The following is a 182,715-nucleotide window of genomic DNA, read 5'->3' on the forward strand; positions in this document are numbered from 1 at the left end:
TGCCGGCACCGCAAAAGGCGAGGACCACCGCCAGAATTCCCAGCCACCAAGGCAGGTCGAGCCGGTCGGCACCGGCCCAGTTCGGAGCCACCACCAGCAGGAACAGCCCTCCGAAGATCAGCGAAGCGTAAAGCGTCCCGTTCATGACGAGGGTGACGCGGTTTGCCAGCACCGATGCATTGTTCGGCATTTCCACATCGAATGGCGCGGTCTGCCCCATGCCGATATCGACCGGGCCGATATCCTTCTTCCGGCCCAGCGCGATGGGCCATGCGAGAAACAATATCACCGTCGCAAGGGCACAGATCGGCGCCAGCCAGTAAAGGCCGAACAATAAGGCCAGGAAGAAGCTCCCCGTGGAAAGCGCCGTCCACAACGGCAGGAAAGTCCTTCGGGGCAGGACCATCACATGCTCGGGTGCGCCGCTGACGATGTCGACGCCCATCGTTTCCTGGTCGTTATTGCGGGCAAAGCCCAGATATCCCCGGCCGCCAGCGAGAGCCGGGCCGATCCGGGCCGGTTCGACCTGATCGGCGCGCCTGTCGATGGCGGGAATGGCCGCGAAATTATAATTGGAAGGCGGGGTTGGGGTCGCCCATTCCAGTGTACCCGCCTTCCATGGATCGCGGCGGAAGCGCCGTCCGAAGCGGAATTGCAGCACGACATCGGCAAGCGTTAGCGCAAACCCCATGGCGAGAATGAAGCCTCCCACCGATGACAGAAGGTTCAACCAGTCCCAGCCCCAATTGGACGGATAGGTGGAAATGCGCCGTGGCATGCCCATCAGCCCGGTCAGGTGCATGAGGAAGAAAGTGAGGTTGAAGCCGATGAGGATCAGCCAGAACGCCGGGATCGAAAGCCGGTAGAGGCTTTGCCGGCCGCTGATGTGAGGCAGCCAGTGATAGAGCCCGGCCAGCATGGGAAAGACGAAGCCGCCCACCAGCACATAGTGCAGATGCGCCACGACGAAATAGCTGTCATGGGCCTGGGTATTGAACGGCACCATGGCCAGCATCACCCCGGTCAGGCCGCCGATGACGAACACGATGAAAAAGCCCAGGACATAGAGCATGGGAATATCCCATCGCGGACGCCCGGACGCGAGCGTGCCCAGCCAGGCGAAGATCTGCACCGCCGTCGGAATTGCCACCAGGGCGCTCGCCGCCGAGAAGAAAGCCAGCGCAAGATGCGGAATGCCCACGGTGAACATGTGGTGGACCCACAGGCCGAAGGAAAGGAACCCGAGCGCGACGATGGCGGCGATGATGGCGCGGTAGCCAAGGATGGGGCGTTGCGCGAAGACCGGGATGATGGTCGAGAGAGCGCCTGCGCCCGGAAGGAAGATGATGTAGACTTCCGGGTGTCCGAACAGCCAGAACAGATGCTGCCAGAGCAGGGGGTCGCCACCCCGGACCGGATCGAAGAACGGCAATCCGAAGGCCCGCTCCAGCTCCAGCAGGATTGAACCCAGGATGAGAGGCGGAAAGCCCACGATCATCATCCCGGAGGTCACCAGCATGTACCAGGCCATCAGCGGCATGCGGGTGAGGGCCATGCCAGGGGCCCGCATCTTCAGGATCGAAACGAAGATCTCCACCGCCGCCGTCACCGCCGAGATTTCGACGAAGGTGATGCCCAGCAGCCAGACATCGGCATTGATGCCCGGCGTATAGGGTTTCGAGGACAGCGGGGTATACATGAACCAGCCGCTGTTCGGCGCCGCGCCTGCCAGCATCGCGGCCACGAGGATCGCGCCGCCGAAGAGATAGCACCAGAAGCCATAGGCGGTGAGGCGGGGGAACGCCATGTCCCGGGCACCGAGCATTTTGGGCAGCATGTAGATGACGAAGCCTTCGGCCATGGGAATGGCGAACAGGAACATCATCACCGTGCCGTGCATGGTAAAAATCTGGTTGTAGAGGTCCGGGCCGATAAAGGCGCTGTGGGGCGTCGCCAGTTGCGCCCGGATCAGCATGGACAGGAACCCGCCAATGGCGAAGAAAACCAGCGCCAGCACCATGAACCGTTTGCCCAGCACCGAGTGATTGACGCTGGCGAGCCGGCCGAGCCCCGGGGGCGTTCGCCAGATGGCATCGAGCTGCTTGTGCAGCCTTATGGGGGAGATGTCGCTCATGGCATCTCCATCCCGGTCAAACGGGCGAAGGCGCCAGCCTCGTGCGCTTCCACCGGAAACCACATGCCGTCATGTCCCTCCCCGCAATATTCCGCGCAGATTCCCCAGTAGACACCTGGCTCGTCGGCTTCCAGGCGGACGGTGTTCAGACGACCCGGAATGGCGTCGATCTTGCCACCCAGGCGGGGAATCCAGAACGAATGGATGACGTCCCCGGCGGTCACGACAATGTCGACGGGCTGTCCCGCGGGCAGATGCAGAACCGCGCTTTCTCCCGCAGGGGTGTCCGGATAGACGAACCGCCATTGCCAGCGCTCGGCGTGAGCCTCGATCCTGATCGGCGCCGCGCCGCGCGGCAGCAATTGTTCGCCCATGACCAGCGCGGTGCCGGTGAGCAGCACCAGGATGGGGATGGGCAGGACCAGTCCGCCACCGACGATCCAGAGCGTGGGAGTCATCCGGGAGAGCCAGCTCGTGCGCAGATAGGCCAGGGCGAACAGCCCCGTCACCAGCACGAACAGGGCCACGGAGCCGGCGAACATGATCCACCACAGACTGGCGAGGTTTGCCGCTCTCGGCCCCGCCGGATCGAGCGTGGAGAGCGCACCGCTGCAACCGGCGAGCAATGCAGGCGTTGCAGCAGGAACCAGAATTTTCGAAAGGCGGGCAATCCTATGGGCAAGGACACGGGCGACGTCGAAGAGCCGGAAATCGCGCTCGAGGAAGGTCAGGAGGTGTCCGCCGGCCATCCCAATCCGTATATCCGCGATATTGCCGCCAAGGATATCGGTTCGGCCATCGCCGTGGCGGGTCACCCCATCCACGCCATGCTGGTGCACTTCCCGATCGCATTCGTCATCGCCACGCTGGGCATCGATGTCTTCTACTGGTGGAGCGGCGATCCGTTCTGGCTGGAGGTAGGAAAATGGTCCGCCGGGGCGGGCTTCGGCTTCGGCCTGCTGGCCGCGGTAGTCGGCACTCTGGAATTGCTTGCGGTGCCTGGCATCCGGGTTCGTGTCGCCAGTTGGAACCATGCGGTGGCGGCGATGGTGCTGCTCGCCGTCTCGGGGTGCAATGCGGGCCTGCGGCTCTATTGGCCGGAAACCGTATTGCCCAACGGCCTCATGCTGTCGGTTCTCGCCAGCCTTGCGACCGCCTTTGCGGGCTGGCACGGGGGCAAGCTGGTGTTCGATCATGGCGTCGGCCTTCTCATTTCGCCCCGCCAGTGAGCTGGCCGAAAAACGCCGATAGGGCGCCGGGCGTGAGAAAGGCCGATATGGCCTCGGGCCATTCCAGCCGCGGCTTGCCCAGGACCAGGACGAGGATCGCGCCGATGGTCAGCAGCGTCAGCGGCACCGCCAGTGCGAAGCGCCATGCCGGATAGGCGTGTCCGGCCTCGAACAGCCGGAGGATCACCAGGCCGGAAAAGATATGGATGCCGGTCATCGCCACCACCGCCAGCAGCTTGGCGGAAAACCAGTTCTCGTACACGCCCAGAAGGAAGATCAGCGCCGTTCCCGAACCGATGGCGATGAAGGCCGCCGGGGAGACCAGCCCGACATAGAAAAAGCGGGTGAATGCATGCAGCCGGTGCAGTTCTTCGCCCTCCAGTCCCTTGCGCTGGCGATAGAGAAAGGGCAGGGCGACCAGCCCGCCCGACCAGAGCGCTATGGCCGCGACATGGATGAACTTGATCCATGCGACGATCATCCCCGGGCCTCGCGGCCGGGTCCGAGCGCTCCCGCCAGCCGCCACAGCACCAATGCCATCAGCGGCAGGTTCGCCGGCACCCACATGATGAGGCCGCCCAATTGCTGATCGCCCAGCGGCGATAGTCCGTAGGCTGGGGTTGTCGCTAGATGCGGTGCATAAAGAGGTTGGGGCGCGAACACCAGCAGCGCACCCAGCAATCCCATCTGCATGGCGCTGCTCAGCGCGGCGACGCCCACCGCCATCGGCGCTTCGCTCCAGATCAGCCCGCGCCAGAACCAGGCGAAGCCGGCAAGCAAGCTGGCTTGCATAGACCAATAGAGCGCAGGGGAGGTAAAGGCAGACACGTAAAAATCGGGTACGTGCCAGAACCACAATATCGCGCTCGACACCGCCAGCGGAGGCAAGATCGGCAAGCCCCGGACGGACGGCGCCGGAAGCGCCAGAGCCAGCATCGGCGCCATGACCATGGCCAGGAAGACATGATGGCCGACGCGGGCGGAGAACAATGCGACGGTAAGGGCACAGAGCGGTGAGACGAAAAGCACCGCGCTCAAAACCCAGGCTCCGCCAAAAGCCCAGCGGCGTGGTCCTTCGGCATGTCGCATCCACGTGGCGCCAACGACGGCCAGCAACGTCAGAACTGTGAGCAGAATCGGATCGAAGTTCCACCTTTGCCAAAGCTCGTCCGGCAGCGGCGGCGAACCGCAATAGCTCATGTCGAAGGAGAAGGTTGACGCTGGATTCATTTCCGGTCCCGGGGGGATGCAGGGCGCTTGGTCTACCGCCCCTCGCTGGAGACGAGGGGCGGGGTATCGATCGTTGGACGCCTCAAGGCTGAGCGGCGCCTTCGCCCGTGGCTTCCCCGCCCGGCAGGGCGTAGGCAATGAAATAATCGCCGATCGGGGTTTCCATGAAGTCGTGGCCGCCGGCATTGATCACCACGATCTGGCGCCCGCCCGCTTCGTAGGTCATGGGGCTGGCCTGTCCGCCGGCGGGCAGCTCCACCTGCCAGACCTCCTCACCGGTCTCGATGTCGATGGCGCGGAACAGATCGTCCGTCGTCGCCCCGATGAAAAACAGGCCCGACGCGGTGATCACCCCGCCGCCATTGTTCGGCGTGCCGATATCGATGGGTAGCATAGACGGGATGCCGAAGGGGCCGTTCTTGCGGGCCGAGCCGAAGGGATGGTCCCACAATATTTCGCGGCTGTTGAGATCGATGGCTGCGATCCCGCCATAGGGCGGCTCCTTGCAGAGCAGGCCGGTATAGGGCACGCGCCAGCCGGCATTGACCCGGATGCCATAGGGCGTCAATGCCTGCGGGCTGATCGATCCATGCGATCCCGATCCCGCGCCCGGGGTATAGTTCGGATCGGTAATGGGCAGGATTCCCAAGGCATCCACTTCCTCGCGGGGCACTAGCTGGTTGTAGTTGGGCATGTTGTTGTAGTTGGCGATCATGATGCCCTTTTCGGGATCGATGGCCACGCCACCCCAATCGGTGCCGCCGTTGTAGCCGGGAAACTGTATCCATGGCCGGTCGACGGTCGGGGGTGTGTAGACCCCGTCATAGACCGCCTGCCGGAACTGGATGCGGCACCAGAGCTGGTCAAGCGGCGTTGCGCCCCACATCTGCGCTTCGGTCACATCGGGCTTCAGCAGGTTCGGGAAATCGGTGACATAAGGCTGGGTCGGCGATAGCCGCTCCGGCTCGACGCCGCCCTGCGGTGCGGGGCGCTCCTCGATATTGACCAGCGGCTCGCCGGTGGCGCGATCGAAAATGTAGAACTGCGCCTGCTTCGAGGGCATGACGATTGCCGGCACCGGTCCATCGGCCGTGGGGAAGTCCACTAGCGTGCCCTGGCCGCCCAGATCGTAATCCCAGATGTCGTAATGGACGGTCTGATAGTGCCAGGCCACCGCGCCCGTCTCCACGTCCAGAGCCACTATGGCGGTGGAGTAGGTGTTTTCCGCCTCGGAGCGGTCGCCGCCCCAATAATCCACGGCGGAATTGCCCATGGGGATGTAGACTAGGCCCAGTTCGTCGTCGCCCGAGGCGATGGTCCAGCTATTGGGTGTGCCCGGCGTATAAATTTCGCCATCCGGCGGCAACCCGGTTTCCCCGGGGCGGCCCATGTCCCAGGCCCATTCCAGTTCGCCGGTTACCGCGTTGTAGCCGCGGATGACGCCGGACGGCGCCTCGCGGGTCTGGCCGTCGCTGACCTGGCTGCCCACGACCAGAACGTCGCGCACCAGGGTCGGCGGGGAGGTCGGGGCGTAAAAGCCCGGAGCGCTGTCGCCGATGCCATCCATCAGATTGACTATGCCGCCATTGCCGAAATCGGGGCAAAGCTGCCCGGTTTCGGTGTCGAGGGCGATCATGCGCGCGTCGTGGGTCAGATTGACGATGCGGGCGGCGCAAAGCTCGGTCTGCTCTGCATTGGGATCTTCGAAATAGACCTGTCCCCGGCAGGAGGCGTTATAGCCGATGGCATCGGTGGAAACGACCGGATCATAGGTCCAGAATTGCGTGCCGGTCGCCGCATCCAGCGCCGTTATCTTGTTGAGTGCGGAGCAGAGATAGAGCCGGTCTCCGATCTTGACCGGGGTATTCTGGTTGCCGAACGCCTCGTCGCCCTCCGGCAGGTCGCCGGTGCGGAACTCCCAGATTTTTTCAAGCTGTCCGACATTTTCGAGATTGATCTGTGTCAGCGGTGAATAGCGCAATGCGTGCTGCGTGCCGCCATAGGCCGGCCAGTCCGCCCCGGCTTCAAATGTAACGTAACCTGGGCCGGTCACCGCCGGGGCGGCTTCCGCGTCTTCCGCCGCAGGCGAAGTCGGCTCAACCGGCGGGCCGGCATCGGCGGGCGGCGTCGTGGGTTCGGCAGGTGTCGAGGAGGGTTCGCCGGGGGTATCGGTGGCCGGTGGAGCTACGGGAGCTTCCGGCTGGCCGATCGGCTCGTCCGTCTCCTGCGCTACGGCTGTTTCGACGCCATTATGAGCTATGCCGACGACGCCAAGGGCTCCCGCGAGCGTCACCATGGCCGCTATTGCTCCCGTGCCCAGACGCCGGGCCGAACCACGCAGCGCCGGCAGGGTGGTCAGCACCAGAATCAGCACGACGGTCGGTGCCACCAGCCGCGGCACCTGTGCCCAGCCGTTGAAGCCCGCTTCCCACAAGGCCCAGATGACCGTGCCGGCATAGGTGACGAGATAGACCCACATAGCCATGATATCGCGGCGCAGCAGGAACCATGCCGTTAGCAGCACTCCCAACCCCGCAGGTAAATAATACCAAGAGCCGCCAAGGATAATGAGATAAAGGCCGCCAGCGGCAATGGGCAGGCCGAAAATGACAAGTAAAACGGCGACGATCACCGCCCACCAGAATGCTGGTCCCCGAGAAGACCGTTGCTGTGCTGTCGAACCGGCCATGCCGCCCTCCCTTTTCTCACTTGGGGGCGAACGCAACCGAACCGGTGTGGTTCCGCTTTTTCCGCGGGGAGGGAGGGCGCTTTTCGCTATTCCGACCCGCGTTGCGAGGTTTTCTCGAGTTCGGAAACTTCCCGCAAAAGCTGTCGACGCGGCTCATCGTCCGGCTCGAGCGATCCTGCCGCTTCCGACAATGCCTGCGCAATGGCTTGCTTCATCCGGTCCGGTCCCGCAGCGTAATGCTGATCGACGAGTATCCTGGCCGTCAGTGTGAAATCCGTGGTCATCACCTGCCTCCGCTTTGCTCACTGCTCCTCAACGCGTGGCCCGGGGCCGGGTTTCCTATCGGTTGATCCTCGTGCCGCAGAGCCAGCGATAGCCGTAGGCGGGCAAGGTCACCTGCAAGTTGTCGTGCAGGTCGAATTTTTCTGCGCTGAGCAGATCGGTCATTTCGGCAAGGAAGTGATCGCCAAAGGCCAGATCGATGGTTTGCCGGCGGCCGGACAGATTGTGGACGACCACGACGAATTCGACCCCGTCGCCGACGCAGCGAACATGCACCGCTTCATTGTCCCCTGAGGCTGCAAAGGTCCGGCCTCGTAGCAGGGTGCCGACCTGACGGCGGACCCTGATCAGGGTCTTCACCGCGTTCAGCAGCGAAGCCTCGTCCTTCTGCTGCTGCGCCACATTGACCTGCGTGTAGGAGAAGCGGCCCTGCGCGATCGTCGGCTGGATGAGGCGGGAAGGAGCGGCGTTCGAGAAGCCGCCATTCTTGCCGCCGGTCCACTGCATGGGGGTGCGCACGGAAATGCGGTCCGGCTGCGAGAGATCGTCGCCCATGCCGATCTCGTCGCCATAGACGAGCATGGGGGCGCCCGGCAGCGAGAACATCAGGCTCAGGGCCATTTTCGTGCGGTCGTCATTGCCCTCCAGCATGGGCGCGATCCGTCGCCTGATGCCCCGGTCGTGGACCACGACGCTCTCGTCCTTGGCGAAAGCGGAGAATGCTTCCGCTTTAACGTTTTCGGGCACTTGGGAGAAATCCAGTTCGTCGAGGTTGCGCAGGAAATTGGCCCAGCCGCAATCCGGAGGCGGCTCTGGCAGGAGGTCCAGGGCTTCCGAGATGCGTTTGGCCCGCCCTGTCGCCAGGGCCGCGAAAATATAGCAGGGCATAAGAAAGTTGAAGAGCAGCCCGAGTTGATCGTTCTGGCCGAAATAGCGGCCTGTCTCGGCGGGTGGCAGGTTGACTTCCCCGGCGAGAAGGCCGCCCGGTCGCCGCCTCTGGATATAGCCGTTCAGCCTTTGCAGAACGCCGTCGGGATTTTCCGGATCGGCCTGCGACAACCCGTTTTGTCCGATGACGAACGGGATCGCGTCGAGGCGGAACCCGGCAACGCCCAGCGAGAGCCACTGATCCATGATGCGCTCGATTGCGTCGAGCACTTCGGGATTGCCGGTGTTGAGATCGGGCTGGAAGGCATAGAATTTATGGAAATAATAGGCGTGCGCCACCTCGTCATAGGTCCAGACCGTCGGCTCCTCATCGGGGAAAACGGAGGCATCGTCCGGTTCGACCGGCGGCGCTTCCTTGCTCCAGATATAGTAGTTTCGGTAAAATGAGGCTTCGTCTCGCCGGGCCGCCTCGAACCACGGATGCTTGTCCGAGGTGTGGTTGGCCACCAGGTCGATGATGACGCGGATGCCGCGCTCGCCGGCGGCGTGCAGGAAATCGAGAAAGTCCTCGGTCGTGCCCAGTTGCGGATCGACACGATAATAGTCGCTGACGTCATAGCCATTGTCCCGGCCCGGAGACGGGAAGAAGGGCAGAAGCCAGACGCAGGTGATGCCGAGTTCGGCCAGATAGGGGACTTTCTTCGTCAGGCCGATGAAATCGCCGATGCCGTCGCCATTGCCGTCTGCAAAACGCTTGACGTCGATCGCATAGATGACGGCGTCCAGATACCAGGGCTCGTCATGTGCCATGCGGTCATCTCCTTTCTGGTGCCGGCGGGTTTCGAGCAAGGGTGGCGATAGCTAGGAAGCCCACCAGATGATAAGAATGACGCAGACGACCGCCGCGATCATGCCGACATAGACGCCGAGGCCGCCCCACTGGAAACGGGATTTGTCTTCCACGTCCTTTCGTTCCGAGGGAAAGTCTGTCGTGGCCCCGCCTGCTTCCGCATCGGTCGCAAGCGGCGCGGCGGCCGGGTCGGGAAAGGCGACCTTGTCGCCGGTCTTGCCGGCATCGATATCGGCCCGGAGACGTTCGCCGGAGATTTTCTTGCTCATGACGGAGCCTAGGCGACGCCCTTGCCGCCGGTTACGCCGAAAACCTCGCCGGTGATGTAGCTGCCTTCCTGCGAGGCCAGCAGAACATAGATCGGTGCCAGCTCCACCGGCTGGCCGGGGCGGCCGAAAGCGCTGTTCTGCCCGAAGCTCTCCACCTTTTCGGGGAATTGCCCGCCGCTGGGCTGAAGAACGGTCCAGAACGGGCCCGGTGCTACGGTGTTGACCCGAATGCCCTTTTTAATGAGCTGCTCGGCCAGCGCCTTGGTGTAGGCGACGATGCCGGCCTTGGTCGTGGCGTAATCCAGCAGATGCGCCGAAGGTTCGAAAGCCTGAATGGAGGCCGTGGTGATGATGGCCGCGCCCGGCGGAAGGTGCGGCACGGCCGCTTGCGCCATCCAGTGCAGGGCATAGAGATTGGTCTTGAGCGTACGGTCGAAATCGTCGCTGGACACTTCCTCGACCGATTTGCGCGCTTGCTGGCGGGCCGCATTGATGACGAGGATGTCCAACCCCTCCAACTGCTCTACCGCCTGAGCCAGGATGGATTTGCAGGTCTGTTCGTCCGAAATGTCGCCGGGCAGGGCTACGGCCTTGGTGCCTGCCTGCTCGATATAGCCAATGACTTCATTTGCGTCGTCGATCTCCGAGGGCAGGAAATTTATCGCCACATCGGCGCCTTCCCTGGCATAGGCGATGGCGGCCGCGCGTCCTATGCCCGAATCTCCGCCGGTGATGAGCGCCTTGCGCCCCAGCAGGCGACCGAATCCCGCATAGCTTTCCTCGCCATGGTCGGGGGATGGCTCCATCTTGCCGGCGATGCCGGGGGGCGGTTGCGTCTGGCGGGGAAAGGGAGGTGCGGGATATTGATGCCGGGGATCCTGCATGGTGAAGCGGTCTGTCATTTCGGCCTCCTTGCCTGGAACAAAAGCTAATGCCCCGATGCAAGATTGCGTTCCAAACGCTGGAGGAACGATCGTTCGACTTGATGACTAAGCCGAGGGGTCGACCGAAGGGCAGTTTTCACGGATGAAAATGTCGAACGGAGTGTGGTGCGGGCCGATCGAGCCATGATTGCCACGCCGAAAATGCCGCGCCAGCACTTCAAGCGCCCGGGCCGCTTCGAGCCGCGGATTTTGATCGATCACGGCATCGAGTATGCCGTCGCGCAAGAGCTGCCGCCGCGATGCGGTCAACTCATGGGTGATCATGGTGACCCTCTGGGCCAGCCCCATCGCCTGCATGGTGCGCGCAATGGCGACATTGCCGGATGAGACGTTGTAGATGCCGCGCACTTCGGGATGCTCGGTGAGGGCGGCGGCGACCACTTCGCCGGCCCGGTCGGGATTTTCCCCGCTTTCGAGCGAGGCGACGATACGACACCGGGGGAAGCGTTCGCGCAGGACGGTACGAAAGCCCATTTCGCGCTCTTCGTGTCCGAGCATCCCCTGCATTCCCAGCACGATGAGCAATTCGCCGCCGTCATTGCCGACGAACCTGCCCATGAGTTCACCGACGACGCGGCCCATCTGGCGGTTGTCCGCGCCTACATAGGCAAGCCGCCCGCAATCGGGAATGTCGGTAACCAGGGTGACAATGGGCAGGGACGCCGAATGCAGGCGTAGCGCATCGGAAAGGCGGGGATCGTTCTGGCAGATGATGATCAGCCCGTCATAGCTGCTCGCGGCTTCGTCGATCTTCCTACCGGTGCCGGCTGGGTCGTTCACGTCGATATAATGAAGGAAAGCCGTCATCCGCAGTTCCGCCTGCGAGACGTTCAGGTCGCTGAACGCATCGCGAAGCGCCCGGTAGAAGGGATTGTGCGGGGATTGCATCAGAATGGCGATCCGCAGGGATTTCAAATGGCTGCGGAAGATACGGCGGTCGAGATTGAGGCGGCTAGCCCATTCGAGGACTTTCGCTTCGGCCTTCGGTGAAACGCCGCCTCGGCGATTGATCACCCGGTCGACGGTGGAAAGGCTGACGCCTGCCGCCTTGGCGATCTGCTCGAGCGTTGTCTTGCTGGTCACTTAAAATACTTCCCGCCGCAAAGATGTGAGGTTTGAAGGGTTCCCTTCAAAAGTCAACTACATTGGGCCGGATCGTTCAGCTAGGGTTTCTTCCGTGAGGGAGAGGAAGCCATGAAAAGCGATGTCGCCGGCCATAGCGCGGACAAGTCAATTCGACTGGGCGTCAGCCCTCTTTCATGGGTGAACGAGGTCCTGAAGGACCTCGGGGCCGGCACGACCGCCGAGCAATGTCTTTCCGAGGCCGCCGCCGCCGGTTTTGCCGGCGTGGAACTCAGTAGGATTTTTCCTCGCCAGGCCGAAACGCTTTCGGCCTTGCTCGGGCGGCATCACCTCGGGCTGGCCTCGGGTTGGCACGACGGCTTTCTCGCCGACCGTTCGGTGCAGGAGGAGATCGCCGCGGTCCGTGCGCATGCCAGCCTTCTAAAGGCCTGCGGGGTGTCCGTCATGGTCTATGGCGAGTGCGGCCGCATGCCGGAGCGAGCGCTGGACATCCCCATGTCGGGCCGCCGGACGCTGAGCGCCGGGGAATGGGCCGCCTATGGCGAGCGGCTTACCCGGTTCGCCGAGGCGCTGCACGACGAATTCGGTCTGCGGCTGGCCTATCACCATCATCTGATGATGGTGGCCGAGACCCTTTCGGAGGTACGGGCGGTCATGGCCGCCACCGGACCCGCGGTCGGGCTTCTGCTCGATACCGGCCACGCCTTTGCCGCCGGGTACGATTATTCGATCCTCATTGCCGAGTTCGCCCCGCGCATCAACCATATCCACCTCAAGGACGTCCGCGCGGCGGTGCTTGCGGATGTGCGCGCCCGCGACCGGAGTTTCAACGAGGCCGTCCGCGCAGGGCTGTTTACCGTCCCCGGCGATGGCGACGTGGATTATCGGCCTCTCGCCCGCTTTATCGCCGAGGGCGGATATTCGGGGTGGCTCGTGGTCGAAGCCGAGCAGGATCCCGAACAGGCTCCACCGGCGGAAACCGTCGCCCGCGCCTTCCGCTTCGTTTCCGAACATATCCTGCATGAGACTCTGGAACGGAGTTGAGCCAAGATGAAACGCAAATCCCTCAATATCGGCCTGATCGGATCGGGCTTCATGGGGCAGGCGCATGCCGACGCCTTCCGGCGCGCCGCGCTCCTCTACCGCGATCTGCCGGCGATACCGGTGATGCATACCCTGGCCGATGCCACGCAGGAACTGGCGGATGCGGCGGCGGCGCGGTTCGGCTTTGCCAGAGCGACGTCCGATTGGCGTGCGATGATCGCCGACCCTGAAATCGACATCGTGGACATAACCACGCCCAATGCGATGCATGCCGAAATGGCGCTGGCGGCCATCGCGGCAGGCAAGCATGTCTATTGCGAAAAGCCGCTGACGGTGAAGCTGGAGGACGCCACGGCCCTTCTCGAGGCGGCCGAACGCCGGGGCGTCAAGACCATGATGGCCTTCAACAATATCAAGACCCCGGCCGCCTTGCTGGCCCGGCAGCTTATCGAGCGGGGCGATATCGGCACGCCGACCCGCTTTCGCGGGTGGTTCGATCAGGGGTTTTTCAACGACCCCGAAATGCCCTGGAGTTGGCGTTGCTCGCGGGAGCAGGCGGGCTCCGGGTCGCTGGGCGATCTGGGCTCGCACGTGATCAGCGTGGCCCAGTTTCTCATGGGCGATATCGAAAGCGTTTCGGCACAGCAACAGACCTTCTTCAAGACGCGCCCCGCGGCGGGCGGCGGCTCCGGTTATGGGGCCAGCGCCGACCTGGGAGGGCAGCGCTTGGAGGTGGAAAACGAGGATCAGTTCCAGTCACTGGTGCAGTTTGCCAATGGCGCCGGCGGAACCATCGAATCGTCGCGTATTGCCGCGGGCAAGATCTTCGGTGTCTACTGGGAAATCTCCGGCACGGAGGGCACGATCGTTATGGATGGGGAGCGCTTCAACGAACTCAAGATCGCCCGTTACGGCGACCAGAAGCATGACCGCGGTTTCAAGACCCTGCTGGCGGGAAGCCAGGTCGAGCAGTTCGGCGGATTTTTCGGCTTCGATTTTGCCGGCGGCGGGCTCGGCTATTTCGATGTGAAGGTCATCGAAGTGCACGACCTGATCCATGGTGTCATGGGCCGGGAGGGCTGCTTCCCGGATTTCCGCTTCGGCTGGGAAAACCAGCGGATCATCGCGGCTATGGAGCGCTCGGCCTTCGAGGACAGGCGCGTCAGGATCGGAGAAGTCGCATGACCGGCATAGCGCTCGTGGGGGCCGGGCGCATGGCAAGGGTACATGCCGCCTCCATTGCCGCCGCTGGCGCTCAGGTCGCCACGATTTACGATCCGATCGAGGAGGCCGCCTGCTCCCTGGCCCGGAACACCGGTGCACGCGTCGCCGCCACGGCGGCCGAGGCCATGGCCGATCCTGCCGCCGATGCGATCATGATCGCGACCTCGTCCGATACCCATGTCGAGCTCTTGCTCGAGGCGGTGCGGACCGGCAAGCCGGTATTGTGCGAAAAGCCCCTCGCCTCCAGCTACGAGGCGAGCCGGAAATTCGTCGCCGCCATAGGCGAAGCCGCGGCCCGCAAGGTCTTCCTCGGCTTCAACCGGCGCTTCGATCGTGGTCATGCTGCGGTGCGCGAAGGGGTCCATGCCGGGCGCATCGGCCGGCTCGAGCAACTCACCATCACCAGCCGCGATCCATTTCCCCCGCCCCTGGAATACATACCGCGTTCCGGCGGCCTGTTCCGGGACATGATGATCCACGATTTCGACATGGCCCGGTCCATCGTGGGCAAGCCGATGGTTTCGGTAACCGCGCATGGCTCCTCGATCATCGATCCGGAAGTCGGCAGGCTGGGGGATGTCGACACGGCGAGCGTCACCATGCTGGCTGAAGACGGCACTATCGTCACCATCCTCAATTCCCGCCGTTGCGCCTTCGGTTTCGATCAACGCATCGAGGCGTTCGGAGAAAAAGGCATGCTGCTTTCCGACAACCCCCGCCAATCGGGATTCACTGCCTTCACCCGGGAGGCGCCCGGCACCGCCGCGCCGATCCTCGAATTCTTCATGGAGCGCTATGGGCCCTCCTATACGGAGGAAATCCGCCTGTTCATCGATTGTGCGCGGGAAGGCAGGGACATGCCGGTCAACGCCATCGACGGATTGATGGCCGCCTATCTGGCCGAAGCTGCCACCACCTCCCTCGCGCAGGGGAAGACCATCATCCTGACGGGTCCGGATCAGGAGTTTTCGAAATGAGCGATCTCAATACCCGGCATGGCGATACCAGCGCCGTCATAACCGGGGGAGCGCAAGGGGTTGGCCTGGCGATTGCAAGGCAGTTGGTGGCCGAAGGCTGCCGCAAGCTCATGCTGGCCGGCCGGGACCGGGAAAAGGGTGAAAAGGCCGTGGCCGAACTGGCGGCCATGGGTGCCGATGCGGGGTTCACCGCCATCGATCTGCAGGATGTCGAGGCATGTCTCGCCCTGATCGATGCGGCGATCTCCCGCTTCGGCGCGGTGAACGCCCTCGTCAACGCCGCTGCCCTGGGCGCCCGCGGTACGCTGACCGACACCACCCCGGAATTGTGGGATCGGATGTTCGACACCAATGCCCGTGCGCCGTTTTTCCTGATGCAGGGCTTCGTCAAGCATCGGCAGGCCGAGGGCGGCGGCGGGGCCATCGTCAATATCCTGTCGCAATGCGTCCATTGCGGCCAGTCTTATCTCGCTCCCTACTCCGCTTCCAAGGGGGCGCTCGCAACGCTCACGAAGAACGTCGCCAATGCGTATCGCTTTGATAAAATCCGCTGCAATGCCATCCTGCCGGGGTGGATGGATACGCCCGGCGAGGACATCACTCAGCGTCGATATCACGGCGCCACGGATGGCTGGCTGGAACGGGCGGAAGCCAATCAGCCCATGGGTCAGTTGTGCAAGCCGCACGAACTTGCCGGCCTAGCCAGCTATCTGCTCAGCGCCCAAGCCGGCGTCATGACCGGCGCGCTGATCGACTACGACCAGAACATTGCGGGGTCTTATCCCGAATAGACCCCCGATGCCCGCCCTTCGGGGCACCTCAGACAAGGGAGGAACCTATGAGGAAACTACTGCTCGCAACGACTGCGCTTTGCGCCATGACCGGCTCCGCATTCGCCGAAAGCTACGTCATGATCACGCATACCCAGGGTACCGATCCGTTCTGGCCGGTGGTCGAGAGGGGAGGCCGCGATGCCGCCGAGGCCATCGGCGCCGACTTCGAATATCTGTTCGCCCCTTCGGGCGATATGGCCGACATGGCCCGGCTGATCGAATCCGCCGCTGCCAACCAGCCCGATGGCATCGTCGTCTCGCTGCCCGATGCGGCGGCGCTCGGGCCGGCCATAAAGGCCGCCGTCGATTCCGGCATTCCGGTGATCACCATCAATTCCGGCCTCGAGCACTATCAGGAGGTCGGGGCGCTCATGCATATCGGCCAGCCCGAACGGGCCGCCGGTGTTGCGGCGGGCGAGCGGGCGGAACTCGAAGGCGCGTCCAAGGCGCTGTGCCTGAACCATGAGGCTTTCAACGCCCAATTGGTCGATCGCTGCGAAGGCTATTTCGAGGCGCTCGGGCAGGATCTCAACATGATCGACGTCTCCAACGACGTCGCCCAGATCAAGACGCGCACCGCCGCAGCCTTGCAGGCCGATCCGGAAATCGATGCCCTGCTGGCCGTCGGCCCGCATGTTTGCGAGGCCGCCGCCGATGCCGTCGAGGAGGTGGGGGTAGGGGTCAATCTGGCCTGTTTCGACCTCACCCCGGGCGTGATCAATCTGATCAAGGAGGGACGCGTCGCCTTCACCATCGACCAGCAGCAATATCTTCAGGGATATCTGCCGCTGGTGGTGATGCACCTCTACAACACCAACGCCCACATGCTGCCCGGTGCCAATATTCCGTCCGGGCCCGGCTTCGTCGACGCTACCAATGCCGAAGAGGTGGAAGCGCAGGCGGGCGTCACGCGCTAGGCGCGACGTTCCGAAGAAGCACAAGAATGGGGTGGCCGGCGCAGGCCGCCCCGCAAGGGAGGGAGACCCGACATGGCTCAAACCACGCCGGCCGCGGCCGGAAGAACGGAGCGTGACCGCCTGAAGGCCGGCGGGACGCTGAGGAAACTGACCAGGCGTCCGGAAGTGGGGGCGTTCGCGGTCATGATGCTGGTCATCCTCGCCATCGCCTTTTCCAGCAATGGCAATGCCTTCAACCCGCTCGGCCTCAAGAACAATCTGTCGGTGATCTCCCAGTTCGGCATCATCGCCACCGCTGCCTGTCTTCTCATGATCGCCGGAGAGTTCGATCTGTCGATCGGCTCGATGATCGGCTTTGCCGGCATGGCGATGACGATGATGCTGAAATGGGGATTGCCGTTTGGCCTGGGCGAGGCGACCCCGTTCACCGCCTTTGCTCTCACCCTCGTCATGACTTTGGGGATTGGCTGGCTGATCGGCTTCATCGTCGTGAAATCGGGTCTTTCGAGCTTCATCGTCACGCTGGCCTTTCTGTTCTTCCTGCGGGGTGCCACCGAAGTCAGCTTCCGGGTGATCAATAATTCGACGCAGATTTCCGGCCTGCCGGACTACAAGCTGGAAAGCTGGTTCGCCGGCATCTTCGGCGGGCAGGCCTTCGGCTGGTTCTATGATGTCTGGTTCTGGCTCGGCGGCAATGTGAACCGTGTCGGCGCGCAGTGGGTGACGGGGTTCGATGCGCGCGTCTTTTGGTGGATCGCCATTGCCATCGGCGCCTGGTTCGTCTTGTCCAAGACCCAGGCCGGAAACTGGATTTTCGCCACCGGTGACAATCGCGAAAGTGCGCGCGCCAACGGGGTCCCCGTGGACAAGGTGCGCATCTCGCTGTTCATGTTCACCGCGTTCGCCGCCACGATCTTCGCCGCCTGTCAGGTTTTCGAGACCAACACCGCCGACGCGGCCAAGGGCAATCTCAAGGAATTGGAGGCCATAGCGATCGCGGTGGTCGGCGGTACGCTGATGACCGGCGGGTTCGGCTCGGTGCTCGGCGTTGTTTTCGGAGCCATCACCTTCGGTCTCGTCGCCAACGCGGTCTTTTTCATCCCCGCCATCGACGGCAGCTATTATCGCGTCTTCGTCGGCGCCGTGCTGCTGGCTGCCGTCTTCCTCAATGAAAGCGTTCGCAAGCGCATTACCGGAGGGCTCTGACATGCCGACGCCCGTCATACGCACGGAGAAACTGGTCAAGCGCTTCGGTCCCTTCACGGCGCTCAACGGCATCGACCTCGAAGTCTATGCCGGTGAGGTCCACGCCCTGCTTGGCGACAACGGTGCCGGCAAGTCGACGCTGATCCGTCTGCTGTCCGGCGTTCATCCACCAAGTGAAGGCCGGATTTACGTCGATGGTCAGCCGACTACCTTCCGATCGCCCCGCGATGCCAGCAAAGCCGGGATCGGTACCGTCTATCAGGACCTGGCCCTCAATCCCCTGATGAGCGTGACCCGGAATTTCTTCATGGGGCGCGAACTCTATCAGGGGATAAAGCCCTTCGGCCTGCTGCGCATGAAGGAGATGGACCGGATCACCCATGAAGAGATGATCAAGATCGGCATCGACATATCGGATCCGCAACAGGCGGTGGGCACCATGTCGGGGGGGCAGCGACAGACCCTGGCTATCGCCCGGGCCATCTATTTCGGCGCCAAGGTGCTGATCTTGGACGAGCCCACCTCGGCGCTGGGCCAGAAGCAGCAGATGGAGGTGCTCAAGACGATGATGCGGGTGCGCGCCCGCGGCGATATCGCGATCATCTTCATTACCCACAACGAGGTCCACTCCAAGCTGGTGGCCGACCGCTTTACCTTCCTGGCGCTGGGGGAGGTCATCGGCAAGGGGACCCGGGAAGAGCTGGCCGGTGCCGATATCCGGCATCTCATGGCGGGCGGTATCGAAATCCGCGACCTCGAAAAGGAGCTTGCCGACATCAAGGCCGGGTGACCGCCGCTCGGCGCCGACCTGGAAATCGCGACCTCGAAAAGTCCCGATTTCGGTGGAATCTCGATGCTGTATTTGTTTGCAGGCGACCTTTATAGGTTGAACGCATGCGGTTATCGAGTTTTCATGGATGCACTGAACAGCATTGAGGGCGCGCCCGGGCGACCGGCTTTCGATCCCAACGGTGGCGAGACCGCCGAACTGGTGCGGCTCGCCCAGGCGGGCAGCGTGCCGGCATTCGAAAGGCTGGTGGCCGGGCAATATGCCTTTATCTTCCGGACCGCCTTTCGCTGGTCGGGGGACCGCAGCGATGCCGAAGACGTGGCCCAAACCGTCTGCATGCGGCTGGCGACCGCCTTGAAAAGCTATGATTGGCGCGCCAGTTTCTCCACCTGGCTATACCGGATCACGCTCAATGCCGTGCGCGATCTGCAACGGTCCGAACAGCGCCGCCGCCGCCTCGTCTCGGCGGTTTCGGTGGGAGCTTCCGAAGCGATCCTGCCAACGCAGGAGGATGCCCTGGCGCTGGCGGATTTGTGGCGCCTCGTACGGGAACTGCCCTCCGGCCAGCGCGATGCGGTGTTGCTGGTGCACGGCGAACAGATGAGCCATGCGGAGGCCGCCGAGGTGATGGGGTGCAAGGCGGTGACGGTGAGCTGGCACATCCACAACGCCCGCAAGGCCCTCAAGGACAAATTATGACCCAGAAGGATCAGGACCCGTTCGAGCGCCTCTCCGGGCTGGACACGCCCCAGCCCGACCCGGCCAGGCAGGCGGCGGCGGTGGCGGCCAGTACGCGCCTTTTCGCCCAGGAAGAGGCCAGGGCGGCGTCATCGGGCAAGGCGCGTCCGCCACGTTTTGCAAGCTGGCTTGCGGGCGCATATTGGCTGCGGCCGGCATCGGCCATCGGCCTCGCCGCCATCGCCGCTCTCGTCGTGGTGCCGCTGGTGCGCCCACCCGAGGTCATGCCGCCCGCCGACGCCATGGCGGAAATGGAGGCGCCCGTCCCGCCCGAGCCGATAGCCGACGGTTTCAGCCAGCGCATGGGGGCGGTACCGCGGCCGATGGCCAGCCCAACCACGCTAAGCCGGGGGGGTGAGATCGATATCGAGCGCTACGATTTCGGCGGCGTGACGCTGGCCCTGCGCACGGGGCCGCAAGAGGTGGCGCTCTATCTAGTGGTGGACGGCGCCGAGCGGCAGATTGCCCTATTCCCCCGAAACGGCGCGGAAACCCTGACGCTCAGCGACGCCTTCTGGCACACCGCTGCGGACGAAACGGTGCCGATGCTGCTGGTTCGGTCCGGCTTCATCGGCGCGGACCAGCATTGGGACGTCTTCACCGCTGCGGGGGAGGGCTATCGGCACGCCGACACGCTTTCCCTTGCGATCAGGGATGCCCCGGACCGCGCGGCGGCGATCGCCCGGCTGGAGGAGGGCGCGCCGTGACGGACGCAACGCATCGGGCGCCGAGAAAATTTCATTGCCGACCAAGATCGGCTCGCCCCGAGGCGTCATATTCAACGAGTGGGATCGGCCGGAACCGATCGCTCCTCTCCAATTTCTGCGCAAAGGACATTGCCATGACACCTGCCGTGACTTCCGCCTCGAGAATGATGGCCCTCATTGTCGCTTCGGCCCTGCTGGTGGCGCCGGCCCTAGCGCAGCAGGCCGACGATATGCTCGGTGTGCCCGGGCCCATTTCGTTCCAGGAGCAGGACTATGTGCTGTCGTGGACGTCGAGGCCGAATCCGGACTACATCAAGCAGGAATATGTACCGCAGGGTCAGACGGTCGAGACCTATTCCGAGATGATCCTGATCGAAACCGTGGTGGGCGCCATCACCCCGATTCAGGCGGCGGCGTTGCAGGTGCAGAGCCTTGACGCACGGAAGGGAACCGACCCGGTCGTCAACCACCAGATCATGCAGAACGAAGCCTCGGGCGAGGTGCTGCTCGATTTCGTGGTCAGCGACCTTTCCGTCGATCCCGTCGTGGTGGAATGGAATGCCTATCGTTACGCGGCGCTGCCCGGCAGCGAGGGCGTGATGCTGTTCGCCGTCAGCCGGCGCGGTTACGGGCAGGACGGCGCTACGCAATTCATGAGCGGGCTGGGGGCGCTGCGCTCCGAGGCGATCAGTGCCCTCACGGCACAGCCCCTGCCGGAAATCTCCATCGCCCAATAAGCGGTGGCCAAGCTTTGGCGGCGTGACAGCGTCAAACGGGCAGAAGGTATTTTTGGAGAGCCATCCATGAAAAGATCTCTCGCCGCGCTTCTGCTCGTCTTCGCCTCCATGGTGCCGGCCCAAGCTGACGCGACGCAGTTGCAAGTGGGTCGGACCGGGATTCTCTGCTATATGGCGCCATGCCCGTGGCGTGGCATCGCCGAACCTGCCCCGGACGGCGCCGATCCGGCACGCCTCCTGTGGTCGGGCGATGAACTGCCCCCCATGACCGGCACCCCGGCGCACCAGCGCGAGCTCTCCCGGGCCTGGAAAGACTTCGACTGCCTGCTGGTCGCCGGCGGCTTTGAAGGCGGCGTTTTGCGGGTGGATGACATTCTGGGGAGTTGTTAGGGCAGGGGCGCTATCGGCTTTCCCGATGAAGCAGCGGCTTGCCGGGCAAGACCCCCACCCTCGGTCCCTCCCCACAGGGGGAGGGAGACGAAGGGGCGAGCCTTCGCGCAGCCTTAGATGTCCTGGTTCTGCGGCAGGATGACCAGGTCGCGGATGGTGGCGTTGGCCGGGCGGGTGAGCATGAAGACGAGAGCGTCCGCCACGTCCTCGCAGCGTAGGCCTTCATGGGCGGCCACGCGCCGCTCGATTTCCGCCTGGTCGGTCAGGCCCCAGAGTTCGTTCAGCACGATTCCCGGCGCAAGCGCACCCACTCGCACATTGTGGGGGGCCACCTGCCGGCGCACTCCGTGCACGAAGGATTGCACGGCATGTTTGGTGGCGCTGTAGACCGGCTCCCAGTGAATGGCCTGATGGCCCGAAATCGAGCTGGTCACCACGATGTCGCCGTTGCGGCGCGCAATCATGCCCGGCAGGGCGGCGCGGACCATACGGAAGACGGCGTTCACATTGACGGCGATGACGGCGTCGAATTCGTCGGCATCGCCCTCGGCGACATTGCCGGTGACATAGCTGCCGGCGTTGGCGAACAGGATGTCGATATGTCCGAAATGCTCGCTGATGGTCCTGATGGCGCCATCGACATCGGCGGCACGCGTCAGGTCGGCGGGAACCACCAGCGTGTCGCCGCCCAATTCGGCCTTCAGCGCCTCGAGCCTCTCGGTCGAGCGCGCGACGAGGGCGAGCTTTGCGCCCTCGGCAGCCAGTGCCCGCGCGGCGGCGCGGCCGATGCCCGAACTCGCGCCGGTGATGACCGCGACGCGGCCGGAAATGGATTGTGCCAATCTGTCCTCCTGTGGAAATGACTCAGCGGATGGTGAAGCCGCCATCGATGATGAGATTGGCGCCGTTGATCATGGCCGCGGCATCGCTGGCCAGGAACACTGAGGCTAGGGCGATCTCCTCGGGCTGCGCAAAGCGGCGCGTGGGAATTTCGGCGCGGGCGCGCTCGCCCTTCTCGCCGGACCAGCCGACCTTGGCCAGTTCGGTTTCGACCACGGTGGGCGAGATGCAGTTGGCGGTGACGCCGCGCGGGCCCCATTCGAGCGCCAGGCAATTGGTCATGCCCAGAAGACCTGCCTTGCTGGCGCTATAGGCCACGTGCTCGTCGATACCGATCACGGCGGCCTGCGAGGAAATCGTGATGATACGGCCCCAGCCGGCCTCCAACATGGCCGGCGCGCAGGCGCGAGCGAAAAGATAGGGAGCGCGCAGATTGACCTTGATGGTCAGGTCCCAATCGGCGATGTCGAGTTTTTCGGCCGGCGCCAGAAGGCCGATGCCTGCATTGTTGACGAGGACGTCAATGCGGCCGAAATGCTGGCGCACCTCGTCGGCGAAGGTGGCGATGGCGGTTTCGTCGGTGGCGTCGAACGTCCAGGAGCGATGGCGCTCGCCGAGCGCGCGAGCCAGGTCCACATGCCCGTCATTGCGGTCGGTCAGCGCCAGGCTGGCACCGCTCTCGTGAAAGGCGCGGGCCATGGCGCGGCCGATTCCCCCGGCGGCGCCGGTCACCACCACCACCTTGCCGGTGAGGTCGGTCGCCTCGGCGAATTGGCTGATTTTCATGCTTCTCCTCCCGCTTTCGGGTCTGCGTCGCGATTGGCTCACACCTACACCGGGCGCATCTTGTCTGCAAGTTTGTTTGCTGCTAATGCAAACAAAAGACTGGCGGGAGGAGAGGAAGCCAGTCGGCGCCAGCGCCCGACCTCTCAAAAGGCAACGATCACAGGATCATCAAGACATGAAAACGCTCGGCATTCATTCCTTCGTCTGGACCGGCGGCACCACCCAGGAAGACCTCGAAGGGGCCATGGAGAAATCCGCCAAGCTGGGCTATGGCCTCATCGAGTTCCCGCGCCTCGATCCGTCCAGGTTCGACGTCGCCTGGCTCGCCAAGCGTCTCGAGGGCTACAAGCTCAAGGTTGTCGTGACCATGGGGCTGCCGCTCGACAGCGATATTTCCAGCGAGGATGCGGACAGCGTCAAGCGCGGCGAGCAGGTGCTGGACGACGCCGTCAAGGTGACGCGCGACCTGGGCGGCGAAAAGCTTGGCGGCATCATCTTCTCGGCCCATACCAAATATTTCCGCATGCCCACGAAAAAGGGCTGGCAGAACAGCGTCGACGTGATGGCGCGGGTGGCCGAGCGCGCCAAGGGCGCCGGCGTGTCGATGAACCTCGAAGTGGTAAATAGGTTCGAGAGCAATCTGATCAACACCACCGCTCAGGGCCTGGCCTATATCGAGGCGACCGGCTCGGACAACGTCTTCCTGCATCTCGATACCTTCCACATGAATATCGAGGAAACCGATACGCCCGCTGCGCTGAAACTCGCCGGCAAGAAGCTCGGCTATTTCCATATCGGGGAAAACTACCGCGGCTATCTGGGCACCGGAAATATCGACTTCCCGGCCGTGTTCGATGCCTTGGTCGAGATGGGCTATGACGACTACGTCACCTTCGAATCCTTCTCCACCGAGGTGGTCGATGAGGATCTGTCGATCACCTGCGGCATCTGGCGCGACACCTGGGTCGACAATGTCGAAGTGGCGCGCCTGGCCAAGGCCTTCATCGAGGCTGGCTACGACGAGGCACGGCGTAAGGCGCAGATCACCCGATCGGCTTGATCCGGGGCCGGCGCGAAGGCCGGGCAGAAAGCGCGGTCGGGGTTGTTGAAATCCCGGCCTCTCCTTGGAGGGGCGCGGGGTCTGGCGGTCCCGCCAAGCCCAGCCTAACCAGCCGGCTCGGCCTGTCGCTTGACAGCCGATTTCGCTTCTAATATGTTTGGTTTCACAACGAACATAATAAGGCAAAAAAGCTAAGTTCGGGAGGACGTCATGCAAAATGCTCTTCAGGGGCGCGAGGGGCCTGACCTAGCCAAGGCGGGCTACGCCGCGGATTCGTCCGTGCTGCTTGCGGCTACCGGCATTTCCAAGGCCTTCAACGGCGTGCCGGCCCTGACCGATGGGCGCATTCAGTTGCGCGCCGGCAGTGTCCATGCCCTGTGTGGCGGCAATGGCGCGGGCAAGTCCACCTTCCTCAACATCCTGATGGGGCTGCTGCGCGCCGATGGCGGCAAGATGATGCGCAATGGCCGGTTGGTCAGCTACGCCTCCGCCGCCGAGGCGCTGGATGACGGCATCGCCATCATCACCCAGGAACTGAGCCCGGTTCTGGACATGAGCGTGGCCGAGAACATCTATCTCGGCCGTGAGCCGCGCCGGGGCGGGTGGTTCACCGACAGCGCCAGGATGGTCGCCGACGCCCGGGCGCTGTTCGAGCGGCTCAAATTCAGGATCGATCCGACCGCGATGATGCGCGACCTCACCGTCGCCCAGATGCAACTGGTGGAGATCGCCAAGGCGATCAGCCGCGAAAGCCAGGTGCTGATCATGGACGAGCCCACATCCGCCATCGGCGAGAAGGAGACCGAGACCTTCTTCGACGCCATCCGGTCGCTGCAGGCACAGAATGTCGGTATCATTTATGTCTCGCACCGGCTGACGGACATCTTCTCCATCGCCGATAGCTATACGGTGTTCCGCGATGGCCGGTTCATCGAAACCGGCGCCATCGCCGATATCGACCGCCAGCGGCTGATCGGCCTCATCGTTGGACGCGACCTGCGCGACCATGGCCCGCGCCCCCCGCGCGAGGCCAGCGAGACGGTTCTGGAAGCGCGCGGATTTTCTCATGGCAGCGTGTTCAGCGATATTTCCCTGTCTATCGCCAAAGGTGAGATCCTGGGCCTCTACGGCCTGATGGGCGCCGGCCGCAGCGAGTTCGCCAACGCGCTCTACGGCAACGGGCCCAAGGATAGTGGCGAGGTCTATCTGCACGGCAAAAAGCTCGATATCCACCATCCATCCGACGCGCTGCGCGTAGGCATCGCCATGGTTACCGAGGACCGCAAGGGCACGGGCCTGGTCCTGCCCGCCTCGGTGCATGACAATATCGTCATGGGAGCGCTCAAGCGCTTTTCCAGCTTCGGCTTCATGAAGGCGCAGCAGGAACACAAGGCGGTCGCCGGCCAGATCGAGCGCTTCCACATCCGCACCGCATCCAGCGATCTGGCGGTGCAGAATCTCAGTGGCGGCAACCAGCAGAAGGTGGTGTTCGCCCGCTGCATCGAAACCGATCCGCAAGTGCTGATCTGCGACGAGCCGACGCGCGGCATCGATGAAGGTGCCAAGCGTGAAATCTACGCTTTCCTTTCGGACTTCGCAGCCCGTGGCAATTCGGTGCTGATGATCTCGTCCGAAATCCCAGAAATCCTGGCCAATGCCGACCGGATCGTGGTGTTCCGCTCGGGTCGTATCGCCGGCGAACTGACCGCTGCCGAAGCGACCCAGGAAGCCCTGGTCCATCTCGCCAGTTGAACCGAGGCAAACATATGGTCGATCTCGCTCAAAAGTCCAATGACAGTCGCAATGCCCGCATCGGCCGCCTGCTGTCGCGCTACGGCATCGTCCTGGCGTTCGTTATCCTGTTTGTGGCGCTCTCCCTCGCCCATCCGAATTTCCTGTCCACCGGCAACATCACCAATGTGCTGCGCCAGGTATCCATCAACGGAATCCTCGCTGTCGGCATGACCTTCGTGATCCTGAGCGGGGGCATCGATCTGTCCATCGGCTCGATCCTGGCCTTTGCGGGCATTGTCGCAGGCATGCTGGTGACCGGCGCCGACCCCGGCAATCCCTTCCTCGCCGTGGCGGCCGCCATCGGCGTCGGCGCCCTGTTCGGGGCCGTCAACGGGGTGCTGGTGGCCCGGTTCAAGGTGACGGCCTTCGTCGCCACGCTGGGCATGCTGTCCATGGCCCGCGGCGCCACCCTGCTCTTGAGCGATGGCCGCCCGGTGCCCAATCTCAGCCCGGATTTCCGCTGGCTCGGCCAGGGCTTCGTCGCCGGCATTCCGGTGCCGGTGATCTGTTTCGCCCTGGTGTTCGTCCTCGCCTGGATCGTCCTGCGCTTCACCATTTACGGGCGCTGGATTTATGCGGTGGGCGGCAATGTGCGCAGTGCACGCACCAGTGGCATTCCCACCCGCAGCGTCACCTTCTCGGCCTATGCCATCATGGGAGCGCTGGCCGGTTTCGCCGGAGCGATCCTCACCGCCCGCACCACGTCCGCGCTGCCCCAGGCCGGCCTCGGCTACGAACTCGATGCCATCGCCGCGGTGGTCATCGGCGGCACCAGCCTCGTGGGCGGCGTCGGTTCGGTGGTCTTCACCCTCGTGGGCGTGCTGATCATCGGCGTCATCGGCAACGGCCTCGATCTGCTGGGGGTGTCGTCCTACTACCAGCAGATCGTCAAGGGCGCCATCATCGTGGCTGCCGTGCTGATCGACCGCTCCCGACACGCCCAGTCCTGACATTCCCGCCCCCAGTGGGCCGTAATCTGCACTGCCATCATAGGAGGAACTTTCATGGCAATGTCCGTCAACCGCCGTATCGCCCTGGCCGCCATTCTCGGCGTCAGCGCTCTGGCAGCAAATGCTGCCCAGGCCGCCGACCTGCGGGTCGCCGCCATCGTCCAGAGCCTGGACACCGAGTTCAATGTGCTCTGGGCCAACGCCGCCGAGCGGCACCCGCTGGTCCAGGACGGCACCATCGAGCTGACCATTCTCGATGGCCGTATGGACCCGTTCAACCAGTCCAACCAATTCGATACCGCGATCAATGAAGGCTATGACGCCATCATCTTCATCCCGGTCGACATCAATGCCGGCAATGATCCGGTGGCGCGCGCCATGGAGGCGGGGGTGCCGGTGATCGGCTCCAACACGCTGATCAGCGATACCGACCTCTACCAGTCCTATATCAGCTCCAATGACGTCGTCGCCGGCGAGATGCTCGCCCGCTCGGTGATCGAGCGCCTTGACGGCGAAGGCAATGTCGTCATCGTCGAAGGCATGATCGGCCAGTCGGCCCAGGTCCAGCGCCTCGAGGGCATCCAGAAGGTCCTGGCCGAATATCCCGGTATCAACGTGGTCGAGACCCGCACCGCCAACTGGTCGCGGGCCGAAGCCCTGACGCTGGTGGAAAACTGGCTGATCTCCAATGGCGGTAATATCCAGGGCGTCATTGCCGAGAACGACGAAATGGCCATCGGCGCGCTCGAGGCTGTCAAGGCCTATGGCCTCGACCCGGCCAATGTGCCGGTCGCGGGCGTTGACGGCATCACCGATGCCCTGCTGGCTGTCCAGCGCGGCGAGATGATGTCTACCCTGCAGGATGCCAATGCGCTGGCCCAGGGCGCGATCGATCTGGCGGCCGCCGCCGCGCAGGGCGACAGCTATGAGCCGCGTGCCGAAATCTGGGACGTCAATGGCGGCTCCCTCGAATGGGGCGACGGCACCGAGCAGCAATATTCCGTGCCGTGGGTGCCCGTGACTGCGGATAATGTCGACGAACTGCTGGCGCTTCGCGAAGGCGCCTGAAATACCCTCCCGGGTAAGGAGGCGGCCACCGGCCGCCTCCGCTCTTAACATTGCTGGCCCGATGATTATTGTTCGTTCCGCAAACCTTAGAATTTCCAGATGGCCACACCCCAGTCGATCCGATATCTGAACGAATTGCGCGCGCTCAACGTCCTGTTCCATCGGGGCGGCATGAGCCGGGCGGCGCTGGCGCGCGAACTGGGCCTGAATCGCTCCAGCATGGGCAATATCATCGCCAATCTGGCCGCTGACGAGCTGGTGGTGGAGCGCGCCGACCTCGAGCGCACCGAAACCCGCACCGGCCGTCCGGGGATCGCTATCGAACTCAATCCCGCCGGCGGCACCTTTATCGGTGCCGAAATCGGCGTCGACCGCCTCGGCGTCGTCGCGGTCGACCTGTCCGCCACGCTGCTTCACCGGCAGAGCGTGGATTTCCCTACCGCCGAGCGCGCCTCCGACGAGAGCATCGGCACCATCATCGCGATGATCCGCGAGACCATCGCCAGGATTCGCGGCCTGGGGGAGATCCGCGGTCTCTGCGTCACCCTTCCGGCCCTGCTCGACCATAAGGGCGTCGTCGTCAACGGGCTGCTGCTCGGATGGCAGAACGTACCGCTGCGCGCGCTGTTGCTGGGCCAGTTCGGCGAAGACATCCCCATTGTCATCGAGAACGACGCCAATGCCTTCGGAATTGCAGAGACTTACAGGGACCACTCCACCCGCACCGATACCAAGGCGTTCCTGCTTATCGAGAACGGCGTCGGCGGCGGCATCGTGGTAGGCGGCAAGTTGTTCCGCGGCTCGTTCGGCCACGCCGCCGAGTTCGGCCAGATCGTCCTGGGCGGCGAAGGTTTTTTCCGTGGCCGCACCAGGCCTGGTCACATGGAAAGCTTCGTGGGCAAGGACGCCATACTGGCGCGCTATCACTGGCATGGCGCCGATCCCAAAAGCAGCTTCGAGGACCTGCTCGCCGCCATCCGCGAGGGCGAGGCCCTGGCCATGAAGACGGCTCATGACTGGGGGCAGAAACTGGCCCTGGGCATGACCCAGATCACCAGCATCCTCAATCCCGGCGCCATCGTGCTGGGCGGTTCGGTCGCTCCGGTCTTCGAGGCGGTGGCCGACGAGGTCGTCGCCACCATGCGCAACGAGTTTCTCGAAGGCTTCCGCATGCCCGAAATCCGTGTCTCGTCACTTGGCGTGGATGCGCCCTCCCTGGGCGGTGCCATGCTGATGCACCAGCAGATGTTCTCGGTGGACGAGAAAGTGCTGCATCATGGCGAGCAACCCGCCTCCGCATCGGTCTGAAAGGCTGGAAATCATCGTGACAAGCAAGGTAGTGACGATCGGCGAGATCGTCGTGGAAATCATGGCCGTGCATCCCGGCGACGGCTTTCGCGAGCCTATCGAGCTGATCGGCCCCTTTCCCTCCGGCGCTCCGGCCATCTTTATCGACCAGTTGGCCCGCCAGGGACATCCCTGCGCCATGGTATCCTGCGTGGGCGACGACGATTTCGGCTGGCTCAATATCGAGCGCCTGCGCAAAGACGGCGTCGACGTCTCGGCCATCCGTGTCCACGAGGATGCCGTCACCGGCAGCGCTTTCGTCCGCTACCGGGAATCGGGCGACCGCGATTTCGTCTTCAATATCCGTCACAGCGCCAACGGGCATATCGGGCTGACGCCGGAGGCCCGCGCCGTCATCGCCGCGGCGGGGCATCTGCACGTCATGGGCTCGTCGCTCTCGTCTCCCGCCATCATCGAGGCGGTGCTCTTCGCGCTGGACGAGATCAAGGGCCGGGGCGGCACCGTCTCCTTCGACCCCAATATCCGCAAGGAGATGCTCGGCTTTCCCGAAATGCGCGCCGCGCTGGATCTTGTGCTTGCCGGCACCGACCTGTTCCTGCCCAGCGGCGACGAATTGCTGCTATTTGCTGACGCGCCGGACGAAGCCGCCGCGCTGGCCCAATTGCTGGGGCGGGGCCTCAAGGCGATCGTCCTCAAGCATGGCTCTGCCGGCGCGCGCTATGTCAGCGCCGACGAAGACATTTCCGCCCCCGGTTTCCGTGTTACGGAGGTCGACCCTACCGGGGCGGGGGATTGTTTCGGTGCCACTTTTGTCGCCGGCTGGCTGGCCGGCCGCGATCCGGCGGAGGCGCTTTTGCGCGCCAATGCGGCGGGGGCGCTCGCCGTCACCAAAAAGGGACCGATGGAAGGCGTTTCCTCCACGGATCAGCTTGATGATTTCATCGCCAGCGCGGAGCCGGTCGCATGAGTGTAGAATTCCTGCTCGATCTTCCCCGCCATTATGCCGCCGGTACGCGCTCCGGCATCGTTTCGGTCTGCTCGGCGCACCCGCTCGTCATCGAGGCGGCCCTGCGCGACGGCCTCCGTCGCGATCGGCCGGTTCTCATCGAGGCGACCTGCAACCAGGTCAATCAGGAGGGCGGCTATACCGGAATGAATCCAGCCGATTTCCGCCGCTTCGTCGAGCGGATCGCCGGGGATGTCGGGTTCCCGCTCTCCCGTCTGATCCTGGGCGGCGATCATCTCGGCCCCAATCCATGGAAACACCTGCCCGCCGAAGAGGCCATGGAACGCGCCCGGGTGATGATCGCCGCCTATGCGCGTGCCGGCTTTGCCAAGCTGCATCTCGATACCAGCATGGGATGCCAGGGCGAGCCGGTGGCGCTTTCCGATCATCTTACCGCCTACCGCGCCGCCGATCTCGCCGCTGCGGCCGAAGCCGCCCTGCCGCTCGGCCTGCCCGCGCCCGTCTATGTCGTCGGCACGGAAGTGCCGATCCCCGGCGGTGCGCTGGAAGCGCTCGATCATGTCGAAGTCACCCGTCCGGAGGCAGCGCGCCAGACCGTCGAGGTGCACCGGCATGCCTTCCTCGAACGGGGCCTCGCCGCTGCCCTCTCCCGCGTCATCGCCATCGTCGTCCAGCCGGGCGTGGAATTCGGTAATGACGACCTGATCGTTTACGATCCCGAAAAGGCCAGACCCCTCGTCTCCTCGCTTTCGGAGCTGCCTGGAATAGTGTTCGAGGCTCATTCCACCGATTACCAGCCGGGCAGGGCCCTGTCCGAATTGGTCCGGGACGGTTTTGTCATCCTCAAGGTCGGCCCGGCCCTGACCTTCGCCCTGCGCGAGGCGCTTTACGGGCTCGACCAGATCGGCCTGCAACTTGGTCTTATCACCCCGGACCAGGCCGTATCGGCGGTCATGGAGAGGACCATGCTGGACCAGCCCTCGTTCTGGGAGAAATACTACCCGGGCACCCCGGCCCAGCAATATCTCCAGCGCCATTTCAGCCTCTCGGACCGCATCCGCTATTACTGGCCGCACGCCGATGCCGCCGCCGCCGTCGAGCGCCTGATGACCGCTTTGGGGGCTGAGGACATTCCGGTGCCGCTGATCGGCCAATATCTCGGCGGTTCGCGGGCCGCGACGTTTGATTATGTCGGCCCGCGCGACGCGCGAACCCTGCTTATCCTGGCGGTGCAGCGCCAGATCGAGCTTTATCAGGCGGCCGTCGAGGGCTGAGCCCCGGCCGGCAATCAGTTCTTGCTGATGCGCCGGCCCGTTTCCGCATCGAAGACATAGGTGCGCCCGATGGGGGCGGAGACGGTGAGCCTGGTGCCGGGATCGATGTCCTCCTCGCTCGACACCAACACCATGGCGGGATGGCCGCCCAGATCGAGGGTCACGAAGGTCTGGCCGCCGGTGGGCTCGACGAAGGTGACCTCGCCCGCATGGGGGCCCGAGCCGGTCTGGAAGTGTTCGGGACGGACGCCGACGACGATCTTCTGGCCTTCGCTCACCGTTTCCGCGGGCTCAAACGGAAAGCCGATGCCGCCGGCGGTGAGGGCGGTGTCGCCCTTGACAGCCGCATCGAAGAAATTCATCGCCGGTGAGCCGATGAAGCCGGCGACGAACAGATTGGCCGGGCGGCGATAAAGCTCCATGGGAGAGCCTTCCTGCTGGATGACGCCATGATTGAGCACGACGACGCGGTCGGCCAGCGTCATCGCCTCGACCTGGTCGTGGGTGACGTAGATGGAGGTGACGCCGACCTTCTTGTGCAGCGCCTTGATCTCGCTGCGCATCTGCACGCGCAATTTGGCGTCGAGATTGGAGAGCGGTTCGTCGAATAGGAACACCGCCGGGTCGCGCACCACGGCGCGCCCCATGGCGACGCGCTGGCGCTGGCCGCCCGAAAGCTGGCTCGGCTTGCGCTCGAGCAGCGACTCCAGCTCGAGCATGCGGGCCGCCTGCAGGACGCGCTCCCGGATTTCGGCCTTGGGCTTGCCCGATAGTTCAAGATTGAACGCCATGTTCTTGTAAACGCTCATATGCGGATAGAGCGCGTAGGACTGGAACACCATGGCGATATTGCGCTCGCGCGGGGTGAGGTCGTTGACCACGCGGTCGCCGATGGCGATCTCGCCGTCGGTGATGTCCTCCAGTCCCGCCACCATGCGCAATATGGTGGACTTGCCGCAACCCGAAGGCCCGACCAGGGCGACGAATTCACCATCCTCGACGGAGAGATTGATGCCCTCGATCACCGAGACGGCGCCATAGCTCTTGGCGATGTTTCTGAGCTCCAGACCAGCCATTGCTGTTCTCCCAACCTATTTGACGGCGCCCGCGGTGAGCCCGGCGATGATATGTTTCTGCGCGGCGAAGAAGACGATGACCGTGGGCAGGATGGTCAGCGTGATGAAGGCCAGGATGAGCTGCCAATCGGTCGAGAATTCGCCACGATAGACCATGATGCCCAGCGGCCAGGGATATTTGCTCTCGGAATTGAGCAGGATCAGCGGCAGGATATAGCTGTTCCAGCTTCCCACGAAGGAGATGATGCCCACCGTCGCGATGATGGGACGGCTCAGCGGCAGGGTGATGCTCCAGAAAAAGCGCATATAGCCGGCGCCGTCGACGAAGGCGGCGTCGAACAGTTCGCTGGGCAGGTTACGGAAGAAATTGCGGAACAGCAGGATGCTCATGCCCAGGCCGAAGGCGGCTTGTGGCAGGACCACGCCCCAATAGGTGTCGAGCAGCCCCAGGTCGCGAATGCGGATGAAGAGCGGCAGGATGGCCGTGGCGGCGGGGAACATCAGCCCGATGAGGAAATAGTTGAGCAGGAAGCCCGAGCCGAAGAATTTGACATGGGCGAAGGTGAAGGCGGCCATGGCCGACAGCGACAGGGTCAGGAACACCGTCAGCGCGGCGATGAGCAGCGAATTGCCCATTTGCAGCCAGTAGCGCTGGCTGAACAGGATGCCGCCGTAATTCTCCCATTGCCAGACGGAGGGAAGACCGAATGGATTGCCGCGCAATTCGCCCAGCGTCTTGAAGCCACCAAGGGCCGTGGTGATCAGCGGCACGATGACGATGGCCGTGACCAGGATCAGGCTCGTATAGAGATAGACCTTGGTGGAGAACGCTTCCTTGCGTCCGCCCGAGGGGCCGGTCGCGGCGTCGATCGGAGCTGCAATATCAGTCATTTTTCATGAAGATCCGCTTGTAGCCGAGGGCGAGGGTGACGCAGATGACGAACAGCACAACGCCGACAGCGGAGCCGAACCCGACCTGCATGCGCATCACGCCGAAGGTGTAGAGGAAAGTCACCATGGTCTGGGTGGAGTTGGACGGCCCCCCGCCGGTCAGCGGCATGATCATGTCGAACAGTTGCAGCGAGCCCACCACGGCGAAAAAGACCGAGAGGCGTACCGTGGAGCCCAGCAGCGGCAGGGTGACGCGGAAGAATTTCTGCCAGCCGGTGGCCCCGTCGATATCGGCGGCTTCCAGGACGCTCTTGTCGATGCCCTGGAGGCCGGCGACGAAGAGCATCATGTGGAAGCCGAAATATTTCCATACGATGACGCCGAGCACGGCATAGAAGGCCACGTCGCGGTCCGCGAGCCAGAAGGGCGCTTCCATGCCCAGCGCGCCGAAAACGCCGGCGACGAGGCCGAACTGCCCATCATAGACGAAACGCCAGATCATGCCGGCGGCGACATCTGCCAGCACATAGGGCAGGAAGAACAGCAGCCGGAACATCACTGCGCCCTTGATGCGGTGGGTCACCAGCGTCGCGAGCCACAGCGCCAGCGGCACCTGCACCACCAGCGAGACGAGAATGATGAGCCCGTTATTGATAAGGGCCTGGCGGAAGGCGCCATTATTGAAGATCAGCTCGTAATTGCGCAGGCCGATCCACTGGGTAGGCAGCCCATAGCCGTTCCAGTTGTAGAGCGAATACCAGGCCGCCTCGCCCATGGGCAGGATGACGAAGACGGTAAAGAGCAGCAGGGCTGGCGGCAGGAACAGCACCAGCACCGGCCATGTGCCGCGCACCTGGCGCCGGCCGCGTCGCCTGGCGCCGGAAGCACGCTTGGGGATAGCGGGCACTTGGAGGGCGGAACTGGTCTGGCTCATGGTCGGTCTCCCGAGACTGGGTCAGGCGCGAGAGGCCGCCCTGCAGGAGGGCAGGGCGGCCTGGGATCACATCTCGAGCGAGAAGGCGTCCTGAATCTGCTGCAGGGCGTCCTCGGGCGAGATCTGGCCCGACACCAGTTCCACCGACATGTCGTTGACCACGCGCCCCACATTGGGGCCCAGATCCTGGTCGAGATAGTTCTGGTGCCAGGTAGCCCCGCCCATCTCGGTGACGATCTCCTTCATGAAGGGATCTACCACGCCTCCCTCGGCGCCCAGCGTCGTCGGCAGGATGCCGGTTTCAGACGCCAGCCTGGTGGCATTTTCCTGATTGAGGAAGAACTTCAGGAATTCCTCGGTCTCGGGCGGGGCATTGGCGGTGACCACCCAGCCGTTGAGGCCGCCGAATTCATCGGTGATCACGCCCGGCGCGCCCTCGATCAGCGGGAACAGGAAGCGTCCCACCTCGTCGGTTGAGAGGCCCTTGCCGTCGGTGGCGGTATTGGCCTGGTTCTGCTCGGTCACCTGATTCTGGAAGCCGAGGATCATGGCGGCGCGGCCATCGGCGAAGGTGGCCTGCGCATCAGGCCAGGTGGCGCCGAGATAACCCTGCTGGAACGGCTCCAGCTTGCCCAGATCGATTAGCTTCTCGCTGGCCCGGACGAAGCCCTCGCCCATGAAGCCTTCGCCATTCTTGGCGGCGGCAAAGCCATCCTTGCCCACTTCGCGCATCGCCAGATAGGACCAGTAGAAGTGGATCGGCCATTTCTCGCCGCCACCGCCTGCAATGGGGGTGATCCCAGCATCCTTGAGCGTCTGCACGGCGCCGAGGAAGTCGTCCCAGGTGTTGATCGCGGTGGCGTCGACACCGGCCTGCTCGAACAGTGCCTTGTTGTAGAAGAAGGAGACCTGGCCCCATTGCATCGGCGCGGCCCAGACCTTGCCATCGATGCTGAGACCGTCGACGGCTGCCGGCGAAATGGTCGCGCGCCAGGCGCCGCCATCGGCATCCAGCGCCGGTGTGACGTCGCGTAGCGCCCCGGTTTCAGTCTGCGCCTTGAGCACGCCGCCGCCCCAGGTGTAGAACATGGAGGGTGCGTCGTTCGACTGCAGCAGCGTGGGGAGCTTGGCCTTGAAGGCCTCGTTTTCGAGGAACTGGAATTCGATCTTCACGTCGGGGTGCTGCGCTTCATACTGCGCGGCGATGTCCTGCCAGACGCCGAGCCGTTCGGCATTGGCTTCGAGGTGAAGCCATTTGATGACGGTTTGTGCCGAGGCCGAAGAAACTCCCATGAGCAGCGCCGCCGCGCTCAGGGCAAAAGCCAGCCGATGCCGCGCAAGGCGGCCAAATTGCATGTTCATGATTTCCTCCCACCGGACATATTTGTCCCGATTACGAATTAATTAGTGCGCGTTGAGGTACGCCTGTCAAGGGGGAAGAAAAACTTGCTCGGGAGCGGAGACAGGCTGGATTACAGGCCGGAATCGACCGGCGTTCTGCTTGCTGTTTATCATTCCTTTGAAAACACGGCAGAAAACCGCTCTGCCTTGCTCCCACGGTCGCTGGGTATTTCAAATAGCCCCTTGTGCGCCATGGCGTGGATATGCCATGAAGCCGTCAATTAATCCGCTGTGTTGAAAAAAGCGGAGGAGTGGGGCCCTGGCATGAAAACCGCCGATCCCGAATTGATGCGGGCGATAAACCGGTTCCACGTGCTGGACACGATCCGGCGGGCCGGTGCGATTTCGCGCGTGGAGATCGGCGAGCGCACGCAATTATCGGCGACCACGATTTCGGCCATTACCGCCTCCTTGCTCGACGACGAACTGATCACGCCTCACCATGAAGGTGATATCAGGGCCGAGAACGGCGGCAATCGCGGCAGGCCGCGCGTCATGCTCACCCTCAATGCGTCTGCGGCCCGCGTGGTGGGCGCCAGGATCGCCACCAATGGCTTGGTTTTCGTGGTCACCGATTTTCAGGGCGATATCCTCGCCCGCCTTACCCTGCCGGTGCGGGTCGATGGCCTGCCCCTGCCGGTTTTCGGCGATCTGGTCGAGGACGGGGTACGCCGTTGCGTGCTCGATGCGGGCCTCGGTCTTGCCGATGTCACCTCTGTGGCGCTGGCGGTTCCGGGCATCGTCGAACACGGCTCGGGCCGGGTGCGCTCCAGTGCGCTGTTCCGCGATCCGGACGTGCCGCTGGCTGGCTTCATTGCCGAGCGGCTCGGTGTCGCTGCCATCGTCGAGAGCCATGCGAATGCCGCCGCCATGGCCCAGCACTGGTTCGGGCGCGCCCGCGATTGCGACGATTTCGTGTTGGTATCGGTGGAGGATACGCTGGGCCTGGGCGTCATGCATGGTGGCCAGCTTTTCCGCGGTGCGCGCGAATTGAGCCTCGATCTTGGCCATATGATGATGGGTGTCTCCACCGCGCAGTCCCAGCGCCTCGCCGACATCGCCGGGGAAAAGGCCATTCTCGACGGCGAACACGCCGATCTGCGCCTGCGCGAGGCCATGCGGGTGGGCCGTGGCATGAGCCACGTGCGCCGGCTGCTGGCCGAGGGCGATGACGGTTTCGCTGCCGCCGCCAGCCGGGCCGGCGAGGCGCTGGGCATCGCCATCGCCAATCTGGCCGGCCTGTTCGCGCCGCCGCGCGTCATTCTGGTCGGCTCGAGCCTGGCGCTGGGACGCGGGCTGGTCGAGCCCCTGCAGGCCTCGTTCGAGCGGGTGCTGACCGGGCCACTGCGTGAGGTGACGCAGATTGTCATCGATGAGGCGGGAGACGAATTATGGGCGCGGGGCGCGGCAGCCGTCGCCCTCAGCGAGCTTTACGGCTCGCCCTGGAGCACCACCGGTCCGGCCTTGCGCGATGGACCATTGTTATAGCGATCTGATGAGGAGGTCCTGATGCGCAAAGTGGGCATCGGCATAGTTGGTCTGGGCAATATTTCAGCCGCCTATCTCAAGGCAGCAAAGGATTTTCCGATCCTGGATATCCGGGCGGTAGCCGATATCAACCCGGCTGCGGCAGCGGCGCGGGCGGCGGAGTTCGGCGTCAGGGCGGTGGACATGGATGCGATCTTTGCCGATCCCGAAATCGAGATCATCCTCAACCTCACCATTCCCAAGGCCCATGTCGAGGTGGGGCTGCGCGCTATCGCGGCGGGCAAGCACGTCTATTCGGAAAAGCCGCTGGGCGTGGTCTTCGCCGAGGGCCGCAAACTGCTCGAGGCGGCCCGAGAAAAGGGGCTGCGTGTCGGATCGGCGCCCGACACCTTCCTGGGCGGCTCGCACCAGAGCGCCCGCCATATCGTCGATAGCGGCAGGCTGGGCCAGGCGGTGGGCGGCACCGCCTATTTCATGTGCCCCGGCCATGAGCGCTGGCATCCCAATCCGGGCTTCTACTACGAAGCCGGCGGCGGCCCGATGCTCGATATGGGGCCCTATTACATCACCGATCTCGTCAACCTTCTGGGGCCGGTGGCCCGGGTCGCCGGGTTCGGCTCCATGCTGCGCACGACCCGCACCATCACCGCCAAGGAACGCGAGGGCGAGGTGATTCCAGTGCATGTGCCCACCCATGTCTCGGGCACGCTGCAATTTGCCAATGGGGCGCTGGTGCAGATCACCATGAGCTTCGACGTGGCCGGCCACAAGCATGTGCCGCTCGAGATCTACGGCACCGAAGGCACGCTGATCGTGCCCGATCCCAATCATTTCGGCGGGCAGCTTCAATACCTCGCCAAGGGCGGGGAATGGGCCGACATCGACACCGACCAGCCCTATGCCGATGGCAATTACCGCTCCATCGGCCTTGCCGACATGGCCCATGGCGTCGCCGAGAACCGGCCGCACCGCTGCAATGGCGATCTGGCGTTGCATGTGCTGGAGGTGATGGAAGCCTTCCAGCGTTCGGCCGAGACTGGCCAGGCCATCGAAATCGCCACGCCGGTCGAGCGGCCGGCGCCGCTGTCCCAATCGCTGCGGGACGGCAAGCTTCAATAGGAACACAGGAGGAAACCGGGATGCGCGAGGCGCTGATCGTCTGGGGCGGCTGGAGCGGGCACGAGCCCGAGCAATGCGCCGCCATCATCAGGACCATGCTCGAAGAGGACGGGTTCAAGGTCTATGTCGAAAACACCACCGAGGCCTTCGCCGATCCGGCCATCCACGATCTGAGCCTGATCGTGCCGATCTTCACCATGAGCAAGATCGAAAAGGAGGAACTCTCCAACCTCAACGCCGCCATTGTCGGCGGCGTGGGGCTGGGCGGCTATCACGGCGGCATGGGCGACGCCTTCCGCGATGCGGTCGACTATCAGTTCATGGTCGGGGGCCAGTGGGTGGCGCATCCGGGCAATATCATCGACTATCGCGTCGATGTGACCCGCCCGGACGATCCGGTGATGGAGGGGATTGAGAGCTTCCCTTACCGGTCCGAGCAATACTACATGCATGTCGACCCCTCCAACGAAGTGCTGGCGACCACCACCTTCACCGGCGAGCACGCCTACTGGATCGACGGGGTGACCATGCCGGTGGTGTGGAAGCGCCGCCACGGCAAGGGGCGGGTGTTTTATTCCTCCCTGGGGCACGTCTCGAAGGAATTCGAAGTCCCCCAGATGCGCACCATTTTGCGCCGCGGCCTCAACTGGGCGGCGCGCTAAAGCCTTTCATCGCCAGGCGGAATCCTTTGCTCCCCTCCGCTCAAGAGGAAGGTGGTTTCAGCCGTCCGAACCGGCAGGCAGCTTGCCGCCTAGGGCGATGGTCAGATCGCGGGCAATGGCGTGGACGAGAGCGCCGATGCCCGCGACACGCTCGTCGGTCAGCCGGGCCGACAGGCCCGACACGGAAATGGCGCAGAGCGCCTCGGCCTGGTTGTTATAGACCACCGCGGCGATGCAGCGCAGGCCGGGCATGAATTCCTCGTCGTCGACGGCATAGCCGCGGGCGCGGATGGAGGCCAGTTCCTCGTTCAGCGCCGAAGGGCGGACCACCGAGCGCGGCGTCTTGCGGGGGAGCCCCTGGCTGGAGACGATGGCGGCGACATCGGCTTGGGCGTAGGTGGCCAGGATGGCCTTGCCCATGCCCGAGGCGACCATGGGCACCCTGCCGCCGACCCGGGTGATGGCGCGCATGATCTCGCGGCTCTCGATCTGGGTCAGCACCACCACTTCGCCATCGTCGATCACCCCCAGATTGGCGGTTTCCCGCGTCCGGTCGCGCAACTGGCGCAGATAGGGCAGGGCGGGGGCGACGAAATTGCGCTGGCGCACGAAGGCCGAGCCGACCGAAAAGGCCTGCCGTCCCACATGCCACATGCTGTCGGATTGGTTGAACTGCACGAAGCGCCGCTTTTCCAGCGTGGTCAGGAGGCGATGGACGGTGGATGGCGACAGCCCCGTGCGCGCCGCCAGATCGGTGAGACGATAGCCTTCCTCGTCCTCGCCCAGCACTTCGAGCAGCGATAGGGCGCGCTCGACGGATTGGACGCTGCCGGAACGGGACGCGGCGGTCTTGGCGGGCGGGGCGGGGCTTTTGCTCATGGGAATGCTCCTAGCATCGGCGCGGCAGGGTTGCGAGATGGCGGCCTGCTACGGGATCGGATTTTCCGCATGGTGAAATTTGCCTGCGCCGTCGTCGATCTTCCTGCGCGGGGAGGCTACCCACGAGCCAATCATAGTTCGGAGCCCGTTCATGACCTCTTATCTCGACCGCCACGGCCTCAAGGTCGCCTCCTCCCTCGTGGACCTGATCGAAAACGACATCCTGCCGGGAACCGGTCTCGATGCCGACGCGATCTGGCAGAGCTATGCCGCGCTGCTGGCCGAACTCGGCCCGGTCAACCGCGAATTGCTCGCCGAGCGCGACGCGCTGCAGACGCGGATCGACGCCTGGCACGAGGCGCATCGCGGCCAGGAGATCGACGCGGCGGCCTATCGCAGCTTTCTCGAAGAGATCGGCTATATCGTGCCCGAGGGGCGGGACTTCACCATCGACACTGAAAATGTCGACCCTGAGATCGCTGTCCTCGCCGGGCCGCAACTGGTGGTGCCGGTGAGCAATGCCCGCTTTGCGCTCAATGCCGCCAATGCACGCTGGGGCAGTCTTTACGACGCGCTCTATGGCACCGATGCCATCGACGTTGCGGGCGACTTGGCGCCTGGCAAAACCTATAACGCGCGGCGCGGCGCCGCCGTGGTGGCCCGCGCCGCCGCCTTTCTCGACAACGCCCTGCCGCTCGCCCGGGGTAGCCATGCCCAGGTGACCGAATATCGGCTGGTGACGGAGGACGGGCGGCAACGGCTGGAAATCGCCCTGCCGGAGGGCAGGACCGGACTGGCCGATCCGGACCAGTTCATCGGCCATGCCGGTTCGCCGGATCGGCTGCGCCTGCTCTTCGTCCATAACGGATTGCATGTGGAAATTCATGTCGACCGCGCCGATCCGGTCGGTGCCGCCAGCGCCGCCGGGGTAAAGGACGTGGTGCTGGAAGCGGCGCTGACCACCATCCAGGATTGCGAGGACTCCGTCGCCGCCGTCGATCCCGAGGACAAGGTGGCTGTCTATCGCAACTGGCTCGGGCTGATGAAGGGCGATCTGGTCGAAACTTTCGAAAAGAACGGCCGGACCGTGACCCGCAGCCTTGCTGACGACCGCCATTATACCGGGGTGGACGGGGCCGAACTGCTGCTGCCGGGCCGCAGCCTGCTGCTGGTGCGCAATGTGGGTCATCTGATGACCACCGATGCGGTGCTGGATGGGGCGAGCGCCGAAACCCCCGAAGGCTTCCTCGACGCCATGGTCACCTCGCTCTGCGCCCTGCACGATCTGCAAAAGACCGGCGGCCTGCGCAATAGCCGCACGGGCAGCGTCTATATCGTCAAGCCCAAGATGCACGGCCCGAAGGAGGTGCAACTCACCGACCGGCTGTTCGACCGGGTCGAGGACGCGCTGGGCCTGGCCCGGCATACGCTCAAGGTCGGCGTGATGGATGAGGAGCGCCGCACCAGCGTCAATCTGCGCGAAGCCATTCGCGCGGTGCGCCACCGGCTGGTGTTCATCAATACCGGTTTCCTCGACCGCACGGGTGACGAAATCCACACCAGCATGCTAGCCGGACCGGTATTGCCCAAGGGCGAAATCAAGGATGCCGTCTGGCTCGGCGCCTATGAGGACAACAATGTCGACCGGGGCCTCGAGGCTGGCCTCAAGGGCCGGGCGCAGATCGGCAAGGGCATGTGGGCCAAGCCCGACGACATGGCCGATATGCTGGCCACCAAGCTCGGCCATCCCAAGGCCGGCGCCAATACCGCCTGGGTGCCCTCGCCTACCGCCGCGGTGCTGCACGCGACCCATTATCACCTCGTCGATGTCGGTCAGGTCCAGGAGACGCTCAAGACGCGCGCCATGGCCTCGCTCGACGCCATCCTTACCCCGCCGCTGCTGGGCGGGCGCAATCTTTCCGCCGCCGAAGTGCAGCGCGAGCTGGACAATAATGCGCAATCCATACTGGGTTATGTGGTGCGCTGGATCGACCAGGGCATCGGCTGCTCGAAAGTGCTCGATATCAACAATGTGGCGCTGATGGAGGACCGGGCGACGCTGCGCATCTCGGCCCAGCATATCGCCAACTGGCTCCGGCACGGTCTCGTCGATGCCGGCCAGGTCACCGCCGCCTTCGAGCGCATGGCGCTGGTAGTGGACCGGCAGAATGCCGGCGACCCGCTCTATCGGCCCATGGCGCCCGCCTATACCCACAGCATCGCCTTCCAGGCGGCGCTGGAACTGGCCCTCGATGGCGCCAGCCAGCCCAATGGCTATACCGAGCCGGTGCTGCACCGCCGCCGTCGCGAGGCCAAGGCCCGGGCTGTGGCCTGACTGTAACGAAAGGAGACTCCATCATGCTGACCATCACTCGTCTCGACGCTGAAGATGCGCGCCTCATCATCGAGGGCGCCCGCGCCCGGGCCGAGGCCATCGGTGTGCCGATGTGCATCGCCATCACCGATGAAGGCGGTAATCTGATCGCCTTCGAACGCATGGACGGAGGCAAGGTGACGAGCATCACCATCGCCATCGACAAGTCCTACACCGCCTCCGCTGCCAAGAAGGCGACCCATGAATACGGCGCCTCCAGCCAGCCCGGCAGCCCCGCCTACGGCATCAACTCGGCCATTGGCGGCCGGCTGATGGTGGTGGGTGGCGGCCTGCCGGTTCTCGTCGATGGCGCCGTCGTCGGCGCCATCGGCGTCAGCTCCGGCACCCCGGCCCAGGATCAGGACGTGGCCCAGGCCGGCATCGACCACTTCATGGCAGCGCGGGGATAGGAAGCAGGCGGAGCGAAGCCTAGCCGAGGCCAGCCGGGAATCTTTTGCGTCGAGGATTTTCTAGCCGCCGATGTCTTCCCGATCATCGCGGACGTGGCCGTCGAGGATATCGAAGCCTCGGTGGGCGCGCGGCGCCCGGCTGTTAGCGGCGCGTGGACGGGAACTCCGTCCGTGTGCCGGTGCGCAGGCCGCCGGGAACCTGCAAGGTCGGCATGATCTCGATCATCCCCACATTGACGTAATGCGGCGCAGCGATCGCGAAGGCTACGGCATCGGCGATATCGCTGGGCTTGGGGCATTCGAAGTCTTCATACATGCGCTTATAGGCCTCGGCCGGGTCGACCTTGAGCACGCGGGCGAAGATATCGGTTTCCACCCGACCCGGGCAGATTTCGGTGACGCGGATATCTTTGCCATAGGCATCGACGCGAAGCTGGCGGGATACGGTGTGCATCGCTGCCTTGGTGGCGTGATAGACCGTGTGGCCGCCGAATTCGTAATGGCCGGCAATGGAGGTGATGTTGACGATATGGCCGCGATTGCGCTCCATCATGCCCGGCAGCGTCAGGCGAGCCAGTTGCAGCGCGGCGCGCAGATTGACGTCGATCTGCTCGTCGATGTCGAATTCGTTCGCATCGAGGATATTGCCCGCGCGCGAGACGCCGGCATTGTTGACCAGCACGTCGATCTCGAGACCTGAGACCAGTTCGGTCAGCGCCGCCGTGTCGCTCACATCCACCACATGGGGAATGGCGCCACAGGCGTCGGCCAGCTTGCTGAGCCCTTCTTCGTTACGGCCGACGCCATGTACGATCAGTCCTTCGCGCGCCAGCCGCTCGGCGATGGCATAGCCCATGCCTGTGGAAGCACCGGTCACCAAGGCGGTCTTGTAGTCTGAAAACGGCATGCTCGGTCCTTTCGTCTTATGCCGAACGGTAGCCGCGAGCCTTGCCGCGAAGCCAAGACAGTCTCGGCCTGACGAGATATCGGTTCGTGATGGCTGGAGGCTTTCAGGTTTTGACGGAAGCGGCGACCAGCGCCCCCTTCCCCTGAAGTGAGGGTCGGGAGGGGGTGGATTTGGCGGATCACCGAAGGACCCCACCCCCTGATAGCGAAAAACTCTAAGACAGCATTTGAGACAAGGGCGTGATGGCGCCGCCCGCATCGGTGATCGCCCTGCGGATGCTGTGCGCCATCTCCAGCGCCCCCGGCGTGTCGGAATGTACGAGGATCGACTGCACCGCGATGCGCAAGACCTGTCCGTCTATCGTCTCCAGCGTACCATCGTCGAGCAGGCGCAGGATGCGCTCGGCAGATGCCTTGTGGTCCTTGATGACGGCGCCGGGCAGGGAACGGGGGGCAAGTTGGCCATTGGCGAGATAGGCGCGGTCGGCGAGGAAAAGATTGATGGTTCGCCGCCCGGCTGCCCGGGCCGCCGTTTCCAGCTCCGTGCCGCTGAGAACCAGATAGGCGATATCGGGGTCGAAGGCGCTCGTGGCGCGCACCAGCGCATCGGCCACCGAACGGTCGACGCAGGCGAGATTGCCCAGGGCGCCATGCGGATTCATGTGGCTGATCTTGCGGCCATGCGGCCGGGCAAGGCCCTCCAGCGCGCCGAGCTGATAGAGCACGTGCTTTTCCAGCTCGTCGAGGTCCATCGCCATGGCGCGGCGTCCGAAGCCCATGCGATCGGGATAGCCCACATGCGCGCCGATATCGACGCCGGCTGCCTTGGCCAGGCCCACCATGCGGTCCATGATGACGGGGTCGCCGGCGTGATAGCCGCAGGCGAGGTTCGCGGAGGTGATGACCTGCATGATCCCCGCGTCGTCGGCGATCGTGTAAGGTCCGAAACCTTCACCAAGGTCGGAATTGAGATCGATGCGCATGGTCATGCCTTCCCTTCGATGGTGAACAGGTGGTCGCCATAGCCCATGAGCTGCCCCTCGGCCGAGACGATGCCGGTGACCGTTCCGTCGGCCGGGGCGGTGACGGCGGTGAGGGTGGCGCCGAGCTCGAGATAGCCGAGCACCGCCCCCCGGCGGACGCGGTCGCCGATTCCGATTGCCGTGTCGGGGCGCCGGAAATGGCGGATGCGAAAGCGGCCGATGGCGGCGGCCCTGACCTCCATGGCGAGGGTTTGCTGCTTGGGCGCGGCAGCGGCGACGCCCAGGCGCAGGACCACCCGCCTGTCGCCGTCTTCCAATTCCAGCTCGGTAAGACCCGCCGCGAGCATGCGCCCCAGCACGTCGTCCAGAAAGGCGGCGTCGATCATTGCTGCCACTCCCTTGCCGCGCCACGCTGGCGCGCCGCCATGGCGCCCACCTCGGCGATGAAGCCTTCGAGTTCGGCCTGCGCCGCGCGTGCCGTCGCGAAATCGACTTCGACGAACCGCAGGCTGCGGCCGGGCCGGGTCTGGGCCAGGCGCCAGTGATCGGCCTCGATGACCGTACCGATCTTGGGATAGCCGCCCATGGTGGCGGCATCGGCGAGCTGGATGATCGGCCGCCCTCCCATGGGAACCTGGATGACGCCGGGCACCACGCCATGCGAGCGTAGTTCACTGGTGTCGCGCATCGCCAGCGCCGGACCTTGACAGCGATAGCCATTACGATTGCTCTGCGGCGTCACCTGCCAGTCGGCCTCCCAGAAAACGCGGTGTGCCTCGGCGGTGAAGCGATCGTATTCCGCGCCCGGCAGCACCCGCACCGCGACATGGTCCGCTGCGCCGAAGGCGAGCGCCGATTGCGCCGGGGCCGCGCCCAGCCCGCCGTGGGGCAGGCCGACGGAGCCGCCAAGCGCCTTGAGGCGGTCGCCCTTCTTCAGCATGCGCCCCTCATGTCCGCCGAAGCCCTCGCGCATCTGGGTACTGCGCGAGCCGAGCACCAAAGGCACGTCGAACCCGCCCGCCACGCACAGATAGGCCCGGCAGCCCTCGCGCATAGCGGTCAGCGTCAGGACCTGTCCGGCCTCGACTGACAAAGCCCAATCGGGCGGCAGGACCACGCCGTCGAGCGTGGCTTCGCAATCGGCCCCGGTCACCGCGATATCGAGATCTTCCTCGAAACGCAGCGCGAAGGGCAGGAGCGGGATTTCGAGCGCGGCGGCGTTTCTTTCGTTGCCGAGCAGGGCATTGCCGAGCGACAGAGCCAGCCCGTCCATGGCGCCAGAGCGGCCGACGCCATCCACGTAATGGTCGAAGCGGCCGAGGTCCTGAATGGTGGCCAGGGGCGTGCTGCTGAGGATTTCCATCACGGCAGGACCTTTTCGGGGTGGAAGCGGATGGCGTCGCCCGGCGCGAGCAGGGCCGGCGGCGAACGATAGGGATCGAAGAACACCGTCTTGGCCGAGCCGATAGTGTGCCAGCCGCTAGGGCCGGCCGAGGCCGAAACACCGGTCTGCCGCCCGGCGATGGAGAGTGATCCGCCCGGAATGGAAAGCAGCGGCACCGCCCGGCGCGGCAGGAACAGGCGCTTGTCGAGCCCGCCGAGATAGCAGTAGCCGGCATGGCTGCCCACGGCATAGACGGGGTAGAGCGGGGCGCTATGGATCGCCACTACCTCCTCGGGGCTGAGGCCGGTCATTTTGGCGACCTCGGATAGATGCATGCCGCCTTCGCCGCCATAGACGATGGGGATGTCGAACGTCTTCCCGTCCACGTCCTTGCTGATGCCGCTCTGCCAGAGCTCGATCAGCCGCCCGCCGAATTCGTCAGGGTCCTCGGGCGGTTGGCGCAAGAGCACGGTGAGATTGGTCATGCCCGGCACGGCCTCGCGCACTTCGGGCCAGGCGGCGGCTGCATCGGCCATGGCCCAGATGCGCCGCTGATGGTCGAGGTCGAATTCGCCTGGCGCTTCGAAGATCAGCGCCGAAAGGCCCAGCAGGCTGTAGCGGGGAAGGTCGGTCATGGCGGCGACGGCTTGGACGTTCATGCCACTTGCCTTTGCTTCAGCCAATGTTCGAGATGGTGGATGTTGACGCCGCCGGCGACAAAGCCGGGTTCGGCCAGCAATTCGGCCTGTAGCGGAATATTGGTGGCGATTCCCTCGATGCTGAAGCCCGCGAGGGCCGTGCGCATCCGGACCAGGGCGTCCTCGCGCGTCGCGCCATGCACGATGAGCTTGGCAATGAGGGAATCGTAGCTCGAAGGCACGGTGTAGCCGGCGCGCAGATGCGTATCGACGCGGACGCCGTCGCCTGTCGGCAGGTCGAGTGCCGCGACCGGCCCGGGCGAGGGGGCGAAGGTGAACGGATCCTCGGCATTGATTCTGCACTCGATGGCGTGGCCACGCGTCGCGATGTTGTCCTGGGTCAGCTCGAACCGTTCGCCGCGCGCGGCACGGATCTGCATGGCGACGATGTCGATGCCGGTGACCATTTCGGTCACCGGATGCTCCACCTGCACGCGGGTGTTCATCTCGATGAAGTAGAACTCGCCATCCTCGTAAAGAAATTCGAAGGTGCCTGCGCCCACATAGCCCAGGCGGCGGCAGGCATTGGCGCAGCGTTCGCCGATGGCGGCGATCAGGGCGCGGTCGATGCCAGGGGCGGGGGCCTCCTCGATCACTTTCTGGTGGCGGCGCTGCATCGAGCAGTCGCGGTCGCCCAGCCAGAGCGCGTTGTCGTGCCCGTCGCACAGTACCTGGATCTCAACGTGGCGCGGGCGCTCGAGATATTTCTCGATATAAAGATCGGGATTGCCGAAGAAGCGCTGGGCTTCCTCGCGGGTCAGGGCCACCGCGTCGCGCAGATCCCCGCGCCCCTGCACCACGCGCATGCCGCGGCCGCCACCGCCGCCCGCCGCCTTGATAATGACGGGATAGCCGATGGCCTGGGCAATGGCTTCGACCTGCTCGATATCGGCGGGCAGGGCGCTGTCCGGTCCCGGAACGCAGGGTACGCCAGCTTCGATCATGGCTTTTTTCGCCGCGACCTTGTCGCCCATGGTGCGGATCGCCTCTGCGCTTGGGCCTACGAAGGTGAGGCCGGCCGCGCCCACGGCATCGGCGAAGTCGGCATTTTCCGAGAGGAACCCATAGCCGGGGTGGACGGCGCCGGCACCGGTCGCCAGTGCCGCCATGATGATGGCCTGCTTGTTGAGATAGCTGCGCCGCGAGGCCGCGGGCCCGATGCAGACGGCTTCGTCCGCGCTTTGCAGGTAAGGTGCGTCGGCATCGGCTTCCGAATAGACCGCGACCGTTTTTATCCCGAGGTCCCGGCAGGCCCGCTGGATGCGAAGGGCGATTTCGCCGCGATTGGCGATGAGGAGCTTGTCGAACATGGGTGTCAATCCAGCCGGAACAGGGGGAGGCCGGCCGAAACTTCGGCGCCGTCCTCGATGAGGATGGCCGTTACCGTCCCGCCGCGCCCTGCTTCGATGGGCGTGAATACCTTCATGGCCTCGATGATGCAGAGGGTTTGTCCAGCACTGACCTCCGTCCCCAATGTCACGAAGGGCGCAGAGCCCGGGGTCGAGGCCAGGTGGACGATGCCGTAGCTGGGGGCCGCGATTTCTTCGCCGGCGGCCGGTGCCGGGACGGGAGCCGTGGGCTCCTTGGAAGAACCGACGGTGCCATCGGGCCTGCGAGCCAGCCTGACGCGGAAGCCGCCATCGGCGACTTCAAGCTCCTCCACCGGCGATTTGCGCATCCAATCGATGATCGCTTGAAGTCGGTCCACGTCCATCAGGGGCTCATACTCGTCGCTGGGCTGTAAAAATGACCGCGCTGCCGCCCGATCGCCGCTCGAAGAAAAGCGCTAGCATAAAGGCAGGCTAATGAGGTCAGACCGTTGCGCGATGACCGCCCATCATCACCCTTCCTTATTACGTAAGACCGAACCGGTTTTGGCTGCCGGCGCAGGGGCTCGCCTAGAGTGGGGCGAACCGGCCGGGCATTCGGGCGGCCGGGCAGCGATCGGGACAAGTCATGACAGTCTTTACTCCTGCCGCGCGGGTTGCGCGGATCAAGCCGTCTCCCAGCGTCGCGGCGGCGGCTCGTGCGAAGGAATTGCGGGCGGCGGGCGCGGATCTGGTCGACATGACCGTGGGCGAGCCCGATTTCGACACGCCCGATTCCGTCAAGCAGTCGGGCATCGATGCCATTCTGGCCGGCGACACTAAATATACCGCCGTCAATGGCACGCCGGCGCTGCGCGAGGCCATCCGCCGGCGCATCGCCGACCGTACCGGCATCGAATATGGCGACGATCAAATCTCGGTGGGCGGGGGTGCCAAGCAGATCATCTTCGTCGCGCTGATGGCCTCGGTCGACAATGACGCCGAAGTCATCATCCCCGCGCCCTACTGGGTATCCTATCCGGACATGGTGCTGGCCAATGAGGGCAAGCCGGTCATCGTGGAATGTCCCGAAGCCGACGGCTTCAAGCTCACGCCCGACGCGCTGGAGCGCGCCATTACCGACAAGACCCGCTGGCTGATCCTCAATGCGCCCTCCAACCCGACCGGTGCGGCCTATTCCGACGCGGAACTGGCGGCCCTCGCCGCCGTGCTGGAGCGGCATCCCCATGTCTGGGTGCTGACCGACGAGATCTACGACGAGATCTGGTTCGAGGCCGGCAGGGTGTCGAGCATCGTCAAGGTCGCCCCGCAACTGGCCGACCGCACCTATGTGGTCAATGGTGTCTCCAAGACCTATGCCATGACCGGCTGGCGCATCGGCTATGGCGTGGGGCCCAGGGAACTCACTGCCGCCATCAACAAGCTGCAGTCGCAGATGTCGTCCTGCCCGGCGTCGATGAGCCAGGCGGCGGCCGCCGCCGCCATGACAGGCGACCAGTCCTTCATCGCCGAGACGGTGGCGGTCTACAAGCAGCGCCGCGACATTGCGGTCGAGGCGATCAATGCCATTCCGGGGCTCTCCTGCACCACGCCCAGCGGCGCCTTCTACCTTTATCCCAATTGTGCCGGGGTGATCGGCAGGACCACGCCCAAGGGCGAGGTGATAGAGAACGATCTCGACTTCGTCCTTTACCTGCTCGACAGTGGCGTCGCGGCCATTCATGGCGCCGCCTATGGTCTCTCCCCGCATTTCCGCATCTCGACCGCCACCTCGACCGATCTGGTCGAGGAAGCCTGCCGCCGCATCGCGGCTGCCGTGGCGGCGCTTCGCTAATCCCAGAGGAGAAAAAATTGGTTCACGTCAAAACGAAGATCGAACGGCCCGACCCTGCGCTGGTCGCCGAACTCGCGAAATACGGCTCGGCCACCATTCACGAAGCCCAGGGACGTTTGGGCGCGTTGAGCTCGCGCCTCAAGCCGGTCGATCGCGCCATGTCGCTGTGCGGCCCCGCCTTCACGGTCAAATGCGCCCCGCGCGACAATATCATGCTGCAGGTGGCGATCTCCTACGCCAAGCCGGGCGACGTCATCGTGGTGTCGGCCGGCGAATATGAGGAGGCCGGCTCCTTCGGCGACGTGTTGGCCAATGCGTGCCTGGCCAAGGGCATCGCCGGCCTCGTCACCGATACCGGTGTGCGCGACACGGCCGAGCTCATCGAGCTGGGTTTCCCGGTCTTCTCGCTCAGCCACTGCATCAAAGGCACGGTCAAGGAAACGCTCGGACAGGTCAATGATCCGGTGATCGTGGGCGGCGAAGTGATCCATCCGGGCGACATCATCCGCGGCGATGCCGATGGGCTCGTGGTCATCCGGCGCCAGGACGCGGCCTACGCGGCCGAGAAGTCCAGGGAGCGCGAAGAGGCGGAGGCCGGCTATATTTCCGCCTACAAGGCCGGCAAGAGCGTCATCGAGGTCTCAAACCTGGCCGGTGTGCTCGCCGCCAAGGGCCTGACGACCGACGAATGATCCAGCGAACTGCCTGAAAGAAAAAAGGGCCTTCCGGCGCGGAAGGCCCTTTTTTTGTCCCGGACGCTGAAACGAAAAAGGGCGGCCCATGGTTGGGGCCGCCCTCCGCCTGTCGTGCGGGCGCGCTCAGTAACCGTAGAGCAACCGGGGAAGGAAGTGGACGATATCGGGGAAGAGCGCGAGGAAGATGGTGAACCCCATCATGATGAACAGATAGGGCATGGTCACCTTGGTGACATAGCCTGTGCTGCGTCCCGTGATGTTCTGGATCAGCACGAAGTTGAAGGCCACCGGCGGGGTGATCTGCGCCATTTCCACCACCAGCACGATGAAGATGCCGAACCACACCTTGTCGAAGCCCGCGGCCTCGACCAGCGGCAGCACCACCGGCAGGGTAGTGACGATCATCGAAAAGCCTTCCAGCGCCGTGCCCAGGATCAGATAGAGCAGCATCAATGCCACGATGAGCATGATGGGCGAGAGGCTCCAGCTCTCCACCAGCCCCGCCACTGTTTCGGGAATGCCCAGGACGGCGGTGATGTTGCCCAGAACCGAAGCGCCCAGGATGATGATGCCCATCACCGAGCAGGTCTGTACCGTGCCCAGGGCGACATCGCGCAAGGCCTTGAGATCGAGCGCCTTCTGGCTGAGCGACACGATCAGCGCCCCCACGACGCCCAGCGCGGCGGCTTCCGAAGGCGTGGCGAGCCCGCCATACATGGACCCCAGCACGCAGATGATGAGGAACATGGCCGGCCAGAGTTCCTTGAGCGCCGCGAGACGTCGGCTGAAGGGCATCTGGCGCATGGCGCGCTCGCCTTCGGGCACCATGTCCTTGTTTATCGAGGTGTGGATCATGATCCAGCCGCTGAAGACGGCTGCGAGCAGGATGCCGGGGATGAGACCGGCGGTGAACAGGCGCAGCACGGATTCCTCGGCCAGGACGCCATAGATGATCATGACCGTCGAGGGCGGGATGAGGAAGCCGAGCGTGCCGGCGCCAGCCAGGCTGCCGATGGCGACATCGGGTGAATAGCCGCGCCGCAGCAATTCCTTGAGCGTCATGCGTCCCACCACCTGAGTGGTCGCCGCTGACGAGCCGGAAATCGCGGCGAAGATCGAGCAGCCGATGACGTTGACGTGGAGCAGGCGCCCCGGCAGCAATCCGGCCCAGGGAGCAAGACCCGAGAACAGAGCCGCCGAGAGCCTGGTGCGGAACAGGAATTCACCCATCAGGATGAAGAGCGGCAGGGCGACGAGGTCGGGCGTGGTCAGGATATTGAAGACATATTGGGGGACCAGCCGTTCCATCGGGATGGAGGTGAACATGTAGCCCAGCCCCATGCCCGTCGCCAAAAGCGAAATGCCGATCCAGATGCCGACCGCGAGAAAGACGAAGAGCAGGCCGAACAGGCCCGTGAAAATTGCAGCCATCTCTAGCCCTCGATCTGGGTTGAGGCGCCCAGCTCCGGGCGCTCCGTCGGGGCGCCGACCAGGCAGGCCAGGGTCCGTATGGTCATCTGCAGCGCCAGGATCACCGCGCCGAGCGACAGCGCCGCTTGCGGAATCCACAGCGGGGTGAAGCTGTCCTGGGAGGCTTCGCCACTATTGAACATGCGGATGGTCAGCAGCACCATGCTGACGGCGAGAAAGACCGTGACCGCCGAACCCATGAGGCAGGAAATCGTTTCGAAAGTCCGATGATAGCGCCCGCCGCGCGCCCGCAGCAGCAATTCGACGCGGATTTGCTGGCCGGCCCGGAGGGTCATGCCGGCGCCCAGCATGAAGGCTCCACCCATCAGATAGGCGCTGTATTCCCAGCCGATGCCTATGCCGGCATGGACGGAGGGAATGAAGCGGGAGAGGAACGCCACGGTGATTTCGGCGAGGATAAGCCCGGTCAATGCCACGATGCAGGCCGCCGCCAGATAGGCAGCGATCAGGGAGATGCCGTCGGCGGTGCTTTGCAGCACCGCCACGGGATTCCTTGCGCGAGGATCGTCACGGGTTGACGACAAATCTTGCATCACTGGGATGCCTTGAACTGCTCGACGATGGCGCCGGCTTCGGGAACGCGCTCGATGAATTCGGCCTGAAGCTGCTGGGCCCGCTCCACCATCTCGGCACGGAGTTCATCCGAGATTTCCATGAGCTGCATGCCATTCTGCGCCATGATGGCGATGCTGTCGATGTCCCCCTGACGGGAGACGTTCCAGAAACTGGGCTCGAGATCGGCGGCGACCTTCTCGATGGCGGCCTGGTTCTCGGGCGAGAGGCTGTTCCAGGCGTCAAGGTTGATCGTGACCATGTTCGAGCCCCAGGTGTGGTTCGTGGGATAGACATATTCCATGAACTCCCAGAACTTGCCGTCGACACCGGAGGTGGCCGAGGTGGCGACGCCCTTGACGCGACCGGAAGCCAGCGCCGGGATCAGCTCGCCCCAGGGCATGGCCACGCCCGCCATGCCGAGCGCGGAGACGATGTCCACCGTGTTCTTGTCGGCACCGCGCACCGGAATGCCGCGAAAGTCCTCGGCGCTCTTCACCTCGGTGTTGAGGTAGACATACTGGGCCGGTGAGGGCACCATATAGAGGATTTTCTGGTTGTTTTCCGCCGCCAGCCTCTCGAAGACCGGACGAACGAACTCGTGATAGGCCTTGAGCTCCTCCATCGAGCCGACGAGGAACGGCACGCCTTCGACGCCGAAGAGCGGGTTCACGCCGACCTGCTGGCTGATATTGATATCGGCCATTTCGACCAACCCGTCCCGAACGGCGGTCAACTGGTCCGGCCCCTTGAAGCCGAGCGAGCCGCCGGCCTTGACCGATATGACCACCTCGCCGTTCGTGGCGCTTTTCACCTCCTCGGCGAAGGTGACGGCATTGGCCACCATGAAGTTCGAATCCGGCAGCACGTCCGAGAGATTGAACGTGGTCTGCGCACTGGCGGGGAGCGCCGTGAAAAGCGCGCCCGCTAGGGTGAATGTCGTGACGAAGGCCGCTGCCCTTGCCTGAATGAACATGAATGTTTCCTCCAATTATTTCGGTGGCCGAGCCCCACAACTCGGCAAACTAGGCTGTTACCCCACCGCCACGAGCCGGGACAAAGATCTTCACCCGGCAATGTTGGTGGCCTGATCAGGCTAGACCGCTGAAAACGGGCGAGGAAATTGCATTGGGGTCTGATGTGATCGAGAATTCTTATATGTTGCCGTTTCACGCCGCTGCATCTTTACAACGGGCGGCCATAACATAATCTGATCGAAACCGCCTCTATGCAGAGCTATTCGATATGGATTCACGTCGCCTTCATGCATTCGTCAAAATTGTCGATATCGGCAGCCTGACGCGGGCAGCCGCCATCCTGCACATTGCTCAACCGGCGCTGAGCCAGCAGATCGTCGCCCTTGAGACCCATTTCGGCAAACAATTGCTCGTGCGTTCCAAGAGAGGGGTTCTCCCGACCGAGGCCGGCAAGACGCTCTATCGGCACGCACAGGTCGTGCTGCGCCAGCTCGATCAGGCGAAGACCGATATCAACAACACGGGAAGAACGATCGCCGGGCAGGTCAATGTGGGGCTCGCGCCGCTCAGCACCGCCGCCACCCTGGCGCTTCCCCTGTTGAAGGCCGTGCGTGAGCGATATCCCGGTATCGTCTTGCAGATCAACGAGAATATCGGCGGCGTGATCAGTGAGCTGATCATGACCGGCAAGATGGATCTGGCTTTCATCTACGACCCGGGCACCATAAGGGGCGTCAAGTTCGAGCCCATCCTCACCGAGGAGCTTTTCCTTGTCGCCCCGAGGCCGCTGCTCGACCCGAAAAAGGCGGATCGCACCGAGATCGCGACCGAGGATGTGGGCGGGCTCGACCTCGTCCTGCCAACCAAGATCCATACTGTCAGGCAATTGGTCGACATCACGTTCCGCCGGGTGGGCGTCGACGCCATGGTGATCGCCGAGATAGAATCCGTTCCCACCATCGCTCGAGCGGTCTGGGAAGGCCTGGGTGCGACCATCTTGCCCTGGTCAGCCGCTCATGCCATCGCCTCCGGGCGCGACGACGTGATCGTCCAGCGTATCACTGCTCCCTCGATGCACACGAAGGTGTCTCTCTGCACCTCCGATCAATGGCCGCTGTCCGAACCGGCCCAGGTGGTGAAGGATCTTCTGGCCGAGATAGCCCACGCCTATGCCGCGGAGCCTCAGGCCGACGGATTGACGCCGATGGGCCGCAAGGAACGCAAACGCAAGGTCGCATAGCACACCACGCTCAAGCATGTGACGCTCTTCGGCGTGGAAATGCGCCGTCTTTCGGCTTCGTTCGAATTTTCAGGGAAAAATGAGTGGCTGGGGAACCTGGATTCGAACCAAGATCGACGGAGTCAGAGTCCGCTGTTCTACCATTGAACTATTCCCCAACAGGAGCCTGTTGGCTGGCGGCGCGGCAGCGGGGCTGAGACGCGGCGCGGGGTCTCATTAGACAAAGCGGAGCGGGATTGCAAGCGTCTCCGGCGCGCTTCCGCTCTTTGCGCCGGAAAGCGCGGTCCGGTCGTTCACCGTTTCGGGACCATCGTTTTCATTGCGCTCCGGAACGCCTTGCACTACCTTCGTTTTCGACAATGCAACATGACGTGCGCCCGGGCGCGGCCGGCATCACCGGTTCGGCGACCGCGCACGAAGGAGACAGAAGTGACCGAGTCGAATCGGTCTGCCGCTGCCTCGGTCGTTCTGGCCGACGCAGGGCATGGCGCGCCGTCCGGCCGGGTCCGGAAGGGGAAGGGGGGCGGCATGGCGCCGGAACAGCGCCCGCGAGCCGCGCCTGAGCCGCGCCGGCCGCGCGGACCTCTTTACGCCGCGCTCGACCTGGGCACCAATAATTGCCGCCTGCTCATCGCACGCCCCCATGAGCGGGGATTTCGCGTCCTCGACGGCTTCACCCGCATCGTGCGGCTGGGCGAGGGGGTCTCGGTATCCGGCCGGCTTTCGGACGCGGCCATGGAACGCACCATGGACGCCTTGCGCCAGTGCAGCAACAAGCTGCGCGACCACCAGCCGGTGCGGACGCGCCTCATCGCCACCGAAGCCTGCCGCGCCGCCGAGAACGGGCTCGCCTTTCTCGGCCGGGTGCGCAGTGAGCTGGGCCTGGAACTGGAGATCGTCGACCGGCGTACCGAAGCCGAACTGGCCGTCACCGGCTGCGCCGATCTCATCGACGGCGACGCGCAGGGCGCGCTGATGTTCGATATCGGGGGTGGTTCGTCCGAACTGGCCTGGCTCGATTTCCGCGGTGGACGGCCGCGCTCGCAGGGGCGCATGTCGGCCTCGATCCGCTCCTGGCAATCGCTGCCGGTGGGCGTGGTCTCCATTGCCGAGAAATTCGGTGGCGTCGAGGTGACCCCCGAGTTGTTCGAGGACATGGTCGCTTATGTCACGACGCATCTGCGGCAGTTCCGGGGCCGGGAAAAGCTGCGCCAGATGATCGGCAGCCATCCCGTCCACCTCATCGGCACCTCCGGCACCGTGACCACGCTGGCCGGGCTGCATCTGGGGCTGGAGCGCTATGAGCGCCAGAAGGTGGACGGCTTGTGGATGCATCGCGGCCAGATCGACGAAACCATGCGCGTGTTGCTCAACATGCCGTTCGAGCGCCGGCTGGCCCATCCCTGCATCGGTCGCGACCGGGCCGACCTGGTGCTGCCCGGCTGTGCCATCTTCGAGGCCATCAGGCGCGAATGGCCCACCGATCGCGTGCGCGTGGCCGATCGCGGCCTGCGCGAAGGCATCCTGATCTCCCTCATGGATGCCGACCGCGCCCACAAGCGGCCGAACCGCTATCCCAGGAGGCATGGCAATGGCCAATAGCAAGGCTTTGGGCACTGGCGGGCGCAAATCGGCCCGCGATCTCAAGATCCGGGTGAAGACCGCCAAGGGCCGCAAGATCGCCTCGACCAAATGGCTCGAGCGCCAGCTCAACGATCCCTATGTCGCCCGGGCCCGGGCCGAGGGTTATCGCTCCCGCGCCGCCTTCAAGATCAAGGAGATGGACGAGCGGCACAAGCTGTTCAAGAGGGGTATGCGCGTCGTCGACCTCGGCGCGGCGCCGGGCGGCTGGTCCCAGGTCGCGGCCAAGGCCGTCGGCTCGACGCCCGAACATCCGCTCGTCGTGGGCATCGACTATCTCGACATGGACCCCATTCCGGGCGTCATCCTGCTCAAGAAGGATTTCACCGAGGACGACGCGCCGGCCATGCTGGAGGCGGCATTGGGCGGCCACAAGGCGGATGTGGTGATGAGCGACATGGCCTGGCCCACCACCGGGCACCGTGCCACCGACCATCTGCGCATCGTCCACCTCATCGAGATCGCCGCTGATTTCGCCATCCAGGTGCTCAAGCCCGGCGGCTCCTTCGTGGCGAAGGTGTTCCAGGGCGGCACCGAGCATGAACTGCTGCACATGCTCAAGCGCCATTTCCGCTCCACCTTCCACGCCAAGCCGCCGGCGAGCCGCGCGGACTCCTCCGAGGCCTATCTGGTGGCCATGGGCTTCAAGGGTGTGGAGGAGGACGGAGGGGACGTGGACGACTGACCCTCGTTCACACCTCGGTCCGCACCCGGTGGCCCGACACATGGCTGCCGGCGTTGGCGGGCAGGCGGAAATAGATGATGCCGGCCAGGGCGCTCAGCCCGCCCACGGTGAAAAAGGCGATCCGGAAGTCGACGAGGCTGAGTTCGCCCCCGCCCATGGCGCTGGAGATTTCCAGAATGCCGCCGGCCACCGCGACCCCGAAGGCCACCGCCAACTGCTGGCATACCGCGGTGATCGCCGTTGCCTGGCTGGCTTCCTCGTCGGAAATATCGGCATAGCCGATGGCGTTGACGCCGGTGAAGAAGATCGAGCGCAGGACGCCCCCGGCCACCAGCACCGCCATGATCACCGGCGCCGGCGTCTCGGCGGTGAACAGGCCGTGAGCGGCGATCAGCAGGCTGCCGAACACCGCCGCCAGGCCCAGGACGCGCGGGAAACCGTAGCGCGCGAATGTCCGTTCGGCGATGAACTTGCTCATGATGGCGCCGATGGCCGACACGAAGGTGATGGCGCCCGACTGGAACGGATTGAGACCGAAACCGAGCTGCAGCATCAGCGGCAACAGGAAGGGCACCGCGCCCACCGCGATGCGGAACAGCGAGCCGCCCATGATCGAGGAGCGGAACAACTCGTTGCGGAACAGCTTCGGGTCGAGCAGCGGATATTTCGTCCGCCTGGCGTGGAGGAGATAGATGAGCGAGGCGGTGACGCCCACCGCCAGCGTCAGATAGCCGTAAAGGATCGGCAGCGCCGGCAGGCTGACCACGGAGAGACCGAACACCAGGCCGGAAAACGCCACCGCCGCGAGGACGAATCCCACGAGGTCCACGGGCCTCGGGTTCCGCTCGTCCGGCACTTTGAGGAAAATGCCCGACAAGACGATGCCGGCGATGCCGATAGGAATGTTGATCCAGAAAATCCAGTGCCACGAGAGATAGGTGGTCAGGAATCCCCCGATCAGCGGCCCGGATACCGGCGCCACCAGCGCCGGAACGGTCAGCCAGGCCAGCGCCGCCACCAATTCGCTGCGCGGTGTCGAGCGCACCAGCAACAGGCGGCCCACCGGCGTCATCATCGAGGAACCGATGCCCTGGAAGAAGCGCGACAGCACGAAGGATTCCAGCGAGAAGGCGAAGGAGCAGGCCAGCGATCCCAGCATGAACACGAAGATCGCCAGCCGGAACACGTTCTTGGCTCCGAACCGGTCGGCCATCCAGCCGCTGATGGGGATGAAGATGGCCAGCGCCACGAAATAAGCCGTCAGCGCCAGCTTCAGCGCGATCGGTTCGGTGCCGATATCGGCGGCGATCGCGGGCAGGGAGGTGGCGATGACGGTCGAGTCCATCTGTTCCATGAACAGGGCGACCGCCAGAATGAGCGGGGTGACACGGATCACGACGTAATGAAACCGGATGAATCGAAATAAGCCGCGAGCGCGACCCAAACATTATGGGCCGATCCGCATCTGGCGCATAGCCCAAATCCACGCCGTCATCATGCGCGCGGCGGCACTAGGCAAAATCCCGCTCCGGTGCTATTGACCCTCGCCTACCGGAGCCCGCGAATCCCGTTCGCGGCTCATATTCCGTTCATCTCTGGTTCTCATCAGAAGGCAGGAAGGGTCTGGCCTTGGCGAAGATTATTACCACCATCACCGGCGATGCGGCGCTCACCTTCGATGACGTGCTGCTCCAGCCCGCGCTTTCCGACATCCTGCCGACCGAGACGGATATTTCCACTTATGTCACCAAGGACATAAGGCTCAATCTTCCCATCCTGTCCTCGGCCATGGACACGGTGACCGAGGCCGATATGGCCATTGCCATGGCGCAGGCCGGGGGGCTGGGCGTCATCCACAAGAACCTGACCGCCGGCGAGCAGGCCGAGCAGGTGCGCATGGTGAAATCCTTCGAAAGCGGCATGGTGATCAATCCCATCACCATCGGGCCCGAGGCGACGCTGGCCGATGCCCATGCCCTGATGGAAAAAAGCCGGATCTCCGGCATTCCCGTGGTGGAAAACGGCGGCACCGGCGGCCGCGCGATCGGAAAACTGGTCGGCATCCTCACCAATCGCGACGTGCGCTTCGCCTCCAATCCCAACCAGCCAGTGTCCGAGTTGATGACCCATCAGAACCTGATCACCGTCAGGGAAGGGGTGTCCAAGGAAGAAGCCAAGATCCTGCTGCATCGCCATCGCATCGAAAAGCTGCTGGTGGTGGACGAGGACTATCGCTGCATCGGCCTTATTACCGTCAAGGATATCGAAAAGGCGCATCTCAATCCCAATGCGGTCAAGGACGAGCAGGGGCGCCTGCGCGTCGCCGCCGCCTCCACTGTGGGCGATGCCGGCTTCGAGCGCTCGCTGGCGCTGATCGATGCGGGCGTCGACCTGCTGGTCATCGACACTGCCCACGGTCATTCGGTGCGCGTTGCCGAGGCGGTCGAGCGGGTCAAGCGCGAGAGTAATTCCACCCGCATCGTCGCCGGCAATGTGGCGACCGCCGAAGCCACCAGGGCCCTCATCGATGCCGGAGCCGATACGGTCAAGGTCGGCATCGGTCCTGGGTCCATCTGCACCACCCGCATCGTGGCCGGCGTCGGCGTTCCGCAACTGGCCGCCGTCATGGCTTGCGCCGAGGAAGGCGCCAAGCGCGGCGTTCCGGTCATTGCCGATGGGGGCATCAAGTTCTCCGGAGACATGGCCAAGGCCCTCGCCGGCGGCGCCTCCTGCGTCATGGTGGGCTCGCTGCTCGCCGGCACCGACGAATGCCCCGGCGAGGTCTATCTCTATCAGGGGCGCTCCTATAAATCCTATCGCGGCATGGGCTCGGTCGGGGCCATGGGCGCCGGCTCGGCGGATCGCTATTTCCAGCAGGACGTGCGCGACCAGATGAAGCTGGTGCCCGAGGGCATCGAGGGCCAGGTGCCCTATAAGGGCTCCGTCGCCGCCGTGCTGCATCAGCTCGCCGGGGGGCTGCGCGCCTCCATGGGCTATACCGGCGCCCATGATCTCAAGGATTTCCGCGAAAACTCCGTCTTCGTGAAGATTTCCGGCGCCGCGCTGCATGAGAGCCACGTCCACGACGTCACCATCACCCGCGAAGCGCCCAATTACGGCAGCGGACGCTAGCCATGCGTCTGCCCGGCCGTCTTGCCGCCGCTATCGAGGTGCTCGCCGATGTCGAGCAGCGCCGGCGTCCGGTGTCCGAGGCGCTCAAGGCCTGGGGCCTCGACAACCGCTTCGCCGGGGCTGGGGACCGGGCGGCCATCGGCAATCTGGTCTATGACGCGCTGCGCCGCCGCGCCTCCCATGCCTTCGCCATGGGCAGCGACAGTCCGCGCGCTCTGGTTCTTGCCGTCGCCCTGCGTGACTGGGGCGAGACCCGGGAAAGTCTCGTTGAAGCCTTTGCCGGCGACCGTCACGCCCCCGAGCCCCCGAGCGAGGCGGAGATCGCTGCCGCCGCCACCGATCTCGCCGCCGCGCCGCCCGCCATCCGCGCCGATGTTCCGGAATGGCTGGCGCCCTCGCTGGAGCGTGCCTTCGGCCCCGATTGGGTTGAGGAAGGGCAGGGCATGGCCGGCCGGCCCTCGCTCGACCTGCGCGCCAACGCCCTCAAGGCGTCGCCGGAAAAGGTGGTGAAATCGCTGGCGCGCTTCTCGCCCCAGCCCACTTTCATCGCGCCCTTCGGCATCACCATGCCCGCCGGTCCGCGCGATGCGCGCACTCCCAACGTCACCACCGACGAGGGTTACCAGAAGGGCTGGTTCGAGGTGCAGGACCAGGGCAGCCAGGTCGTCGCCGCCCTGGCCGGCGCGCGCGAGGGCGAACAGGTGCTCGATCTGTGCGCCGGGGCAGGGGGCAAGACGCTCGCCCTGGCCGCGACCATGGGCAATAGGGGCCAGATCTTCGCCTATGACAGCGACCGGGCGCGCCTCGCCCCCATCTATGAGCGGCTGAAGCGCAACGGCGTCCGCAATGCGCAGGTTCGCGCGCCACAGCCCGGCGCCCTCGACGACCTCGTGGGGAAAATGGATCGCGTGGTGGTCGACGCGCCCTGTACCGGCACCGGCACCTGGCGCCGCCGCCCCGATACCAAATGGAAGCTGACGCCCGAGCTGCTCGCCCAGCGCCAGGCCGAACAGGCGGCATTGCTGGCGGAGGCGCAGGCCTATCTCCGGCCCGGCGGCGTTCTGGCCTATATCACCTGCTCCATTCTCCCCGAGGAGAACGACGATCGGGTGGCCGCCTTCCGCGCCGCCCATCCTGGTTTCGAAACCCTCGATATCGCCCAGGCCTGGCGCAGCGCCCTGATCACCGACCTGCCCGATGGCCTCGCCACCCCCGCCGGAGGCCTCTGCCTCACCCCGCGCCGCACCGGCACCGACGGGTTTTACTGCCATCTCCTGCGCAAGGCGGGCTGAGCAGGGCAAGGGTGGAACCGCCGCAGGCCGAGACGGGTGAGGGGGGAGCCCCGACGATAGGGCCTTTGCCTTAGCCGTGAACCTTCCGCCCGCTCGCCCGTTCCCGTCAGGCATTGACCTGAAAGGGAGCGTCTCATGCAGTCCACGGCCGTTTACCGGACCCCGCAATCCTGGCTCGCCCTTGCCGTCTTCCTCCTCGTCGTCATCGGCGTCGGGGCGCTGATCGGCACCCAGTCGGTCCCCGGCGAATGGTATGACGGCCTCACCAAGCCGCCGCTCAATCCGCCGGACGCCGTATTCGCCCCGGTATGGTTCACGCTTTACGTGTTGATCGCCATCGCCGGATGGCGCGTCTGGATCGAGGCGCCCCGCTCCCCCGCCATGATGCTGTGGGGTGCGCAGATGCTGCTCAACTGGGCGTGGTCTCCCACCTTCTTCGTTGCCGAACAGCCCTGGCCGGCTTTTGCCATCATCGCGGCCATGTGGCTGGCCATATTGAGTTTCATCCTCGCCGTGCGCCGGCGCGATTCCCTGGCCGCCTGGCTGTTCGCGCCCTATCTGGCCTGGGTCGGCTTCGCCGCCTATCTCAATATCGGCATCGCCATTCTCAATTAGGCCGTATCGGCAACGCCGCGCTTGCGGAATCCGTGGGGCGAGGCTAAAGCCTCGCCATGCAGCACCCAGCCTCCGCCTCCCTCAACGACACCATCCTGATCGTCGATTTCGGCTCGCAGGTCACGCAATTGATCGCCCGCCGCATTCGCGAAACCGGCGTTTATTGCGAAATTCATCCCTTCCAGTCCGCTGGCGCCGCCATGGTCGCGCTGCGGCCCAAGGGCGTGGTGCTTTCGGGCGGCCCGGCCTCGACGCTGGACGAGAACGCCCCCACCATCGATCCGGCGATCCTGGCCGCCAATGTGCCGATCCTGGGCATTTGCTATGGTCAGCAGGCGCTCTGCGTCGCGCTGGGCGGCGAGGTCGCCGCCGGCCATCACCGGGAATTCGGCCGCGCCGAAGTGACCGTCCACCAGCCCAGCGAGCTTTACGAGGGCGTCTGGGAAACCGGCAGCGCGCATCAGGTCTGGATGAGCCATGGCGATCGCGTCGTGGCGCTGCCCGAGGGGTTCGAGGTGGTGGGCACCTCGCCCAACGCCCCCTTCGCCATGATCGCCAACGAGGCCCGGCGCATCTGGGCGGTACAGTTCCACCCCGAAGTGGTGCACACGCCCGACGGGGCGAAGCTCTACGCCAATTTCGTCCACAGAATCTGCGGTATCGCCTCGAATTGGACCATGTCGGCCTATCGCCAGAAGATGGTCGAGAAGATCCGTGAACAGGTCGGCACCGGTCGCGTCATCTGCGGTCTTTCGGGCGGCGTGGATTCCTCGGTCGCGGCCGTCCTCATCCACGAAGCCATCGGCGACCAGCTCACCTGCATCTATGTCGACCACGGGCTGATGCGGCTCAACGAGAGCGAGCAGGTCGTCACCATGTTCCGCGACCAGTTCAACATTCCGCTGGTCCATGTCGACGCCTCGAAACGGTTCCTGGGCGAGCTCGAAGGCCAGACCGATCCGGAGACCAAGCGCAAGACTATCGGGCGGCTGTTCATCGAAGTGTTCGAGGAAGAGGCGAAAAAGCTCGGCGGCGCCGAATTCCTCGCCCAGGGCACGCTTTATCCCGACGTCATCGAAAGCGTCTCCTTCACTGGCGGCCCGTCGGTCACCATCAAGTCGCACCATAATGTCGGCGGCCTGCCCGAGCGCATGAACATGGCTCTGGTCGAGCCCCTGCGCGAACTCTTCAAGGACGAAGTGCGCGCGCTCGGCCGCGAGTTGGGCATCCCCGAGAGCTTCATCGGCCGCCATCCCTTCCCGGGCCCCGGCCTCGCCATCCGCTGCCCCGGCGGCATCACTCCGGAAAAGCTCGACATATTGCGCCGCGCCGACGCCATCTATCTCGACGAGATCCGCAAGTCCGGCCAATACGACAAGATCTGGCAGGCCTTCGCCGTGCTGCTGCCGGTCCAGACCGTCGGCGTCATGGGCGACGGGCGCACCTATGAGTTCGTCTGCGCCCTGCGCGCCGTCACCTCGGTCGATGGCATGACCGCCGATTTCTACCAGTTCGACATGAACTTCCTCGGCAGGACCGCAACCCGCATCATCAACGAAGTCCGCGGCATCAACCGCGTCGTCTACGACGTGACGTCCAAGCCGCCCGGTACCATCGAGTGGGAGTGACGGGCACTGGCTGGCAATGTCTAGCAACGGCAGGCATTTCGGCTGAGGGTAAAAGAACTTTCCGCTAAGCGATAGACTGTATGTAAACACAGTATTGCAAGGACGCGGAACATGCCTCATGTGGCGGCCAGGACGGCCAGCCGGGATCGGGATACTGGTCGTTACCAGAGCCACCGACCCGAGCAAACCCTTCTCTATCAGATCGTTGACGAGTATTACCCGGCATTCGCTGCGCTTATGGCAGAGCAGGGAAAGGAATTGCCGGGCTATGTGCAACGGGAATTTGAAGAATTTCTCCAATGCGGGCGGCTGGAGCATGGCTTTCTACGGGTTCGCTGCGAGTCTTGCCACGCCGAGCACCTGGTCGCTTTCAGCTGTAAGCGTCGCGGTTTCTGCCCGAGCTGTGGGGCGCGGCGGATGGCCGAAAGTGCCGCCTTGCTGGTTGATGAAGTACTGCCTGAACAACCCATGCGTCAGTGGGTGTTGAGCTTCCCGTTTCAGCTGCGTTTCCTGTTTGCCAGCCGGCCCGAGATCATGGGGTGGGTGCTGGGCATCGTTTACCGCGTCATTGCCACGCACCTGGTCAAGAAAGCGGGCCATACCCACCAAGTGGCCAAGACGGGCGCGGTCACCCTGATCCAGCGTTTTGGATCGGCGCTCAATCTGAATGTTCACTTCCACATGCTGTTTCTCGACGGTGTGTATGTCGAGCAATCCCACGGCTCAGCGCGTTTCCGCTGGGTCAAGGCGCCGACCAGCCCAGAGCTCACCCAGCTGACGCACACCATCGCCCACCGGGTGGGTCGCTATCTGGAACGGCAAGGCCTGCTGGAACGGGATGTCGAAAACAGCTATCTGGCCTCGGATGCGGTGGATGACGACCCGATGACACCCCTGCTGGGGCACTCGATCACTTACCGTATCGCTGTCGGTTCACAGGCGGGGCGAAAGGTGTTCACTTTGCAAACTCTGCCGACCAGTGGTGATCCGTTCGGTGACGGGATTGGCAAGGTAGCCGGGTCCAGCCTGCACGCCGGCGTGGCGGCCAGGGCCGATGAACGCAAGAAGCTCGAACGGCTGTGCCGGTACATCAGCCGCCCGGCGGTATCCGAGAAGCGGCTGTCGTTAACACGAGGCGGCAACGTGCGCTACCAGCTCAAGACGCCGTACCGGGACGGCACCACGCACGTCATTTTCGAACCATTGGATTTCATTGCAAGGCTGGCCGCCCTGGTACCGAAGCCCAGAGTCAACCTAACCCGCTTCCACGGGGTGTTCGCACCCAACAGTCGGCACCGGGCGTTGGTCACGCCGGCAAAACGGGGCAGGGGCAACAAGGTCAGGGTGGCTGATGAACCGGCAACACCAGCACAACGGCGAGCGTCGATGACATGGGCGCAACGGCTCAAGCGTGTTTTCAATATCGACATCGAGACCTGCAGCGGCTGCGGCGGCGCCATGAAAGTCATCGCCTGCATTGAAGACCCTATAGTGATCAAGCAGATCCTTGATCACCTGAAGCACAAAGCCGAAACCAGCGGGACCAGGGCGTTACCCGAAAGCCGGGCGCCACCGGCTGAGCTGCTCCTGGGTCTGTTTGACTGACGAGCCTGAAGGCCAACGATACCAATCAAAATGCTGCGTTCACAGCGCCGCGGCAGGGATCCGCCGTGCTGGTTGTCGGAAAAGGAGCCGCTAGTGGGAAAGAGGAGGGTAAATTTTCAGCGTTGCTGGCTCCCCGTCAGCCGGATTGGGTTGCATCGCAGGGGTGTCGAAAGAGTCAACTGCGGTCCAAAGCTGTTGGACTTGGGTGAAAAGGGCGTTTATTCTTCCTATACGTTGTCGGCAGCGGGCCAAAAAGGAATACGTCCATGCCCATCGAGGTGAAACCGGCTGTGAGCGCGGGTTCAAGCATATAGCCCGACAGGCGCGTATCCTTGCCGATCACGACACGATGGCGGTGGTCACCGCGACGAAAGACACGGCCAGCCGCCATGCCGACGCGCAAGGCGGTTTCCGCCGTCATCGCGCCTTCGTTGGCTTTGCCACGAATACCGTCTGTGCCGAAATATTTGCGCACCATAAGGTCGATTATCCTGTCGTCGGGTCGCCCTCAAAGGGGACATGCCTGCTGAACCGCGAATATAGAGAAATATCCCGAATGTGCAGTTAACGAATTCTTGCGGTTTCTTTCAGCGCCGCCAATACCGCCAGCCCGTCGCGCAAGGGGCGCGGCTCGTGTGTGCGGATGAAGTCAGCTCCACCTGCGGCGGCGGCAAGCTCTGCAGCGAGTGTCGCGGCCCCGACATCCCCCGGACCACGGCCTGTGAGCGCGCGCAGAAAGGATTTGCGCGAAACAGACAGAAGCACCGGCAAATCGAAGCGCAGCCGCAATTCATCGAACCGCGCCAGCACCGAGAGCGAGGTTTCGGGAGCAGCCCCCAGAAAAAACCCCATGCCGGGATCAAGGACAAGGCGGTTGCGTTTGATACCGGCACCCGTCAGCGCCGCGATGCGCGCGTCAAAGAACGCCGCAATGTGATCCATGATGTCGCCAGCGGGTGCCTCGCGCCGATCTGCCTGCCCGTCTTGCACCGAATGCATAACGACGAGTTTGGCAGATGATTTCGCCAATTGCGGATAGAACGCAGCGTCTGGAAAACCGCGAATATCATTGAGATAGGCCACACCACGCGACAAGGCATAGGCTTGCGTCGCGGGTTGATAACTGTCGAGCGAGACGGGAATGCCATCTGCCTTGAGCGCGTCCAGCACCGGCGCGATACGCGCGATTTCTGTGTCGGACGAAACAGGCGCGGCGTCGGGATTGCTGGATGCCGGACCGAGGTCGATCACATCTGCCCCCTCGGCCATCAGCTTACGCGCCTGCGCAATGGCTGCGTCTGGCGCCAGATACCGGCCTCCATCGGAGAAACTGTCCGAGGTTATGTTGACGATGCCGAAAATGATGAGCGATTTATTCATGGGGGCTTCTATAATAATAATAATCGAGCATGAGTCTCATACGGATGCTCGGGTCGAAAGGGAATCCCCAGGCGAGTAACCTGTTTGCGGTGATCCATTAGCTGCAGGAGCAGAAGAGCATACATCTGGAAGCAAAGCCAGGAAAGCGGCCTATGGAGCTGTGCGGCAGCGCTCAGTAGGCAATTTTTCAAAATATTGTTAAGCCTTTTCTGAGCATGGTATTTTTCATGGTATTACCAATTAGCAGGAAAATAAGCCATTGAATATAAAAGATAAAAATGTCTTGTTTACAATAGAGTGGGAGTGATTCAGGCCCATCCGAACGTATCCAAAAGCACGCTGGAATACGACCTAACCCGTTGAAATCAAATAAACAATATGACGCTACCTATCGATGACTATCGGTGGGCAGCGTTCGCACATACCGTCACATCTGACGGTCCGGCGAAATCTTGCATGCGGCTGTTTTTGTAAATACCGTCAGCCAATCGAAGCGTCTGACGGTATTATTTTTCGGATAAGCCACTGATTTATCAGCCGAATTATACCTAAGGGGGCGCAAAAAACGCTTGACGGTATTTTTAGGCATGAGGTGGTCCAATGTTGACGGATGCGACACTTAAGAACCTGAAATCAAAAGACAAAATTTATAAGGTTTCGGATCGTGACGGGATGTATGTACTTGTCTCCCCAAGCAGACATATTTCATTCCGCTTGGATTACCGTTTGAACGGTCGCAGGGAGACAGTCACGTTCGGCAAGTACGGCCGCGATGGCATCTCGCTGGCGCACGCGAGAGAAAAGTGCATCGACGCGAAACGGGCCATTCGTGAAGGACGATCTCCCGCCATCGAAAAGCAGCGCGAAAAGCGTCGCATCAAGAAAGCAAGGAGTTTCGGCCAATTCGGCGAGAAGTGGCTGACTGCGGGGCCAATGGCCGACAGCACGCGCGCACTGCGTCGTTCAATCTTTGAGCGCGAATTGCTTCCCATTTGGCGAAATCGGCTGCTTCCGGAAATCACGCCTGACGATCTTCGTCCGGACCCTTGTCGTTGTCGCCTTCGGCGGGGGCGAACTTCACCGACTTGACGTTGAGGTTGAGGGTCTTGACCGAGCCAGTGTAGCCGTTCGCGGTGCGGGTTCCCTTACGGAGGTGGTGACGACGACTGGCTTCAGCTCGACAAGCGCGCGTTCGGGCGACGCGGCTACAAGCTGAATCGGCAGCAGGTGATAGGCCGGGTCAACCTTACCTGGCGGAACCGACGCCTTATCGAGCAGACGAATCGCGAGGGTTTGGTCGACAACGAGTACAAGGATGCGCTTGTCAGCATCCTCCAGAAGGTGCTCGAGGATTTTAAGACCTTCAGCCAGAACATCGAGGACGAGCTCAAGCAAGAGGATCTGACGTCAGTCGATGTCCTTAAGGCTCGCGTCGCCAAGTCGAAGACCGAGATCCAGCGGCGTATCCGCGAGATTGCAGTCGACGCGCCGGAGCAGGCAGGTCCGCTCACAGAGGTCGAGCGGCTGGTTAAGGCGCTGGCTTCGCAGATCGACGACGTCGATACCATCATCGACGACTACAAGGACGAGAGACGGAAGTTCGTCCACCTCGCCGGTTTGGGCCTGATGGTTGAGCTCATCCTACATGAGCTTGGACGGAGCAGCAGCACGCTCAGCACCCTCGAAGGCGTCGACAAGTCGCAGTTGGCAGGCAAGCTGCCAGCGGTGTTCCAAACGCTCGAGAGCCAGTTGCGGACGCTTCAGAAACGAATCGAGACGCTGGACCCGCTGAGCACAGCCCGTCGTCAGACCAAGGAATCCTTTATGGTCGAGGATTTGGTGCAGCAGGTAGTCGACGCTCGGGACGCGCAGGCGAAGCGGCACAAGGTAGTGGTCACGATATCAAGCGCCTCCAAGCAGCCTTGGCGAATAAAGGCGGTTCGGGGAATGCTGATCCAAATACTCGAGAACCTGCTCTCGAACTCATTCTATTGGCTGAAGCAGCAGACGGTCATCGAACCCGATCTAAAACCGCGTATTCTCATCGAGATCGACCAGACGACCGGCTCAATCGAGATATCCGATAACGGTCCAGGTGTAGAGGCCGCGGAGGCGGAAGAAATTTTCAAGCCCTTTGTGACGGCGAAACCACCCGGCGAGGGCAACGGGCTCGGACTCTACATCGCTCGCGAGCTGGCCGAATATCATGATTGGACGCTGAATCTCGTCGGCCCACCGGGCACGGAGGTGTGGCGCCGCTTTTCGCTTGGCCTGACCGAGAAGGCGAAATGAGCGACAATCTGGAACTGGTCGCAAAGGTGGGTGGTGTCGAGCTTCTGGCCATAGTCGACGACGCTTACGACCCGCCGCGAGGAGAGGAGATATCCGAGGACGCGTTTAACCGCTTCGTCCAGTCGATGGAGGACGATCCCCAACGGATCATCGCGCTTACGGCCGCCAGCGCCTTTGTGGAGGACGATCTGGACGACTGGGAGACCTTCGCGGCGAAGGCGGAACTCGTCGAACACCTATGGAAACTGAGTGTGGGCGTGGCGGTCCATGGCGCGATGACAGACGGAGTGGGCCTGAGCCTTGAGATTTTGTTCTCGGACGTCAGCCACGACCGGATCAGCAAGCTCCAGCAGTTGAAGCCGCTGGAGAAGCTTTTGGCCGCCACCAAGGTCCGCGTGATGAAACTAGGCGCGGATCCGGAGCCCAGCGTTGTGGCTAAGGCAAACGTCGTCTTTCTTGATCTCTTCCTTTCATCTGACGTGCCGCCCAATCCAATGCCCGGCGAAACGCCACGGACCGTTTTCGACAAGGCGCGTGAGCGCGCGATTCGTTATCTTGAAGATGTCCGACGCGAGACGCAGGACGACGTGACCGCAGTTCCGCCCGCGTTCATCCTGATCTCGTCGCTCGGAACTCAGCAGGTCGCGCAGAACTTCCGCAAGCGGACGTCCCAGACCGCATCTCGCTTCCGCTTCGTGCAGAAGCAGGCACTCGAGCGCGAGGATCCGCAGGACCTACTTGCGATAGCTGAGATCCTGCGCACTTGCCGAGCGAGCGCGCTCTTCGAACCGCTCCGCAAGGCGCTTCCGACGGTTATCGCCGAGGCCCAAGGCTGGGTTGCACAAAGGCTCGTCGAACTAGACATCGCAGACTTCGCCCGGCTTTTTGAGTTGAGCCTCCAGTCCGAGGGTCAGCTGGTTGAGGACTACATCAAGGAGGTCGTCGCGGGCGCAGTGGCCGAGCGTATCATGTGCTCGTTCACGAAACATGCGCCAACCAAGGACCGGCCGAACCCCTTCGACGACGTTCCCAGCCGGTTCGTTGAAGCGCCATCGAATGCGATGGCCGAGCTATACAGCGCGACGCGCATGACGTCCGAACGCGGATATCGTGGGCCTGATGACAGCATGCCCGTGCCCGGTGATTTGTTCCTCGAGGGCGCGTTGCCCAAGCGGGCCAGCACCTCGCTGGTAGGACGGACGATCACCGCTGTGATGACTCCAATCTGCGATCTGATGAGCCGTAATGGCGGCGAGCCGGCCGCAACCTCCGTGCTTATGCTCGAGGGGACGCTTCGCCCCACCTATCACAATCACAAGCTCGATCCCCAGATCGTCATCGTGAACGGACGCTTCTACGAGGTTGATTGGAGCATGAAGCATCCGCAGGCGCTTCCACTCAAGCAGCTCAAGAAGGAAGTCCAGCAGCTCAAGAAGGAAGTCCAGCAGAAGAAGCGCATCTGGCTCGGAAGGTTGAAGGCAGAACATTTTCTTGCGCTTCAGTCTGAATACTTGTCGTCTTTCGCGAGGGTAGGCCTCCTAAAGGCTCCAGCGCTGTTCGAGCCGCTGGCGGGCAAGGTCTGCGTGAGGGAAGGGGGCAGCCTTATCGAACTCGACGACGGTTTCGACTTCAAAAGCAGTTTTGCCTTCCAATCACCGCAGCGTGGCAAGGACGCCACGAAGCAGCCGGTGTTCTTCACAGGTGCTTTTCTTGAGCACCTGCGCGCCGTCCTGCAGCAGACAGCGGAGTCTGAGGAGCGGCACGCCGACACGCGGGCGAAGGCCAAGGGGCTTCTCGAAAGGATGGATCAGCTCGTGATGATGGTGACGCGTCGGCCTCCGGCGTCGCAGGGGATTAACGACTATCTGAAGGTCGAGCTACTTCCGCAACGAGGAGCCGCGGTCCCCGCAGCGCCCAACCACGTTATTCTGGTAGTCCTGAAGGCCTGAGCGCTTCGAACGGGAGTTCGCCTAGCTAGAGGCTGCAGATCAGGCAGCCCTCGGGTTCCTCTTCTTCGACATCCGCTCCGCCCAGCACCGCCGACAGCGGGAGGTTTTCGCGCTTGGCCATTCGCCTGGCCATCGACGCCTCGTGGTTGCGCTCGATCTGCTCCATCCGGTCCGGCTGCTCCAGCTCGATCAGCGATTCCCCGCTGCACCAGGTGAAGCTGTTGCTGACCGCCGCGCTGCGGACCTCGTACTCCTTGGCGAGCTCGAAATAATCGGGGTGCGTCCGCTTTAGTCGGACCCACTCGATCTTTTGCTGGTAGAAGCAGAAGTAGCAGCCTGAGCGGGAGCGTCCCCATTCCATGTACGGCGGAAGGCCAAGTCCGCTGTCTTCGAGAATGCGGATGACGTCGGCGCGCACCAGCCCATCCTCCTGGAAAGGATAGACGGCGACGATGTTCGGCTTGGTACTTATGTAACCGGTGCGCTTCTCGTCGGCCCGCAGACCAACGTAGTTGATCGTGGGGTCATCGCCGATGTAGGCCTCGAACGGCTTCAGCTTCAGCATCTTTGTGCACCAGCGCCGGTGGTTCGACGGCAGCATATCGCCGTATACGGCGAGCCAGTGCTCGAACGGGTCGTCGGGCGTGGTGCGCGTGACCGGCCGGCCGAGGATGCTCTCCAGCCGGGCCATGTAGTCGTAGGTCTCGGGAAGCTCTTTGCCCGTGTCATGGAAGATGTATTCCATATCCGGCACGCGGTCGCGCAGGTAGACGGCCAGCGCGGCGCTGTCCTTGCCGCCCGACAGGCTCAACACATGGCGGGTCATCCGTGCCCTCGCTCCGTTTCGTGCAGGCCCAGCTCCACGTCCTTCTCCTTCTGCATGCTCTCAAGCGTCAACATCGCCGCCACCGTGTCCAGACTGAGGTTCGCCTCAATCGCCATGCGCTCGATCGCGCCCAGTACGGTCGACTGATGCTCGCTGAGGTCGTCGATGTCAATGATCACCGCCCGCTCCCGGCCGTCGATGCGGGTGAGAGACACGCGGACCGCGTTACGCTTGGATTCGCCCTTTCCGAACGCGGCGGCCTCGACACGCCGGAACTGCGAGGCGACATCGGCCAGCCGCGACCGCCACGTCGAAACGTCGTGGTCGAGCCAGCGGACCGGCGGCTTGCTTAGGATGGCGCCTCCCAGGGCTTCGATCCACTTCTCCTCGGACAGCCCGCCGTCGGCTAGGCGGAGAGCGAAGGTTCGGAGGTGCTGCTCCGTCAGGCGGAACGTCAGGGAGGCTGCGCGCTCGGCGAGCGATGCGCGGTCCTTGGCGCCCAAGGTCTCGAATACCTCTTGGCGCATCTCCTGGAGCAGATTCGGATAGCAGCTGCGCAGCTCCGTGATCGTGGCGTCGAGTCGAGTGACAAACTCGTTGACGCGGGCTGCGTCCGGCCGCGTGTCTTGGCCGAAGGGCTCCATGCCGCAGGCCACGGGCAGGTCGCTGAAGACTAAGTCGACCGGGCTGCGGGCTTTCGCGAGTGCGCCGCGCACGCGGCGGGCCTCTGCGCTGATCGCCGAAGTGCTCTGGACGTGGAACGGGAGGTCGACACCGAAGCGGATCAGCGGATCAACCACGGTCCGGATGCCCGACTCCTCCGGATGGCGGTCGAGCAGCTCGGCCAGGCGCCGGAACACGTCGGCGCGAATGCCCTCGAGCGCAACAAGCTGCAGCGAGAAGTGCTCGGGCGACTTGAGGATACGCATGAACGCCGCGCCGTCGATGCGAGGGCAGTATGTGCCGCGCTCGAAGAGGGCAACTCGGTGACCGGCGACGACGAGCGTCACAGCCATGAGCAGCGGCGCGAGCCCAGGACGCACGCCGAACGGTCGTGCCTCCAGCGCAGCGTAGATGGTAGGAATGGGTACGCGTTCCTCCGAACCAGAGAGGCATGAATCGATCGCAGAGAGCGCCGGCGCCAGCCTTAGTGGATCCTCGCCGCGCTCTGGCGGTGCGATCGTCCAACTGCCGGCCCGTTTGCGATGCAGGCCGCCGCGCCGCAGCAGCGACAGGTAGAGCGCCCGTTCCGGCGGGTTCTTGCCTTCCACGAATCCGAGCTCCGGATCATGCGCGTCGGAGAACATTTTCTCGATCAGCCGCTGACGCGCGCTTGCGCCCGCCGAAGTGAGCGACTGCTTGTTCACCAACTCGTTCTCGACAAGCGGTGCCTGGTCATAGATGCGGTCGCACAGCGCCGACACCAGCGCGTGGATAGGGCCGTCCAGTGGCGAGGCTTCACCCTTCCAGAAAACGTCGAGCGGGGACGCCGGCGCATGGCCGCGCAAACCTAACGTCGCCTCGATAGCGGCGACCAAATGGGCCTCCAAGTCGCCAATGCTCCGTTCGATCTCGGCGGTGGCATGCGCGTCCTCCTGCAGGGCAGAGGCGTTCGTAACGACCCAGCGGTGCCGGAGCAGATCGACCATCGCGTGGCCGAGATTGGCCATTGGGGGCACGGCGACGGCGACCATCGCTTCATCCTCGCTCGTCACCTCTGCACACCAAGCGCGAGCGATGCGGAGATCCTCGGCGTTGCGGCACAACACAGCGACGATCCCGCCGTCGGCGCTACCGTGACCGCCATAGCCCTGCAGGGCGGAAGCATGGGTGCACCGGACGGCGAACCGGCGGTTCGTGCCCGTCGTTACCGAGTGTCGGCGGGCCAGTACGTAGGGCCGGACCGGCAGGCTGGCAAGATGACGAGGCAGGTCGTCAATCACCGTCCGGGCGTCGAGCTCCCGCTCGGCGTCGGACCAGATGGCGGACAGGTCGACGCGGCGGCTGGTCCACAGCCGGAGTTCGGCGCGGCCCGGCCGACGGAAGACGAGCCCTCCGACGATGAGACGGTCAAGTGCCGCCTCGACTTCGTCGGTCTCGAAGTCGGGGACTAGCGCCTCGCGAACGCCGTCCCACGTCGCAGGGAGGTCCGGGGCGTCGAGCAGGTTAAGGATGCCAATTGTCTTGAGTACCGCGCTCTCGATCGCGTCCGCGTCGGTGGCGCGATCGAGGACGGCGTTGATCCGCGACCATTCGCCGGCACCCGCGCGCGCGGTCATCCGATGGCCGAACGACGACGCGATGTAGTCAAAGAAGTGCCGGATGCCGTAGAGACCACCGATGGCAGGCGTCTCCTCCGCAAACGCGCGGAGGCTGTTCGGCTCCTCGCTGGCGGCGAAGCCGAACAGCGACCGCTCGTTCTGACCGAAGGTCGCGAAGAACCTCGCCATCACCGGGATGGCTGCCGGATGGATAGGCCAGCAGCCGCCGGTCCCCTTGCCGCTGCGCGGACCGAGCCAGCCGAGCGCGCGCACCCGCTCGACCGCGTTCGAATACGCCTTTCGGGCCTTCGCGGGAATCGATGCCTCATCGACCGATAGGGCTGCCGACAGCAGCGCGGCGGTGTGCGACAGTGGATGGTCGAAAACCATCTCCTCGAATCGCTCCGCCACCTTCTCCCATTCGCTCCGTCGCGCGGTGCGCCAATCCTCCGCGTAAGACTGGAAACCCTTGTGGAGGATGAGGATGACCGACAGCGGTGCGTCGCCGCTGCGGGCGGCGCCTTCGGCGAGCGATTGGAGCCGGAAGACGTCGAAGCCCTCTTGCTCACCGGCCGCCTCTAGGAACTTGCCCATCTCGTCGACGACCAGCAGTAGGCCGTCAAACTCGCCGGTCTCGCGCAGAGCGTCGCGCAGCTCAGGGATGGCATCGAACGGGTCAGCGATCTTTGCCAGCCTGACTGCCCGCTGCGGCTGAATGAGCCCATCCGTCTCGATCGTCCGCGCGATCGCTGCGGCCAGACCTGCGGACAGTCCCTCTCGCGACCCGGTGACCAACAGCGGGAACATACGAGGAGCTCCACCCTCGGGTTCGGTGAGGCGCCGCATCGGCATCTCCGGCGTTGACACACGCGGATCGAGTGCCTGGATGATGGCGAGAGCGAGCGCGGACTTTCCGACGCCGAAGTCGCCAATCATCCGCCAGGCCCGCCGCGTTCCGCCTGGCTGCATGCCCGACAGGATCTCGGCCGCTCCGCGCTCGAGCCACGGCGTCATGACGAACGAACGTCCAGCGGAGGGATCGCCGGCGTCGCGGTCGAGCGCCACCGAGCGGTAGAACATGCCGGGCGCGCCAAGCAGATCGAAGATGGTCATCTTGCTCACGTGTAGATCTCCCGCAGGAGGCGCGCAGGGTCGAGGTCGGCCACAGCTGTTATGCTGCCGGCGTCACCCGAAGGGCGGTAGGACCAAAGCGTGGGCCAGCGCTCGAGATGGTCGCGCAGATCGTCCGTCTCCATGCGCAGCGTCGCGCCCGGGGAGCCCTCACCGTGGGCAAGGTCGCGGAACGTCACGACGGACTCGCCTGCGCGGCGGGCGGTCCAATAGCTGGCGATCGCGTAGTTCACGACGCCGCCGCCGATCTCGCCAATCGGGATTCGCGTAAGCGTGAAAACAGGCTCGATGCGATCGGCGCCGCGCCGGCGGCCGAGCCGCCGGAGCAGGCCGAGATCGACGAGTGGACCGTCGAGCGTGTCCTCCGGGGAGGCGGGATTGAGCGAACCGAGATAGCTGTGGATGAACACATCGGCGTGCTGGAGCAGCGTGACGTCGGAGTGCTCGTAGCCTAGCCGTTCGCCTTCGGCGCGCATCTCGGCGAGAAGCTCGGAGCGCGTGAAGTCGGGACGCATGCGGCGGTAGAGGATGTGACGCCAGGCGAACAGCGGGTTCTCGACTGCCGTGCTGAGGCGCCAATGGAGCAGCCACTGGGTCTCGACGCGCTCGATGTAGGGATCGAGACCGTCGTCGCCGAACAGCGCTTCGCCGAACGGCAGCAGCGACCACGCGCCGGCCTCCGCAGAGGCGACTTCGAACGTCTCCAGCCAGAACCTAAGCGCGCGGACCATATTCTTGCCTAGGCCGAGCTCGAGGATCGCGCGCTCGTCGTCGGAGAGCGCCTTCGGATTTCGAGCGATCAGGCGGACGGCCTTGGGTAGCCAGGCGAAACGGCAGGCGAACGTCTCATGCCCGCTGAAGCGGGGCCGGACGGCGGCGAGTGTCATGCGTATCTCCGTGCTGGCACGGCTGCGTTCAGCGCGGCGGCGATCAGTTCGCCGGCCTGCGCGACTTCGTCCTCGGTGTTGAAGCGGCCGATCCCAATGCGGACGGCTCCCTCCTTGGCCCATTCGGGAATGGCCATGGCGGAGAGCACGTGTGAGGGTCCCGGCACACCCGATTGGCAGGCTGCTCCGGTTGACAGCGCGACTTGTCCCCAAAGACGACCAACAACGGCCTCGCCAGGAAGGTGTGGCGTCGAGACGTGCAGGCTTCCGGCTAGGCGCGATGCCTGGGAGCAGTTGACGCGTAGTCCCGGGACGGCGTCGAGCAGATGCGACTGCAGGGCGTCGCGCATCGCCGCAAGCCGCCGCTCGTCGGCGACGCGCTCGGCGGCGCGCAGGGACATTGCGTAGGCGAGCGCCACCGCTGCGGGAGCGTCGGGGCTTCCGAAGACGTCGTGCGCCAGACGGGAGGCATGACCACTCAGTTCGCCAAGAAGCGCGCCGGCTCGTCGCGGCCCGTAGGCCTTCGCGCCGCTGACCACAATCAGGTCGGCATCGAGAACGCTGGGCATCTCGATCCGGCCGGCGGCTTGGCTGGCGTCGACGAGATGCCGGACGCCTTTATGCCGCGCCACGGCTGCCACCGAAGGGATGTCGGTGATCGTGCCAATCTCGTTGTTGGCGGCCATTGTGCACAGCAGGTCGGCGCCCCGGCTGAGCGCTTGCTCGACCGCATCGAGCTTGGGAGCGCCATGTTCGTCGACGGCGATCATCGCGAGCGTTACGCGCCCTTCGCGCTCTGCTCGTCGGAGGGCGCTGAGCAGGGCGGGGTGCTCAACCTCGGTCGCAGCGATCCGCGCCGGCCGGCCGACGACGCGCCCGATCGCGTCCTCGACGGCGAGCCACAGCGCGGCGGAGGCACCGGGCGTGAACGTGACATCGCCGTCGTTGCAGCCGAGCGCGCTGATCAGTGCCATCGAAGCCTTGTCGATTGTCTTCTGAGCGTCAACGCCGAGCGAGTGCACTGAGCTGTGTGCGTTCGCTGGGTTGTCGGTCATCGCCGTGCGGTGGCGTTCCGCGACCCGCGGGTCGACAGGCGTGGCAGCCATGTTGTCGAGATAGATCGTCAAGTCGTCCCCGGCTTTGAAAAAGATGTTGGATACACTACACTATACGGGACTATAGGTCATTAGACTATAGCCTCCGTCCAGCGCATTCCACCGGCAGTGGCGCGATCTGCTGGGCATGGGGGTAGCAGCGCTTTTTGGCGAGGGAAGAAGTGGACGGATCGGAGGTAAAGGATCGCGGGCGCAATCCCGACTGGTCGCGCGAAGAGACCGTCCTGCTCATGGAACTCTACCTCAGCGCTCCAAAGGCGGGAAAAGACTCATCCCGGGGTCATTGCGCTGTCGACCATGCTTAGGGCAACTGGCCGCCGCGGCCGCCGCGATGGACGCGCAGTGCTCGCGTCGTTCCGCAATCCGGCAGGAATTGCTCTACGTCTGCGCAACTTCGGGCGCCATGACCCCGCCGCGCCTCCCGGAAGGGATGCAGGACTGCGCCCCGGCGGCGCTGTTGATCTTCAGGTCTGGCGCGAGTTCGGCGGCAAGCCCGCAGCGCTGGCGAACGAGGTCGCCCGGATTCGCCGATCGATTTCTCCGGACGACTGGAACGTCGATGTCCGGAGCTCTCGTGGCCCGGCCCCCGCCTTCGGTCCGCGTATTTCCACTGTGGTCGACGGTCGGACCGGCGTGTACTTGCTGCTGGTTGACGGTCCGATCTGTGTCCTTGCGCCCCAGGTTGAGGTAGACGGCCGTGCGCTCGTCAAGATCGGGCGCACGCACGACCTAGATCGCCGGATGGCCGAGCTCACTGGCGGCCTCCCGCCCTGCGCGACGATCCGCTACGTTCCGATCAGTCTCCGGGTGTTCAGCTCAGGCGCGGATGCCCACCGCTTTGAACAGCGTCTTCTCCGCATCTGCGATCAAAAAGGCTGGTCGCTTGGTGGCGAGTTCGCCTACGCGTCGCTTGACGCTCTTAAGACGGAGTTCGTCGGCGCATAGCCGCTTTGCGGCAAAGTGCGTGGGCGATGGCCATTAGCCACAAGATTTCGCGTTATTCGGTGGCGAGAATCCGCTTCATTCAACCGACTGCATCGATCAAATTGACGGTGTCAAAATTCAGGAGAAACTGCGCGTAAGATGAACTGAAAAGATCGGACACATAATCGGCCAGATCGACTTCGTGGCCGTCCAAGCCATCGCTCCTCTTCAAGTCGTACTTCCGCGACTTCGTCGTGGCGAAGAGGAACAGCGTGTGAAAGTAAACAGCGCTGATGTAACGCCTTTCGGCAATCTCCACTGCCTCGGGTGAGCGAGCACCCGCGTTAAAGTCCTTCAGAACCCTACTGTCCACATTGAGATAGATCCGCGACAGCTTATCGTCGTCGACAAAGGGATAGACCACAACATCGTGGCTCATCTCGACGCCCGCCTCGTTGATTTCATCCCATGACTTGAGCCCGGCGCCCCCCTCCTTCGAGCAGAGAACGAGCTCTGGGATACCTAGCGGAGGCTCGATGTCGGGTTCCTTGCGCGACGGCTTCCTTTCGGGATCGGTGATCTGCACCAGCAAGGTCTCGGTTAAATCGCCGTGCGGGCTGGTGAGGGTCGCAACCAGTTCTACAGTGTCGCCAACCTTCATCTGCCCCGTTGCCCTTAGACCAACTTTGATCGTTCCCTCTAGCGGGCTCGTGCGCACCACATCCAGAAGGTCGCCCCCTTCGCTGAGGTCCGGTATGCCGCCACCGCCGTCGCCCTTGCTGGACGGCCGCATGATGGAAAGCGATAGGTTGCCGGGATCGTCTGTTCGATCGAAGAAGTCGTTTTCGACGTCTGTGGCAAAGGCGATAGTGCGGCTTCCGCCCGCTGGCAGCCGGTACAGCTTAAGACCGCTCTCTTGTGCATCACCTCCCTTGGCCTGAAACGTCGATGGGTAGCGCTGCGGATCGAATGGCGGGGCATCACGCGGCTCCCGCTTGGGCCGCTGCGGCTCGTCGCGCTGCTTCTTCGGCGCAGTGCCCGGCCTTTGCTCGGCGATGTCGAAGGTCTGCCTTAGGATGCGACTCAGCGCCTCGTTCATCGGCATATTGCGTGTGAGATCGCGGAGCATCTGGCCCGCGTCCCCGCTGTCCACGCCGAGGCTCGATTTTCGGCGGCGGGAAATCTCCTTGAGTTCGCTGGCTAGGAGCATGTCGCGGAGATGCTTCCGGATAGCATCGGCCTTATCACCCGCCTTTAGCCGGTCGCGCGACGCCATAAAGAGCTCGTTACGAACTTCGAGGTGGAGGCTCGAACAGTCGACATGAACAAGCAGATAGTCCTTCAGCAGTGGCATCTTTAAGGCGCGTGTCACAAACTCTGACGAGTAGGAACCATGCACCTGCCCGTTGAGAGAGAACAGCACGGTCATATTGTTTTTAAAGTACTCGCGTTGGATGTACTGCTTCGTCTCCTTGACTCCCTGGTCGCGGGATCGCGCCTTAAAGACGTAAACGGTGATGCCGAGCTCCCCCAACTCATGCGTGCGCGACACCTCAGAGAACTTGGTCTCTACCGTCTCCGTGTCGGCCTCTAACCGACGCTTCAGGCCGTAAACCGGGGTCACGGGCGCGCGGTTGTCTGGATAGCGCTCGTTGTTGTCGACTGTCAGGAATGGAAGCGCGGGCTCGAACAGGAATTCGTTGAGGCTTAGGTTGAGGTCGCGCGAGATGATTGAGCGCGAGCCCTCCGGAAGGCGGTAGGAATAGAGCTTTAGGAGTGAACCGGTACGGAACATCCGGCCCTCTAGGCCGACATCCAACTCGTCGATTTCGATTGCCGCCACATTCCCATCGAAGATGAGATACTCGTACCAGGTATTCTTGCGGTTCGCTGCCTCAGCCAGGGCGGGCGGATGGCGACGGAGCAGGGTGAAGCCCAGCGGCTGGTATCCATCGTAGCGCTTGCTCGCGACAAGCTGGAACCGGCGATCGCCGCAGAACGCGATCGCGCCGGCGCCGCCCATGTTGTACTTGCCTTGTACGAAGTGAACGTCGTTCTTGTTGCCACGTAGAAGAGACAGGAAGGTTCCTGGGAAGTCGGCGGGGGCCTGACCTACGCCGTCGTCGTAGACGAGTAGCGATGTGTCTCGACGTGGGCCACTGGCCACAATCTGCAATTCCCCGGCCTGCCGGCGCCGCGCATCGCCCAGATCCCAGTTGCGATGGTCGGGGAAGTATCGGTCCAGCGCCTCCCGTACGCTCCTCGGCGCGGCGGGCGATCGAATGTCCAGACCGTCCTGGAGCACCTTCTTCTCGAGAATGGCGTCGATGCCATTAGTGATCTTTTCAACCAATGCAGGCACGGGGTGGGCTTGCTGGTTCTCAACCACACCGTAGAACGACTCGTTGTCGCCGTAAGGCGTCCACTTCGATGTGTCCGAACTCAGACCGTCCGCGTCCAAGATCGCCTGAACCTCATCTTCAGTGCCTGCAGTTAATAGACGCATGAATAGCTTGCGCATCACACCCCCTCTTTTCCGCACTATCACCCGTTGGTTGGGTTTTGGTCAAACAGCGGCGCGCGCTCACAGTCTACGTAAGGCATGCGTTCGTGGAGAGGGAACGTGCATTCACTTCGTTAGGCCAGGACCAATTAGATCACGAGCTAACGGCTGAATATGCCAACCCAATTTCTCATCCATTTACACCCGATACCGCGTGGGTGCATGCGATGTCCTTCGATGAGGTGCCTGTCGTAGGTGGTCATGATGCGCACGATGTCGGAGAGATTAGCTGCGGTGCGCGGATGCAGCGTCTTTCCCAACGTGGCCGATGCGGTAGAAAGCTCCGCCAGGGCATCCGAAATATTCTCCGATACCCCCCAAGGCGCACTGGCTCTATGCGGCTTCTTCTATACAATTGGCCGATCTAAAATTCATCTAATTACAAAATTATAATCATGAATTTTCAATTGGTGAGTGAATTCGGCCGATCTCGTGGCCGATCTTCCCAATGTTGCTCGTAGGTCCGCGCTTATGGGACTCTTTGGCAGTTGTAGTAGACAGCCGACAAAGCCTATTCAGTCCTGATAGCTCTCGTGCCGCTCTATCTCTGCCAACAATCCAACTCGTGCTGCCATACAGTTCATCACCGTCTTGGTATGCAGGTATAAATAGCAGACCGCTTTGAGTTGCTAGGCAAGGGGGAATCGAGCTTCTAATTCCCCCTCGAAATCCGTCTACGCCGCTTGCCAGACCTGGTTTAGAATCCGCGCGGCGAGGGCCGCCTTATCCTGCGGCAGGAAGCGGCCGTAGTGCTGTGCGACCATGTCTGGTGTGTCCTGGATGGCATAGCTCGCCTGCTCGTAAGAACCTGTTTGCTTCAGAATATGCGTCGCGAGCACGTCACGGACATTGTGCGGGCCGTGAGGGAGAAGGCCGGCAATCGCGCCCCTTTCAGTGTAGGGGTTGTAGATTCCATATCGCTGGATCGTCAGACGCCAAGCTTCATAGAACGTGTTTTGATCGTATGAGGCGTCCCTGCTCGTCGTCTTCACCGTCTTCACGAAGAACGTGCCCGGGTCCTCGGCTCCACCAAGAAGCACACGCCTGTGGCGATCGACATAGGCTTCGATGTGATCTTACAGACCGCCGAGGTTGGGCAGGATCAATCGGAACGGCTTGCTCCCGAAGTAGGACGAGTTGGCGTTCTTGAAGGCGACCGACGGGATCAGCACCTCCCAGCCCTTGTCGCGTTCGCTCCATCGGATTTCGCCGCGCTTCATGTCGGCGAGCTGGCGCTCGGACCGCGGCAGCCGTCCGCGCTCACAGACCATCAGCTGGCGCAGGTTCTTCTGTCGCAATCCAAGGTGCAGCCCAAAGCGCAGCATCAGGAACGAGCGGACGGCTTCCGCCGCCGGGCGACGATAGAGCCGCTCGTCCGGCATGAGCCGGAGGATTTCCTCCGTGATCTTCCGATATTCGCCGACCGGGCTTTCGGCCTCCAATACCGGCATGATCGGCTCGAACGGGTCGCGATGGACCCGCGCGACACGTTGAATCTCCTTCACGCGGGAGGACGCATGCTTGAAATAGACGTCGCAGGCATCGTCCCAGTCCGCACATGCGCGGTCGATGTCTTCCTGTGTAACCAGGCCGGCGATAGGCCGGAGCCGCGTTCTGAGATGAGGGTGCTGCCGCAGCCATCCCGTTTCCTTTCGGGTGAGGGCAAGCGAGATGCGCAGCATATCCACCTCCCAGGCGGTATAGAAGCCGCGCCGCCTCTCGCGCCATTGCACGTACCAGTCCCAGATCGAGGGGAAGACGAGCAGCCCGAAGGTCAGGTGCTGCGGCGGCACGCCGTAGCCACGCACGGGCCCCCGCGGATGGGCGGCCAAGGCGCCAAACATCAGGCCGAGATGCTCGACCTTCTGTGATGCCGTCTCTTCGCCCCAAACACCGTTCCGCTGGAGACCGAATGCCGTGAGCGTTGCGGTTTTGAAGCGGATGAGTTCGACCATTTCCATGGCGAGGACAGGTGGGGCGTCCATGACGCCGGATCGCAGGTCGGGATCGGCGAAGGAAACGCTGTCTTCGTCCTGCTCCTCGCATCTGTCTCTATAGCGTTCGCCCGCGGTGTCAGCCTGACCGTAAGTGATCCCTGGAAAGCGGATCGCGTAGCGCTGCTTCATCGCGGCTGCCTGGAAGCGCCTGTAGTCGGTCGAACCCCTGATGATGACGCGCCGAACCCATTCGAGGATTTCCTCCTGTTCTTGGCGCGGACGTATGTTGAAATCGTCGGGCAGATGCCAAGCGAGCCGCCGTCGCTCGGCCGGGGCGATATCGTCGAGAACATAGCCCGAGGCCGACCGAGTCTGATGCGGCAGCTTCGCCTTGAAATATCCTGCCGGAAGGCGGTACCGGCGTTCGATGCGACCGAGCACCTCCATGCTCGCAACGCTGCGAGGGGCTTTCGATCCCTGTAGCCAGTGACGGATGGTCGAGTGGTCGAATTTTTCGTCATCGCGGACAACGGCACGGTGGAGATGCCAGTAGCTGTCACCGTGCCGGCGCATGTGTAGTTCCAGTGCCTCCCGAAAGGCCGGTGGATCAATCCAACCATCGAAGAGGGACGTGGGGAACTCCTCGATCGTGCGTGGCTTTGTGCCCGGCCTTTGCCGCTTTGTAGCGGCTGTTTCCTGCGATCGATCCGTTGCGGCAAAGTGTCGGGTGGCGCCTGCCTTTTCCTGCGGCGGCTTCCTGAGACGACCGCGTCGCGGGCGCGGCGCTGGCTCCTGAGCGCCTTGTGTTCTGGTGGAAGGGCGCTTGGTTGGGTTTTTCGTGTTCCGCACGATTGCATCAAGTGCCGGCTCGATCACCGCTATCGCGTCCCGAAGAGCATTCCTGTCGAGGCCACATTGAAGGGCGATTTCGTCCCAATCGTAGCCGCGTACCTTGCGAGGCGGCGTTTGCGACCGGGCGATCAGGTCGAGGAGAAATTCCTTGATCCGCGCGCTGTCCTGAGGAGGCAACATGGGATCGACACGGAGGCGGCAGAAATCTGAGATCTTGCGGGCAAGCAGCTTGGTATGCGGAAGGTCAGTCATATGGGTAGGCTATGAAGATAGTCTGCGATGGTTGAAGAGGGCGCGGTCCTATCCGATTCGTCGCACCGGATGCCCCATCCGTTGTCGATCGACGGCTTATCCTTCCGTTGGAGCGAGCAGAGAGCGACGAGCCTATTTAAGTCGCTTACGTTAGCATCTGCGTTATTCAAATATGGGTGGCATTGTTTAAACAGCGTCGGGCTGACATCATGGCTTCATGATCTTCCGAACCTACTCAGCACCTTAGCCGCTACGTGGAAACCTTGGTCGCAGGCGAGGCCGTACGCGCCTTCGTTTCACCATCTTAATATTGCAGGTATAAATAGCAGACCGCCTTGAGTTGCTAGGCAAGGCCATACCAAGCGCCTCTGCCGCTGCCATGCAGAACCAGATGGCCTTTTTCCACCAGCGTCCTGAAATGCACTTTGAGCGTATTGCGGCTGATGCCGGTAATCGTGACAGCCTCGGACACGGTGATGCGCCCATGCTGCCGGACATGATCGAGGATTTGCAGAGCGATCTCGGGCAGGGCGCCCAGTAGCAGCTTTTCCCGCTCGACCTTGGCGGCAAGCCGTCGAGCCTGGTGCTGCAACGCCCGTAGGAAAAACTTCAACCAAGGCTGCCAATCAGGCGCTTCGCTGCGGATAGTGCCCTGTGTTTGGCGCAGGGCCAGATAATATCCCTCTTTGCTTTGCTCGATAACGCTTTCGAGCGAGCTATAGGGAACATAGGTATATCCGGCCCGCAACAGAAGCAGGGTCGTCAGCACGCGGCTCAACCGACCATTGCCGTCCTGGAACGGGTGTATTTCGAGGAATACAACCACAAATAAACCAATCGCCAGCAGGGGATGCCATTGCTGGTCCTCAAGCTCCTGATTGAACCAGCTTATGAGCTCAGTCATGCGCTTGGGGGTATCAAATGGGCTGGCGGTCTCGAAAACTATGCCGATCTGGTTACCATGCTCATCGAACGCAGCGACGTTGTTGGGATTGGTCTTGTAGGCCCCACGATGCCATCCGTCTTTGTCGCTATAGGCGAGCAGATCCCGGTGCAATTGGCGGATATGGTTCTCGGTGAGGGCGATATCACCCCAAGCGCGGAAAACCAGTTCCATCACTTCGGCATAGCCTGCGACTTCCTGCTCATCGCGCGTCGTAAACGACCTAATCTCAAGATTGGACAGAAGCCGCTCTACTTCCCGGTCGGTGAGTCTGCTGCCTTCGATACGGGTAGATGACCCGATGCTTTCGATGGTGGCCACGTGGCGTAGAGCCGAAAGCCGCTCTGGCGCCAGTGTGCCGAGAGCTCGCCAAGCGCCTTTGAACTCATCGATTTCAGCAATGAGCTTCAGAATTTCGGGGGTGATTTTTATGGTAGTCGCGTTGATCATGACCCAATTATACACCCATTTACGCCCAATCTACCAACCCAATTTCTCATCCATTCACACCCAATCTCGCATGGTGCATGTCATGTCCTTCGATGAGATGGCTGTCGTAGGTGGTCATGATGCGCCCGATGTCGGAGAGATTAGCCGCTGGGCCTTGCTGATGAGGATCACGTCGCGGGCGTGTACAGAACTCAATTGGATGTCCCAAAACTCTTATGCCACACCAAGCCTATCATCTTCTGCGATCCTGCATTTCGGACAACAATTCCTTGGCCACTCCTATAAATCATTCTCACCGCCACCGAATTCGAATAGGGCATCTCCGACAACGTGCTAGGTTCCATCGCCGCGACCAGGGGGAAGGCCCCCCTGCCGGCTGTTTGCGAAATCCGGGGGGTGAACTGCACTTCGTTCCCTTCAACGAGGATCGAAGACTATGTCCCAGCAGGCTAGGCAAACACTTCCGCAATTGGATATTGAGAGCGGCATCAACCACTCGCCTCATGTGGTCATCCTAGGCGCAGGGGCCAGCCGCGCTTGCTGCCCCAACGGCGATAGGAACGGTAAACTGCTTCCCGTCATGTCCGACCTGGTAGTCAAACTGGGCATCGAGGACATCATTAGGGAAGCTGGCCACGACCCAAGCGGCAATTTCGAGACTGTCTACAGCGCCATCAGCGAGAGCGGAAACCAGGACGTGCTGGGACGGCTCGACGACGCGGTCAGGCGGTACTTCTCCACCTTGACGCTGCCCGACGAACCTACCCTGTATGACTACCTGATACTCTCTCTTCGGCCCAAGGACCTGATCGTCACCTTCAACTGGGATCCGCTGCTTCCCCAGGCCTATCGTCGTTGGCGCCACCTCGGGCACGTGTTGCCACAGATCGCCTTCCTGCACGGCAATGTCGATGTCTCGGTGAACTTGGAAGCGCGCCAGGTGCGCTTTACGTCCGACCTCGGCCCAAGCGACAGCGCCTTCAAGCCGAGCCGGCTGCTCTATCCGGTGGCGGAGAAGGACTACAACTCCGACCCCTTCATCAAGGGGCAGTGGGACATGTCTCTCGACTACATGCGAGACAGCTACTACGTCACCGTCTATGGCTACAGCGCACCGCGCACCGATGTGGAAGCCAGGCAACTGCTGCTGGATGCCTGGCAGAGCAACACCACGCGCTCGCTTGCCGAGTTCGACGTGGTCGACATCGCCCCCAAGGCCGCGGTGGAGGCGTCGTGGGCCGAATTCATCGTGAGGACCCATGGCGCGGTCTGGGATAGTTTCGACCACAACATCCTGAAAACCAACCCGAGAAGGTCGTGCGAATCCTTCGCGTTTGCCACGCTGCAGCAGACGCCATGGCACGAGGACCCGTTCCCAGCCGCCGCCACTCTCGGTGAGCTGGAGAGCTGGATCAGGCCACTGCTGGCGGAGGAGGCATCGGGGAAACTGCTAGGCGATCCACACCATTAGCCGATCTGCGCTTCCTGCCTGAGCAGGCTAGGTAACTGCCTTGTCGCCATCCAGAGCCGCGATGATGGCGGTTAGGCCGTCCAGCACTCCCGATGCCAGATGTTCGAAGTGGGCGCGGTAGGTGTTGTGCTCCGCTATCGCCTTGCGTTGCTCCTCGCCTTTGGTGGCGCCGCCCGTGTGCGCCGTCAGGATGCTTCTGAGGGCATGCATGCGCTGGAGCGGGACCATGATGGCCTTGGCTTGCTCCGGCGAATTGCCAGTGGCCACCAGGATTGCCTCGATCAGGCGGAGCGAACGCCAGTTCGCTGCCACGGTCGCGCCGCGGAAGGCCGCGATTTTCCGCAATTCGCTGTCCTTGAAGCCTTCCACGACGAGCTGGTCCAGATGGAGGATTTCGTCACCCCACTCCGCCGCGTTCTCCAGCGATGGGTACTGGGCAGCCAGCCGTACGGCCTGGCCGCGGGTAACCCACCATGGAAAGCATTCACCGTCGAGCGTGGTAGTCAGCCGCTTGAGTTCATCCAACGGGTCGATCTCGTCCGTCCATTCGCCGAGGAAGTCGCTGGTGTAGCTTCGCTTCGAGATAGGCGCTTTCGGCTCCTCGTTGAACGACTTCCAATACAGCTGCTCCTCGTAGGGCAGGTGGGACAGGTCCTGCAGGTAGGTGTGGACCTGTCCGGCCTCGTTGATGTCAAACGAGCGCAGTTCCCAGGCCTCTCGACAGCGGATCATGCGACCGTCAATCTGGTACTTGTCGGTGTCTGCCTTGTATTTCGCCATTACCTCGGCACGGAAGAAAACGGGAGAGAGTTCGAATGGCAAACCCTCGACGGCGTCGAAGTAGTTGGTGCTGGCGCCCGGTGCAGCCGAGCAGGTCACTATCCTGCCGTGCCGGATATCTTGGATGATGAAGTTGACATGCTGCCTCTTTGACCTATCCACGGCAGCATTCTCCTCCTCCATCACCTCGGCCACTGTCTTGGCGGGGCGGACGATGATCCAGCCGTTCGCGAAGCTGCAACGACCCGGCACCCGCCCTGAATGATGCACGAGGTCGGGCGCCTTGAAGCTGTCGCGCTCCGCACCGTCCCAGCCGTCGAAACCGATCTTCTTGTGGTCGACCCGGGTGAAGTCGAACTTAGCGGCGAGAACCGTCCCCGTGACGGCCATGTACTTGCCCAGGTCCTCGGCCCTGACGGATACTAGGTGCCCGCGATGTCCGTTCTTGTCCGGCGGCAACCGTTCGACCTTGATGACCGCCTCGATGTCGCCGCTGCCGTTGATCCGGCAGTAGGCGCTGCGTTCCGGCATGAAGTGGACATCCAGCGCCTGGACCAGCCGCTGGTCCAACTCGATGTAGGCTTCCAGCCCATGCATCTGGCGGCGATAGACAAGCTGTTGTCCTCCTGCGAAGGTCGATCCCCCGCTCTCGCCAAGTCCCGAGGCCAGATACATGCGCTCGGGCTCACCGCCGCCCCATGAATGTTCCAGCCGCCAACCCGAGCTGGCGTCGACGAACAGTCCCGCGAGCCTGGCATGGTCCACGGGATTAGCCTTTTCCTGACTCATGAGGACCGCGAGGACGTAGAAAAACGGCGCACTGACATAGATGGGTATCCACTGACCCGTCATGGCCAGCTTGAGGTACTCGACTGAGGCAACCGCGTTCTCCAACCATTGGCCGGGTTCGGCGTCCGGTATGCGCGTGTGTTTCTCAAGGTTTTTAATGACAGCTGCCTTCTTGTTTCAGGTGAGAGTGCACGTGACCTGAATCCTATCATGCAGGCGTGGCGTGCCAAGTTCTTCGGAATCTTGGCCTCAATGCAATGTGGAGGCGAAGCTTGACGGTAACCGGCGGGATTGAACCAGAATTGACGAACTAAGTGCCTGCTGCTCAGGCCGAAGCGGATGAGAGACACTTACGCCAAAGCCGCAAATCTGCCCGCGCTCTCAGTTAAACCGGAGGGGCGCCAGGGGAGCGAGTGTCCACTTTAGATGGGCTGCCTCCAAGAGCGGCCAGACAGCTTACAGCCCCATTGTTGCCGGCTAGCACTTTACCGATCGACGGAGAGTTGCGAGAGTACCTGAAGGAATGAGCGGACCTGTGTCGGCAGCGGGACTGCCCAGTTCAGGAGGGAGTACGAGGCGTCCAGGTGGCGGCCTAGTTTGTATCTCGCATTCCGGGCTTGGTTGCTGGCAGATGGGCTGACGTCTCGCCTTGGTGACCCAAGCCTGCTATGAAAGGAGACGGCACTTTTCTGGCTGGTAGCGCGGTCATGGTTTGCCTCTTGAAGAGGTTTTTGAGACAGTCCTCAGCGTCGATAGTCTTCAATAACCCACAGAATTTTTCGCTGCTAAAAATTCCAAAAAAATCAATAAAATCAATGCGATAGTATTTTGCTGGCCTCAATAGCGGCATTTTAATTGGAAGTCGCGATTTTATACAGAAAAACCAGATACTTATAGGCGAAATCACTAAAGAGTGGGAGCGATCCCGGCCTGTCAGCGCGCGGCATGGAGGAGCCGAGACCATGGCTGAACATCGGATCTTTGGAACCAGCTTTGCGAGCGTCTATCCTCACTATGTTGCCAAGGCGGAGCGCAAGGGACGCACGAAAGCGGAGGTCGACCGGATCATCGGCTGGCTGACCGGCTATGGCCAGGACGCGTTGGACGCGCAATTGGAAAACGGGGTCGACTTCAGGACCTTCCTGGCACAGGCGCCGCGGATGCATCCGTCCCGCAACCTGATCAAGGGCGTTGTATGCGGTGTCCGGGTGGAGGAAGTGGAGGATCCCACCATGCGTGACATCCGCTATCTGGACAAGCTCATCGATGAATTGGCGCGCGGCAAGGCGATGGAAAAAATCCTGCGGGGAGACTGACCCGCGCCGCAGGTAGGACGGGACGGGTTCCGGCCGCAGGAGTGGGTTCGGTTGCCGATATGGGACGAGCGGGCCGCTTGTCCGGCAGACATTTCAGCCGCTACCGGTCCGGCCCGCTCGGGAGCCGAGCTCCATGGTGAACCAGACCGCGCCCTTTGTCTGGAGCGCGGGGGCGAAGCCGCTGCGGGTCCAGAAGGCTATGCCCCCCGCATTGGTGGCGCTGGCGCCCAGATGGATGCCCCGGACGCCGGCAGCCCGGGCCTGTTCGATCCATGTTCCGAGCAGGCGCGAGCCGATGCCCCGGCCGCGCAGATGCGGCAGCAGGTTCATGTGGATATGGGCGGGGCAGGGGGCGGTAAGCTGCGCCGGCTGGCGTTCCGGGCGCATGATGGTGCCGATCCGTTGCCGGTCCGCCGCGTTCAGGCCCGTCGCATCGGCATAGCGCCGGCGCAAAGCCGGCCACCAGTCGCGCTCCATCCGGTCGGAAAAGGCCTCGCTGTCATGGGTGCCCACGATATAACCGGCCACGCCCCCTTCGTCCTCGACGACGAAGGCGTGTTCGGGCTCCAGCACGCCATAGGGCGCGGCATAGATATGGCCCACCAGTTGCGGGTCGCGATAGAGCGCGCTGGCGTCCTTGCCCGCGTCCCCGGTCAGCAGGCATATGCGATAGAGCGCATCCAGATCGTCCGGCGCATAGGGACGCAGCCGCGCCATGGTTAGAGCCTTTCACTGTCAAGCGGATCAGCGCCGTCTTGCTCCCCTCCCCCTTGAGGGGAGGGGTCGGGGGTGGGGGTCCTTCGGTGCTCCGCCAAATCCACCCCCTCCCCAACCCTCCCCTCAAGGAGGAGGGAGCGCTGGTCGCCGCTTCCGTCAAACATGAAAGCCTCTACAGCGCCTCGAACCGGCCCGTCGCCATGTCGAACAACTGCCCGTTTTCAGCGAGGCCTGGGTCGAGGAGGTCCAGCAGGCGAGGCGCGATTTCCGCCGGCGCCGGCAGCGTCTCCGGGTTCTCGCCGGGCATCGCCTTGGCGCGCATCGCGGTGCGCACCGCCCCGGGATAGAAGACGTTGACCCTGGCGCCGGTATTGGCGATTTCCCCCGCATAGGATTTCACCATGGCGTCCAGCGCCGCCTTGCTGGCCGCATAAAGGCCCCAGAACGGCCGCGCCGAACGCGCCGAGGACGACGAGACGAAAACCGCGCGCCCCGCCTCGGCCTGCCGCAGCAGCAGGTCCAGCGAGCGCAGCAGCCGGTAATTGGCCGTCACGTTCACCGCCAGCACCTTGTCGAAATCGTCGGGCTTGATATGGGGCAGCGGACTCAGGACGCCCAATTGCCCGGCATTGGCCACCAGGCCGTCCAGTTGTCCCCAGCGCTCGAATATCGCTGCGCCCAGCCGGTCGATGGCCTCGCCGTCGCGCAGGTCGAGCGGCACCAGCGTGGCCGAGCCGCCCAGCGCCTGGATCTCGTCGTCCAGCTCCTCGAGGCCTCCCACCGTGCGGGCCACCGCAATCACATGGGCGCCGCGCCGCGCCGCCTCGAGGGCCGCCGCGTAGCCGATGCCCCGCGAGGCGCCGGTGACCAGCACGACCTTTCCGGCCAGTTCCTTGTTGTCGTCGCTCATCAGCCGGCTTCCTTGAGCAGGGAAATCTGCTTGGGGTCGTTCATCGTGCCCCCGTTGAAGTCGGTCAACTGCGTCGGATAGTCGCCGGTGAAATAATGGTCGGTGAATTGCGGCGCCTTCGGATTGCGCTTGGCCCCGCCCACGGCTTCGTAAAGCCCGTCAATGGAAAGGAACTGCAACGAATCCGCCCCGATATAGCGGCACATGGCCTCCAGATCCGCATATTGGTTGGCCAGCAGCTTGTCGGGGTTGGGCGTGTCGATGCCATAATGGTCGGAATGGAAGATCATCGGGCTCGCCACGCGGATATGCACCTCGGTGGCGCCGGCGTCGCGGATCATCTGCACGATTTTCACCGAAGTGGTGCCGCGCACGATGGAATCGTCCACCAGCACCACGCGCTTGCCCTCGATTTCGGCGCGGTTGGCCGAATGCTTGAGCTTCACCCCGAAGGCGCGGATCTGCTGGGTCGGCTCGATGAAGGTGCGGCCCACATAGTGGTTGCGGATGATGCCCAATTCGAACGGAATGCCGCTCTGTTGGGCAAAGCCGATGGCCGCGGGCGTGCCGCCATCGGGCACCGGCACCACGACGTCCGCCGCGACCGGCGCTTCTCGCGCCAGATTGATGCCCATCTTCTTGCGCGCCGTATAGACGTTGCGGCCCGAAACCACCGAATCGGGGCGGGCGAAGTAGACATATTCGAACAGGCATGGCCGCTCGGGCACCTTATGGGCCTGCTTGCGCGCATCTATGCTGATCGAGCCGTCCGGCTGGATTTCGCAGATGATGATCTCGCCATTCTCCACGTCGCGGATATATTTGGCCCCGATCATGTCGAGCGCGCAGGTCTCCGAGCAGAAGATGGGCTTGCCGTCGAGCTCGCCCATCACCAGCGGGCGGATGCCCACCGGGTCGCGCGCCGCGATCAGCTTGGTGCGGGTCATGGCCAGCATGGCATAGCCCCCCTCCATCTGCCGGATGGCGTCGATGAAGCGGTCGGTGCTGGAGGAATGGCGCGAGCGGGCGATGAGGTGCAGCACCACTTCGGTGTCGGAGGTCGACTGGCAGATGGCGCCCGTGGCGATGATCTGCCGGCGCAGCGTCAGCCCATTGGTGAAATTGCCGTTATGGGCGACGGCGATGCCGCCGGTTTCCAGTTCGGCGAACAGCGGCTGCACATTGCGCAGCGCCACCTCCCCGGTGGTGGAATAGCGCGTATGGCCGATGGCGATGGAGCCGGGCAGCCGCGCCAGCAGCGCCGGATCGGTATAGTGGTCTCCCACCAGTCCCATCCGTTTTTCCTGGTAGAACTGGCGGCCGTCGAAGCTGACGATGCCGGCGGCCTCCTGTCCACGATGCTGGAGGGCATGCAGCCCCAGCGCCGTCAGGGTGGAGGCGTCGCTATGGCCCAAAATGCCGAACACTCCGCACTCCTCGTGAAGCGTGTCTCCATTGAGGTCGAAATCGTCGTCCTTGCTATGGATCACAGGGGGCTCCGTGCCATGAAAGCGTTTCCGGCAAAAGTGGACATCGCTTTTCCGGTTCGAAAACGCGCCAAACAAAACCTGGAGACGTCCGCCGCTCCAGGGAGACGGTGAATGGCTCTAGCGTATTTTCCCGCCGGCCACCAATGACAAAAGCGGGCGGCAGCTATCCGGCCTAGGGGTCCATCACCGGATCGGTGGGGTCCACGGTGCCCTCGATGCTGGGGTCGACCGCCTCGCCGTCCAGCGGCGCCGCCGGCACCGGATCTTCCGTCAAATTCGCGCCGCCCCCTTGCAGGATATCGGTCACCTGCTGCTCCAGCCCTTCCGGCAGCATGGAAATCAGCGTCGTGCCCATGTTCTGCAGATAAGGCAGCGATTGGGAGTTGCGCGCCCAGTCCGGCAGGTTCGAGCCTAGCAGCCAATTGCCGAATATGGTGATGACGATGGCGATGAGGATGCCGCGCAAAACGCCGAAGATGAAGCCCAGCGACCGGTCGATCGGCCCGATCCGGCTGTCGACGACGAAATCGGCGATGCGCATGGTCAACAGGTGCAGCACGATCAGCGCAATGATGAAGGTCACCACCACGGTGGCGATATCAGCGACCACCGGCTCGGCGATATAGTCCCGCGCGATCTCGGGATGGTATTGCCACATATAGACGGCGATGGCGGCCGATCCGGCCCAGGTGGCGAGCGAGAGAACTTCCCGGGTCAGGCCCCGGGCGGTGGCCAGGATCGCCGAAATCAGCACCAGCACACCCACACCGACGTCGAACGCTGTCAACATATGTTTTTCGCCTAAGTTTTCTGCGGCCCCCGCCTGTTGCCGGAGCTTTAACGATTTTGACGCGCCCTGCCAAGGGCATGCTGACCCTATGGGACCGATCTTCCCGAAAACGGTTCGTTTACCATGAATCGGGTTCCGGCTCGGGAATGGGCCGCTTGCTCTGGGCGGCGATGCGGCCCACCATTTCGCTCAATTGCGCATATTCGGTGATATCGAGGCCCGCTGTCCGGTCGGCCTTGCCCAGCCGTCCGGTCGCCACCGAGCCGAACCCCAGCTTCTGGGCTTCGCGCAGGCGCAGCGCGCCGTGCACCACTGGCCGTACGCCTCCCGCCAGCGAGATTTCGCCGAAATAGACCGCGTCGGCCGGCAGGGGCGAGCCGGTCAGCGACGAGATCAGCGCCGCCGCGACGGCCAGGTCCGCCGCCGGCTCGTTGATCTTGAGGCCGCCGGCGACGTTGAGATAGATGTCGTTGGCTCCGATCCGCACCCCGCAGCGGGTTTCCAGCACCGCCAGCACCATGGACAACCGCGAGGAATCCCAGCCCACCACGGCGCGGCGCGGCGTGCCCAGCGGGGAGGGGGCCACCAGCGCCTGGATTTCGACCAGCAGCGGGCGCGTTCCCTCCATGCCGGCGAACACCGCCGAACCCGCCGCGTCCTTGTCGCGCTGGTCGAGGAACAGCGCCGAGGGGTTGGCGACCTGTTCCAGGCCCCGCTCGGTCATGGCGAAAACGCCAATCTCGTCAGTGGCTCCGTAGCGGTTCTTCACCCCGCGCAGGATGCGGAACGTGTGGCTGCTGTCGCCTTCGAAATAGAGCACGGCATCCACCATGTGCTCGACGACGCGCGGGCCGGCGATCTGCCCGTCCTTGGTCACGTGCCCCACCAGCACCACCGCCGCGCCGCTCTTCTTGGCCAGCCGCGTCAGCGCCTGCGCCGAGGTGCGCACCTGCGTCACCGTGCCGGGGGCGCTGTCCACCCGGTCGGTCCACAGGGTCTGGATGGAATCGATGATGACGAGGTCGGGAGCCGGCCCGGCCTCGAGCGTGGCCAGAATGATCTCGACATTGGTTTCCGCCGCCAGCAACACCCCGGCCTCGCCCAGCCCCAGCCGCTGCGCCCGGAGGCGCACCTGCGCCACCGCTTCCTCGCCCGAGACGTAGATGACGCGCTTGCCCTTCGCCGCCAGCGCCGCCGCCGATTGCAGCAGCAGCGTCGATTTGCCGATGCCCGGATCGCCCCCCACCAGCAGGGCCGAGCCCTTGACGAAGCCCCCGCCCGTCACCCGGTCGAGTTCGGCGATGCCGGTCACCACCCGCGCCGCGCTTTCCGTCTCCCCCGAAAGCGGCACCAGATTGGTCGGGCGTCCACCGGCCCGCGCTGCCTTCGGCCCGGCGCCGACGCCCGAATCGAGGATTTCCTCGACGATGGTGTTCCATTCCCCGCAAGCGTCGCACCGCCCCTGCCAGCGGGAGGTGACGGCGCCGCAGGACTGGCAGACGAAGGATGAACGGGATTTGGCCATCAGCTTTGCTCCGAAAGACGCGCTGCGGTGTGGAGCGAGCGGTGGCGCGACCCTATCAACAGGCCGGCGCGAGTTCAAGAACGAAACGGGAACTTTCAAGGCGCTCGCTCTTCGGCCCATTTCGGCCTGCGCCGGGAGCCGCACGCAGCTTGATCTGGCTCAATGTCGCCGGGGCCCGGCGGGACTAGCGTGGGGGCGATCAAGGGAGGTCGATCATGTCAGCTACCATAGACACTTCGAATAATACCCTGCGAAATTCCGCTCGGAACCGTCTCGTCCTGCCATTCCTCGGCAATTTCTACGAGGGCTTCGCCAAGCCCTTCGCCTGGGTGGCGCTGCGCGTCGCCGTGGGCCTGCTGCTGGCCTATGAAGGCTGGCACAAGATGGGCAATCCCATGGCCATGTCCGGCTTCGTGGAAAGCCTCAATTTCTACCCGGGCTGGTTCTGGTCGCCGCTGTTGGGCGTGGTCAATCTGGTCGGGGGCGTGCTGATCGCCATCGGCTTCCTGACGCGGCCGGCGGCGCTGGCCAATACTGTCATGCTGGCGGTGACGCTGTGGTATCACTGGGTCAATCCCTATGGGCCGATATTCCTGACGCCTGAGGGCGTGGCGCTGCTCAACTCGCCCGAGGCGGCGCAATATTTCACCGGCGACGCCATGCGCCGGCTGGCCGATGGCGGGGCGGGCTTTCTGAGCCAGGTGCAGGGCAAGGCCATCAACGCCTCGCTGTTCTGGACCGGCGCGGTCGGCCTTTACGCCGCGTTTGGCGGCGGCGCCTGGTCGGTCGATGGCCGGCTGAAGAAGGAATTGTAGGCGCGCCCTCCGCGAACGACCTGCCGGGCTCAACCGTCCGGCAGGTTGCCGTCGCCGACATAGTTGCGGCTGTAGCGCCCCTTGAGGGCGGTGAGCAGTTCATAGCCGATCGTACCGGCGGCATCGGCCTGCTCGTCCACGCCGATATTGGGCCCGAACACTTCGGCGCCCTCGCCGGGGCCGGGCAGGTCGGGCCCCAGTTCGGTGATATCCACCACCGTCAGGTCCATCGAGATCTTGCCCAGCACCGGGCACGGCTTGCCGCGGATGAATACCTTGCCGCCCGGCCGCGCATTGGTGCCCGAGAGCGAGCGCGGAAAGCCGTCCGCATAGCCATAGCCCAGCACTGCCAGCCGGCTGTTGCGGTTGAGCGTGTGGCTGGCGCCATAGCCCACCGCTTCGCCGGTCCGCCCTTCGGTCACCTGCAGGATCGGCACATGCAGCGTCACCACCGGCGACATCGGGTTCTTGCGCCCGTTGACGGCCCGCCCGCCATAGAGCGCTACCCCGGGCCGCACCATCTGGAAGTGATAGTCGCGCCCCGTCATCAGTCCGGCCGAATTGGCCAGCGATGCCGGAATGCCGGGAAACTGCGCCATCACCGAGCCGAACAGGGCCAGTTGGGTGCGGTTCTTCTCGTGATTGGGCTGGTCCGCGCAGGCCAGGTGGCTCATCACCATTTGCGGCGCATAGCCCAGCTTTTCGATGCGCTCGCGCACCGCTCCCGCCTCGCCCAGCCGAAACCCCAGCCGGTTGATGCCGGTGTCGAAATGGAAGGCCGACGGATAGGCCTCGTTGCGCTCGACGCATTTGGCCAGCCATTCCTCCAGCATCGCCATGGAGGACAGGACCGGCATCAGGTTCTGCCGGATATAAAGGTTCGCCGCGCCCGGATAGAGCCCGTAGAGCACGAAGATATGGGCCTCCGGCACGGCGGCGCGCACCGCCATGCCCTCGTCGGGCGTGGCGACGAAGAAGAAGCGCGCGCCGGCGGCGTGCAGGGCCTTGCTGGCCATCTCGATGCCGGTGCCATAGGCATCCGCCTTGACCACCGCCGCCGTCAGCGCGCCGGCGCTGACCTTGTCCAGCGCCCGCCAGTTGCGGGCCAGCGCCCCCAGATCGATGCTCAATTGGCCGCCAAGGCCCGAGGTCAGCGTCATGCCTATTCCATGCGTTCGGGCAGGTAGTCTGCCCGAGCAAGGTTACCAAAGCGGGTAAATTGCGCCTCGAAGCTCAATTGCACCGTGCCGGTGGGGCCGTGGCGCTGCTTGGCGATGATGACTTCCGCCTTGCCGTGCACCTTCTCCATTTCCCCCTGCCAGGTCAGATGCTCGGGCGTGCCCTCTTTGGGTTCCTTGTTCTTGAGATAATATTCGTCGCGATACACGAACAGGACCACGTCCGCGTCCTGCTCGATAGAGCCCGATTCGCGCAAATCCGCCAGTTGCGGGCGCTTGTCGTCACGTGCCTCCACCTGTCGGGAGAGCTGGGACAGGGCCACGATGGGGATTTCCAGCTCCTTGGCCAGCGCCTTGAGCGTGGTGGTGATCTCGGTCAGCTCCTGCACGCGGTTCTGGCTCGCCGCCCGGCTCGAGCCGCTGAGCAGTTGCAGATAGTCGACGACGAGGAAGTCGAGCCCCTTCTGCCGTTTCAGCCGCCGCGCCCGCGCCGCGAGCTGCGCCACCGAAATGCCGCCCGTATCGTCGATATAGAGCGGCAGCCGGCTCATCATGTTGGAGACGTCCACCAGCTTGGAGAACTGGTTGTCGTGGATGCGCCCGCGCCGGATATCGGAGGAGGAGACTTCCGCCTGCTCGGCCAGGATTCGGGTGGCGAGCTGTTCCGAGCTCATTTCCAGGCTGAAGAACCCCACGATCCCGCCATCCACCGTCTTGGTGTGCCCGTCGGGCATCACCTCGCCGCGCCAGGCCTTGGCGACGTTGAAGGCGATATTGGTGGCCAGCGAGGTTTTGCCCATGGCCGGGCGCCCGGCGAGGATGACGAGGTCGCTCTTTTGCAGCCCGCCCATCTGCCGGTCGAGGTCGTGCAGCGCCGTGGCGATTCCCGACAGCCCTCCGTCGCGCTGGAAGGCTTCCCCCGCCATCTGGATCGAGGCGTTGAGCGCGGTGCCGAAATTCTGGAAGCCGCCATCGTAGCGGCCTTTTTCCGCCAGCTGGAACAGCTCGCCTTCGACCTTTTCGATCTGCTTGGCCGGCGTCATCTCCACATCGGAATCATAGGCGACGCCGACCATTTCCTCGCCCACCTGGATCAGGTTGCGGCGGATGGCCAGGTCATAGATGGCCTGCCCGTAATCGGCCGCGTTGAGCACCGTGGTGGCCTCCGCCGCCAGCCGCGACAGATATTGCATCATGGTGACGTCGGGCAGCAGTTGGTCGGGCAGGTGGGTCTTGAGCGTCGCCGGCTCCGCCGCCTTGCCGGCGCGGATGATCTTGCCCGCCAGCTCGTAGATTTCCCGGTGGATCGGCTCGTAGAAATGCTCGGGCAGCAGGAAATCCGCCACGCGGTAGAAGGCGTCGTTATTGATCAGGATCGCGCCCAGCAGCGCCTGCTCGACGTCCACATTATGCGGCGCGACGCGAAAGGTCTTGTCTTCGGCGGGATGAAGGCGGGCGATCTCGGCCATGGCGGTCTCTGTGGGTGTTAACCTTTCTTAACCATGCGACTCAGGCGCATGTCTCGTCCTGGCGCGGGCAGGGTTAATGTACCGGAAACGTTCTGTGTGAACACCGGGGACAACGGGGAATATCCTGAACGCCGCTTGCGGCGGCAATGCGGTGATTCCCCACCCTTCGGCAGGGCAAAAAAAGGGCCGGGAAAATCCCGGCCCTCTGCATGTCCTGGCGTCGTTTCGACTATTCCTCGAACCGGTCTTCGGCCGCCGCATCGGCCTGGCCGGCGGCGAAGTCGCCCGCCTCGTCGGCTTCGAAATGGTGCACGGTCACGTCTTCGCCGGCGGCCTGGCGCTCGGCTTCGTCTTCCGAACGGGCGACATTGGCGGTGATGCTGACCTCGACTTCCGGGTGCAGCGAGAGCGCCACGGTGTGCACGCCGACCGACTTGATCGGGTCGGGCAGTTCCACCTGGTTGCGCTGCACGGTGAAGCCGTCATTGGCCAGCGCCTCGACGATGTCGCGGGCGGCGACGGAGCCGTAGAGCTGGCCGGTCTCGCCGGCCTGGCGGATGAGCACCACGGTGCGGCCGTTGAGGCCGTCGGCAATGCCGGCGGCGGCGTTGCGGCGCTCTTCATTGCGCTGTTCGATATGGGCGCGCTCGGCCTCGAACCGCTTGCGGTTGGCTTCCGTGGCGCGCAGGGCCTTGCCCTGGGGCAAAAGGAAGTTGCGGGCGAAGCCGTCCTTGACGTTGACTTCGTCGCCGATGGTGCCGGTGCGGCCGATGCGCTCGAGCAGAATGACTTTCATGGAATAATTCCTTTGGGCTGTCCCGCCGCAGGGCGGTTAGAAGCCGCGACCCATTCGCGGCTCCAACTTTGGTGGTGGAGCGCGATACTCCCACCATCGTCACTACCCGACTTGTTCGGGTAGTCCACGCCTCCGCAAGATGGATTGCCGGGACGAGCCCGGCAATGACGGAGGCGGATAGATTATTGAACGGCGTAGGGCATCAGGCCGATGAAGCGGGCGCGCTTGATGGCGCGGGCCAGCTCACGCTGCTTCTTGGCCGAAACGGCGGTGATGCGGCTCGGCACGATCTTGCCGCGCTCCGAGACGTAGCGGCTGAGCAGGCGCACGTCCTTGTAGTCGATCCTGGGCGCGCCGGCACCCGAGAACGGGCAGGTCTTGCGGCGGCGCTGGAACGGGCGGCGGGCCTGGGTAGTGGTGAGGTCTTTAATAGCCATTTTGAGGTTCCTCAAAGCGTTTCCAGGCGAAGTGGATATCGGTTCGCCGTCCGGAAACGCGTCAGAATAAGGGTCTTAGAAGCGGCGGGGGCGACGGTCGCCGGAGAAGCCGCCACGGCCGCCTTCGCCGCGCTCGTCGCGCTTCTGCATCATGGCCGAGGGGCCTTCTTCCAGCTCGTCCACGCGCACGGTCATGAAGCGCAGGATGTCCTCGTTGATGCGCATCTGGCGCTCCATTTCGGCGACGGCCGCAGCCGGAGCCTCGATGTTGAGCAGGGTGTAGTGCGCCTTGCGGTTCTTGCGGATGCGGTAGGAGAGGCCCTTGAGGCCCCAATATTCGTTCTTGGTAACCTTGCCGCCGCCCTGGCCGAGAATCTCGGTGAGCTGGGTGGTCAGTTCCTCGACCTGCTGCTGGGAAACGTCCTGGCGGGCCAGGTATATATGTTCGTAAAGGGCCATTGCTGCGCCTTCCTTTGCGTTTGTATGCGGCAATATCCGGCGCGGAGCCTCCTTGAAGCCGGAAAGGCGTCAAAGCAGTCTTGCAAAGAGCGGGAACACGGGAGGCCGGGTCCGCCGGACCCTGTCTGCCGGAAACGGCAGACCCTCCGTTCAGCCCCCGGCCGAACGAATTGCTGGCGTCGCTATAGGGGAAAGCGGGGAATTAGGCAAGGTGGAAAGCCTGCGCCTTGACTCCGCCACACAGTCCCGGCATTGCCGCCGCAATGCTTGCGGTCCTTCGGGCGTCGCATTCGAGGAGATGGAAGGAACGCATGATGTCGAGCACCGCTTTCACCTTTCCGGGACAGGGCAGCCAGGCCGTGGGCATGGGCAAGGACCTTGCCGCCGCCTATCCGGAAGCCCGCGCCGTCTTCCAGGAAGTCGACGAGGCTCTGGGCGAGCGCCTTTCGGCCACCATGTTCGAAGGCCCCGAGGATATCCTGCGCCTCACCGAGAATGCTCAGCCGGCCCTGATGGCCGTCAGCATGGCCGTCATCCGCGTGCTGGAGGCCAGGGGCGTCGTTCTCGGGGAGCGGGCGAAATATGTCGCCGGCCATTCGCTGGGCGAATATTCCGCGCTTTGCGCCGCCGGCACGTTCAGCCTCGCCGATGCGGCCCGCCTGCTGCGGACGCGCGGCCAGGCCATGCAGAAGGCCGTGCCTGTCGGCCATGGCGCCATGGCGGCGCTGCTCGGCCTCGATCTCGACACCGCCCGCGCCGTTGCCGCCGAAGCGGGGCAGGGCGAGGTCTGCGACGTCGCCAACGACAATGCCCCCGGTCAGGTCGTCATCTCCGGCGCCGCCGCCGCCGTGGAGCGCGCCGTCGAGATTGCCAAGGGGCGGGGGGCCAGGCGCGCCTTGCTGCTGCCGGTCAGCGCTCCCTTTCATTGCTCGCTCATGCAGCCGGCGGCCGACGCCATGGAAGCGGCCCTGGCCGAAGTGGAGATGCGGGCGCCCGTGGTCCCGGTCGTCTCCAATGTCCTTGCCGCGCCGATCGAGGACCCGGCCGAGATTCGCCGGCGTCTGGTCGAGCAGGTCACCGGCGTCGTCCGCTGGACCGAAAGCGTCGCCTGGCTCACTGCCGCCGGCGGCGTTGCCGAACTGGTCGAATTGGGCACCGGCAAGGTATTGACCGGACTCGCAAAACGCATCGCGCCGGATGCGGCGGCTCATGCGGTCGGCTCGCCGGCCGACATCGACGCCTTCCTCACCCGGCTCGGTGCTTGAATCGAATTCTCAGGCAGTTGATTCAGTTTCTCTCGCAAGAGGCCCCAAATGTTTGATCTCAATGGAAAACGCGCTCTGGTTACCGGTGCGAGCGGCGGCATTGGCCGCGAAATCGCCAAGGCGCTCGCCGCTGCCGGCGCCACTGTCGCCCTTTCGGGCACCCGTGTCGGTGCGCTGGAGGACACGGCCGGGGAAATCGGTCGCGATTGCCCGATTCTGCCGGCCAATCTCGCCCGTCTCGATGAGGTGGACAAGCTCGTTCCAGCCGCCGAGGCGGCCATGGGCGGTCTCGACATCCTCGTCAACAATGCCGGCATGACGCGCGACAATCTCTTCATGCGCATGAAGGACGAGGAGTGGGACGACGTCATAGCCGTGAACCTCACCGCCGCCTTCCATCTCAACCGGGCCGTGCTGCGCACTATGATGAAGCAGCGCTGGGGCCGCATCATCGGGATTTCCTCGGTCGTGGGCGTCATGGGCAATCCGGGGCAGGGCAATTACGCCGCCTCCAAGGCCGGCCTGATCGGCATGAACAAGGCGCTGGCCCATGAGGTCGCCTCGCGCAACATCACCGTCAATTCCATCGCCCCGGGCTTCATCGCCTCGGCCATGACCGACGAGCTCAACGACAAGCAGCGCGACGCCATCCTTGCCGGGGTGCCGGCCGGCCGGCTCGGCACGGCGCAGGAAGTCGCGGCCTGCGCCGTCTTCCTTGCCAGCGACGCCGCCGCCTATATCACCGGCCACACGCTCAACGTGAACGGCGGCATGGCGATGATCTGACCGGCCGCCAGCCGAAACCCTTGGAAACCGGGCAAATCGCGGTTGGCTATTTGCAACGAAACGTGCTACCCCGCGCCCCTGTCATGCTTGCCGGACTGCCTTGCAGGTGCCCGCAAGGCCGCTTACATTGCGCCCGTGCAAGCTCAACACCATGCTTGATGATTTGGCATTGCGCCAATAAGAAGCGAAACGAAACTTCGATTTCTGAAAAGGGAAGTCAAATATGAGCGATGTCGCTGATCGGGTCCGCAAGATCGTCGTGGAACACCTCAATGTGGATGCCGAGAAGGTCACCGAAAAGGCCAGCTTCATCGATGATCTGGGTGCAGATTCCCTCGATCAGGTCGAGTTGGTGATGGCTTTCGAGGAAGAATTCTCGGTCGAAATCCCCGATGACGCCGCCGAGTCGATCCAGACCTTCGGTGATGCCGTCGCCTTCCTGACCAAGGCTACCAGCTGATCCGGAGTTAGGCCGCCGACCATGGAATTGCGCCGCGTCGTCGTAACCGGATTGGGGCTCGTCACGCCTCTTGGCTGTGGTGTCGAGCCCACCTGGGCCAACATTCTCGCAGGCAGGAGCGGTGCCAGGCGCATCGACGACTTCGAGGTCGATGATATCGCCTGCCAGATCGCCCACCGCATTCCGTTGGGGGACTATGCCGATGGCAAGTACAACCCCGACGAGTGGATGGAGGTGAAGGAGCAGCGCAAGGTCGATCCCTTCATCGTCTATGCCATGGCCGCGGCGACGCAGGCCATTCAGGATGCCGGCGTCGAGCCCCGCACCCAGGAGGAGCAGGAACGCACCGGCGTCCTGATCGGCTCGGGGATCGGCGGCGTCGGCGGCATCTACGATGCATCGGTCACCCTGCATGAAAAGGGTCCCCGCCGCATCAGCCCCTTCTTCATTCCCGGGCGTCTCATCAACTTGGCTTCCGGCCAGGTGTCGATCCGCTTCGGCCTGAAGGGCCCCAACCACTCCGTGGTCACCGCCTGCTCCACCGGCGCGCATGCCATCGGCGATGCCGCCCGCCTCATTGCCCTGGGCGATGCCGACGTCATGGTGGCCGGCGGCACCGAGAGCTGCGTCAACCGCCTGTCGCTGGCCGGTTTCTCCGCCGCCCGGGCGCTTTCCACCGGCTTCAACGACAATCCCGCCGCCGCCTCGCGGCCCTATGACCGGGACCGCGACGGTTTCGTCATGGGCGAGGGCGCCGGCATCGTCGTGCTCGAGGATTACGAGCGGGCTAGGGCCCGCGGCGCCAAGATCTATGGCGAGGTGATCGGCTACGGCCTTTCGGGCGATGCCTATCACATCACCGCGCCTTCGCCCGATGGCGATGGCGGCTTCCGCGCCATGAGCGCGGCGATCAAGCGCGCCGGCATCTCGCCCGCCGAGATCGACTATATCAACGCCCATGGCACCTCCACCCCGCTCGGGGACGAGATCGAGCTGGGCGCGGTCACCCGCGTCCTGGGCGATGCCGCCGGCAGCACGGTGATGAGTTCGACCAAGTCGGCCGTCGGGCACCTCCTGGGCGCCGCCGGTTCGGTGGAGGCGATTTTCTGCCTGCTCGCCATGCGTGACAATATGGTGCCGCCCACGCTCAACCTCGACAATCCCTCCGTCGAGACCGAGATCGACCTGGTGCCCCACAAGGCGCTCGAACGGGAAGTCAACGTGGCCCTGTCCAACAGCTTCGGCTTTGGCGGCACCAACGCCACGCTGGTCATGCGCAAGGTCCACTGAAGTTTTCCACGCCATTGTCGGGGGCGCGCCGCATCGGCTTGCGGGGTGCCCCTTGTCTTTTGCCGGTGCTTCGCCACAGTTTGCCGCGACAACGATGATATGAGGCCGCTTCCGGCCCTTCAGCAGTGACGGGATTACGATGAACGACCGCAGGAACCGGCGTCGCCGCCGCTCGGGCAACGGCCTGATCGACATTCTCAACGGCTTGCTGACGCTGCTGGTCATCGGCCTTGTGGTGGTCGGGGGCAGCCTCTTTTACCTCGCCTCGCAATATTACGGCACCGGTCCCACCACCGAGGATCGCGTCTTCCGCGTCGAATCGGGCAATACGCTGTCGACCACCGCCGGGCGGCTGGAAGAGCAGGGCTTCATCACCAATGCCTTCATCTTCAGCCAGTTTGGCAGCCGGGTCGAGGAAAGCCCCATCGTCAAGGCCGGCGATTTCAGCATTCCCGCCGGCGCTTCCATGTCCGAAATCCTGCGCGAGCTGACCCAGGGCAATCCGATCCGCTATGCGATCACCATTCCCGAAGGCTGGACCGTCTGGCAGGCCATCCAGCGCATCAATGCCGACGACCGGCTGACCGGCGAGATCGGCCAGTTGCCGCCCGAGGGCTCTATCCTGCCCGGCAGCTACGACTACACGCCCGGAGACACCCGCCAGTCCGTGCTCGACAAAATGCAGCTCGCCATGACCCAGGCCTTGGCCGAAGTCTGGGAAGGCCGCCAGCCCGACCTGCCGCTGGCCTCTCCCGCCGAATTGCTGATCCTGGCCTCCATCGTCGAGAAGGAAACCGGCGTCGCCTCCGAGCGTCCGCAGATCGCCGCCGTCTTCGTCAACCGCCTGCACCAGAGCATGCGCCTGCAATCGGACCCGACGATCATCTACGGCATCACCCTGGGGCAATCGACGCTCGACCGCGGCATTCGCCGCTCCGAAATCGAGGAGCGCACGCCCTACAACACCTATCAGATCGACGGATTGCCCCCCACGCCCATCGCCAATCCCGGCATCGAATCGCTGCGCGCCGTCGCCCATCCCGACAGTCACGACTATCTCTATTTCGTCGCTCGGGGCGCCACCCCGCGCGAAGGCCACGTCTTTGCCGAGACCTATGCCGAACATCAGCAGAACGTCGCCCGCTATCGCGAGATCGCCGCCGAAGCCGCGGCGCAGGCCGAAGCCGATGCGGAAGCGGCCCGCCGGGCGCTCGAAGCCGAGGAGGCCGCCGAAGCGTCCGGCGAAGCGACGGAAGCGGGGGAAAGCACCCCGTAGGCCGGCTCCAGCGGTCTTGACCTCGGGCCGGCGATCGAGCAACTACGCGGGCAGGGTCGGACCGATCCGATACTACAATAAACAGATAGAGCGCTCGATCCGCTTCATCGGATCGTCCGGCGCTCCAGCGGGCAGAGCAGGAATATGGATTTTCAGCGCCGCGGCGTCATGCTGGTGATTGCCTCTCCCTCGGGCGCGGGCAAATCCTCCATTTCGCGCGCCCTGTTCGGCGCCGATCCTCACATCGGCCTGTCGGTCTCGGTCACCACCCGCGCCCGCCGCACCGACGAGGTGGACGGCAAGCATTATCACTTCATCGACGTGCCGACCTTCGAGCGCATGCGCCGCGACGGTGAATTGCTCGAATCGGCGGAAGTGCACGGCAATTTCTACGGCACTCCCCGTGCCATGGTCGAGGAACAGCTCGCCGCCGGCAAGGACATCCTGTTCGACATCGACTATCAGGGTACCTTGCAGCTTTACGAAAAGGCCCGCGCCGACATGGTGACGGTGTTCATCCTGCCGCCCTCGATCAAGGAGCTGCGCGCCCGCCTCGAGCGCCGCGCCCAGGACAGCGTCGGCACCATCGACAAGCGCCTGTTCAACGCGCGGACCGAAATGGCGCATTTCGGCGAATACGACTACGTGATCGTCAACGAGGACCTCGAAGTCTCGGTCGCCCGTGTCCGCTCCATCCTCGCCGCCGCCCGCCTCGACCGCCGCCGCCAGCTCAACCTCGACAGCTTCGTCAAGGGCCTCCAAAGCCAGATTGGTCCCGCCTGAGGCCGCGACAAACTCCATGCCACCCCTCACTCCCTGTGGGAGAGGGACAGTAATTTCTTCGTCCAGAAGAAATTACCGGGTGAGGGGTTCTCCTCGCAAACTCGGAGCCTGCCCCCTACCTCAACCCCGGCAATGCCCGCGCCATCGCCAGAAACGCCTCCACCGGCAATTCCTCCGCCCGTTCGTCGCCCTTGAGGCCTGCTGCCGTCAGCAGGCCCTCCACCGGCACGCCCAGCGATTTCAGCGACTGCCGCACCATTTTCCGGCGCTGTCCGAAAGCCGCTTTGGTCACCTGTTCCACCAGTCGGACCGGCAGGTCCTTCTCCACCGGCTTGGGCACGATATGCACCACGGCCGAGGTCACGCTGGGCGGCGGCACGAAAGCCTGCCGCCCGACATTGAAGGCGATGCGCGCCTCGCTGCGCCAGCCCGCCAGCACGCCGAGCCGCCCATAGGCATCCTCGCCCGGTCGCGCCACGATGCGCTCGGCCACTTCCCGCTGGAACATCAGCGTCAGGCTTTCGAAAAACGGTGGCCAGGGCTCCATGGTCAGCCAGCCGGTCAGCAATTGCGTGCCGATATTATAGGGCAGGTTGGCGACGATCCGCGTCGGCCCGTCGGCAAGCAGCTTGTAGTCCATCTCGAGGGCGTCGCCGCCGATCACCGTCAGCCGGCCGGGATAGGCATCGGCGATTTCTGCCAGTGCCGGCAGCGCCCGCGCATCCCGCTCGATGGCGATCACCTCGCGCGCCCCTTCCGCCAACAGCGCCCGCGTAAGGCCGCCCGGGCCGGGCCCCACTTCGATCACCCGCACCCCGTCCAGCGAGCCGCCCACCCGCGCGATCCGCGCCGTCAGGTTGAGGTCGAGCAGGAAATTCTGCCCCAATTCCTTCTTTGCCCGCAATCCGTGAGCGGCGATGACCTCGCGTAGCGGCGGCAGGGAATCGATCTGGCTCATCTCCGCTCCGCCGTCATCCGGTGTGCCATGGCGATGGCCGCCGCGAAGCTGGCGGGAGACGCCCTGCCGGTGCCGGCAAGATCGAAGGCCGTGCCGTGGTCGGGCGACGTCCGCACGATGGGCAGGCCCAGCGTGACATTGACCCCTTCGTCGAAGGCCACGGTCTTGATCGGGATCAGCGCCTGGTCGTGATACATGGCCAGAACCGCATCATAGTGCCGCCAATGCGGACGGTGGAACAATGTATCGGCGGGCAGGGGGCCGATGGCGTCGATCCCCTCCGCCTGCGCCGCCGCGATGGCGGGCGCGACGATGTCGATGTCCTCGCGACCGATCGAGCCGCCTTCGCCTGCATGGGGATTGAGCCCGGCCACGGCGATGCGCGGCACCCCGATGCCGAAACGCGCCCGCAGATCGTGCGCCATGACCCGCAGCGTCGCGACGATCAATTCGTGACTCACAAGGCCCGGCACCTGGGCGAGCGGCACATGGATGGTGAGCGGCACCGTGCGCAAATCCCCATGCGCCAGCATCATCACTGGCAGTTTCGGCGGGCCGCCCATGGCAGAGAGTTCGGCGAGGAATTCGGTATGGCCGGGATGCCGGAACCCGGCATGATAGAGCGCGCCCTTGTGGATCGGGGCCGTCACCACCGCCCGGCAATCTCCCGCCAGCGTCGCCTCCACCGCCCGGGCAATGGCGGCAATGACCGCCGGCGCCGCCTCCGCCTCGGGCTCCCCCGGCCGGTCCGCGACATTGCCCTCGATGGGGATCACCGGCAAACGGTTCGCGTACACCGCTTCCGCGCCCGCACTATCGGTTTCTTGGATGGCAATATCGAACCCCAGCCGCCGCGCCCGCGCCGCCAGAAATCCCGCATGCCCGAAAACCGCGAACGCCGGCAGTTGCCTCTCGCGCCGCTGCGCATAAAGTGCCAGCAACAGGTCCGGCCCGATCCCGGCCGGCTCGCCCATGGTCACCGCCAGAACCCCGGTCATATGCCCTCAGCTTCCGCCCGCTCTGTTCTTTCGAACCGGCGGGCGGCTGATCTTGTCAATTGCGGATGATCTTGGCGTTGGCGCGCAGCCGCGCCAGATATTCGTCGGCGGCCTTGGAGAGGGCGCCCCCGCCCACTTCGTCGCGCAGCCCGCCCTTGACGAAGGTGAGGTCCTGCGCCTGCACCTTCTCGCAGACGGCGAGCATGGACAGGCCGGTTTCGACCGCGCGCGGCTTGGTGATGCCGCCGACATTGAGCCCCGCCAGTTCCCTTGCCAGCGCTTCGGGAAGCTGGGTGGCATGGCGCCGGCCGACATCGACCACCGCGACGTCGGAATAGGCCAGCGAGAGTTGCACGGCGCTGTCGCAGCCGGCAAAGCTCGAGCGGTAGCGATTGGCCTGGCCGGAGCGGCCGCCTCCGCCCACGAACACCACTTCCTTGAGGATATAGTCGAAATTCTGGAAATCGGCGATCTGCTGCGCCGCCCGCTGGTCCAGCTCCAGTTCCGAGATCTGCACCTGCGGCATCACCGCCGCCTCGGTGATGGCGTTCCAGGCGATGGCGGCCCGCAGCCGGTCCTGCAGCGTGTTGCTGCTGACCCCGCCCTGTTGCAGCATCTGCTGCAGCCGGTCGCGGCTGACATTGAGATTGCGCGAGATCTGCAGGAAGGCGTCGTCCACCTGCGCATTGGTCACGTTGATGCCCAGCCGCTTGGCTTCCTGAAGTTGGATGGCTTCGGTGATCAATTGTTCCAGCGCGCCGTTGCGGCCGGTATTGTTGCCTTCCATGCGGAAGAGGCGCAGCCGCTGGTCGACCTGAATGTCGCTGATCGGCTCGCCGTTCACCGTGACCACCGTGGCCGCCTGTGCCGCCAGCGGCATGGACATGGCCATCATCAGGCCGATGAACATGGCGCCTGCAACGCGCCGAAAATCTGCAAAGCTCATGATCGGGTCCGCCATTTTCCGTGATGCCTTCAATGCGGCGTCCGGGCAAGCGTGTCAATTGGGCGATGAATGCGGCCAAAATCCGAATACGCCTCAGGTCCAGCCGTCCTCGCGCCGCAGTAGCACGGTGACGCCGATCACGATGGCGACAATGGCGGGCCCCAGAGCGGCGAAAAGCGGGTCCAGCACTCCGGTCGTGCCGGCCCGGTCGGCCATTTCGGTGATGACGAAGACGATGAAGCCCAGCACCATGCCGTAAAGCACCGCCGGCCCGATCTGCGTGTGCCGGCTATAGCCCGCGGTGAAGGCGAAGGCGATCAGCAGCGAGCCGCTGAGCACCAGCGGCAGCGCCAGCAGCTTGATCAGCCGCATCGTGGTGGCCGCCTGTACCGCAGGGTCGCTGACCCCCCGCCGCAGCAGGTCCGCCAGCTCGAAAAAGGTCATGTCCTCGGTGGAGGCCAGCTTGAGGCTGATTTCGGCTGCCGTGGAGGTCGTGGGCACCCGCACGTCGAACACGGTCCGCGCCGGCGCTTCCGGCGTCCGCGCCAGCGCTTCGGGGAAATGCCAGTGCCCCGGCTCCAAGATCGCCTCTTCGGCCTCCAGCCGCGCCACTTCGCTCGGGCCGAGGTGGAACAGCGTCACCCCGGCCAGCGTGCCGCCGCCGGGCGACATGCGCCGCGCCAGGAGCACGTAATGGGCGCCTTCCCCGCGCTGCTCGAGCCAGACTTCGCCATTGGGGGTGAGTTGCGTCGCCTGCCCGGGCGGGGTGGGGGCGAGGTCGCGGTTGATCTGCGTGCTGATGGTCTCCGCCCCGAGCGCGATGACGAAGCTCGCAACGATCAGCACCGCGACCGGGGCGCGCAGCACCCGCCAGATGGAAATGCCGCTGGCCTTGATGACGGTCAGCTCGTGCCGCATCTTGAGGTCCACCAGCCCCAGTATTGCCCCCAGCAGCACCGTCACCGGCAGGGTCTTGATGGTCCAGCGCACCGCGCTCATCGCCACCATCAATATGCCCATATGCAGGCCCCGATTGTCCGAGACATAGGTGAAGCGCCAGGTGTCGAGCGATTCCACCAGCGCGATCAGCCCGTAAAAGATGAAGACCGTGGCCCCGATGCGGCTGGCCAGCCGCCCCAGCACCAGCCTGTCGATGCGGTTCATCATGACGCCGCCTCCGCGAAAGGCCGGCGCGGCCACAGCCGTATCGCCAATATGGCGAGGGCGACGATCACCAGGATCACCGCGCCGGTTCCCGATCCCAGCGGGCTGTAGGCGCTGACGCCGCGCTCCCCGAATGCCACCAGCATGACGATGGCCTCGAGCGGCAGTTTGATGCGCATGCGGTTGCCGCTGGGAAAGCCCGCAATGGCCAGCACCAGCAGGCACAGCCCCACCACCCGCAGCGCCTCCGCCATGCGGTCGAGCAGCTTGCCCACCGCGCCCGCCCGCCATTGACCCGTCTCCATGGCCTCCCCGGCGATCTCGAAACTGGTGCGCTCGTTGAGGGGATCGATCCGCGCTACCTGCTGGCTGAGGCTCTCGACGCTGACATCGTAGCGGGTGAAGCGGATTTCCGAATAGCGCCCGTCCTTCTCGGCATATTGCAGCGTGCCGTTGCGCAATTCGAGGATGTAGTCGTCGCCCACGCCCATCACCCGTGCCGATTCCGCGATATAGGTGCGGCGCGTCTCCGGATCGCGCCGGTCGTCGGCGAAGAATTCGGTGATCACTCCGCCATCCTCGCGCCCGCCGATCAGCAGCACCACGCCCGGCGCCGCCTGGGTGAAGCGGTTGGGCTTGAGGGTGGAGCTGACCAGGTCCGCCGCGACGGTGGCCGAAAGCAGGTTGAGCTGCCGGTTGGCCAGCGGCTCGATCACATGGGCGAGCAGCAGCACCGCCAGCACCGCCCCGCCGCAGGTGACGGCGGCGGCCCGCCACAGCCCGCCCAGCCCGTTGCTGGTGTGGATGATGTGCAGTTCGTGGCTCGCCTGCAGCGCCGTCAGCGCCCGCACCATGCCGATGCCCACGCAGATATAGAAGAAGGCCAGCGCCAGCGGCGGCATGGTGTAGAGCGCCTGCAGGGCCAGCGTGCCGAATCCCTGGCCCTTGACCGACACCACCTCGAAGGAGCGCAGGCAATTGACCAGCCACAGCAGGAAGCACGCGATCCCGAACAGGATCAGCGCATCCGTGGCGAACAGGCGCGTCAGATAGGAGGTGAGTTTTCTCATCGCGTCGAACTGTAACCGGTCGCCCCTTGAACCATGCCCCGCCGCGAGGGGAAAGCTCCTTTCCTCTGGCGAAGCCCTCCGCGCCCCTCTAGAATGCCGCCATGGCCGAAATCCTCTTTTACCATCTGGAAACCCGCCCGCTCGAAGCGGTGCTGCCGCTGCTGCTCGAAAAGACGCTCGAGCGCGGCTGGCGCGCGGTGGTGGAAATCGGCTCGCCCGAACGCGCCGAGGCGCTCGATGCGCATTTGTGGACCTTTCGCGACGATGCCTTTCTCGCCCATGGCCTCGCCGGCGAGGAGACCGACATCCATCAGCCGATCCTGCTCACCACCGGCCCCGACAATCCCAACGACGCCCCGGTGCGCTTCTTCGTCGACCGGGCGGTGCCGCAGGCGGTCGGGGCCTATCGGCGCCTGGTTTATCTGTTTTCCGGCCACGACCCCGAGGCGGTCGCGGAGGCGCGCCTTGCCTGGAAGGCGCTGCGCGAGGGCAATGAGGTCACCTATTGGCAGCAGGACCAGAACGGCCGCTGGGCCAAAAAGGCGTGAGGCCCCTCAGCGTCCGGCCCGCAATTCGGTCGCGTAGAGCGCCATGAAATCCTCGACCAGCTCGTAGCAGAAGATGATCTCGGCCGTTCTCGGGTCGTAATAGGCATTGGGCTCCTCGCAGCGCGTCGCGGTGAATTTCACCCGGCCGCTCAGCCGGTAGCCCTTGCGCACTTCCTCGGCCACCGCCTCGAAAATTCCGCTGGTGCGAAAAACCCGCTCGGCCAGCCGCAGCCGCCTTCCGCCATCTTCGAGCACCACGTCGACCCGCGTGCCGCTGCCTGGCTTTTCCAGCAGTCCGCGCAGGCTGCGGTCGACGAGTTGATAGTCGAAATGGCAGCTATGCTGCCTCTCCGGGTCGAATTCATAGCTATTGGCCACCTTGCGGAACGCCGCCCGGTCGGCGCCCACCATCAGGCAGACGATCTGCATGGCCCGATGGCGCTCCGGGCTGTAGCCATAGGCGTAATCGTCATCGCCGAAATGATCGCCGAAACTGCGTCCGGTCAGCAGCCAGCCCTTGACCGCGTCCTCCAGCACCCGGTTGCTGTCGGGCGTGTTCTTGCCCAGCAGCATCCAGGTGGCGATATTGTCCGCCGCATCCTCCTCGCGCCCCAGAACCGGCAGGTCCAGCTTGTCGATCAGCAGATGCGCCACCTCGTGATAGAGCGTGAACAGGCTGTTATTGACCGCGAAGCGCAATATGTCGGCGCGTTCCCGCTTGCTGAAGCCGCTCAGATCCTGCGCCTGGGCCGGAGACGCGAGAGCGAGCAGCAGGGCGGCGATCATCAGGGCGAAAAGGCGGCGCATGACAATCCCTCACTCTCGGTCCGCGCCACCAGAAGCCATGCCGCCCCGCAAGTCAACGTCCGGGCGAACGCGGGATGTGTTCCCCTTCCTCCTCCAGAGTAGTGTTTACTTCGGACGCTCTCCGGGTTTCTTGCACATGGACAGTAGCCATCGAGGCAAGCCCGAGGGCAGCGCGGTGGGGGAGGTAAGTTGAGCCAAGTGCCCGAAATAACACTCCCCATCATGCCCCAAGGGAATTGCATATGGAAAAATCTGTGAGGCCGGCCCCTTCGCCTCCCTCCTCCTTGAGGGCTTCGAACTGTCCCGTAGGGTCAATCGCTCCGGTGGAGCGATTGAAGGTGAGAAGGCCATGAGAGCTATGCTCGAATGGCTGGGCCAGGGGGGGTTCGGGATTGTCCGGGAGTCCGATTAATTCATCGAGAAAATCGACGGCGCGGAACCCCCACCCCTAACCCCTCCCCTTGAGGGAGAGGGGAACGCGACAGCTTCTATTGCGCCGTCAGGCTCATATGCAATTCCCCTCCCTCACGCCCGCTCCGCGTCCTCCAGCTCGGCGCTCAGTTCGAGCCATTTTTCTTCGGTCGCTTCCAGCTCGCCGCTGAACCTGGCCTTGTCCTTGCCCAGCGCCACCAGCCGGTCCGACGGACCGTCATAGACCTTGGGATCGGCCAGTTGCGCCTCGATCTTGTCGAGTGCGATGCGCAGCCGGCCCATCTTGGTTTCGGCGTCCTTGATCGAGGCCTTGAGCGGCGCCAGTTCCGCCCGCCGTGCCGCCGCCTCCTGCCGGCTCAGCCGCCGCTCGCCGGCATTGGCGGCGCCATTGGCCTTGCCCTCGCGCGGCGCGGTGATGCTGCGCTGATAGCTGTCGAGGTCCTCGTCCAGTTCCCGGATGGTGCCGCCTTCGGCGATCCACAGCGTGTCGCAGGTCGCCTCGATCAAATGCCGGTCGTGACTGATGATCAGCACCGCCCCTTGATAGTCGTTGAGCGCATGCACCAGCGCGTCGCGGCTGTCGATGTCGAGATGGTTGGTGGGCTCGTCGAGGATCATCATGCCCGGCCCTCCGAAGGTGATGAGCCCCATCAGCAGCCGCGCCCGCTCGCCGCCCGAAAGGTTCTTCGCCTTGGTGTCCATGCGGCTGGTGGTCAGTCCCATCTGGTTGAGGCGGCTGCGCCGCCGCGCCTCGTTGTCCGTCGGCATCAGCCCGGCCAGATGTTCCAGCGGCGTCAGCTCGGGCTGCAGCTTGTCCATCTGATGCTGGGCGAAATGCGCGATCTCCAGTTTCTTGCCGATGCGCAGCGTGCCGTCCATGGCAGGAATGTCCCCGGCCAGCAGCTTGGCGAAGGTCGATTTGCCATTGCCGTTGACGCCGATCAGCGCGATCCGGCTTTCCGGATCGATGCGCTGGTCGATGTTTTTGAGGATCACCTTGTCGCCATAGCCGGTGGAGACCCCGTCCAGCGTGATCATCGGCGTGGGCAGGTCCGCCTTGGGCTGCTGGAAGCGGAACGGGGCCGCATGCTCGTCGAACATCGCCTCGGGCGGCCGCAGCTTCTCGATCATCTTGACGCGGGCCTGCGCCTGTTTGGCCTTGGTGGCCTTGGCCCGGAAACGGTCGACGAATTTCTGCAGATGCGCGATCTGCTCCAGCGTCTTTTCACGGCTCTTGTTGTTGAGCTCCATCTGCATGCGGCGCGTGGTTTCGAAAGTGTCGTAATTGCCCTTGTAATAGGTGAGCTTGCGGTGCTCGAGATGGACGATGGAACTGACCGCCTTGTTCAGCAGGTCGCGGTCGTGGCTGATGAGGAAAACCGTGTAAGGATATGTGGCCAGGTATTTTTCCAGCCACAGCGTGCCCTCGAGGTCGAGATAGTTCGTCGGCTCGTCCAGCAGCAGCAGGTCGGGTTGGCTGAACAGCACCGCCGCCAGCGCCACGCGCATCCGCCAGCCGCCCGACAGCTCCCGCGTCGGCCCGTTCTGCCGGTCCTGCTCGAAGCCCAGCCCCTTGAGAATGGACGAGGCCCGGGCTTCCGCCGTATGCGCGTCGATATCGGCCAGCCTGATATGGATTTCCCCGATCCGGTGCGGATCGGTGGCGGTTTCCGCTTCCGCCAGCAGCGCGGTGCGCTCCTTGTCGGCGGCCAGTACCACCTCCAGCACGGTCTCGTCGCCGGCCGGCGCTTCCTGCGCCACCGCGCCGATCCGCGCCTTGCGGTTGACCTCGATCGTGCCGGCATCGGCGCCGATATGGCCCTGGATCAGGTGGAACAGCGTCGTCTTGCCGGTGCCGTTCTTGCCCACGAATCCCGCCTTGGCGCCGTCCGGCAGCACCAGCGAGGCGCCTTCGAACAATTCGCGTCCCTGGATGCGATAGGTGAGATTGGAAATGGTCAGCATGGCAAAAACCCCGGCGGCCCGCCCGAATGCCGGCAGGTGGCGTCAAAAACTCTCGCCGCTGAATTAGGGACTGTCCGCGCCCATGGCAACCGCATTGCGCCTGCGCCATGCCTCTGCCGGAATTGTCCTCCATGGCTCGGCATGGTTCGATTTACAGGAGAAACGCCATGAGCGCCGGCCGCATCGTCACCTTCCTTCTTGCCACCGCCGCCCTTTCCCTTCCGGCAATGGCGCAGGATCGCGTCCGGCTGGACGATCTGGATGCCGACCGCCTCAATCCGCGCCAGATCAAGATCGAATTCGAATATGACGGCGGCGCCTGCGAGCAGGTGGAGGAGGCCCGGCTCGGCGACATTGTCGATGGCACCCTGTCCGTCACCTTTCCAACCAGCTCCACCGCCGAAGTGTGCACCATGCAACTGGTCGAGATCGAGGTGAAGGAGGCCGTCCCGGCCGACACCTCCGTCACCCGCGTCGAGGTCACCCTGCTGGCGCCCGATGGCTCGGTCCTGGCGACCGACAGCACGCGGGTGGACCGGGACTGATCCTCGGAAGGCGGCGCTTGCGCGCGGCGGCGTGCGCCCGTCTTGCGCCGCTCACGCTCTCTCGCTAAAAGGCGCCACCTTTCCAAGCAATCAGCAGGATTTTACCGCCATGGCGATCGAACGCACCTTCTCCATCATCAAGCCCGATGCCGTCCGTCGCAATCTGATCGGCAAGATCGTCGCCAAGTTCGAGGAAGCGGGCCTGCGCGTCGTCGCCATGAAGAAGATCCACATGACCCGCGAACAGGCCGAGGGCTTTTACGCGGTGCACAAGGAGCGTCCCTTCTACGGTGAGCTGGTCGAGCAGATGAGCGCCTCGCCGGTGGTGGTGCAGGTCCTCGAGGGCGAGAACGCCATTCTCAAGAACCGCGAGATCATGGGCGCCACCAATCCGGCAAATGCCGAGGAAGGCACCATCCGCAAGGAATTCGCTCTTTCGGTCGGCGAAAACTCCGTCCACGGCTCCGACGCCCCCGAAACCGCCGCCGAAGAAATCAGGTTCTTCTTCACCGACGACGAAATCGTCGGGTGAGAACCGGCTTCTGGCATGGCCGGAAGGCAAAACGCGCCAGCGGAGCGATTTGAGGATCGAACCTCCTGAGCCATGCGAAGGGCCGGACAGCTTCTATTCCTCTCCCCATTGGGAGAGGCGGCCCGGTCGCTGAGGGGATGCCCTCACCACACTTTCGCTCCAGAGAAGCGATATAGCGGCCGCCCGCGGGGCGGCCTTTTTACTTGTTTATGTTACACTGATGCCGACGCTCTTTCGCCCCCTCCCTCACGAAGGGAGGGCCGGGGTAGGGGTCTCTCGCCTCGAATCCGGAACGAACCATGCCCCTGCCTGAAACCATCCTCGCCCCCATTGCCCGCGCCCTCGAAGCCAGGGGCTATGACAGCCTGACGCCCGTGCAGGCGGCGGTCATCGAGGAGGAGGCCGGGGGCCGCGATCTCCTCGTCTCCGCCCAGACCGGATCGGGCAAGACCGTCGCCTTCGGCATGGCCATCGCCCCGACCCTTCTGGGCGAGGCCGAAAAGCTCCCCGAGGCCGGCGCGCCGCTGGCCCTCGTCATCGCCCCGACCCGGGAACTGGCCATGCAGGTGCGCCGTGAACTCGACTGGCTTTATGCCCAGACCGGGGCGAGCACCGCTGCCGGCGTCGGCGGCATGGACCAGCGCACCGAGCGGCGCGCCCTCGAGCGCGGCGCCCATATCGTCGTTGGCACGCCCGGGCGCCTGCGCGACCACATCACCCGGGGCGCCCTCGACATGTCGGCCCTGCGCGCCGTGGTCCTGGACGAAGCCGACGAAATGCTCGATCTGGGCTTTCGCGAGGATCTCGAATTCATCCTCGCCGCCGCGCCCGAGGGCCGCCGTACCCTGCTGTTCTCGGCCACCGTGCCCAGGCCCATTGCCGAACTCGCCAGGACCTATCAGCGCGACGCCCTGCGCATTTCGGCCGCCAGCCCGGGCGAGCAGCATGCCGACATCGACTATCAGCTCATGGTGGTGCCGGCCGACGACCGCGAGAACGCCGTCATCAACACGCTGCTCTGGTACGAGGACACCAATACCATCGTCTTCGCCTCCACCCGCGAGGCGGTGAAGCGTCTGTCGGCGCGGCTGCATAATCGCGGCTTTGCGGTCGTCACCCTTTCGGGCGAACTCACCCAGTCCGAGCGCACCAATGCCCTTCAGGCCATGCGCGACGGCCGCGCCCGCATCTGCGTCGCCACCGACGTCGCCGCGCGCGGCATCGACCTGCCCAATCTCGATCTGGTCATCCATGCCGAACTGCCGATGAATGCCGAGACCCTGCTGCACCGGTCCGGCCGTACGGGCAGGGCAGGGCGCAAGGGCACATGTGTGGTCATCACTCCCGCCCATCGGCAGCGGGTGGCGCGCTCCATCCTGCGCGCCGCCAGGGTCGAGGCGCGGGACATCGATCCACCCGGCGCCGACGCCATCGACGCCCGCTATCGCGAACGGATTCTCACTTCGCCGCTTTTGCAGCAGGATGTCACGGAGGAAGAGGCGGAAAATGTTAACAGTCTGTTAGCGAACAACAGTCCGATGGCACTGGCTGCGGCCTATCTTCGTCTCCAGATGACCGCCCGCCCGGTTCCCGAGGAAATCGGCGCGCCCGAACCCGAAGCGCCCCGCGAACCGCGCACCCGCGAGCGCTTCGCCGGGGGCACCTGGTACCGGATCACCCTCGGGCGCAAGCAGCGCGCCGACCCGCGCTGGCTCCTGCCCATGATCTGCAAGGCTGGCGGCGTCACCAAGCAAGCCATTGGTTCCATTCGTATTTTCGACAAGGAAACCATTTTCGAAGTCGCCGCCGACAAGGTCGATGCCTTCACCCGCAACCTCGAAAAGAACGGCACCGGCGAGCGTAACGTCACCATCGCCCCCGTCGATCGCCCGGCGCCCAAGCCCCCGCGGCCACCGAAGAAGAAGCCGGTCAAGGCCAAGGACCACAAGAAGCGCCGCAGCACCGACGGCTAGGCCCGCGCCACCGCCCGGCTGCCCAGCCGGCGCCAGTTGCCGCCGGCCATGATCGCGGCGCCGAACACCGCCACGCCGGCGCCGACCATGAGGGTAAAACGATAGTTCCCACCGGTGGTTAGCAGGCCGAACGCCATCGCGCCGAGCAGATTGGCGGCAATCGCCACCACGTCCATCAGCGAGGTGGAAAGGCCCACCCGGCCTTTGATGGCATCCTGTATGTAGGGGATATTGATGCTCATCAGCGCCGCCGTCCCCAGCCCGTTGAGGAGCAAGAGCCAGTAGAACATAGTGAGGCTGGTGAGCAGGCTGGCAAGGCCGATGAACAGCGCCATCACCAGCCCGGCGGCGGACAGCAGGGTTTCCTTGCTCCATAGCGTGGTCAGATAGGCCAGCAGCAGCATGCAGGGCGCCTCGATGGCCGCCGTGATGCCGGCATAGAGACCGACATCGGTGACCGTGCCGCCGAGATCCGTGACGATGAACAGCGGCACCGTGAAGGTGAGGATGCGCATTGCCGCCGTCATCACCACCAGCCCCAGCAACCCCGCCAGCGTGCCCAACGGCAGCGCCAGGCTCGAGAGTAGCGAGGTGCCCTCCGCCCGCTGCGGCGGCTCCATCCGCACCGCCGTCGTCCGGTCGGCCATGAGCAGCGCAAAAATGCCCCCGACGGCGGCATGGCTCAGCGAGGAAACCAGGTAGACGTTGAAAATGCTGAACTCCGCCGCGATCCACCCGGCTATCGGCGGTACCACGATCCAGGCAATGGTGAAGACCGTGCGCAGTGCCGTGACCATGAAATCCGCCCGCGCCGGGTCGTGCCTGACGTAATAGACGCGGATATAGGCAAAGCATTGCGAGTAGCAGGCGCCGGCAATGGGCATGACCAGCGCCATGGCGAGCGTAAAACTCCATTGCGTGGGCCAAGCATAGATCATCCCATGGGCGAGAACGCCGCTCAGCGCCGTGATCAGCACCAGCAAGCGTCGGTCCGGCAGCTTGTCCGAAACATAGCCGAGCGTCAGCGATACCAAGGTTCCCAGCACCGAACCGATGGCCATGACAGTGGCGAACCAACCGGGCGAAAGGCTCAGCGTGTCCACGCCCACCAGCGAGGCATAGGGCAGGGTGGCCGCATAGGTTACGCCCGAGAAGAACATGTTCGTCCCGAGCAAAGCCGTCACCGGCAGGCGCGATCGTGCGGCCATGGCCCTCTCTCCAAGCGGGAGGGAGACCTAGCGCCTCGCCGCCCGGCTGTCCATCAGGCTCGCTCGGACGCTACAATGCTCTCCGCAAGGGCGGCGATGTCGGCGGAATACTTCTCTCCGACCAGGTCCATCCCGTTCATCCAGGTGCTGAACCGTTTCAGCATCGGTACGAAAGCGGCCAACTCGCCACTGTCCCAACTGGCCAGAAAGTCGCCCATGATAAGATATTTATAGGCCCGCACCGCATCGACCACCGCCTCGCCCCGCTCGGTCAGCGCGATGATGGTACGCCGGGCATCGGCCTGGCTCACGGTGCGGCGGGCGAAGCCCTTCTCGACCATTTCGCTCACCAGCCGGCTGGCCCGCGACGGATCGATATTGAGCCGTTCGGCCACCGTCGCCACCATGGTCTCGCCCTCGTTCTCGCCGAACTGGGCGGGTGATCCGAGAATGGCGACCAGCACGTCGAACTGGGCCAGATCGATGCCGACATGCAGTTGTTCGAGCGCCCGCTGGCCCAGTTCGCGCTTCATGGCGCGCCGGCGCCATCTTTGCAGCATGCCGTCGATATCCATCACCGCACTGGCGGTGTCGGCGTCGATCCCCGCCTTACACAGCAGGGCATTGAGTTCGCTCTTGTCGCTTAGAGGCATGGCAGCCCTCGGAATTTTGCATGTGTTGTGCAATTGGATGCTGTTGACATGTAATTGCTCGAAGCACATATATGCTTCAGGAATTTATTTCGCAAGGCGAGTGCGCCTTGATGTATCGGCGAAGGCAGGGCGATCCGGCCTGTCGCCGGATTTTTTTGTTCAGGGACCATGTCGATCCGAAGGGCGATGGGGCTCCCGCTCAGAGGTTTGCCTTAATGTCTCAATCCCCCTCATCCGCCGATCCCTTGCAGGGCCAGTCCGTGGCGCTGGTCATCGGCGCCGTGGCCGTCACGCTGCTCCTCGCTTCGCTCGGCCAGACCATCGTGTCTACTGCGCTGCCCTCCATCGTCGGCCAGCTCGGCGGGCTCGAACATCTGACCTGGGTGGTCATCGCCTATCTGCTGAGCTCGACTGTGGTTGCGCCCATCTACGGCAAGCTCGGCGATCTCTACGGGCGCAAGATCGTCCTGCAGACGGCAATCGTCATCTTTCTCGGCGGCGCCGTGCTGTCCGCCCTTGCCGGTTCCATGACCTTTCTCATCATCGCCCGCGCCATCCAGGGCCTGGGCGGAGGCGGCCTCATGGTGGTCGCGATGACGGTGGTGGCCGATATCATTCCTCCGCGCCAGCGCGGCAAGGTGCAGGGCCTGTTCGGCGCCGTCTTCGGCGTCTCCACCATCGCCGGCCCGCTGCTCGGCGGCTTCATCGTCGAGCATCTGACCTGGCAATGGATCTTCCTCATCAACCTGCCGCTGGGCGTCATTGCCCTGGCGGTCATCGCCATCGCGTTGAAGCCGCGGCCCGACCGGGTCTCGCACAGCATCGACTATGCCGGATTCGTCCTGCTTTCGGGCGGGCTCACCGCCTTCGTGCTGGCGACCTCCCTGGGCGGCAATACCTGGGCCTGGTTCTCGCCCCAGATTCTCGGCCTGGTCGTTTTCGCCTTCGCGGCATTGGGCACCTTCGTCTGGGTGGAGATGCGCGCCGCCGAACCTGTGCTGCCACTGAGCCTGTTCCGCATCAATAATTTCACCATTTCCGGGGCTGTCGGTTTCCTCGCCGGCATGGGCATGTTCGGCTCCATCACCTTCCTGCCCATGTATCTGCAGCTCGCCAAGGGCGTGTCGCCCACCGATTCGGCCATCCAACTGGTGCCGATGATGATGGGGCTCATCGGCGCGTCCATGCTGTCGGGGTTCCTGATGACCCGCACCGGTCGCTATCGCTTCCTGCCCATCGTCTCCACTTTCGTGCTCGTCATCGGCCTGTTGCTACTCGCCAATATGCAGCTCGACACACCGTCCTGGCAGGTCGGCGCCTTCATGTTCCTGGTCGGCGCCGGCATCGGCCCGGTCAACAATGTCAGCGTTACGGCGACGCAGAACGCCGTGCCCCGTGAACTGGTCGGTGCCGCCACAGCCGGTATCACCCTGTTCCGCCAGATTGGCGGCTCCATCGGCGTCTCCGTTTTCGGCGCCATCTTCGCCAGCGGCCTGGCCGGCCGCATTGGCGGCCTCATGCCCGGCGGCAGTGCCGGCAGCTTCGATGCGGAGGCGGTGGCGGCTCTGCCCGAGCCTCTACGCAGCACTGTGCTCGAAGCCTTTGCCAGCGCGTTGCATCCGGTGTTTTTCACCGCGGCGGGCGCGGCTGCCCTCGCCTTCTGCCTGAGCTTCCTTCTCAAGGAACAGACGCTTGCGACGACGCTCCGCCGGGAGCCGGACGCGGAAATCGATGCCGGCGAGCGGGCCGCCGAGGCTCTCGTCGCGGCACCCGCTTCAGCCAGAGGTTGAACTCGAAAGGTATTTATTCGCGGATTATCAACATTTTATGCCGTGATCCGGATTCTATTTCCGAGGCGCATGCCGCACTTATGGCGAAAATGTGAATGGTCAAATCACTTCGCATGAGTAGTTTGACGGCATTGGTTCTGCCGAGTTCGCGTCGCCGGCCCCTCACACTGGAGAGACAAGCGTGCCCTTGCGTTGGCAGGAAGTGGCTTTGCCGCTGATCACGATCACCCTTCTCATCGTCCTCAAGCATGTTCCGGCGACTGCCGCTCTGCCCCTTGCCCGCGCGGCTGGCGTGGTTGCCTTCGGCTATGCGGCATTTCTGGCGCTCCGCCTCGTGCAGCCCGAAGAGGCGATCATGGTCGAGGGAGGGTGGGCCGAATTGCGTCCCTCGCTGGTCGAATATTTCGCCTGCTATGGCGCTGCCGCCCTCGCCGCAGTGCTGCTCTTCGCCGTCATCGTCATGGGCCACGCGGCCAGCACCGCCCAATTGGTCGCCACCTATCTGGCCGTGCTCCTGCTCGGTGCCGGCGCCTTCGCCGTCGGCGTCGCCGGGCTCTTTACCAACACGCGCTGGGATCACCGGCAAGTGAAACATCGTTCCGCGCTGGGCAGGGAAACCGCGCTCGACTGGTCCGATGTACGCTCCGTCCGGCCCAATTGGCGTGGCATCACCATTTCCGGCACGAGCGGCCGCATCACCTTCTCGCAGTTCCATGGTGGCGCCGCGCAATTGGCCCGCCACGCCGCCACCCGCGCCCGCCGCAACGCCGAAGCTGCCACAAGGGCCTTCGCCGCGTAGAATGCGATTGCTGCGGTCCATCGGAAAGACAGGCTTCGGGATCGGTGAGTGGCCTTGAGGCTGTTCCGACAGAGTGACGCTGCCACCGCTCTGTAACAGCGCTCCTCAATCCGCTACAACGCCACCATGTCCGATCTTTTTGCCGCCGATCCCGTAGAAACCGACAAGGCCCGTCCGCTGGCCGACCAGTTGCGCCCGCGCACCCTCGATGAGGTGATCGGCCAGCAGCACCTGTTGGGCCCAAATGGCTCGCTGCGGCGCATGCTGGATTCGGGGCGCCTCGGCTCGCTCATCCTCTGGGGGCCGCCGGGGACGGGCAAGACCACGGTGGCAAGGCTCCTGGCCGACCGGATCGGCTATCGGTTCGAGCAGATCTCGGCCATTTTCTCGGGCGTCGCCGACCTGAAGAAAGTGTTCGAAAAAGCCCGTTTCGAACGGCTGTCCGGTCATCGCACGCTGCTTTTCGTCGATGAAATCCATCGGTTCAACCGCGCCCAGCAGGATGGTTTCCTGCCGGTGGTGGAAGACGGCACCGTGGTGCTGGTGGGCGCAACGACCGAGAACCCCTCCTTCGAACTCAATGCGGCGCTGCTATCGCGGGCGCAGGTGCTGCGCTTCGAATCGCTCGGGGCCGACGATCTCGAAAGCCTGCTGCAGCGCGCGGAAACCCATCTGGACGTGAAACTGCCGGTTACCGACGAGGCCCGGGCGACCCTTATCGGCCTCGCCGATGGCGACGGGCGCGCGCTGCTGGGACTGGTAGAGGAAATCCTGGCTTCGGCCGGCACGGACGAGACCATCGACGCCGCCGGCCTGCTGAACGTCGTGCAGCGCCGCGCGCCCATTTATGACAAGGCGCAGGACGGGCACTACAACCTGATCTCGGCGCTCCACAAGACCATTCGCGGTTCCGATCCGGACGCGGCGCTCTATTATTTCGCGCGGATGCTGGATGCGGGGGAGGATCCGCTCTTTCTCGCCCGGCGCCTCATTCGCATGGCCTCGGAAGATATCGGGCTGGCCGATCCCCAGGCTCTGTCCCTGGCCGTGGCCGCCCGCGACGCCTATCAGATGCTGGGTTCGCCCGAAGGGGAGCTGTCGCTGGCGCAGGTGGTCGTCTATCTCGCGCTCGCCCCCAAATCCAACGCCGTCTATACCGCCTTCAAGGCGGCGAGCTCGGTCGCCAAATCGACCGGGTCGCCCATGCCGCCCATGGTCATTCTCAATGCCCCCACCAAGATGATGAAGGGGCAGGGCTATGGCGAAGGCTATATCTACGATCACGATACGCCCGAAGCCTTTTCGGGCCAGGAGTATTTTCCCGAAAAGATCGGCCGGCAGGACTTTTATCAGCCCGTCGAGCGCGGATTCGAGCGCGACCTGCGCAAGCGCATGGATTATTTCGCCCGGTTGCGCGCCGCCAAGCGCGCCGGGTCCGGACACGATGGCGGCGCATAAGGATCGCAAATGCAGGCAGTTCTCCTCGTTGGCGCCGGCGGTGCAATTGGCAGCATGGCGCGATATGGCCTGTCCGTTCTGGTCGGCCGCTTCTGGTCAGGCGGTTTTCCGCTTGCCATCTTGCTCACCAATATATTGGGCTCGTTCCTGATGGGCGTGCTGATCGGCACGCTTGCACGCACCTTGCCCGCCCACTCCAATGAAATCAGGCTTTTTGTGGCGATCGGGGTCCTGGGCGGCTTCACCACCTTCTCGTCCTTTTCCCTCGACACCATCGTCCTGATGGAACGTGGCGAGATCGGCCAGGCGTTGCTTTATGTCGTCTTGTCCGTTGTGATTTGCCTCATCGGTCTATATCTCGGGCTTCTGCTAACCAGGGGCGGAGCTGCATGAGTGCTGTTCAACATCGGGAAGTGACGGCGGATGACGACGGCATGCGGCTGGACCGCTGGTTCGCCCGCCATTTTCCTCAACTCGGCTTCGGGCGCCTGCAAAAGCTGATCCGCAATGGTGAAGTCAGGCTGGACAAGGCCAAGGTCCAGACCAGCACCAGGGTGGCGGAAGGCCAGGTCATCCGCGTTCCGCCCATTGACGATCCGGACACGGTGCGTCCCTTCCGAGTCAACGAGCAGGATGCCCGCTTCCTCAAGGATCTGATCCTTTACGAGGACGACGACCTCTATGTGTTCGACAAGCCGCCGGGTCTGGCCGTGCAGGGCGGCAGCGGCACCACGCGGCATCTCGACGGTCTGCTCAGGAACCTGCCCAATCGGCAGGGGGAGACCCCGCGGCTGGTGCATCGGCTCGACCGCGATACCTCCGGTTGCCTCGTCGTGGCCAAGACGGCGGCGGCGGCGCGGCATTTCGGCGCGGTGTTCCGTTCCCGCTCGGCACGAAAGATCTACTGGGCGCTGGTGGCCGGCAATCCCAGTCCGCGCCAGGGCGAGATTTCCTGCTTCCTCGCCAAGCGCGCGACCAGTGATGGCGAGCAGATGGTGGTGGTGCGCAACGGCACGCCGGGCGCCGTGCATTCCTCCAGCTATTACTCGACCACCGACACGGCCAGCCGGCGCTTCGCCTGGGTGACATTGAAGCCGGTGACCGGGCGGACCCATCAGTTGCGCGTGCATATGGCGCAGCTCGGCACGCCGATCATCGGCGATCCGCGCTATTTCAACATCGAGAACTGGCAGTCGGCCCCGGGGCTGGGCGAGGGGCTGCATCTGCATGCCAGACGCATCGTCCTGCCGTTGCGAAACGGCAAGAGCATCGATGTTTCGGCGCCCTTGCCCCCCCACATGCGCGAAAGCTTCGAGGCGCTGGGGTTTGATCCGGATCGCTACGACGTGCAGCGGGCCGACCCGGAGGATGGCGCATGAAACTGGTCATGTTCGACATGGACGGCACGTTGATCGACACCGAAGCGTTGATCGCCGAACACATGGCCAGGACCTTTGCGGAGGCGGGGCTGACGCCGCCGACGCCGGTGCAGGCGCGGCGGGTGATCGGACTGTCGCTGCCCAAGGCCATGGCGACGCTGCTCGGCTCGGACGATGCGAATCTGGCGGAAAAGCTCGCCGAGGACTATCGGGGTCATTACCGTGCCTCGCTGGTGGCGGCGGAGGGGCGGGAAGGACTGTTTCCGGGCGCGCGCGCCGCACTTGATCTGCTGCGGTCCCGAACCGACATGCTGCTGGGAATAGCCACCGGTAAGGGCTTGAGCGGGGTGCATCGCCTCACGCAGCTTCATGGCATTGCCGGGCATTTCGTGACGCTGCAGACGCCGGATCACAATCCGTCCAAGCCGCATCCGGGCATGATGCTGCGGGCCATGGCGGAAACCGGCGCCCAAAAAGCCGATACGGTCATCATCGGCGACACCACTTTCGACATGGAGATGGGCAAGGCGGCCGGCACGAGAACCATCGGGATAACCTGGGGCTACCATAATCCCGACGAATTGCGCGGGGCTGGTGCCGATCTGCTGGTGGAGACTTACGACGACCTGCCTGCGGCCATCGACCGGGTTCTGGAGAACTGACATGCGCGACCAGTTGGAAGAAGCCCACCGGCACCGGGACGACGGCTACGGCCGGGCGCAACACCTCAATCGCGTGGAACTGCCCAAGCGCTTCTATTCGGCGGTGGATGTCGTCCGCGTGGAAAGCGGTTATGCGGTGACCCTCGACGGCCGGCAGGTGCGGACGCCGGGAAAGAAAATCCCCGTCGTGGTGCCCGCGCTGGCTATCGCCCGATCCATCGCGCAGGAATGGGCGGCACAGGGCGAGTTTGTCGATCCGGCGGCCATGCCGATGGTGCGACTGATCAATTCGGCGGTGGAAAGCGGCGAGCAGACCATGCCCGCATTTCGGGCCGAGATCGGCAAGTTTGCCGCCAATGATCTGCTTCTCTACAGAGCTGACTCGCCCCGCGAGCTGATCGCCGAGCAGGAACGTCAGTGGGACGCGGCGTTGGTCGGGCTGGCCCGGCATTTCGATATCGCCTTCCGGCCCACGGTCGGGATCATCCATCAGGCCCAGCCGCCCGAAACGCTGGCAAGGCTCGATGCGGCGCTGGAAGGGCAGGGCCTCCTGGCGCTGACGGCGCTGGTGTCGATCACCGGCCTGACCGGCTCGGGTCTCCTGGCGGTTGCCCTGCTGCATGGTCTGCTCACCTCCGACGCTGTGTGGGCCGCGGCGCATGTGGACGAGGATCACCAGATTCGCCTCTGGGGCGAGGATGCTGAGGCCACGGAGCGCCGGGCGAAGCGCAAGGTGGAGTTCGATACCGCCGTTTCTGTGCTCGAGGCGCTACGCCAGCCTTGAGCGCGGCTGCGCCGTGGGGTCATCTTTTCGTCCGTTTTCCGCCGCAAGATCCACTTGCATCCCGACGCCTTTGCCATTAGACACAGGCGCGCCGGAAGGGGTTTAGCTCAGTTGGTAGAGCATCGGTCTCCAAAACCGAGGGTCGTGGGTTCGAGTCCCCCAGCCCCTGCCAGGCGCATCGACCTTCCCCCACCATGAATTTTGTGGCGATATCCACCTGGTCGAACGGGACGCTTGCCCTGACGACAGCCACGACTTGGGGCCGCGATGCTGCCGATCTATTACATCAATCTCGACAGCCGGCCCGATCGCCGGGCGTTCATGGAGGCGCAACTGGCCTCATTGGGGCTGGAAGGCACACGCGTTTCGGCGGCGACGCCGGCCGACCTCACGCCTGAAGAGGTGGCGCTCTATTGCGATGGCCGCAAGCCGCGCTATCTGCGCTGCAAGGAACTGGCATGTTCCTTGAGCCATGAGCGGGTGTGGAAGAGGATGGTGACCGCAGGGAACCGTTGGGCGCTGGTGCTCGAGGATGATGCGGAACTATCGCCGTTATTGCCGAATTTTTTAGAATCTCTGGGAAATTTCGACACAGACCTCATTCGGCTGGAGGCGACCGGCCCGACCATTCGTGTTTTTCCGCCGATTGCAAATATCGTTGGGATCGGTCTTCGCCCCTTCCGGTCAACGCCGATGGGCTCCGCCGGTTATGTCCTTAGCAATAGAGCGGCTAAATTGCTTGTTGGACACCCGGCATTCAGGCAGCGCCAGACCGATCTTGCCCTTTACAATCCCTTCGACGAGCCCGGGGCCTCCATCAGGCGGGTCCAAGCCGTGCCCGGCCTCTGCCAGCAACTGGGCTCCATGCGTCCCGACAAGCTTTCCATCGGCCGCAGCGACATCGCGCCCGTCGACGAACCACATCTTTACGCCAAAGAGCATCCGCTGCGCTATCGGCTCGGGCGATTGCGGGAAGGTCTGACCGAAGGCTGGCGCAATGCCCGCGATCACTTCGCCAGCAAGAAGCAGGGCCTGACGCGAATGAGCATACCCTTCGCCGATGGGACCTGGACTGGCTCGGACCTTATTCCGCGGCCACCGGCCGCTCGCCGGAATGGCGGGCCTTCAGCCGGTTGAGCTGGTGCGCGGCATGGGTGAGCAGGGCGGTGCGCACCTGCTCATGCGGGACATGCCCGCAATCGGCCTTCACCTTGAGATCGAGCGAATATTCGGTGGCGTTGCCCATTAGCAGTTCGCGAATCCGCACGCGTACCGCGCCCGTGACACGGCGGGCGAGGGTCGGATGGGGCCCGAAATACAACACCTGGCACTGAAGAACCTCGAACGACATTGCTCCCTCCCTGAGCTCTGCCACCCCTCGATCCAAATCCATCCCAAGCCGCTGCGCAAGCGGATTCCGTCGGGTTTTACACTTATGCTTTACAGCGATGCATTTTTGGCGGATGCGGTATCGATCGATTCTCTTGGGCATGCCTGTTGCAATATGCGGGCAAAGCCTCTAGATAGCCGGTCTCTAGCCGTGCGGGGATTCCAGCGCGGCCTTTGGTTTTGCACCAAGACACGAAGTTGATTTGCCAATGGCCCGCACGAACCCGATTCAGTTTCTCCAGCAGGTTCGCTCGGAAGTCAGCAAGGTCACCTGGCCTGGCCGGAACGAGGTCGTAATCTCCACGATCATGGTTCTGGTGCTGATCGTTCTGGCCAGCCTGTTTTTCCTGGCTGCCGATCAGGTCATTTCCTGGATCGTGTCATTGATGCTGTCGATCCGCTAGGCGGATCAGTTTTAGATTTATTGGGAGCGGCGACCCCTTATGGCGAAGCGCTGGTATATCGTTCAGGCGTATTCGAACTTTGAGCGCAAGGTGGCGGAAGATATCCTCCAGAAGGTTGCGCAAAAGAAGCTCGAGCACCTGTTTGAGGACGTGATCGTGCCGACCGAGAAGGTCGTGGAGATCCGTCGCGGCCGCAAGGTCGACGCCGAGCGCAAGTTCTTCCCGGGCTATGTGCTGGTGAAGATGGAGATGACCGACGAGGCGTTCCACCTCATCAAGAACACGCCCAAGGTCACCGGTTTTCTCGGCGCGGACAACAAGCCCATGCCGATCTCGGAGGCGGAAGCCATGTCGATCCTGCAGCAGGTGCAGGAAGGCGTGGACCATCCCAAGCCCTCCGTCAGTTTCGAAGTGGGCGAGAGCGTGCGCGTGTCGGACGGTCCCTTCGCCAGCTTCAACGGCGTCGTCGAGGAAGTGGACGAGGAGCGTTCACGCCTCAAGGTCGAGGTCTCGATTTTCGGTCGCCCCACCCCGGTGGAGCTCGAATACGGTCAGGTCGAAAAGGTCTGACCCCTGTCGTTGCGTAAGCACGACCACTAAGAATTTCCGGCGTAAGCCGGTGAAATCCGTGGAAGGGGATGGTGCTTAGCCAGTGCCAGGAAACCGCACCACGGCCATCAACCGCCCCTGTTGGGGCATTGAACAGGATAGAAAATGGCTAAGAAGATTACGGGCTATATCAAGCTCCAGGTGCCGGCCGGCTCTGCCACGCCGTCGCCCCCGATCGGTCCTGCGCTGGGTCAGCGCGGCCTCAACATCATGGAATTCTGCAAGGCCTTCAACGCGGCCACGCAGGAGTTGGAGAAGGGCTCGCCCATCCCCACCGTGATCACCGCCTATGCGGACAAGAGCTTCACCTTCGAGATGAAGCAGCCGCCGGTCACCTACTTCATCAAGAAGGCCCTCAACCTCAAGTCCGGCTCGAAGCTGCCGGGCAAGGAGAGTGCCGGCGCCCTGACGCAGGCGCAGCTGCGCGACATCGCCGAAAAGAAGATGAAGGATCTCAACGCGGACGACGTGGAGTCCGCGATGACCATGATCGCCGGTTCCGCCCGTTCCATGGGCATTCAGGTCGAGGGCTGAGACTGATGGCAAAGATCGCAAAGAAAGTCGCCGCGGCCCGTAAGGGCATCGACCGCAACAAGCTCTATTCGCTCGAGGAAGCGGTCAAGCTGGTGAAGTCGAAGGCTTCCGCCAAGTTCGACGAGACCGTCGAGCTCGCCATGAATCTGGGCGTCGATCCGCGCCACGCCGACCAGATGGTCCGTGGTGTCGTCACGCTGCCCAACGGCACCGGCAAGACCGTGCGCGTGGCCGTGTTCGCTCGCGGTGCCAAGGCCGACGAAGCCAAGGCCGCCGGCGCGGATATCGTGGGCGCCGAAGACCTCATGGAAACCATTCAGGGTGGCAAGATCGAGTTCGATCGCTGCATCGCCACGCCCGACATGATGCCGCTGGTCGGTCGTCTGGGTAAGGTGCTGGGGCCGCGCAATCTGATGCCGAACCCCAAGGTCGGCACCGTGACCATGGACGTCAAGGGTGCGGTCGGCGCTGCCAAGGGCGGCGCTGTGGAATACCGCGTCGAAAAGGCCGGTATCGTGCATGCCGGGATCGGCAAGGTGTCGTTCTCGGAAGACGCGCTGATCCAGAACATCAAGGCTTTCACCGATGCCGTTCAGAAGTCGAAGCCTTCCGGTGCCAAGGGCACCTATGTGAAGAAGGTCGCCGTCAGCTCCACCATGGGGCCGGGCGTCCATGTCGAGCCGGCTACGGCTCTTTAGCGAATTCGGGCGCTTGCGCCCGGAAATGTCGGCAGTCCCCCGGCCTTCGGGCCGGTATTGCCGACGTGAAGTCCTGTCCGAGACTGCCGGTCGGCTCAGCCGATAATTCCCTGTCCGGGAGCCAGCAATAGACGGGGTGAGACCCAATTCGGGGCCGCAGGGCCCGGCGGGATTGCGGTTCGAACCTAAGCCAGTTGCCCCTCGGGGCACTCGGTTGGCAGGCACTAACCGTTGTTCCCCGGCTCTTTCCAAGAGCAGGGGGCAGCAATTGGCAATGGCCCCCGCGCTTCGGCAGGGGGCCTGACTAGTGGAGACTAGCGTTGGAAAGAGCGGAAAAGCGTGTAGTCGTCGCTTCGCTCCAGGAAGCCCTCGCGGGCGCTGGATCGATCGTCGTCGCGCACAATACCGGCCTCTCCGTTGCCGCTTTCACCGATCTGCGCCAGCAGGTCAAGAAGGCGGGCGGCAAGGTCAAGGTCGCCAAGAACCGCCTTGCCAAGCTCGCTCTGAAGGAAACCGATGTCGCGGATATCGCGGGCCTGTTCACCGGCCCGACCGTCATCGCCTATGCGGAAGACCCCGTCGTTGCGCCAAAGATCGCAGCGGCTTTCGCCGAGAAGAACCAGAAGTTCGTGATTCTCGGCGGCGCCATGGGGCAGACCGCGCTCGACGCCGATGGCGTCAAGGCGCTGGCGACGATGCCCTCGCTGGACGAACTGCGCGCCAAGCTCGCAGGCCTCGTCAAGCAGCCCGCTACCAACATCGCTTCCATCCTGGTGCAGCCGGGCGCGGGCATTGCCCGTGTCCTCAAGGCCCACGCGGAAAAGAGCGAAGCGGCGTAAGGCCGTTCCAAACTACCTCAACATTCGAACCCAAACCCAAACTGGAAAGAGTATAAAATGGCTGCTGATCTCGCCAAACTCGTTGATGACCTCTCGGCCCTGACCGTTCTGGAGGCCTCTGAACTCTCGAAGCTGCTGGAAGAAAAGTGGGGCGTTTCCGCCGCCGCTCCGGTTGCCGTCGCCGCCGCTGCCGGTGGTGCCGCTCCGGCCGCCGCTGCTGAGGAAAAGACCGAATTCGACGTGATCCTCGCCTCCTTCGGCGACAACAAGATCAACGTCATCAAGGAAGTCCGTGCCATCACCGGCCTCGGCCTGGGCGAAGCCAAGGCCCTGGTCGAAGGCGCTCCGAAGGCCGTCAAGGAAGGCGTTTCCAAGGCCGAGGCCGAGGACATCCAGAAGAAGCTGGAAGACGCCGGCGCCAAGGTCGAACTCAAGTAATTTCGACTTCATGCCTTGAAATTTGCGAAATGGCGCTATATGTGCCATTTCGCTTCTGTCGTTTCTACGGAACGATTCGCCGGGCCGATTGGATGGGTCCAGGCGCCAATTTACGGAAATATATGACGAATTCGGATGTCGCGGGCACGTTGAAGCCTCTGATGACCTCGCCGTGGGCTTGCCCCCGAGCGGGGAATTAGGCGCTGCTCACGTTGCTGTGATCCCTTCCGCCGGGGTTGAGGCGGGGATTTGATGCGTCATCGACCGGCCCCAGAACTGACTACCGGGCATATATCCCGAGCACCGACGGCTGATAGTCGGATCTTTGGATATCTGCCTCCGAGACAAGCGTTTTAAAGTAGGAGCTTTCATGGCTACCACCTTCAACGGCCGCCGCAAGGTCCGCAAGTCCTTCGGTTCCATCCGCGAAGTCACGGAGTTGCCCAATCTGATCGAAGTCCAGAAGGCTTCCTATGATCAGTTCCTCCAGGTCGACGAGCCCCAGGGCGGGCGTCCCGACGAGGGATTGCAATCCGTCTTCCGCTCGGTCTTCCCGATCTCCGATTTTTCCAATACCGCCTCGCTGGAATTCGTGCGCTACGAGTTCGAGCAGCCCAAATACGACATCGACGAGTGCCGTGCGCGCGACATCACTTTCGCTGCCCCGCTCAAGGTGACGCTGCGGCTGATCGTGTTCGAGGTGGATGAGGAGACCGGCGCCCGCTCCGTCAAGGACATCAAGGAGCAGGACGTCTATATGGGCGACATGCCCTTCATGACCTCGAACGGCACCTTCATCGTCAATGGCACCGAGCGTGTCATCGTCTCGCAGATGCACCGGTCGCCCGGCGTGTTCTTCGACCACGACAAGGGCAAGACCCATTCCTCCGGCAAGCTGCTGTTCGCCGGCCGCATCATTCCCTATCGCGGTTCCTGGCTCGATATCGAATTCGATGCCAAGGACATTGTCTATGCGCGCATCGATCGGCGCCGCAAGATTCCGGTGACCTCGCTGCTCAAGGCGCTCGGCATGGACGCCGAGGAAATTCTGGCGACCTATTACAACACGCTGCAATACGAAAAGTCCGACAAGGGTTGGCGCGTTCCTTACGATGCCGAGAAGTGGAAGGGCGCCAAGCCGACCCACGACCTGATCGACGCCAAGACCGGCGACGTGGTGCATGAGGGCGGCAAGAAGCTTTCCGCCCGCCAGGCCCGGAAGCTGGCCGAGGGTGGCCTGACGCATCTGCTCGCCGTCGACGAGGACCTTTTCGGCATGTACATCGCCGAGGACCTCATCAATCTCAAGACCGGCGAAATCTACGCCGAAGCCGGCGACGAGATCGACGAGAAACTGCTGGCCGGCCTCGTCGAGAAGGGCTTCGACGAACTGCCCATCCTCGATATCGACCACGTCACCATCGGCGCCTATATCCGCAACACGCTGGCCGTCGACAAGAATGAAAGCCGCGAAGACGCGCTGTTCGACATCTATCGCGTGATGCGCCCCGGCGAGCCGCCCACCGTGGAAACGGCCGAGGCGATGTTCCAGTCGCTGTTCTTCGATCCCGAGCGCTACGATCTGTCGGCCGTCGGTCGCGTGAAGATGAACATGCGCCTCGAGCTCGATGCGCCCGATACCGTGCGCACCCTGCGCAAGGAAGACATCGTCGAAGTGGTGCGCACGCTGGTCGACCTGCGCGATGGTCGCGGCGAGATCGACGATATCGACAATCTGGGCAATCGCCGCGTCCGCTCGGTCGGCGAACTGATGGAAAACTCCTACCGGCTCGGCCTGCTCCGCATGGAGCGCGCCATCAAGGAGCGCATGAGCTCGGTCGAAATCGACACGGTCATGCCCCAGGACCTGATCAACGCCAAGCCGGCGGCGGCTGCCGTGCGAGAGTTTTTCGGCTCGTCCCAGCTCAGCCAGTTCATGGACCAGACCAACCCGCTCTCGGAAATCACCCATAAGCGCCGTCTCTCGGCGCTTGGGCCGGGCGGTCTGACCCGCGAGCGTGCCGGCTTCGAAGTCCGTGACGTGCACCCGACCCATTACGGCCGTATCTGCCCGATCGAGACGCCCGAAGGTCCCAATATCGGCCTGATCAACAATCTGGCCACCTATGCCCGCGTCAACAAATACGGTTTTATCGAGACCCCGTATCGCAGGATCGTCGATGGCAAGCTGACCGACGAGGTCGTCTACCTCTCGGCCATGGAGGAGGCCAAGCACTTCGTCGCCCAGGCCGATGCCCAGTTCAATCCGGACGGCACGCTGACGGACGATCTGGTGGTGGCGCGCCATGCCGGCGACAACGGCCTGACGCCCAAGGAAAACGTCGACCTGATGGACGTTTCGCCCAAGCAGATGGTGTCGGTCGCCGCCTCGCTGATCCCCTTCCTCGAGAATGACGACGCCAACCGCGCCCTCATGGGTTCGAACATGCAGAAGCAGGCCGTGCCGCTGCTGCGGGCGGAGGCGCCGTTCGTGGGCACCGGCATGGAGCCGGTGGTGGCCCGTGACTCGGGTGCCGCCATCGTCGCCAAGCGCACCGGCATCGTCGACCAGGTGGACGCCACCCGTATCGTCATCCGCGCCACGGAAGAAACCGACGCGTCGAAGTCGGGCGTCGACATCTACAATCTGATGAAGTTCCAGCGCTCGAACCAGTCGACCTGCATCAACCAGCGTCCGCTGGTGGTAGTGGGCGACCACATCAACGCCGGGGACATCATCGCCGACGGTCCCTCGACCGAACTGGGCGATCTGGCCCTCGGACGCAACGTGCTCGTCGCCTTCATGCCTTGGAACGGCTACAACTTCGAGGACTCCATCCTGCTTTCCGAGAAGATCGCGATGCAGGACGTCTTCACCTCGATCCATATCGAGGAATATGAAGTCATGGCCCGCGACACCAAGCTCGGCCCCGAGGAAATCACCCGCGATATTCCGAACGTTTCGGAAGAAGCGCTCAAGAGCCTCGACGAGGCCGGCATCGTCCATATCGGCGCGGAAGTGCAGCCGGGCGACATTCTGGTCGGCAAGATCACCCCCAAGGGTGAATCGCCGATGACGCCGGAAGAAAAGCTCCTGCGCGCTATTTTCGGCGAGAAGGCTTCGGACGTCCGCGACACCTCGCTGCGCGTGCCCCCGGGCGACGCCGGCACGGTCGTCGAGGTGCGGGTGTTCAACCGCCACGGCATCGACAAGGACGAGCGTGCCATGGCCATCGAGCGCGAGGAAATCGAGCGCCTGGCCAAGGACCGCGACGACGAGCAGTCGATCCTCGATCGCAACGTCTATGCGCGTTTGAAGGAAATGCTGTTCGGCAAGGCCGCTACGGCCGGCCCGAAGGGCTATGTCGTGGGCACCAAGCTCAACGATTCCATCTTCGAGGCGCAGCCGCGTTCGAAGTGGTGGCAGTTCGCGGTCGAAGACGACAAGGTCATGGCCGAGATGGAAGCCCTCCACGCCCAGTACGAGGAGAGCCGCCGCCTGCTCGAGCAGCGCTTCATCGACAAGGTGGACAAGCTCCAGCGCGGCGACGAACTGCCCCCTGGCGTGATGAAGATGGTCAAGGTCTTCATCGCCACCAAGCGCAAGATCCAGCCCGGCGACAAGATGGCCGGCCGCCACGGCAACAAGGGCGTTGTGTCGCGCATCGTTCCGGTGGAAGACATGCCCTATCTGGAAGACGGCACCCCGGTCGATATCGTGCTCAACCCGCTCGGCGTGCCTTCGCGCATGAATGTGGGCCAGATTCTCGAGACCCATCTGGGCTGGGCCTGCGCCGGCATGGGCAAGAAGATCGACGAGATGGTCCGCGCCTATCATGCCAAGGGCGATCTGGCTCCGCTCAGGACCGAGATCAAGGAACTCTTTGCCAACGACAACTCGATCTCCGATCTGGATGACGACGGCGTGGTTCGTCTCGGCGAACACCTCTCGAAGGGTGTTCCCATCGCCACCCCGGTGTTCGACGGTGCCAAGGAAGCCGATATCGTCGACATGCTGGAGCGGGCGGGGCTCAAGTCGTCGGGCCAGTCGACCGTCTTCGACGGCCGGACTGGCGAGCAGTTCGACCGCCAGGTGACCGTGGGCTATATCTACATGCTCAAGCTCGACCACCTGGTGGACAACAAGATCCACGCGCGCTCCATCGGGCCCTACTCGCTCGTCACCCAGCAGCCGCTGGGCGGCAAGGCGCAGTTCGGCGGTCAGCGCTTCGGCGAGATGGAAGTGTGGGCGCTCGAGGCGTATGGCGCTGCCTATACGCTGCAGGAAATGCTCACCATCAAGTCGGACGACGTGGCGGGCCGCACCAAGGTCTACGAGGCCATCGTGCGGGGCGACGACACCTTCGAAGCGGGTATTCCGGAAAGCTTCAACGTTCTGGTCAAGGAAATCCGGTCGCTGGGCCTCAATGTCGAACTCGACATGCGGGACGCCGACGAAGAGCCCGGCCAGGCCGAAGCGGAACTCGCGCCTCCTCAGGAAGCGGCGGAATAATCCGGCGCCTCCCACCCCATTCACCTTCCTTCCAGGCCGGCATTTCCAATGCGGCCCGGAAGGATAGAGGAGAGAACTGATGAATCATCATTCCCACGTCATGGACCCGTTCAACCCGGCTGTCCCGGTGCAGACCTTCGACCAGATGAAGATCTCCATCGCCTCGCCGGAAAAAATCCTTTCCTGGTCCTATGGCGAGATCAAGAAGCCCGAGACCATCAACTACCGCACGTTCAAGCCCGAGCGGGATGGCCTCTTCTGCGCGCGCATCTTTGGCCCCGTGAAGGACTACGAGTGCCTGTGCGGCAAGTACAAGCGCATGAAGTTCAAGGGCGTCATCTGCGAGAAGTGCGGCGTTGAAGTCACGCTGAGCCGTGTGCGCCGCGAGCGCATGGGCCATATCGAGCTGGCTGCGCCGGTCGCCCATATCTGGTTCCTGAAGTCGCTGCCCAGCCGCATCGCGCAATTGCTCGACATGACGCTCAAGGATATCGAGCGCATTCTCTATTTCGAGAATTATGTCGTTCTCGATCCGGGCCTCACCCCGTTCACCCAGAACGAGCTTCTCACCGAGGAGCAATATCTGGATGCGCAGGACGAATACGGCGCCGACACCTTCACCGCCAAGATCGGTGCTGAAGCTATCCGCGAAATCCTGCTCTCGCTCGATCTGGAAAAGATCGCGGCGGATCTGCGCGTGGAAATTGCCGAGGCGACCACCGAGCTCAAGCCCAAGAAGCTGGCCAAGCGCCTCAAGATCGTCGAGCAGTTCATCGTCTCGGGCAACAAGCCCGAATGGATGATCATGACTGTCATCCCGGTCATTCCGCCCGAACTGCGCCCGCTGGTGCCGCTCGATGGCGGCCGCTTTGCGACCTCCGACCTCAACGACCTCTACCGCCGCGTCATCAACCGCAACAACCGGCTGAAGCGCCTGATCGAACTGCGGGCGCCGGACATCATCATCCGCAACGAAAAGCGCATGCTGCAGGAGGCCGTCGACGCGCTGTTCGACAACGGCCGTCGCGGCCGCACCATCACCGGCGCCAACAAGCGGCCGCTCAAGTCGCTTTCGGACATGCTCAAGGGCAAGCAGGGCCGGTTCCGCCAGAACCTGCTCGGCAAGCGCGTGGACTATTCGGGCCGCTCGGTCATCACCGTGGGCCCGAACCTCAAGCTGCATCAGTGCGGCCTGCCCAAGAAGATGGCGCTGGAGCTGTTCAAGCCCTTCATCTATTCGCGCCTCGAGGCCAAGGGTTTCTCCTCGACGGTGAAGCAGGCCAAGAAGCTGGTGGAAAAGGAAAAGCCGGAAGTCTGGGACATCCTGGACGAGGTGATCCGCGAGCATCCGGTGCTGCTCAACCGCGCGCCGACGCTGCACCGCCTGGGCATCCAGGCCTTCGAGCCGATCCTGATCGAAGGCAAGGCCATCCGTCTGCACCCGCTGGTCTGCTCGGCCTTCAACGCCGACTTCGACGGCGACCAGATGGCGGTCCACGTGCCGCTTAGCCTGGAGGCGCAGCTCGAGGCCCGCGTGCTGATGATGTCGACCAATAACATCCTGCACCCGGCCAATGGCCAGCCGATCATCGTGCCCAGCCAGGACATCGTGCTTGGCCTCTACTATCTCTCGCTGATGAACGAAGGCGAGCCGGGCGAGGGCATGGCCTTCGGCTCCTATGCCGAGCTCGAACACGCGCTCGACAACAAGGTCGTCACCCTGCACACCCGCATCAAGGCGCGCGTGCCGGCCTGGGACAAGGACGGCAAGCAGACCACCGAGATCGTGGAAACCACGCCGGGCCGCATGCTGATCGGCCAGATTCTGCCCAGCAATCCGCAGGTGCCGTTCTCCACGGCCAACCAGTTGATGACCAAGAAGATGATCTCCAAGATGATCGACACGGTCTATCGCGGCTGCGGCCAGAAGGAGACGGTGATTTTCTGCGACCGCGTCATGCAGCTGGGCTTCCAGAATGCTTGCGACGCCGGTATTTCCTTCGGCAAGGACGACATGGTCATCCCCGAGGCGAAGTACACCATCGTCGATGAGACCCGGAAGCTGGTCGAGGAATTCGAGCAGCAGTACAATGACGGCCTGATCACCCAGGGCGAGAAGTACAACAAGGTCGTCGATGCCTGGGCCAAGTGTGGCGACCGGGTTGCCGAGGAGATGATGAAGGGCATCGCCGCCGTTCAGGTCGACGAGGAAACCAAGCGTCAGAAGCCCATCAACTCGGTCTATATGATGAGCCATTCGGGTGCCCGCGGTTCGCCGGCGCAGATGAAGCAGCTTGCCGGCATGCGCGGCCTGATGGCCCGCCCGGACGGCTCGATCATCGAGACGCCGATCACGGCGAACTTCAAGGAAGGCCTCAACGTGCTGGAGTATTTCAACTCCACCCACGGAGCCCGCAAGGGTCTGGCCGACACCGCGCTCAAGACCGCGAACTCGGGCTATCTTACGCGCCGTCTCGTCGACGTGGCGCAGGACGCGATCATCGTCGCTGCCGATTGCGGCACCGATCGCGGCCTGACCATGGAACCGATCGTGGACGCCGGGCAGGTGGTGGCTTCGCTGGGCCAGCGCATCCTGGGCCGCACCACGGCCGACGACATTCTCCACCCGGTCTCGGGCGAACTCGTCGCGGCCAAGGGCACGCTGCTCGAGGAGAAGCATGTCGATCTCATCGAAGAGGCCCGGATCCAGTCGGTCCGCATCCGCTCGCCGCTGACCTGCGATATGCGTCAGGGTTGCTGCGCGGCCTGCTATGGCCGGGATCTGGCCCGCGGCACGCCGGTCAATATCGGCGAAGCCGTCGGCGTCATCGCCGCCCAGTCGATCGGCGAGCCGGGAACCCAGCTCACCATGCGGACCTTCCATATCGGCGGTACCGCTCAGGTGGTGGACACCTCGTTCCTCGAGGCCGGTGCCGAAGGCAAGATCGAAATCCGCAATCCCAGCCTCGCCATGGTCGAAGGCGGCCGGCAGGTCGTCATGGCCCGTAACGTCTCGCTGGCCATCGTGGATGGCGAGGGCAAGGAGCGGGCCACCCACAAGGTGACCTACGGCTCCAAGCTTCTGGTCAAGGAAGGCGACAGCGTCCGCCGCGGCCAGCGCCTGGCGGAATGGGACCCCTATACCCGTCCCATCCTTGCCGAAGTCGAGGGCGAGGTCGTGTTCGAGGACCTGGTGGACGGCGCCTCGGTGGCGGAAAACACCGACGAGGCGACCGGCTTCACCAAGCGTGTGGTCATCGACTGGCGCGGCAATCAGCGGGGCGACGGGCTCAAGCCGGCCATCGCCATCGCCCGTGGCGGCGCGGTCGCCAAGGTGGATCGCGGCGGCGACGCCCGGTATCTGCTGTCGGTGGATGCGGTCATCGCGGTCGAGCCGGGCGAGAAGGTCTCGCCGGGCGACGTCCTCGCCCGTATCCCGCTGGAAAGCGCCAAGACCAAGGACATCACCGGCGGTCTGCCGCGTGTGGCGGAGCTGTTCGAGGCTCGCCGTCCGAAGGATCATGCCATCATCGCCGAGATCGATGGCACCATCCGCTTCGGCCGCGACTACAAGAACAAGCGCCGCATCGTCATCGAGCCGCTCGAGGATGGTGCCGATCCGGTCGAATACCTGATCCCGAAGGGCAAGCCGTTCCATCTGCAGGAAGGCGACACCATCGAGAAGGGCGAATACATCCTGGACGGCAACCCGGCTCCACACGACATCCTTGCCATCAAGGGCGTCGAGGAACTGGCGCGCTATCTCGTCAACGAGATCCAGGAGGTCTATCGCCTGCAGGGCGTGCTGATCAACGACAAGCACATCGAGGTGATCGTTCGCCAGATGCTGCAAAAGGTCGAGATCGTGGAGCCTGGCGATTCGGGCCTGCTCAAGGACGAGCAACTCGACAAGCTGGACTTCGATGAACTCAACGACGCGCTCGTGGCCGACGGCAAGAAGCCGGCGACCGCCAATCCGGTGCTGCTCGGCATCACCAAGGCGTCGTTGCAGACCCGCTCCTTCGTGTCGGCGGCTTCCTTCCAGGAAACCACCCGCGTGCTCACCGAGGCCGCCGTCTCGGGCAAGGCCGACCTGCTGGAAGGTCTCAAGGAGAACGTCATCGTGGGCCGCCTGATCCCGGCCGGGACCGGTGCGGGCATCGCCCAGGCTCGTCAGATTGCCGGCAAGCGCGACGATCTGATCCTGGAGGAGCGCCGCCGTCAGGCCGAAACTGCTGCCATCCCGGCGCCTGCCGCCGAATAAGCCAGCAGCGGATAAGAGACAGGAAAGGGGCCTTCGGGCCCCTTTCTTTTTGACCTTATCCCGCTAGGCCAAGATATTGCGTCAATTCGCGGGCCGCGGCGCCGCCGGCCCGGTTGGCGCCAATGGTGGAGGCGGAAGGGCCATAACCCACCAGATGGACGCGGGGATCGCGCGTGACCCGCGTTGCCAGCCGCCCGCTCATCAGGATGCCGCCGCTCTCTTCACGCAATTGCAATGGCGCGAGGTGATCCAGCGCGCTGCGGAAACCGGTGCACCACAAGATGACATCGACCGCGAGCCGGGTGCCGTCTTCCCATACCACGCCCTCGGGCGTGATGGCGCTGAACATGGGACGGCGGTCGAGCACGCCGCGCTCGCGCATGGCGACGATGGCCGGGGTGATCGGCAGGCCGGTGACCGAAACCACGGCGCATGGTGGCAGGCCGGCTCTTACCCGCTCTTCCACCAGGGCAACGGCGGCGCGGCCGGCTTCCTCGTCGAACGGGCCTTCGCGGAAACGCGGCGGGGTGCGCGTGACCCAGCTCGTGCGCGTCACCTGCGAGATTTCGTCGAGCAACTGAATGGCCGAAATGCCACCGCCCACGATCAGCACATGCTGGCCGGCAAACTGCTTGGCGCTGATATAGTCGCGCGTGTGGAGCTGACGGCCGGCAAAGCTTTCCGCGCCGGGATAGGCGGGGATATAGGGTTTTTCCCAGGTTCCGGTGGCGTTGATGAGGCCCCGGACGGAAAACAGGCCCCGGTCGCTTTCGATCCGCAAGCGCTCGCCGCGATCGCAGACGACGCTGACCCCGGCTGGGCGCAATACCTTGAGGTCGAAATGCTCCTCATAGGCTGCATAATATTGCGGTACGGCAATGAAGGCTCGAACGCTGGCATCGCCGCCGGCTGTCTCGGCAAAGCTCATGCCGGGCAGGTCATGCACCCGGTTGACGGTGCTGAGGGTCAACGACGGCCAGCGATATTGCCAGGCGCCGCCCGCTTGGGGCGCCCGGTCCAGCACGAGGAAGTCCCTCCCGGGCTCGAGGCCAAGCCGCCTGAGGTGATAAGCGGAGCTGAGGCCGGCCTGTCCGGCGCCGATGACGGCGATGTCGAGTTTGAGCGCGGCGCGCGGGGTTTGGTCGATCACTTGCGGCTCCGGAATGGCGCCCAGATCTAGACGCGCCCGACGAGCGGGACAAGCCCGCAGGCATCGGGGAGGGCAGGGGGACCGCGGCAATTTCCTGGCCGAACGGTTTCCCGCAATATCGTCCACTCGCGCGATTCCGCGTCGAATGGCGCTGATCCCCGGAAACGCATGGCTATCCTTCGCTTTTTTCACGAAAGAATCCTTGACGGGACGGGTCATCGGTTCTAAACAGCGCCTACCTCAGCGGTCGGTCGTGATTGTCACACCGGGTCCCTGCCACCTTGCGCGGGAATCCAGGACAATCAAACACACTGTCGGGTAGTTAGACGAAGCAAATCCTTGTGCGCATGACTGCCGCTCGAAAGCGCGTGGTCCGCTGCAACTGAGGCGCCGCCGAATCCTTGAACGGGTCGGGTGAGCGCCGCTTTGGTTTGCTTGTGTTGACCGAATAATTTTGGACGATGGAAAGAGCGCAATGCCCACCATTAATCAGCTGATCCGCAAGCCACGCGCCAGCAAGCCAAAGCGGAACAAGGTTCCGGCCATGGAAGCCAACCCGCAAAAGCGCGGTGTCTGCTCCCGTGTGTACACGACGACCCCGAAGAAGCCGAACTCGGCTCTGCGCAAGGTGGCCAAGGTCCGCCTGACCAACCAGCGCGAAGTGATCTCCTATATCCCCGGTGAAGGTCACAATCTGCAGGAGCACTCCGTCGTGCTCATCCGCGGCGGCCGCGTCCGCGACCTGCCGGGCGTTCGCTATCACATCCTGCGCGGCGTGCTCGACACGCAGAGCGTCAAGGACCGCAAGCAGCGCCGTTCGCACTACGGCGCGAAGCGTCCGAAGTAAGGAGAATTTGAGTCATGTCTCGTCGCCACCGCGCAGAAAAGCGTGATGTTATTCCCGATCCCAAATTCGGCGATATCGTCCTGTCCAAATTCATGAATTCCCTGATGAGGGACGGCAAGAAGTCGACTGCCGAATCCATCGTCTATGGCGCCTTCGACATTGTCGAGGCCAAGACCAAGCAGGACCCGATCACCGTCTTCCACACTGCCCTGGACAATATCCGTCCGGCCGTGGAAGTGCGCTCGCGCCGCGTCGGCGGCGCCACCTACCAGGTTCCCGTCGAAGTTCGCGCCGAGCGCCAGCAGGCCCTGGCCATTCGCTGGCTCATCGATTCGGCCCGCAAGCGCGGCGAGCACACCATGCGCGAGCGCCTTTCCGGCGAGCTTATGGATGCGCTCAATGGCCGTGGCCAGGCCGTCAAGAAACGCGAAGACACGCACCGTATGGCCGACGCCAACCGTGCCTTCTCGCACTACCGCTGGTAGTCGGAGCAGGAGATTCTCATGGCACGCGAAATTCCGATTAATCTCTATCGCAACTTCGGCATCATGGCTCACATCGATGCCGGCAAGACGACCACGACCGAGCGCATCCTCTACTATACCGGCAAGAACCATAAGATGGGCGAGACCCATGACGGTTCGGCCACCATGGACTGGATGGCCCAGGAGCAGGAACGCGGCATCACCATCACCTCCGCCGCGACCACGACCTCGTGGAAGTCGCGCGATGGTGTGCAGCACCGCTTCAACATCATCGACACGCCCGGCCACGTGGACTTCACCATCGAAGTCGAGCGCTCGCTGCGCGTGCTCGACGGCGCCGTCGCGCTGCTGGACGCCAATGCCGGCGTCGAGCCGCAGACGGAAACCGTCTGGCGCCAGGCCGACAAGTATGAAGTGCCGCGTCTGATCTTCGTCAACAAGATGGACAAGATCGGTGCCGACTTCTTCCGCTGCGTGGAAATGATCGGCACCCGCCTGGGCGCGCGCGGCATTCCCGTGCAGATTCCGGTCGGTGCCGAGACCGAGTTCAAGGGCGTCGTCGACCTGATCGAGATGAACGCCCTGATCTGGCACAATGAAGAGCTGGGCGCTCAGTGGGATGTGGTCGAGATTCCGGCCGATCTCAAGGAGAAGGCCGAGAAGCTGCGCGAGCAGCTCGTCGAGGCGGCGGTCGAGATGGACGACGCCGCCATGGAGGCCTATCTCGAGGGCGAGATGCCCAATAACGACACGCTGCGCCGCCTGCTGCGCAAGGGCGTGCTCGAGACCAAGTTCTTCCTCGTCTATGCCGGCTCCGCCTTCAAGAACAAGGGCGTGCAGCCCCTGCTCGACGGCGTGATCGACTTCCTGCCCGCGCCGACCGATATTCCGGCCATCAAGGGCATCGACGCCAAGACCGAAGAGCCCATCGAGCGTCATTCCGATGACAACGAGCCGCTCTCCATGCTGGCCTTCAAGGTCGCCAATGACCCGCATATGGGCACGCTGACCTTCTGCCGTATCTATTCGGGTCACCTCGAAGCAGGCATGCAGCTGGAAAACACCGTCAAGGGCAAGCGCGAACGCGTCGGCCGCATGTTCCAGATGCACTCCAACAGCCGCGAGCAGATCACGGAAGCCTTCGCCGGCGATATCGTGGCCATCGTGGGCCTCAAGGACACCACCACGGGCGACACGCTGTGCCCGACCAACTCGCAGGTCATCCTCGAGCGCATGGTGTTCCCGGACCCGGTCATCGACATTTCCGTCGAGCCCAAGTCCAAGGCCGACCAGGAGAAGATGGGCCTCGCCCTCAACCGTCTGGCTGCCGAAGATCCGTCCTTCCGCATCAAGACCGACGAGGAATCGGGTCAGACCATCATCTCCGGCATGGGCGAACTGCACCTCGACATCATCGTCGACCGCATGCGCCGCGAGTTCAAGGTCGAGGCCAATATCGGTCAGCCGCAGGTGGCCTATCGCGAGACGATCACCAAGAAGACCGAGAAGGACTACACCCACAAGAAGCAGTCCGGCGGTTCGGGCCAGTTCGCCCGCATCAAGATTGTCGTCGAGCCGGGCGAGCCTGGGACGGGCCTGGAATTCGTCAACGCCATCGTCGGCGGTGCCGTGCCCAAGGAATACATCCCCGGTGTCCAGAAGGGTGTCGAATCGGTCATGTCGGCCGGTCCGCTGATCGGTTTCCCGGTCGTGGACATCAAGGTCACCCTCGTCGATGGTGCCTACCATGACGTGGACTCCTCGGTTCTGGCCTTCGAGATCGCCGGTCGCGCCGGTTTCCGCGAGGCTCTGCGCGAAGCGGGCCCGAAGATTCTCGAGCCGATCATGAAGGTTGAAGTTGTCACGCCGGAAGATTACATGGGCGACGTCATCGGCGACCTCAATTCGCGTCGTGGACAGATCCAGGGCACCGACAGCCGTGGTGTGGTCCAGGCCGTGAATGCGTTCGTGCCGCTTGCAAACATGTTCGGTTACGTCAATTCGCTGCGCTCGATGAGCCAGGGTCGTGCCTTGTACACGATGACGTTCGACCATTACGAGCAGGTTCCGCAGGCGGTAGCCGACGAAGTCCAGGCCAAGTACGCCTAACACCAGCGCAAGCTAGTCAATAACTCAACTGTATGTCGGCGATTGCGCTGACGAATTTGGAGAAAAGCGATGGCAAAGGAAAAGTTTTCCCGCACCAAGCCGCACTGCAATATCGGCACCATCGGTCACGTTGACCACGGCAAGACTTCGCTGACCGCAGCGATCACCAAGGTGCTGTCCGAGGCCGGTGGCGCCAAGGCCCAGGCTTATGACCAGATCGACAATGCCCCGGAAGAAAAGGCCCGTGGCATCACCATCAACACCTCGCACGTCGAGTACGAGACCGAAAAGCGCCACTACGCTCACGTGGACTGCCCGGGTCACGCCGACTATGTGAAGAACATGATCACCGGTGCCGCCCAGATGGACGGCGCGATCCTGGTGGTGTCGGCCGCCGACGGCCCGATGCCGCAGACCCGGGAGCACATCCTGCTGGCCCGTCAGGTCGGTGTGCCGGCGCTCGTCGTGTTCCTGAACAAGTGCGACATGGTCGACGATCCCGAGCTGCTGGAGCTCGTCGAGCTGGAAGTGCGTGAACTGCTTTCGTCCTACGAATTCCCGGGCGACGACATTCCGGTCATCCGTGGGTCGGCCCTAGCCGCCCTCGAGGATTCCGATGCCGAGCTGGGCAAGAACGCCGTTCTCAAGCTGATGGAAGCGGTGGACGAGTACATCCCGCAGCCGGCTCGTCCGATCGACCAGCCCTTCCTGATGCCGATCGAAGACGTGTTCTCGATCTCGGGCCGCGGCACCGTGGTGACCGGCCGTGTCGAGCGCGGCATCGTCAAGGTTGGCGAGGAAGTCGAGATCGTCGGCATCAAGGAGACGCAGAAGACCACCGTTACCGGCGTCGAGATGTTCCGCAAGCTGCTCGATTCGGGTGAAGCCGGCGACAATATCGGCGCGCTGATCCGTGGTATCGACCGCACCCAGGTGGAGCGCGGCCAGGTGCTCTGCAAGCCCGGTACCGTGACCCCGCATACCGACTTCGTGGCCGAGGCCTACATCCTCACCAAGGAAGAAGGCGGCCGTCACACTCCGTTCTTCGGCAACTATCGTCCGCAGTTCTACTTCCGCACCACCGACGTGACCGGCATCGTGACGCTGCCGGAAGGCACCGAGATGGTGATGCCGGGCGACAACATCAACATGAACGTTCAGCTCATCGTTCCGATCGCCATGGAAGAGAAGCTTCGCTTCGCTATCCGTGAAGGTGGCCGCACCGTCGGCGCCGGTGTCGTCGCGAAGATCCTGAAGTAATCGTCCTAGCGGCTTTCGCGGCGCGCGGTTCAGCGCGCCGCGATCCATTTTATCAGGATTTGAGAAGATGAACGGTCAGAATATTCGCATCCGCCTCAAGGCGTTTGACCATCGCGTGCTGGACACCTCGACCCGCGAGATCGTCAACACTGCCAAGCGTACGGGTGCACAGGTCCGCGGGCCCATCCCGCTGCCGACCCGCATCGACAAGTTCACCGTCAACCGCTCGCCCCATATCGACAAGAAGGCCCGCGAGCAGTTCGAGATCCGGACCCACAAGCGCCTGCTCGATATTGTGGATCCCACTCCCCAGACGGTCGATGCGCTGATGAAGCTCGATCTCGCCGCCGGTGTCGACGTCGAAATCAAGCTCTAAAACGAGAGTTTCCGCGCCTGCCGCAAAAAGGGTCCTCTGAAACCACGACCCGGCAGAGCGCCAAATGAGAAGGTAAGAACCGATGCGTTCTGGATTGATCGCACAGAAGCTGGGCATGACCCGCATCTTCACCGCGGACGGCGCGCACGTCCCCGTGACGGTGCTGGGCCTGCAGAACTGCCAGGTGGTTGGCCAGCGGACCCTCGAGAAGGACGGCTATGTCGCCCTGCAGCTCGGCGCCGGCCAGGCCAAGGCGAAGAATGTGAGCAAGGCCGAGCGCGGCCAGTATGCCGTCGCCAAGGTCGAGCCCAAGCGCCATGTGGCCGAGTTCCGCGTCGACCCGGAAAACCTCATCGAGGTGGGTGCGACCCTCAAGGCCGACCATTTTGCCGAGGGGCAGCTCGTGGACGTCACTGGCACCTCGATCGGTAAGGGCTTTGCCGGCGTCATGAAGCGCTGGAACTTCGGCGGCCTGCGTGCCTCGCACGGCGTGTCGGTGTCCCATCGTTCGCATGGTTCTACCGGTTTCATCGATCCGGGTCGGGTCTTCAAGAACAAGAAGATGGCTGGTCACATGGGCGATCGGCGCATCACCACGCAGAATCTCAAGGTCGTCAAGACCGACGTCGAGCGCGGCCTGATCATGGTCCAGGGCTCGGTGCCGGGGGCCAAGGGCGCGTGGATCATGATCAAGGACGCGGTGAAGAAGCCGGCCCCGACGGGCGCCGCCTTCCCCGGTTCGTTCACGGCCCCTGCCGAAGCCGCGGGAGAAGCGAAGTAAATGGAACTCCAGGTAACCACTCTCGACGGCAAGTCGGCCGGCAAGATCGAGCTCAAGGACGACCTGTTCGGCCTCGAGGTTCGCCCCGACATCCTGCATCGCATGGTCCGCTATCAGCAGCTCAAGGCCATGGCCGGCACGCATGACGTGAAGAACCGGTCGGAAGTCGCGGGCACGGGACGAAAGTTCGTGAAGCAGAAGGGCTCGGGCGGCGCGCGTCATGGCGATCGCAAGCCCCCGCAGTTTCGTGGCGGCGGCCGTGCCTTCGGCCCCACCCCGCGCAGCCACGCCATCGATCTTCCCAAGAAGGTCCGGGCTCTGGCGCTGAAGCACGCTCTGTCCTCCAAGGCCAAGGCCGGCTCGCTTGTCGTCGTCGACAGCGTCACCCAGGCGGAAGCCAAGACGGCCGCCCTGCGCGCCACTTTCGGCAAGCTCGAATGGGCCAATGCTCTGATTATCGATGGTGCGACCGTCGACCAGAATTTCGCTCTGGCGGCCCGCAACATCCCCAATATCGACGTGCTGCCGGTGCAGGGGATCAACGTTGTGTCGATCCTCAAGCGCGACAAGCTCGTCCTGACCAAGGCAGCGCTGGAAGCGCTGGAAGCGAGGTTCGCATGAACAAGCTTGCCGCATACGACATCATCCGCAACCCCGTCGTGACGGAAAAGTCGACTATGGCTTCCGAAGCCAACCAGGTCGTCTTCGACGTCGCCATCGACGCCAACAAGACCGAGATCAAGGCCGCCGTCGAGCAGCTCTTCTCGGTCAAGGTCAAGGCCGTGAACACCCTGGTCCGCAAGGGCAAGGTGAAGCGCTTCCGTGGCCGCCTGGGCACCCGCAACGACGTCAAGAAAGCCGTCGTGACCCTGGTTGACGGCCAGTCGATCGATATTTCGACCGGCCTCTAAGGGACGAGAGACAGACAAATGGCTCTAAAGACTTACAACGCTACCTCCGAAGGCCGTCGTACGCTGATCACGACCGATCGTTCGAATCTGTGGAAGGGCGATCCGGTCAAGGCTTTGACCGAAGGCCTCACCAAGAGCGGTGGCCGCAATAATCGTGGCCGCATCACCGCCTATCATCGGGGCGGCGGTCATAAGCGCAGTTATCGCCTGATCGACTTCAAGCGAGTGAAATTCGACATGGTCGGGACCGTCGAGCGTCTCGAATATGACCCGAACCGCACTGCCTGGATCGCACTGATCAAGTATGAGGACGGCGATCAGGCCTATATCCTGGCCCCCCAGCGGCTGGCCGCCGGCGACAAGATCATCTCGTCGCTGAACGGCGCGGACGTGAAGCCGGGCAATGCGATGCCGCTGGAGCGCATGCCGGTGGGCACTATCGTGCACAATATCGAGCTGAAGCCCCGCAAGGGCGGTCAGGTAGCCCGGTCCGCCGGCACCTATGCTCAATATGTGGGCCGCGACCAGGGCTGGGCCGTTCTGCGCCTCAACTCGGGCGAGCAGCGCCGCGTGCACGGATCGTGCATGGCCACCATTGGGGCGGTCAGCAACCAGGAACACGCCAGCACCTCGCTGGGCAAGGCCGGCCGCAACCGCTGGCTGGGCCGCAAGCCCGTCAACCGCGGCGTGACCATGAACCCGGTCGATCACCCCCATGGCGGCGGTGAAGGCCGCACCTCGGGCGGGCGTCATCCGGTGACCCCGTGGGGCAAGCCCACCAAGGGCAAGCGTACGCGCAGCAACAAGGCGACGGACAAGTTCATCGTTCGTAGCCGTCACGTGAAGAAGGGCAGGTAAGCCATGACCCGTTCGATTTGGAAGGGGCCGTTCGTCGACGGCTATCTGCTCAAGAAGGCCGACAAGGCCCAGTCATCCGGCCGCCATGACGTGGTCAAGATCTGGTCCCGCCGTTCGACCATCCTGCCGCAGTTTGTCGGCGTCACGTTCGGCGTGCACAACGGTCAGAAGCATGTGCCGGTGCTGGTCACCGAGGACATGATCGGCCACAAGTTCGGCGAGTTCGCGCCCACCCGCACCTATTACGGGCACGCGGCCGACAAGAAGGCCAAGAGGAAGTAAGATGGGCAAGCCAAAGACTGAGCGCGCTCTCAAGGATAACGAGGCAAAGGCTGTGCTGCGCATGCTGCGCATCAGCCCTCAGAAGCTGAACCTCGTCGCGCAGTTGATCCGTGGCAAGAAGGTCGAGCGGGCTCTGGCCGATCTCGAATTCAGCCACAAGCGCATCTCCGGCCAAGTGAAGAAGGTGCTCGAGAGCGCCATCGCCAACGCCGAAAACAACCACGGCCTGGACACCGACGCTCTCGTCGTTGCCGAAGCCTTCGTGGGCAATTCGCTCGTCATGAAGCGCTTCATGGCGCGTGGCCGTGGACGGTCGTCGCGCATCGAGAAGCCCTTCTCGCATCTGACGATCATTGTCCGGCAAGTTGAGGAGGCCGCATAATGGGCCAGAAAATCAATCCGATCGGCTTCCGTCTCGGCATCAACCGCACCTGGGACAGCCGCTGGTTCGCCAATCGCGGCGACTATGGCTCGCTGCTCCAGGAAGACCTGAAGATCCGCACCATGCTCATGGAGGATCTCAAGGCGGCCGCAGTCTCCAAGATCGTCATCGAGCGTCCGCACCGCAAGTGCCGCGTGTCGATCCACACCGCCCGCCCGGGCATCGTGATCGGCAAGAAGGGCGCCGACATCGATAAGATCCGTGCCAAGGTGAAGAAGTTCACCGATAGCGAGGTGCACATCAACATCGTCGAGGTGCGCAAGCCCGAGACCGATGCGACGCTTGTGGCCCAGGGCATTGCCCAGCAGTTGGAACGCCGCGTGGCTTTCCGCCGCGCCATGAAGCGTGCCGTGCAGACGGCGATCCGCATGGGCGCCGGTGGCATCCGCGTCAATGTCGGCGGCCGTCTCGGGGGTGCCGATATCGCCCGTACCGAATGGTACCGTGAGGGTCGCGTGCCGCTGCACACGCTGCGCGCCGACATCGACTACGGAACCGCGGAGGCCGAGACCACCTACGGCATCATCGGTATCAAGGTCTGGATTTTCAAAGGCGAAGTGCTCGAGCACGATCCCTCGGCGCATGAGCGTCGCGCTACCGAAGGTGGCGAGGGTGCCGGCCAGCGCGCCCCGCGGTCCGACCGCGGCGACCGCGATCGCGCATAAGAAGGTTAGTTCATTATGCTGCAACCCAAGAGAACCAAGTTCCGCAAGGCCCATAAGGGCCGCATCCACGGCCTGGCCAAGAGCGGCACCGATCTGGCTTTCGGCCAGTACGCCCTCAAGGCTACCGAGCCCGAGCGGGTGACCGCTCGCCAGATCGAGGCTGCCCGTCGCGCGATCACTCGCGAGATGAAGCGTCAGGGCCGCGTCTGGATCCGGATTTTCCCGGATCTGCCGGTCTCCAAGAAGCCGACCGAAGTCCGCATGGGCAAGGGCAAGGGCTCCGTGGAGTTCTGGGCGGCGCGCGTCAAGCCGGGCCGTATCGTTTTCGAGATTGACGGCGTGCCCGAAGACGTTGCAAAGGAGGCGCTTCGCCTCGGCGCGATGAAGCTGCCGATCACCACGCGCATCGTAACGCGCATTGCCGACTAGGGAACACGAGCATGAAAGCCAGTGATGTGCGGGTCAAGACCGCAGACGAACTGAAAGATCAGCTCGTCGACCTGAAGAAAGAACAGTTCAACCTGCGTTTCCAGCGCGCTACCCAGCAGTTGGAAAAGCCGGCCCGGGTGAAGGAGGTTCGTCGCCAGATCGCGCGGATCAAAACCATCCTGGCCGAAAAGAACGCAGCTAAGTAAGGATTCACCCCCATGCCAAAGCGCGTTTTGCAGGGCACCGTCGTCTCCGACGCCAATGACAAGACCATCGTTGTTCGCGTTGAGCGCCGTTTCACTCACCCGCTTCTGAAAAAGACCGTCCGCCGGTCCAAGAAGTACCACGCTCACGACGAGAATAATGCCGCCAAGGTCGGCCAGATCGTGTGGATCGAGGAAACAGCGCCGGTCAGCAAGAACAAGCGTTGGACGCTCGTTCCGTCTGCGTAAGAGAAACAATTCAGGTCGGCGCGCCGGGTGACGGTGCTGCCGATAAACTAGAAGGCATCCAGTTATGATCCAGATGCAATCCAATCTCGACGTCGCGGACAATTCCGGCGCCCGTCGTGTCATGTGCATCAAGGTGCTGGGCGGTTCGCATCGCAAATACGCCTCGGTCGGCGACATCATCGTCGTTTCGGTCAAGGACGCCATTCCGCGCGGCCGCGTCAAGAAGGGCCAGGTAATGAAGGCCGTGGTGGTGCGCACCGCGACCGACATCCGCCGCCCCGACGGCACCGTCATCCGCTTCGACAAGAACGCCGCGGTTCTTCTGAACAACCAGAAAGAGCCGATCGGTACCCGTATCTTCGGGCCGGTTCCGCGCGAGTTGCGCGCCAAGAACCAGATGAAGATCATTTCGCTCGCCCCAGAGGTGCTGTAATGGCCGCCAAGATCAAGAAGGGCGACAAGGTGGTCGTCCTGGCTGGCAAGGACAAGGGCAAGACCGGACAGGTCCTGCAGGTCATCCCGGCCGAAACCCGTGCAATCGTTCAGGGTATCAACCTGGTTCGCCGCCACCAGAAGCAGACCGCGTCCTCGGACGCTGGTATCTTCACCAAGGAAGCGCCGATCCATCTGTCCAACCTGGCGGTTGCGGATAAGAACGGCAAGCCGACCCGTGTCGGTTTCCAGATCAAGGACGGCGTGAAGCTTCGCGTCGCCAGGACCACCGGAGATGCGATCGATGGCTGAGACCGTTTACGTTCCGCGCCTGCGCACCGCCTATGACGAGACCATCAAGGCCGAGCTGAACAAGCAGTTCGGTTACAAGAACGTCATGGAGCTGCCCAAGCTCGACAAGGTCGTGCTGAACATGGGCGTCGGCGAGGCTGTCGCGGACAGCAAGAAGGTGAAGTCGGCTGCCGATGAGCTGGCCAAGATTTCCGGCCAGAAGCCGATCATCACCTATGCCCGCAAGTCGATCGCCGGCTTCAAGGTTCGCGAGGACATGCCGCTGGGCGTGAAGGTCACGCTGCGCAAGACCCGCATGTACGAGTTCCTGGACCGTCTGGTGAACATCGCACTGCCGCGCGTCCGCGACTTCCGCGGCCTCAACCCCGCTTCCTTCGATGGTCGTGGCAACTACGCCATGGGCATCAAGGAACACATCGTCTTCCCGGAGATCAACTACGACCAGATCGATCAGATCTGGGGCATGGACATCGTCATCTGCACGACGGCCAGGACGGACGACGAAGCTCGCGCGCTTCTCAAGGCTTTCAACTTCCCCTTCCGCCAGTAAGCGGACAGGGAAGGGATTAAGGATCAGGACATGGCAAAGACCAGCTCCATCGAAAAGAACAAGAAGCGCGCCGCTCTGGCTCAGCAATATGCTGCCAAGCGCGCGGCGCTGAAGGCTCTTGTCAAGAACCAGGAAACGCCCATCGAGGAGCGTTTCAAGGCCAGCCTCAAGCTGGCGGAACTGCCGCGGAACTCGGCCAAGGTGCGCGTGCGCAACCGTTGCGAGGTGAGCGGCCGTCCGCGTGGCTATTATCGCAAGCTCAAGATGAGCCGCATCGCCCTGCGCCAGTTGGGCAACCTGGGCCAGATCCCGGGTCTGGTGAAGTCGAGCTGGTAAGGAGAGACCGAAGATGAGCTTTTCCGACCCCATCGGCGATATGCTGACTCGTATCCGCAACGCGCAGTTGCGGCGCAAGACCTCCGTTTCGACTCCGGCTTCGACGCTGCGGGGCCGCGTGCTGGACGTGCTCCAGTCCGAAGGCTTCATCCGCGGTTATTCGGAGACCAAGTTCGAGAACGGTGCCGCCGAGTATGAGATCGAACTCAAATACTCGGAGAACGAACCGGTGATCCGCACTATCGAGCGCGTGTCCCGTCCCGGCCGCCGCGTTTATGCGTCGGTGAAGAATATCCCGCAGGTTGCCAATGGCCTGGGCGTATCGATCCTGTCCACCCCCAAGGGTGTGATGGCCGATCACGAAGCCAGGGCGGCGAATGTGGGTGGCGAGGTACTCTGCCGCATCTTCTGAGCCTTAGGGTTCGGCCGATCGGCAAGACGATTACTCAAGGAAGCATTATGTCACGTACTGGCAAGAAACCGGTGGCCCCGGTTAACGGCGTTACGGTCACGATCAACGATCGCACCGTGTCGGCCAAGGGCCCTAAGGGCGAATTGAGCATGCAGCTCATGGACGTCGTTAACGTCGAGCAGGGGGCTGACGGGCTTGTCGTCTCCCCGGCCAACGACACGCGCGATGCGCGCGCCGCCTGGGGCACCACCCGTTCGCTGATCCAGAACATGGTGACGGGCGTGAGCGCCGGCTTCGAGAAGAAGCTTGCCATCCAGGGCGTCGGCTACCGCGCTGCCATGCAGGGCAAGGACGTTCGGCTTTCGCTGGGCTTCAGCCACGAAGTGATCTATGAGGCCCCCAAGGGCATCACCCTTGCCGTTCCGGGCCCCACGGAAATCGTGGTGTCGGGCATCGACAAGCAGCAGGTCGGCCATGTTGCGGCGGAAATTCGCGGCTGGCGTCCGCCCGAGCCCTACAAGGGCAAGGGCGTGCGGTATGCGGACGAGGCCGTGTTCCGCAAAGAAGGCAAGAAGAAGTAAGGAGCGCCGGCAATGGCTATCACTGCAAAAGGTGCGGAGCGCCGCAAGGCCCGTGTCCGCAAGGCGCTCAAGGCTCGTGCCTTCGGTCGTCCCCGTCTCAGCGTGTTCCGCTCGGACAAGAATATTTACGCCCAGATCATCGACGATGCGTCCGGCCGCACCCTGGCTGCCGCATCGACCCTGGAAAAGGACCTGCGCGGCTCGCTCAAGAATGGCGCGACTGCCGAGGCTGCGGCGACCGTCGGCAAGCTGGTTGCCGAGCGTGGCGTCAAGGCTGGGGTTGGCGAGGTCGTCTTCGATCGCGGCGCTTATCTCTATCACGGCCGTGTCAAGGCCCTTGCAGATGCTGCCCGTGAGGGCGGCCTGCAGTTCTAACCACGGCGAGGAAGAAGAATTATGAGCAGAGACGTTCAAGAACGCGAAAGCGAGTTCGTCGATCGCCTGGTCCACATCAATCGTGTGGCCAAGGTGGTGAAGGGCGGCCGTCGCTTCGGCTTTGCCGCCCTCGTCGTCGTGGGTGATCAGAAGGGCCGCGTGGGCTTTGGCCACGGCAAGGCCCGTGAGGTTCCCGAGGCGATCCGCAAGGCGACCGAGCAGGCCAAGCGTCAGATGATCCGCGTGCCGCTGCGGGATGCCCGTACGCTGCATCACGATGTCACCGGCCGCCACGGCGCCGGCAAGGTCATCCTGCGCGCCGCCGTTCCGGGCACCGGGATCATCGCTGGTGGTCCTATGCGTGCCGTCTTTGAGACCCTGGGCATCAACGATATCGTCGCCAAGTCGCAGGGTACGGCCAATCCGTACAACATGGTTCGCGCCACGTTCGATGCGCTCAAGCGTGTCGACAGCCCCCGTTCGGTGGCTTCTCGTCGCGGCCTCAAGGTTTCCGAACTGCAGGCTCGCCGCGGCGAGGCTGCCGTCGAAGCCTGATAACAGGCGGGAGATAGGAACATGGCAAAAGCAAAGACCATCGTGGTCCAGCAGGTCGGCTCGCCGATCCGCCGGGAAAAGAGCCAGCGCGCGACCCTTATCGGTCTCGGGCTCAACAAGATGAACAAGCAGCGGGAGCTGGTCGATACGCCCGAAGTGCGCGGCATGATCAACAAGATTCCGCATCTCGTCCGCGTCGTCGGCGAGTAAAGGCAAAGGTCGGAACAATGACCCGTTTGAACGAACTTCGCGACAATCCCGGTGCCAACAAGGTGCGCGTCCGCATCGGCCGCGGCATCGGCTCGGGTGTCGGCAAGACCGGCGGTCGCGGCGGCAAGGGCCAGACGGCCCGGTCCGGCGTAGCCATCAACGGCTTCGAAGGCGGCCAGATGCCGCTTCACATGCGCATGCCCAAGCGCGGCTTCAATTCCTGGAATCCCAAGGATTGGAACCAGGTCCGCATCGACCGCATCCAGGCCTATATCGACTCGGGCAAGCTCGACGCCAAGGGCGTGGTCGATGCCGCAGCCCTGGTGGCGGCCGGCGTCATCCGCCGCCCCAAGGATGGCGTGCGCCTGATCGGTTCGGAAGGCTTCTCGGCCAAGAAGGTCACCTTCAAGGTCGAGTACGCGACCAAGGGCGCCCTGGCGGCCATCGAGGCGGCGGGCGGCAAGGTCGACCTGATCCCGGCCAAGGAGCCGTGGAAAAAGGCTCCACGCGCCGAGTAGTCCACTCGGCAGGGCGCACGCGGCACGGTCCGGGTGCGCTCTTTTGGTTTGTTGCGTCCGGGCGGTACATATCCCATATATGCTCCTCCGGCGCTCCGAGCGCACTTGGCATAGAAAGCCATAGGAGCGATTTATATGGCGTCCGCAGCCGAACAGCTCGCACGTAATCTCAGTTTCTCGACCTTTTCGAAGGCCAAGGCCCTTCAGCAGCGCATCTGGTTCACTCTCGGGGCGCTGCTGGTTTATCGTCTGGGCACCTTCATTCCGGTTCCGGGCATCGATCCCGATGCGTTCCGCGCGACGTTCGAACAGTCGCAGCAGGGCATTATCGGCATGTTCAACATGTTCGCCGGCGGCGCCGTCGAACGCATGGCGATCTTTGCGCTCAACCTTATCCCGTACATCACCGCGTCCATCGTCGTGCAGGTGGTGTCGACGGCCTCGCCGCGCCTCGAAGCCCTCAAGAAGGAGGGGGAGAGCGGCCGGCGCAAGATGAACCAGTACACGCGCTATCTGACCGTGCTGTTCTGCGCCATTCAGGCCTATGGCATCGCCGTGGGCCTCGAGGGCAGCCAGGGAGTGGTGCTCAACCCCGGCTGGTTCTTCCGCATTTCCACCGTCGTCACCCTGGTGGGCGGCACCATGTTCCTGATGTGGCTGGGCGAGCAGATCACCGCGCGCGGGGTCGGCAACGGTATTTCGCTGATCATCTTCGCCGGTATTGTGGCGAACCTGCCCGGCACGATCGCCCAGACCCTGGAACTGGCCCGCACCGGCGCCATTCCCGCCTTTGCCGGCCTGGGCATGATCGTCCTGGCGCTCGTGGTCATCGGCGTCATCGTATTCTTCGAACGGGCGCAGCGCCGGCTGCTGATCCAGTATCCGAAGCGCCAGGTGGGCAACAAGATCTTCCAGGGCGACACCTCGCACCTGCCGTTGAAGCTCAATACGTCGGGCGTGATCCCGGTGATCTTCGGGTCCTCTCTGCTGCTGCTGCCGGCGACGATTGCCTCTTTCGCCGCGCAGGGCAACGCTCCGGCCTGGCTGACCACGGTGACGGCGTTGCTGGGGCGCGGACAGCCGCTTTATCTGGCGCTCTTCGCGTTCTTCATCATCTTCTTCGCCTTCTTCTATACCGCCATCGTGTTCAACCCGAGCGAGACGGCGGACAATCTCAAGCGCTCTGGCGGCTTCATTCCGGGCATCAGGCCGGGCGAACGCACCGCCCAGCACATCGACTACGTGCTGACCCGCATTACCGTGGTGGGAGCCGTCTATCTGACCGTCGTGGCGCTGATCCCCGAAGTGATGTTCAGCCAGCTTGCCGTCAGCCAATTCATCGGCGGCACTTCGCTCCTGATCATGGTGACCGTGACGCTCGACACGATCACCCAAATTCAGAGCCATCTGGTGGCGCAGCAATATGAGGGGCTGCTCAAGAAGTCCCGTCTGGGGGGAGGCAAGCGTCGATGAGGCTGATCCTGTTGGGCCCGCCGGGAGCGGGGAAGGGGACGCAGGCGAAGATTCTGGTGGAGACCTACGGTATCCCTCAGCTCTCGACCGGGGACATCCTGCGCGCGGCCATCGCCGCCAGGACACCCCTCGGGGTTGCGGCCAAGGCCATAGTGGATCGCGGCGATCTCGTCTCCGACGATATCGTCAATGGCATCGTGTCGGAGCGGCTCGATGCGGAGGACTGCAGGCCGGGCTTCATTCTCGACGGCTTTCCGCGCACCATTGCGCAGGCCGAGGCTCTGGACAAGATGCTGTCGGACAAGGGCGTTGCCCTCGATGCCGTCGTCGAAATCAAGGCGGAAGCGGACGAGCTGGTGAAGCGCGTCATCAACCGCGCCAGGGAATCGGGTGGCGCTCGCGCCGACGACAACGAGGAGGTGCTGCGCAATCGCCTCGACGTCTATTCCGAACAGACCGCGCCGCTGGTCGCCTATTATGCCGGCAAGGGTCTGCTCCGCCCCGTCGACGGCATGGCGCCGGTGGAATCGGTGACCGCCGCCATAAAATCGGCGCTTGCCAAATAATCGCGAGCCCGGGCAGGGATGTTGACTCGGCCCGGTCTTGTCCTTAAAGAACCGCACCAGTCTCATGGATCATTGGGCTGGATTCGGTTTTCCCTTAGTTGGGGGTCGAACTCCGGTCCCTTGTTGTTTAAAGGCGCCCGCCGCGATGGCGTGTGCGAATGAAGGAGAGCAGACGTGGCTCGTATTGCTGGCGTCAACATCCCGACCAATAAGCGCGTGGTGATCGCGTTGCAGTATATTCACGGGATCGGCGACAGGTTCGCCGTCGATATCTGCGAAAAGGTTGGCATCCCGGCCGAGCGCCGCGTGAACGAGCTGACCGACGCCGAAGTCATCCAGATCCGCGAGACCATCGACCGCGACTATGTCGTGGAAGGCGATCTGCGCCGCAATGTGGCGATGAACATCAAGCGCCTCATGGACCTGGGCAATTATCGTGGCCTGCGCCATCGCCGTGGCCTGCCGGTTCGGGGCCAGCGGACCCATACCAATGCCCGCACCCGCAAGGGTCCGGCCAAGCCGATCGCCGGCAAGAAGAAGTAATTCCGCGCCCGTTTCGGCGGGCCGGTTGTTTTGAATTGGGAGTGGCGGGGCAAGCCTCCCGGCGACCGGCGAGGTCGACCGGGAAGACTTGAACCGCTTCTGCCGTGGTGGAGCTGCTGGCATTACGGCAGCGCCGATATCCTAGAGGATCTGAATGGCTAAGACTGAAGTTGCGCGCGTCCGTCGTAAGGAGCGCAAGAACATCACTTCCGGCGTCGCGCATGTGAACGCCTCCTTCAACAACACCATGATCACCATCGCCGATATGCAGGGCAACACGATTTCGTGGTCGTCCTCGGGTGTGATGGGCTTCAAGGGCTCGCGCAAGTCGACCCCCTATGCCGCGCAGGTCGCGGCGGAAGATGCCGCCAAGAAGGCGCAGGAACACGGCATGAAGACCCTCGAGGTCGAGGTGCGTGGGCCCGGCTCGGGCCGCGAATCCGCGCTGCGCGCCCTGCAGGCCGCCGGCTTCAACGTCACCTCGATCCGTGACGTCACGTCGATCCCGCACAATGGTTGCCGTCCGCGCAAGCGGCGCCGCGTCTAAGACGACGATCGGAAGCCTCCCGGCCCTTCAAGGCCGGGAGTCCTATTGTGTTTGCGGCGGAGCGGCCCGGGAACGGCCGCTAATTTGAAAGGACAATACCGTGACGATCCAGAGGAACTGGCAGGAACTGATCAAGCCGACCAAGCTGGACATTGTTTCGGGCAGCGACAACGTGCGCGCGGCCTCGGTGGTTGCCGAGCCGCTCGAGCGCGGATACGGGCTTACCCTGGGCAATGCCCTGCGCCGTGTGCTGCTGTCGTCGCTTCAGGGCGCGGCAGTGACCGCGATCCAGATCGACGGCATCCTGCATGAATTCTCCTCGCTGCCCGGCGTGCGCGAGGACATCACCGACCTGGTGCTGAACGTCAAGGAAATCGCCCTGAAGATGGGCGGTGAAGGCCCCAAGCGCCTGACCCTCTCGCGTCAGGGCCCTGGCGCCGTCACCGCGGGCGACATCAAGGTCTCCGGCGATATCGAAGTACTGAACCCCGAGCTGGTCATCTGCCATCTCGACGATGGCGCCGAGATCAATATCGAGTTCACCGTCAATACGGGCAAGGGCTATGTCCCGGCCGAGAAGAACCGCCCCGAGGATGCTCCCATCGGCTATATTCCGGTGGATGCGCTGTTCTCGCCGGTGCGCCGGGTGAGCTACAAGGTCGATGCGACCCGTGCGGGCGAGAGCCTCGACAAGGACAAGCTGACCCTGAGCGTCGAAACCAACGGCGCCGTGACCCCCGAGGATGCGGTGGCCTTCGCCGCCCGCATCCTTCAGGATCAGCTCTCGGTCTTCGTCAACTTCGAGGAGCCCAGCAAGGAAAGCGCACAGGATGCGGTTCCCGAGCTGGCGTTCAATCCGGCCTTGCTCAAGAAGGTGGACGAGCTCGAGCTGTCCGTGCGTTCGGCCAACTGCCTCAAGAACGACAACATCGTCTATATCGGCGACCTCATCCAGAAGACGGAAGCCGAGATGCTGCGGACGCCGAATTTCGGCCGCAAGTCGCTCAACGAAATCAAGGAAGTCCTGGCACAGATGGGGCTTCATCTCGGGATGGACGTCGCCAACTGGCCGCCCGAGAACATCGATGACCTCGCCAAGCGCTACGAAGATCATTACTGATCCGGCGCTGCCAAGATTTTAGGAGACCACCATGCGCCACGCCAATCGAGGCCGCAAGTTCAGCCGGACCGCATCCCACCGCAAGGCCATGTTCGCCAACATGTCCGCCGCGCTGATCAAGCACGAACAGATCGTCACCACGCTTCCCAAGGCCAAGGATCTGCGTCCGATCGTCGAGAAGCTCATTACCCTGGGCAAGCGCGGCGACCTGCATGCCCGCCGTCAGGCCATCGCGCAGATTCGCGACGAGGCCCAGGTTGCCAAGCTCTTCGCCGTGCTCGGTCCGCGCTACAAGGAACGTAATGGCGGCTATATCCGCATTCTCAAGGCCGGCTTCCGCTATGGCGACAACGCCCCGCTCGCCGTGATCGAATTCGTTGACCGCGACGTCGACGCCAAGGGCCAGGATTCCGGTCCGACCTTTGCACAGGACGATGAAGCCGAAGCCGCATAAGCTGCGCTTCCGGAGCAAATTCGCGACGGCCCCGGTGTTCCGGGGCCGTTTTTCATTGGTATCCTGGAAATCTTATCCCCGTCCCCTGGCCGCTGCCCTATCCTTTGTCCATCCCCGCCGCACACGCGGCTCCGACGCAGGGCCGGGCGGGGAGCATCGGATGGAGAAGGCGTTCTCCTGCGGGGGTAGAAAATTGGCAGCCGGGCCTGCGATAACGGCACCGCCTGAATCCAGACCCCTCAAGCAAGCCGGTGGCGTGACGGGCGGCCCTTGGCTCCCATTGTACAAAAAGGTCGAGTCAAAGGCCGCCCGTTACCCGTGAAACCGCAAAGCCAGAAGGCCGGGCGGCAAATGCGCGTGGACAATCAGCCGCGTTTGAGGTTCCAGGTCGCATAGAGCGCGTTCAGTTCACGCGAGCTGTATGCGGCGACGAATGGCAGGCCGCTCTCGATGGCCATTTGCCGGTATTTCGCCGCTGAATTCCGTGTATGCCAGATCCAGTGGAGCATGGACCATTTGAGGGAATCCTGGTTGCCTTCCAGGCCGCCGGCCCGCTGCTTCTGGATGAGGGTCCGCCAGAAATAGCGGCGGGTGCGGGTCAGCATGTCGTCGTCCAGGAGGATCACGCCAGTGGCCCGCGCGAGGCGCTCGGGCAGGGTCGAGGAGTAATTGCCGTCCATCACCCATTCGGTTTCCTGGATTGCTGCCGCGTGCAGAGCCAGGAATTCCGCTTTCGGCCTGGGCTCCCAATCGGTATTGGGCTGGTGATAGAGGACATCGGCGTGAACTGCCGGGATGCCCAGCTTGTGACCGATGGCATTTCCCAGCGTGGATTTGCCGGCATTGGTGGTGCCCATGATCATGATGCGGCGGCCAAGGCTGGCCAAGGACGGCAATTGGTTCATGGGGTTTCCTCCGAAGACAGAAAGGCCGCCCAGGCACGTGGCTTGGGCGGCCATGATTTGAGCGGTGCGGCTTATTCGGCCGGCGCCATGTCCCTGCCGGTATAGATTTCTTCCACCCAGTATTGGTCGCGGCGGTCGAAGCCGTTGAACGGGGTCAGCGAGGCCTGCGTATAGGCACCCATCAGGCCGAATTCGATCCAGTCGTCCTCATCGATATCGGCTGGCAGGGTGAAGACCTGAGGCAGAACGTCATAGCTGTCGCAGGTCGGGCCCCACAGCGTGAACTCGCTGTACTGGCCGTTATTGTCGTGCAGGCGTGGCCCGCGCCAGACCCGCACCGGCGGCGTGAAATGCATGAACTTCACTTCCATCAGCGCGCCATAGGCCCCGTCGTTGACATAAACCGCCTGTCCGCCGCGCTGATGCTTGACGCGCAGCAGCAGCGATGTGGAGGAGGTTACCAGCGCCCGGCCGGGTTCGATGATCAGTTCGGGTCGCTTCTTGCCGAAATGTTCGTTGACCGCATTGGCGATGGTATCGAAATAGACATCCATCGGCGGGGCTTCGCTGGTGGGGTAGGGGGCCGGATAGCCGCCGCCGATATTGAGGCGCTGCAATTCGATGCCGGCTTCCTCCACGATGCGCGCAGCCGCTGCGATATGGCGCTCATAAGCGTAAGCGTCTTCGCACTGGCTGCCGACATGGAAGCACAGGCTGGGCGTATAGCCCATCTTTTCCACCGCCGTGACGATTTCGGCCGCGCTTTGTTCCATCACGCCGAACTTGATGCCGAAATCATAGGATTTGAGCGCCTTGCCGGCCTTGAACCTCGTGGTCACCTCCACGTCGCGGCTGGGCGATACCACGGCGGCCAGTTGGTCGAGCTGCTGGGGATGGTCGATGGTGAAGCTGCGAATTCCGAATTCCTCATAGGCTCGGGCGATTTCACGCTTGTTCTTGATCGGATTGTTGTAGTGCATCGCCGCCCCGGGGGCGTAGTCGCGCACCAGTTCCATCTCCGTATTGGAGGCGACGTCGAAGGCCTTCAAACCCTCGCTGTGGAGCTGCTGGATGATGTGCGGCGAGGGGTTGCACTTCACCGCATAGGTAAGAAGGCCGTCGAAGCCTTTCTTGAAAACCTTGATGGCTCGGTGAAACTCTTTCTCCGAAAACAGGAAGGACGGATAGTCCGGCGCCTCGGCCGCTATCAGCGCCGAGGTATTGGCATGAATGATCTTCGGCTCGTCGGTCATTGGACAACAGGCCTTTCAGGGCTCGAGACGCGGGGAAGTGCGCGCTGCATATAGGGCTGGCCGCCTCCTCGCGCAAACGTTTATTTGGACTTCCCGGCCGCGATGCGCAAACGTCATTTTCGTGACAGATTCCGGGGGCTCTGTTCGATGAGGGACCGATGCCGAAGGTTTTGACCATGTCATTGCGAACACTCGTACTTTCTCTGGCATCTCTTGCCGTTCTAGCCGTCGGCGGCACGCTTGTCCTGGCCCCTTGGACTGGGTCCACCCCGCCCCGGGCGCAGGGAGCGGCGGAGACGGTCTCGGAAATGGAACGTGCCGTTCCGCAATCCGATGCACAGCTCAGGCTCAGCTTCGCTCCCGTGGTTCAGGCCGTGGCGCCATCCGTGGTCAACGTTTATGCCACTCGCATCGAGCGACAGGCGGTGTCGCCCTTTGCGCGCGATCCATTCTTCTCGCGGTTTTTCGGTGACGATTATTTCCAGACGCGGCCGCGCGAATCGCGCTCTCTGGGCTCCGGCGTGATCGTCGACGAAACAGGGGTCATTCTCACCAACCGCCATGTCATCGAAGGCGCGACCGATGTGCGCATCGCCCTCAGCGACGGGCGCGAATTCGCGGTGGACGTTGTGGTGGAAGATGCACAGACCGACCTTGCGGTGCTGCGCGTCCGCAACGGAGCTGATGGGAGCTTTCCCTCCATCACCTTTGCCGACAGCGATGCACTGCTGGTGGGCGATCTGGTCCTCGCCATCGGCAATCCTTTCGGGGTGGGGCAGACGGTTACCAGTGGTATCGTTTCGGCCTTGGCGCGCACCGGCGTCGAAGCCGGCGACTATGAATTCTTCATCCAGACCGATGCCGCCATCAATCCGGGCAATTCCGGCGGTGCACTGGTGGATATGTCGGGGCATCTGGTTGGCATCAATACCGCCATCTATTCGCAGACGGGAGGTTCCGTCGGCATCGGCTTCGCCATTCCGGCCAATATGGCGCGGCTGGTAGCGGAGGCTGGCGTCACCGGCGGTGAGATCGTGCGGCCTTGGTTCGGCGCCAAGATGCAGCCGGTGACGTCCGATATTGCTAGCAGCCTGGGCATGGCCGCGCCGCATGGCGCCATGATTACCGAGGTGGCTCCCGGCGGACCCGCCGAGCGCGCCGGCTTCCGCTCGGGCGATGTCGTTCTTTCGGTCGATGGATTGCGGGTGGACGATCCCAGCGCCTTCAACTTCCGGCTGGCGACCCGGCCGGTGGGGCAGGCGGCCCTTCTCGAGCGGTTGCGGGGCGGGGTGACCGAAGCGATCGAATTTCCGGTCGAGGCGGCGCCGGCGCCCGGCGAGGATGCCATAGTGACCATATCGGCCGATTCCCGTTTTTCGGGGGTGACGGTGCGCCAGCTCGATCCGGCTCTCAGCGAGCAGAAGGGGCTATCCTACGATGCCGAAGGCGTCATCGTTACCGCTGTCGCCCCCGGCTCGGCTGCCGAGGCCATGGGATTGCGGGTGGATGACGTCATCCTCGCCCTCAACGATATCGCCATGACCGATGCGCGCACGTTTCAGCAGACCGCTTCACAGCGCGTCCGCACTTGGCAGATCATTCTGCAGCGCAATGGCCGCGTCAGCCGGTCCATCGTCAGCGGATAAGTGGAGGCGCTCCGCGATCGCCGTTGCCGGGCCGGCAACCCTTGACTTGTCGGGGAAGCAAGCGCATCTGTGCCTTGGTTGCTGGCGCCCGCCGCCCGCGGATCGTGCAGATCCATGGTGAAGTCCAGCATTTTCCTGATCCCTTCGGTTGTTTTCTCCCAAGGCGCATCATGGCAATGCGGGCCCCATGCAGGAAGTCGCCTCCATTCGGAGAGACCCGATATGAATTTTTCTCCCGATACACCTTCCGTCAGCACGCTTAAATCCGAGGCCAGGGCCTTGCGTGAAGAACGCGCCGGCGCTGGCCGCGCGATCAGTCATGGGGCCGCGCTCGAAGAAGTTGCCCGCGCTCACGGCTATCGCGACTGGAACACCGCCCGCGCCGCCCTTCCCGATCGTGTGGCGGTCCCGTTCCAGGTCGGTGCGCGCGTACGGGGCTATTATCTCGAGCAGCCGTTCCGCGGCCTGATCATCGGCGTGCAGCTCGTTTCGGGCATGCAGTATTTCACCGTTACCGTGCAATTCGATGAGCCCGTCGACGTGACGCCCGGCTTCATGTTCTCAGCCCATCGACAGCGTGTCACCGCCACCGTCGACGCCCGTGGGGTCTCTCCCGCCCTGCGCGGCAACGGCCAGCCGCAAATGCGTCTGATGAGGGAATAACGCGATCTGCGACGGTTCGGGGCGGTCCTGTGGAATGGCCGCCCCGCGCCTGGGAAGGTCAGAACGGCCTCAATGCGGGAACCGTAGGATGGCAGCCAGTTCCTTGCCGCCTGGAATGTCCTCGCGGCGCACTCCCATCACCCTGGCGCCGCTGGCGAAGGCCCGGGCGGCGATCTCGTCGACAATGCCGTAGGCCTTGGCATCGTCGTTTTCGACGAAGGTGACCGCGCCGCTCTCGTCGTCGACGAAACCGGGCTGGGTCGTATCGATGTCGATCAGCAGCGTGTCGATGGCGCCGAACGTGGCCGCACGGGCGGCGTCGGAGATATCGGTGGTTGTCCGCCGCTCGCCGCTGCGGCGGTCGAACAACTCGCGGATATCCGCGAGTTCGGCGGCGTAGGCCTCATCGAGCACCGGACGGGCCAATTGGGCCAGTTCGCCCTCGGTAAGCCGGTCGGGGCTGTCGGCAATGGTGCTTGAAAGCAGATGCGGATAGGAGTTGATCTGCGCAAACACCGAGGCCAGCCGGCCGGTGGCTGCCAGGACCAGCGGTGTCTCGCGTCCCGCCAGGATTGGACGCAAGGCGGCATCCACCTGGCGGACATATTGCTCGAACCGCACGTTCTGGCCTTCCGAGCCGTGGATGCGGCCACTGAAGGTGCGGTCGTTGAGGGTCGATTTACCGACCGAAGAAGCGGCATCCTTGGGCATATCCGGGACCTTGATGACCACCGGCGGCAGATCGGCGTGCATCTCCATCAGGCGCACCGCATTTTCCGAGAGCGCCAGCACGAAGGCGGAATGGGGAAAGGTAATGGCGCGGAATAGCGGCTTGAGATGAAACCGGTCGGAGACCTGCACCGTGGAAGTGAGGTCATTGGCCAGGCGATAGGTTCGCAGATTGTCGGGTGTGGCGAAGACAGCTAGGCTGTTGGCCTGGAACCGCCAGAACTCGTCGTCGTCGAGCAGGTCGTTGAGCCGGTCGAGCAGGGGAGCGAGGCGCCGCTTGTCGAAGCCGATTTCTTCCAGTTGCCTCTGCGCTTCGCGCACCAGATTCCCCATTTCTATCCGGGATGCACCGACCTCCTGGGTGACGGGCGTGGTCTTGAGGTAGATCGACACACAGCCATCCGCGCGATGGCGCGAGAGTTTGGAAAATTCGGGACGGGTCGGAATATCGACGTGCAGCATAAGCAATCCTTTTCTGACCGGCGCTGGAGGATCATCTTGCAGCGCCTGAATTTTTCGATCGAATGGGCCTACAGCCTCTCCTGGCAAGGTAGGCATTCTTGACGGACAAAGCACCCTCTCGTGGCCGAATGACGCATCGCGTTCCTCACGGCATCGCGAGAATGGCCCTGGCGATGGAAAAATAGATCAGCACGCCGGTTGCATCGGCAATCGAAGTGACCAACGGAGTGCTGGCCGTCGCTGGGTCCAGGCCGAACCGGCTGAGCACGAAAGGCAGCATCATGCCGATCAGACTGCCCACGATGACGATCAGCACCATCGAGAGCGAAATCACCATCGCGATTTCGGGCCCGCCGCGGAATACTCCGATGACGGCGATGGCGCAGGCCATGCTGAGACCGAGCAGGATGGCGACGGCGAATTCGCGCCCCAATACGCGCGCCCAGTCGGAGACGGCAATGTCGCCGGTCGCCAGCGCCCGCACCATGAGGGTGGCCGATTGCGAGCCTGCATTGCCTCCGGAGGCGATCAGGATCGGCAGGAAGAACATCAGCGCCAGATGGGCGGCGATCGTGTCCTCGAAGTGGGCTATGCCGGCTCCGGAGAAAATATTGCCGAAGACCAGAAGCATCAGCCAGGCGATGCGGGCGCGGTAGAGCTTGGGGATGGTCGCGGTGGCGACGCTGGATTCGAGATTGGTGATGGTGCCGACGCGGTGGAAGTCGTCCGTGGCTTCCGCTTCCATGACGTCGAGGGCATCGTCATGCGTGATGATGCCGACAAGCCGGGCATCGGCATCCACCACGGGCAGCGCCAGCACGTCGTAACGCGCGATCTTGCGTGCCGCCGCCTCGACATCGTCCTCCACGCCGATTGCGTGGGTGTTCCGTTGCATGACATCGGCAACCCGGGCCTGCGCGGGCGCCGTGATCAGATCCTGCAGGCGAACGGAGCCGAGCAGCGTCCTGTCCGCGTCGATGACATAGGCGCGGTAGATGGTCTCCTTGTCCGGCGCCTCGCGGCGCAGCACGGTCAGTGCCTCGGTGGCGGTCAGGTCCGGCGGCAGCGCGGCATAGTCCGAGGTCATGATGGCGCCCGCCGTGCCTTCGTCATAGGAAGCCAATTGGCGGATGTCCTCGCGCTCGGCCTGGGCCAGGGCGGGCATCAGCGCCTCGCGCTGCTCGTCGGACAGTTCCTTGTAGAGATCGGCGCGCTCGTCGGCAGGCATGTCCATGACGATTGCCGCCAGTTCGGCGCGCGGCGTGACCGTGGCCAGTCGTGTCTGGTACTCCCGTCCGAGATAACCGAACACCTCTGCCTGGCGCCGTCGTTCCGCCTGCTTGAGCACACCCCAGGCCTGCGCTGGCTCGAGCATGCGCAGTGCAGCAGCCAGATCCGCCGGATGCTCAGCGGCAAGGCGGATGACTATGTCCTCGCGAGGGCCACCGGCCAACAGCAGGGCGAGCTGATCGATATTGAGATTCATCCGGGGCCTCCTGCGCATCATCCGCACCGGCCGCATCGTCGCCAAATCCGGCAGCAAAAATGCGCCCGAGCTTCCTACCTGAAATTTTGTTGCAAGTTTCGATACGGCCAATTCTACCGGCGGGACCGGCAGCGGCCATCCGGCCATCTTTAGCGCGGAAATCCAGCAATACAACGCCGCTGGCGGCGAGGATTTGAGATCCTGCCGGAATAAATTACAAATTCAACTGGCTATGGTCTGCGAGCGATTTCTGCCGAGGGGAAACGACCGGTGCCTACTGCCATGCTAGGTGAGTGCAGTTGGCCGTTTCCCCCGGCCCGAATCTACTTTGATGGCCAGCATCGTCAACGCGCCGGCTTCCGCCCTCGTACGGGCAATGGAGCATGGGCCTTTTCACCCTGGGCCCACTCCCGGCCGTCTGCCCACTGGCTAGTCCCGCAAGCGCAGGACGCGGTCGCGCCGCTCATAGAGTTCCTGGAAATTGCTGACACCGATATGGCCCAGGGCAACGTCCATTTCCACCCGCATCAATTCGAGTAGCTGGCTGACGCCGCGCTCGCCGTCCGCAGCGACGGCATAGGCATAGCTGCGGCCGAGAAGGACACCCTTGGCGCCCAGAGCCAGGGCCTTCACGATATGCCCGCCCCGACGGATGCCGCCATCGAAGAGCACGTCGAGCTTGTCACCAACCTCGGAGACGACTTCGGGAAGCACCGAGATCGAGGAGCGCGCGCCATCGAGTTGGCGGCCGCCATGGTTGGACACGACCAGGGCATCCACGCCGATCTTGGCGCATTCGGCCGCATCCTGGGCATTCAATATGCCCTTGATGATGAGCTTGCCCTTCCAGCGGTCCCGGAAAGCGGCAATGTCCCGCCAGGTCATGGAGGCATCGATGAGATGGCCGAGCTTGACCGCCTGTTCCAGCGCGCTCGATCCGTATTGGGGGTATTCGGCCAGATTGTTGATGCGGATCGGACCGGCAGTCAGCGCGCCCGCCACCCAGCGCGGCTTGCGCATGAGGCGCATGGCCAGGCCCGGCGTAACCTTGGTCAGGGTGCGGAACCCGTTGCGGGTATCCTTTTCGCGCACGCTCTTGACCTGGCTGTCGACGGTGATGACCAGGGCCTCGGCCTGGATGGCTTCGGCGCGCTTCAGCAGCTTGTCGGAAAGCTCCCTGTCCTTGAGCACATAGAGCTGGAACCAGAGCGGGCCCTGCGTCGCATCCCGCAGCTTTTCCATGGCGACGATGCCGAAATTGGAGAGGCAGAAGGGAATGCCGGCGGCATGGGCAGCCCGCGCCGCCTTGATTTCGGCATTGGGCGCGAAAAAGCCGGCAAAGCCGACCGGGCCGAGGATCATCGGTAGGGGCCGGTCCGCGCCCAGATAATGGGTCGAAAGCTGCCGGTCGGCGACGTCCACCAGGACGCGCTGCTCGAACACCCATTTTTCGAAGTCTTCAAGATTGGCCCGCGCCGTGGACTCGCTGAAGGCGGCGCCATCGATGAAGTCGAAGAAAATCTTGGGAAGGCGCCGGCGCGCGCCTTCCCGTGCGTCTTCCCAATTGGCGAAGATCACTTGGACCTCGCTTCGCTCTGGGACCGCTGCGCATCCAGAGAAATACTCCTGAGGAGACGCTGGATATAGCGGCGGTTCTCGGCCGAGACCGACAAGCCGTCGCCACCGTAATTCTCGCACAGGAACGCGCCCTTGAAGCCATGGGCGACGGCAAAGGCGATGGCCTTGCGGTAATCGATCAGCCCGCTGGCCATGGGCGAGGGGGTGGTGAGGTAAAGGTCCGACTGCGGCAACTCGACCCGGCTGTAATTCTTCACATGCCAGTAATTGGCATGAGGGAAGGTCTTGATCGCCATGGATTCCCAGGGCTCGATCGGGTTCTGGGCGCGCACCAGATTGCCCAGGTCGGGGTTCAGCCCGACATTGTCCCGGTCGATATCGCCCAGAAAGGCCACGGCGCTGTCGGCTGAGCAGAGATAGGTGCCCTCGTAAAGCTCCAGCGAAATCTCGACGCCGACATCCCGGGCGTGATCGGCCAGCTCCTGATAACCGGCGACCGCCTGGTCCCACTTTGCCCTGTCATTGGGATTGTGGTGGGTCGGCATGGTCCAGAACCAGGTGACGTCCAATTGCTGGGGCTGGAGCGCCTCATGCAAGCCCAGGCAGATCAGGGGCGAACCGATGGCCGCCGTCGCGTCGATGGCCGCGTGCGTAAGGGCCAGATTTTCCTCTTCCCGGCCCTTTTCGATAATGCTGCGGCGCACCACCGAGGTGGCGCAGACCGACAGGCCCACATCCTTGAGGACGGCCTTCATCTCTGCGTGCTCGCTCGCATCCATCTCGCCGATCGGAAGCCAGGCACTCGGGATTTCGACCGAGTTGAACCCTTCCGCGGCGATGATGCTCAGATCCCGGAACCATTTTTCGGGGCCTGCTTCGCGCAGGGAAATGCCCTGGGCGGTCTGGCCGGGAAATTGCAGCATGGCGGCGGCAATCGGCCAGTCTTCCGGGGTATGAGGCAATTGCAGAGGCAGGTCGATGGCCGAGAGCACCCGGGCGGCCTCCCAGCGGTCGATGCCGGCCGGGTCGGTGCCGTGCGGATTGAAAATGTCGATGGTCCTGGTTTCAAGCATCAGCCGATCCTCGCACCGCCATTGATGTTGAGGGTGGCGCCGGTGATGTATCCGGCATCCGGCCCGATCAGGAATTCGATCAGCGCGGACACCTCGTCGACACGGCCCAGGCGACCCACCGGCAGCCGGCTGGTGAAATAGTCCAGGCGGTCGGGGGTGATGGTGCCCCCCATGATATCGGTATCGATGATCGCCGGGGCGATGGCGTTGGCGGTGACGCCGGTATTGGCGATCTCCAGCGCCAGGCCGCGGGTCATGCCTTCGATGGCGGCCTTGGAGGCGGCATAGGCTGCCGTGCTGAAGGTGCCGCCCCCGCTCTGCGCGGCCGTGGAGGACAGGCTGACGATGCGGCCGATTTTGCGCTCCACCATGCCGGCAACGAAGCGCTTGGTGACATTGAACGTACCGGTGGCGTTGACCTTGAGCACCCGCTCCCAGCGGGCAATGTCGGTCTGCATGAAGGGGGTCGGATCGCTGATCCCGGCAATGTTGACCACGGCGAGCACCGGCGGCAATTCAGCTTCGAAGATCGAACCGGCATGATCGACAGCGGCGGGGTCGGAGATATCAGTCTCGACGGCGACGGCCTTTATACCGTGCTCCTGCCTGAAGGTTTCCGCAAGCTCGGTTGCCAGGGCAGCGTCCCGATCGACAAGGCCCAGATGCCAGCCTTTTCCGGCAAGCCGAATGGCCAGATCACGGCCTATGCCGCGCGGTGATCCGGCGCCGGTGATGATGGCGGTTTTTTCTGCAGGGTAAACGGTGGTCATTTTTCTTTCGGGAGTTGGAGCAGCTAATTCGGATGGTCTTCGGTCAGATCGAGCTCGGACCGGGTTTCGACGTTGTCGATGTGATTTTTCATGGCCTGCTCGGCCGCCTCGCGGTCGCCCTGACGAACGGCTGCCAGGATCACCTCATGCTCCTCAATCGCATTGCGATCGTCGGAAATTCCGGCCTGGGCGGATTGGCGGATACGATGCAATTGCGCTGAAAGCGCCTGGGCCATCACCCCTATGAAGCGATTGCCCGTATGGTCGAATATGGTCTGGTGGAACTTCAAATCCGCCAGCATCACTGCCCAGGCCAGTTCAGGATCGTCGGCCCTTGCCTGTGCCTGATAGGCAGAGACCGCGTCACGCTGCACATCGAGGGCCTTTTCGAGGGAGCGGACGAAGGCCGGGCCGCCATTTGTGCATGCGCGGCCGATTGCGGCCACTTCGATGAGGCGGCGCGCATCCATCAGTTCCGCAAGTTGCCTGCTGTCGATCGGCGGGGCGATCGTATAGCCCTTGCGGGGCTCATGGAGTACGAGGCCCGTGGTGGCCAGACGGGCCAGGGCTTCGCGCACCGGCGTGGGCGAGACGTCTAGGGTCTTGGCGAGCAGGTCGATGCGCAAGACGGTGCCGCGCTTCAGCAGGCCCTGCACGAGCATCTGCAACAGCGCTTGATAGACATGCTCGCTGAGCCCCTGGCTTTTTGCCAAAGGTCTTCCAGGGTAAGAAATTACCGCGTCATCCATTGCCATCCCCATGCTTCGTCCATCCCAGGGTGCGTCCCCGATTGCTGAGAAGAGGATAGCCGGCAACACACTTCAGCCAATGCCCTCCTCCAATCCCTAGTTCGTTCTCGGACGTTCCACGCCAAGGGTCTCTGGAACCGGCGTTTTTGGCCAGCCCTCCGTAAACCAGGCAATGACATTTTCGGCACATAGGGTCGCCATCGCGGCGCGCGTATATTCCGTGGCCGAGCCAACATGCGGAACGATCGTGGCATTGGGCAGATCGAGCAGGCTCTGGGGAACATGCGGTTCGTTGGCGAAAACATCGAGACCTGCTGCCGCGATGGTGCCGTCACGCAGGGCCTCGATCAGGGCGTCCTGATCGACGGTGGCGCCGCGGCCGATATTGACGAAAACGCCCTTGGGGCCGAGGGCGGCGAGCACTTTCGCATCCACCGACTTGGCCGTCTCCGGGGTGCTGGGGGTGACCGAAATGAGAGTATCCACCGCCTCGGCCAGGCCGATCAGGGTCGGATAGTACTGGTAGGGGACCCCATCGACCGCGCTGCGATTGTGATAAGCGATGTCGAGCCCGAACGCTTCGAGGCGCCGCGCCACCGCGCGCCCGACCCGCCCGAGGCCATAAATGCCGACGCGCCGTTCGCGCAGCGTCAGCGGGGTAAGCGGGAAGGGGCCCTTGCTGGCCCACTTGCCGTCCCGGAGCCATTGCTCGGCTAGCGGCAATTGCCGAATGGCATTGAGCAGCAGCGCGACCGCGATGTCGGCGACATCCTCATTGAGGACTTCAGGGGTATTGGTGACCATGATGCCGCGCGACGCGGCGTGTCGGGCATCGACACTGTCATAGCCGACGCCGAAATGGGCGATAATCTCCAGCTTGGGGAAGCGGTCGATATCGGCGGCACTCATGGGAATGATCGCCGCAATGCCCCGCACGCGGCTGGCAAGCGCGTCCGATACAGCCCCGAAGCCTTCCTCGACATAGGTGACGTCGAAGACGGCGCGCAGACGGTCGAGCGTGACCGGGTTGATGGCGCCAGGAACAAGGATCGGAATGGATTTCAGGGTGTCGGTCATGGCGTTAGGGCTCACTGATGGGCAAGAATTTCGCCGAGGAAAGCCTTGGCACGGGGATGCTTGGGATTGCGGAAGAATTCGTCCGGCGTCGCTTCCTCCAGAATTTCGCCATCGGCCATGAAGACCACGCGGTCGGCCACTTGGCGCGCAAAGCCCATTTCGTGGGTGACGCAGATCATCGTCATGCCGTCGCCGGCGAGCGAGATCATGGTGTCGAGCACTTCCTTGACCATTTCCGGATCAAGCGCGCTGGTCGGCTCGTCGAACAGCATGATTTTTGGCTCCATGCACAGCGCCCGTGCGATGGCCACCCGCTGTTGCTGGCCCCCCGACAAATGGGCGGGATATTTCAATGCCTGCTCGCCGATATGGACGCGCTCCAGATATCTCATCGCCATCTTTTCCGCGTCATCGCGGGAAAAGCCGCGGACTTTGATGGGCGCCAGGGTACAGTTCTGCAGAACCGTCAGATGCGGGAACAGGTTGAAGCTCTGGAAAACCATGCCCACTTCGCGGCGGACGGAAGCGATGGCGCCGCCGCTTTCGTTCAGTTCCGCGCCATCGACGACGATCGTGCCCTTTTCAAAGGCCTCGAGCCGGTTGATGCACCGGATGAGCGTCGACTTTCCTGAGCCGGAGGGGCCGCAGACTACGATGCGTTCGCCCTTGTTTACCGTCAAGTTGACACTCTTGAGCGCGTGAAAGGGCCCATACCATTTGCTGACCTCCTTCATCTCGATGAAGGGAGCGCTATTGGCAGTATCGGGAGAAGAAACTGGCTGCATGACAGAGTCCTGGTTTTCCGTTTCGGAGGCGCCGGTAGGCACCGGCGCCTCCGCGAGTGGCTTAGCCGGCCAAGCCTATTCGAGCGTCCAGTTGACACCCTCGACAGGGGTGGTCATTTTCGGAAGTTCCATCGAGAACCACTTCTGGTAGAGCTCGCCGAGCTTGCCGTTTGCAGTGGCTTCATCGAAGGCCGCGTTGATGGTCTTGGTCCATTCGTGGTCGTTGAGGCGCGTGCCGGCGCCGACATAGAGCGAGCCGGTCGAGAACTTGTTCTCGAACTTGCCTTCGGCCTGGGCGTTGAGACGGTCCTCATAGAACATGCTGCCGCCAATGGCATCGACCTGACCCGACAGCAGCGCCTGAACGTTGGACGAGTCATCGTCGAACCGCAGGATTTCGGATTCGGTCGCCAGGGCCGTCAGTTGCAAATCCATGATCGCGCCGCGCGGCACACCGATGCGCTTGCCGGCCAAGTCTTCGACCCCGTTGATTTCCATGTCCACCGGCGCCAGGACGTAAAAGGGCTGCTCCGCATAGGGCTGGGTGTATTGCAGCGCTTCCGCGCGCTCTGCGGTCATCGACAGGGTCGCAAAAATTACGTCGACGCGGCTGGTCTGCAGCGCGGCAATCCGGTTCTGATTGGTCACGATCTGGAATTCGACCGGAACGCCGACATATTCGCCGACGAGGCGGGCGACTTCGGCGTCATAGCCGTCATTCTGGCCCTGGGAGTCGAGGAACCCGTAGGGCGGGTTGTCGCCCTGGATGCCGACAATGATCTTGCCGCGCTCTTTTACGGTCTCAAGCGTTTGCGCCGCGGCAGAAGCGGAAAACGCAAGGCTCGCCATGCCGGCGATTGCGGCCGCTTTGATCAGTATATTCATGATATCCTCCATTTAAGAAAAGTGGCATCGGCAGGTATGAAAGCCGATCAGCGCGTTGCCAGCGCCATTTTTTGTTCCAGCCGACTGCCGTAGAGCGACAGCGGCCAGCACAGAACAAAATAGAAAAGTCCGACCACGCCGAAGACGAGCATCGGCTGGAAAATCTGGTTGGAAACTATCTGCCCCGCCCGGGTCAGCTCGACGAAACCCACGATGGCCGCGAGCGAGGTGCCTTTGAGCAGTTGCACCATGAAGCCGACGGTGGCGGGCAACGAGACCTTGAGAGCCTGAGGCAGGATCACATGGCGCATGCGCGTCAGATAGGAAATACCAAGCGCGTTCGCTGCCTCGGACTGCCCCTTGGGCAAGGCCTCGATGCCGCCGCGCCAGATATCGCCCAGGAAGGCGCTGGCATGAGCGGTATAGGCGATGCTCACGGCGATCCATGGCTCGATATTGAGCTGCAGCAGCGCCAGGCCGTAATAGACCACGAAGAGCTGCATCAGCAGCGGTGTCCCCTGGAACAGCGCCGTGTAGCCTGCCGTCAGCTGGACGAGAATTTTGTTCTCGGAAGTCCGCGCGAGAGCGACCAGCAGCCCGATGATGGAACCACCCACAAAGCTGATGAGGGTGAGCAACACCGTCCACTGCAGGCCTTTGAGCAGAAAAAGGAATTCAAGATTTCCCATCGTGAGATTCCTTACTTGGCCGGATAGAACAGGAATTTGCCGCCGGCATATTTGAGGATCAGCATGACGACCCACGAAATGAGGAGGTAGATGAAGGTGATGGCAAAATAGACTTCGAAGCTGCGGAAGGTTTCCGCCTCGATGCGCCCGGCAACCGAGGTAAGCTCGAACGCGGCGATCGACGAGCAGACGCTGGTCGTCAACGTCAGCATGATGAATTGCGCCGTCAGCGCCGGATAGATCGCGCGCATCGCCGGCTTGAGCACGATGTAGCGGAACACCTGGCCATTGGTCAGGCCGAGCGCGCTGCCGGCTTCCCTTTGGCCCTGACCGACCGATTCCACCCCGCCGCGGATGATCTCGATGGCATAGGCGCCGCCATTGATGGCCAGGGCGATGATCGCGGTGACGGTTGGATTGAGCCGGAGCCCCAGATAGGGCAGGGCAAAAAACAGGAAGAAAATCTGCACGAGGAAAGGAGTGTTGCGGATGACCTCCACGAACACCTTTACGGGCGTGGAGAGCATGGAACTGCGGCTCTGACGCAGAACCACGCCGCCGACCCCAATCACCAGGGCGAGCGCCATTCCACATATCGCCAGCAGAAGCGTTCCTGCTGCTCCCCACAACAGCTCGGGCATGCGCGCGGCGATGACGGTGAAATCTAGGGAATACATATCAGTCCTGAAAAGCCCACGACAATGGCGGCCGCTCCTTCAGGCAGCACCAAGCCGCGCTGCACTCAAATATCAAATATATTCGATATTTGAGATTGTCAACGGAGGTGAGAGTGGCTGCCATGCGAATGCATGACAGGGCGCAAGCTTATGTTTGAAAGAGCGCGACATTGACGCTGAAAGAGGATTTCAGAGGCGCAAAGGTGCCTGATCTGAAAGCGCTAGCCGCCACGATGGGCGGTAAGATGCGTGATCGCCCTGGATGCAAATCCACCGAAAGCGACGAATATCCAATCAGCTTAAAATGGCGGAGAGGAAGTCCGCCTAACTTATGTACCACAGCGACCCCGGGCACCCTTATATATTCAATCTATATATCTGATTTAAATACGTTTTTTGAATTTCGTTGTGCCAGCTCGCTTCTCAGTATACCAAAGATTCTTTAGGGTAAAATTGAGGGTTACTGGGGTGGCATCTAGAGGACTGACGGCGGCAGTCGTGAAATCGCCGAACCTTAAACCCGGCCTACACGCGGATCGCGACGGCCTGTATCTTCGCCAATCACCTAAGGGCGCTAAAAGCTGGACGCTGATCTTCAGTATGCACAATCGACGGCGGCAGATGGGCCTAGGATCATATCCCGGGGTTAGTCTTTCTGAGGCACGAGATGCAACCATCGAGGCGCGCCGGTTGATTGCCAAAGGTATCGATCCAATTCTGGATCGCGAACTGAAACGAGCCACATCAATCTCCGCCGCTGGCGCATCTACTCGCACTTTCGGGGTCGAAGCCGAAGCGTTTGTCAAAACTCGTGAGGTCACTCTGAGAAACAGCAAGCACGTGGCCCAGTGGAAAATGACACTGTCAATTCAACGCAACGAACAAGGGGACCTGCTCAACACCGGCTATTGCCTCTCCATCCGCGACAAGCCAATCGATCAGATCGACACCTCTGATCTAGAGTCGGTGCTCAAACCAATCTGGGTAGAAATTCCAGAGACAGCATCTAGGCTGCGCGGTCGAATTGAACGCGTTCTAGACTATGCAACAAGCGCAGGTCACCGAACCGGAGACAATCCAGCGCGATGGCGCGGGCACTTGGAGAATCTCTTTCCACCCCGCAACAGGTTGGGAAAGGGCCATCATGCCGCAATGCCCTTCGAGAATCTGCCGAAATTCTTTGCTGAGTTAACTCGGCAGGAAACGGTGGGCGCTCATGCATTGCAGTTCACGATACTCACGTCCGTTCGGACGTCGGAAGCGATCAGAGCGCGCTGGTCAGAGATAGACCTAGAGAAGGCCATCTGGACCATTCCGGCTGACCGCATGAAGATGAAGCGCGAGCATCGGGTGCCGCTGTCATATGCGGCGCGTGAAGTCTTGAGAGCTCGCCATGAAATCAAACAATCCGAGTTCATTTTTCCCGGCATGAAGCCCAATACCCCGGTCTCCAACATGACAATGACCAAGGCACTGAAGAGCTTGGATGCTGGCGAAGAATATACGGTTCATGGAATGCGAAGCACCTTCCGAGATTGGGTTGGAGAGAAGACCGAGCACACGGAGGCTGTCGCTGAGGCCGCGCTAGCTCATCTTGTGGGTGACGCAACCTCCCGAGCTTATCGCAGGGGAGATGCCCTTGAGAAACGGCGGGAACTAATGGACGATTGGGCTCGCTATTGCGTCTCAGAGGCGCCTTCTACGGATGTCTCCAATCCGAGCCTCACTCCTGCGGCCATAGAGAAGAAGACCAACATTGTTGCCCAATAACCCCCGTGAGCAAGCTAGGTGGCCCTTGTCGGCAGCTGAAGCTTGGGTTGCTGCGCGCTCTTATGAGTCTGTTGCTGACAGTTGGAACTCTCTGGATGTCGGCGAGGGGGCCAGAAGAGCTTTCAGAACTCAAGAGGCAAGATCAATCATCGACGCCAATGCGACCGTCTGGAGGGAATACGAAACTAACTTTGTGCGAGACGAGGTGTCACAAAGGGCAGAGGATGGCTTCATCGCTCATTGGATTAGGCGACCTCAAGAAGACTATCTTGAACTTTGGGCAGCCCTTCAAAACGGAAGTATCTCAGCTTGGGGCATCAAACCCAATGAGGCAGAATTTACTCAAGTGTTGCCTATCCAGTTTGAGGTGTTGAGACCCAGAGGCAGCTCCAACGTTGGAACCTTCTTCGCTGGCGATCTCTATCGTCTCGTCAGATTAGATGCGATGGCGCTGCAGAGGGTTTTTCCTCCCTTGGAGACCAAGCCCTGGACGCGAGGCCGCCCTCCAAAATACGATTGGCCGTCCTTTCATTCCCAGTGCCAATCTGTTTGGGACGAGCACGGGAGTTTTGTTAAGCATGATCCCGAGTTTTCAAGGCCAGCTGATCTGATCAAGATCATGGCTCAGTGGTGCGTCGACGAATGGGGGCAACACCCTAGCGAATCTGTATTGAAAACCAAGGTGGCGGAATTTTTGAAAGACAAAGGCCTATAAATAATTACTACCCATTATCGGCCATTATCGGCTGCAGTTTGGCCCCTCAAGCACGAGGTTAGGGCACCGAAACAGGAGCCCGTCAAATGCACCAGAAATTTGCCTACACCCTTTCCCAGTTCTGCCGCCAGTTTCCATGCAGCAGGTCTGAGGCCTATCGTGAGATTGCACGTGGTCGCCTCACCGCTTTAAAGCGCGGCCGAAATACCATCATCACCGCTGAAGCAGCAAATGCTTGGCTTGAAGGGCTTCCGAATTATAGCCCTCCCAAGGGGAAGCAGACCCCTTAGGCACTCGGCCCTTGGCACGCACCCCAATAAAACTCGCACCGGCAGCGCATTCTACCAATCAATTCTATAAATATTGCGAACACAGTCTTATATCTGTAAAATTCTATCACAACTAACGAAAGGTCTATGAAATCAAATCGAAATATACATCTAGATAAAATACGGTTCTATGAAAAAGCAACTGCAAACAACAAGTACGGCGGGCACAAGGCGCGTCGTCTCCGGCCTTTGAAAGGCACTTTTGGCCCCGCAGGCCCATGCAAGACATACGACGCAGACGAACGACTGCGTTGGGCGAAGGCCAATGGCTACTGAAGCGGACAAAAAGCTGCGCCAGCAGCACGTAAACTGGATCAGCAATCAACCATACGATTTCGACATTGCCGCGTCGTGGCACCTGCCGATGTCGTATAAGGCCGCCTATCGCGCGAATGACCATGTCGCGTTTTCGAGTTGTTTGCGAAAATACTTCAACACTCTGGACGCCTCGGTATTCAAATCAGCCTACCGGCGAAAGAGGGTCAGACTGCCCCGCGCGATCGTTTTGGAGCACACCGACGGAGTCGGTTGGCATGCCCATGGAGTCATCTCCACGCAGTCCAGCAACCTCCGCGAAGAGCAGGCTATCGAGTTGATTACGTCGAAGTGGCACAAACACCTCGGCAGCTTCAGTCGAGGGAGCTTCTCAGATCGCCTTGTTTTTGCCGAGCCCCGCACAGGCCCTTATGTCGAATACATGACGAAGGAATTAAGCGCGGTCGACTGGAAACACTCCGCAAAATTCGATTATCAAAACAGTTATTTCCCGATCTGACATAAATACAGGGCGCCGAACAGGCGCCCTTGTCTCCTTCACAGTCGTTCAGGTTTTTCAGGCGCGAAATTTGCCGCTAACCACCTAAGAGGCCGCTTAACTCAGATTGTACAAAACGATCAGCAGTGGATGAAAATCCGCTGAAGCTGATATATTGTCCAAAATTCTTAATCAGCAAAATCGATCAAAATGAGTCTACAATTTGGTAGACGAAATATAACAATATTGAACGCCAGAAGAAGATACTATCTAAATCAATATATATCAGATATAACACCAATCTTTTCTTGATCAGATAACTCCGGAAGTCCCACGATAATTGACTTTCCATGTGTTGATATATCCCTCAGCAGAGCGCGAATGCCCATCCTCTCGCCCTCAGGGGCTAACTCCCAATCACCGGCATATCCGGGCTGCCCCATGCAAGAATGTGTGCCCACTTCATTGAACGCCGACACGCCTCCAAATCCACTCTCGGAAAAGCGCACTCGGTATGCAGTGAACTTGTTGGCCAGATAGCTTTCGACGCAAACCTCTATGGGCAGCAATTCCCCACCCCAGCTTATCAAGAGCCCGAACGAGCCCCTGCCCTGACTCATCTGAAAATCCTTGACCCCAACGATTGCAGCTCCAGACTCTGGAAGTTGGATAGGATCAGGAATATCAACGTATGAGGCCATGTCGCTATCTGGCACCTCCAGCCCCTTGATTGCGGACTGAAAGGCACGAGAAGCAGAAGTGACTGTGGGGGCGCCCTGAGCGGGTTCCAGACGCGATAGAATGAGCTTCGGATCGTCTAGAAACCGCGACTCTTCGATGACTTTAACGGGATTTCCTGCAGTCCGATTTCGGACGTGCTCAAACGTCATATTTCCGGAATTGCGTAAAATACTGCCGTGAATCTCGGCCGCATGTGGTCCCCGGCCATTGGCGATAAGCAGGATGTCGGTGTGACCATCCAGATCGACATCTGAAAACCGAATCGAATGCACAAAGTTGTTCCACTCGTTGGCTTCGGCGGTCGCGTCATATCCAGCAGGAGGCTCTACAAGTGGGAAAAACTGAGAGCGGAATCTCCCTTCCCCCAAGTTCTCCAGCACCTCTATTGCGGTCCCTGCGTACAAGACCCCAGCGCGCGAGAGCACAATGTCGAGCTTACCGTCCTCATTGAGGTCCCAAACCGCGACTTCTGGCACCGTGCCCCAGCCATTGATGCTAGGGAGCGTCCACGACTTCCGAAAGATGCCTGTGCCATCATTGAGCGCTACACCTGTTGGGCTACCTTCGTATTCATGTGCGCCATAAACGACATCTAGGTGCCCGTCGCCGTCAATATCGCCTAGCTCGATCCCGAAGGCGAAGGTATCACCGCAGCTTCGTTTGCTCATTCGGCCAGTTCCATCATTCATGAGGCAATTGAGGCGGCCCTGAAGGTCCGTCAGCACGACGTCCATTGTGCCGTCATTGTTTATGTCGCCAACGGCAGCGCCGTGGCTAAATGATTTGAAATTCGGATGGCTGAGATGCTATGGCCCAGCCGGACAGTTGGTAAATGACTTTTTCTATAACTTGGACGACTGGTGCTTCCACGCATCAATGGGCCTAAGCGACGCCTCCTCGTCTGGGGTTTTCTTTCTGAACCTTCAAAGCTTCAGGCCAACTGCACTTGGGGTTCTTCATATGGCCACAGACGTTTCGGTGCCATCGTACGTGGTTCGATTGCACTGGAACTTGATCGCGCCCAATATGGATACATCTGTTCTCGTGAGCATTACCCCGCTTGGCCTGCCCGACGACATGGTCATTTCTGCGGTCGAGAAATTCAAAGTGGATGCGGCTCATTTCTGTAACCGGTCATCTCGGGACGCCATGCAAGTTTAGCTCCGCTACTTTGGCGGCACTGAATTCTGTGATGCGATCTACGCCCACCTTCTGCGGGCAATTTCACGATGTCGGGCCATGTAGCTCGTGTGTTCGTCCTTCAAACCAACAATTCGAAACGAGGCTAGATCGCCAAGCTCAGCCCGGCGTTGTTGCTCTTCGGTTCATCGAAACGCTCCACGGTGATTTCGCCAGATGGCGTCGGCACGGCGAAGATATCGCGGGCAGATGTGGCCGTGGAGAGTAGTGACGACAGAATTAGGAGGATTGGGCTATGTGGCCCATTGATTTGCCTGTGTCAGAGCGACTCAGTCACGGACATGCAGGCCTTGATGACCAGATGCTAGGTCTCTTGAACTTGCGTCCGCCTTCGGGTGCAGCTTCAGGGGGTAAGATGACCGCAATATGTACCGCGCTTCGGTGATCGGACGCCTAGTCCGGACATTGCCCTGCGCATATGCATGACGAACTCGCCCTCAGCGACGATGAGATCGGTGTCTTTAGAAAATCTAGGAATGAACGTAAGATGCCGGTACGACCACGTACCCCAAAATGGTGGGTTGGGTTGGCACCGCCTTGCGGTCATAAACAGTGTCAATCTTGACGTCCAATCCCTCCAAGCTGTTGAACTTCACCATAATGATGGCCCCATCTACGCCGGGCTGCCTATGACTGATCCAGTGGTCCAAAGAGACCGCGCTGTGAGTTGCATACGAGACGCTTTCTAGTTTTCCTCCGACGTCAGTGCCACGACGAAATCCTTGCGTCTGGATGGATATCAAATTCTTCAACGGCGTGGCATGGAACAAGACCAGAGGATCAGCTTCTTTCTCAGCAGGAAAGACGTCGTAATTCTCTCTGGCTCTCATATCAGAGGGTAGTGGGAACTCTTCTAGCGCTACCGCAGTGTCCATATTTGTTGCTTCTAGTCGCTCGTCATTCATTTCGATCCACTCCTCAAGCTTCGTCATCAAGGCTGGCCAAACCGTGTTGTACTCATGGAGAAAGGTTTCCATGCACAGCGTGATCTGCTCGGCACTGCGATGACCATAGCGCTCGGTCCATCGGTTCGAGAAATGCGTCTCGTACTCGTCATGGCCTATCTTGGAGTAGCCACGCAGCAGGCCCTCATAACTCGGATGTGAGCTTTCCGACAAATTCGCATAAAGCGTCACCAGACCAGGGTACTCTTTGGCGCATTTCTCTAGAACCGTCATAATATTCATCGACTTTAGGCCATCTGGATTGTTTCGGGACCCGAGAAGCAGCACTGATGTCTTGTCGCCGAAAGCGTTGAAATCGAGGGCGCTATCGAGCACCTGTCTCATGATTTGATTCAGATAGATTAGCGTGGCCAGCGTCTCGAACGCGCTTCGAAGCAGAATACGAGCACCAAGGATATGGTCTTGTTTGTGCAGAGCGTGCGACTGGGTCAACAAATCGAGCAGCCGCCATGCGACCGACTCTCGCAACATCCAAGCACGGAAAGGCGCTTTCCATTTATACGCGATCGGATTTCGGGAGATGAGGCCTGCAATCGGTATGCTGGCCATTAGGTTTCCGCGCCATTGCGCCAATGTCGCGTTGATGTCGGTGTTCACGTAAGCAGTCCAGTATTTCGCGGCCTAGGCATTTTTTCCATTCGAATGCTGGAGCGCCCTCGGGTACATCCCACTGCTGTCCGGTTAAATTTTCTGGACTACGTGCATGACATTGATTCTACTTCGTTTTGAACG

General features: G+C 63.1%; 174 protein-coding genes, 2 tRNA genes and 4 pseudogenes (1 of these 180 only partly in view). 104 read left to right on the forward strand and 76 right to left on the reverse strand.

From position 1 onward, the window contains the following. Positions 1–2,134, reverse strand: the 5' portion of a protein-coding gene (gene ctaD / locus ACFOOL_RS07980; RefSeq protein WP_380096428.1) for a cytochrome c oxidase subunit I. The gene continues 365 nt to the left of window position 1, outside the view; 2,134 of the gene's 2,499 nt are visible here — the first part of the coding sequence; it begins with the start codon at positions 2,132–2,134; its stop codon lies off the left edge, out of view. Beyond that, on the reverse strand, positions 2,131–2,883 hold the full coding sequence (coxB, locus tag ACFOOL_RS07985) for a cytochrome c oxidase subunit II (protein WP_380096429.1): 753 nt from the start codon (positions 2,881–2,883) through the stop codon (positions 2,131–2,133). Before coxB ends, ctaD begins: the two co-directional genes overlap by 4 nt. Here coxB and ACFOOL_RS07990 point away from each other — a divergent pair. Continuing rightward, positions 2,869–3,363 (forward strand): DUF2231 domain-containing protein, encoded by a 495-nt coding sequence (locus ACFOOL_RS07990; RefSeq protein ID WP_380096430.1) that lies wholly within the window; start codon positions 2,869–2,871, stop codon positions 3,361–3,363. The genes coxB and ACFOOL_RS07990 overlap by 15 nt on opposite strands. On the opposite strand, the gene ACFOOL_RS07995 is transcribed toward ACFOOL_RS07990, so the two are convergent. The 8 genes from ACFOOL_RS07995 to ACFOOL_RS08030 all read right to left on the reverse strand — a co-directional run bounded on the left by ACFOOL_RS07995 (position 3,344) and on the right by ACFOOL_RS08030 (position 11,598). Then, the gene (locus ACFOOL_RS07995; protein ID WP_380096431.1) at positions 3,344–3,844 is read right to left on the reverse strand and encodes a CopD family protein; all 501 of its coding nucleotides are present in this window, start codon (positions 3,842–3,844) and stop codon (positions 3,344–3,346) included. The genes ACFOOL_RS07990 and ACFOOL_RS07995 overlap by 20 nt on opposite strands. Then, on the reverse strand, positions 3,841–4,593 hold the full coding sequence (locus tag ACFOOL_RS08000; protein WP_380096432.1) for a cytochrome c oxidase assembly protein: 753 nt from the start codon (positions 4,591–4,593) through the stop codon (positions 3,841–3,843). The genes ACFOOL_RS07995 and ACFOOL_RS08000 overlap by 4 nt, the downstream gene beginning before the upstream one ends. A gap of 82 nt (positions 4,594–4,675) precedes the next feature. Beyond that, entirely contained in the window at positions 4,676–7,282 is a 2,607-nt protein-coding gene (locus ACFOOL_RS08005; protein ID WP_380096433.1) for a membrane-bound PQQ-dependent dehydrogenase, glucose/quinate/shikimate family, read from the reverse strand. A gap of 86 nt (positions 7,283–7,368) precedes the next feature. Continuing rightward, on the reverse strand, positions 7,369–7,566 hold the full coding sequence (locus ACFOOL_RS08010; RefSeq protein WP_380096434.1) for a hypothetical protein: 198 nt from the start codon (positions 7,564–7,566) through the stop codon (positions 7,369–7,371). Between the two features lie 55 nt (positions 7,567–7,621). After that, complete coding sequence (locus ACFOOL_RS08015; protein WP_380096435.1) at positions 7,622–9,262, reverse strand: alpha-amylase family protein; 1,641 nt, start codon at positions 9,260–9,262, stop codon at positions 7,622–7,624. 51 nt (positions 9,263–9,313) lie between these two features. Beyond that, positions 9,314–9,571, reverse strand: coding sequence for a hypothetical protein (locus ACFOOL_RS08020; RefSeq protein WP_380096436.1), 258 nt, complete (start codon positions 9,569–9,571; stop codon positions 9,314–9,316). A gap of 8 nt (positions 9,572–9,579) precedes the next feature. Further along, on the reverse strand, positions 9,580–10,473 hold the full coding sequence (locus ACFOOL_RS08025) for an SDR family oxidoreductase (RefSeq protein ID WP_380096437.1): 894 nt from the start codon (positions 10,471–10,473) through the stop codon (positions 9,580–9,582). An 87-nt stretch (positions 10,474–10,560) separates the two neighbouring features. Continuing rightward, on the reverse strand, positions 10,561–11,598 hold the full coding sequence (locus ACFOOL_RS08030) for a LacI family DNA-binding transcriptional regulator (RefSeq protein WP_380096438.1): 1,038 nt from the start codon (positions 11,596–11,598) through the stop codon (positions 10,561–10,563). A gap of 111 nt (positions 11,599–11,709) precedes the next feature. Between ACFOOL_RS08030 and iolE the strand changes: the two genes are divergently transcribed. The 11 genes from iolE to ACFOOL_RS08085 all read left to right on the forward strand — a co-directional run bounded on the left by iolE (position 11,710) and on the right by ACFOOL_RS08085 (position 21,161). Next, complete coding sequence (gene iolE / locus ACFOOL_RS08035; protein ID WP_380096439.1) at positions 11,710–12,642, forward strand: myo-inosose-2 dehydratase; 933 nt, start codon at positions 11,710–11,712, stop codon at positions 12,640–12,642. A gap of 6 nt (positions 12,643–12,648) precedes the next feature. Then, positions 12,649–13,827, forward strand: coding sequence for a Gfo/Idh/MocA family protein (locus ACFOOL_RS08040; protein ID WP_380096440.1), 1,179 nt, complete (start codon positions 12,649–12,651; stop codon positions 13,825–13,827). Continuing rightward, positions 13,824–14,843 carry an inositol 2-dehydrogenase gene (gene iolG / locus ACFOOL_RS08045; protein ID WP_380096441.1) on the forward strand — a complete coding sequence of 340 codons (1,020 nt, stop codon included), beginning with the start codon at positions 13,824–13,826 and terminating at the stop codon, positions 14,841–14,843. The genes ACFOOL_RS08040 and iolG overlap by 4 nt, the downstream gene beginning before the upstream one ends. Further along, positions 14,840–15,634 carry an SDR family oxidoreductase gene (locus tag ACFOOL_RS08050; protein WP_380096442.1) on the forward strand — a complete coding sequence of 265 codons (795 nt, stop codon included), beginning with the start codon at positions 14,840–14,842 and terminating at the stop codon, positions 15,632–15,634. Before iolG ends, ACFOOL_RS08050 begins: the two co-directional genes overlap by 4 nt. Before the next feature lie 47 nt (positions 15,635–15,681). Further along, positions 15,682–16,593: a sugar ABC transporter substrate-binding protein gene (locus ACFOOL_RS08055; RefSeq protein WP_380096443.1), complete on the forward strand. Its 912-nt coding sequence runs from the start codon at positions 15,682–15,684 to the stop codon at positions 16,591–16,593. A 72-nt stretch (positions 16,594–16,665) separates the two neighbouring features. After that, positions 16,666–17,799 (forward strand): ABC transporter permease, encoded by a 1,134-nt coding sequence (locus tag ACFOOL_RS08060; RefSeq protein ID WP_380096444.1) that lies wholly within the window; start codon positions 16,666–16,668, stop codon positions 17,797–17,799. 1 nt (position 17,800) lies between these two features. Continuing rightward, entirely contained in the window at positions 17,801–18,589 is a 789-nt protein-coding gene (locus tag ACFOOL_RS08065; RefSeq protein ID WP_380096445.1) for an ATP-binding cassette domain-containing protein, read from the forward strand. A gap of 123 nt (positions 18,590–18,712) precedes the next feature. Beyond that, positions 18,713–19,288 carry an RNA polymerase sigma factor gene (locus ACFOOL_RS08070; RefSeq protein WP_380096446.1) on the forward strand — a complete coding sequence of 192 codons (576 nt, stop codon included), beginning with the start codon at positions 18,713–18,715 and terminating at the stop codon, positions 19,286–19,288. Continuing rightward, on the forward strand, positions 19,285–20,034 hold the full coding sequence (locus ACFOOL_RS08075; protein ID WP_380096447.1) for a hypothetical protein: 750 nt from the start codon (positions 19,285–19,287) through the stop codon (positions 20,032–20,034). Before ACFOOL_RS08070 ends, ACFOOL_RS08075 begins: the two co-directional genes overlap by 4 nt. Positions 20,035–20,168: 134 nt before the next feature. Continuing rightward, the gene (locus tag ACFOOL_RS08080; protein ID WP_380096448.1) at positions 20,169–20,771 is read left to right on the forward strand and encodes a hypothetical protein; all 603 of its coding nucleotides are present in this window, start codon (positions 20,169–20,171) and stop codon (positions 20,769–20,771) included. 66 nt (positions 20,772–20,837) lie between these two features. Then, positions 20,838–21,161, forward strand: coding sequence for a hypothetical protein (locus ACFOOL_RS08085; protein ID WP_380096449.1), 324 nt, complete (start codon positions 20,838–20,840; stop codon positions 21,159–21,161). Between the two features lie 113 nt (positions 21,162–21,274). On the opposite strand, the gene ACFOOL_RS08090 is transcribed toward ACFOOL_RS08085, so the two are convergent. Both ACFOOL_RS08090 and ACFOOL_RS08095 read right to left on the reverse strand, forming a co-directional pair. Then, positions 21,275–22,003 carry an SDR family oxidoreductase gene (locus tag ACFOOL_RS08090; RefSeq protein WP_380096450.1) on the reverse strand — a complete coding sequence of 243 codons (729 nt, stop codon included), beginning with the start codon at positions 22,001–22,003 and terminating at the stop codon, positions 21,275–21,277. A 22-nt stretch (positions 22,004–22,025) separates the two neighbouring features. Further along, on the reverse strand, positions 22,026–22,787 hold the full coding sequence (locus ACFOOL_RS08095; protein ID WP_380096451.1) for a GolD/DthD family dehydrogenase: 762 nt from the start codon (positions 22,785–22,787) through the stop codon (positions 22,026–22,028). A gap of 175 nt (positions 22,788–22,962) precedes the next feature. On the opposite strand from ACFOOL_RS08095, the gene ACFOOL_RS08100 reads away from it, so the two are divergent. The 7 genes from ACFOOL_RS08100 (at position 22,963) to ACFOOL_RS08130 (ending at position 31,208) form a co-directional block, all read left to right on the forward strand. Then, positions 22,963–23,847, forward strand: a complete 885-nt coding sequence (locus tag ACFOOL_RS08100; protein WP_380096452.1) for a sugar phosphate isomerase/epimerase family protein — start codon at positions 22,963–22,965, stop codon at positions 23,845–23,847. A gap of 210 nt (positions 23,848–24,057) precedes the next feature. Next, complete coding sequence (locus tag ACFOOL_RS08105; RefSeq protein ID WP_380096453.1) at positions 24,058–25,599, forward strand: sugar ABC transporter ATP-binding protein; 1,542 nt, start codon at positions 24,058–24,060, stop codon at positions 25,597–25,599. A gap of 14 nt (positions 25,600–25,613) precedes the next feature. Continuing rightward, a complete protein-coding gene (locus tag ACFOOL_RS08110; RefSeq protein WP_380096454.1) occupies positions 25,614–26,591 on the forward strand; it encodes an ABC transporter permease in 978 nt (325 codons plus the stop codon). A 60-nt stretch (positions 26,592–26,651) separates the two neighbouring features. Beyond that, on the forward strand, positions 26,652–27,659 hold the full coding sequence (locus ACFOOL_RS08115) for a substrate-binding domain-containing protein (RefSeq protein WP_380096601.1): 1,008 nt from the start codon (positions 26,652–26,654) through the stop codon (positions 27,657–27,659). A 99-nt stretch (positions 27,660–27,758) separates the two neighbouring features. Continuing rightward, positions 27,759–28,967 carry an ROK family transcriptional regulator gene (locus tag ACFOOL_RS08120; protein ID WP_380096455.1) on the forward strand — a complete coding sequence of 403 codons (1,209 nt, stop codon included), beginning with the start codon at positions 27,759–27,761 and terminating at the stop codon, positions 28,965–28,967. Next, positions 28,936–29,934 carry a tagatose kinase gene (locus ACFOOL_RS08125; RefSeq protein WP_380096456.1) on the forward strand — a complete coding sequence of 333 codons (999 nt, stop codon included), beginning with the start codon at positions 28,936–28,938 and terminating at the stop codon, positions 29,932–29,934. The genes ACFOOL_RS08120 and ACFOOL_RS08125 overlap by 32 nt, the downstream gene beginning before the upstream one ends. Continuing rightward, a complete protein-coding gene (locus ACFOOL_RS08130; protein ID WP_380096457.1) occupies positions 29,931–31,208 on the forward strand; it encodes a D-tagatose-bisphosphate aldolase, class II, non-catalytic subunit in 1,278 nt (425 codons plus the stop codon). Before ACFOOL_RS08125 ends, ACFOOL_RS08130 begins: the two co-directional genes overlap by 4 nt. A gap of 14 nt (positions 31,209–31,222) precedes the next feature. Here ACFOOL_RS08130 and ACFOOL_RS08135 read toward each other — a convergent pair whose 3' ends face one another. The 4 genes from ACFOOL_RS08135 to ACFOOL_RS08150 form a co-directional block, all read right to left on the reverse strand. After that, positions 31,223–32,284 (reverse strand): ABC transporter ATP-binding protein, encoded by a 1,062-nt coding sequence (locus ACFOOL_RS08135; protein WP_380096458.1) that lies wholly within the window; start codon positions 32,282–32,284, stop codon positions 31,223–31,225. A 15-nt stretch (positions 32,285–32,299) separates the two neighbouring features. Further along, on the reverse strand, positions 32,300–33,175 hold the full coding sequence (locus tag ACFOOL_RS08140) for a carbohydrate ABC transporter permease (protein ID WP_380096459.1): 876 nt from the start codon (positions 33,173–33,175) through the stop codon (positions 32,300–32,302). After that, complete coding sequence (locus ACFOOL_RS08145; RefSeq protein WP_380096602.1) at positions 33,168–34,073, reverse strand: carbohydrate ABC transporter permease; 906 nt, start codon at positions 34,071–34,073, stop codon at positions 33,168–33,170. The genes ACFOOL_RS08140 and ACFOOL_RS08145 overlap by 8 nt, the downstream gene beginning before the upstream one ends. Before the next feature lie 102 nt (positions 34,074–34,175). Then, the gene (locus ACFOOL_RS08150) at positions 34,176–35,471 is read right to left on the reverse strand and encodes an extracellular solute-binding protein (protein ID WP_380096460.1); all 1,296 of its coding nucleotides are present in this window, start codon (positions 35,469–35,471) and stop codon (positions 34,176–34,178) included. 303 nt (positions 35,472–35,774) lie between these two features. On the opposite strand from ACFOOL_RS08150, the gene ACFOOL_RS08155 reads away from it, so the two are divergent. The 3 genes from ACFOOL_RS08155 to ACFOOL_RS08165 are packed head-to-tail and all read left to right on the forward strand — an operon-like array spanning position 35,775 to position 38,779. Continuing rightward, entirely contained in the window at positions 35,775–36,998 is a 1,224-nt protein-coding gene (locus tag ACFOOL_RS08155) for an ROK family protein (RefSeq protein WP_380096461.1), read from the forward strand. A gap of 21 nt (positions 36,999–37,019) precedes the next feature. Beyond that, positions 37,020–38,117: a Gfo/Idh/MocA family protein gene (locus ACFOOL_RS08160; protein WP_380096462.1), complete on the forward strand. Its 1,098-nt coding sequence runs from the start codon at positions 37,020–37,022 to the stop codon at positions 38,115–38,117. Positions 38,118–38,137: 20 nt separating this feature from the next. Beyond that, positions 38,138–38,779, forward strand: coding sequence for a ThuA domain-containing protein (locus ACFOOL_RS08165; protein WP_380096463.1), 642 nt, complete (start codon positions 38,138–38,140; stop codon positions 38,777–38,779). Positions 38,780–38,836: 57 nt separating this feature from the next. Here the strand turns inward: ACFOOL_RS08165 and ACFOOL_RS08170 are convergent, their stop codons facing one another. Next, on the reverse strand, positions 38,837–39,658 hold the full coding sequence (locus tag ACFOOL_RS08170) for an IclR family transcriptional regulator (RefSeq protein ID WP_380096464.1): 822 nt from the start codon (positions 39,656–39,658) through the stop codon (positions 38,837–38,839). Positions 39,659–39,809: 151 nt separating this feature from the next. Between ACFOOL_RS08170 and ACFOOL_RS08175 the strand changes: the two genes are divergently transcribed. Further along, the gene (locus ACFOOL_RS08175; RefSeq protein WP_380096465.1) at positions 39,810–41,993 is read left to right on the forward strand and encodes a malate synthase G; all 2,184 of its coding nucleotides are present in this window, start codon (positions 39,810–39,812) and stop codon (positions 41,991–41,993) included. A gap of 23 nt (positions 41,994–42,016) precedes the next feature. Next, entirely contained in the window at positions 42,017–42,442 is a 426-nt protein-coding gene (locus ACFOOL_RS08180; RefSeq protein WP_380096466.1) for a GlcG/HbpS family heme-binding protein, read from the forward strand. 142 nt (positions 42,443–42,584) lie between these two features. Here ACFOOL_RS08180 and ACFOOL_RS08185 read toward each other — a convergent pair whose 3' ends face one another. From ACFOOL_RS08185 to ACFOOL_RS08215, 7 genes are all read right to left on the reverse strand, one after another. Beyond that, positions 42,585–43,349, reverse strand: a complete 765-nt coding sequence (locus ACFOOL_RS08185) for an SDR family oxidoreductase (RefSeq protein ID WP_380096467.1) — start codon at positions 43,347–43,349, stop codon at positions 42,585–42,587. A 214-nt stretch (positions 43,350–43,563) separates the two neighbouring features. Continuing rightward, the gene (locus ACFOOL_RS08190) at positions 43,564–44,331 is read right to left on the reverse strand and encodes a LamB/YcsF family protein (RefSeq protein WP_380096603.1); all 768 of its coding nucleotides are present in this window, start codon (positions 44,329–44,331) and stop codon (positions 43,564–43,566) included. A 2-nt stretch (positions 44,332–44,333) separates the two neighbouring features. Continuing rightward, positions 44,334–44,717, reverse strand: a complete 384-nt coding sequence (locus ACFOOL_RS08195; RefSeq protein WP_380096468.1) for an acetyl-CoA carboxylase biotin carboxyl carrier protein — start codon at positions 44,715–44,717, stop codon at positions 44,334–44,336. Then, the gene (locus tag ACFOOL_RS08200) at positions 44,714–45,694 is read right to left on the reverse strand and encodes a 5-oxoprolinase subunit C family protein (protein ID WP_380096469.1); all 981 of its coding nucleotides are present in this window, start codon (positions 45,692–45,694) and stop codon (positions 44,714–44,716) included. Before ACFOOL_RS08200 ends, ACFOOL_RS08195 begins: the two co-directional genes overlap by 4 nt. Next, positions 45,694–46,374, reverse strand: a complete 681-nt coding sequence (gene pxpB, locus ACFOOL_RS08205) for a 5-oxoprolinase subunit PxpB (RefSeq protein ID WP_380096470.1) — start codon at positions 46,372–46,374, stop codon at positions 45,694–45,696. The genes ACFOOL_RS08200 and pxpB overlap by 1 nt, the downstream gene beginning before the upstream one ends. Continuing rightward, a complete protein-coding gene (accC, locus tag ACFOOL_RS08210; protein WP_380096471.1) occupies positions 46,371–47,723 on the reverse strand; it encodes an acetyl-CoA carboxylase biotin carboxylase subunit in 1,353 nt (450 codons plus the stop codon). Before accC ends, pxpB begins: the two co-directional genes overlap by 4 nt. Positions 47,724–47,728: 5 nt before the next feature. After that, complete coding sequence (locus ACFOOL_RS08215) at positions 47,729–48,127, reverse strand: acetyl-CoA carboxylase biotin carboxyl carrier protein (RefSeq protein ID WP_380096472.1); 399 nt, start codon at positions 48,125–48,127, stop codon at positions 47,729–47,731. Between the two features lie 242 nt (positions 48,128–48,369). Between ACFOOL_RS08215 and ACFOOL_RS08220 the strand changes: the two genes are divergently transcribed. After that, positions 48,370–49,575, forward strand: coding sequence for an aspartate transaminase (locus tag ACFOOL_RS08220; protein ID WP_380096473.1), 1,206 nt, complete (start codon positions 48,370–48,372; stop codon positions 49,573–49,575). A gap of 17 nt (positions 49,576–49,592) precedes the next feature. Continuing rightward, entirely contained in the window at positions 49,593–50,267 is a 675-nt protein-coding gene (locus ACFOOL_RS08225; protein ID WP_380096474.1) for a 4-carboxy-4-hydroxy-2-oxoadipate aldolase/oxaloacetate decarboxylase, read from the forward strand. Between the two features lie 126 nt (positions 50,268–50,393). On the opposite strand, the gene ACFOOL_RS08230 is transcribed toward ACFOOL_RS08225, so the two are convergent. Genes ACFOOL_RS08230 through ACFOOL_RS08240 form a run of 3 tightly spaced genes read right to left on the reverse strand, consistent with a single transcriptional unit; the run spans position 50,394 to position 53,289 of the window. After that, positions 50,394–51,701: a TRAP transporter large permease gene (locus ACFOOL_RS08230; protein ID WP_380096475.1), complete on the reverse strand. Its 1,308-nt coding sequence runs from the start codon at positions 51,699–51,701 to the stop codon at positions 50,394–50,396. A 2-nt stretch (positions 51,702–51,703) separates the two neighbouring features. Further along, complete coding sequence (locus tag ACFOOL_RS08235; RefSeq protein ID WP_380096476.1) at positions 51,704–52,240, reverse strand: TRAP transporter small permease; 537 nt, start codon at positions 52,238–52,240, stop codon at positions 51,704–51,706. A gap of 53 nt (positions 52,241–52,293) precedes the next feature. Further along, the gene (locus ACFOOL_RS08240; RefSeq protein WP_380096477.1) at positions 52,294–53,289 is read right to left on the reverse strand and encodes a TRAP transporter substrate-binding protein; all 996 of its coding nucleotides are present in this window, start codon (positions 53,287–53,289) and stop codon (positions 52,294–52,296) included. 269 nt (positions 53,290–53,558) lie between these two features. Between ACFOOL_RS08240 and nac the strand changes: the two genes are divergently transcribed. Then, positions 53,559–54,530 (forward strand): nitrogen assimilation transcriptional regulator NAC, encoded by a 972-nt coding sequence (gene nac / locus ACFOOL_RS08245; protein WP_380096478.1) that lies wholly within the window; start codon positions 53,559–53,561, stop codon positions 54,528–54,530. A gap of 84 nt (positions 54,531–54,614) precedes the next feature. Here nac and ACFOOL_RS08250 read toward each other — a convergent pair. Then, a tRNA-Gln gene (locus ACFOOL_RS08250) sits at positions 54,615–54,688 on the reverse strand. A gap of 271 nt (positions 54,689–54,959) precedes the next feature. Here ACFOOL_RS08250 and ACFOOL_RS08255 point away from each other — a divergent pair. Continuing rightward, entirely contained in the window at positions 54,960–56,132 is a 1,173-nt protein-coding gene (locus ACFOOL_RS08255) for a Ppx/GppA phosphatase family protein (RefSeq protein WP_380096479.1), read from the forward strand. Then, on the forward strand, positions 56,122–56,856 hold the full coding sequence (locus ACFOOL_RS08260; protein WP_380096480.1) for an RlmE family RNA methyltransferase: 735 nt from the start codon (positions 56,122–56,124) through the stop codon (positions 56,854–56,856). Before ACFOOL_RS08255 ends, ACFOOL_RS08260 begins: the two co-directional genes overlap by 11 nt. A gap of 7 nt (positions 56,857–56,863) precedes the next feature. Here the strand turns inward: ACFOOL_RS08260 and ACFOOL_RS08265 are convergent, their stop codons facing one another. Beyond that, positions 56,864–58,252, reverse strand: a complete 1,389-nt coding sequence (locus tag ACFOOL_RS08265) for an MFS transporter (RefSeq protein WP_380096481.1) — start codon at positions 58,250–58,252, stop codon at positions 56,864–56,866. A 233-nt stretch (positions 58,253–58,485) separates the two neighbouring features. Between ACFOOL_RS08265 and guaB the strand changes: the two genes are divergently transcribed. The 5 genes from guaB (at position 58,486) to ACFOOL_RS08290 (ending at position 65,128) form a co-directional block, all read left to right on the forward strand. Beyond that, the gene (gene guaB, locus ACFOOL_RS08270; protein ID WP_380096482.1) at positions 58,486–59,988 is read left to right on the forward strand and encodes an IMP dehydrogenase; all 1,503 of its coding nucleotides are present in this window, start codon (positions 58,486–58,488) and stop codon (positions 59,986–59,988) included. Positions 59,989–59,990: 2 nt separating this feature from the next. Further along, on the forward strand, positions 59,991–61,280 hold the full coding sequence (locus tag ACFOOL_RS08275) for an RsmB/NOP family class I SAM-dependent RNA methyltransferase (RefSeq protein ID WP_380096483.1): 1,290 nt from the start codon (positions 59,991–59,993) through the stop codon (positions 61,278–61,280). Between the two features lie 135 nt (positions 61,281–61,415). Beyond that, positions 61,416–61,895: a TspO/MBR family protein gene (locus ACFOOL_RS08280; RefSeq protein ID WP_380096484.1), complete on the forward strand. Its 480-nt coding sequence runs from the start codon at positions 61,416–61,418 to the stop codon at positions 61,893–61,895. 56 nt (positions 61,896–61,951) lie between these two features. Next, positions 61,952–63,523, forward strand: coding sequence for a glutamine-hydrolyzing GMP synthase (gene guaA / locus ACFOOL_RS08285; protein WP_380096485.1), 1,572 nt, complete (start codon positions 61,952–61,954; stop codon positions 63,521–63,523). A gap of 111 nt (positions 63,524–63,634) precedes the next feature. Beyond that, positions 63,635–65,128 (forward strand): IS91-like element ISCR2 family transposase, encoded by a 1,494-nt coding sequence (locus tag ACFOOL_RS08290; RefSeq protein ID WP_001120888.1) that lies wholly within the window; start codon positions 63,635–63,637, stop codon positions 65,126–65,128. A 235-nt stretch (positions 65,129–65,363) separates the two neighbouring features. On the opposite strand, the pseudogene ACFOOL_RS08295 reads toward ACFOOL_RS08290, so the two are convergent. Next, positions 65,364–65,606 (reverse strand): annotated as a pseudogene (locus ACFOOL_RS08295) (phosphoglucosamine mutase); the annotation flags it as partial. Positions 65,607–65,692: 86 nt separating this feature from the next. Next, on the reverse strand, positions 65,693–66,508 hold the full coding sequence (sul2, locus tag ACFOOL_RS08300) for a sulfonamide-resistant dihydropteroate synthase Sul2 (RefSeq protein ID WP_001043260.1): 816 nt from the start codon (positions 66,506–66,508) through the stop codon (positions 65,693–65,695). Between the two features lie 600 nt (positions 66,509–67,108). On the opposite strand from sul2, the pseudogene ACFOOL_RS08305 reads away from it, so the two are divergent. Beyond that, positions 67,109–67,546 (forward strand): annotated as a pseudogene (locus ACFOOL_RS08305) (Arm DNA-binding domain-containing protein); the annotation flags it as partial. On the opposite strand, the pseudogene ACFOOL_RS08310 reads toward ACFOOL_RS08305, so the two are convergent. Continuing rightward, positions 67,545–67,649 (reverse strand): annotated as a pseudogene (locus tag ACFOOL_RS08310) (DUF736 domain-containing protein); the annotation flags it as partial. The pseudogenes ACFOOL_RS08305 and ACFOOL_RS08310 sit on opposite strands and share 2 nt — an antisense overlap. A 152-nt stretch (positions 67,650–67,801) precedes the next feature. On the opposite strand from ACFOOL_RS08310, the gene ACFOOL_RS08315 reads away from it, so the two are divergent. Together ACFOOL_RS08315 and ACFOOL_RS08320 are read left to right on the forward strand one after the other, a co-directional pair. Then, positions 67,802–68,800, forward strand: a complete 999-nt coding sequence (locus tag ACFOOL_RS08315; protein WP_380096486.1) for a sensor histidine kinase — start codon at positions 67,802–67,804, stop codon at positions 68,798–68,800. Continuing rightward, positions 68,797–70,749: a hypothetical protein gene (locus tag ACFOOL_RS08320; RefSeq protein WP_380096487.1), complete on the forward strand. Its 1,953-nt coding sequence runs from the start codon at positions 68,797–68,799 to the stop codon at positions 70,747–70,749. Before ACFOOL_RS08315 ends, ACFOOL_RS08320 begins: the two co-directional genes overlap by 4 nt. A 25-nt stretch (positions 70,750–70,774) precedes the next feature. Here the strand turns inward: ACFOOL_RS08320 and ACFOOL_RS08325 are convergent, their stop codons facing one another. Genes ACFOOL_RS08325 through ACFOOL_RS08340 form a run of 4 tightly spaced genes read right to left on the reverse strand, consistent with a single transcriptional unit; the run spans position 70,775 to position 76,981 of the window. Next, on the reverse strand, positions 70,775–71,575 hold the full coding sequence (locus ACFOOL_RS08325; protein WP_380096488.1) for a phosphoadenosine phosphosulfate reductase family protein: 801 nt from the start codon (positions 71,573–71,575) through the stop codon (positions 70,775–70,777). Then, on the reverse strand, positions 71,572–74,958 hold the full coding sequence (locus tag ACFOOL_RS08330; protein ID WP_380096489.1) for a hypothetical protein: 3,387 nt from the start codon (positions 74,956–74,958) through the stop codon (positions 71,572–71,574). Before ACFOOL_RS08330 ends, ACFOOL_RS08325 begins: the two co-directional genes overlap by 4 nt. Beyond that, the gene (locus ACFOOL_RS08335; RefSeq protein ID WP_380096490.1) at positions 74,955–75,854 is read right to left on the reverse strand and encodes a DUF4007 family protein; all 900 of its coding nucleotides are present in this window, start codon (positions 75,852–75,854) and stop codon (positions 74,955–74,957) included. Before ACFOOL_RS08335 ends, ACFOOL_RS08330 begins: the two co-directional genes overlap by 4 nt. Next, positions 75,851–76,981, reverse strand: a complete 1,131-nt coding sequence (locus tag ACFOOL_RS08340) for a cysteine desulfurase family protein (protein ID WP_380096491.1) — start codon at positions 76,979–76,981, stop codon at positions 75,851–75,853. Before ACFOOL_RS08340 ends, ACFOOL_RS08335 begins: the two co-directional genes overlap by 4 nt. Positions 76,982–77,311: 330 nt before the next feature. Here ACFOOL_RS08340 and ACFOOL_RS08345 point away from each other — a divergent pair, with 330 nt between their 5' ends. Further along, positions 77,312–77,914: a GIY-YIG nuclease family protein gene (locus ACFOOL_RS08345; protein ID WP_380096492.1), complete on the forward strand. Its 603-nt coding sequence runs from the start codon at positions 77,312–77,314 to the stop codon at positions 77,912–77,914. A gap of 79 nt (positions 77,915–77,993) precedes the next feature. Here ACFOOL_RS08345 and ACFOOL_RS08350 read toward each other — a convergent pair whose 3' ends face one another. The 3 genes and pseudogenes from ACFOOL_RS08350 to ACFOOL_RS08360 all read right to left on the reverse strand — a co-directional run bounded on the left by ACFOOL_RS08350 (position 77,994) and on the right by ACFOOL_RS08360 (position 84,890). After that, positions 77,994–80,414, reverse strand: a complete 2,421-nt coding sequence (locus ACFOOL_RS08350) for a hypothetical protein (protein ID WP_380096493.1) — start codon at positions 80,412–80,414, stop codon at positions 77,994–77,996. Positions 80,415–81,130: 716 nt separating this feature from the next. Beyond that, positions 81,131–83,497: pseudogene (locus ACFOOL_RS08355) on the reverse strand (hypothetical protein). A 343-nt stretch (positions 83,498–83,840) separates the two neighbouring features. Then, positions 83,841–84,890 (reverse strand): Fic family protein, encoded by a 1,050-nt coding sequence (locus ACFOOL_RS08360; protein ID WP_380096494.1) that lies wholly within the window; start codon positions 84,888–84,890, stop codon positions 83,841–83,843. Positions 84,891–85,326: 436 nt separating this feature from the next. On the opposite strand from ACFOOL_RS08360, the gene ACFOOL_RS08365 reads away from it, so the two are divergent. Beyond that, positions 85,327–86,361 (forward strand): hypothetical protein, encoded by a 1,035-nt coding sequence (locus ACFOOL_RS08365; protein WP_380096495.1) that lies wholly within the window; start codon positions 85,327–85,329, stop codon positions 86,359–86,361. A 27-nt stretch (positions 86,362–86,388) separates the two neighbouring features. On the opposite strand, the gene ACFOOL_RS08370 is transcribed toward ACFOOL_RS08365, so the two are convergent. After that, positions 86,389–88,035, reverse strand: coding sequence for a hypothetical protein (locus ACFOOL_RS08370; protein ID WP_380096496.1), 1,647 nt, complete (start codon positions 88,033–88,035; stop codon positions 86,389–86,391). A gap of 857 nt (positions 88,036–88,892) precedes the next feature. Here ACFOOL_RS08370 and ACFOOL_RS08375 point away from each other — a divergent pair. Beyond that, positions 88,893–89,246 carry a DUF2200 domain-containing protein gene (locus ACFOOL_RS08375; RefSeq protein ID WP_380096497.1) on the forward strand — a complete coding sequence of 118 codons (354 nt, stop codon included), beginning with the start codon at positions 88,893–88,895 and terminating at the stop codon, positions 89,244–89,246. A 93-nt stretch (positions 89,247–89,339) separates the two neighbouring features. Here ACFOOL_RS08375 and ACFOOL_RS08380 read toward each other — a convergent pair whose 3' ends face one another. From ACFOOL_RS08380 to radA, 5 genes are all read right to left on the reverse strand, one after another. Further along, complete coding sequence (locus tag ACFOOL_RS08380) at positions 89,340–89,963, reverse strand: GNAT family N-acetyltransferase (protein ID WP_380096498.1); 624 nt, start codon at positions 89,961–89,963, stop codon at positions 89,340–89,342. A gap of 172 nt (positions 89,964–90,135) precedes the next feature. After that, positions 90,136–90,873: an SDR family NAD(P)-dependent oxidoreductase gene (locus ACFOOL_RS08385; protein WP_380096499.1), complete on the reverse strand. Its 738-nt coding sequence runs from the start codon at positions 90,871–90,873 to the stop codon at positions 90,136–90,138. Beyond that, positions 90,873–92,363, reverse strand: coding sequence for an amidophosphoribosyltransferase (purF, locus tag ACFOOL_RS08390; protein WP_380096500.1), 1,491 nt, complete (start codon positions 92,361–92,363; stop codon positions 90,873–90,875). The genes ACFOOL_RS08385 and purF overlap by 1 nt, the downstream gene beginning before the upstream one ends. A gap of 172 nt (positions 92,364–92,535) precedes the next feature. Further along, the gene (locus tag ACFOOL_RS08395) at positions 92,536–93,153 is read right to left on the reverse strand and encodes a CvpA family protein (RefSeq protein WP_380096501.1); all 618 of its coding nucleotides are present in this window, start codon (positions 93,151–93,153) and stop codon (positions 92,536–92,538) included. A 118-nt stretch (positions 93,154–93,271) separates the two neighbouring features. Then, the gene (gene radA / locus ACFOOL_RS08400; RefSeq protein WP_380096502.1) at positions 93,272–94,678 is read right to left on the reverse strand and encodes a DNA repair protein RadA; all 1,407 of its coding nucleotides are present in this window, start codon (positions 94,676–94,678) and stop codon (positions 93,272–93,274) included. Positions 94,679–94,893: 215 nt separating this feature from the next. Between radA and ACFOOL_RS08405 the strand changes: the two genes are divergently transcribed. Next, positions 94,894–95,493, forward strand: coding sequence for a DoxX family protein (locus tag ACFOOL_RS08405; RefSeq protein WP_380096503.1), 600 nt, complete (start codon positions 94,894–94,896; stop codon positions 95,491–95,493). Between the two features lie 29 nt (positions 95,494–95,522). Here ACFOOL_RS08405 and alr read toward each other — a convergent pair whose 3' ends face one another. From alr to rpsF, 5 genes are all read right to left on the reverse strand, one after another. Beyond that, positions 95,523–96,653: an alanine racemase gene (gene alr / locus ACFOOL_RS08410; protein WP_380096504.1), complete on the reverse strand. Its 1,131-nt coding sequence runs from the start codon at positions 96,651–96,653 to the stop codon at positions 95,523–95,525. A gap of 2 nt (positions 96,654–96,655) precedes the next feature. Continuing rightward, positions 96,656–98,140: a replicative DNA helicase gene (locus ACFOOL_RS08415; protein ID WP_380096505.1), complete on the reverse strand. Its 1,485-nt coding sequence runs from the start codon at positions 98,138–98,140 to the stop codon at positions 96,656–96,658. A 229-nt stretch (positions 98,141–98,369) separates the two neighbouring features. Next, the gene (gene rplI / locus ACFOOL_RS08420; RefSeq protein ID WP_380096506.1) at positions 98,370–98,936 is read right to left on the reverse strand and encodes a 50S ribosomal protein L9; all 567 of its coding nucleotides are present in this window, start codon (positions 98,934–98,936) and stop codon (positions 98,370–98,372) included. Positions 98,937–99,118: 182 nt separating this feature from the next. Beyond that, the gene (gene rpsR / locus ACFOOL_RS08425; protein WP_380096507.1) at positions 99,119–99,373 is read right to left on the reverse strand and encodes a 30S ribosomal protein S18; all 255 of its coding nucleotides are present in this window, start codon (positions 99,371–99,373) and stop codon (positions 99,119–99,121) included. Positions 99,374–99,448: 75 nt separating this feature from the next. Continuing rightward, positions 99,449–99,832 (reverse strand): 30S ribosomal protein S6, encoded by a 384-nt coding sequence (gene rpsF, locus ACFOOL_RS08430; RefSeq protein WP_380096508.1) that lies wholly within the window; start codon positions 99,830–99,832, stop codon positions 99,449–99,451. A gap of 314 nt (positions 99,833–100,146) precedes the next feature. On the opposite strand from rpsF, the gene fabD reads away from it, so the two are divergent. The 6 genes from fabD to gmk all read left to right on the forward strand — a co-directional run bounded on the left by fabD (position 100,147) and on the right by gmk (position 105,692). Beyond that, the gene (fabD, locus tag ACFOOL_RS08435; protein ID WP_380096509.1) at positions 100,147–101,097 is read left to right on the forward strand and encodes an ACP S-malonyltransferase; all 951 of its coding nucleotides are present in this window, start codon (positions 100,147–100,149) and stop codon (positions 101,095–101,097) included. Between the two features lie 48 nt (positions 101,098–101,145). Next, complete coding sequence (gene fabG, locus ACFOOL_RS08440) at positions 101,146–101,883, forward strand: 3-oxoacyl-[acyl-carrier-protein] reductase (RefSeq protein WP_380096510.1); 738 nt, start codon at positions 101,146–101,148, stop codon at positions 101,881–101,883. 223 nt (positions 101,884–102,106) lie between these two features. Next, on the forward strand, positions 102,107–102,343 hold the full coding sequence (locus ACFOOL_RS08445) for an acyl carrier protein (protein ID WP_046103861.1): 237 nt from the start codon (positions 102,107–102,109) through the stop codon (positions 102,341–102,343). 27 nt (positions 102,344–102,370) lie between these two features. Further along, entirely contained in the window at positions 102,371–103,633 is a 1,263-nt protein-coding gene (gene fabF / locus ACFOOL_RS08450) for a beta-ketoacyl-ACP synthase II (RefSeq protein ID WP_380096604.1), read from the forward strand. A 139-nt stretch (positions 103,634–103,772) separates the two neighbouring features. Continuing rightward, on the forward strand, positions 103,773–104,909 hold the full coding sequence (gene mltG / locus ACFOOL_RS08455; RefSeq protein ID WP_380096511.1) for an endolytic transglycosylase MltG: 1,137 nt from the start codon (positions 103,773–103,775) through the stop codon (positions 104,907–104,909). A 144-nt stretch (positions 104,910–105,053) separates the two neighbouring features. Continuing rightward, on the forward strand, positions 105,054–105,692 hold the full coding sequence (gene gmk / locus ACFOOL_RS08460; protein ID WP_380096512.1) for a guanylate kinase: 639 nt from the start codon (positions 105,054–105,056) through the stop codon (positions 105,690–105,692). 115 nt (positions 105,693–105,807) lie between these two features. On the opposite strand, the gene rsmA is transcribed toward gmk, so the two are convergent. The 5 genes from rsmA to ACFOOL_RS08485 form a co-directional block, all read right to left on the reverse strand. Then, positions 105,808–106,650: a 16S rRNA (adenine(1518)-N(6)/adenine(1519)-N(6))-dimethyltransferase RsmA gene (rsmA, locus tag ACFOOL_RS08465; RefSeq protein ID WP_380096513.1), complete on the reverse strand. Its 843-nt coding sequence runs from the start codon at positions 106,648–106,650 to the stop codon at positions 105,808–105,810. Further along, positions 106,647–107,648, reverse strand: a complete 1,002-nt coding sequence (pdxA, locus tag ACFOOL_RS08470) for a 4-hydroxythreonine-4-phosphate dehydrogenase PdxA (RefSeq protein WP_380096514.1) — start codon at positions 107,646–107,648, stop codon at positions 106,647–106,649. Before pdxA ends, rsmA begins: the two co-directional genes overlap by 4 nt. 55 nt (positions 107,649–107,703) lie before the next feature. Continuing rightward, positions 107,704–108,594 (reverse strand): peptidylprolyl isomerase, encoded by an 891-nt coding sequence (locus ACFOOL_RS08475; RefSeq protein ID WP_380096515.1) that lies wholly within the window; start codon positions 108,592–108,594, stop codon positions 107,704–107,706. Positions 108,595–108,687: 93 nt separating this feature from the next. Continuing rightward, positions 108,688–109,761 carry an LptF/LptG family permease gene (locus ACFOOL_RS08480; protein ID WP_380096516.1) on the reverse strand — a complete coding sequence of 358 codons (1,074 nt, stop codon included), beginning with the start codon at positions 109,759–109,761 and terminating at the stop codon, positions 108,688–108,690. Beyond that, on the reverse strand, positions 109,758–110,828 hold the full coding sequence (locus ACFOOL_RS08485) for an LptF/LptG family permease (RefSeq protein WP_380096517.1): 1,071 nt from the start codon (positions 110,826–110,828) through the stop codon (positions 109,758–109,760). The genes ACFOOL_RS08480 and ACFOOL_RS08485 overlap by 4 nt, the downstream gene beginning before the upstream one ends. Before the next feature lie 101 nt (positions 110,829–110,929). On the opposite strand from ACFOOL_RS08485, the gene ACFOOL_RS08490 reads away from it, so the two are divergent. After that, on the forward strand, positions 110,930–111,376 hold the full coding sequence (locus ACFOOL_RS08490; protein WP_380096518.1) for a DNA polymerase III subunit chi: 447 nt from the start codon (positions 110,930–110,932) through the stop codon (positions 111,374–111,376). A gap of 6 nt (positions 111,377–111,382) precedes the next feature. On the opposite strand, the gene ACFOOL_RS08495 is transcribed toward ACFOOL_RS08490, so the two are convergent. Next, the gene (locus ACFOOL_RS08495) at positions 111,383–112,183 is read right to left on the reverse strand and encodes a DUF4344 domain-containing metallopeptidase (protein ID WP_380096519.1); all 801 of its coding nucleotides are present in this window, start codon (positions 112,181–112,183) and stop codon (positions 111,383–111,385) included. 525 nt (positions 112,184–112,708) lie between these two features. Next, a complete protein-coding gene (locus tag ACFOOL_RS08500) occupies positions 112,709–114,580 on the reverse strand; it encodes an ABC-F family ATP-binding cassette domain-containing protein (protein ID WP_380096520.1) in 1,872 nt (623 codons plus the stop codon). Positions 114,581–114,747: 167 nt separating this feature from the next. Between ACFOOL_RS08500 and ACFOOL_RS08505 the strand changes: the two genes are divergently transcribed. The 3 genes from ACFOOL_RS08505 (at position 114,748) to ACFOOL_RS08515 (ending at position 117,630) form a co-directional block, all read left to right on the forward strand. Further along, a complete protein-coding gene (locus ACFOOL_RS08505) occupies positions 114,748–115,125 on the forward strand; it encodes a hypothetical protein (RefSeq protein ID WP_380096521.1) in 378 nt (125 codons plus the stop codon). A 109-nt stretch (positions 115,126–115,234) separates the two neighbouring features. Beyond that, complete coding sequence (gene ndk / locus ACFOOL_RS08510; protein ID WP_380096522.1) at positions 115,235–115,657, forward strand: nucleoside-diphosphate kinase; 423 nt, start codon at positions 115,235–115,237, stop codon at positions 115,655–115,657. Positions 115,658–115,956: 299 nt separating this feature from the next. Then, on the forward strand, positions 115,957–117,630 hold the full coding sequence (locus tag ACFOOL_RS08515) for a DEAD/DEAH box helicase (protein WP_380096523.1): 1,674 nt from the start codon (positions 115,957–115,959) through the stop codon (positions 117,628–117,630). Here ACFOOL_RS08515 and ACFOOL_RS08520 read toward each other — a convergent pair. Then, positions 117,627–118,838, reverse strand: coding sequence for an MFS transporter (locus ACFOOL_RS08520; RefSeq protein WP_380096524.1), 1,212 nt, complete (start codon positions 118,836–118,838; stop codon positions 117,627–117,629). The genes ACFOOL_RS08515 and ACFOOL_RS08520 overlap by 4 nt on opposite strands. A 53-nt stretch (positions 118,839–118,891) precedes the next feature. Next, complete coding sequence (locus ACFOOL_RS08525) at positions 118,892–119,491, reverse strand: MarR family winged helix-turn-helix transcriptional regulator (protein ID WP_380096525.1); 600 nt, start codon at positions 119,489–119,491, stop codon at positions 118,892–118,894. 215 nt (positions 119,492–119,706) lie between these two features. Here ACFOOL_RS08525 and ACFOOL_RS08530 point away from each other — a divergent pair, with 215 nt between their 5' ends. The 9 genes from ACFOOL_RS08530 (at position 119,707) to ACFOOL_RS08570 (ending at position 127,500) form a co-directional block, all read left to right on the forward strand. Next, on the forward strand, positions 119,707–121,281 hold the full coding sequence (locus tag ACFOOL_RS08530) for an MDR family MFS transporter (RefSeq protein ID WP_380096526.1): 1,575 nt from the start codon (positions 119,707–119,709) through the stop codon (positions 121,279–121,281). A 181-nt stretch (positions 121,282–121,462) separates the two neighbouring features. Next, on the forward strand, positions 121,463–122,080 hold the full coding sequence (locus ACFOOL_RS08535; RefSeq protein ID WP_380096527.1) for a hypothetical protein: 618 nt from the start codon (positions 121,463–121,465) through the stop codon (positions 122,078–122,080). A 126-nt stretch (positions 122,081–122,206) separates the two neighbouring features. Next, complete coding sequence (locus tag ACFOOL_RS08540; protein WP_380096528.1) at positions 122,207–123,538, forward strand: replication-associated recombination protein A; 1,332 nt, start codon at positions 122,207–122,209, stop codon at positions 123,536–123,538. 9 nt (positions 123,539–123,547) lie between these two features. Beyond that, entirely contained in the window at positions 123,548–123,931 is a 384-nt protein-coding gene (gene crcB / locus ACFOOL_RS08545; RefSeq protein WP_380096529.1) for a fluoride efflux transporter CrcB, read from the forward strand. Beyond that, positions 123,928–124,917, forward strand: coding sequence for an RluA family pseudouridine synthase (locus ACFOOL_RS08550; RefSeq protein WP_380096530.1), 990 nt, complete (start codon positions 123,928–123,930; stop codon positions 124,915–124,917). The genes crcB and ACFOOL_RS08550 overlap by 4 nt, the downstream gene beginning before the upstream one ends. Continuing rightward, positions 124,914–125,579, forward strand: coding sequence for an HAD family hydrolase (locus ACFOOL_RS08555; protein WP_380096531.1), 666 nt, complete (start codon positions 124,914–124,916; stop codon positions 125,577–125,579). The genes ACFOOL_RS08550 and ACFOOL_RS08555 overlap by 4 nt, the downstream gene beginning before the upstream one ends. 1 nt (position 125,580) lies before the next feature. Beyond that, positions 125,581–126,363 carry an ATP12 family chaperone protein gene (locus ACFOOL_RS08560; protein ID WP_380096532.1) on the forward strand — a complete coding sequence of 261 codons (783 nt, stop codon included), beginning with the start codon at positions 125,581–125,583 and terminating at the stop codon, positions 126,361–126,363. A gap of 96 nt (positions 126,364–126,459) precedes the next feature. Further along, positions 126,460–126,535, forward strand: a tRNA-Trp gene (locus tag ACFOOL_RS08565). Between the two features lie 95 nt (positions 126,536–126,630). Next, positions 126,631–127,500 carry a glycosyltransferase family 25 protein gene (locus ACFOOL_RS08570; RefSeq protein ID WP_380096533.1) on the forward strand — a complete coding sequence of 290 codons (870 nt, stop codon included), beginning with the start codon at positions 126,631–126,633 and terminating at the stop codon, positions 127,498–127,500. On the opposite strand, the gene ACFOOL_RS08575 is transcribed toward ACFOOL_RS08570, so the two are convergent. Then, positions 127,448–127,714: a hypothetical protein gene (locus ACFOOL_RS08575; RefSeq protein WP_380096534.1), complete on the reverse strand. Its 267-nt coding sequence runs from the start codon at positions 127,712–127,714 to the stop codon at positions 127,448–127,450. The two genes, ACFOOL_RS08570 and ACFOOL_RS08575, sit on opposite strands and share 53 nt — an antisense overlap. Positions 127,715–127,961: 247 nt before the next feature. Between ACFOOL_RS08575 and secE the strand changes: the two genes are divergently transcribed. The 8 genes from secE (at position 127,962) to rpoC (ending at position 140,051) form a co-directional block, all read left to right on the forward strand. Next, positions 127,962–128,156: a preprotein translocase subunit SecE gene (gene secE / locus ACFOOL_RS08580; protein WP_380096535.1), complete on the forward strand. Its 195-nt coding sequence runs from the start codon at positions 127,962–127,964 to the stop codon at positions 128,154–128,156. A 39-nt stretch (positions 128,157–128,195) separates the two neighbouring features. After that, positions 128,196–128,726 (forward strand): transcription termination/antitermination protein NusG, encoded by a 531-nt coding sequence (gene nusG, locus ACFOOL_RS08585; RefSeq protein ID WP_380096536.1) that lies wholly within the window; start codon positions 128,196–128,198, stop codon positions 128,724–128,726. A gap of 144 nt (positions 128,727–128,870) precedes the next feature. Continuing rightward, the gene (rplK, locus tag ACFOOL_RS08590; RefSeq protein WP_380096537.1) at positions 128,871–129,299 is read left to right on the forward strand and encodes a 50S ribosomal protein L11; all 429 of its coding nucleotides are present in this window, start codon (positions 128,871–128,873) and stop codon (positions 129,297–129,299) included. A gap of 5 nt (positions 129,300–129,304) precedes the next feature. Continuing rightward, positions 129,305–129,997 carry a 50S ribosomal protein L1 gene (gene rplA, locus ACFOOL_RS08595; protein ID WP_380096538.1) on the forward strand — a complete coding sequence of 231 codons (693 nt, stop codon included), beginning with the start codon at positions 129,305–129,307 and terminating at the stop codon, positions 129,995–129,997. Between the two features lie 320 nt (positions 129,998–130,317). Beyond that, positions 130,318–130,836 carry a 50S ribosomal protein L10 gene (rplJ, locus tag ACFOOL_RS08600; RefSeq protein WP_380096539.1) on the forward strand — a complete coding sequence of 173 codons (519 nt, stop codon included), beginning with the start codon at positions 130,318–130,320 and terminating at the stop codon, positions 130,834–130,836. Between the two features lie 57 nt (positions 130,837–130,893). Then, on the forward strand, positions 130,894–131,274 hold the full coding sequence (rplL, locus tag ACFOOL_RS08605) for a 50S ribosomal protein L7/L12 (protein WP_380096540.1): 381 nt from the start codon (positions 130,894–130,896) through the stop codon (positions 131,272–131,274). Positions 131,275–131,644: 370 nt separating this feature from the next. Further along, complete coding sequence (gene rpoB / locus ACFOOL_RS08610; protein WP_380096541.1) at positions 131,645–135,787, forward strand: DNA-directed RNA polymerase subunit beta; 4,143 nt, start codon at positions 131,645–131,647, stop codon at positions 135,785–135,787. 79 nt (positions 135,788–135,866) lie between these two features. Continuing rightward, positions 135,867–140,051 (forward strand): DNA-directed RNA polymerase subunit beta', encoded by a 4,185-nt coding sequence (gene rpoC, locus ACFOOL_RS08615; protein ID WP_380096542.1) that lies wholly within the window; start codon positions 135,867–135,869, stop codon positions 140,049–140,051. A gap of 55 nt (positions 140,052–140,106) precedes the next feature. On the opposite strand, the gene ACFOOL_RS08620 is transcribed toward rpoC, so the two are convergent. Continuing rightward, the gene (locus tag ACFOOL_RS08620; protein WP_380096543.1) at positions 140,107–141,201 is read right to left on the reverse strand and encodes an NAD(P)-binding domain-containing protein; all 1,095 of its coding nucleotides are present in this window, start codon (positions 141,199–141,201) and stop codon (positions 140,107–140,109) included. 475 nt (positions 141,202–141,676) lie between these two features. Between ACFOOL_RS08620 and rpsL the strand changes: the two genes are divergently transcribed. The 31 genes from rpsL (at position 141,677) to rplQ (ending at position 160,082) form a co-directional block, all read left to right on the forward strand. Continuing rightward, on the forward strand, positions 141,677–142,048 hold the full coding sequence (rpsL, locus tag ACFOOL_RS08625) for a 30S ribosomal protein S12 (protein ID WP_286018378.1): 372 nt from the start codon (positions 141,677–141,679) through the stop codon (positions 142,046–142,048). Positions 142,049–142,062: 14 nt separating this feature from the next. Further along, on the forward strand, positions 142,063–142,533 hold the full coding sequence (gene rpsG, locus ACFOOL_RS08630) for a 30S ribosomal protein S7 (protein WP_380096544.1): 471 nt from the start codon (positions 142,063–142,065) through the stop codon (positions 142,531–142,533). Between the two features lie 18 nt (positions 142,534–142,551). After that, positions 142,552–144,642, forward strand: a complete 2,091-nt coding sequence (gene fusA, locus ACFOOL_RS08635; protein WP_380096545.1) for an elongation factor G — start codon at positions 142,552–142,554, stop codon at positions 144,640–144,642. A 69-nt stretch (positions 144,643–144,711) separates the two neighbouring features. Continuing rightward, positions 144,712–145,902 (forward strand): elongation factor Tu, encoded by a 1,191-nt coding sequence (gene tuf / locus ACFOOL_RS08640; RefSeq protein ID WP_380096546.1) that lies wholly within the window; start codon positions 144,712–144,714, stop codon positions 145,900–145,902. 67 nt (positions 145,903–145,969) lie between these two features. Further along, complete coding sequence (gene rpsJ, locus ACFOOL_RS08645; protein ID WP_035080820.1) at positions 145,970–146,278, forward strand: 30S ribosomal protein S10; 309 nt, start codon at positions 145,970–145,972, stop codon at positions 146,276–146,278. An 82-nt stretch (positions 146,279–146,360) separates the two neighbouring features. Continuing rightward, positions 146,361–147,059 carry a 50S ribosomal protein L3 gene (gene rplC / locus ACFOOL_RS08650; RefSeq protein ID WP_380096547.1) on the forward strand — a complete coding sequence of 233 codons (699 nt, stop codon included), beginning with the start codon at positions 146,361–146,363 and terminating at the stop codon, positions 147,057–147,059. Further along, entirely contained in the window at positions 147,060–147,680 is a 621-nt protein-coding gene (gene rplD, locus ACFOOL_RS08655; protein ID WP_380096548.1) for a 50S ribosomal protein L4, read from the forward strand. Continuing rightward, entirely contained in the window at positions 147,677–147,970 is a 294-nt protein-coding gene (locus tag ACFOOL_RS08660; RefSeq protein ID WP_380096549.1) for a 50S ribosomal protein L23, read from the forward strand. The genes rplD and ACFOOL_RS08660 overlap by 4 nt, the downstream gene beginning before the upstream one ends. Positions 147,971–147,988: 18 nt before the next feature. Then, positions 147,989–148,828: a 50S ribosomal protein L2 gene (gene rplB / locus ACFOOL_RS08665; protein ID WP_380096550.1), complete on the forward strand. Its 840-nt coding sequence runs from the start codon at positions 147,989–147,991 to the stop codon at positions 148,826–148,828. A 3-nt stretch (positions 148,829–148,831) separates the two neighbouring features. Continuing rightward, entirely contained in the window at positions 148,832–149,110 is a 279-nt protein-coding gene (gene rpsS / locus ACFOOL_RS08670; protein ID WP_380096551.1) for a 30S ribosomal protein S19, read from the forward strand. Between the two features lies 1 nt (position 149,111). Then, entirely contained in the window at positions 149,112–149,492 is a 381-nt protein-coding gene (gene rplV, locus ACFOOL_RS08675; RefSeq protein ID WP_380096552.1) for a 50S ribosomal protein L22, read from the forward strand. Next, positions 149,492–150,217, forward strand: a complete 726-nt coding sequence (gene rpsC, locus ACFOOL_RS08680) for a 30S ribosomal protein S3 (protein WP_380096553.1) — start codon at positions 149,492–149,494, stop codon at positions 150,215–150,217. The genes rplV and rpsC overlap by 1 nt, the downstream gene beginning before the upstream one ends. 15 nt (positions 150,218–150,232) lie before the next feature. Further along, positions 150,233–150,646, forward strand: coding sequence for a 50S ribosomal protein L16 (rplP, locus tag ACFOOL_RS08685; protein WP_380096554.1), 414 nt, complete (start codon positions 150,233–150,235; stop codon positions 150,644–150,646). A gap of 11 nt (positions 150,647–150,657) precedes the next feature. Then, entirely contained in the window at positions 150,658–150,852 is a 195-nt protein-coding gene (rpmC, locus tag ACFOOL_RS08690; RefSeq protein ID WP_380096555.1) for a 50S ribosomal protein L29, read from the forward strand. A 12-nt stretch (positions 150,853–150,864) separates the two neighbouring features. Next, positions 150,865–151,098, forward strand: a complete 234-nt coding sequence (gene rpsQ, locus ACFOOL_RS08695) for a 30S ribosomal protein S17 (RefSeq protein WP_380096556.1) — start codon at positions 150,865–150,867, stop codon at positions 151,096–151,098. 64 nt (positions 151,099–151,162) lie between these two features. Then, a complete protein-coding gene (rplN, locus tag ACFOOL_RS08700; RefSeq protein ID WP_104894182.1) occupies positions 151,163–151,531 on the forward strand; it encodes a 50S ribosomal protein L14 in 369 nt (122 codons plus the stop codon). Then, complete coding sequence (rplX, locus tag ACFOOL_RS08705) at positions 151,531–151,842, forward strand: 50S ribosomal protein L24 (RefSeq protein ID WP_380096557.1); 312 nt, start codon at positions 151,531–151,533, stop codon at positions 151,840–151,842. Before rplN ends, rplX begins: the two co-directional genes overlap by 1 nt. Beyond that, complete coding sequence (rplE, locus tag ACFOOL_RS08710; protein ID WP_380096558.1) at positions 151,835–152,392, forward strand: 50S ribosomal protein L5; 558 nt, start codon at positions 151,835–151,837, stop codon at positions 152,390–152,392. Before rplX ends, rplE begins: the two co-directional genes overlap by 8 nt. Positions 152,393–152,422: 30 nt before the next feature. Next, complete coding sequence (gene rpsN / locus ACFOOL_RS08715) at positions 152,423–152,728, forward strand: 30S ribosomal protein S14 (RefSeq protein ID WP_380096559.1); 306 nt, start codon at positions 152,423–152,425, stop codon at positions 152,726–152,728. A gap of 13 nt (positions 152,729–152,741) precedes the next feature. Continuing rightward, entirely contained in the window at positions 152,742–153,140 is a 399-nt protein-coding gene (gene rpsH / locus ACFOOL_RS08720; RefSeq protein ID WP_380096560.1) for a 30S ribosomal protein S8, read from the forward strand. A 47-nt stretch (positions 153,141–153,187) separates the two neighbouring features. After that, the gene (gene rplF / locus ACFOOL_RS08725) at positions 153,188–153,721 is read left to right on the forward strand and encodes a 50S ribosomal protein L6 (protein ID WP_380096561.1); all 534 of its coding nucleotides are present in this window, start codon (positions 153,188–153,190) and stop codon (positions 153,719–153,721) included. 12 nt (positions 153,722–153,733) lie between these two features. Next, positions 153,734–154,096: a 50S ribosomal protein L18 gene (rplR, locus tag ACFOOL_RS08730; protein ID WP_380096562.1), complete on the forward strand. Its 363-nt coding sequence runs from the start codon at positions 153,734–153,736 to the stop codon at positions 154,094–154,096. Positions 154,097–154,117: 21 nt separating this feature from the next. Then, positions 154,118–154,651, forward strand: a complete 534-nt coding sequence (gene rpsE / locus ACFOOL_RS08735; RefSeq protein WP_046104443.1) for a 30S ribosomal protein S5 — start codon at positions 154,118–154,120, stop codon at positions 154,649–154,651. Positions 154,652–154,672: 21 nt separating this feature from the next. Beyond that, the gene (gene rpmD, locus ACFOOL_RS08740) at positions 154,673–154,861 is read left to right on the forward strand and encodes a 50S ribosomal protein L30 (RefSeq protein WP_067453366.1); all 189 of its coding nucleotides are present in this window, start codon (positions 154,673–154,675) and stop codon (positions 154,859–154,861) included. A gap of 17 nt (positions 154,862–154,878) precedes the next feature. Then, positions 154,879–155,379, forward strand: a complete 501-nt coding sequence (gene rplO, locus ACFOOL_RS08745; RefSeq protein ID WP_380096563.1) for a 50S ribosomal protein L15 — start codon at positions 154,879–154,881, stop codon at positions 155,377–155,379. 135 nt (positions 155,380–155,514) lie between these two features. Further along, positions 155,515–156,852: a preprotein translocase subunit SecY gene (gene secY / locus ACFOOL_RS08750; protein WP_380096564.1), complete on the forward strand. Its 1,338-nt coding sequence runs from the start codon at positions 155,515–155,517 to the stop codon at positions 156,850–156,852. Continuing rightward, positions 156,849–157,418, forward strand: coding sequence for an adenylate kinase (locus tag ACFOOL_RS08755; protein WP_380096565.1), 570 nt, complete (start codon positions 156,849–156,851; stop codon positions 157,416–157,418). The genes secY and ACFOOL_RS08755 overlap by 4 nt, the downstream gene beginning before the upstream one ends. 174 nt (positions 157,419–157,592) lie before the next feature. Then, positions 157,593–157,961, forward strand: a complete 369-nt coding sequence (gene rpsM, locus ACFOOL_RS08760; RefSeq protein ID WP_380096566.1) for a 30S ribosomal protein S13 — start codon at positions 157,593–157,595, stop codon at positions 157,959–157,961. A gap of 154 nt (positions 157,962–158,115) precedes the next feature. Continuing rightward, positions 158,116–158,508 (forward strand): 30S ribosomal protein S11, encoded by a 393-nt coding sequence (rpsK, locus tag ACFOOL_RS08765; RefSeq protein WP_046104437.1) that lies wholly within the window; start codon positions 158,116–158,118, stop codon positions 158,506–158,508. Between the two features lie 100 nt (positions 158,509–158,608). After that, the gene (locus ACFOOL_RS08770) at positions 158,609–159,628 is read left to right on the forward strand and encodes a DNA-directed RNA polymerase subunit alpha (protein ID WP_380096567.1); all 1,020 of its coding nucleotides are present in this window, start codon (positions 158,609–158,611) and stop codon (positions 159,626–159,628) included. A 31-nt stretch (positions 159,629–159,659) separates the two neighbouring features. Beyond that, positions 159,660–160,082, forward strand: coding sequence for a 50S ribosomal protein L17 (rplQ, locus tag ACFOOL_RS08775; RefSeq protein ID WP_380096568.1), 423 nt, complete (start codon positions 159,660–159,662; stop codon positions 160,080–160,082). A 365-nt stretch (positions 160,083–160,447) separates the two neighbouring features. On the opposite strand, the gene ACFOOL_RS08780 is transcribed toward rplQ, so the two are convergent. Beyond that, entirely contained in the window at positions 160,448–160,987 is a 540-nt protein-coding gene (locus ACFOOL_RS08780; protein WP_380096569.1) for an AAA family ATPase, read from the reverse strand. Positions 160,988–161,058: 71 nt separating this feature from the next. Continuing rightward, a complete protein-coding gene (locus ACFOOL_RS08785) occupies positions 161,059–162,240 on the reverse strand; it encodes a hypothetical protein (RefSeq protein ID WP_380096570.1) in 1,182 nt (393 codons plus the stop codon). A 308-nt stretch (positions 162,241–162,548) separates the two neighbouring features. Between ACFOOL_RS08785 and ACFOOL_RS08790 the strand changes: the two genes are divergently transcribed. Next, positions 162,549–163,886, forward strand: a complete 1,338-nt coding sequence (locus ACFOOL_RS08790) for a Do family serine endopeptidase (RefSeq protein ID WP_380096571.1) — start codon at positions 162,549–162,551, stop codon at positions 163,884–163,886. Positions 163,887–164,108: 222 nt separating this feature from the next. Continuing rightward, entirely contained in the window at positions 164,109–164,549 is a 441-nt protein-coding gene (locus ACFOOL_RS08795) for a glyoxalase superfamily protein (RefSeq protein ID WP_380096572.1), read from the forward strand. 69 nt (positions 164,550–164,618) lie between these two features. On the opposite strand, the gene ACFOOL_RS08800 is transcribed toward ACFOOL_RS08795, so the two are convergent. The 11 genes from ACFOOL_RS08800 to ACFOOL_RS08850 all read right to left on the reverse strand — a co-directional run bounded on the left by ACFOOL_RS08800 (position 164,619) and on the right by ACFOOL_RS08850 (position 175,509). After that, complete coding sequence (locus ACFOOL_RS08800) at positions 164,619–165,740, reverse strand: baeRF11 domain-containing protein (protein ID WP_380096573.1); 1,122 nt, start codon at positions 165,738–165,740, stop codon at positions 164,619–164,621. Between the two features lie 145 nt (positions 165,741–165,885). Further along, positions 165,886–167,226: a magnesium transporter gene (gene mgtE / locus ACFOOL_RS08805; RefSeq protein ID WP_380096574.1), complete on the reverse strand. Its 1,341-nt coding sequence runs from the start codon at positions 167,224–167,226 to the stop codon at positions 165,886–165,888. Between the two features lie 429 nt (positions 167,227–167,655). Beyond that, positions 167,656–168,804, reverse strand: coding sequence for an alpha-hydroxy acid oxidase (locus ACFOOL_RS08810; RefSeq protein WP_380096575.1), 1,149 nt, complete (start codon positions 168,802–168,804; stop codon positions 167,656–167,658). Continuing rightward, the gene (locus ACFOOL_RS08815; RefSeq protein WP_380096576.1) at positions 168,801–169,877 is read right to left on the reverse strand and encodes a sugar phosphate isomerase/epimerase family protein; all 1,077 of its coding nucleotides are present in this window, start codon (positions 169,875–169,877) and stop codon (positions 168,801–168,803) included. The genes ACFOOL_RS08810 and ACFOOL_RS08815 overlap by 4 nt, the downstream gene beginning before the upstream one ends. Next, the gene (locus ACFOOL_RS08820) at positions 169,877–170,647 is read right to left on the reverse strand and encodes an SDR family NAD(P)-dependent oxidoreductase (protein WP_380096577.1); all 771 of its coding nucleotides are present in this window, start codon (positions 170,645–170,647) and stop codon (positions 169,877–169,879) included. The genes ACFOOL_RS08815 and ACFOOL_RS08820 overlap by 1 nt, the downstream gene beginning before the upstream one ends. A 23-nt stretch (positions 170,648–170,670) precedes the next feature. Then, a complete protein-coding gene (locus tag ACFOOL_RS08825; protein WP_380096578.1) occupies positions 170,671–171,396 on the reverse strand; it encodes a GntR family transcriptional regulator in 726 nt (241 codons plus the stop codon). Positions 171,397–171,492: 96 nt separating this feature from the next. After that, positions 171,493–172,473, reverse strand: a complete 981-nt coding sequence (locus tag ACFOOL_RS08830) for a 2-hydroxyacid dehydrogenase (protein ID WP_380096579.1) — start codon at positions 172,471–172,473, stop codon at positions 171,493–171,495. Positions 172,474–172,484: 11 nt separating this feature from the next. Continuing rightward, positions 172,485–173,258, reverse strand: a complete 774-nt coding sequence (locus tag ACFOOL_RS08835; protein ID WP_380096580.1) for an amino acid ABC transporter ATP-binding protein — start codon at positions 173,256–173,258, stop codon at positions 172,485–172,487. Positions 173,259–173,333: 75 nt separating this feature from the next. Continuing rightward, complete coding sequence (locus ACFOOL_RS08840) at positions 173,334–174,143, reverse strand: transporter substrate-binding domain-containing protein (protein ID WP_380096581.1); 810 nt, start codon at positions 174,141–174,143, stop codon at positions 173,334–173,336. A gap of 47 nt (positions 174,144–174,190) precedes the next feature. Continuing rightward, on the reverse strand, positions 174,191–174,832 hold the full coding sequence (locus tag ACFOOL_RS08845; protein WP_380096582.1) for an amino acid ABC transporter permease: 642 nt from the start codon (positions 174,830–174,832) through the stop codon (positions 174,191–174,193). An 11-nt stretch (positions 174,833–174,843) separates the two neighbouring features. Continuing rightward, a complete protein-coding gene (locus tag ACFOOL_RS08850; RefSeq protein WP_380096583.1) occupies positions 174,844–175,509 on the reverse strand; it encodes an amino acid ABC transporter permease in 666 nt (221 codons plus the stop codon). A gap of 468 nt (positions 175,510–175,977) precedes the next feature. On the opposite strand from ACFOOL_RS08850, the gene ACFOOL_RS08855 reads away from it, so the two are divergent. The 3 genes from ACFOOL_RS08855 (at position 175,978) to ACFOOL_RS08865 (ending at position 179,098) form a co-directional block, all read left to right on the forward strand. Beyond that, the gene (locus ACFOOL_RS08855; protein ID WP_380096584.1) at positions 175,978–177,279 is read left to right on the forward strand and encodes a tyrosine-type recombinase/integrase; all 1,302 of its coding nucleotides are present in this window, start codon (positions 175,978–175,980) and stop codon (positions 177,277–177,279) included. Between the two features lie 25 nt (positions 177,280–177,304). Then, positions 177,305–177,994 (forward strand): hypothetical protein, encoded by a 690-nt coding sequence (locus ACFOOL_RS08860; RefSeq protein WP_380096585.1) that lies wholly within the window; start codon positions 177,305–177,307, stop codon positions 177,992–177,994. Positions 177,995–178,588: 594 nt separating this feature from the next. After that, the gene (locus ACFOOL_RS08865) at positions 178,589–179,098 is read left to right on the forward strand and encodes a hypothetical protein (protein WP_380096586.1); all 510 of its coding nucleotides are present in this window, start codon (positions 178,589–178,591) and stop codon (positions 179,096–179,098) included. 254 nt (positions 179,099–179,352) lie between these two features. On the opposite strand, the gene ACFOOL_RS08870 is transcribed toward ACFOOL_RS08865, so the two are convergent. Further along, the gene (locus ACFOOL_RS08870; protein WP_380096605.1) at positions 179,353–180,570 is read right to left on the reverse strand and encodes an FG-GAP repeat domain-containing protein; all 1,218 of its coding nucleotides are present in this window, start codon (positions 180,568–180,570) and stop codon (positions 179,353–179,355) included. Positions 180,571–181,488: 918 nt separating this feature from the next. Then, positions 181,489–182,580: a hypothetical protein gene (locus tag ACFOOL_RS08875; RefSeq protein WP_380096587.1), complete on the reverse strand. Its 1,092-nt coding sequence runs from the start codon at positions 182,578–182,580 to the stop codon at positions 181,489–181,491. Positions 182,581–182,715 lie beyond the last annotated feature (135 nt).

The organism is Devosia honganensis (assembly GCF_042648785.1).
GTDB lineage: Bacteria > Pseudomonadota > Alphaproteobacteria > Rhizobiales > Devosiaceae > Devosia > Devosia honganensis.

Bases quoted from the DNA above. Each gene is read 5' to 3' on its own strand.
- ACFOOL_RS08445 (WP_046103861.1), top strand. From the start codon at position 102,107: ATGAGCGATGTCGCTGATCGGGTCCGCAAGATCGTCGTGGAACACCTC.
- ACFOOL_RS08320 (WP_380096487.1), top strand. From the start codon at position 68,797: ATGAGCGACAATCTGGAACTGGTCGCAAAGGTGGGTGGTGTCGAGCTT.
- rplB (WP_380096550.1), top strand. From the start codon at position 147,989: ATGGCTCTAAAGACTTACAACGCTACCTCCGAAGGCCGTCGTACGCTG.
- rpsC (WP_380096553.1), top strand. From the start codon at position 149,492: ATGGGCCAGAAAATCAATCCGATCGGCTTCCGTCTCGGCATCAACCGC.
- ACFOOL_RS08105 (WP_380096453.1), top strand. From the start codon at position 24,058: ATGCAAAATGCTCTTCAGGGGCGCGAGGGGCCTGACCTAGCCAAGGCG.
- ACFOOL_RS08130 (WP_380096457.1), top strand. From the start codon at position 29,931: ATGAGTGTAGAATTCCTGCTCGATCTTCCCCGCCATTATGCCGCCGGT.
- ACFOOL_RS08180 (WP_380096466.1), top strand. From the start codon at position 42,017: ATGCTGACCATCACTCGTCTCGACGCTGAAGATGCGCGCCTCATCATC.
- ACFOOL_RS08525 (WP_380096525.1), bottom strand. From the start codon at position 119,491: ATGCCTCTAAGCGACAAGAGCGAACTCAATGCCCTGCTGTGTAAGGCG.
- ACFOOL_RS08660 (WP_380096549.1), top strand. From the start codon at position 147,677: ATGAACAAGCTTGCCGCATACGACATCATCCGCAACCCCGTCGTGACG.
- ACFOOL_RS08135 (WP_380096458.1), bottom strand. From the start codon at position 32,284: ATGGCTGGTCTGGAGCTCAGAAACATCGCCAAGAGCTATGGCGCCGTC.
- ACFOOL_RS08755 (WP_380096565.1), top strand. From the start codon at position 156,849: ATGAGGCTGATCCTGTTGGGCCCGCCGGGAGCGGGGAAGGGGACGCAG.
- ACFOOL_RS08500 (WP_380096520.1), bottom strand. From the start codon at position 114,580: ATGCTGACCATTTCCAATCTCACCTATCGCATCCAGGGACGCGAATTG.
- ACFOOL_RS08795 (WP_380096572.1), top strand. From the start codon at position 164,109: ATGAATTTTTCTCCCGATACACCTTCCGTCAGCACGCTTAAATCCGAG.
- ACFOOL_RS08845 (WP_380096582.1), bottom strand. From the start codon at position 174,832: ATGGGAAATCTTGAATTCCTTTTTCTGCTCAAAGGCCTGCAGTGGACG.
- ACFOOL_RS08830 (WP_380096579.1), bottom strand. From the start codon at position 172,473: ATGACCGACACCCTGAAATCCATTCCGATCCTTGTTCCTGGCGCCATC.
- rpsR (WP_380096507.1), bottom strand. From the start codon at position 99,373: ATGGCTATTAAAGACCTCACCACTACCCAGGCCCGCCGCCCGTTCCAG.
- rpoB (WP_380096541.1), top strand. From the start codon at position 131,645: ATGGCTACCACCTTCAACGGCCGCCGCAAGGTCCGCAAGTCCTTCGGT.
- rplV (WP_380096552.1), top strand. From the start codon at position 149,112: ATGGGCAAGCCAAAGACTGAGCGCGCTCTCAAGGATAACGAGGCAAAG.
- sul2 (WP_001043260.1), bottom strand. From the start codon at position 66,508: ATGAATAAATCGCTCATCATTTTCGGCATCGTCAACATAACCTCGGAC.
- ACFOOL_RS08350 (WP_380096493.1), bottom strand. From the start codon at position 80,414: ATGCGCAAGCTATTCATGCGTCTATTAACTGCAGGCACTGAAGATGAG.
- ACFOOL_RS08200 (WP_380096469.1), bottom strand. From the start codon at position 45,694: ATGGAAATCCTCAGCAGCACGCCCCTGGCCACCATTCAGGACCTCGGC.
- fabG (WP_380096510.1), top strand. From the start codon at position 101,146: ATGTTTGATCTCAATGGAAAACGCGCTCTGGTTACCGGTGCGAGCGGC.
- rplX (WP_380096557.1), top strand. From the start codon at position 151,531: ATGGCCGCCAAGATCAAGAAGGGCGACAAGGTGGTCGTCCTGGCTGGC.
- rpsE (WP_046104443.1), top strand. From the start codon at position 154,118: ATGAGCAGAGACGTTCAAGAACGCGAAAGCGAGTTCGTCGATCGCCTG.
- ACFOOL_RS08485 (WP_380096517.1), bottom strand. From the start codon at position 110,828: ATGAGAAAACTCACCTCCTATCTGACGCGCCTGTTCGCCACGGATGCG.
- ACFOOL_RS08170 (WP_380096464.1), bottom strand. From the start codon at position 39,658: ATGAGCAAAAGCCCCGCCCCGCCCGCCAAGACCGCCGCGTCCCGTTCC.
- accC (WP_380096471.1), bottom strand. From the start codon at position 47,723: ATGTTCGACAAGCTCCTCATCGCCAATCGCGGCGAAATCGCCCTTCGC.
- tuf (WP_380096546.1), top strand. From the start codon at position 144,712: ATGGCAAAGGAAAAGTTTTCCCGCACCAAGCCGCACTGCAATATCGGC.
- ACFOOL_RS08215 (WP_380096472.1), bottom strand. From the start codon at position 48,127: ATGGACGTGGACCGACTTCAAGCGATCATCGATTGGATGCGCAAATCG.
- rpsJ (WP_035080820.1), top strand. From the start codon at position 145,970: ATGAACGGTCAGAATATTCGCATCCGCCTCAAGGCGTTTGACCATCGC.
- ACFOOL_RS08050 (WP_380096442.1), top strand. From the start codon at position 14,840: ATGAGCGATCTCAATACCCGGCATGGCGATACCAGCGCCGTCATAACC.
- ACFOOL_RS08000 (WP_380096432.1), bottom strand. From the start codon at position 4,593: ATGAATCCAGCGTCAACCTTCTCCTTCGACATGAGCTATTGCGGTTCG.
- rplO (WP_380096563.1), top strand. From the start codon at position 154,879: ATGACCCGTTTGAACGAACTTCGCGACAATCCCGGTGCCAACAAGGTG.
- rpmD (WP_067453366.1), top strand. From the start codon at position 154,673: ATGGCAAAAGCAAAGACCATCGTGGTCCAGCAGGTCGGCTCGCCGATC.
- ACFOOL_RS08095 (WP_380096451.1), bottom strand. From the start codon at position 22,787: ATGAAAATCAGCCAATTCGCCGAGGCGACCGACCTCACCGGCAAGGTG.
- ACFOOL_RS08055 (WP_380096443.1), top strand. From the start codon at position 15,682: ATGAGGAAACTACTGCTCGCAACGACTGCGCTTTGCGCCATGACCGGC.
- ACFOOL_RS08365 (WP_380096495.1), top strand. From the start codon at position 85,327: ATGTCCCAGCAGGCTAGGCAAACACTTCCGCAATTGGATATTGAGAGC.
- ACFOOL_RS08475 (WP_380096515.1), bottom strand. From the start codon at position 108,594: ATGAGCTTTGCAGATTTTCGGCGCGTTGCAGGCGCCATGTTCATCGGC.
- ACFOOL_RS08075 (WP_380096447.1), top strand. From the start codon at position 19,285: ATGACCCAGAAGGATCAGGACCCGTTCGAGCGCCTCTCCGGGCTGGAC.
- ACFOOL_RS08220 (WP_380096473.1), top strand. From the start codon at position 48,370: ATGACAGTCTTTACTCCTGCCGCGCGGGTTGCGCGGATCAAGCCGTCT.
- ACFOOL_RS08480 (WP_380096516.1), bottom strand. From the start codon at position 109,761: ATGATGAACCGCATCGACAGGCTGGTGCTGGGGCGGCTGGCCAGCCGC.
- ACFOOL_RS08275 (WP_380096483.1), top strand. From the start codon at position 59,991: ATGCGTCTGCCCGGCCGTCTTGCCGCCGCTATCGAGGTGCTCGCCGAT.
- ACFOOL_RS08280 (WP_380096484.1), top strand. From the start codon at position 61,416: ATGCAGTCCACGGCCGTTTACCGGACCCCGCAATCCTGGCTCGCCCTT.
- nac (WP_380096478.1), top strand. From the start codon at position 53,559: ATGGATTCACGTCGCCTTCATGCATTCGTCAAAATTGTCGATATCGGC.
- crcB (WP_380096529.1), top strand. From the start codon at position 123,548: ATGCAGGCAGTTCTCCTCGTTGGCGCCGGCGGTGCAATTGGCAGCATG.
- ACFOOL_RS08325 (WP_380096488.1), bottom strand. From the start codon at position 71,575: ATGACCCGCCATGTGTTGAGCCTGTCGGGCGGCAAGGACAGCGCCGCG.
- ACFOOL_RS08380 (WP_380096498.1), bottom strand. From the start codon at position 89,963: ATGGCGCGGCTGCGTCCCTATGCGCCGGACGATCTGGATGCGCTCTAT.
- rpsK (WP_046104437.1), top strand. From the start codon at position 158,116: ATGGCTAAGACTGAAGTTGCGCGCGTCCGTCGTAAGGAGCGCAAGAAC.
- rplC (WP_380096547.1), top strand. From the start codon at position 146,361: ATGCGTTCTGGATTGATCGCACAGAAGCTGGGCATGACCCGCATCTTC.
- ACFOOL_RS08360 (WP_380096494.1), bottom strand. From the start codon at position 84,890: ATGATCAACGCGACTACCATAAAAATCACCCCCGAAATTCTGAAGCTC.
- ACFOOL_RS08385 (WP_380096499.1), bottom strand. From the start codon at position 90,873: ATGAGCGACGACAACAAGGAACTGGCCGGAAAGGTCGTGCTGGTCACC.
- rplI (WP_380096506.1), bottom strand. From the start codon at position 98,936: ATGAAAGTCATTCTGCTCGAGCGCATCGGCCGCACCGGCACCATCGGC.
- ACFOOL_RS08785 (WP_380096570.1), bottom strand. From the start codon at position 162,240: ATGACCGACGAGCCGAAGATCATTCATGCCAATACCTCGGCGCTGATA.
- ACFOOL_RS08115 (WP_380096601.1), top strand. From the start codon at position 26,652: ATGTCCGTCAACCGCCGTATCGCCCTGGCCGCCATTCTCGGCGTCAGC.
- ACFOOL_RS08790 (WP_380096571.1), top strand. From the start codon at position 162,549: ATGGAACGTGCCGTTCCGCAATCCGATGCACAGCTCAGGCTCAGCTTC.
- coxB (WP_380096429.1), bottom strand. From the start codon at position 2,883: ATGGCCGGCGGACACCTCCTGACCTTCCTCGAGCGCGATTTCCGGCTC.
- ACFOOL_RS08065 (WP_380096445.1), top strand. From the start codon at position 17,801: ATGCCGACGCCCGTCATACGCACGGAGAAACTGGTCAAGCGCTTCGGT.
- ACFOOL_RS08230 (WP_380096475.1), bottom strand. From the start codon at position 51,701: ATGGCTGCAATTTTCACGGGCCTGTTCGGCCTGCTCTTCGTCTTTCTC.
- ACFOOL_RS08540 (WP_380096528.1), top strand. From the start codon at position 122,207: ATGTCCGATCTTTTTGCCGCCGATCCCGTAGAAACCGACAAGGCCCGT.
- rplF (WP_380096561.1), top strand. From the start codon at position 153,188: ATGTCACGTACTGGCAAGAAACCGGTGGCCCCGGTTAACGGCGTTACG.
- fusA (WP_380096545.1), top strand. From the start codon at position 142,552: ATGGCACGCGAAATTCCGATTAATCTCTATCGCAACTTCGGCATCATG.
- ACFOOL_RS08850 (WP_380096583.1), bottom strand. From the start codon at position 175,509: ATGTATTCCCTAGATTTCACCGTCATCGCCGCGCGCATGCCCGAGCTG.
- ACFOOL_RS08515 (WP_380096523.1), top strand. From the start codon at position 115,957: ATGCCCCTGCCTGAAACCATCCTCGCCCCCATTGCCCGCGCCCTCGAA.
- ACFOOL_RS08025 (WP_380096437.1), bottom strand. From the start codon at position 10,473: ATGACAGACCGCTTCACCATGCAGGATCCCCGGCATCAATATCCCGCA.
- ndk (WP_380096522.1), top strand. From the start codon at position 115,235: ATGGCGATCGAACGCACCTTCTCCATCATCAAGCCCGATGCCGTCCGT.
- ACFOOL_RS08575 (WP_380096534.1), bottom strand. From the start codon at position 127,714: ATGTCGTTCGAGGTTCTTCAGTGCCAGGTGTTGTATTTCGGGCCCCAT.
- ACFOOL_RS08240 (WP_380096477.1), bottom strand. From the start codon at position 53,289: ATGTTCATTCAGGCAAGGGCAGCGGCCTTCGTCACGACATTCACCCTA.
- ACFOOL_RS08335 (WP_380096490.1), bottom strand. From the start codon at position 75,854: ATGACACTCGCCGCCGTCCGGCCCCGCTTCAGCGGGCATGAGACGTTC.
- ACFOOL_RS08165 (WP_380096463.1), top strand. From the start codon at position 38,138: ATGCGCGAGGCGCTGATCGTCTGGGGCGGCTGGAGCGGGCACGAGCCC.
- ACFOOL_RS08555 (WP_380096531.1), top strand. From the start codon at position 124,914: ATGAAACTGGTCATGTTCGACATGGACGGCACGTTGATCGACACCGAA.
- rpsL (WP_286018378.1), top strand. From the start codon at position 141,677: ATGCCCACCATTAATCAGCTGATCCGCAAGCCACGCGCCAGCAAGCCA.
- pdxA (WP_380096514.1), bottom strand. From the start codon at position 107,648: ATGACCGGGGTTCTGGCGGTGACCATGGGCGAGCCGGCCGGGATCGGG.
- ACFOOL_RS08160 (WP_380096462.1), top strand. From the start codon at position 37,020: ATGCGCAAAGTGGGCATCGGCATAGTTGGTCTGGGCAATATTTCAGCC.
- ACFOOL_RS08570 (WP_380096533.1), top strand. From the start codon at position 126,631: ATGCTGCCGATCTATTACATCAATCTCGACAGCCGGCCCGATCGCCGG.
- radA (WP_380096502.1), bottom strand. From the start codon at position 94,678: ATGGCCAAATCCCGTTCATCCTTCGTCTGCCAGTCCTGCGGCGCCGTC.
- ACFOOL_RS08825 (WP_380096578.1), bottom strand. From the start codon at position 171,396: ATGGATGACGCGGTAATTTCTTACCCTGGAAGACCTTTGGCAAAAAGC.
- ACFOOL_RS08490 (WP_380096518.1), top strand. From the start codon at position 110,930: ATGGCCGAAATCCTCTTTTACCATCTGGAAACCCGCCCGCTCGAAGCG.
- ACFOOL_RS08415 (WP_380096505.1), bottom strand. From the start codon at position 98,140: ATGGCCGAGATCGCCCGCCTTCATCCCGCCGAAGACAAGACCTTTCGC.
- ACFOOL_RS08405 (WP_380096503.1), top strand. From the start codon at position 94,894: ATGTCAGCTACCATAGACACTTCGAATAATACCCTGCGAAATTCCGCT.
- rplK (WP_380096537.1), top strand. From the start codon at position 128,871: ATGGCTAAGAAGATTACGGGCTATATCAAGCTCCAGGTGCCGGCCGGC.
- rpsH (WP_380096560.1), top strand. From the start codon at position 152,742: ATGAGCTTTTCCGACCCCATCGGCGATATGCTGACTCGTATCCGCAAC.
- rplE (WP_380096558.1), top strand. From the start codon at position 151,835: ATGGCTGAGACCGTTTACGTTCCGCGCCTGCGCACCGCCTATGACGAG.
- alr (WP_380096504.1), bottom strand. From the start codon at position 96,653: ATGACGCTGACCTCGGGCCTTGGCGGCCAATTGAGCATCGATCTGGGG.
- secE (WP_380096535.1), top strand. From the start codon at position 127,962: ATGGCCCGCACGAACCCGATTCAGTTTCTCCAGCAGGTTCGCTCGGAA.
- rplD (WP_380096548.1), top strand. From the start codon at position 147,060: ATGGAACTCCAGGTAACCACTCTCGACGGCAAGTCGGCCGGCAAGATC.
- ACFOOL_RS08780 (WP_380096569.1), bottom strand. From the start codon at position 160,987: ATGAACCAATTGCCGTCCTTGGCCAGCCTTGGCCGCCGCATCATGATC.
- fabD (WP_380096509.1), top strand. From the start codon at position 100,147: ATGTCGAGCACCGCTTTCACCTTTCCGGGACAGGGCAGCCAGGCCGTG.
- rplR (WP_380096562.1), top strand. From the start codon at position 153,734: ATGGCTATCACTGCAAAAGGTGCGGAGCGCCGCAAGGCCCGTGTCCGC.
- guaA (WP_380096485.1), top strand. From the start codon at position 61,952: ATGCAGCACCCAGCCTCCGCCTCCCTCAACGACACCATCCTGATCGTC.
- rpmC (WP_380096555.1), top strand. From the start codon at position 150,658: ATGAAAGCCAGTGATGTGCGGGTCAAGACCGCAGACGAACTGAAAGAT.
- ACFOOL_RS08110 (WP_380096454.1), top strand. From the start codon at position 25,614: ATGGTCGATCTCGCTCAAAAGTCCAATGACAGTCGCAATGCCCGCATC.
- gmk (WP_380096512.1), top strand. From the start codon at position 105,054: ATGGATTTTCAGCGCCGCGGCGTCATGCTGGTGATTGCCTCTCCCTCG.
- ACFOOL_RS08800 (WP_380096573.1), bottom strand. From the start codon at position 165,740: ATGCTGCACGTCGATATTCCGACCCGTCCCGAATTTTCCAAACTCTCG.
- ACFOOL_RS08820 (WP_380096577.1), bottom strand. From the start codon at position 170,647: ATGACCACCGTTTACCCTGCAGAAAAAACCGCCATCATCACCGGCGCC.
- nusG (WP_380096536.1), top strand. From the start codon at position 128,196: ATGGCGAAGCGCTGGTATATCGTTCAGGCGTATTCGAACTTTGAGCGC.
- iolG (WP_380096441.1), top strand. From the start codon at position 13,824: ATGACCGGCATAGCGCTCGTGGGGGCCGGGCGCATGGCAAGGGTACAT.
- ACFOOL_RS08395 (WP_380096501.1), bottom strand. From the start codon at position 93,153: ATGTTGACAGCGTTCGACGTCGGTGTGGGTGTGCTGGTGCTGATTTCG.
- ACFOOL_RS08505 (WP_380096521.1), top strand. From the start codon at position 114,748: ATGAGCGCCGGCCGCATCGTCACCTTCCTTCTTGCCACCGCCGCCCTT.
- ACFOOL_RS08550 (WP_380096530.1), top strand. From the start codon at position 123,928: ATGAGTGCTGTTCAACATCGGGAAGTGACGGCGGATGACGACGGCATG.
- ACFOOL_RS08290 (WP_001120888.1), top strand. From the start codon at position 63,635: ATGCCTCATGTGGCGGCCAGGACGGCCAGCCGGGATCGGGATACTGGT.
- rpsN (WP_380096559.1), top strand. From the start codon at position 152,423: ATGGCAAAGACCAGCTCCATCGAAAAGAACAAGAAGCGCGCCGCTCTG.
- rpsS (WP_380096551.1), top strand. From the start codon at position 148,832: ATGACCCGTTCGATTTGGAAGGGGCCGTTCGTCGACGGCTATCTGCTC.
- ACFOOL_RS08155 (WP_380096461.1), top strand. From the start codon at position 35,775: ATGAAAACCGCCGATCCCGAATTGATGCGGGCGATAAACCGGTTCCAC.
- ACFOOL_RS08840 (WP_380096581.1), bottom strand. From the start codon at position 174,143: ATGAATATACTGATCAAAGCGGCCGCAATCGCCGGCATGGCGAGCCTT.
- rplL (WP_380096540.1), top strand. From the start codon at position 130,894: ATGGCTGCTGATCTCGCCAAACTCGTTGATGACCTCTCGGCCCTGACC.
- ACFOOL_RS08015 (WP_380096435.1), bottom strand. From the start codon at position 9,262: ATGGCACATGACGAGCCCTGGTATCTGGACGCCGTCATCTATGCGATC.
- ACFOOL_RS08560 (WP_380096532.1), top strand. From the start codon at position 125,581: ATGCGCGACCAGTTGGAAGAAGCCCACCGGCACCGGGACGACGGCTAC.
- ACFOOL_RS08175 (WP_380096465.1), top strand. From the start codon at position 39,810: ATGACCTCTTATCTCGACCGCCACGGCCTCAAGGTCGCCTCCTCCCTC.
- ACFOOL_RS08185 (WP_380096467.1), bottom strand. From the start codon at position 43,349: ATGCCGTTTTCAGACTACAAGACCGCCTTGGTGACCGGTGCTTCCACA.
- ACFOOL_RS08375 (WP_380096497.1), top strand. From the start codon at position 88,893: ATGGCTGAACATCGGATCTTTGGAACCAGCTTTGCGAGCGTCTATCCT.
- mltG (WP_380096511.1), top strand. From the start codon at position 103,773: ATGAACGACCGCAGGAACCGGCGTCGCCGCCGCTCGGGCAACGGCCTG.
- rpsG (WP_380096544.1), top strand. From the start codon at position 142,063: ATGTCTCGTCGCCACCGCGCAGAAAAGCGTGATGTTATTCCCGATCCC.
- ACFOOL_RS07995 (WP_380096431.1), bottom strand. From the start codon at position 3,844: ATGATCGTCGCATGGATCAAGTTCATCCATGTCGCGGCCATAGCGCTC.
- ACFOOL_RS08010 (WP_380096434.1), bottom strand. From the start codon at position 7,566: ATGACCACGGATTTCACACTGACGGCCAGGATACTCGTCGATCAGCAT.
- ACFOOL_RS08140 (WP_380096459.1), bottom strand. From the start codon at position 33,175: ATGACTGATATTGCAGCTCCGATCGACGCCGCGACCGGCCCCTCGGGC.
- rplQ (WP_380096568.1), top strand. From the start codon at position 159,660: ATGCGCCACGCCAATCGAGGCCGCAAGTTCAGCCGGACCGCATCCCAC.
- ACFOOL_RS08260 (WP_380096480.1), top strand. From the start codon at position 56,122: ATGGCCAATAGCAAGGCTTTGGGCACTGGCGGGCGCAAATCGGCCCGC.
- ACFOOL_RS08815 (WP_380096576.1), bottom strand. From the start codon at position 169,877: ATGCTTGAAACCAGGACCATCGACATTTTCAATCCGCACGGCACCGAC.
- iolE (WP_380096439.1), top strand. From the start codon at position 11,710: ATGAAAAGCGATGTCGCCGGCCATAGCGCGGACAAGTCAATTCGACTG.
- ACFOOL_RS08125 (WP_380096456.1), top strand. From the start codon at position 28,936: ATGGCGAGCAACCCGCCTCCGCATCGGTCTGAAAGGCTGGAAATCATC.
- ACFOOL_RS08020 (WP_380096436.1), bottom strand. From the start codon at position 9,571: ATGAGCAAGAAAATCTCCGGCGAACGTCTCCGGGCCGATATCGATGCC.
- ACFOOL_RS08195 (WP_380096468.1), bottom strand. From the start codon at position 44,717: ATGATCGACGCCGCCTTTCTGGACGACGTGCTGGGGCGCATGCTCGCG.
- ACFOOL_RS08495 (WP_380096519.1), bottom strand. From the start codon at position 112,183: ATGCGCCGCCTTTTCGCCCTGATGATCGCCGCCCTGCTGCTCGCTCTC.
- mgtE (WP_380096574.1), bottom strand. From the start codon at position 167,226: ATGAATCTCAATATCGATCAGCTCGCCCTGCTGTTGGCCGGTGGCCCT.
- pxpB (WP_380096470.1), bottom strand. From the start codon at position 46,374: ATGAACGTCCAAGCCGTCGCCGCCATGACCGACCTTCCCCGCTACAGC.
- ACFOOL_RS08060 (WP_380096444.1), top strand. From the start codon at position 16,666: ATGGCTCAAACCACGCCGGCCGCGGCCGGAAGAACGGAGCGTGACCGC.
- ACFOOL_RS08080 (WP_380096448.1), top strand. From the start codon at position 20,169: ATGACACCTGCCGTGACTTCCGCCTCGAGAATGATGGCCCTCATTGTC.
- ACFOOL_RS08150 (WP_380096460.1), bottom strand. From the start codon at position 35,471: ATGAACATGCAATTTGGCCGCCTTGCGCGGCATCGGCTGGCTTTTGCC.
- ACFOOL_RS08835 (WP_380096580.1), bottom strand. From the start codon at position 173,258: ATGCAGCCAGTTTCTTCTCCCGATACTGCCAATAGCGCTCCCTTCATC.
- ACFOOL_RS08865 (WP_380096586.1), top strand. From the start codon at position 178,589: ATGGCTACTGAAGCGGACAAAAAGCTGCGCCAGCAGCACGTAAACTGG.
- secY (WP_380096564.1), top strand. From the start codon at position 155,515: ATGGCGTCCGCAGCCGAACAGCTCGCACGTAATCTCAGTTTCTCGACC.
- ACFOOL_RS08040 (WP_380096440.1), top strand. From the start codon at position 12,649: ATGAAACGCAAATCCCTCAATATCGGCCTGATCGGATCGGGCTTCATG.
- ACFOOL_RS08100 (WP_380096452.1), top strand. From the start codon at position 22,963: ATGAAAACGCTCGGCATTCATTCCTTCGTCTGGACCGGCGGCACCACC.
- ACFOOL_RS08005 (WP_380096433.1), bottom strand. From the start codon at position 7,282: ATGGCCGGTTCGACAGCACAGCAACGGTCTTCTCGGGGACCAGCATTC.
- ACFOOL_RS08070 (WP_380096446.1), top strand. From the start codon at position 18,713: ATGGATGCACTGAACAGCATTGAGGGCGCGCCCGGGCGACCGGCTTTC.
- rpsF (WP_380096508.1), bottom strand. From the start codon at position 99,832: ATGGCCCTTTACGAACATATATACCTGGCCCGCCAGGACGTTTCCCAG.
- rpsQ (WP_380096556.1), top strand. From the start codon at position 150,865: ATGCCAAAGCGCGTTTTGCAGGGCACCGTCGTCTCCGACGCCAATGAC.
- rplP (WP_380096554.1), top strand. From the start codon at position 150,233: ATGCTGCAACCCAAGAGAACCAAGTTCCGCAAGGCCCATAAGGGCCGC.
- ACFOOL_RS08085 (WP_380096449.1), top strand. From the start codon at position 20,838: ATGAAAAGATCTCTCGCCGCGCTTCTGCTCGTCTTCGCCTCCATGGTG.
- ACFOOL_RS08120 (WP_380096455.1), top strand. From the start codon at position 27,759: ATGGCCACACCCCAGTCGATCCGATATCTGAACGAATTGCGCGCGCTC.
- rsmA (WP_380096513.1), bottom strand. From the start codon at position 106,650: ATGAGCCAGATCGATTCCCTGCCGCCGCTACGCGAGGTCATCGCCGCT.
- rplN (WP_104894182.1), top strand. From the start codon at position 151,163: ATGATCCAGATGCAATCCAATCTCGACGTCGCGGACAATTCCGGCGCC.
- ACFOOL_RS08530 (WP_380096526.1), top strand. From the start codon at position 119,707: ATGTCTCAATCCCCCTCATCCGCCGATCCCTTGCAGGGCCAGTCCGTG.
- rplA (WP_380096538.1), top strand. From the start codon at position 129,305: ATGGCAAAGATCGCAAAGAAAGTCGCCGCGGCCCGTAAGGGCATCGAC.
- ACFOOL_RS08520 (WP_380096524.1), bottom strand. From the start codon at position 118,838: ATGGCCGCACGATCGCGCCTGCCGGTGACGGCTTTGCTCGGGACGAAC.
- rpoC (WP_380096542.1), top strand. From the start codon at position 135,867: ATGAATCATCATTCCCACGTCATGGACCCGTTCAACCCGGCTGTCCCG.
- ACFOOL_RS08190 (WP_380096603.1), bottom strand. From the start codon at position 44,331: ATGCGCATCGATCTCAATTCCGACCTTGGTGAAGGTTTCGGACCTTAC.